This window comes from Haemophilus sp. THUN1692, from assembly GCF_059704395.1.
The window spans coordinates 519,043-746,794 of the sequence record NZ_AP046579.1 but is presented as its reverse complement, the minus strand read 5'-3'; the positions used below and the strand labels follow the sequence as shown (position 1 = coordinate 746,794).

General features: G+C 38.0%; 244 protein-coding genes, 2 tRNA genes, 1 other RNA gene and 13 pseudogenes (2 of these 260 running past the window's edge). 160 read left to right on the top strand and 100 right to left on the bottom strand.

The window, feature by feature from the left end; genetic code table 11:
- From AC6H0A_RS03560 to AC6H0A_RS03505, 12 genes are all read left to right on the top strand, one after another.
- On the top strand, positions 1-106 hold the 3' end of the coding sequence (locus AC6H0A_RS03560; protein ID WP_005642909.1) for an HI_1622 family ECF transport-associated protein. 380 nt of this gene lie to the left of the window's left edge; the window shows 106 of its 486 coding nt (coding positions 381-486); its start codon lies off the left edge, out of view; the stop codon is at positions 104-106.
- Positions 106-726: a cobalt transporter CbiM gene (cbiM, locus tag AC6H0A_RS03555; protein WP_005642907.1), complete on the top strand. Its 621-nt coding sequence runs from the start codon at positions 106-108 to the stop codon at positions 724-726. The genes AC6H0A_RS03560 and cbiM overlap by 1 nt, the downstream gene beginning before the upstream one ends.
- Positions 726-1,358, top strand: a complete 633-nt coding sequence (locus AC6H0A_RS03550) for an energy-coupling factor transporter transmembrane component T family protein (RefSeq protein ID WP_005642905.1) — start codon at positions 726-728, stop codon at positions 1,356-1,358. The genes cbiM and AC6H0A_RS03550 overlap by 1 nt, the downstream gene beginning before the upstream one ends.
- Position 1,359: 1 nt before the next feature.
- Positions 1,360-1,977, top strand: a complete 618-nt coding sequence (locus AC6H0A_RS03545; protein ID WP_005642902.1) for an energy-coupling factor ABC transporter ATP-binding protein — start codon at positions 1,360-1,362, stop codon at positions 1,975-1,977.
- A gap of 147 nt (positions 1,978-2,124) precedes the next feature.
- On the top strand, positions 2,125-2,934 hold the full coding sequence (hypB, locus tag AC6H0A_RS03540; protein ID WP_005642901.1) for a hydrogenase nickel incorporation protein HypB: 810 nt from the start codon (positions 2,125-2,127) through the stop codon (positions 2,932-2,934).
- Positions 2,935-2,937: 3 nt separating this feature from the next.
- Positions 2,938-4,050 (top strand): hydrogenase formation protein HypD, encoded by a 1,113-nt coding sequence (gene hypD, locus AC6H0A_RS03535; protein WP_005642899.1) that lies wholly within the window; start codon positions 2,938-2,940, stop codon positions 4,048-4,050.
- 1 nt (position 4,051) lies between these two features.
- The gene (gene hypE, locus AC6H0A_RS03530) at positions 4,052-5,065 is read left to right on the top strand and encodes a hydrogenase expression/formation protein HypE (protein ID WP_005642896.1); all 1,014 of its coding nucleotides are present in this window, start codon (positions 4,052-4,054) and stop codon (positions 5,063-5,065) included.
- 308 nt (positions 5,066-5,373) lie between these two features.
- Positions 5,374-5,655 (top strand): hypothetical protein, encoded by a 282-nt coding sequence (locus AC6H0A_RS03525; protein ID WP_044233217.1) that lies wholly within the window; start codon positions 5,374-5,376, stop codon positions 5,653-5,655.
- A 3-nt stretch (positions 5,656-5,658) separates the two neighbouring features.
- Positions 5,659-6,243, top strand: a complete 585-nt coding sequence (locus tag AC6H0A_RS03520; RefSeq protein ID WP_005642894.1) for a restriction endonuclease subunit S — start codon at positions 5,659-5,661, stop codon at positions 6,241-6,243.
- Positions 6,244-6,252: 9 nt separating this feature from the next.
- Positions 6,253-8,535, top strand: coding sequence for a type I restriction-modification system subunit M (locus AC6H0A_RS03515; protein ID WP_497512441.1), 2,283 nt, complete (start codon positions 6,253-6,255; stop codon positions 8,533-8,535).
- 91 nt (positions 8,536-8,626) lie between these two features.
- A complete protein-coding gene (locus AC6H0A_RS03510; protein WP_497512439.1) occupies positions 8,627-9,943 on the top strand; it encodes a restriction endonuclease subunit S in 1,317 nt (438 codons plus the stop codon).
- A gap of 54 nt (positions 9,944-9,997) precedes the next feature.
- On the top strand, positions 9,998-13,048 hold the full coding sequence (locus AC6H0A_RS03505; RefSeq protein WP_497512438.1) for a type I restriction endonuclease subunit R: 3,051 nt from the start codon (positions 9,998-10,000) through the stop codon (positions 13,046-13,048).
- A gap of 707 nt (positions 13,049-13,755) precedes the next feature.
- Here the strand turns inward: AC6H0A_RS03505 and AC6H0A_RS03500 are convergent.
- Positions 13,756-13,977, bottom strand: a complete 222-nt coding sequence (locus AC6H0A_RS03500) for a hypothetical protein (protein ID WP_005642886.1) — start codon at positions 13,975-13,977, stop codon at positions 13,756-13,758.
- An 18-nt stretch (positions 13,978-13,995) separates the two neighbouring features.
- On the opposite strand from AC6H0A_RS03500, the gene AC6H0A_RS03495 reads away from it, so the two are divergent.
- The 7 genes from AC6H0A_RS03495 to AC6H0A_RS03465 are packed head-to-tail and all read left to right on the top strand — an operon-like array spanning position 13,996 to position 18,007.
- On the top strand, positions 13,996-14,274 hold the full coding sequence (locus AC6H0A_RS03495; protein WP_497512436.1) for a DNA helicase UvrD: 279 nt from the start codon (positions 13,996-13,998) through the stop codon (positions 14,272-14,274).
- Between the two features lie 25 nt (positions 14,275-14,299).
- Complete coding sequence (locus AC6H0A_RS03490) at positions 14,300-15,121, top strand: hypothetical protein (protein WP_497512434.1); 822 nt, start codon at positions 14,300-14,302, stop codon at positions 15,119-15,121.
- Between the two features lie 13 nt (positions 15,122-15,134).
- Positions 15,135-15,545 (top strand): hypothetical protein, encoded by a 411-nt coding sequence (locus AC6H0A_RS03485; RefSeq protein WP_497512432.1) that lies wholly within the window; start codon positions 15,135-15,137, stop codon positions 15,543-15,545.
- Complete coding sequence (locus AC6H0A_RS03480) at positions 15,529-16,701, top strand: hypothetical protein (protein WP_497512430.1); 1,173 nt, start codon at positions 15,529-15,531, stop codon at positions 16,699-16,701. Before AC6H0A_RS03485 ends, AC6H0A_RS03480 begins: the two co-directional genes overlap by 17 nt.
- A gap of 9 nt (positions 16,702-16,710) precedes the next feature.
- Complete coding sequence (locus tag AC6H0A_RS03475) at positions 16,711-17,238, top strand: hypothetical protein (RefSeq protein WP_005642874.1); 528 nt, start codon at positions 16,711-16,713, stop codon at positions 17,236-17,238.
- Positions 17,239-17,241: 3 nt separating this feature from the next.
- Positions 17,242-17,901 carry a hypothetical protein gene (locus AC6H0A_RS03470; protein WP_005642872.1) on the top strand — a complete coding sequence of 220 codons (660 nt, stop codon included), beginning with the start codon at positions 17,242-17,244 and terminating at the stop codon, positions 17,899-17,901.
- Positions 17,882-18,007, top strand: coding sequence for a hypothetical protein (locus AC6H0A_RS03465; protein WP_256867584.1), 126 nt, complete (start codon positions 17,882-17,884; stop codon positions 18,005-18,007). The genes AC6H0A_RS03470 and AC6H0A_RS03465 overlap by 20 nt, the downstream gene beginning before the upstream one ends.
- 115 nt (positions 18,008-18,122) lie before the next feature.
- Here the strand turns inward: AC6H0A_RS03465 and AC6H0A_RS03460 are convergent, their stop codons facing one another.
- The 21 genes from AC6H0A_RS03460 to ssrA form a co-directional block, all read right to left on the bottom strand.
- Positions 18,123-18,254, bottom strand: a complete 132-nt coding sequence (locus AC6H0A_RS03460) for a hypothetical protein (RefSeq protein ID WP_256867585.1) — start codon at positions 18,252-18,254, stop codon at positions 18,123-18,125.
- Positions 18,255-19,347: 1,093 nt separating this feature from the next.
- The gene (locus tag AC6H0A_RS03455) at positions 19,348-19,743 is read right to left on the bottom strand and encodes a hypothetical protein (RefSeq protein WP_005642870.1); all 396 of its coding nucleotides are present in this window, start codon (positions 19,741-19,743) and stop codon (positions 19,348-19,350) included.
- On the bottom strand, positions 19,728-20,294 hold the full coding sequence (locus AC6H0A_RS03450) for a Panacea domain-containing protein (RefSeq protein WP_497512427.1): 567 nt from the start codon (positions 20,292-20,294) through the stop codon (positions 19,728-19,730). Before AC6H0A_RS03450 ends, AC6H0A_RS03455 begins: the two co-directional genes overlap by 16 nt.
- 689 nt (positions 20,295-20,983) lie before the next feature.
- Positions 20,984-23,176 carry a DUF927 domain-containing protein gene (locus AC6H0A_RS03445; RefSeq protein WP_497512426.1) on the bottom strand — a complete coding sequence of 731 codons (2,193 nt, stop codon included), beginning with the start codon at positions 23,174-23,176 and terminating at the stop codon, positions 20,984-20,986.
- The gene (locus AC6H0A_RS03440) at positions 23,164-23,556 is read right to left on the bottom strand and encodes a hypothetical protein (RefSeq protein ID WP_005642346.1); all 393 of its coding nucleotides are present in this window, start codon (positions 23,554-23,556) and stop codon (positions 23,164-23,166) included. The genes AC6H0A_RS03445 and AC6H0A_RS03440 overlap by 13 nt, the downstream gene beginning before the upstream one ends.
- Positions 23,549-24,208: a hypothetical protein gene (locus tag AC6H0A_RS03435; RefSeq protein WP_497512423.1), complete on the bottom strand. Its 660-nt coding sequence runs from the start codon at positions 24,206-24,208 to the stop codon at positions 23,549-23,551. Before AC6H0A_RS03435 ends, AC6H0A_RS03440 begins: the two co-directional genes overlap by 8 nt.
- Positions 24,195-24,398, bottom strand: coding sequence for a hypothetical protein (locus AC6H0A_RS03430; protein ID WP_044233066.1), 204 nt, complete (start codon positions 24,396-24,398; stop codon positions 24,195-24,197). Before AC6H0A_RS03430 ends, AC6H0A_RS03435 begins: the two co-directional genes overlap by 14 nt.
- Positions 24,388-24,759: a hypothetical protein gene (locus tag AC6H0A_RS03425; RefSeq protein WP_005643904.1), complete on the bottom strand. Its 372-nt coding sequence runs from the start codon at positions 24,757-24,759 to the stop codon at positions 24,388-24,390. The genes AC6H0A_RS03430 and AC6H0A_RS03425 overlap by 11 nt, the downstream gene beginning before the upstream one ends.
- On the bottom strand, positions 24,752-26,707 hold the full coding sequence (locus AC6H0A_RS03420) for a host cell division inhibitor Icd-like protein (protein ID WP_497512421.1): 1,956 nt from the start codon (positions 26,705-26,707) through the stop codon (positions 24,752-24,754). Before AC6H0A_RS03420 ends, AC6H0A_RS03425 begins: the two co-directional genes overlap by 8 nt.
- A 468-nt stretch (positions 26,708-27,175) precedes the next feature.
- On the bottom strand, positions 27,176-28,276 hold the full coding sequence (locus AC6H0A_RS03415) for a hypothetical protein (RefSeq protein WP_070047056.1): 1,101 nt from the start codon (positions 28,274-28,276) through the stop codon (positions 27,176-27,178).
- 39 nt (positions 28,277-28,315) lie between these two features.
- Positions 28,316-28,669: a DUF669 domain-containing protein gene (locus tag AC6H0A_RS03410; RefSeq protein ID WP_070047057.1), complete on the bottom strand. Its 354-nt coding sequence runs from the start codon at positions 28,667-28,669 to the stop codon at positions 28,316-28,318.
- Positions 28,670-28,931: 262 nt separating this feature from the next.
- Entirely contained in the window at positions 28,932-29,705 is a 774-nt protein-coding gene (locus tag AC6H0A_RS03405; protein WP_497512418.1) for an antA/AntB antirepressor family protein, read from the bottom strand.
- Between the two features lie 291 nt (positions 29,706-29,996).
- Positions 29,997-30,416 (bottom strand): terminase small subunit, encoded by a 420-nt coding sequence (locus AC6H0A_RS03400; protein ID WP_005641961.1) that lies wholly within the window; start codon positions 30,414-30,416, stop codon positions 29,997-29,999.
- A gap of 18 nt (positions 30,417-30,434) precedes the next feature.
- On the bottom strand, positions 30,435-30,746 hold the full coding sequence (locus AC6H0A_RS03395) for a hypothetical protein (RefSeq protein ID WP_497512416.1): 312 nt from the start codon (positions 30,744-30,746) through the stop codon (positions 30,435-30,437).
- A 23-nt stretch (positions 30,747-30,769) separates the two neighbouring features.
- Positions 30,770-31,222 carry a hypothetical protein gene (locus tag AC6H0A_RS03390; protein WP_005641965.1) on the bottom strand — a complete coding sequence of 151 codons (453 nt, stop codon included), beginning with the start codon at positions 31,220-31,222 and terminating at the stop codon, positions 30,770-30,772.
- A gap of 13 nt (positions 31,223-31,235) precedes the next feature.
- Positions 31,236-31,496, bottom strand: coding sequence for a helix-turn-helix domain-containing protein (locus AC6H0A_RS03385; RefSeq protein WP_179231052.1), 261 nt, complete (start codon positions 31,494-31,496; stop codon positions 31,236-31,238).
- Positions 31,497-31,505: 9 nt separating this feature from the next.
- Positions 31,506-31,754 carry a helix-turn-helix transcriptional regulator gene (locus tag AC6H0A_RS03380; protein WP_005641968.1) on the bottom strand — a complete coding sequence of 83 codons (249 nt, stop codon included), beginning with the start codon at positions 31,752-31,754 and terminating at the stop codon, positions 31,506-31,508.
- A gap of 227 nt (positions 31,755-31,981) precedes the next feature.
- Complete coding sequence (locus AC6H0A_RS03375) at positions 31,982-32,824, bottom strand: hypothetical protein (protein ID WP_253181215.1); 843 nt, start codon at positions 32,822-32,824, stop codon at positions 31,982-31,984.
- 9 nt (positions 32,825-32,833) lie between these two features.
- Positions 32,834-33,511, bottom strand: coding sequence for a hypothetical protein (locus AC6H0A_RS03370; protein WP_497512414.1), 678 nt, complete (start codon positions 33,509-33,511; stop codon positions 32,834-32,836).
- Between the two features lie 513 nt (positions 33,512-34,024).
- Positions 34,025-35,281: an integrase arm-type DNA-binding domain-containing protein gene (locus AC6H0A_RS03365; protein ID WP_005641973.1), complete on the bottom strand. Its 1,257-nt coding sequence runs from the start codon at positions 35,279-35,281 to the stop codon at positions 34,025-34,027.
- A 239-nt stretch (positions 35,282-35,520) separates the two neighbouring features.
- Positions 35,521-35,886, bottom strand: a transfer-messenger RNA (tmRNA) gene (gene ssrA / locus AC6H0A_RS03360).
- A 174-nt stretch (positions 35,887-36,060) separates the two neighbouring features.
- Between ssrA and dinB the strand changes: the two genes are divergently transcribed.
- The 17 genes from dinB (at position 36,061) to aroG (ending at position 51,982) form a co-directional block, all read left to right on the top strand.
- Positions 36,061-37,128: a DNA polymerase IV gene (gene dinB / locus AC6H0A_RS03355; protein ID WP_005641975.1), complete on the top strand. Its 1,068-nt coding sequence runs from the start codon at positions 36,061-36,063 to the stop codon at positions 37,126-37,128.
- A gap of 32 nt (positions 37,129-37,160) precedes the next feature.
- Positions 37,161-37,697, top strand: a complete 537-nt coding sequence (locus tag AC6H0A_RS03350) for an elongation factor P hydroxylase (protein WP_005641976.1) — start codon at positions 37,161-37,163, stop codon at positions 37,695-37,697.
- A gap of 93 nt (positions 37,698-37,790) precedes the next feature.
- The gene (gene prfA / locus AC6H0A_RS03345) at positions 37,791-38,873 is read left to right on the top strand and encodes a peptide chain release factor 1 (RefSeq protein ID WP_044233005.1); all 1,083 of its coding nucleotides are present in this window, start codon (positions 37,791-37,793) and stop codon (positions 38,871-38,873) included.
- 52 nt (positions 38,874-38,925) lie between these two features.
- Positions 38,926-39,366: an RDD family protein gene (locus AC6H0A_RS03340; protein WP_044232945.1), complete on the top strand. Its 441-nt coding sequence runs from the start codon at positions 38,926-38,928 to the stop codon at positions 39,364-39,366.
- On the top strand, positions 39,366-40,244 hold the full coding sequence (prmC, locus tag AC6H0A_RS03335) for a peptide chain release factor N(5)-glutamine methyltransferase (protein WP_005641979.1): 879 nt from the start codon (positions 39,366-39,368) through the stop codon (positions 40,242-40,244). The genes AC6H0A_RS03340 and prmC overlap by 1 nt, the downstream gene beginning before the upstream one ends.
- A complete protein-coding gene (locus tag AC6H0A_RS03330; RefSeq protein ID WP_005641980.1) occupies positions 40,244-41,047 on the top strand; it encodes a SirB1 family protein in 804 nt (267 codons plus the stop codon). Before prmC ends, AC6H0A_RS03330 begins: the two co-directional genes overlap by 1 nt.
- A 14-nt stretch (positions 41,048-41,061) precedes the next feature.
- Positions 41,062-41,916, top strand: a complete 855-nt coding sequence (kdsA, locus tag AC6H0A_RS03325; RefSeq protein ID WP_005641981.1) for a 3-deoxy-8-phosphooctulonate synthase — start codon at positions 41,062-41,064, stop codon at positions 41,914-41,916.
- A gap of 62 nt (positions 41,917-41,978) precedes the next feature.
- Positions 41,979-42,926, top strand: a complete 948-nt coding sequence (locus AC6H0A_RS03320; RefSeq protein ID WP_005641982.1) for a 2-hydroxyacid dehydrogenase — start codon at positions 41,979-41,981, stop codon at positions 42,924-42,926.
- On the top strand, positions 42,926-44,107 hold the full coding sequence (locus AC6H0A_RS03315; protein ID WP_005641983.1) for a lipoprotein-releasing ABC transporter permease subunit: 1,182 nt from the start codon (positions 42,926-42,928) through the stop codon (positions 44,105-44,107). Before AC6H0A_RS03320 ends, AC6H0A_RS03315 begins: the two co-directional genes overlap by 1 nt.
- Positions 44,108-44,129: 22 nt before the next feature.
- The gene (bioA, locus tag AC6H0A_RS03310; RefSeq protein ID WP_179231014.1) at positions 44,130-45,419 is read left to right on the top strand and encodes an adenosylmethionine--8-amino-7-oxononanoate transaminase; all 1,290 of its coding nucleotides are present in this window, start codon (positions 44,130-44,132) and stop codon (positions 45,417-45,419) included.
- Between the two features lie 8 nt (positions 45,420-45,427).
- Positions 45,428-46,570 (top strand): 8-amino-7-oxononanoate synthase, encoded by a 1,143-nt coding sequence (gene bioF / locus AC6H0A_RS03305; protein WP_005641985.1) that lies wholly within the window; start codon positions 45,428-45,430, stop codon positions 46,568-46,570.
- Positions 46,571-46,579: 9 nt separating this feature from the next.
- Positions 46,580-47,227, top strand: coding sequence for a DUF452 family protein (locus tag AC6H0A_RS03300; protein ID WP_005641986.1), 648 nt, complete (start codon positions 46,580-46,582; stop codon positions 47,225-47,227).
- Positions 47,215-48,006 (top strand): malonyl-ACP O-methyltransferase BioC, encoded by a 792-nt coding sequence (gene bioC / locus AC6H0A_RS03295; RefSeq protein WP_005641987.1) that lies wholly within the window; start codon positions 47,215-47,217, stop codon positions 48,004-48,006. Before AC6H0A_RS03300 ends, bioC begins: the two co-directional genes overlap by 13 nt.
- 12 nt (positions 48,007-48,018) lie before the next feature.
- Positions 48,019-48,660 (top strand): dethiobiotin synthase, encoded by a 642-nt coding sequence (gene bioD, locus AC6H0A_RS03290; RefSeq protein WP_005641989.1) that lies wholly within the window; start codon positions 48,019-48,021, stop codon positions 48,658-48,660.
- Between the two features lie 81 nt (positions 48,661-48,741).
- A complete protein-coding gene (lolD, locus tag AC6H0A_RS03285; protein ID WP_005641990.1) occupies positions 48,742-49,425 on the top strand; it encodes a lipoprotein-releasing ABC transporter ATP-binding protein LolD in 684 nt (227 codons plus the stop codon).
- On the top strand, positions 49,425-50,675 hold the full coding sequence (gene lolE, locus AC6H0A_RS03280) for a lipoprotein-releasing ABC transporter permease subunit LolE (RefSeq protein ID WP_005641991.1): 1,251 nt from the start codon (positions 49,425-49,427) through the stop codon (positions 50,673-50,675). The genes lolD and lolE overlap by 1 nt, the downstream gene beginning before the upstream one ends.
- 218 nt (positions 50,676-50,893) lie before the next feature.
- Positions 50,894-51,982 carry a 3-deoxy-7-phosphoheptulonate synthase AroG gene (aroG, locus tag AC6H0A_RS03275; RefSeq protein ID WP_005641992.1) on the top strand — a complete coding sequence of 363 codons (1,089 nt, stop codon included), beginning with the start codon at positions 50,894-50,896 and terminating at the stop codon, positions 51,980-51,982.
- A gap of 69 nt (positions 51,983-52,051) precedes the next feature.
- Here the strand turns inward: aroG and AC6H0A_RS03270 are convergent, their stop codons facing one another.
- Positions 52,052-52,492, bottom strand: coding sequence for a LexA family protein (locus AC6H0A_RS03270; RefSeq protein WP_005641993.1), 441 nt, complete (start codon positions 52,490-52,492; stop codon positions 52,052-52,054).
- A gap of 288 nt (positions 52,493-52,780) precedes the next feature.
- On the opposite strand from AC6H0A_RS03270, the gene sstT reads away from it, so the two are divergent.
- From sstT to AC6H0A_RS03255, 3 genes are all read left to right on the top strand, one after another.
- On the top strand, positions 52,781-54,025 hold the full coding sequence (sstT, locus tag AC6H0A_RS03265; protein ID WP_005641994.1) for a serine/threonine transporter SstT: 1,245 nt from the start codon (positions 52,781-52,783) through the stop codon (positions 54,023-54,025).
- A gap of 120 nt (positions 54,026-54,145) precedes the next feature.
- Positions 54,146-54,754, top strand: coding sequence for an NAD(P)H-dependent oxidoreductase (locus tag AC6H0A_RS03260; RefSeq protein WP_005641995.1), 609 nt, complete (start codon positions 54,146-54,148; stop codon positions 54,752-54,754).
- The gene (locus AC6H0A_RS03255) at positions 54,754-55,308 is read left to right on the top strand and encodes a TorD/DmsD family molecular chaperone (RefSeq protein WP_179230977.1); all 555 of its coding nucleotides are present in this window, start codon (positions 54,754-54,756) and stop codon (positions 55,306-55,308) included. The genes AC6H0A_RS03260 and AC6H0A_RS03255 overlap by 1 nt, the downstream gene beginning before the upstream one ends.
- 47 nt (positions 55,309-55,355) lie before the next feature.
- Here AC6H0A_RS03255 and AC6H0A_RS03250 read toward each other — a convergent pair whose 3' ends face one another.
- Positions 55,356-55,910: an NAD(P)H nitroreductase gene (locus AC6H0A_RS03250; RefSeq protein ID WP_005641997.1), complete on the bottom strand. Its 555-nt coding sequence runs from the start codon at positions 55,908-55,910 to the stop codon at positions 55,356-55,358.
- A 96-nt stretch (positions 55,911-56,006) separates the two neighbouring features.
- On the opposite strand from AC6H0A_RS03250, the gene sppA reads away from it, so the two are divergent.
- Positions 56,007-57,854 carry a signal peptide peptidase SppA gene (sppA, locus tag AC6H0A_RS03245; RefSeq protein ID WP_005641998.1) on the top strand — a complete coding sequence of 616 codons (1,848 nt, stop codon included), beginning with the start codon at positions 56,007-56,009 and terminating at the stop codon, positions 57,852-57,854.
- Positions 57,855-57,891: 37 nt separating this feature from the next.
- Here sppA and licD read toward each other — a convergent pair whose 3' ends face one another.
- From licD to mnmC, 5 genes are all read right to left on the bottom strand, one after another.
- Positions 57,892-58,689, bottom strand: a complete 798-nt coding sequence (gene licD / locus AC6H0A_RS03240) for a lipopolysaccharide cholinephosphotransferase LicD (protein WP_005641999.1) — start codon at positions 58,687-58,689, stop codon at positions 57,892-57,894.
- Complete coding sequence (locus tag AC6H0A_RS03235; protein ID WP_005642000.1) at positions 58,689-59,390, bottom strand: NTP transferase domain-containing protein; 702 nt, start codon at positions 59,388-59,390, stop codon at positions 58,689-58,691. The genes licD and AC6H0A_RS03235 overlap by 1 nt, the downstream gene beginning before the upstream one ends.
- Complete coding sequence (locus tag AC6H0A_RS03230; RefSeq protein WP_044233009.1) at positions 59,387-60,265, bottom strand: DMT family transporter; 879 nt, start codon at positions 60,263-60,265, stop codon at positions 59,387-59,389. Before AC6H0A_RS03230 ends, AC6H0A_RS03235 begins: the two co-directional genes overlap by 4 nt.
- Positions 60,265-61,200 (bottom strand): phosphotransferase family protein, encoded by a 936-nt coding sequence (locus tag AC6H0A_RS03225; protein ID WP_144064300.1) that lies wholly within the window; start codon positions 61,198-61,200, stop codon positions 60,265-60,267. Before AC6H0A_RS03225 ends, AC6H0A_RS03230 begins: the two co-directional genes overlap by 1 nt.
- Before the next feature lie 87 nt (positions 61,201-61,287).
- Complete coding sequence (gene mnmC / locus AC6H0A_RS03220; RefSeq protein ID WP_005642003.1) at positions 61,288-63,300, bottom strand: bifunctional tRNA (5-methylaminomethyl-2-thiouridine)(34)-methyltransferase MnmC2/FAD-dependent 5-carboxymethylaminomethyl-2-thiouridine(34) oxidoreductase MnmC1; 2,013 nt, start codon at positions 63,298-63,300, stop codon at positions 61,288-61,290.
- 148 nt (positions 63,301-63,448) lie between these two features.
- Between mnmC and fabB the strand changes: the two genes are divergently transcribed.
- Positions 63,449-64,669, top strand: coding sequence for a beta-ketoacyl-ACP synthase I (gene fabB / locus AC6H0A_RS03215; RefSeq protein ID WP_005642004.1), 1,221 nt, complete (start codon positions 63,449-63,451; stop codon positions 64,667-64,669).
- A 66-nt stretch (positions 64,670-64,735) separates the two neighbouring features.
- Here the strand turns inward: fabB and AC6H0A_RS03210 are convergent, their stop codons facing one another.
- Positions 64,736-64,999 carry a GrxA family glutaredoxin gene (locus AC6H0A_RS03210; RefSeq protein WP_005642005.1) on the bottom strand — a complete coding sequence of 88 codons (264 nt, stop codon included), beginning with the start codon at positions 64,997-64,999 and terminating at the stop codon, positions 64,736-64,738.
- A 116-nt stretch (positions 65,000-65,115) separates the two neighbouring features.
- Between AC6H0A_RS03210 and AC6H0A_RS03205 the strand changes: the two genes are divergently transcribed.
- Both AC6H0A_RS03205 and fdhF read left to right on the top strand, forming a co-directional pair.
- Positions 65,116-66,030, top strand: a complete 915-nt coding sequence (locus AC6H0A_RS03205) for a RimK family alpha-L-glutamate ligase (RefSeq protein WP_005642006.1) — start codon at positions 65,116-65,118, stop codon at positions 66,028-66,030.
- A 239-nt stretch (positions 66,031-66,269) separates the two neighbouring features.
- The gene (gene fdhF / locus AC6H0A_RS03200) at positions 66,270-68,429 is read left to right on the top strand and encodes a formate dehydrogenase subunit alpha (RefSeq protein ID WP_239993563.1); all 2,160 of its coding nucleotides are present in this window, start codon (positions 66,270-66,272) and stop codon (positions 68,427-68,429) included.
- A 104-nt stretch (positions 68,430-68,533) separates the two neighbouring features.
- On the opposite strand, the gene hypA is transcribed toward fdhF, so the two are convergent.
- From hypA to htrB, 5 genes are all read right to left on the bottom strand, one after another.
- Positions 68,534-68,875 (bottom strand): hydrogenase maturation nickel metallochaperone HypA, encoded by a 342-nt coding sequence (gene hypA / locus AC6H0A_RS03195; protein ID WP_005642008.1) that lies wholly within the window; start codon positions 68,873-68,875, stop codon positions 68,534-68,536.
- 93 nt (positions 68,876-68,968) lie between these two features.
- Entirely contained in the window at positions 68,969-70,183 is a 1,215-nt protein-coding gene (gene gltS, locus AC6H0A_RS03190) for a sodium/glutamate symporter (protein ID WP_005642009.1), read from the bottom strand.
- Between the two features lie 29 nt (positions 70,184-70,212).
- Positions 70,213-72,468: a DNA topoisomerase IV subunit A gene (parC, locus tag AC6H0A_RS03185; protein WP_005642010.1), complete on the bottom strand. Its 2,256-nt coding sequence runs from the start codon at positions 72,466-72,468 to the stop codon at positions 70,213-70,215.
- Positions 72,469-72,535: 67 nt separating this feature from the next.
- Entirely contained in the window at positions 72,536-74,434 is a 1,899-nt protein-coding gene (gene parE, locus AC6H0A_RS03180; protein ID WP_005642011.1) for a DNA topoisomerase IV subunit B, read from the bottom strand.
- A 73-nt stretch (positions 74,435-74,507) separates the two neighbouring features.
- The gene (gene htrB, locus AC6H0A_RS03175; RefSeq protein WP_044232947.1) at positions 74,508-75,443 is read right to left on the bottom strand and encodes a lipid A biosynthesis lauroyl acyltransferase HtrB; all 936 of its coding nucleotides are present in this window, start codon (positions 75,441-75,443) and stop codon (positions 74,508-74,510) included.
- A gap of 97 nt (positions 75,444-75,540) precedes the next feature.
- On the opposite strand from htrB, the gene hldE reads away from it, so the two are divergent.
- The 4 genes from hldE to rpsO all read left to right on the top strand — a co-directional run bounded on the left by hldE (position 75,541) and on the right by rpsO (position 79,225).
- On the top strand, positions 75,541-76,968 hold the full coding sequence (hldE, locus tag AC6H0A_RS03170; RefSeq protein WP_005642014.1) for a bifunctional D-glycero-beta-D-manno-heptose-7-phosphate kinase/D-glycero-beta-D-manno-heptose 1-phosphate adenylyltransferase HldE: 1,428 nt from the start codon (positions 75,541-75,543) through the stop codon (positions 76,966-76,968).
- A gap of 111 nt (positions 76,969-77,079) precedes the next feature.
- Positions 77,080-78,159, top strand: a complete 1,080-nt coding sequence (locus tag AC6H0A_RS03165) for a DNA cytosine methyltransferase (protein WP_005642016.1) — start codon at positions 77,080-77,082, stop codon at positions 78,157-78,159.
- Position 78,160: 1 nt separating this feature from the next.
- The gene (locus tag AC6H0A_RS03160; RefSeq protein ID WP_005642017.1) at positions 78,161-78,763 is read left to right on the top strand and encodes a hypothetical protein; all 603 of its coding nucleotides are present in this window, start codon (positions 78,161-78,163) and stop codon (positions 78,761-78,763) included.
- 192 nt (positions 78,764-78,955) lie between these two features.
- Complete coding sequence (rpsO, locus tag AC6H0A_RS03155) at positions 78,956-79,225, top strand: 30S ribosomal protein S15 (protein ID WP_005628925.1); 270 nt, start codon at positions 78,956-78,958, stop codon at positions 79,223-79,225.
- Positions 79,226-79,366: 141 nt separating this feature from the next.
- Here rpsO and AC6H0A_RS03150 read toward each other — a convergent pair.
- Together AC6H0A_RS03150 and AC6H0A_RS03145 are read right to left on the bottom strand one after the other, a co-directional pair.
- A pseudogene (locus AC6H0A_RS03150) lies at positions 79,367-81,135 on the bottom strand (ABC transporter ATP-binding protein/permease).
- Between the two features lie 61 nt (positions 81,136-81,196).
- Positions 81,197-82,392, bottom strand: a pseudogene (locus AC6H0A_RS03145) (TonB-dependent receptor); the annotation flags it as partial.
- A 208-nt stretch (positions 82,393-82,600) separates the two neighbouring features.
- Between AC6H0A_RS03145 and AC6H0A_RS03140 the strand changes: the two are divergent.
- Positions 82,601-83,764 (top strand): tyrosine-type recombinase/integrase, encoded by a 1,164-nt coding sequence (locus AC6H0A_RS03140; RefSeq protein WP_497512403.1) that lies wholly within the window; start codon positions 82,601-82,603, stop codon positions 83,762-83,764.
- Positions 83,765-84,270: 506 nt separating this feature from the next.
- Here AC6H0A_RS03140 and AC6H0A_RS03135 read toward each other — a convergent pair.
- Complete coding sequence (locus tag AC6H0A_RS03135; protein ID WP_005642030.1) at positions 84,271-84,672, bottom strand: Mor transcription activator family protein; 402 nt, start codon at positions 84,670-84,672, stop codon at positions 84,271-84,273.
- A 46-nt stretch (positions 84,673-84,718) separates the two neighbouring features.
- Here AC6H0A_RS03135 and AC6H0A_RS03130 point away from each other — a divergent pair, with 46 nt between their 5' ends.
- The 8 genes from AC6H0A_RS03130 to AC6H0A_RS03095 all read left to right on the top strand — a co-directional run bounded on the left by AC6H0A_RS03130 (position 84,719) and on the right by AC6H0A_RS03095 (position 90,919).
- The gene (locus AC6H0A_RS03130) at positions 84,719-84,841 is read left to right on the top strand and encodes a hypothetical protein (protein ID WP_256867599.1); all 123 of its coding nucleotides are present in this window, start codon (positions 84,719-84,721) and stop codon (positions 84,839-84,841) included.
- 417 nt (positions 84,842-85,258) lie between these two features.
- Positions 85,259-85,456, top strand: coding sequence for a helix-turn-helix transcriptional regulator (locus tag AC6H0A_RS03125; protein ID WP_005642032.1), 198 nt, complete (start codon positions 85,259-85,261; stop codon positions 85,454-85,456).
- Positions 85,457-85,465: 9 nt separating this feature from the next.
- A complete protein-coding gene (locus AC6H0A_RS03120; RefSeq protein WP_044232955.1) occupies positions 85,466-85,789 on the top strand; it encodes a hypothetical protein in 324 nt (107 codons plus the stop codon).
- A 26-nt stretch (positions 85,790-85,815) separates the two neighbouring features.
- Complete coding sequence (locus tag AC6H0A_RS03115; protein WP_005642034.1) at positions 85,816-86,595, top strand: antA/AntB antirepressor family protein; 780 nt, start codon at positions 85,816-85,818, stop codon at positions 86,593-86,595.
- A gap of 56 nt (positions 86,596-86,651) precedes the next feature.
- The gene (locus tag AC6H0A_RS03110) at positions 86,652-87,656 is read left to right on the top strand and encodes a host cell division inhibitor Icd-like protein (protein WP_005642035.1); all 1,005 of its coding nucleotides are present in this window, start codon (positions 86,652-86,654) and stop codon (positions 87,654-87,656) included.
- The gene (locus AC6H0A_RS03105) at positions 87,649-87,984 is read left to right on the top strand and encodes a hypothetical protein (RefSeq protein ID WP_005642037.1); all 336 of its coding nucleotides are present in this window, start codon (positions 87,649-87,651) and stop codon (positions 87,982-87,984) included. The genes AC6H0A_RS03110 and AC6H0A_RS03105 overlap by 8 nt, the downstream gene beginning before the upstream one ends.
- Positions 87,977-90,133 (top strand): DUF927 domain-containing protein, encoded by a 2,157-nt coding sequence (locus tag AC6H0A_RS03100; protein ID WP_005642039.1) that lies wholly within the window; start codon positions 87,977-87,979, stop codon positions 90,131-90,133. Before AC6H0A_RS03105 ends, AC6H0A_RS03100 begins: the two co-directional genes overlap by 8 nt.
- A 534-nt stretch (positions 90,134-90,667) precedes the next feature.
- Entirely contained in the window at positions 90,668-90,919 is a 252-nt protein-coding gene (locus AC6H0A_RS03095) for a hypothetical protein (RefSeq protein WP_148127859.1), read from the top strand.
- An 18-nt stretch (positions 90,920-90,937) separates the two neighbouring features.
- On the opposite strand, the pseudogene AC6H0A_RS03090 reads toward AC6H0A_RS03095, so the two are convergent.
- Positions 90,938-91,902: pseudogene (locus AC6H0A_RS03090) on the bottom strand (TonB-dependent siderophore receptor); the annotation flags it as partial.
- Between the two features lie 186 nt (positions 91,903-92,088).
- On the bottom strand, positions 92,089-93,528 hold the full coding sequence (dacB, locus tag AC6H0A_RS03085) for a serine-type D-Ala-D-Ala carboxypeptidase (protein ID WP_070046994.1): 1,440 nt from the start codon (positions 93,526-93,528) through the stop codon (positions 92,089-92,091).
- A 163-nt stretch (positions 93,529-93,691) separates the two neighbouring features.
- Between dacB and greA the strand changes: the two genes are divergently transcribed.
- On the top strand, positions 93,692-94,168 hold the full coding sequence (greA, locus tag AC6H0A_RS03080) for a transcription elongation factor GreA (RefSeq protein WP_044232959.1): 477 nt from the start codon (positions 93,692-93,694) through the stop codon (positions 94,166-94,168).
- 38 nt (positions 94,169-94,206) lie between these two features.
- On the opposite strand, the gene yhbY is transcribed toward greA, so the two are convergent.
- Positions 94,207-94,506 carry a ribosome assembly RNA-binding protein YhbY gene (gene yhbY, locus AC6H0A_RS03075; RefSeq protein WP_005642048.1) on the bottom strand — a complete coding sequence of 100 codons (300 nt, stop codon included), beginning with the start codon at positions 94,504-94,506 and terminating at the stop codon, positions 94,207-94,209.
- Between the two features lie 126 nt (positions 94,507-94,632).
- On the opposite strand from yhbY, the gene rlmE reads away from it, so the two are divergent.
- From rlmE to bioD (AC6H0A_RS03035), 8 genes are all read left to right on the top strand, one after another.
- Complete coding sequence (rlmE, locus tag AC6H0A_RS03070; RefSeq protein ID WP_005633548.1) at positions 94,633-95,262, top strand: 23S rRNA (uridine(2552)-2'-O)-methyltransferase RlmE; 630 nt, start codon at positions 94,633-94,635, stop codon at positions 95,260-95,262.
- Positions 95,263-95,351: 89 nt separating this feature from the next.
- Positions 95,352-97,244, top strand: coding sequence for an ATP-dependent zinc metalloprotease FtsH (gene ftsH, locus AC6H0A_RS03065; protein ID WP_005642050.1), 1,893 nt, complete (start codon positions 95,352-95,354; stop codon positions 97,242-97,244).
- Between the two features lie 124 nt (positions 97,245-97,368).
- Positions 97,369-98,196, top strand: a complete 828-nt coding sequence (gene folP / locus AC6H0A_RS03060; protein ID WP_497512398.1) for a dihydropteroate synthase — start codon at positions 97,369-97,371, stop codon at positions 98,194-98,196.
- 37 nt (positions 98,197-98,233) lie between these two features.
- A complete protein-coding gene (glmM, locus tag AC6H0A_RS03055; RefSeq protein ID WP_005642054.1) occupies positions 98,234-99,568 on the top strand; it encodes a phosphoglucosamine mutase in 1,335 nt (444 codons plus the stop codon).
- A gap of 58 nt (positions 99,569-99,626) precedes the next feature.
- Positions 99,627-100,124, top strand: coding sequence for a phosphohistidine phosphatase SixA (gene sixA / locus AC6H0A_RS03050; protein ID WP_005642056.1), 498 nt, complete (start codon positions 99,627-99,629; stop codon positions 100,122-100,124).
- A 221-nt stretch (positions 100,125-100,345) separates the two neighbouring features.
- The gene (locus AC6H0A_RS03045; RefSeq protein WP_005642058.1) at positions 100,346-100,747 is read left to right on the top strand and encodes a hypothetical protein; all 402 of its coding nucleotides are present in this window, start codon (positions 100,346-100,348) and stop codon (positions 100,745-100,747) included.
- 75 nt (positions 100,748-100,822) lie between these two features.
- Entirely contained in the window at positions 100,823-101,089 is a 267-nt protein-coding gene (locus AC6H0A_RS03040) for a YcgL domain-containing protein (protein ID WP_005642059.1), read from the top strand.
- 101 nt (positions 101,090-101,190) lie between these two features.
- On the top strand, positions 101,191-101,919 hold the full coding sequence (gene bioD, locus AC6H0A_RS03035; RefSeq protein WP_005642061.1) for a dethiobiotin synthase: 729 nt from the start codon (positions 101,191-101,193) through the stop codon (positions 101,917-101,919).
- 85 nt (positions 101,920-102,004) lie between these two features.
- Here the strand turns inward: bioD (AC6H0A_RS03035) and metF are convergent, their stop codons facing one another.
- Positions 102,005-102,886, bottom strand: coding sequence for a methylenetetrahydrofolate reductase (gene metF, locus AC6H0A_RS03030; RefSeq protein WP_005642063.1), 882 nt, complete (start codon positions 102,884-102,886; stop codon positions 102,005-102,007).
- A 319-nt stretch (positions 102,887-103,205) separates the two neighbouring features.
- Here metF and rplM point away from each other — a divergent pair, with 319 nt between their 5' ends.
- From rplM to AC6H0A_RS03010, 4 genes are all read left to right on the top strand, one after another.
- Positions 103,206-103,634 carry a 50S ribosomal protein L13 gene (rplM, locus tag AC6H0A_RS03025; RefSeq protein WP_005628896.1) on the top strand — a complete coding sequence of 143 codons (429 nt, stop codon included), beginning with the start codon at positions 103,206-103,208 and terminating at the stop codon, positions 103,632-103,634.
- 16 nt (positions 103,635-103,650) lie between these two features.
- Positions 103,651-104,043: a 30S ribosomal protein S9 gene (rpsI, locus tag AC6H0A_RS03020; RefSeq protein ID WP_005631594.1), complete on the top strand. Its 393-nt coding sequence runs from the start codon at positions 103,651-103,653 to the stop codon at positions 104,041-104,043.
- A 173-nt stretch (positions 104,044-104,216) separates the two neighbouring features.
- The gene (sspA, locus tag AC6H0A_RS03015) at positions 104,217-104,855 is read left to right on the top strand and encodes a stringent starvation protein SspA (RefSeq protein WP_005642065.1); all 639 of its coding nucleotides are present in this window, start codon (positions 104,217-104,219) and stop codon (positions 104,853-104,855) included.
- Complete coding sequence (locus AC6H0A_RS03010; protein ID WP_005642067.1) at positions 104,855-105,307, top strand: ClpXP protease specificity-enhancing factor; 453 nt, start codon at positions 104,855-104,857, stop codon at positions 105,305-105,307. Before sspA ends, AC6H0A_RS03010 begins: the two co-directional genes overlap by 1 nt.
- Positions 105,308-105,342: 35 nt before the next feature.
- Here AC6H0A_RS03010 and dxs read toward each other — a convergent pair whose 3' ends face one another.
- From dxs to xseB, 3 genes are read right to left on the bottom strand one after another with little or no spacing between them, the layout of a single operon-like run.
- Positions 105,343-107,220 carry a 1-deoxy-D-xylulose-5-phosphate synthase gene (gene dxs / locus AC6H0A_RS03005; protein WP_179230964.1) on the bottom strand — a complete coding sequence of 626 codons (1,878 nt, stop codon included), beginning with the start codon at positions 107,218-107,220 and terminating at the stop codon, positions 105,343-105,345.
- 54 nt (positions 107,221-107,274) lie between these two features.
- A complete protein-coding gene (gene ispA / locus AC6H0A_RS03000) occupies positions 107,275-108,165 on the bottom strand; it encodes a (2E,6E)-farnesyl diphosphate synthase (protein WP_179230965.1) in 891 nt (296 codons plus the stop codon).
- Positions 108,165-108,404 carry an exodeoxyribonuclease VII small subunit gene (xseB, locus tag AC6H0A_RS02995; protein WP_044232972.1) on the bottom strand — a complete coding sequence of 80 codons (240 nt, stop codon included), beginning with the start codon at positions 108,402-108,404 and terminating at the stop codon, positions 108,165-108,167. The genes ispA and xseB overlap by 1 nt, the downstream gene beginning before the upstream one ends.
- A gap of 158 nt (positions 108,405-108,562) precedes the next feature.
- Here xseB and thiI point away from each other — a divergent pair, with 158 nt between their 5' ends.
- The 5 genes from thiI to cspD all read left to right on the top strand — a co-directional run bounded on the left by thiI (position 108,563) and on the right by cspD (position 111,581).
- Positions 108,563-110,023 (top strand): tRNA uracil 4-sulfurtransferase ThiI, encoded by a 1,461-nt coding sequence (gene thiI / locus AC6H0A_RS02990; RefSeq protein WP_070046995.1) that lies wholly within the window; start codon positions 108,563-108,565, stop codon positions 110,021-110,023.
- A gap of 10 nt (positions 110,024-110,033) precedes the next feature.
- On the top strand, positions 110,034-110,354 hold the full coding sequence (locus AC6H0A_RS02985) for a YqcC family protein (protein WP_005642077.1): 321 nt from the start codon (positions 110,034-110,036) through the stop codon (positions 110,352-110,354).
- Positions 110,348-111,067, top strand: coding sequence for a tRNA pseudouridine(65) synthase TruC (gene truC / locus AC6H0A_RS02980; protein WP_005642079.1), 720 nt, complete (start codon positions 110,348-110,350; stop codon positions 111,065-111,067). Before AC6H0A_RS02985 ends, truC begins: the two co-directional genes overlap by 7 nt.
- Entirely contained in the window at positions 111,060-111,218 is a 159-nt protein-coding gene (locus tag AC6H0A_RS02975) for a YoaH family protein (RefSeq protein WP_005642081.1), read from the top strand. The genes truC and AC6H0A_RS02975 overlap by 8 nt, the downstream gene beginning before the upstream one ends.
- Positions 111,219-111,362: 144 nt before the next feature.
- Complete coding sequence (gene cspD, locus AC6H0A_RS02970; protein WP_005628872.1) at positions 111,363-111,581, top strand: cold shock domain-containing protein CspD; 219 nt, start codon at positions 111,363-111,365, stop codon at positions 111,579-111,581.
- Positions 111,582-111,648: 67 nt separating this feature from the next.
- On the opposite strand, the gene matP is transcribed toward cspD, so the two are convergent.
- Positions 111,649-112,095, bottom strand: coding sequence for a macrodomain Ter protein MatP (gene matP, locus AC6H0A_RS02965; RefSeq protein ID WP_005628871.1), 447 nt, complete (start codon positions 112,093-112,095; stop codon positions 111,649-111,651).
- 126 nt (positions 112,096-112,221) lie between these two features.
- Here matP and AC6H0A_RS02960 point away from each other — a divergent pair, with 126 nt between their 5' ends.
- Positions 112,222-113,997 (top strand): AAA family ATPase, encoded by a 1,776-nt coding sequence (locus AC6H0A_RS02960; RefSeq protein ID WP_005642084.1) that lies wholly within the window; start codon positions 112,222-112,224, stop codon positions 113,995-113,997.
- 167 nt (positions 113,998-114,164) lie between these two features.
- Complete coding sequence (gene fabA / locus AC6H0A_RS02955; RefSeq protein WP_032803434.1) at positions 114,165-114,698, top strand: bifunctional 3-hydroxydecanoyl-ACP dehydratase/trans-2-decenoyl-ACP isomerase; 534 nt, start codon at positions 114,165-114,167, stop codon at positions 114,696-114,698.
- A 108-nt stretch (positions 114,699-114,806) separates the two neighbouring features.
- Here fabA and AC6H0A_RS02950 read toward each other — a convergent pair.
- Positions 114,807-115,373: pseudogene (locus AC6H0A_RS02950) on the bottom strand (YceB family lipoprotein).
- Positions 115,374-115,452: 79 nt separating this feature from the next.
- Here AC6H0A_RS02950 and AC6H0A_RS02945 point away from each other — a divergent pair.
- From AC6H0A_RS02945 to infB, 6 genes are all read left to right on the top strand, one after another.
- On the top strand, positions 115,453-116,175 hold the full coding sequence (locus AC6H0A_RS02945) for a BUD32 family EKC/KEOPS complex subunit (protein ID WP_005642088.1): 723 nt from the start codon (positions 115,453-115,455) through the stop codon (positions 116,173-116,175).
- Positions 116,175-116,309 (top strand): hypothetical protein, encoded by a 135-nt coding sequence (locus tag AC6H0A_RS02940; RefSeq protein WP_005642089.1) that lies wholly within the window; start codon positions 116,175-116,177, stop codon positions 116,307-116,309. The genes AC6H0A_RS02945 and AC6H0A_RS02940 overlap by 1 nt, the downstream gene beginning before the upstream one ends.
- Before the next feature lie 102 nt (positions 116,310-116,411).
- Positions 116,412-116,488: transfer RNA gene (locus AC6H0A_RS02935), tRNA-Met, on the top strand.
- A 186-nt stretch (positions 116,489-116,674) separates the two neighbouring features.
- A complete protein-coding gene (gene rimP / locus AC6H0A_RS02930; RefSeq protein WP_005642092.1) occupies positions 116,675-117,130 on the top strand; it encodes a ribosome maturation factor RimP in 456 nt (151 codons plus the stop codon).
- A gap of 17 nt (positions 117,131-117,147) precedes the next feature.
- A complete protein-coding gene (gene nusA / locus AC6H0A_RS02925) occupies positions 117,148-118,635 on the top strand; it encodes a transcription termination factor NusA (protein WP_005642094.1) in 1,488 nt (495 codons plus the stop codon).
- 11 nt (positions 118,636-118,646) lie between these two features.
- On the top strand, positions 118,647-121,181 hold the full coding sequence (gene infB, locus AC6H0A_RS02920; protein ID WP_005642097.1) for a translation initiation factor IF-2: 2,535 nt from the start codon (positions 118,647-118,649) through the stop codon (positions 121,179-121,181).
- Between the two features lie 78 nt (positions 121,182-121,259).
- On the opposite strand, the gene AC6H0A_RS02915 is transcribed toward infB, so the two are convergent.
- The 4 genes from AC6H0A_RS02915 to AC6H0A_RS02900 all read right to left on the bottom strand — a co-directional run bounded on the left by AC6H0A_RS02915 (position 121,260) and on the right by AC6H0A_RS02900 (position 128,382).
- Positions 121,260-124,439: a type I restriction endonuclease subunit R gene (locus AC6H0A_RS02915; protein WP_005642099.1), complete on the bottom strand. Its 3,180-nt coding sequence runs from the start codon at positions 124,437-124,439 to the stop codon at positions 121,260-121,262.
- A 208-nt stretch (positions 124,440-124,647) separates the two neighbouring features.
- Positions 124,648-125,178, bottom strand: a complete 531-nt coding sequence (locus tag AC6H0A_RS02910; RefSeq protein WP_044232979.1) for a hypothetical protein — start codon at positions 125,176-125,178, stop codon at positions 124,648-124,650.
- Between the two features lie 65 nt (positions 125,179-125,243).
- A complete protein-coding gene (locus AC6H0A_RS02905; protein ID WP_005642101.1) occupies positions 125,244-126,659 on the bottom strand; it encodes a restriction endonuclease subunit S in 1,416 nt (471 codons plus the stop codon).
- Positions 126,652-128,382: a class I SAM-dependent DNA methyltransferase gene (locus tag AC6H0A_RS02900; RefSeq protein ID WP_497512390.1), complete on the bottom strand. Its 1,731-nt coding sequence runs from the start codon at positions 128,380-128,382 to the stop codon at positions 126,652-126,654. Before AC6H0A_RS02900 ends, AC6H0A_RS02905 begins: the two co-directional genes overlap by 8 nt.
- Before the next feature lie 115 nt (positions 128,383-128,497).
- Here AC6H0A_RS02900 and rbfA point away from each other — a divergent pair, with 115 nt between their 5' ends.
- From rbfA to tyrA, 3 genes are all read left to right on the top strand, one after another.
- Positions 128,498-128,884 carry a 30S ribosome-binding factor RbfA gene (gene rbfA, locus AC6H0A_RS02895; RefSeq protein ID WP_179230967.1) on the top strand — a complete coding sequence of 129 codons (387 nt, stop codon included), beginning with the start codon at positions 128,498-128,500 and terminating at the stop codon, positions 128,882-128,884.
- Positions 128,884-129,804 (top strand): tRNA pseudouridine(55) synthase TruB, encoded by a 921-nt coding sequence (truB, locus tag AC6H0A_RS02890; RefSeq protein ID WP_005642109.1) that lies wholly within the window; start codon positions 128,884-128,886, stop codon positions 129,802-129,804. The genes rbfA and truB overlap by 1 nt, the downstream gene beginning before the upstream one ends.
- 89 nt (positions 129,805-129,893) lie before the next feature.
- Positions 129,894-131,018, top strand: coding sequence for a bifunctional chorismate mutase/prephenate dehydrogenase (gene tyrA / locus AC6H0A_RS02885; protein ID WP_497512388.1), 1,125 nt, complete (start codon positions 129,894-129,896; stop codon positions 131,016-131,018).
- Between the two features lie 35 nt (positions 131,019-131,053).
- On the opposite strand, the gene queF is transcribed toward tyrA, so the two are convergent.
- From queF to AC6H0A_RS02860, 5 genes are read right to left on the bottom strand one after another with little or no spacing between them, the layout of a single operon-like run.
- On the bottom strand, positions 131,054-131,893 hold the full coding sequence (queF, locus tag AC6H0A_RS02880; RefSeq protein WP_044232982.1) for an NADPH-dependent 7-cyano-7-deazaguanine reductase QueF: 840 nt from the start codon (positions 131,891-131,893) through the stop codon (positions 131,054-131,056).
- A gap of 54 nt (positions 131,894-131,947) precedes the next feature.
- Positions 131,948-132,733, bottom strand: coding sequence for a Zn-ribbon-containing protein (locus tag AC6H0A_RS02875; protein WP_179230968.1), 786 nt, complete (start codon positions 132,731-132,733; stop codon positions 131,948-131,950).
- Complete coding sequence (locus AC6H0A_RS02870) at positions 132,724-133,104, bottom strand: SufE family protein (protein ID WP_005642118.1); 381 nt, start codon at positions 133,102-133,104, stop codon at positions 132,724-132,726. Before AC6H0A_RS02870 ends, AC6H0A_RS02875 begins: the two co-directional genes overlap by 10 nt.
- Complete coding sequence (locus AC6H0A_RS02865) at positions 133,101-134,300, bottom strand: cysteine desulfurase (RefSeq protein ID WP_005642120.1); 1,200 nt, start codon at positions 134,298-134,300, stop codon at positions 133,101-133,103. Before AC6H0A_RS02865 ends, AC6H0A_RS02870 begins: the two co-directional genes overlap by 4 nt.
- A complete protein-coding gene (locus AC6H0A_RS02860) occupies positions 134,290-134,784 on the bottom strand; it encodes a thermonuclease family protein (protein WP_044232984.1) in 495 nt (164 codons plus the stop codon). Before AC6H0A_RS02860 ends, AC6H0A_RS02865 begins: the two co-directional genes overlap by 11 nt.
- Positions 134,785-134,902: 118 nt before the next feature.
- On the opposite strand from AC6H0A_RS02860, the gene AC6H0A_RS02855 reads away from it, so the two are divergent.
- The 4 genes from AC6H0A_RS02855 to AC6H0A_RS02840 all read left to right on the top strand — a co-directional run bounded on the left by AC6H0A_RS02855 (position 134,903) and on the right by AC6H0A_RS02840 (position 139,548).
- On the top strand, positions 134,903-135,334 hold the full coding sequence (locus tag AC6H0A_RS02855; protein WP_005642124.1) for a CidA/LrgA family protein: 432 nt from the start codon (positions 134,903-134,905) through the stop codon (positions 135,332-135,334).
- Positions 135,335-135,354: 20 nt separating this feature from the next.
- Positions 135,355-136,050, top strand: coding sequence for a CidB/LrgB family autolysis modulator (locus AC6H0A_RS02850; RefSeq protein WP_005631777.1), 696 nt, complete (start codon positions 135,355-135,357; stop codon positions 136,048-136,050).
- A 75-nt stretch (positions 136,051-136,125) separates the two neighbouring features.
- A complete protein-coding gene (locus AC6H0A_RS02845) occupies positions 136,126-137,511 on the top strand; it encodes an anti-phage deoxyguanosine triphosphatase (RefSeq protein ID WP_005642126.1) in 1,386 nt (461 codons plus the stop codon).
- 93 nt (positions 137,512-137,604) lie between these two features.
- Complete coding sequence (locus tag AC6H0A_RS02840) at positions 137,605-139,548, top strand: ABC transporter ATP-binding protein (protein WP_070046996.1); 1,944 nt, start codon at positions 137,605-137,607, stop codon at positions 139,546-139,548.
- Positions 139,549-139,575: 27 nt separating this feature from the next.
- Here AC6H0A_RS02840 and can read toward each other — a convergent pair whose 3' ends face one another.
- Positions 139,576-140,265: a carbonate dehydratase gene (can, locus tag AC6H0A_RS02835; protein WP_005637849.1), complete on the bottom strand. Its 690-nt coding sequence runs from the start codon at positions 140,263-140,265 to the stop codon at positions 139,576-139,578.
- A 75-nt stretch (positions 140,266-140,340) separates the two neighbouring features.
- On the bottom strand, positions 140,341-141,744 hold the full coding sequence (asnS, locus tag AC6H0A_RS02830) for an asparagine--tRNA ligase (RefSeq protein ID WP_005642131.1): 1,404 nt from the start codon (positions 141,742-141,744) through the stop codon (positions 140,341-140,343).
- Between the two features lie 226 nt (positions 141,745-141,970).
- On the opposite strand from asnS, the gene ribH reads away from it, so the two are divergent.
- From ribH to dapB, 7 genes are all read left to right on the top strand, one after another.
- The gene (ribH, locus tag AC6H0A_RS02825) at positions 141,971-142,444 is read left to right on the top strand and encodes a 6,7-dimethyl-8-ribityllumazine synthase (protein ID WP_005642134.1); all 474 of its coding nucleotides are present in this window, start codon (positions 141,971-141,973) and stop codon (positions 142,442-142,444) included.
- Positions 142,445-142,447: 3 nt separating this feature from the next.
- A complete protein-coding gene (nusB, locus tag AC6H0A_RS02820) occupies positions 142,448-142,882 on the top strand; it encodes a transcription antitermination factor NusB (protein WP_005642135.1) in 435 nt (144 codons plus the stop codon).
- A gap of 187 nt (positions 142,883-143,069) precedes the next feature.
- Complete coding sequence (gene tnpA, locus AC6H0A_RS02815; protein ID WP_005639541.1) at positions 143,070-143,534, top strand: IS200/IS605 family transposase; 465 nt, start codon at positions 143,070-143,072, stop codon at positions 143,532-143,534.
- 132 nt (positions 143,535-143,666) lie between these two features.
- Complete coding sequence (gene thiL, locus AC6H0A_RS02810; protein ID WP_005640617.1) at positions 143,667-144,653, top strand: thiamine-phosphate kinase; 987 nt, start codon at positions 143,667-143,669, stop codon at positions 144,651-144,653.
- Positions 144,650-145,141, top strand: a complete 492-nt coding sequence (locus AC6H0A_RS02805; protein ID WP_005640619.1) for a phosphatidylglycerophosphatase A family protein — start codon at positions 144,650-144,652, stop codon at positions 145,139-145,141. The genes thiL and AC6H0A_RS02805 overlap by 4 nt, the downstream gene beginning before the upstream one ends.
- Positions 145,141-145,767, top strand: a complete 627-nt coding sequence (locus AC6H0A_RS02800) for a LysE family transporter (protein ID WP_005640621.1) — start codon at positions 145,141-145,143, stop codon at positions 145,765-145,767. Before AC6H0A_RS02805 ends, AC6H0A_RS02800 begins: the two co-directional genes overlap by 1 nt.
- Before the next feature lie 16 nt (positions 145,768-145,783).
- The gene (gene dapB / locus AC6H0A_RS02795; protein WP_005640622.1) at positions 145,784-146,596 is read left to right on the top strand and encodes a 4-hydroxy-tetrahydrodipicolinate reductase; all 813 of its coding nucleotides are present in this window, start codon (positions 145,784-145,786) and stop codon (positions 146,594-146,596) included.
- Here dapB and yfaE read toward each other — a convergent pair.
- Positions 146,591-146,839, bottom strand: coding sequence for a class I ribonucleotide reductase maintenance protein YfaE (yfaE, locus tag AC6H0A_RS02790; RefSeq protein WP_044232385.1), 249 nt, complete (start codon positions 146,837-146,839; stop codon positions 146,591-146,593). The genes dapB and yfaE overlap by 6 nt on opposite strands.
- 48 nt (positions 146,840-146,887) lie before the next feature.
- On the opposite strand from yfaE, the gene AC6H0A_RS02785 reads away from it, so the two are divergent.
- The 8 genes from AC6H0A_RS02785 to AC6H0A_RS02750 all read left to right on the top strand — a co-directional run bounded on the left by AC6H0A_RS02785 (position 146,888) and on the right by AC6H0A_RS02750 (position 154,635).
- Positions 146,888-147,565 (top strand): hypothetical protein, encoded by a 678-nt coding sequence (locus AC6H0A_RS02785; protein WP_253181195.1) that lies wholly within the window; start codon positions 146,888-146,890, stop codon positions 147,563-147,565.
- Positions 147,566-147,713: 148 nt separating this feature from the next.
- On the top strand, positions 147,714-148,703 hold the full coding sequence (gene pheS, locus AC6H0A_RS02780) for a phenylalanine--tRNA ligase subunit alpha (protein WP_005640625.1): 990 nt from the start codon (positions 147,714-147,716) through the stop codon (positions 148,701-148,703).
- Positions 148,704-148,736: 33 nt separating this feature from the next.
- Positions 148,737-151,124, top strand: a complete 2,388-nt coding sequence (pheT, locus tag AC6H0A_RS02775) for a phenylalanine--tRNA ligase subunit beta (protein ID WP_005640626.1) — start codon at positions 148,737-148,739, stop codon at positions 151,122-151,124.
- A 1-nt stretch (position 151,125) separates the two neighbouring features.
- Complete coding sequence (locus tag AC6H0A_RS02770) at positions 151,126-151,416, top strand: integration host factor subunit alpha (protein ID WP_005628676.1); 291 nt, start codon at positions 151,126-151,128, stop codon at positions 151,414-151,416.
- A 52-nt stretch (positions 151,417-151,468) separates the two neighbouring features.
- On the top strand, positions 151,469-151,954 hold the full coding sequence (locus AC6H0A_RS02765; RefSeq protein WP_005640627.1) for an NlpC/P60 family protein: 486 nt from the start codon (positions 151,469-151,471) through the stop codon (positions 151,952-151,954).
- A 64-nt stretch (positions 151,955-152,018) separates the two neighbouring features.
- Positions 152,019-152,972, top strand: a complete 954-nt coding sequence (locus AC6H0A_RS02760) for a helix-turn-helix transcriptional regulator (protein ID WP_005640628.1) — start codon at positions 152,019-152,021, stop codon at positions 152,970-152,972.
- Positions 152,973-153,030: 58 nt separating this feature from the next.
- On the top strand, positions 153,031-153,921 hold the full coding sequence (locus tag AC6H0A_RS02755; RefSeq protein WP_005640630.1) for a 5' nucleotidase, NT5C type: 891 nt from the start codon (positions 153,031-153,033) through the stop codon (positions 153,919-153,921).
- Between the two features lie 24 nt (positions 153,922-153,945).
- A complete protein-coding gene (locus tag AC6H0A_RS02750) occupies positions 153,946-154,635 on the top strand; it encodes an SIR2 family NAD-dependent protein deacylase (protein ID WP_044232391.1) in 690 nt (229 codons plus the stop codon).
- Positions 154,636-154,686: 51 nt separating this feature from the next.
- On the opposite strand, the gene AC6H0A_RS02745 is transcribed toward AC6H0A_RS02750, so the two are convergent.
- Entirely contained in the window at positions 154,687-155,688 is a 1,002-nt protein-coding gene (locus AC6H0A_RS02745; RefSeq protein WP_005640634.1) for a virulence RhuM family protein/type II toxin-antitoxin system death-on-curing family toxin, read from the bottom strand.
- 219 nt (positions 155,689-155,907) lie between these two features.
- On the opposite strand from AC6H0A_RS02745, the gene AC6H0A_RS02740 reads away from it, so the two are divergent.
- The 15 genes and pseudogenes from AC6H0A_RS02740 to recD all read left to right on the top strand — a co-directional run bounded on the left by AC6H0A_RS02740 (position 155,908) and on the right by recD (position 173,144).
- Positions 155,908-156,108: a DNA translocase FtsK gene (locus AC6H0A_RS02740; protein ID WP_005640637.1), complete on the top strand. Its 201-nt coding sequence runs from the start codon at positions 155,908-155,910 to the stop codon at positions 156,106-156,108.
- A pseudogene (locus AC6H0A_RS02735) lies at positions 156,105-156,939 on the top strand (SIR2 family NAD-dependent protein deacylase). The gene AC6H0A_RS02740 and the pseudogene AC6H0A_RS02735 overlap by 4 nt, the downstream one beginning before the upstream one ends.
- A gap of 11 nt (positions 156,940-156,950) precedes the next feature.
- Positions 156,951-157,703 (top strand): PP2C family protein-serine/threonine phosphatase, encoded by a 753-nt coding sequence (locus AC6H0A_RS02730; protein ID WP_179230945.1) that lies wholly within the window; start codon positions 156,951-156,953, stop codon positions 157,701-157,703.
- Between the two features lie 18 nt (positions 157,704-157,721).
- Complete coding sequence (locus AC6H0A_RS02725) at positions 157,722-158,948, top strand: PDDEXK-like family protein (RefSeq protein ID WP_005641435.1); 1,227 nt, start codon at positions 157,722-157,724, stop codon at positions 158,946-158,948.
- 78 nt (positions 158,949-159,026) lie between these two features.
- Entirely contained in the window at positions 159,027-161,078 is a 2,052-nt protein-coding gene (locus AC6H0A_RS02720) for an AAA family ATPase (RefSeq protein ID WP_005641433.1), read from the top strand.
- 205 nt (positions 161,079-161,283) lie between these two features.
- Positions 161,284-162,960: pseudogene (locus AC6H0A_RS02715) on the top strand (solute:sodium symporter family transporter).
- Positions 162,960-164,404: pseudogene (locus tag AC6H0A_RS02710) on the top strand (sulfatase family protein). Before AC6H0A_RS02715 ends, AC6H0A_RS02710 begins: the two co-directional pseudogenes overlap by 1 nt.
- A gap of 84 nt (positions 164,405-164,488) precedes the next feature.
- Positions 164,489-165,301 (top strand): D-hexose-6-phosphate mutarotase, encoded by an 813-nt coding sequence (locus AC6H0A_RS02705; protein WP_070046989.1) that lies wholly within the window; start codon positions 164,489-164,491, stop codon positions 165,299-165,301.
- Positions 165,302-165,430: 129 nt separating this feature from the next.
- On the top strand, positions 165,431-165,976 hold the full coding sequence (gene infC, locus AC6H0A_RS02700; protein WP_425613348.1) for a translation initiation factor IF-3: 546 nt from the start codon (positions 165,431-165,433) through the stop codon (positions 165,974-165,976).
- 210 nt (positions 165,977-166,186) lie between these two features.
- On the top strand, positions 166,187-166,384 hold the full coding sequence (gene rpmI, locus AC6H0A_RS02695; RefSeq protein WP_005596065.1) for a 50S ribosomal protein L35: 198 nt from the start codon (positions 166,187-166,189) through the stop codon (positions 166,382-166,384).
- Positions 166,385-166,449: 65 nt separating this feature from the next.
- On the top strand, positions 166,450-166,803 hold the full coding sequence (gene rplT, locus AC6H0A_RS02690; protein WP_005596075.1) for a 50S ribosomal protein L20: 354 nt from the start codon (positions 166,450-166,452) through the stop codon (positions 166,801-166,803).
- Positions 166,804-167,141: 338 nt separating this feature from the next.
- Positions 167,142-167,297: an outer membrane protein assembly factor BamD gene (locus AC6H0A_RS02685; RefSeq protein ID WP_306293094.1), complete on the top strand. Its 156-nt coding sequence runs from the start codon at positions 167,142-167,144 to the stop codon at positions 167,295-167,297.
- 6 nt (positions 167,298-167,303) lie between these two features.
- Positions 167,304-167,468 (top strand): tetratricopeptide repeat protein, encoded by a 165-nt coding sequence (locus AC6H0A_RS02680; protein ID WP_005641419.1) that lies wholly within the window; start codon positions 167,304-167,306, stop codon positions 167,466-167,468.
- Positions 167,469-167,562: 94 nt separating this feature from the next.
- Positions 167,563-171,222 (top strand): exodeoxyribonuclease V subunit beta, encoded by a 3,660-nt coding sequence (gene recB / locus AC6H0A_RS02675; RefSeq protein ID WP_179230946.1) that lies wholly within the window; start codon positions 167,563-167,565, stop codon positions 171,220-171,222.
- Positions 171,222-173,144 carry an exodeoxyribonuclease V subunit alpha gene (gene recD / locus AC6H0A_RS02670; protein WP_005641415.1) on the top strand — a complete coding sequence of 641 codons (1,923 nt, stop codon included), beginning with the start codon at positions 171,222-171,224 and terminating at the stop codon, positions 173,142-173,144. The genes recB and recD overlap by 1 nt, the downstream gene beginning before the upstream one ends.
- Before the next feature lie 45 nt (positions 173,145-173,189).
- Here the strand turns inward: recD and ybaK are convergent, their stop codons facing one another.
- The gene (ybaK, locus tag AC6H0A_RS02665; protein WP_179230947.1) at positions 173,190-173,666 is read right to left on the bottom strand and encodes a Cys-tRNA(Pro) deacylase; all 477 of its coding nucleotides are present in this window, start codon (positions 173,664-173,666) and stop codon (positions 173,190-173,192) included.
- A gap of 58 nt (positions 173,667-173,724) precedes the next feature.
- On the opposite strand from ybaK, the gene AC6H0A_RS02660 reads away from it, so the two are divergent.
- The gene (locus AC6H0A_RS02660) at positions 173,725-174,678 is read left to right on the top strand and encodes an oxidoreductase (protein WP_005641411.1); all 954 of its coding nucleotides are present in this window, start codon (positions 173,725-173,727) and stop codon (positions 174,676-174,678) included.
- A 7-nt stretch (positions 174,679-174,685) separates the two neighbouring features.
- Positions 174,686-175,042 carry a DsrE/DsrF/TusD sulfur relay family protein gene (locus AC6H0A_RS02655; RefSeq protein WP_005641408.1) on the top strand — a complete coding sequence of 119 codons (357 nt, stop codon included), beginning with the start codon at positions 174,686-174,688 and terminating at the stop codon, positions 175,040-175,042.
- Between the two features lie 93 nt (positions 175,043-175,135).
- Here AC6H0A_RS02655 and AC6H0A_RS02650 read toward each other — a convergent pair whose 3' ends face one another.
- The 8 genes and pseudogenes from AC6H0A_RS02650 to fnr form a co-directional block, all read right to left on the bottom strand.
- Positions 175,136-176,257 (bottom strand): restriction endonuclease subunit S, encoded by a 1,122-nt coding sequence (locus AC6H0A_RS02650; protein ID WP_497512656.1) that lies wholly within the window; start codon positions 176,255-176,257, stop codon positions 175,136-175,138.
- Between the two features lie 35 nt (positions 176,258-176,292).
- Positions 176,293-178,323, bottom strand: coding sequence for an HsdM family class I SAM-dependent methyltransferase (locus tag AC6H0A_RS02645; RefSeq protein ID WP_005641405.1), 2,031 nt, complete (start codon positions 178,321-178,323; stop codon positions 176,293-176,295).
- A gap of 250 nt (positions 178,324-178,573) precedes the next feature.
- Positions 178,574-179,383 carry a tryptophan synthase subunit alpha gene (gene trpA, locus AC6H0A_RS02640; protein WP_005641403.1) on the bottom strand — a complete coding sequence of 270 codons (810 nt, stop codon included), beginning with the start codon at positions 179,381-179,383 and terminating at the stop codon, positions 178,574-178,576.
- Entirely contained in the window at positions 179,383-180,579 is a 1,197-nt protein-coding gene (trpB, locus tag AC6H0A_RS02635; protein WP_179230948.1) for a tryptophan synthase subunit beta, read from the bottom strand. The genes trpA and trpB overlap by 1 nt, the downstream gene beginning before the upstream one ends.
- Positions 180,580-180,596: 17 nt before the next feature.
- A pseudogene (locus AC6H0A_RS02630) lies at positions 180,597-181,354 on the bottom strand (SDR family oxidoreductase).
- A 139-nt stretch (positions 181,355-181,493) separates the two neighbouring features.
- Complete coding sequence (locus tag AC6H0A_RS02625; protein WP_005641397.1) at positions 181,494-182,330, bottom strand: DUF4198 domain-containing protein; 837 nt, start codon at positions 182,328-182,330, stop codon at positions 181,494-181,496.
- Between the two features lie 197 nt (positions 182,331-182,527).
- Positions 182,528-183,457, bottom strand: a complete 930-nt coding sequence (gene uspE / locus AC6H0A_RS02620) for a universal stress protein UspE (RefSeq protein ID WP_179230950.1) — start codon at positions 183,455-183,457, stop codon at positions 182,528-182,530.
- Positions 183,458-183,590: 133 nt separating this feature from the next.
- Positions 183,591-184,364, bottom strand: coding sequence for a fumarate/nitrate reduction transcriptional regulator Fnr (gene fnr / locus AC6H0A_RS02615; protein ID WP_005641391.1), 774 nt, complete (start codon positions 184,362-184,364; stop codon positions 183,591-183,593).
- 285 nt (positions 184,365-184,649) lie between these two features.
- Between fnr and AC6H0A_RS02610 the strand changes: the two genes are divergently transcribed.
- Positions 184,650-184,735, top strand: a tRNA-Leu gene (locus AC6H0A_RS02610).
- Between the two features lie 31 nt (positions 184,736-184,766).
- Here AC6H0A_RS02610 and AC6H0A_RS02605 read toward each other — a convergent pair.
- The 14 genes and pseudogenes from AC6H0A_RS02605 to AC6H0A_RS02540 all read right to left on the bottom strand — a co-directional run bounded on the left by AC6H0A_RS02605 (position 184,767) and on the right by AC6H0A_RS02540 (position 191,759).
- Entirely contained in the window at positions 184,767-185,858 is a 1,092-nt protein-coding gene (locus AC6H0A_RS02605) for a tyrosine-type recombinase/integrase (RefSeq protein WP_005641388.1), read from the bottom strand.
- A 308-nt stretch (positions 185,859-186,166) separates the two neighbouring features.
- Entirely contained in the window at positions 186,167-186,550 is a 384-nt protein-coding gene (locus tag AC6H0A_RS02600) for a hypothetical protein (RefSeq protein WP_005641383.1), read from the bottom strand.
- A complete protein-coding gene (locus AC6H0A_RS02595; protein WP_253181199.1) occupies positions 186,547-186,738 on the bottom strand; it encodes a hypothetical protein in 192 nt (63 codons plus the stop codon). The genes AC6H0A_RS02600 and AC6H0A_RS02595 overlap by 4 nt, the downstream gene beginning before the upstream one ends.
- Before the next feature lie 19 nt (positions 186,739-186,757).
- A complete protein-coding gene (locus AC6H0A_RS02590) occupies positions 186,758-186,961 on the bottom strand; it encodes a hypothetical protein (protein ID WP_044232677.1) in 204 nt (67 codons plus the stop codon).
- Positions 186,962-187,194: 233 nt separating this feature from the next.
- Positions 187,195-187,896, bottom strand: coding sequence for a DNA-binding protein (locus AC6H0A_RS02585; protein ID WP_497512375.1), 702 nt, complete (start codon positions 187,894-187,896; stop codon positions 187,195-187,197).
- A gap of 11 nt (positions 187,897-187,907) precedes the next feature.
- The gene (locus tag AC6H0A_RS02580) at positions 187,908-188,543 is read right to left on the bottom strand and encodes a hypothetical protein (protein WP_005641376.1); all 636 of its coding nucleotides are present in this window, start codon (positions 188,541-188,543) and stop codon (positions 187,908-187,910) included.
- A gap of 1 nt (position 188,544) precedes the next feature.
- On the bottom strand, positions 188,545-188,982 hold the full coding sequence (locus AC6H0A_RS02575) for a hypothetical protein (RefSeq protein ID WP_253181224.1): 438 nt from the start codon (positions 188,980-188,982) through the stop codon (positions 188,545-188,547).
- Positions 188,948-189,241 (bottom strand): ATP-binding protein, encoded by a 294-nt coding sequence (locus AC6H0A_RS02570; RefSeq protein WP_253181225.1) that lies wholly within the window; start codon positions 189,239-189,241, stop codon positions 188,948-188,950. The genes AC6H0A_RS02575 and AC6H0A_RS02570 overlap by 35 nt, the downstream gene beginning before the upstream one ends.
- Positions 189,242-189,251: 10 nt before the next feature.
- Positions 189,252-189,629 (bottom strand): annotated as a pseudogene (locus AC6H0A_RS02565) (siphovirus Gp157 family protein); the annotation flags it as partial.
- Between the two features lie 142 nt (positions 189,630-189,771).
- Positions 189,772-189,969: a hypothetical protein gene (locus AC6H0A_RS02560; RefSeq protein WP_044232675.1), complete on the bottom strand. Its 198-nt coding sequence runs from the start codon at positions 189,967-189,969 to the stop codon at positions 189,772-189,774.
- 12 nt (positions 189,970-189,981) lie between these two features.
- The gene (locus AC6H0A_RS02555) at positions 189,982-190,275 is read right to left on the bottom strand and encodes a hypothetical protein (RefSeq protein ID WP_005641370.1); all 294 of its coding nucleotides are present in this window, start codon (positions 190,273-190,275) and stop codon (positions 189,982-189,984) included.
- Complete coding sequence (locus AC6H0A_RS02550; protein WP_005641368.1) at positions 190,272-190,595, bottom strand: hypothetical protein; 324 nt, start codon at positions 190,593-190,595, stop codon at positions 190,272-190,274. Before AC6H0A_RS02550 ends, AC6H0A_RS02555 begins: the two co-directional genes overlap by 4 nt.
- Before the next feature lie 129 nt (positions 190,596-190,724).
- A complete protein-coding gene (locus tag AC6H0A_RS02545; protein ID WP_005641709.1) occupies positions 190,725-191,528 on the bottom strand; it encodes a DUF2303 family protein in 804 nt (267 codons plus the stop codon).
- 9 nt (positions 191,529-191,537) lie between these two features.
- Entirely contained in the window at positions 191,538-191,759 is a 222-nt protein-coding gene (locus tag AC6H0A_RS02540; RefSeq protein WP_497512371.1) for a YfdP family phage-associated protein, read from the bottom strand.
- A 412-nt stretch (positions 191,760-192,171) separates the two neighbouring features.
- Here AC6H0A_RS02540 and AC6H0A_RS02535 point away from each other — a divergent pair, with 412 nt between their 5' ends.
- Positions 192,172-192,696, top strand: coding sequence for a hypothetical protein (locus AC6H0A_RS02535; protein WP_005641707.1), 525 nt, complete (start codon positions 192,172-192,174; stop codon positions 192,694-192,696).
- A gap of 396 nt (positions 192,697-193,092) precedes the next feature.
- Complete coding sequence (locus AC6H0A_RS02530) at positions 193,093-193,395, top strand: hypothetical protein (RefSeq protein ID WP_044232847.1); 303 nt, start codon at positions 193,093-193,095, stop codon at positions 193,393-193,395.
- Between the two features lie 174 nt (positions 193,396-193,569).
- On the opposite strand, the gene AC6H0A_RS02525 is transcribed toward AC6H0A_RS02530, so the two are convergent.
- From AC6H0A_RS02525 to AC6H0A_RS02515, 3 genes are read right to left on the bottom strand one after another with little or no spacing between them, the layout of a single operon-like run.
- Positions 193,570-194,334: a DUF1828 domain-containing protein gene (locus AC6H0A_RS02525; RefSeq protein WP_005641704.1), complete on the bottom strand. Its 765-nt coding sequence runs from the start codon at positions 194,332-194,334 to the stop codon at positions 193,570-193,572.
- Entirely contained in the window at positions 194,331-194,870 is a 540-nt protein-coding gene (locus AC6H0A_RS02520; protein WP_005641702.1) for a hypothetical protein, read from the bottom strand. Before AC6H0A_RS02520 ends, AC6H0A_RS02525 begins: the two co-directional genes overlap by 4 nt.
- Positions 194,871-194,923: 53 nt before the next feature.
- Positions 194,924-195,622: a LexA family transcriptional regulator gene (locus tag AC6H0A_RS02515; protein ID WP_005641699.1), complete on the bottom strand. Its 699-nt coding sequence runs from the start codon at positions 195,620-195,622 to the stop codon at positions 194,924-194,926.
- Positions 195,623-195,730: 108 nt separating this feature from the next.
- On the opposite strand from AC6H0A_RS02515, the gene AC6H0A_RS02510 reads away from it, so the two are divergent.
- The 33 genes and pseudogenes from AC6H0A_RS02510 (at position 195,731) to AC6H0A_RS02350 (ending at position 216,140) form a co-directional block, all read left to right on the top strand.
- Positions 195,731-195,919: a transcriptional regulator gene (locus AC6H0A_RS02510; RefSeq protein WP_005641697.1), complete on the top strand. Its 189-nt coding sequence runs from the start codon at positions 195,731-195,733 to the stop codon at positions 195,917-195,919.
- An 87-nt stretch (positions 195,920-196,006) separates the two neighbouring features.
- Positions 196,007-196,411 (top strand): YmfL family putative regulatory protein, encoded by a 405-nt coding sequence (locus AC6H0A_RS02505; RefSeq protein ID WP_253181221.1) that lies wholly within the window; start codon positions 196,007-196,009, stop codon positions 196,409-196,411.
- Between the two features lie 50 nt (positions 196,412-196,461).
- Positions 196,462-197,157, top strand: coding sequence for a phage antirepressor KilAC domain-containing protein (locus tag AC6H0A_RS02500; RefSeq protein WP_005641694.1), 696 nt, complete (start codon positions 196,462-196,464; stop codon positions 197,155-197,157).
- Positions 197,154-197,579: a replication protein gene (locus tag AC6H0A_RS02495; RefSeq protein ID WP_070047049.1), complete on the top strand. Its 426-nt coding sequence runs from the start codon at positions 197,154-197,156 to the stop codon at positions 197,577-197,579. The genes AC6H0A_RS02500 and AC6H0A_RS02495 overlap by 4 nt, the downstream gene beginning before the upstream one ends.
- Positions 197,564-198,016: a conserved phage C-terminal domain-containing protein gene (locus tag AC6H0A_RS02490; RefSeq protein WP_070047048.1), complete on the top strand. Its 453-nt coding sequence runs from the start codon at positions 197,564-197,566 to the stop codon at positions 198,014-198,016. Before AC6H0A_RS02495 ends, AC6H0A_RS02490 begins: the two co-directional genes overlap by 16 nt.
- Positions 198,013-198,648 carry a replication protein P gene (locus tag AC6H0A_RS02485; RefSeq protein ID WP_005641692.1) on the top strand — a complete coding sequence of 212 codons (636 nt, stop codon included), beginning with the start codon at positions 198,013-198,015 and terminating at the stop codon, positions 198,646-198,648. The genes AC6H0A_RS02490 and AC6H0A_RS02485 overlap by 4 nt, the downstream gene beginning before the upstream one ends.
- A gap of 105 nt (positions 198,649-198,753) precedes the next feature.
- The gene (locus AC6H0A_RS02480) at positions 198,754-199,227 is read left to right on the top strand and encodes a hypothetical protein (RefSeq protein ID WP_144064303.1); all 474 of its coding nucleotides are present in this window, start codon (positions 198,754-198,756) and stop codon (positions 199,225-199,227) included.
- Between the two features lie 54 nt (positions 199,228-199,281).
- Positions 199,282-199,639: pseudogene (locus AC6H0A_RS02475) on the top strand (DUF968 domain-containing protein).
- An 88-nt stretch (positions 199,640-199,727) separates the two neighbouring features.
- On the top strand, positions 199,728-200,084 hold the full coding sequence (locus AC6H0A_RS02470; RefSeq protein ID WP_005641691.1) for a RusA family crossover junction endodeoxyribonuclease: 357 nt from the start codon (positions 199,728-199,730) through the stop codon (positions 200,082-200,084).
- Positions 200,078-200,452 carry an antiterminator Q family protein gene (locus AC6H0A_RS02465; RefSeq protein ID WP_005641690.1) on the top strand — a complete coding sequence of 125 codons (375 nt, stop codon included), beginning with the start codon at positions 200,078-200,080 and terminating at the stop codon, positions 200,450-200,452. The genes AC6H0A_RS02470 and AC6H0A_RS02465 overlap by 7 nt, the downstream gene beginning before the upstream one ends.
- Before the next feature lie 323 nt (positions 200,453-200,775).
- Positions 200,776-201,151 (top strand): annotated as a pseudogene (locus AC6H0A_RS02460) (DUF4760 domain-containing protein).
- Between the two features lie 286 nt (positions 201,152-201,437).
- The gene (gene tnpA, locus AC6H0A_RS02455) at positions 201,438-201,902 is read left to right on the top strand and encodes an IS200/IS605 family transposase (protein WP_005639541.1); all 465 of its coding nucleotides are present in this window, start codon (positions 201,438-201,440) and stop codon (positions 201,900-201,902) included.
- 125 nt (positions 201,903-202,027) lie between these two features.
- Complete coding sequence (locus tag AC6H0A_RS02450) at positions 202,028-202,249, top strand: hypothetical protein (protein WP_044232291.1); 222 nt, start codon at positions 202,028-202,030, stop codon at positions 202,247-202,249.
- A gap of 3 nt (positions 202,250-202,252) precedes the next feature.
- Positions 202,253-203,776, top strand: a complete 1,524-nt coding sequence (locus AC6H0A_RS02445; protein ID WP_179231032.1) for a phage portal protein — start codon at positions 202,253-202,255, stop codon at positions 203,774-203,776.
- The gene (locus AC6H0A_RS02440) at positions 203,712-205,739 is read left to right on the top strand and encodes a ClpP-like prohead protease/major capsid protein fusion protein (protein WP_005640351.1); all 2,028 of its coding nucleotides are present in this window, start codon (positions 203,712-203,714) and stop codon (positions 205,737-205,739) included. The genes AC6H0A_RS02445 and AC6H0A_RS02440 overlap by 65 nt, the downstream gene beginning before the upstream one ends.
- 82 nt (positions 205,740-205,821) lie before the next feature.
- Complete coding sequence (locus AC6H0A_RS02435; RefSeq protein WP_005661726.1) at positions 205,822-206,004, top strand: hypothetical protein; 183 nt, start codon at positions 205,822-205,824, stop codon at positions 206,002-206,004.
- Between the two features lie 2 nt (positions 206,005-206,006).
- Entirely contained in the window at positions 206,007-206,330 is a 324-nt protein-coding gene (locus tag AC6H0A_RS02430) for a DUF2190 family protein (RefSeq protein WP_044232288.1), read from the top strand.
- Positions 206,311-206,622 (top strand): hypothetical protein, encoded by a 312-nt coding sequence (locus tag AC6H0A_RS02425; RefSeq protein WP_005640350.1) that lies wholly within the window; start codon positions 206,311-206,313, stop codon positions 206,620-206,622. The genes AC6H0A_RS02430 and AC6H0A_RS02425 overlap by 20 nt, the downstream gene beginning before the upstream one ends.
- Positions 206,623-206,624: 2 nt before the next feature.
- Positions 206,625-207,176: a phage tail protein gene (locus tag AC6H0A_RS02420; RefSeq protein WP_005640349.1), complete on the top strand. Its 552-nt coding sequence runs from the start codon at positions 206,625-206,627 to the stop codon at positions 207,174-207,176.
- The gene (gene gpU / locus AC6H0A_RS02415) at positions 207,163-207,573 is read left to right on the top strand and encodes a phage tail terminator protein (RefSeq protein WP_005640348.1); all 411 of its coding nucleotides are present in this window, start codon (positions 207,163-207,165) and stop codon (positions 207,571-207,573) included. The genes AC6H0A_RS02420 and gpU overlap by 14 nt, the downstream gene beginning before the upstream one ends.
- Before the next feature lie 2 nt (positions 207,574-207,575).
- A complete protein-coding gene (locus tag AC6H0A_RS02410) occupies positions 207,576-208,226 on the top strand; it encodes a hypothetical protein (protein ID WP_005640347.1) in 651 nt (216 codons plus the stop codon).
- A 104-nt stretch (positions 208,227-208,330) separates the two neighbouring features.
- Positions 208,331-208,492, top strand: coding sequence for a hypothetical protein (locus AC6H0A_RS02405; RefSeq protein ID WP_167351487.1), 162 nt, complete (start codon positions 208,331-208,333; stop codon positions 208,490-208,492).
- A 16-nt stretch (positions 208,493-208,508) separates the two neighbouring features.
- Positions 208,509-208,916, top strand: a complete 408-nt coding sequence (locus AC6H0A_RS02400) for a hypothetical protein (protein ID WP_005640346.1) — start codon at positions 208,509-208,511, stop codon at positions 208,914-208,916.
- Between the two features lie 44 nt (positions 208,917-208,960).
- Entirely contained in the window at positions 208,961-209,185 is a 225-nt protein-coding gene (locus tag AC6H0A_RS02395; RefSeq protein ID WP_005640345.1) for a phage tail assembly protein T, read from the top strand.
- 68 nt (positions 209,186-209,253) lie between these two features.
- Positions 209,254-209,439 carry a hypothetical protein gene (locus AC6H0A_RS02390; protein WP_367208822.1) on the top strand — a complete coding sequence of 62 codons (186 nt, stop codon included), beginning with the start codon at positions 209,254-209,256 and terminating at the stop codon, positions 209,437-209,439.
- A 15-nt stretch (positions 209,440-209,454) separates the two neighbouring features.
- Positions 209,455-209,637 (top strand): annotated as a pseudogene (locus AC6H0A_RS02385) (type II toxin-antitoxin system RelE/ParE family toxin); the annotation flags it as partial.
- Positions 209,621-209,923 carry a helix-turn-helix domain-containing protein gene (locus AC6H0A_RS02380; protein WP_005640344.1) on the top strand — a complete coding sequence of 101 codons (303 nt, stop codon included), beginning with the start codon at positions 209,621-209,623 and terminating at the stop codon, positions 209,921-209,923. The pseudogene AC6H0A_RS02385 and the gene AC6H0A_RS02380, both read left to right, overlap by 17 nt.
- 304 nt (positions 209,924-210,227) lie before the next feature.
- Positions 210,228-213,599: pseudogene (locus tag AC6H0A_RS02375) on the top strand (tape measure protein).
- A 169-nt stretch (positions 213,600-213,768) separates the two neighbouring features.
- On the top strand, positions 213,769-214,155 hold the full coding sequence (locus AC6H0A_RS02370; protein WP_044232937.1) for a hypothetical protein: 387 nt from the start codon (positions 213,769-213,771) through the stop codon (positions 214,153-214,155).
- A 1-nt stretch (position 214,156) separates the two neighbouring features.
- Positions 214,157-214,831: a hypothetical protein gene (locus AC6H0A_RS02365; protein ID WP_044232283.1), complete on the top strand. Its 675-nt coding sequence runs from the start codon at positions 214,157-214,159 to the stop codon at positions 214,829-214,831.
- 68 nt (positions 214,832-214,899) lie between these two features.
- Complete coding sequence (locus tag AC6H0A_RS02360) at positions 214,900-215,193, top strand: hypothetical protein (protein ID WP_005640339.1); 294 nt, start codon at positions 214,900-214,902, stop codon at positions 215,191-215,193.
- A 114-nt stretch (positions 215,194-215,307) separates the two neighbouring features.
- Positions 215,308-215,649, top strand: a complete 342-nt coding sequence (locus AC6H0A_RS02355; RefSeq protein WP_497512363.1) for a hypothetical protein — start codon at positions 215,308-215,310, stop codon at positions 215,647-215,649.
- Entirely contained in the window at positions 215,649-216,140 is a 492-nt protein-coding gene (locus AC6H0A_RS02350; RefSeq protein WP_497512361.1) for a hypothetical protein, read from the top strand. The genes AC6H0A_RS02355 and AC6H0A_RS02350 overlap by 1 nt, the downstream gene beginning before the upstream one ends.
- A gap of 11 nt (positions 216,141-216,151) precedes the next feature.
- Here AC6H0A_RS02350 and ftnA (AC6H0A_RS02345) read toward each other — a convergent pair whose 3' ends face one another.
- Together ftnA (AC6H0A_RS02345) and ftnA (AC6H0A_RS02340) are read right to left on the bottom strand one after the other, a co-directional pair.
- Positions 216,152-216,649: a non-heme ferritin gene (gene ftnA, locus AC6H0A_RS02345; RefSeq protein WP_005640337.1), complete on the bottom strand. Its 498-nt coding sequence runs from the start codon at positions 216,647-216,649 to the stop codon at positions 216,152-216,154.
- Positions 216,650-216,666: 17 nt separating this feature from the next.
- The gene (gene ftnA / locus AC6H0A_RS02340; protein WP_005634630.1) at positions 216,667-217,152 is read right to left on the bottom strand and encodes a non-heme ferritin; all 486 of its coding nucleotides are present in this window, start codon (positions 217,150-217,152) and stop codon (positions 216,667-216,669) included.
- A 665-nt stretch (positions 217,153-217,817) separates the two neighbouring features.
- On the opposite strand from ftnA (AC6H0A_RS02340), the gene AC6H0A_RS02335 reads away from it, so the two are divergent.
- Together AC6H0A_RS02335 and AC6H0A_RS02330 are read left to right on the top strand one after the other, a co-directional pair.
- A complete protein-coding gene (locus tag AC6H0A_RS02335) occupies positions 217,818-218,150 on the top strand; it encodes a hypothetical protein (RefSeq protein WP_044231926.1) in 333 nt (110 codons plus the stop codon).
- A gap of 227 nt (positions 218,151-218,377) precedes the next feature.
- Complete coding sequence (locus AC6H0A_RS02330) at positions 218,378-218,572, top strand: hypothetical protein (protein ID WP_044231924.1); 195 nt, start codon at positions 218,378-218,380, stop codon at positions 218,570-218,572.
- A gap of 108 nt (positions 218,573-218,680) precedes the next feature.
- Here AC6H0A_RS02330 and AC6H0A_RS02325 read toward each other — a convergent pair whose 3' ends face one another.
- From AC6H0A_RS02325 to AC6H0A_RS02290, 8 genes are read right to left on the bottom strand one after another with little or no spacing between them, the layout of a single operon-like run.
- A complete protein-coding gene (locus tag AC6H0A_RS02325; RefSeq protein WP_497512359.1) occupies positions 218,681-219,793 on the bottom strand; it encodes a type II secretion system protein GspD in 1,113 nt (370 codons plus the stop codon).
- Between the two features lie 19 nt (positions 219,794-219,812).
- Entirely contained in the window at positions 219,813-220,856 is a 1,044-nt protein-coding gene (locus AC6H0A_RS02320) for a zonular occludens toxin family protein (protein WP_497512357.1), read from the bottom strand.
- A gap of 8 nt (positions 220,857-220,864) precedes the next feature.
- A complete protein-coding gene (locus AC6H0A_RS02315; RefSeq protein WP_005639346.1) occupies positions 220,865-221,158 on the bottom strand; it encodes a DUF2523 family protein in 294 nt (97 codons plus the stop codon).
- A 9-nt stretch (positions 221,159-221,167) separates the two neighbouring features.
- Positions 221,168-222,904, bottom strand: a complete 1,737-nt coding sequence (locus AC6H0A_RS02310; RefSeq protein WP_257008547.1) for a hypothetical protein — start codon at positions 222,902-222,904, stop codon at positions 221,168-221,170.
- Positions 222,858-223,088 (bottom strand): hypothetical protein, encoded by a 231-nt coding sequence (locus AC6H0A_RS02305; protein ID WP_102704450.1) that lies wholly within the window; start codon positions 223,086-223,088, stop codon positions 222,858-222,860. Before AC6H0A_RS02305 ends, AC6H0A_RS02310 begins: the two co-directional genes overlap by 47 nt.
- A 34-nt stretch (positions 223,089-223,122) precedes the next feature.
- Entirely contained in the window at positions 223,123-223,389 is a 267-nt protein-coding gene (locus tag AC6H0A_RS02300; RefSeq protein WP_005639342.1) for a hypothetical protein, read from the bottom strand.
- Positions 223,386-223,715, bottom strand: coding sequence for a DNA-binding protein (locus AC6H0A_RS02295; protein ID WP_005639340.1), 330 nt, complete (start codon positions 223,713-223,715; stop codon positions 223,386-223,388). Before AC6H0A_RS02295 ends, AC6H0A_RS02300 begins: the two co-directional genes overlap by 4 nt.
- A gap of 39 nt (positions 223,716-223,754) precedes the next feature.
- Positions 223,755-224,909: a phage/plasmid replication protein, II/X family gene (locus tag AC6H0A_RS02290; RefSeq protein WP_005639338.1), complete on the bottom strand. Its 1,155-nt coding sequence runs from the start codon at positions 224,907-224,909 to the stop codon at positions 223,755-223,757.
- A 141-nt stretch (positions 224,910-225,050) separates the two neighbouring features.
- Between AC6H0A_RS02290 and AC6H0A_RS02285 the strand changes: the two genes are divergently transcribed.
- Positions 225,051-225,278: a hypothetical protein gene (locus AC6H0A_RS02285; protein WP_044231919.1), complete on the top strand. Its 228-nt coding sequence runs from the start codon at positions 225,051-225,053 to the stop codon at positions 225,276-225,278.
- A gap of 254 nt (positions 225,279-225,532) precedes the next feature.
- Here AC6H0A_RS02285 and AC6H0A_RS02280 read toward each other — a convergent pair whose 3' ends face one another.
- The 4 genes from AC6H0A_RS02280 to sbcB form a co-directional block, all read right to left on the bottom strand.
- A complete protein-coding gene (locus AC6H0A_RS02280; protein ID WP_044231918.1) occupies positions 225,533-225,742 on the bottom strand; it encodes an antitoxin VbhA family protein in 210 nt (69 codons plus the stop codon).
- Between the two features lie 40 nt (positions 225,743-225,782).
- On the bottom strand, positions 225,783-226,112 hold the full coding sequence (locus tag AC6H0A_RS02275; protein ID WP_497512355.1) for a hypothetical protein: 330 nt from the start codon (positions 226,110-226,112) through the stop codon (positions 225,783-225,785).
- Positions 226,113-226,116: 4 nt separating this feature from the next.
- Complete coding sequence (locus AC6H0A_RS02270) at positions 226,117-226,410, bottom strand: hypothetical protein (protein ID WP_005639336.1); 294 nt, start codon at positions 226,408-226,410, stop codon at positions 226,117-226,119.
- Between the two features lie 417 nt (positions 226,411-226,827).
- Positions 226,828-227,752, bottom strand: the 3' portion of a protein-coding gene (gene sbcB, locus AC6H0A_RS02265; protein ID WP_497512353.1) for an exodeoxyribonuclease I. The gene runs 497 nt beyond the window's last position; 925 of the gene's 1,422 nt are visible here — the last part of the coding sequence; the start codon falls outside the window, past its right edge; the stop codon is at positions 226,828-226,830.

Here is a 227,752-nt window from a genome sequence, read left to right as displayed (position 1 = left end):
TAAAATTTATTTGCATGATATTTTAGGCGGAATCGGTTATATCGTTGGTATTGCTGGACTTATTGCTTTACGTAATGCGCGTAAAATTAAACAAGGACGTATTTAATGCATTTATCTGAAGGCGTGTTACATACGCCTATTTTATTAGCTGGCGCAGTGCTTGCTGTTGCGGGCATTGCTGTGGGGTTACGTCGTTTAGAATCGGAACCTTTACCGCTCACCGCACTTTTTGCTGCTGCATTTTTTGTGGCTGGAACCATTCATGTGCCCGTAGGAATTGGTAGTGTGCATTTAATTTTAAATGGAATGGCTGGTTTATTCCTAGGGTGGGCAGTTTTTCCTGCATTCCTCATCGCACTTTTATTGCAAGTCATTTTCTTTTCTTTTGGCGGATTTGCAGTGTTAGGCGTCAACCTCTGCGTGATGGCAACGCCAGCGGTGATCGCTCATTATCTTTTCCGTTCTCGTTTACAGCCACAAATGGCATTAAAAGATCGCTTATTAGTCGGTATTGGATCTGGCGTAATTGGCGTTGGCGGGGCAGGCGCGCTTGCTTCTTTTGTGCTGATGTTAGATGGTGGAAAAAGTTATCTGAATCTTGTTTGGCTCTTGCTAGTCTCTCATATTCCGGTATTTATTTTGGATAGTATTATCAGCGTAGGGGTGATTACCTTGCTTGGTAAAATGTATCCTGAAGTCATGAATCGTACCGAGAATGTTTCTTAATGAAAATTCACCGTTTATTTCAACCGCACTTTAGGTTGATTTATCTGTTTATCTGGGGGCTAATCATTAGTGGATTGAGTGATCTCACTTGGCTTATCCCCCTTAATTTGCTTGCAGTTTCTCTCTTTTTTATTTCACTGCAGTTCAGTCAAAAATCTTTTTTGCCTTACCTTAAACGTTGGTTTGCGTTAGTCATTTTTATTGCTTTAATGTGGGCGACATTAAGCTGGAAAATTGGCGGAAATGGCATTGAACTCAATTTCCAAGGGATAGAATTAGCAGAAAAATTGAGTTTAAGGACTCATTTATTGTTGATTTCTCTTTGGCTTTTTTTGTGGAATATTAATGATGCGGTGCTTGTTCAAGCCATGGGTAAATTGCCTTTTCCAGAAAAATTAATTCAACTTTTTGTGCTGACCGTACGTTACATTGCACTGCTTGGCGAATTGCGTCAAAAAATGGATATTGCTATGCGCGCTCGTGGATTTCGTCCTGGGCTTAATCGTAGAACCCTTTATGTGACTGCTCAAAGTGTCGCTTTATTATTGATTCATGCCCTGCTAAAAGCTGAAACGGCGCAAATGGCTTTAAAATGTCGTGGTTTTCAGTTCGGCAAAAAGAGAGAAAAATAATATGTTAGCTGTAAATAATCTTTATATAGAACGTAATGGTAGAGCGATTATTCAAGATTTGAGTTTTACCTTGGAAGGTCAAAAACGCCTTTTTATACAAGGGGAAATTGGTTCAGGAAAAACCACTTTACTGCTTGCTTTGTTGGGATTTGTTCCTGTAACCCAAGGGGAAATTAAACTATTTGGCCAAGTTTGTCGTGAAGAAAAAGATTTTGCTCCCTTTCGCGGCAAGATTGGTATTTGTTTTCAAAATGCCGATGATCAACTTTTTGGCCCAACAGTATTGGATGATATTGCCTTTGGACCATTAAACCAAAATGTGTCCAGAGAGCAGGCGTATCATATAGCAGAGCAGCAATTAGAACGTCTTGGTATCACACGTTTAAAAGATCGTATGGTGCATACCTTATCTGGTGGTGAGAAAAATTTCACCGCACTTGCAGGTGTTTTAGCGATGCAGCCAAAAATTTTATTATTAGATGAACCCACCAATGGATTAGATCGAAAAAATACTGAAAAATTGACCGTACTTTTGCGTGAACTTTCCTTACCCATTTTGATTTCATCCCATCATCATGGATTTATTAACGAATTAGCCACAGAAATTATCAGTTTATGATCTTCATCAAAAAGCCGAATTTTGATTGTGCTATGCTTGTTGCAAATTTGTTGACAAAGCTAAGGGGTTTGAGGGTTTTAAACATCATTTCTGTTGAAAGTCAGTTTGAAAACTCAGCCCAAATAAGCACATTAAAACGGAGGATTTATGTGTACAACCTGTGGCTGCGGACATCCAGAGCAAGTCCGCATTGGCGAATTGCCTCATACTCATGATGATCAAGGAAGTCATCAATCAGGTACGCCAAACTTTTCACATTCAACATTTCATTTCAATAAACCAGTCGATGCAGACGATACTCAAAAACGTTTGTTAAAAATTGAGCAAGATGTTCTCGGAAAAAATAATCAACTAGCGGATCACAACCGAGCATTCTTTGCTAAACAACATATTTTAGCTTTAAATCTTGTATCGAGTCCGGGTTCAGGCAAAACCACCCTTTTAACGACGACGCTAAATGCCCTCAAGAATGACTGCACTTGTTATGTCATTGAAGGTGATCAACAAACTGAAAATGATGCAGATCGTATTCGCGCTACTGGCGTGCCGGCTATTCAAGTAAATACAGGCAAAGGCTGCCACTTAGATGCACAAATGATTAGCGAAGCAATGGTGAAATTAAGACCACAAGCTGACAGTATTATGTTTATCGAAAATGTAGGAAATCTCGTTTGTCCATCTGAATTTGATCTTGGCGAAAAAGCGAAAGTAGTAATTTTATCGGTGACTGAAGGCGAAGATAAACCGATTAAATACCCACATATGTTTGCCGCATCAAGTTTGATGATTTTAAATAAAGTGGATTTATTACCTTATTTGAAATTTGATGTAGAACAATGCATTGCCAATGCAAAACGTGTGAATCCGAATATTGAAGTGATTCAACTTTCTGCTATCACTGAACAAGGTCTCAGTGAGTGGTTAAATTGGCTAGAACAACAACGTAAACAAGGATAATCGATGAAATTTGTTGATGAATTTCGCGATCCTGAACTTGCCCGTAGTTTAGTGGCGCAACTTGAAAAATTGATGGAAAAAATGCCGCACTTTACGGCGCAGAATCCATTGTATTTAATGGAAGTGTGTGGCGGGCATACCCATACGATTTTTAAATTTGGATTGGATCGGCTATTGCCAAAAAGTATCGAATTTATTCATGGCCCAGGTTGCCCTGTTTGTGTGCTTCCGATGGGACGTATTGATGTTTGTATTGAAATTGCACTAAAACCAGATGTTATTTTCTGTACCTTTGGGGATGCAATGCGAGTGAAAGGTCGCAAAGGTTCGCTGTTAGAAGCAAAAGCGAAAGGCGCAGATGTTCGCATTGTGTATTCACCTTTGGATGCATTGAATATTGCACAAAATAATCCGAATAAAAAAGTCGTCTTTTTTTCCTTAGGATTTGAAACGACGATGCCGAGCACGGCAGTGACGCTTCAGCAAGCCAAAAAACTAGGAACAAAAAATTTCTGGATTGTTTGCCAAAACATCACCATTATTCCAACGTTACATAGCTTGCTGGCACAAGATCAAGTCAAAATTGATGGTTTTCTTGCGCCAGGGCATGTGAGTATGGTGATTGGTTCATCGCCTTATCAAGGGATTGTCGATAAATATCACAAACCTTTCGTGATTACCGGTTTTGAACCTTTAGATATTTTGCAGGCGATTGTGATGTTAGTGCAGCAATTTGCTGATGGCCGTTGTGAAATCGAAAATCAATATAAACGCATTGTGGACGATCACGGAAATGCTTTAGCCCAACGTTCAATGCAAGAAGTATTCCAGCTTAAAGCAAGCAGTGAATGGCGTGGCTTGGGGGAAATTGAACAATCTGGCGTGGAATTGACGGATGCTTATCGTGAATTTGATGCCGAAATTTATTTCCAAAGCCAAGCACAACAGGTGGCAGATGATCCTAATTCTCGTTGTGGTGATGTCTTGACTGGGCGTTGTAAACCATCTGATTGCCCATTATTTGGCACAGATTGTAATCCTAATAATGCTTATGGTGCGTTGATGGTTTCTTCCGAAGGCGCATGTGCAGCCTATTATCAATATCGGAGAGAATAAAATGAGCGAATTTATTACTATGGCGCACGGCAATGGCGGTGCTGCCATGCAGAAATTGATCCAAGATTATTTTGTTGAAGCCTTTGCGAATCCTATTTTGGCGCAAGGGGAAGATCAGGCAAGAATTCCATTAACCGAATTAGCAAAGCAAGGCGAAACATTGTCATTTAGTACGGATAGTTTTGTAATTGATCCCATTTTTTTCTCTGGTGGTAACATCGGGAAATTAGCGGTGTGCGGCACGGCAAATGATGTAGCGGTGTGCGGTGCGATACCAAAATATTTATCCTGTGGCTTTATTTTAGAAGAAGGATTGCCACTTGCGGATCTTAAAGCAGTTATTCAATCAATGGCAGAAACCGCAAAAGCAGCGGGCATTCAGGTTGTTACTGGTGATACAAAAGTGGTACAAAAAGGCGCAGTGGATAAGATTTTTATCAATACCAGTGGAATTGGTGTTATTCCTCAAAATTTGGATTGGGGCGTTCATAAAATTCAAACAGGCGATAAAATCATTGTTAGCGGCACCATTGGGGATCATGGCGCAACAATCTTAAATTTACGTGAAAAACTGGGTATCCAAACGGATCTTCACAGTGATTGTGCGGTGCTTTATCCACTAATTGAAAATTTACGTGAAGTAGATGGCGTAAAAGCGGTTCGAGATGCGACCCGTGGGGGGGTCAATGCTGTTTTGCATGAATTTGCACAAGCGCAACAGCTAGGTATTAATATTGATGAACAAGCCTTACCAATTCGCCAAGAAGTGCGTGGAATTTGTGAATTACTTGGTCTTGAAGCATTAAACTTCGCTAATGAAGGAAAGCTTGTTATTGTTGCCTCAGCCGAAAAAACACCAGAAATTTTGACTGCACTTCGTCGTCATCCATTAGGTGAAAATGCTGCTATAATTGGTGAAGTAACAACCGATAAAAAAGTGCGTTTAGTGGGCATTTTTGGACAAAGTCGATTGTTAGATTTACCAACAAATGAACCGCTGCCGAGAATTTGTTAATGATTAGATAAAATTAAAGCCTTGATAATCAAGGCTTTAGTTTTTATTAGGGGAGTGTATTCTATTGAATTATGCAGTCTCCATTGATATATGCTAATCGTTTTTATTTTCATAATTTAGAAAAGATAGTAATGATCTTTTCTAAATTTATAAACCTTACAGTATAAGAAAAAGTGAGTTGACAGAGGTACGAGATGGGTATACTATACCTACATATTTTAAATCTCACTTATTTATCTACTGCACATTGTAATAATTAATCAGGTTTAATCCACAAGAAATTTTTAATTTAAGTTAGAGAGGTAGTTATGATTAAAGTACAAACCCTATCCCACAGAAATATTCAATCTAAGTTAGAACGTTTAAAAGTTGGCGACGAGATTATTTTAGAGCTAGTTTTTGATGAAAACCAATTTTCTATGCATTCAGAATTAACAGTTATAGGTTTGGATAAGGGTAACCAAACAGGTAAAGCCAGATTTAATCAGGTAAGAGAAGGATCAAAAATTAAAACTTTTAATGATTACAGCCGTTACGCAGGAAGTATTATTTCCTTTAATTATAATGATATTTGCGATGTGGATAACTAAACGATGAAAACCATTTTACTTAAACATCTCGCCCAGCTTAACTCTGGTTTTACCATTAGAGAATCAATTGATTATCTGGAATATGGTGAAGTGAAAGCTGTGCAGATAAAAGATTTATCAAAGCAAAACCACCAAATCGATATTGATCTTTTGACTGGTATTGAATGGCGATACGATTCAAAACCACAATATTTATCGCATAATGCTATTTTATTAACATCACGAGGCGAGCTAGCAGCATACCTGTTTAAAGGCGATATTGAAGATAAAGTCGTAGCGAGTAATTCTTTTATTATCATCAATATAATAGAAGGGACAGTTTTACCGGAATTTATGGTTTGGTATCTAAATAATGCAATGGCTGCTAAAAATTATTTTTCTTCGGCATCAAGAGGCAGTTCACTACCAATTACTACGGTAGGAGTAGTGAAAGAATTGCCTGTTGCTGTCCCCACTCTAGCGCAACAAAAAGAGATCATTGAACGCCACTTACACGCACAGAGAGAAAAACAATACTTAGAGCAATTGATTCAACTTCGTCATGAATACAACAATGCTTTAGCCGAACAACTTTTAATGAAAAACTAAGGAATCATCATGAACACTGAAAATATCCAACAACACCCTCATCATAGTACGCTTGTTTCAATTATCTGGAATATTGCTAATGGACTTCGTGGGACTTACCGTCCGCCGCAATATCGCCGCGTGATGTTGCCTTTGATTGTGCTTGCTCGTTTTGATGCTATTTTATTTAAGCATGTAGATGCAATGAAAACACAGTATCAGGCAAAACAATCTTTATTTAATAATGAGTTAAGTATTCTTGATGCTAAAATAAATGCAGAAACTGATGAGGCAAAAAAAGAAAATCTAGAAAATCAGAAAAAAGCCAAGATTCAGATTTTTAATAACCAACTTGATCGCGAATTAACTGCAATTATTGGTTCTAACCGCAATCAAACGCTGTATAACGTCAGCGGTTTTAATCTTGCTCGTTTATTGGATGACCCGGACCACATCCGCACTAATTTAATTCAATACATCAACGGTTTTTCTTACAAGGCCAAAGATATCTTTGACAAATTTGAATTTGAAAAAGAAATCGACAAACTCGATGAAGCCAATCGTCTGTATAAAGTCCTGCAAACCTTTATCGGCGATTTACAATCTCATGGATTAACACTGTCGCCAGATATCATTTCGAACTCGCAAATGGGCTATTTGTTTGAAGAATTAATTCGTAAATTTAACGAACAAGCAAATGAAGAGGCAGGGGATCACTTTACCCCGCGTGAAGTCATCCGCCTTATGGTTAATATTGCGTTTGAAGAAGATCATCAAGAATTGTCTAAATCTGGCGTATACCGTGAAATCTACGACCCGACCTGCGGTACCGGCGGTATGCTTTCCGAATCTGAAAAAGCCCTAAAAGGATTTAACCAAAATATCAATCTCGGCTTATACGGGCAGGAGTATAACAACGAATCTTATGCCATCTGTTGTGCCGATTTATTGATTAAAGACGAGCCTGCTGAAAACATTATTTTCGGCGATACCTTAGGGGTAAAAAATGCCAAAGATAAAGGCAATGGTTATACCCCGCATGATGGACACCCAAGCAAACGCTTTGATTATATGTTTGCCAATCCGCCTTTTGGTGTGGAATGGAAAATCCAAGAAGATTACGTCAAAGAAGAATACGCCGATAAAGGCTTTAACGGGCGTTTCGGGGCTGGCCTGCCGCGTATCAACGATGGTTCGCTCCTCTTTTTGCAACATATGATGAGAAAAATGAAGCAGCCTGAAAAAGACGGTCAAGGCTCGCGCATTGCCGTGGTATTTAACGGCTCGCCGTTGTTTACCGGCGATGCCGGAAGCGGTGAAAGCAATATTCGCCGTTATGTAATTGAAAACGACCTGCTTGAAGCCGTTATCGCGCTACCGGATCAAATGTTCTACAACACTGGTATTTATACTTATATTTGGATTTTATCGAATAAGAAAAGCGCGAAACGACAAGGCAAAGTGCAGCTGATTAATGCGACACAGTATTTCCAAAAAATGCAAAAATCGCTCGGCAATAAACGCAACGAATTGTCAGAACAGCATATCGCAGAGATTACCAAACTGTATGCCAATTTTGCCGAAACCAAAGACAGCAAGATTTTTAACAACCAAGATTTTGCTTATTTGAGAATCACGGTAGAACGTCCGCTGCGCCTCAATTTCCAAGCCAGCGCAGAACGCATTGAAAAACTGTGGGAACAAACCGCCTTTGTAAATTTAGCCAAAAGCAAAAAACTCAAAGACGAAGCGCAGATTAAAGCTGATGAAGCCATTGGCGCTGCGCAGCAAAACGCTATTATTGCCGCATTAAATGGCTTGGGCGATGAATTATATAAAAATCGTGAGGCATTTTTAAAAGTGTTAAATCCAGCCTTAAAAGCCTTAGATTTCACCATTGGCGCACTGCTGAAAAAAGCGATTTTGGAAGCCTTAAGCGAGCGCGACCAAACCGCTGATATCTGTACAGACAGCAAAGGCAATAAAGAAGCCGATTCACAACTGCGCGATAGCGAATTAGTACCGATGCCGTCTGAAATGCCATTCCCATTAAGTTTGGGCTATGACAACGAAACAAATTTGGACGAATTATTGACCGCACTTCGTCCAACCGTGCAAGAGTATATGGAAGCCAAAGTCTTGCCGCATGTGCCGGATGCGTGGGTGGATGAAAGCAAAACAAAACTCGGCTTTGAAATTCCGATTAACCGTCATTTTTATGAATACCAGCCGCCGCGTGATTTAGCCGTTATCAAAGCTGAAATCAACGCTTTGGAACAAGAAATCATGCAAATGCTGGGCAATTTGCAATAACAAGCGGTCGGAAATTTTCCGGATTTTGCAAAATATCATCGTGGGGACAGTGGAAACCTCCCTGCGATGATATCGATAACGAGAGATAAAAATGAACAGATACGAAAGATACAAAGACAGCGGGATTCCTTGGTTGGGCGAAGTGCCGGAACATTGGGATACAATGTCGTTAAAATATATTTGTGATGTTAGAGATGGAACACATGACACTCCACAATATGTCTATGAGAGCGATAATTCATATCCACTAGTTACGTCGAAAGATATAAGTAACGGAAATATTAATTTTGAAAGTGCAAAATTTATTTCGGAAGAAGATTATTTAAATATTTCTAAACGTTCAAATGTAAATTTTGGTGATTTACTTATGCCCATGATTGGCACTGTAGGTGGAAGTGTATTGGTCGAAACTTATAGGAAATTTACAATCAAAAATGTTGCTTTATTTAAAGCTGGACAGTTTTGTGCTAAATGGCTTAAATACTTTTTAGATAGTGAGTTATCAAAAATCCAATTTGAATTAGAAAAAAATGGTGGTGTTCAAGACTTTGTTGGTCTTACTACTTTAAGGAATTTAATAATCTTAAAACTTCCACTAAAAGAACAAACCGCCATCGCCCACTACCTAGACACCAAGCTCGGTGAAATCGATGCGCTGATTGATAAGCAACAAACGCTGCTTGAAAAGCTCGCCGAACAGCGTACCGCCGTGATTACCCATGCCGTAACCAAAGGCTTAAATCCCGCAGCCCCGATGAAAAACAGCGGCGTGGAATGGTTGGAGGATGTGCCGGCGCATTGGGGTGTTAAGCGATTGAAATTCATGCTTTCAGAAAAATTAAAATATGGTGCAAATGAATCAGCGGAATCAGATGACCCTGAACAACCAAGATATATAAGAATTACTGATATTGATGAACAGGGTAATCTAAAAGATGATACATTTAAATCATTGGAATTTGAGAAAGCTAAAGATTATTTACTTAATGTAAATGATATTTTATTGGCTAGAAGTGGAACAGTAGGTAAGAGTTATCTTTATAAAGAAAATTTCAAAAATTTTGCGTGTTATGCTGGGTATTTAATTCGAGCTAGACTGGAACAAAAAAAATTTAATGCCAATTTTGTAAATTATTATTTTCAATCAACCAGTTATTGGGGTTGGATTAAATCTGTAAGTATTCAAGCTACAATACAGAATGTAAGTGCAGAAAAATATAATGATGTTGTGTTGTCTATTCCAGATTTACAAGAACAAAACAGTATTACTGACTACCTTGACCAAGAAACCGCCAAAATCGACCGTTTGTATGAAACTGTCAATCAAACCATAGGCTGTCTGAAAGAGTACCGCATGGCGTTAATTACCCAGGCGGTAACCGGGAAAATTAAAGTCACCGATGAATAAAGGGCATAGGTGGATTCAAGCCCACCTTACAATCAATAAAATGGGAGAAAACGAATGCACACCGAACAACACTTTGAAAATGAAATTGAGCATAGCCTGTTAACAGAAGGCGGTTATCAACAAGGCTTGGCAAAAGATTATGAAAAATCGACCGCACTTTTCCCAGCTGATGCCGTGGCATTTATTCAGACGACCCAGCCCAAATTATGGGATCGTTTGGAAATGCTGTTTAAAGATAAAGCGCAAGATGAGCTTATCAAAGCGCTGAATCAAGAATTAAACATTAAAGGCAGCCTGAATGTGCTGCGTAATGGTTTCCGAGTGGCAAACCGCACGGCAAAAATGGCGTATTTTGCCCCCAATTCCACTTTAAATGAAACCTCACAACAGCAATACGATGCGAATATCGTCAAAATTACCCGCCAAGTGATCACTGAATATAATGAGCGGATTGATATGGTGATTTCGGTAAACGGTATTCCTGTCAGCACGATTGAGCTGAAAAACGAGATGTCAGCAACCGGCTGGACGGTGGAAGATGCGAAGTATCAATACCGTAAAGAGCGCAATCCTCAAGGCAAGTTATTTGAATTTAAAAAACGCGCGTTGGTGCATTTTGCGGTGGATACACAAGAAGTTTATATGACCACCAAGCTTGAGGGCGAGAATACACGCTTTTTGCCGTTTAACCGTGGTTTTAACGATGGCAAAGGGAATCCGCCGGTTGAAAACGATGTGCGAACCGCTTATTTGTGGCGCGAGGTGTTGCGTAAAGATAGTTTAATGGAATTGATTGGACGTTTTTTACATTTGAGCCGTGAAGAACGAAAAATCCGCACGGATTCAGGCTTTCGCTATATTACCAGTGAAAGCATGATTTTTCCGCGGTTCCATCAGCTTGATGCAGTAAGAAAATTGATTGCCCATACTAAAACGCACGGTGCAGGGAAAAACTATCTGATTCAGCATTCGGCAGGCTCCGGCAAATCCAATACGATTGCATGGCTGGCGCATCATTTGGCTTCTTTGCATAATGCCGATGATGAAAAGATTTTTAATTCGGTGATTATCGTTACCGACCGCGTGGTATTAGACAGACAGTTGCAAGAAACCGTCGCACAATTTGAGCAAACCGATGGCGTGGTGCAGAAAATTGATAAGGATACCCATCAGCTTACGGCTGCCCTTGCGGCAAATGTGCCGATTATCATCACAACGATTCAAAAATTCCCTTATGTGATGCACAGCATTCAAACCAAGGCAAAACAGGGCGAACACATTTCGCTTGATACCGAGGGCAAACGCTTTGCGGTCATCGTGGATGAAGCGCACAGTTCGCAAACGGGTGAAACCGCCGGCGAATTGCGTCAAGTCTTGAATAAAAGCGGGATTGAAGCTGCGATTGCCGCTGAGTTTTTAGATCTGGAGGAAGATGAACAAGCCGATATTGAAGTGCAAAAAAATATCCTGCGCGAACAATTCAAACGCAGCCGCCAAGATAATTTGAGCTTTTTTGCTTTTACCGCTACGCCAAAATGGAAAACTTTGGCTTTGTTTGATGAGCCGAACGAGCAGGGTGAAACCCCATTCCATAGCTACAGCATGAAACAGGCGATCGAAGAAGGTTTTATTTTGGACGTATTGGCAAATTATGCGACCTATAAACAATATTTCCGTTTATTGCGGACTGCTGATAGCGATATTGAGTTGCCGAAGCATAAAGCGAAAAAAGAGCTGATGCGTTTTGTGAATTTGCATACAAGCGCAATCAGTCAGAAGGTTGAAATTATTATTGAGCATTTCCAGTCTGTAACTCGCCATAAAATTGGTGGCTATGCTAAAGCCATGGTAGTCACGAGTTCGCGTGAAGCTGCCGTTCGCTATAAATTGGCATTTGATGAGTATATTGCTGAAAAAGGTTATGAAGGGATTAAATCACTAGTGGCGTTCTCCGGCAAAGTGATTCTGTCGGAACAAACCGAAAAAGAATATTCTGAACCAAGCATGAATGGTGGTATTAAAGAAACTGAATTGCCCGAACAGTTTGACTGTGATAATTATCAGGTGCTTTTGGTTGCCGATAAATATCAAACAGGCTTTGACCAGCCCTTATTGCACACCATGTTTGTCGATAAAGTGTTGTCTGGCGTACAGGCGGTACAAACGCTTTCTCGTTTAAACCGTACGGCAAAAGGCAAAGAAGATACGTTTGTACTGGATTTTGTCAACGATCATGAAGCAATCTATGATGCCTTTAAACCTTATTACCAACGCACAGCATTAGGCGATATCCCGAGTGATGAGAAGTTGGCCTGTTTAGGCAACACGTTGGATGAATGGAAAATTTATACGCAAAGTGATATCGATGAGTTTGCAAATATTTGGTTTAGCGGACGAACAACGCCTACCAATAGTGACCATAAAAAGCTTAACGCAGTCATTGATAAGGCAATTGAAAAATATAAGCATATTTCAGACGACCCTAAGCATAATGAAGAACAACAAAAGCTCTTTAAAAGCCAGCTTCAGAGCTATTTGAATCTCTATTTGTTTGTTTCGCAGATTCTGCCATATGCTGATTCTATACATGAAAAACGCTATGTCTATCTCAAAGCCTTGATGATGAAACTTCCACGAGGCAAGCAAAGCGAAAAATTGGATTTATCCAAAATGGCGATTTTGCAATACTACCGCTTGCAACAAATCGGGGAAGGCTCTATCAAACTGAACGAAGGAGAGGCTGAACCACAAAAAGGCTCTACTGATGTAGGTACTGGCCAAGTGAGCCTTACTGAAGAATTGGATAAACTCATCAAAGAACTGAACGAAGCCTTTACAACTGAGTTTACATTAGCAGATCAGCTATTTTTTGAATCTGTCGAAAAATTTGCTCGCGAGAATCCTGATATTGTCGATGCCGCCAACAACAATCCTTTGTCATCATTTATGGATTATTTCAACACAAGGATTGATGATTTGCTGGTTGGACTGTTCGAACAGTTTGGTGAAAGTGTTGCTAAAGTACTAAATAACCCTCAAATTAAACATAAAGTCTGTCGCCGCTTGGCAAAACAGATTTATGAGAATGTTCATTTAGAGAAGTAGAACGTTAAGACTTAAAAGGCCGTCTGAGATTCAATTTTCAGACGGCCTTTTTAATATTAAAGTCTCATAACATTATAGAGCGTTGTAGCAATGCGAAAAATTGAGTTTCTCATATGGTGACATATAAATTCTTATTTTTATCATCCTAAAATTTACAGTAAGGAAGATATCACTATGTCGAAAATAAAAATTTCTAGATTTATATTTTACGGCACAGTTTTGACTAGTATTTTGGGCGGGATATTCTTCACGAATTATGAGCCTATTATAAAATATACATTCGGGGAATGAGCCTATACTTATTTCGGGGATTGGAAAATATTTGTAGGGCTTGCCTTTCTCTATTTGAGTGTTTTTTTGGGGAGTACAAATTTGCCCTAGTTAAAAAAGCCTTGATTTCAGTAAAATCAAGGCTTTGTAATGTCGTATAATGACGTATGATTTTGATTGTTGGTGGGCTGGGGGAATATGAATTTTTAATTTAACTATTTGAAATAAAATAAGTAATTATTTATCTTGTTTCATTTTTCATACAGCTATTCCTACTAAAATTTTTATCTAGGTAATTATATTCACGTCAGTTTTACTTGGTTTTGAGTATATGTCAAATCGGCTCTTTGTACAATAAAAACCGCACCTTTCGATGCGGTTATAGTCAATATTGGAATTTCATTTTACAACGCGCTTTGAGCTATTTCAAGAAAACCCTAAAAATCCATATCGTGCTGCTTGCCCTTCTTCTCGCTCTCATACGCCGTTTTACAGTGATTCCGGTCAAAGAAAATCCCATTAATCACGTAATACAACACGCGCCAGCGTTTTTTCGGTTGTGGTTTTAAACAGGCGCGGCGGTAAGTACGTGATGATAGCGTTTCATCGGCAGCACCGCCGGTTAAGGCGTTAAAAAATTGGTCAGCCCCAATCAGCATTGAACAGGAGATTGAACAATGGCAGTTCCAAGTAAATTAAAAAAATATGGCTACCACGTTGTGATTGCCACAGACCAACTGTTTAACGCCCTCACAGGTGGCGCAGCGGATGAAACCCTTTCCAGCCGCACTTATCGCGGTGCGATGTTAGCCGAGCAGCCGAAAAAACGCTGGCGCGTGTTGTATTACGTGATTAATGGGATTTTCTTTGACAAGAATCATTGCAAGACAGCGTATGAAAGCGAGCTTTCGCGTAAACAATACCCAGATGATTTTCAAACTAAGGCTGCTGAATAAGTAGCCTTTTTCTTTAGGAGAAATTATGTCAATCCTAGGTTCTATGACGGATGCTGTGAATAAGGCTAAAACACCGCAAGCCCCAACAATTTCCACTCAACCGCCGCCAAAAGATACATCACAAACAATGGCAGGCAATGTCTCTAATTTATTAAATAGCAATTCACTTTTAATGAATAGTGCGGCTGCTAAAGGAGAGCGTATGGCTGCTAATCGCGGCTTGCAAAATTCAACCATTGGTGTGGAATCTGCTCAACGTGCAATGCTTGATGCGGCAATGCCAATTGCAAGCCAAGATACGCAAAATGCGTTTGCGGAAAAACAAACTCGCTTACAAGCTGATTTAAGTTTCCAAAATCAAAGTAAGCTCAATCAGCAACAAAATCAATTCACCGCATCGCAGGCAGAATTAGAACGTGGTCATCAGCGTGGAATGGCGCAATTACAATCTGACCTAGCTTATAACAATCAAAGCAGATTGAATCAGGCGCAGAATCAGTTTACCGCATCTCAAACTGCACTTGAACGGCAACAACAAAAAGATATGGCGAATTTGAATCATCAAAATGAGATGAAGAACTTAAATGCGCAAGTCGCGGCGAACACTATTGGTAAATCCATTGATTTCACCATGCAAATCACCAGTAACTTCGATGCGCAAATAGCCACGATCTTGAATAACTCGAATATGAAAGCTGAGGATAAAACAAAGGCGATTGAGCAGCTAAAAGCAAGTCGAGATTCAGAGATTCAATTTATGAGTAAGTTTATGCAGGGAATTCCGACCACTAGACAAAACTGGTCGTCATTTCCTAGCTTAGGTGTTCCGTCAATTCAAATTAGTTAAGAGGAGAAAGGTTATGGCGTTTTGGGATGGTGCGTGGAGCGCAATTACGGGTGCATTAGATGTGGCTGGGGAAAATGGTGTAAAATCAAATGGATGGCTAACAAATGTAGGTAATGCGTTAGGAACCGCAACAGATTGGATGGACAAGCATAAAGCAGCAAGCAATATTATCGGTAATGTTATTGCTGGTGCCGGTGGTTATTTTGCACAAAAACAATCTGGGAAAGATTTAATTCGTCAGCAACGTGAGTTATTAAATCTGCAAGATCAGATGAAATCAAAATATTCAGCCGTACCAGATGCGGATTGGTCGTATAAAAGTTTGACAGTAGATGATTCTCCTGGGTTAGCAAATGGCGGTATTTTGACTGAAATGAAGAAACGTTCTGAAACTAAAGGGGCTAACAATGGCAGAGTTGCATGATAGTTTTGGTGAATCAATGGAAAAAGCTGGCTATGAGCGAGCTAGTGATTCTGATTCATCCTTTTCCGGTGGCGGTGGTTGGCGAGAAGATAACAGTAGTGATAGTTATCGCAGTACGTCAGATAGATGGAATGACCATAAATCTAGATATGGAAAAGACAAAGTCTATACTGATGCATTTAATGAGCGAAGAAATAACTCTAGTTGGAGTAGTGGTTACAGCGCAATTAGCCGAACAATTAGTGAAAAATATCATTCGCTTTCTAATGGTCAAATGAGTGCTGCTGTTCCAGAAAAAGATCAGAAAACACTCACTGGAGGTTTATTTGGAAAAAGTTACTCCAATACTCCTTATTCCGAACGCACTCCTTCTATATTTGATAGAAACATACGTGGTTCAATGACATTAAATAACGGCGATGCATGGTCAAGCGATCCCCAATATTCATCCGTTCGAGACCAGGCGACCATTAATAGTCACGACCGTATTAAACGGGGCGAAGAATTGAACTTAATTGGTCGTGCTGTAGGAGGCGTTTTTAGTGGGGTGGGTGGGGCAGCAACAACTCCAGTTGGCAAAATTGCTGAAGGTGCGGCAAATCTTGGGCTTTCCCGCGTTGGGGATTTATCTCGACAATTCAAAAGCAACCAAGAGCAAGCGTATTATGATAGCCTCACTCCAGAGGGGAAAGCGTATTATGATACAAGAGTAGATTTCATTGATAAATCTTATAAGAATGCTCGGGAAAAATATGAAACGAACGATAAATGGATCGATAGAGGTATTACAGCTGCACAAGTAGGTTTATCTACTTTAGGGCCTCCTGGTGCGATGCTGGCGTCTGGGATTGGTTTATTAGGTAAAGCGATCAACAAAAAAGACACGATGACAAAATCATTACGTGATTTAACAGAGACGCTTAACTCTAACGCATTAAATAACCACATCGCACAACAAAATGAATTAGCTGAAAAAGAACGCCGAGCGTATAAGGAATTTATGGCTGGGCGTGATTTACGCAGTGACAATACACAACCCAAAGGCATACTTAACACTATGCATAATCGTATGCAAAATATAGAGCATGATAAACAGGTCAAAACGAGTGACGTTCCTAACCTAAGAAATTACTGGGCAAATATCATCGTATCATAGGAGAAATTCATGGGTATTTTAGATTCAATGACACAACAATCACAACCACAGACAACAGAACAAAGTGCGGTCGAAAATCCACAGGGTTCACAACAACAGGGAAGTATGGCGCAGATGTATCAAATGTTGATGCAAAATTCCATTAATGCTATCGCAAATGTTGCGCAACAGCGTATTCAAGAAAAAGGACCAAAAGAAGGTATTGCAGATTTAGTCGCAAAAGCGATGATTTCAAATCTTCAGGCCGCGCAACAAAATGGCAAAACTATTCCGCCGCAAGTGATGATGCAAGTCGCTAAAGATTTAGCTATGCAATTATTACAGCAAGTTGGTGTGCCAGAAGAGCAAATTGATGATGTATTGATTGATATTTTAATGAATGCGCTTGAGCAATTTGGCGAAGCAACGCACGGTGCGTTACCTCAGGAAGAAGAACAGCAATACGTTGATATGATCAACAAAGTGGCTGAAATGGAAAGCCAACGCCGTGCGCAAGTGCAAAATGGCAAATCACAACCAATGCAACAAGGGGCGTAATTTATGGGATGGGGTGGAATTTTAGGTGCGATGACACAAGGATTGGGAACTGGTATTGTCAAAAATGTTGAGCAAGGGTGGAAAGATGAAGAAACTCAAAAGTTGTTAGATTGGAAAACGGCAGAAGCCGACAAACAACGTGCTTTTGATAGTGAATTGCTTGATAAAAAATACAAGCATGAGTTTGAGCTTGAAGATCATAGAACTCGTAATGAGATTTCAGCGGCGGCTGCAAAAGCACGAATTTCAGCACGTTATTCTCATAGTGGTGAATCAGAAGCGCAAAAAAATCTTCTCGGCGCAACTCAAACTCTTGGTATTTATGATAGCCAAATACATGCTTTGCAAGAAAAATTGTCTGCAACAGAAGATAAAGAGCAACAAAATGCGATTACTGCAAGAATCAATGCTGTTTCTGCTGAACGCGAGAATTATCTCAAACGCCCTGATACAATCGCTGCATTTAAGGGGGCTGGCCAGATGGGGCAAGCGCTTTATATGACCGGTGGTGGTGATATGGATTTATACAATCCGAAACCAGTGGAGCGCAAAACGGTAGCTGAGGATGTTAAATCTTCTGTCGCTCCTCCTGTGCGCAATATGATTGATGTAAATAATCTCACTCCACAACAGGCGGAAGATATTGCAAGACAAAAAAAGTGAAGAAGCCGCTCATTTGCAGTTTGCCAAAGCATCAGCTGATGCTAAAGATTGGGCGCAAAAACGCACACAGTATCAATCATCAACTTTTATTCCACGAACATTCTAAAAAGTGCGGTCAGATTTTCGCATTTCAATAAAAGCAAAAGGCGAGGTTTTAGCCCCGCCTTCTTTTGCTTGTTTAACAGTAAAGTTAATGTTTACTTGAATTAATTCTAACGTATCTAATCGTCCGTTACAGTTACAAAAGCGAAGTCTTTTTCCATAATTGCTTTTGCTCGCTCAAACTCTTCTGTTCCCTGTTCATCAGAACAATTTTCAACAAAGTCTATAAAATCCTGATTATCAATTTTCACAATGTTGTTTGATTCGTCATATACAACTTCGCTTGAAAAATAAAGTTACCCCTGTTCTTTCCATTATTTAGCTAATTCTTCTGATTGAAATACTTTTCTTGGATTCCCATCAAGGGAACAAAAACATAGGGTTTTGATAGATTCTCCTTTGATTTTGTCTCACGCATTATTCTTACCAAGAAATTTAATACTCAGGGAATAGAACAGTCCGCGGATCACTCACGGATCATTTTAAGTTATTATTTAGTTATATCGCCGTTAGTGAATTTTCTCTAAGGTATTGTTTTTATTGGCGTTGTTATGGCGAGGTTATTTAAAATTTGGGCTGGGGTCATCTGAATTGATGCGATTCAAGCCTTATTCTATAAGGGTTCTTTAAAATTCAAAGTTAAAATCTACTCCTAAATCTACTCCTAAAATCCAAAGTGCTCCCTAAATTCTATTCATTTTTGCAAATAACTATTCATAACCGTTTGAGATTCTAAGTTTCAATCTATGGTTTTTCAAGTTAGGGTAATGATAGGGCGGTTATCTGTAAAAAATAAAAATTTTCGCGGGAGATTTTTTTTGTGAAGTTTAATCACTTATTCACTTCTAACGGTCATTTTTCACTGTAAGTATTTGATTATAAAAGACGAAAAGACAAGTGATTAACAAGTGATACACAAGTGATAAAGTGATTAATGAAAGTGATTTATCACTTTTTTTGCCATTTAATCACTTCTGGCCACCAGCAAAAAAGAAAAATGCGATCTATTTGACCAATTTTCTAATTCACAAAAGGAAGGGATAAAGCATCTTGTTTCTGCTGCTTGTCGTGTAATGATGAGTGATGATTATCGCTAGTAGCTAGAGATTAAAAGGTACTCCTAAGGGGATCCCCTTTCCACGGGGTTTCGGGCGCGCGGTTTTCGGCTAATTTTTAGGTTTCTAGGCATCATCATCTTTCATCTAAAATCTTAATTTTGCGGTTGTAAAAATTGAGTTGAATGTACGGTTTTGACAGGTAAGCCCATAGCGATTTTACCCCTCGCGCGCGCGTACTGATCCCGAAATTCAATAAAAAAGGCTCAATGCATTTCATCAAGCCTTATTATTCAATTTCTAAATATTCTTGTTTTGGTAACTTAAAGGGCGGGTGTGAAGAATAATCAATAATCCTAACCTCTTTGCCATCTTCTAGCAGTTGGTAATGTAAAACATATTCCGAAGTTCTACACCCAAAAGGCTTTGAAGTATTAAATTGCCTTATTCCTGTATGGTAATGCCAGAGGTTATATTTAATTGCATATTTTACTTTTTTTATAAATTCGGGATCGTTTTTGCTTACGTCATCACTGCATTTATTTAACCCCTCAAGTCCTTCAAAACCAAATTCATAAACATGCTTAATAAATTCAGCAATCACTTTTCGATCTTGATTAGGGTAATTTTTAAATTCCTTTTGGAATAGTTTCCCAATCTTAATTGTCTCTACTGCATTAGCCATTGCTCTATATCCTTTGCACTAGCTAGATTTGGTATCGTGTCAAAATCATCATTTACGCGTTGCGTTATTCGCTCTAAATCATAAGTAAAAGAATAATGATTGATTTTACCAACCTGTGTGCGAAAGAATGATTTTAATAGGGATATTGAAATTATTTTGTTTTTCCCCGCCTCGTAAGTTTGTAACCACGGCTCTTCTTCGTGTGTCATATCCCTTAATTTCCATGCGGAGAATTGACCGTACTCACAATAAACATCATCTAATAGCCTGCCTATATGTTTAGGATAAATAGACTCATCAAAGTTACTAGGGGTTGGCAAAGCATCAGATTTATAGGTTTTATATGATTGATAGAGTGCGCTAACAACTGGGCCGTAATCCCATGCCTCTATAGGGTCATTAAATAATGGCTCATCGAATAATGCGATAGAAAACCCTTGCGCATAATAAACTAACTTTTGAAGTTTTAAGTTTGAGATTAAGTCATTTTCTTTAGAAGATGTGCCATATTTTGCTAGAAAATAATTTGCTACATCATAACAAGTCAGCATAATCTCCCCCCTTTTTTTAATTCATGTTTCTCTTAGGCGTTCCCCTCGATTGAGCAAGAATTTTACAGGCACATCATCAAAAAGCAACATTCAAAGGTCGTTATTTAAATATAAACGGGTGTAAATAGTGATTTATATTGCTTTATAACAAAAAAGGCTCAATGCACTGCACTAAGCCTTGTTCTTATCTCCACTACGTTTAGTAAAGTTTTACCTATGAATCAATCAGAGCTATCCACCACCTAAAAAAATAAAAAAGTGTATAGATAACTAAAAAACACCGGGCACGCTGGGCATTTGGGCACGCACCTTTAAAATCAATAACTTAAATGCGATTTTCGTGCCCAATGCACTGGGCACGGCTGGGCACAAATTGGGCACGGTGAAAGATTGATTATTTTTTGACTGGGCACGGAAAGCCTATTTTTGGGCACGGAAAGCCTATTTTTGGGCACGGAAAGCCTATTTTTGGGCACGGAAAGGGGTAATTTGGGCACGCTATTTTTTATAAGTTATTGATATATTTATATTTTGTTGTTCTCGTGCCCAAAATGCCCAATATTTTTTAACTCATCTACACACGGAAAAAATTTTTTTTGTTTTTTTCCGTTGGTGGAATAAAAAAAAGAGCAAATCAATTATGATCTGCTCTTTATTATTGATAGTCTACACCTTTCAAAATGGGCTTTTTATTCTATTTCTTCGCTTTCCTCGTCCTCGTTTAAGATTTCCAGCACATAACATCGGATAGTTTTCCCTCCGCTTATTGTTTTGGGTAAACGGTTGAGGTATTTACGACCTCTCTCTTTTCCCTGTATTAACATTCCTGCACCCAATAAGATTTCATTTGCCTGTTTTTCATTAAAGCCTTTGATAACATCTTGAATATAAACTTGCGGAAATACCCAATATTTTTCGCTCTCTTGCAATTCTTTACTGTCGGCTAACTGGCGATAGCCTGCCGTATCGTTTGGTTCTTTCTGATTCGGATTGAAAGGAAAATCTAGAAATCTTGCCCCATTGCGTAAAAGCCAGCCATTCACCTGCTCAATGATTTGCTTTTCTTCTCGAGAATGTAGCCCATATTCATTTATCCATTCATTAAATCCGTGCAGAAGTGCGGTTTTATTTTCGCTTGTTTCCCAGCCTGTTAAATGCGCTGCCAACTGTAAAGCGGTTTCTAAAATGGCAAATCGCCCTGCCACTCGTTTTACTTGTGAGCTTGCATCATTTGGTAGCATCGCTTGCCATTGTTCGCTTAAACGCCCATATTCAACCGCTACCGCACTTTTATTTTCAAGCAGCCATTCTATCCACGCTCTGCCCATTGTGCCGTAGTAACGCCTTGTCATTGCGTTCAAATGGTCGGCATGGGCTTTACCATTGCCAAAATGATAAAACGTGCTAGTGGGCGTAATAGGGATATTTAACAGGCGGACTAATTGCCCTGCGTTAGTTTTGATATTGTCTTGTTTTAAATAAAGCTCTAAATCTTGCTCGCCCGTAGAAAATGCCAAAATACGCCAGCGGTTTAATTCTCTGTTTCCGCCGTCTTTTGCACCTTGTATTTTTCCCACACCATTAAATAACGCATAGGCGGTTTGCTCTACGTGCTTTTTGCTTGCCCCTTGTCCGATTTCATCAAGAGGAATAAAGCCATCATTACGCGCAGAAGCCTCGTTAATCAATCCTAGGCTTGTGCCGTTCCACGATAAACGGATTAAATCAGGCTCGCCATAAATTGAACTTGCAATATTGGCTATGGTGGTTTTTCCTGCGCTGGATTTACCAAATAAATGTACGCCAAAACTTTCCGCACCAATTAAGCCAATCAACGGGGCGGATAAAGAACAAGCCACGCCCAGCATCATTGAATGGTTGCCTCGGAGATATTGCCCTATTTCCCGTTGCCAGTCGCTTAGCGTACCTTTAGCTTGATAGCCTGTGCTGGTGGTTGATTTGCTGTTGAAATAAAGAGGGCGTTCAGGTTTTCCCAATACCTCGCCACTCGGCAGCACATAGGCGTTAAAGTCTGATTGCCAGCCCGTTTCATTTACGATTTGATAAATCGGCTTGTTCTGGGTATCTTGAAGAAAATCGGCTAAATGCGGTTTTAAGCGTTGGCTATTGGTAATTCTTAACCCGTTTTGTTTGAGTAATTGCCAGCCTGCACGCTCGCCAATATCCGCCCAGGGTAAGGCAATTAAAATCGGCTCGGGCTTGCCTTGTGCTTGAAATGAAAGCATTGAAAAATAATCGCTATCAGAAAGCCCAATCCCCACGACATCAACACAATCAGCCAACCATTCGCATTTATCCATCATTTCGCCCGTGTCCTTGTCTAACTTCGGCACAACCCTAAAAAGCCCCTCTATGCCATTCTCCTTGCGTTTTTCGGTGTAGGGCTGGTGGTTATCTCGGACAGGTTCACAAATTGGCTTAATTTCCCCGTGATAGGTGTCTCCATTGCGTAACCGTTGAATATATCGGCTTACATCGTCCAATACTTCGCCCGCCTCATTGCAATAAATGACACTATCTGCGCTGGTGGATTGCACGATATTTAAATAAATACGCTCAAGCGTTTCATTTGAGAGGGCTACGCCATTATTCGCCTGTATTAAGCGGATAGACTGGGTATTTTTAGGCGCAATGCGATAACTTTCTATATGCTCTAAAATCTCACTATCAATCACCACGCAAGGGAATGATTTCCCTTGCTCGCCTAGTGTGTTTTCTAACTCAATTTCTACCGCACTTTTGCCCATTTCATTAAAATGCTTTGCGATGGTTTGCGCTTGCGTGCCTATGCAGATAGTAACAAGGCTTTGCCCTGTGGGGTCTTGTTGTTTAGCGTAAGGGGCATTGATTAATTTAGCCATTTCTTGCCCCCTTGCGCTGCATCAATCCCTAATCCAATTCCTGCACATTGCTTAAATAGAAACGTATCTTTAAACTGAATCACACGAATTTGCGCAGTAGGGTAGATAGATTTAAAAGGTGCTATCGCCTCCTCTAAATCTGTACGTTCTCTTTTCCCCTCTGCGTGAATAATGGGCGCTCGCGCATTGCCTAAGACAAATTCTAGCGTGTAATGGTTTAAATTAATGGCTCTGACGTTCGTTAGTTTCCCTTGTCGAGCATAAGCGCGGTGAAGGCTTAAAATATCCCCTTTGGTTTCTCGCATTGCGACAACAGTCAGCATAAATAAATCATCAACAACATGATAGCCAGCAGTCAAAATAAAGGCGGTTTTACTCATCGCCCACCCCCTGTAATTTCTCGCCCTCAATGCGTTCAATATTTAGTCGCTCAATTTGAGCCACTACCTCGCCAAACTTATGAATCAAATAGCCGTTAGCTTGATTAAAGTCTTTTAGGGCGGTTTGATTATCTCGGCAAAATGTTACCCCTTGAGATTTAGCCAGCGCATTAAAGAGCTTTCCACCCGCTTTTAGTCGGTCGATTAAGTCCATCATTTCATCACGCATTTTTAGCTTATGATGAAAATCATCGGGGTAAACCTCTAAACACTTGCGATTGCTGTCTAAAATTAGCTTAAATTGTCGTGTAAGCTGGGTAAATTGAAAGGCTAAAGGGTTAGCCCATAGTTTCCCTTGATATTTGCTTTTAGCCTCGATACGTGCGTTTCCTTGCGTATTTTTAATTGCTTTGCTACTTTCGCAAATCGCTTCAGAGTTTCGCAGTTTTCTTTCGCAGTTTTCATTCACAACGCCAGTATTTACAAGGGTTTGTGAGGAAATTAGCTCTTTCGCAAATCGCTTCGCACTTTCGCAGTTTTTAACCGAACCAAAATTGGATTGGTTCATTTCATTCACGAACTGATTTATCTTTCTTTGCTCGTTGTTTTTCTTCCATTGCTCAAGCTGTGCCATTGCATTAGTTGGTTTCATTTTCTTCCCCTTTCAAAATCGTGATCACTTCTAACACTCGACCGCAAATATCGGATTGTCCTATTTCGTGTTTACATCTGATTTTTGCCTGTAACGCCTCTCTAAGCGTGCCATATTCGCCCGCTATGAATTGGTCGCCATTGTCATAAACAAAGATTAATTGATAGGGTAGGTTCGGTTTAATCGTCATTTCTTTCAATCTCCCCATCTAAGCCACCTGCAAGATAATATTCGCTTAAGCTCGCCGTTTCTCTTAACGCATTGAGTAGATAGGCATTTGCCTTGATTAATCCCCCGATATGTTTCACGTTATCGTTATTCATTGCTTTACGAGTAAAATCCTGCTCTGTGTCGGCAAGATTGCCTAAGGTTTGCATTAAGTCGCCTAAGTGCATTAAGCCATATTCGATAGATTCGCAAAGATTTTCAGATTCACTGCGTAAGTCTTTTAATTTTTCCTTACTCATTGGCACAGGGATTTGCTTGTAGTTGTTAATGTCGTTAAAGTCCGCCATCTCTTGAAGTGCAGATAAAATTGATTGATTAAACATTTGCGCCCCCTTGTGTTGCAGATACAGAAAGGGTAGGAAGTACCGCTAAAGTGCGGTTGTTTTGAGGGTAGATTTTCATTGTATGGTCTCTAGTAAGTGAATAGAACTTACCGACCGTAGTAGGGTGCGGTAAGGGTTCAACTGCTACCATACAATAGCCCACGTTATTCGTGCGGATAAACTCCGCCTTATTTCCGTGTGTCGCCCTTACCGCTAATTCTGAATGATAGGTATAACCCGCTGGTTCATACCCATTGAAAGGAATTTTTGGTAAAAAAATAGCGCATTGATTACGGTTGCGCGTGCCGTGTATGGTTTCAGTGCTTTCAATACTACCTACATCTTCACATTTCGGCAAGCTGTGATTATTTACAGAGAGAGGAAAACGCGCGGCTAAAGTGCGGTTGTTTTGAGGATTGATTCTCGCCACCACCGCAATAAAACGATAATCAGCAGATAGGCTCAAACGTGCCTGTTCTTCGGTGGTGGAATTAAGAGATATGACGCATAAGTTAAAATGCGATTGTGTGCGATTGACGCAAAGAAATTTGTAAATCATTTCTGCGGTGTCCTTTAGTAAATTTTGGAGAGTTACCGCAAGTTTTCCTACGACTGGCGGTAACGCATAACAGGGTAGGAAAACTGCTACTAAAGGAGAGCAGTCAACCGCTAAGGGTTGCCCATTACGCGTTACCATTGAGAATAGTCTATCAGAAGATAGATTATTTTTGAGAGGTGCGCGAACGCTACGAACAAAAAAAGCGCATTGTGGCGCGCTGTTCGCCTTTAGTAAATTCAGCTTCCTACGGCTGGCTCTCGATTTTTCGAGAACATTTTTACTATAATGCAATGTAAAGCTAGGTGCAAGCGATTTTTGTGCTTTAGTGCGGTTAAATTTCGGGTTGATTTTTGCAACGGTGACGAGGTGGCGAAAATCAGTGTTAAGGCTTAATCTTGCGCTTTCTTCGGTGTTGACGTGAATAGTTTGAATGCACAAATTAAAGTGCGATTGTGTGCGATTGACGCAAAGAAATTTGTAAATCATTTCTGCGGTGTCCTGTGATAAATTTTCAGAATCTACCGCTAGACTTCTCACGGTCGGGCGGTAGAGCATAACGAGGTGAGAAACTGCCACCACAGGAAAGCAGCCAACCACTAAGGGTTGCCCATTACGCTCTACCATTGAGAGAAAGATTGGATTTTGAATAGATAAAACAAAATCCGCATATTCTTTAGGTGTGCGAATGTCACGAACAAAAAAAGCACGGTTTTGTGGCGTGCTATCGTTCGCCTGTGATAGATAGTTCAGCTTCTCACGGCTGGCAATCACTTTTTCTGATTGCAGGGAAATCATAGCGACTTTCTGGAACGCTGGCAAGCTGTGATTATTTCCATTAGTTGAAAACGTGCGGTTGTTTTTCAGTGGGTTTTGATTAATTCTGCCAACGAATAACAAGGTGTCGCCATCGGTAAAACGTGAACGTGCTTGTTGTTCATTATCGGCAAGAAGTCTGATTTTGATTTGAGGTGCGCGAATAAGCGCGAAAATGAATTGATACATTTTGCGTAACTCCGTATGTAAACACTTGAGAGTTACCGCGTAAAGTTTGCAGGCTTTGGCGGTAACGTGTAACGGTCTGCAAAACTGCCACATACGGTTAGCAGCAAAGGGCGAACCTTTACCGCTACACGCTACCATTGAGAGAGATTTGTAGATTTGATGAATAAAAACAAAATCCGCAAATTCTTTAGGTGAGCGAATGTTACGCATAAAAAAACACGCTTTAGGCGTGCTCTGCGCCGTATGTAAATAAGTCGAGTTTGCAGGCTCGGCAATCGTTTTTTGCGACTGCGGGGAAATAATGCCATTTTGCGATGAGGTTGTAAAGAGGTTTGACAGAACAGGAAGAATAATTAGAATATCCTCAAGCCATAAACGATAGGGCATAGCACGTTACGGACGTTAAGCAGGTGCCAGTTGTGAACCAAGCACTATGTGAGATTTATGGCTTCTTTTTCTTTTAGAGTTTCATCATTTGATAATAAGCATCACTCCCTATTATTTCGGGAACTCCCTACTTTTTCGGGATTGCCATTTCACACTTAAAAATAGACAAATTTACCCTTGTTTTTTCCCCATTTTTGCTGTTTGTTTTTTGTTCAATTTTTATTGGGTAGACATATATGTAGAACGTAGATATATATCTAGAACGTAATATACATAAGTAGAACGAACAATATATATAAGTAGAACGTACGTCAAAAAAACGAAAAAAAACAGAGCGAAATGCAAAATGAAAAAACACAAAAAAAGACAAGCATTTTACTTGTCTATTTTGATTCATCTGAACATTCACATCGCTACGCCTTCGGCGTGTTTCTGCAGAGAGAGATTTTAATCCGTTCATTTCTTCGCTTATCCCCACAGAGCCTTTTCAATTTCCTTTATGGTTGCCTCTAAATTTTCTCTTTCTTTCGTCATCCATTCGCCAGTATCAGCATTAGACGTTCTAAATCTTGGACGGCAAAAAGAAAATATTTGATACTCTTCCTTATTGGGTAATTTAGGCAAGGTTAAGCGAATCACTTTATCTTCCTTTGCCGTATCATTGAAATCAGCATATTCAATCTCTTCCTCTATGGGCGCACTAGTGCCGTAAAAAGCAACCTCCCCATCAGAGACAAGCTCAATAAAAGAGAGATCAGCCCCTTTGTCTGCGTGATAGTCGTTTACTCTAATTGTGAACATAAATTCTTGCTTGTTTTTGGTATTGGTTTTCATCAGCACAATCACACAATAAATTAGCCCCAATTTTTCCAGCGCCCTAATCCCATCCCAAAACCGCCTGCTTGTTTCATGTGTCATACCTTCGTTTATTGGCAAGCCTAACGATTCATTGATAAATTTGCAGGAAGTTGAAAACGAGGTAATTTGAGCGGTATCGCCATTTTTATAATTCCGTGCAGTGATTCCGCAAAGTGGTAAACCTTCCAACTCTTCATCACTGGCTATATCCCACTCTTGATGCACGCCATTAAACCCACCAAAACAAGCCATAGAGAGGTTTTTGTAGATAGTCAGTAGGATTATTAGGGTCTCTAGTTTTTCTTGCTCTGTGAGCGTTTTATCGCCATTTATTCGCATTAGTGCAGAATCGGCATTATTAGCCCCATCAACTATCGCTATAGGTAAATCTATATTTAGCTGGTGGTTATGAACTGTATAAGCTGTTTTGCCTTGAGATATGCACCGAGAAATGAAGTTATTTTGACTTAGTGTAACGAGTAGCGACCTGCCGTCTTGCCATCGGCATTGTAAGGCTTTCCTAATAGCGTCTGCGCCCGCATAAGTTTGAGTGAATGGTTTTTCTTGTGGGTTGTTGGGCTTGCCGTTTGTATAGCGCATTAATACGAGAAGAGAGGCAAGTAACCTAAAACTGCCTAATTGGCTAGCTCGTTGAATTAAATCAAAATCAGCTTGGAAATATTGCCCTGCTTTTGAGTGTTTTTTTGTCATCCCTTTTAGCTCCGCTTTTTGGTGATAGACTGGATTGAATCAGTTAATTTTTTCAATGTGGCTATATGGAAAGCCATTTTTTCCGATTCGTTTTGTTACCGTGATTTGATAGGGTTTGTTTTTAAACTGCTCAAGATCAATACCTTGCTCAACCTGTTTTGCAGTTAATGTAGCACGGTTCAAGCTCTCGACTATTTCTGCAAGGTTTGAGCCCGATTTAAAAATAGGCGTACAAGTTCGCATTAATTTTCGCCCCTTGTAAAACCCTTCATTGATTTCAAATAGAAAGCCCAATCGCTCGCCATAGCCTGACTTTATAGGCTTTATCTCAACCAACAGAGCAGAATATTGTCCGCTTTTAACAAGTCTTTTTGAATTGTCTTTTACGATCATAATTTCTCCTGTGTTCTGATACTGATATAGTAATGATTTTATGAATCACAATGTTTTGCTATAATGCTTGCGAATTAACTTCATATTAATTCCTAGTTTAATTGGTTGCATAAGATAATTCCTTAGTTACGCCGTAGGGTTGTTTGTTTCCCTATGGCGTTTTGTTTTATAGGGTTGATGCAAGGCTAAAAGCCACCAGCAATAAGGCGATAAAGATTAGAAATTGCATCATCTCGGTAAAGTCATTCATTGTGTTTCTCCTTTATTCCGCTCTTTCACGCTCTGCCAGTTCGGATAATCTGCCTTTCCGCTCATGATAGCCCATATCAAGATTGATTAAGGCTGTGTTCGTTGTTTGTAATGTTTTTAATAGCTTCAGTTGCGATACATTAAACGCATCTCGAACATTGCCTACAATGCTGTGTTTAACTTTCCATTTCCGCACATTTGAACCAATAACAAGGCTATCTAGCATTTCTTGATTTTGGCTGTAGTGATAGGCTTTAGGTTTCACGCCCGCCCGCACCAATTGCGCCTTGATTGCATCAGTCATTTCCTTGTTTCGGTCTATGCTTTCCAATCGCTCTATAGTTTTTGATAGGGTGTTTTTATATATGGCAGGTGATGAAATTCTTAGCTGTTTTTCAGCCTCAATAAAATGCTGTCTTATTGCTCGCCCTATTTCGTTCTTTTCCATTAAACATAGGTGCTTTGCCATATCTAAAGACACGATATAATCAATCAACTTTTGCGGTCGTGCCATCGGTGAAAGCTGTTCATTATTTGCGCTCACCAATTCGGGGGAGCTCAAATTTTCTACAACCACAAAATCTTGATTTTCGATAAAGCCTGCTTGTTTGATTCTGGCTCTAATCCATGTGGAATAATCCCGCCCCACTTTTAAGAATCGGTGCACATCTCGGGCATTGATTCCGCTCACGCCATTAAAACGGTTCTGCGGATTAGCTAATAGGTTGATAATTTCTGCTTTGCTTGTATCAAGCTCCGATAAATCTAGTTCAATTCTATTTTTCATTGTCTATCTCCTTTGTTCTTTTTCTCATCATCTCTAAGTGTTTTTTCGTGGTGTAAAAACTCGTTTCTAATCGCTCGTTCTTCCGTAGCCCTGCTGTCATCTTCGTGAAGTCGTCTATTTCGCACTGAATCGCTACAAGGCGCTGTTCTAACACTTCAATAACCTCATCTATCGGGTATGGCTCGTTATCGCTGTATAGGCTCATAAACGTGAAGATTTGATGCGATTTTCTATAGTGTTGAATGGCTTGTTTAAGTAGAAAAAGATTGTTTTTTGCTATGGTGCATTTCACTATAAATTCTCCTCTTGGGGTTCATCGCTAAAGGTTACGTTAATCACGGCTGGCAAGGGTTTTATATCGCCCTCAAGATTGATTGTTTGTTTATCAAAGCCTAAAACTTTTGCTTGCCCCATTACGGCAGATACTGCAGAGGATAGATTGCCCTTTTTCATTGCCTCGCTGTAAATATCTTCTAGCTTGTTCAGAATGTCGCTCACAGTAATGTTATGTTCTTTGCGGTGTTCTACCTGCAATGCCTCAATCCTTGCCTTAATCTTGCTGTTTTCCATTAAATCAAAGGCTCGGCGATTGACGGTTTCAGGCTTCATATTTTCAGCGTCATAGGCTCGGCGATAGGCTTCGCTTGCGTTACCTGTTTCAATGTAAAACAGACAAAAATCACTTTGTTTAACCGTTAATTCATTCATCATTTCTTCTTCCTTTGCCTGTTAATCCACCAGCGGTAAATAATTCACATCATCTTTGTGTTCTTGATGAATAGCCAGCACTTCGATTTGCCGTTTCAAGTCGTCAATATCTGATAGCACTACACTTAATCTATCTAAAACAAACTCTAAGCCGTCTTTGTGAGTGAATGGGACTTGTACTTTCTCCCCGTCTTCGGTGGTGGCTGTTTTGGTAATTTTGCCATCTAATGTTGCATCTGCTATTTCGTAAGTTTCCTCAATAGCTCGGTAAATACTCCATAGCGTTGCATACTCGCGTTTTTCGGTGTTGGTCTGTTGATTTGTCTTAGTCATTTTTTCAGTCGCTCCTTGCTCGTTTAATTCAACATTCCGCCCATTTCGGTAAATGTCAGTTTTTCATCTTGGCAAAATTGTTGTTCAAGGTGTCGCATGGTTTCTTGTTTGGTATCAGTGGAAAGAATTTCAGCAAGTGGAATAAGTGCGCCATTTGCTTTCTTCATCGGGTTAAATGCAATGCTATTTTCAGAAAGTGCGGTAAGCTCTTGTTGCATTTCCTCATTAATCAGTAATGGGGCTTTTGTGCTTTGTTGAAGAAAAGCAACCATTATCAACGCCTCTTGCATTGTGTCAGCGTCAATGCCTAACGGTAGAAAATCACCTACTTCAAGCCATAAGACGGCATTTATTCCCCAATCCTCAGAAGTAACCGTTAAATGTGGAAATTGCGCCTTTGAATAAGTAATTGAAATCGGGGTATTAATTAAATCTTTACGCCCTTGTTCTGTTGTGCAGTCTTTGCAATCGGTCATTTTTAATTTCTCCTTAGTCGTTATATTGATGATTTTGGCTTACTTCATTTTGGTGCAGTACATACACGCCCACACGGTGCGATAATCCGCTTGAATCGGTTTCTTTGCGGTAAAAGGTATCAATATGAAAGCCTTTATCTCTGAGTTCCTTAATTCGTGCGGGTGGAAAGTAAATTCCTAGCTCTCGCAATTCGTTCGTGCTGTATGGGCGAGCATATAAACACTGCAAAATGTATTTCTGTTGTTCATAAACGCTAGTTGTATTGATTGCCATAGTTCCGCCTTAGCTAACTCTACATTCGTTAGCGAGTTTTAAAACGTAAGCATTAATTTCAGATTCAAGGAAACAAGTCGCCCCGTTTGCGACCTTGATTGCCTTAGGGAAATCAGGGCGATAGCGTTTGGCTTTTGGATTGCGCCAGTCGTCTAAGGTGGTAAGGCTCACGCCTAATCGTTCAGCAGTTGATTTACGTCTTAAAAAGCGTGGTGCTTGTTCTGTGTCGTTTGGTGGTGTGATAGTTTTGTCAGGCATAAATCCCCCATTATGTTGTAGATAGATACATATACCGCCTTATAGTGTCATTTGCGGTTCGAGGGGTATTGTGGGGAATTGAATTTTTATAGGTGGTAAGTTACCAAAATCTTTTGGTAAGAAGTTTTGGTAAGAGAGTTTAAGCCTTGTTCTTACTGGGTTTATGCAATTTTGATAAGAAGTAAATTTTTTGGTAAAAAGTGGTTAGAAATAAAAAAAAGGCGGTGTTATTCCGCCTTAGTGATAAGATTAAGTGATTCTCTGATTCTTGGTCTGATTGTGTCATTTGTTCGCGTCTTGGTTTCTGGTTGTAGTAACTCTATAATTTCTCTCTCTATATCTTTGCTAATCGCACTTTGATTAATTCCGCCATTTCCTTTTTGATACTTTTGTTTATATCCTGCAAGAAGATTAGAAAGTGCACCAATCATCAATAAATGAGTTTCTCGCTCCCTAACATCGTAAGCCTTAGCATTTTCTAAAACTGGTTCAGAATCTACCACACCTTGTTGTAGCTTTTGTTCAAGCTCTGCCATTCTATCTTGTTGTGCTTTTAATTCCGCCTTTAAGCGTTCATTTTCAGTTTGCAGTAGTGTGTTTTTGGCTTTTTCTTCCTGTAATTCGGTTGAATTTATAGAAAGATCTGATTGGTCTTTAAGTTCTATGATTTGACTATTATCTCTAGCGACTTCTAAAGGTTTCCGATATGGTGGCACATTCCACTTCAAGCCGTAAGTTCTTGCCCATTCTTCAGCTACCTCGTGAGTTAGAAAAACATCTTCAACATAGCCGTTTATATCGTTTTCAATTCTAGCGCGAATATAGCCTCTTTCCGCGGATTGTTTAATTGCCTCTTTAATAGTTTCATAGCGTGGGTGCTGGTGGGCGTTCCAATCTTTTGGCCAAATATCTAAAATCAGGCAAGCGACATCGTGCAAAGATAATTCGGGGAATAATCTATAATCCTCTAAATAGTCATTGTCACTATTTTTTACACTAATAGTTCTCCCTAATATATTTTCAATTTCACTACGATTTATAAGCAGTGTTTTAAAGTCATTTATATCCATAATATCGCCCTAAAATGGAATCTGTTCATCGAAAAAATATTCATAGCCATTGTTTTCTGATACAAATTGAAGAGACCTTTTAAAATTATTATCGTCTCTTTCAATACTAGGCTTTAAACCGCCATATTCTTTGTATAATTGAATGTATCTATCACCTATGATTCTTAAAATATCATTGGCTGTATTAGTGTAATCAAACCCAGTTTGAGACTTTGCCCACTCAATCAATTCATAAAGGCTTATATATTCGCCTCTATTTTGGCTAATTTGTTGTAATTGATTCGACTTGGCTTTATCCAGTAGTGATATGCCCGAGTCTTTAATTTGTTTGGCAATTTCAACGCGTCCAACAAATAGTTGATCAATATTTGAAACACCAACAGAATTATTAATAACAACATCTTTTAGCCTGCCTTTTACATTATCAAACCCATCTGCAAAATAGTTTGTCATTGGTTCATAGATATAAAAAGGATCACTCCTTTTATCAAAAATTTTGCAATAACAGAAAGAATTTGTATATTTCCCATTTTGCCGAAATCCAAATAAAAGGCTTTCTAATTTATCAGCCACTTGGCTTACAGTTTTATTTGTGTAAACAGATATAGATAAAATTAAATCTTTAAAACTGATCAAAGGTTCTGCATGATTTTTGAATGATGATAAAAATTGATCATGATTGCTCACAAAAACGCCCCTTAACGTTAGCCCTTATTAGTAGGAGTGCGACAAATAGCAATAAGGGTTACTATCTTTCAGTGTGGGTAATTAGTCCGCACCTAGTCGCACTTAATTTTATATACTCAACCGCTTATCAGGTTTACGCCTGTTTCTGCGGGTTGCTGTGCGTTTATTATTTTACCTGATATTTTGTACAGTTCAAGTGTAAAAAATCTTCGCTTTCCTTACCTGCCACCAGCATTTGAAATTTCATCTCTATTCTTCACTCTCCAATTAGCCTTATTTCCCTGTTATTTTGGTTAAAAAATAACTTTGCTCACTTCATGTATCACTTTATCACTTGTTAATCACTTCTCTTTTTACTCTATTTTCTTCTTTAAAATCAAAAAGATATAAATAGTAGAAGTGAATAAGTGAATAAGTGATTAAGATTTATAAAAAAAAATCACAAGGGGTATATAAAAAAATAGACAAAAAAATAACCGATAACGTTACTTGTTATCGGCTATCGGTGGTGGCTTAAACAACCATTTTCAAATGATGCTTAGGCAATGCACCGTTTGAGCATTCCTCAATAAAATCGCCCCATACCTGTAAGAGTTTAAAACGCTGCTCTAATCGTTCCCCACGGTCATAGGCTGCCTTGATTCTGTCTGATTTCATGTGCGATAGAGCAACCTCGATTAATTCGCTGTCATAGCCTTTATCATTCAAATAGGTGCTTGCGATAGCTCTCAATCCATGTGCAACTAATTTACCGTGATAACCCATGCGCTTTATTGCAGAATTTGCCGTTTGTGTGTTTACGTGGGTTTGAGGGTTCTTTGCGCTAGGGAATAAATAAACCTTACTTTCACTTCGTTTTTTAATTTCTCGCAATAATGCCATCGCTTGCCGTGATAGAGTGATTTTATGCTCACGCCCTTTGTCTGTTTCTTTAATCCCTTTTTTGATGTAAATCGTCCATATTCTCGCTTGCTCATCAATATCCTCATATCTTGCGGTAGCCGCCTCATTTGGGCGTGTCATAGTGAGCATCTGCCATAGAATTAAAAAACGAGTCTGTAAGTGAATTTGAGCATTGTTTAAGGTGTAAAGAAATTCCCCTAAATCTTCTGGCTTAATGGTTTTAAAGTGTTCTACCGTAGGGCTATCAAATTCTTTAGATATTTTTTCGGTAGGGTTGCTTGATATGTAGCCTCTATGCAAGGCGTAAGACATTATTTCATTGTGCTTTTGAATGGTGCGCTTAAGTTTCTCTAGCGTTCCCTCATCTTGATAGCGTTTGAACGCTTTCAGTGCCATAGGGGCAGTAATTGCAGAGATAGGCAATGCGCCAAAGTGCGGTAAAAGATTTCTTCTTATTAGGCTGGCCACGTCTTTTTGATAATCCAAAGAAAAGTTCTTTTTTGTTTTACGATATTCGAACCACGCCCACGCCATCGATTCATAAGTATTAGCTAAATCATCTGTCTTTGTTTTGTGTAGGTGCTCCCTGTGGGTTTTAGGATCTATATTTTGCGCCAATAGCGCACGATATTCTTCACGGATTGCGCGCGCCTCTGCTAACGATAAATCAGGGAATGAACCTAGGCTTATTTCAGTGCGTTTAGGTGGAGTAGTAAAAGGCTTGTAATAATTAAATCGCCATAGCTTAGAGCCATTGGGCGTTATAGATAAAAATAAACCTTGCCCATCTATTAGCTTGTAGGGTTTATCTTTTGGTTTCGCTTTCTCTATTTGTGTATTGGAAAGGGTTTTAGTAGTACGTGCCATAGTAGTACAACCTTATTTTAGTAGTATAAAACTGAGAGCGGTTGCGCCCAGTGTTTGCAAGGGGTTTCAGCGTTTTAGGAGTATAATTTTTCCCTCGTTAAAAAAGATCCTACTAAATCTACTCCTAAAATTCTAGGGTTAAATAGTGTTTTATAGTGGCGTATAGGGAATAAAAAAGCCTTGATTCCAGTAAAATCAAGGCTTTGTAATGTCTTATAATGACGTATGATTTTGATTGTTGGTGGAGCTGGGGGGAGTTGAACCCCCGTCCGAAATTACTCTACCTTCAGTACTACACGTTTAGTCTCGTCTTTAATTTCACTTAAGCATGCGGACAGACACGCTAAACTTAAGCTAGTTTGATTCAATTTAGTGCTTCGATCCTCAAACAGTGGCTTCCACACGATCTCGTTTTGGTTTGACTCCGCGTTATCCCCGTCTTACGAGCGGAAGCTAGGGCGCGAAGGCTAAATGCAGGTTATTAAGCTGCTAAAGCGTATTGTTCGTCGTTTGCGACTATTTTTTTGCGGTTTATTTACGAGGCCTACCGCACCTCGACGTGCACCTTGGGCTTCGCTAATCCCGTCGAATCCAGAATCAGCCCCAAAACTGTGCGTTAGTCTAACAAAAAAAGAAAGGTAGGGAAAGTCGAGATTGATTGAATTGCTGCGTTAAAGGGCATTTATAAAATATCAAATTGCTAGGCTATTAATTTTAATGTATATTTAAACAGTTATTTACTTGATTAATATTAGAAAATATTTAACCGCACTTTTTTTATGCTACAAGATAAAAAAATTATTCACATTGATATGGATTGTTTTTACGCATCGATTGAGATTCGTGAAAATCCTAATTTGCAGGGAAAGCCTGTTGCTGTGGGTGGTTCTTCTCGTCAACGTGGTGTATTAACAACTTGTAATTATGAGGCGAGAAAATTTGGTTTGCATAGTGCAATGCCAACAGCTCAAGCCATAAAAAAGTGTCCTAATCTCATTCTTGTGCCCGTGAATATGGCGTTGTATAAACAAGTTTCGGCACAAATTCATCAAATCTTCCAGCGCTACACTGATATTATTGAACCACTTTCTTTAGATGAAGCTTATTTAGATGTTACGCACTGCCAAAAATGTTCTGGTTCTGCTACTTGGATCGCACAAGAAATCCGCCAAGCAATTTTTAATGAGTTGAATTTAACTGCCTCCGCAGGTGTGGCGCCTTTAAAATTCCTTGCCAAAATAGCTTCGGATATGAATAAACCTAATGGGCAATTTGTGATTAAGCCGAATGAAGTCGAGGAATTCATTAAAACCTTATCTCTAAATAAAATCCCTGGCGTTGGTAAAGTGACATCACAACGATTACTCGATATGGGATTAGAAACTTGTGCTGACATTCAAAACTTTGATCAAATCGTCTTATTAAATCAATTTGGTAAAGCGGGTAAACGTATTTGGGATTTTAGCCACGGCATTGATGATCGTGAAGTACAAGCCCATCGTGAACGTAAATCAGTTGGCGTAGAACAGACGTTGATTGAAAACATTCACACAATTGAGCAAGCTTCAGCCTTATTGAATAATCTTTATCAAGAGCTAATTCGTCGCCTTGAGCGTGTTAGCCGTAATATACCGTTATCTGCATTCCGTAAAATTGGCGTAAAGCTTAAATTTGAAGATTTTCAAGTAACTACTTTGGAGAAAACAGGTTTGCCCCTTTCTTTGGAGAGTTTTCAGCAATTACTTCCTCAAATTTTTATGCGAGCAAAAGGGCGAAAGATTCGTTTGATTGGACTACATGTCAATTTACCTGAAGAAAATAAACAAGAACAAATGAGCCTCTGGTGATATAATCTCGCGGTTTTTTAGGAGTCGATACCATGGAACATAAATTAGAAGATATTATTGCAATTTTTAATCAATGTTTTGAAGAGGAATACAACACTCGCTTAGTCAAAGGCGGTGATGAACCCATTTATTTACCCGCAAATGATGAAGTGCCTTATAACGCGATTTATTTTGCGCGAGGCTTTTACAGCAGTGCATTGCACGAAATTGCCCATTGGTTAGTGGCAGGCAAAGAACGTCGTAAACTAGAAGATTTTGGTTATTGGTATGAGCCAGATGGACGTTCTGAAGAACGTCAGCGTGATTTTGAAAAAGTTGAAGTTAAACCGCAAGCATTAGAATGGATTTTGGCAACGGCAGCAGGTTTCCGTTATTTTGCTAGTGCGGATAATTTGAATGGCAATCCAGGTGATACACAGCCTTTTAAACAAGCCGTGTATGAACAAGTGAAAATCTATGCGGAAAAAGGTTTACCAAAACGAGCTGAAACGTTACGCCATGCTTTTGCTATTTTTTATGGCACAGAAGATCGTATTGATTTAAGTAAATTTGATGTGACGCGTATTTAAAGAGCGGCGATTTTTAACTGCACTTTTGACACTGTCAATTCTCCCTAAAATCGGCTAGAATACGCCGATTTTATTTTCGGTGACTTACAAATGATGAAAGATTCCATTATTGCAAAATTAGAAAGTTTAAAAGAACGTTATGAAGAGCTAGAAGCCCTATTGGGCGATGTTTCTGTAATTAGTGATCAGGATAAATTCCGTGCGTATTCTAAAGAATATTCGCAACTTGAAGAAGTGGTGAAATGTTTTAATCGTTGGACGCAATTAAATCAAAATATTGAAGAAGCTGAAATATTGCTCGACGATCCTGAAATGAAAGAAATGGCGCAAATGGAAATCGAAGAATCCAAAACGGAAATTGAAGAAGTGGAACAACAACTTCAAATTCTTCTACTGCCGAAAGATCCTAATGATGAATATAACTGCTATTTAGAAATTCGTGCGGGAACTGGCGGTGATGAGGCGGGTATTTTCGCCGGTGATTTATTCCGTATGTATAGCCGTTATGCTGAAAGTAAACGCTGGCGTGTAGAAATGCTAAGTGCTAACGAAAGTGAGCAAGGCGGTTATAAAGAGGTGATTGTTAAAGTCACTGGCGAAGGTGTGTATGGTCAGTTGAAGTTTGAATCTGGCGGTCATCGTGTGCAACGTGTACCAAAAACAGAATCACAAGGGCGTATCCACACGTCTGCTTGTACTGTCGCGGTAATGCCAGAATTGCCAGAGTCTGAAATGCCAGAAATTAATCCAGCAGATTTGCGTATTGATACTTATCGCTCATCAGGAGCTGGTGGTCAGCACGTAAATACAACGGATTCTGCGGTTCGTATTACACATATTCCAACAGGTATTGTGGTGGAATGTCAGGATGAGCGTTCACAGCACAAAAATAAAGCGAAAGCAATGTCGGTATTAGCGTCACGTATTGTTCAAGCAGAGCAAGAACGCCAAGCTGCAGAACAAACAGATATGCGCCGTAACTTATTAGGTTCGGGCGATCGTTCTGATAAAATTCGTACATATAATTATCCGCAAGGTCGAGTCACAGATCACCGTATCAATCTCACAATTTACCGTTTGGATGAAGTGATGAATGGTAAAATTGATGAACTGATTCAGCCGATTATTACCGAATATCAAGCGGATCAGTTGGCGGCATTGTCTGAACAGAATTAATGATAGGGACATCTGATTTCAGATGTCCTTTTTAACTTTACAGGGAAATAAAATGATCATTGAAAATCAAAAAGATGCTGAATTTTCTTCTGCTTTCAAGCCTTCTCAACCCGCTCAAGCGAGCCGTTTTAAACGTTGGCTTGCAAGTATGATTAATGGGCTTGTGCTTTGGATGATGGTTGGTCTCGGTTTTGCGTTGGGGGATTTTGCCGGTGTAGTGGGGACGATTGTATATGCTGGTTTTCAGTTATATTTCATGAAAATTTATGGTCAAACAATGGCAAAACGCTGGTTAGGCTTGCGAGTATTTAATTATCATACCCATCAACCTGTTGAATTTGGTAAATACATCGGTCGTGAGATTATTGATATTTTATTGGCATGGACGAGTTTCTTATTGATTATTAGCGGTATTGTTGCACTTGTGCGCGATGATCGTCGTTCTTTAACGGATTTAGTGGCTGGCACGATTGTGTTAAAAGACGAAAAATAATGAATTATAAAGAATGGCTGGCACAAGCAATGGTGGATTTAGCACAAAAAAATCCCACTGAAAATAGTAAAATTGATGCGCTTGTGCTTCTTCAACATGCTACTGGCAAATCGCGTACGCAAATCCTTGTTTTTGATGATACTGAGATTGATGAAAAAGTGCGGTTAAAATTGACCGCACTTTTAGATCGTCGTCTAAAAGGCGAACCTATCGCTTATATTCTTGGTGAAAAAGAATTTTGGTCGTTGCCGTTAAATGTCTCAAAAGGCACCTTGATTCCAAGACCAGATACTGAAATTTTAGTGGAAAAGGCATTACAAATTGCCTTAGAAAAATTACAAGAAAATCCACCGCACTTTCGTATTCTTGATCTCGGTACTGGCACAGGCGCTATCGCGTTAGCATTAGCATCGGAGCTTTCCTCTATTTGTCAAAAACGACAAATTTCATTAGAAATCATTGGTGTTGATCTTATGCCTGATGTTGTGGAGTTAGCTCGATCTAATGCAGAAAGAAATCAGTTAAATGTACAATTTTTACAGAGCAGTTGGTTTGAAAATATAACAGGGCAGTTTGATCTTATCATCAGCAACCCGCCTTATATTGATGCGCAAGATGAACATTTACGTCAAGGAGATGTGCGTTTTGAACCCCTTTCCGCATTAGTTGCCAATGATGCGGGCTATGCTGATTTGCGTCATATTATTGAATTAGCGCCGAGTTATTTGAATTCTAATGGCGCATTATTGCTTGAACACGGATGGCAACAAGGCGAAAAAGTGCGGTCAATTTTCCAAGAAAATCATTGGGAAATGGTTGAAACCGTGCGTGATTATGGCGACAATGAGCGCGTCACTTTAGGTTTTTGGAAGAAGTAATGAAATATTATCGACGTGCGTTATACGATCAATTTGTGCATTTTTATAATACTATCTCAGATGATGGATCATCAGAAGCACAAATTCGGGGAAAAATTGGCGGGTTTGTACGTCGAGCGCGTAAAGAAATTTCGCCAGATTGGCCGAAAGAAGAGCAAATTCATCAGTTATTACAGCTATTTTATGGTGATTGGGGCTTTCATTGTGATTCAGAAGAGTATTTCTATGCACGCAATTTATATTTGCCTTATGTGTTGGAGCATCGCAAAGGAATGCCAGTGACGCTTGGGGCAATTGTACTTTATTTAGCCGAGGTATTAGATTTACCAATTTATCCTGTCAATTTCCCAACACAGCTCATTTTACGTGCCGAAGTAAGAGATGAAGTGGCTTTTATTGATCCTTGGGATGGTACTTATATATCGCAAGAAAAATTACAGCAACTTTATGAAGGTGCATTTGGCTTCGGAGTGCAAATTCAACCTGAAGAACTTGATAGAGCCGATCTTTCTTTACTTTATTCTCGTTTTGAGCAACTAGCGAAGAATGCGCTCATCCGCGAAGAGCATAACGACATGGCATACCGTTATATTGAGAATTTACTGATTGGCAATGATGAAGATCCTTATCATATTCGCGATCGCGGTTTAGTTTTAGCTCAGATGGGGGCCTATCCTTCAGCATTGAAAGATTTAGAATTTTTTGTGGAACGTTGTCTGGAAGACCCAACTGCAGCTTTAATCCGAACTCAACTTTTAGAACTTAAGGGCGAGATTGATAAAGATTCTTTTTCCCTCCATTGATTTAAGGAAAATTTATGCAAAATAAAATTGTAAAAATCGGCAATATTGATGTTGCAAACGACAAACCTTTCGTACTTTTTGGCGGAATGAACGTACTTGAAAGCCGAGATATGGCAATGCAAGTCTGTGAAACTTATGTGAAAGTGACAGAGAAACTTGGCGTGCCTTATGTGTTTAAGGCTTCTTTTGACAAAGCGAATCGTTCGTCTATTCATTCTTACCGTGGCCCAGGCATGGAAGAAGGCTTAAAAATTTTCCAAGAATTAAAAGATACCTTTGGGGTAAAAATTATTACAGATGTACACGAAATCTATCAATGTCAGCCTGTTGCTGATGTTGTCGATATTATTCAGCTTCCAGCCTTTTTGGCGCGTCAAACAGATCTCGTTGAAGCGATGGCAAAAACAGGCGCTGTGATTAATGTGAAAAAACCACAATTCTTAAGCCCAGGTCAAATGGGCAATATCGTGGAAAAAATCGAAGAATGTGGTAACGATAAAATCATTCTTTGTGATCGTGGAACAAACTTTGGGTATGATAATTTAATTGTGGATATGCTTGGCTTCAGCGTTATGAAAAAAGCATCTAAGGGTAGCCCAGTTATTTTTGATGTAACCCATTCACTTCAATGCCGTGATCCATTTGGGGCGGCATCAGGTGGCCGTCGCGCACAAGTCACTGAATTAGCTCGTTCAGGTTTAGCTGTAGGAATTGCTGGTTTATTCTTAGAAGCGCATCCAAATCCAAATCAAGCGAAATGTGATGGCCCATCAGCTTTACCACTTTCCGCTCTTGAAGGCTTTGTATCTCAAATGAAAGCGATTGATGATTTAGTAAAATCTTTCCCAGAATTGGATACCTCAATCTAAGAAAATATTTAAGCAAAAGTGCGGTTAATTTTGACCGCACTTTGTATATAAAAGGAGAAGTGATGAATATCGTCTTTTTAGATAGTACGGCTATCCCGAAGCATATCCCTATTCCTCGTCCAAGTTTTGCGCATACTTGGACTGAATATGAGCATACATCTTCTGCTCAAACGATTGAAAGAGCGAAAGATGCTGATATTGTTATTACGAGCAAAGTCATTTTTGAGCGAGAAACGTTAAAACAATTACCTAAGTTAAAGTTGATTGCGATTACTGCAACCGGTACAAATAATGTTGATCTTGTGGCAGCAGAAGAAATGGGCATCGCTGTGCGCAATGTGACTGGTTATTCCAGCACGACAGTACCAGAACATGTCATGGGATTAATTTTCGCTTTAAAACATAGTTTAGCAGGTTGGTTACGCGATCAAATGGAAGCAAAATGGTCGGAAAGTAAACAGTTTTGTTATTTTGATTACCCAATTACAGATGTGCGCGGTTCCACATTGGGCGTATTTGGTAAAGGTTGCTTAGGGACAGAAGTGGGACGTTTGGCTAATGCCGTGGGAATGAAGGTGCTTTATGCAGAACATAAAGATGCCTCTGTTTGTCGTGAAGGTTATACGCCTTTTGAGGAAGTATTAAGACAAGCGGATATTGTGACGTTGCATTGCCCATTAACTGAAACAACCAAGAATTTAATTAATGCAGAAACCTTATTCAAAATGAAAAAAGGGGCATTCTTGATTAATACAGGACGAGGGCCTTTGATTGATGAAGTTGCCTTAGTTGATGCGTTAAAAACGGGGCATTTAGGCGGAGCGGCTTTGGATGTAATGGTAAAAGAGCCGCCAGAAAAAGATAACCCATTAATTTTAGTTTCAAAAACTATGCCTAATTTAATTATCACACCGCATATTGCCTGGGCGAGTGATAGTGCAGTGACAACATTAGTTGGCAAAGTAATGCAAAACATCGAAGAATTTGTACAACAATTAAATCAAAAATAATGAATTTTCCTATTTCTCTTTATATTGCACTACGTTATTGGCGTGCGAAAAGTGCGGATCGTTTTGGACGATTAGTGACTAATCTTGCAAGCATAGGGATTGTGCTAGGTGTGATGGCATTGATTATCGTGCTTTCTGTGATGAATGGATTAGAAGGTTATCAAAAACAACAGGTGCTATCTTCCATTCCTCACGCGATTGTGAGTGAAGAACAGCCCATTTCTACAGAAAAAACATTAGAAAATTTACCGCACTTTGTCCAAAAAGCCGTGCCGATCAATACAACAAATGTGATTTATCAAACGACAAAAGGCGTGAGTGCAGGACAAATCATTGGTATTCAATCATTTTCTGATGATCCTTTGGTTGAATCTTTTGATCAGGCTAAATTTAATGAAATTTTGCCTAGTGGGGAATTTAAACTAGTCATTGGTGATCAACTGGCGCAAAAATTGGGCGTGAATGTCGGGGATAAAATCCGTTTGATGATTACGGAAAATAGCCAATATACACCATTCGGTCGCGTGCCAATGCAGCGTTTATTTACGGTTAGCGATATTTATTATGATTATGGCGAAGCATCGGGTTATGAAGCCTTTGCTAATATTACAGATATTGGTCGCTTAATGCGTATTCAACCGCAGCAAGCGCAGGGCTATCGTTTATTTTTGAATGATCCGTTCCAAATTACAGAACTCCCACAACATTTCCCAACACAAAAAATCACGGATTGGCGTGTCCAAAAAGGTGAATTTTTCCAAGCGGTGAGAATGGAAAAAAATATGATGGGATTGCTGATTAGTTTGATCATTGTCGTGGCGATTTCCAATATCGTCACCTCTTTAAGTTTGATGGTGGTGGATAAACAAGGGGAAATTGCGATCCTGCAAACTCAGGGCTTAACAAAATCCCAAGTTCGTTCAGTATTTATTTATCAAGGATTACTGGTAGGATTTGTTGGCACATTGCTCGGTGCTATTTTAGGTGTCTTAGTCACCTTGAACTTAACGGAGATTGTAAGTGCGGTAAATCCACAGGGTGTTTTTTTACCGACAGAATTGTCATTTATTCAAATGATTTTTGTCATTGGATTTTCCTTGTTGCTTTCTTTACTTTCTACACTTTACCCAGCTTATCGAGCAGCAAAAGTAGAACCTGCCGCTGCCTTGCGATACGAATAAGTTTTTTAATGATAAATGAATGATGGATGAACAATCACTTTTAGCTTTTGATACACAACATATTTGGCATCCTTATTCTTCAGTTTCTTCTGATATGCCACTTTATGCGGTAGAACGTGCAGATGGCGTGATGATAACCTTAAAAGATGGACGTTGTTTGATTGATGGCATGTCTTCTTGGTGGGCAGCGTTGCATGGTTATAATCACCCTCGTTTAAATGCGGCGGCACAGAATCAGTTGGCAAAAATGAGCCATATTATGTTTGGCGGTTTTACCCATGAACCCGCGGTGGAATTAGCCCAATTATTGGTACCAATTTTGCCAAATGGATTAGATAAGATCTTTTTTGCTGATAGTGGTTCTGTTGCTGTAGAAGTAGCGATGAAAATGGCTATTCAATATCAGCACGCTAAAGGGGAAGTACAACGACAAAAATTCGCCACTATCCGTTCGGGTTATCATGGCGATACTTGGAATGCGATGTCTGTGTGTGATCCAACCACAGGAATGCATCATTTATTCCATCATAGCCTGCCAGTACAATATTTTCTTCCTCAACCCAATATTCCATTTAATGAACCTTGGAATGATGGTGCGATTGAACCTTTAGCTGATTTACTTAAGAAAAAAGGGAGCGAAATCGCCGCACTTATTTTAGAGCCTGTCGTGCAAGGTGCGGGCGGTATGTATTTTTATTCGCCAACTTATTTAGTGAAAGCGCAAGCGCTTTGTAAACAATATGGTGTATTGCTAATTTTTGATGAAATTGCCACGGGTTTTGGCCGTACTGGGAAATTATTTGCTGCCGAGCATGCTGGGATTTCGCCAGATATTATGTGCATCGGTAAAGCCTTAACAGGTGGTTATTTAACTTTATCGGCAACCATTACGACTACTGAAATTGCGCAAACTATTTGTCGCGGTGAGGCTAAATGCTTTATGCACGGCCCCACTTTTATGGCAAATCCATTGGCCTGTGCGATTGCAGCAGAATCTATCCGTTTATTGTTGGAAAGCCCTTGGCAGCAAAATATTCAGCGAATTGAGTCTTCCTTAAAACAACAGCTTTCGCCTTTAGCTGAAAAAGATTACGTCAAAGAAGTTCGCGTATTAGGGGCGATTGGGGTGGTTGAAATGAAAAGTGCGGTAAATATGAAAACTTTAGTCCCACGTTTTGTGGAACAAGGTGTTTGGATTCGACCTTTCGGAAAATTGGTTTATGTGATGCCTCCCTTTGTGATTAAAGATGATGAACTTCAGAAATTAACAAAAGGCATGATTCTGGCTTTAACTCAGGAATATGAACATTAGGATAAAAAATGGATGCTTTCAAACAGCAATTGGAAAAGCTTAGCACACAAAATCAATATCGTTCAATTCCAGACTTAGTTCATCAAGGACGATATATTACGCGAGAAAATCGCAAAATGTTGAATATGTCATCTAATGATTATTTAGGTTTGGCATCAAATGAAAATTTGCGCCAGTCTTTTTTACAGCAATATGGCGATAATTTTCCTCCTTTTACCAGTTCTTCGTCTCGTTTATTAACAGGAAATTTTCCTGTTTATACCGATCTTGAGCAGCTTATTGCTCAATGTTTCCAACGAGAAAGTGCTTTATTATTTAACAGCGGCTATCACGCTAATCTTGGTATTTTACCGGCGTTGACGACAACAAAAAGTTTAATTTTGGCAGATAAATTAGTGCATGCCAGTATGATTGATGGTATTCGTTTAAGCCAATGTGAGTTCTTTCGTTATCGTCATAATGATTATGAACATCTAAAGAGTCTGCTCGAAAAAAATGCCGGAAAATTTGACCGCACTTTTATTGTGACAGAATCGGTTTTTAGTATGGATGGCGATGTAGCTGATTTGAAGTATCTTGCTCAATTAAAAAAACAGTTTCCAAATACTTATCTTTATGTGGATGAAGCCCATGCAATAGGTGTTTATGGTAAAAACGGATTAGGTATTGCTGAGCGAGCTAATGTGATAGCTGATATAGATTTATTGGTTGGTACTTTTGGCAAAGCCTTAGCTTCAATGGGAGCTTATGTCGTCTGTGATCAAATATTAAAAGAGTGTTTAATTAATCAAATGCGTCCATTGATTTTTTCAACCGCACTTCCGCCGTTTAATGTGGCGTGGACTCATTTTATTTTTGAACGATTGCTACAATTTTCAAAAGAAAGAACGCATCTTGAGCAGTTAAGTGCATTTTTACGCCAAGAAGTGGAGCATAGAACGCAAATAATGCCAAGCCAAACTTGCATCGTTCCCTATATTTTAGGTGAGAACGAAAAAACTCTTGCCAAGGCGAAAGATCTGCAAGAGCAAGGTTATTATTGCTTGCCGATTAGACCACCGACAGTACCAAAAGGTACATCCAGAATACGATTATCTTTGACGGTAGATATGACAATGGATGAAGTAAAACAGTTTGTGGCATGCTTATAAGGAAATAATGTGAAAACGAAATTTTATGATCATCAAGGTGAGCATTTAATAGTTTATTTTGCTGGCTGGGGGACACCTCTTGATGCTGTGGCTCATTTGATTTTGCCAACAAATCATAATTTATTAGTTTGCTACGATTATCAAGATTTGAAGTTAGATTTTGATTTTTCTACCTATCAGCAAATTCGTGTAGTGGCATGGTCAATGGGTATTTGGGTGGCAGAGCGAGTATTACAAGGAATCACCCTACAATCTGCCACAGCAGTGAATGGAACAGGTTTACCTTGTGATGATAGCTTTGGTATTCCCTATGCTATTTTTAAAGGTACGCTAGAGAATCTCACAGAAAATACTCGTTCAAAGTTTGAACGTAGAATCTGTGGTGATAAAGTATCTTTTGAACGTTATCAACAATTTTCTGTACGACCATTTAACGAAATTCATCAAGAACTCACCGCACTTTTTGCGATGATTCAGAAAGATAAACGTGCCGATCTTATTCACTGGACAAATGCATGGATTAGTTCTCGCGATAAAATTTTTATGCCGGCTAATCAGCACCAATATTGGGCATCGCGTTGTGCCGTTCAGGAAATAGAGGGTGAGCATTATGTATTTTCAAGATTTACCCACTGGTCGGCATTATGGAATTATTAACTTCCGTAAATAAATCGTGTATTCAACAAGCCTTCCAAAAAGCCTTCCAAAAAGCCTTAAATAGCTATGATGAACATGCGCTAATTCAACAAAAAATGAATATTAAGTTAATGATGCATTTGCAAGACTATTTACCAAATGGATCATTAGATAGTGTATTGGAGCTAGGTTGCGGTTCTGGTATGTTGAGTACGTTGTTGCAGAAACAGATTTCAGCCAATTATTGGTTATTTAATGATTTGTGCGATGTGTGCTCTCTACTCGCTGAAAAGCTGATTCAACCCTTTGATTTTTCTTGTGGTGATGCAGAGAACTTTCCTTTTCCACGACGATTTGACTTGATTGCTAGTGCATCAGCTGTACAGTGGTTCCATCATCCTGACAATTTTATTTCCCATTGTAAAACAGGATTGAAACCTAATGGTTTATTGGCGATGACGAGCTTTGGCGAAGATAATTTAAAAGAGATTCGCCAAATGACGAATGTGGGGTTAAGTTATCCGAATTTATCTCAATGGCAAAATTGGTTAGCCAATGATTTTGAGCTTTTATGGTGTGACGATTTTAATGTAATACTAGACTTTGATACGCCATTGGATGTACTCAAACATCTGAAATATACCGGTGTAACAGCGACTAACCAGAAAAATTGGACAAGAAAAAATCTCAACAAATTTATTGATGACTACTTACAGGCTTTTAGGTTGCCATCGGGTAAAGTGCGGTTAACTTATCATCCATTGTTTTTTATCGCACGTTATTCTCGTGCTGGAAATTAGTAAGGCGTATTTATGGGCAAGGTTATTTTTGTATCGGGCATTGATACCGATGTAGGTAAAACAGTTGCAACAGGCATTTATGCTAAAAAGTTGATGGAACAAGGCTTTTCCGTTATTACACAAAAAATGATTCAAACAGGCTGTAAAAATATCGCTGATGATTTGCTTGTACATCGAAAGATTCAAGGGATTGATTTGACGGAAGAAGATTTACAAGGCGACACCTGTCCTTATCTTTTTGAATATCCTTGTTCTCCTCATTTAGCGGCAAAGCTCGAAGGGCGAGAAATTAATGAAAAAATTATTGAAAAATCCACCGCACTTTTGGCAGAAAAATATGATTATGTGTTGCTGGAGGGGGCAGGTGGATTAATGGTGCCCTATTGCGAAGAGGCGACGACGTTAGATTATATCCAGTCAAACAATTACTCTTTGATTTTAGTGACATCTGGAAAACTAGGTAGTATAAACCATACATTATTAAGTTTAGAGGCTTGTCGTACTCGCGGTATTTCAGTATTAAGTGTAATGTATAACGGTTACCCAGAATATGATTCTATTATTAGTCAAGAAACCCAACGCTATTTAAAACGTTATCTTGAAAGATATTTTCCTGAAACAGGATTTGAATACTTTGGGTGTATTGAAATTTAAGCTCAAGGAAAAGTGTGATAGACTCGCGCCAGTTTTTAATGAGATGATTTGTTGCTAAAGTGCGGTTAAAACGAGTAAAAAATGAATAACTATTTATTAAAATGCGAAAACATCAATAAATTTTATCAGGAAGGTGAAAATCAAACGCAAGTATTAAAAGGCGTTTCTTTTTCTATGACACCCGCAGAGTTGGTTGCGATTGTAGGAAGCTCAGGTTCAGGGAAAAGTACTTTATTGCATACTTTAGGGGGACTTGATCAGCCAAGTAGTGGGGAAGTGTTTATTAATGGACAATCCTTGCAAAAAGCATCGGCTAATGAATTAGCTGCTTTGCGTAATCGTTATTTAGGATTTGTGTACCAATTCCATCATTTAATGGCGGATTTTACCGCACTTGAAAATGTGATGATGCCGATGTTGATTGGTTATCAAAATAAAACAGAAGCGAAAGATTGTGCCGAAAAAATGCTAAGTGCGGTGGGATTAAGTCATAGAATTACGCATCGTCCATCAGCGCTTTCTGGTGGGGAACGTCAGCGCGTGGCGATTGCACGTGCTTTAGTGAATAATCCATCGTTAGTTTTAGCGGATGAGCCCACAGGGAATCTCGATCACAAGACCACAGAAAGCATTTTTGAACTCATTCAACAACTTAATCAAGAGCAAAATATCGCTTTTTTATTAGTCACTCACGATATGGGGCTTGCTGAAAAATTATCACGCCGTTTAGTCATGCAAGATGGTATTTTGAAGGAAGGTGCATAATGAATACGCCGTTTTTTATTAGTTGGTGTTATCAACGTGGCAAGCAGAAAAATCCTTTAGTTGCGTTAATTGCAAAATTTTCTGCAATTGGCATTGCGCTGGGGGTTGCAGTTTTAATTGTTGGTTTAAGTGCGATGAATGGTTTTGAGCGTGAGCTTAACCAACGAATTCTTGCAGTGGTTCCTCATGCAGAGATTTTATCTGCACCGAATGGAACGGAGCCGACCATTCATCATTGGCAAAATTTAGAAAAACGCTTACAACAAAATGCCCAAATTAAAGGTATTTCCCCTTTTGTTAGTTTTACTGCATTGGTAGAAAATGGCTCAAAACTGAAAGTGGTTCAGGTGAAGGGTATTGAAAAACAAGCAGAAGAACGAGTGAGCTCTCTTGGTAATTTTGTACAAGAGCAAGGCTGGGATAAATTTGGGAAAGAAGGTGGATTAGTCTTGGGATCGGGGATTGCTAGAGAACTTGATGTAAAAGCGGGTGATTGGGTTACTTTGCTTATTTCTCAGCAAAATGGCGATGAACAACTTGCTCAACCAACTCGTGAACGCGTGCAAGTCACTGCAATTTTACGTTTAGATGGGCAACTTGATTACAGTTATGCCTTATTGCCGCTTGCTCAAGCACAAGAATTTTTAACTTATAAACCTGATCAAATAACAGGTGTTGAATTGAAATTAGATGATCCTTTTTCTGTGAAAAATCTGGATTTGTCCATGCTTAATGACTATCCACAGATGCTTTATATTCAAAACTGGATTGGTAAATTTGGTTATATGTATCGCGATATTCAACTTATTCGAACTGTGATGTACATCGCGATGGTACTCGTGATTGGGGTGGCTTGTTTTAATATTGTTTCTACGCTGATTATGGCGGTAAAAGATAAGCAGGGCGATATAGCCATTATGCGTACGCTTGGGGCGAATAATGCGTTCATTAAGCGTATTTTTATTTGGTATGGCTTACAGGCAGGAATGAAAGGTTGCTTAATTGGTATTGTGTTGGGCGTTATACTGGCATTAAATCTTACAACCTTTATTCAGGGTATTGAGTGGGTTATCGGTAAGAAATTATTATCGGGCGATGTATATTTTGTCGATTTTTTGCCAAGCGAGTTACATTGGTTGGATGTTTTGATGGTTTTAGTTGCAGCGCTTGCATTGAGTTTAATTGCTAGTCTTTATCCAGCAAGTAGGGCCGCTAAATTACAACCAGCCCAAGTATTAAGTAACCATTAATTTTGTGAATACCGCATGAAAGTGCAGTATTTTTTTGTCTTTTATTCACTTAATATTTCACTTTATTTGGCTTGCAAGCATACGTTAAAGATAGTTTAATAACGAACTTGTAGGTTTTATTCTTAAAAAAATACAATGAACTAGTTTACTAGTGCAAAAAATAGGTGTAGATTACCTACATAATTAAAACACAACATTTGAAAGTTTGAGAGTGATATATGGCTAAAGAGAAAATTGAAATTGTCGTGGCAAACGACGATACGCGAATTGAAAAAGTCGATCAGGTGTTACCACCCATTGCCTTATTAGAAAAATACCCAGCTAGTGAACATGCTGCGGCATTAGTGAAGCAAACTCGTCATGAGGCACATAATATTATTCATGGTAAAGATGATCGTTTATTAGTGATTATTGGTCCTTGCTCTATTCATGATCCTAAAGCAGCGATTGAGTATGCAAACCGTTTAAAACCATTACGTGAAAAATATAAAGATAGCCTTGAAATTATTATGCGTGTATATTTTGAGAAACCACGTACAACTGTGGGCTGGAAAGGTTTAATTAACGATCCGTATTTAAATGATACTTATCGTTTAAATGATGGTTTACGCATTGCAAGAAAATTACTTTCTGATATTAATGACTTAGGTGTGCCATCTGCTGGTGAATTTTTAGATATGATCACGCCACAATATGTTGCAGATTTTATGAGCTGGGGCGCAATTGGTGCGCGTACGACTGAATCACAGGTTCACCGTGAGTTAGCCTCTGGTTTGTCTTGCGCGGTTGGTTTTAAAAATGCAACCAATGGTGGCGTGAAAGTCGCTTTAGATGCAATTGGTGCAGCAGAAGCACCTCATTATTTTTTATCAGTCACTAAATTTGGTCATTCTGCAATTGTTTCAACTAAGGGAAATGAAGATTGCCATATTATTCTACGTGGCGGAGATAAAGGACCAAACTTCAATGCTGAAGATGTGGAAAAAGTGTGTGCAAATATTGAGAAATCTGGCCGAATCCCTCATGTAATGATTGATTTTAGCCATGCCAATAGCTGTAAACAATACAAGAAACAAATGGATGTTTGCCAAGATGTGTGTCATCAAATCGCATCGGGTTCTAAACAAATCTTTGGTGTAATGGTGGAAAGCCATTTAGTGGAAGGTCGTCAAGATTTAGTTGATGGCAAAGCACAGACTTATGGACAAAGTATTACGGATGCGTGCATTGGATGGGAAGATTCTAAAAGATTATTGCAACAACTTTCTGATGCTGTTATTGCTAGACGTAAAGTGACGAGTAATTAATTGAAATATAATCTAGATACTAGATAGAAGTGCGGTTTATTTTCACCGCACTTTTTTATTCGCCTTTAACTACGCCGCCCATTTCATTTTATCGCGGCGTTTCATTTGATGAATTGTATTGGTTACTGTGCCGACAATAGGTAAATTCGACCAATCTTTTGTATTTATATTTGGTGTAGCGGAATCCAATGCCATGAAAAGGTAATTGCCGCTATGCGCCATAAATTCATAGACATGAAATTCGTTATTTTCTTCTAGCACAACAAGATCACCTGAATAAAGATCGTCATTTTTTTCGACGATTAGCATATCTCCAGTTTCAATTCCCCAAGCTAACATATTTGGATTGGTGACATGAATAAAACAGGTCTGCTTTGGACGTTTGATACAATAAAGATTCAAGTCTAGTTTTTTATTGAATTTAAGGCTGTCATCCATATCACTGAAAAAAGGGAGTGGATTATAAGAAAAATCCATTTCATATTGCGCAGTCAAAGTTTGGTTGTTCATTCTCTTATCTCCTGTTAAATAATATGGATAAATAACCTTTCACCTTGTTTTTTTGTACAGCTAAATTTTACTGTATGTTTCATACAGGGTGTCAATAGGTTAAATAAAAAATTTTTTTATAAGTATGTTTTTAGAAAATATCTAACAAATTTAGAAAAAAGTTCACTTATTGGATAAAAAATAACAAAAAATATTTTCTTTCAATAAGAATTTACGCTATCTTTAATTCCCTTGTAGGTGGATTGGTAACAATCTGAAGTTAAATTTATTAAAAAGAAAGATAAAAGTATGAACACATCTCGTTTATTTCGTCTGTTATTCCAGGGCAATTTAGTAAAAAGAATTGCAACTGGTTTAGTTCTAGGGATCATTATTGCGTTTGTTGGAGCTGCACTTGAAGGTGCTTTAGGTTTTAATATTGCGGAAAAAGTAGGCGTTTTAGGTACCATCTTTGTTAAAGCATTGCGTGCTGTTGCACCAATTTTGATTTTCTTCCTTGTTATAGCTGCACTTGCAAACCGTAAAATTGGTACGAAAAGCAATATGAAAGAAATCATTGTGCTTTACCTTTTAGGCACATTCTTGGCTGCATTTGTTGCTGTTATTGCTGGTTTCGTATTCCCAACGGAAGTGGTTCTTGCAACCAAAGAAGATGCAAGCTCAGCACCGCAAGCTGTTGGTCAAGTTTTATTTACCCTTATATTAAACGTGGTAGATAATCCATTAAATGCGATTTTCAAAGCAAACTTTATTGGTGTATTAGCATGGTCTATCGGTTTAGGTTTAGCCTTACGTCATGCATCTGATGCAACTAAGAACGTATTATCTGATTTTGCAGAAGGCGTATCAAAAATTGTTCACGTCATTATTTCTTTTGCGCCATTTGGTGTATTCGGTTTAGTGGCTGAAACCTTATCTGATAAAGGATTAATCGCATTAGGCGGTTATGTGCAATTACTTGCAGTATTAATCGGTACAATGTTATTCACTGCTTTTGTTATTAACCCAGCATTAGTTTATTGGAAAATTCGTCGTAATCCGTACCCATTGGTATGGACTTGTGTACGCGAAAGTGGTGTAACTGCATTCTTCACTCGTAGTTCTGCGGCAAATATCCCCGTGAACATCGAATTAGCAAAACGTTTAAACCTTGATGAAGAAACTTATTCTGTTTCTATTCCATTGGGTGCGAACATCAATATGGCGGGTGCTGCAATCACGATCACAATTTTAACGTTAGCTGCAGTACACACATTAGGTGTGGAAGTATCTTTTGTTAGTGCGATTTTATTAAGTATCGTGGCTTCTCTTTGTGCTTGCGGTGCATCTGGTGTGGCAGGTGGTTCATTATTATTAATTCCATTAGCATGTAGCTTATTTGGTATTTCTGATGATGTAGCAGCACAAATGATCGGTGTTGGTTTCATTATTGGTATTTTACAAGACTCAACTGAAACAGCATTAAACTCATCAACTGACGTATTATTTACTGCGGCAGTATGTATGGAAGAAGAACGTAAAAACGCAGCATAATTATGATGCAAATAAAAGAGCGGGCTATGCCCGCTTTTTTTATATGATTTTATATGCAAAGTGAGGTCTATTTTGATAGACTTCTGCTACGTTTTATTTCCCTACTAATAGATAAGAAAAATGAACCACTTAATTATTTTTGCTCATCCTAATTCAGCGCGTAGTTTTGGACGAGCGATTGCCAATCGTATTGAGGAAATCAGTCAAGAGAAGGGTGTAAATGTATTTTTTCGTGATCTTTATGAAATGAATTTCAATCCAATTTTATCTCATGAAGAATTGCAGAATACTAGCAACGGTATTATTCCAGAAGATATTCAGCAAGAGCATGATTTTATTCTTCAAGCGGATTTAATTACGTTGGTTTATCCCCTTTGGTGGATGGGCTTTCCATCAATTTTGAAAGGTTATTTAGATCGCGTATTAAGCCATGGCTTTGCCTATAAAACGGAAAATGGCGAATCAGTGGGTTTGCTCAAAAATAAGCAAATGCAGCAATTTATTACGATTGGCAGTAATGTTGATAAATATAAAGAATTTGGTGTGGATAAATCTCTCAATCATTGTTTAATTAATGGATTATTTAATTACTGTGGCATTGAAAATGTTGAGTTTGAATTATTCGGTGATATTCATTTAATTGATGATGAGGCGCGTAAAGCAATGATTGAACTTACTGCTCAAAAAACAAGAGAAAAATTGACCGCACTTTTAAAGGAAAAAGCGTAATGTCTGAAAAACAAATTAATAATTTCTCATTAATTAGTCGATTATTCGGTAATCTTTTTTATCGTTCTCCTAACGATGAAGTGCTAGCAGGCGCGTTTGCTTGGCTACAACAAAAAGGTTTGAGTCAAGTTTGGGCGCTAGATACTGATAAAGAAAGTGAATTAGCGCTGAATAGCCTACAAGCTAAAATTGATCTCGATTTATTGAACCAAGAGTATCAAAAATTGTTTGGTACAAATGGAAAAGTAGTAACCGCTATTTCAGCTTACGAGATTGATGTTGAAGAATTTGTTAATTTTCGCCTTGTACGCAACATGCCAGAGGTGGAAAGTGCGGATCATTTTGCTTTATTATTGCTCACAACCTCTTGGCTTGAAGATAATTCAGATTCTTTAGTGGCTCAACAAGAATTCTTTGAAACCTTTTTATTGCCTTGTGCAGCGAAGTTTTTAACTGAAGTAGAAACTCAAGCAACTTTGCCTTTTTATCGTGCATTAGCCCTTCTTACACGAGAAATATTGGCGGCGATGGCGGATGAATTGGAAGAAGAGTAGAGCAGTATTTTGCTTTCCTCTAAGTATTGAGGAAAGCAAGCAATATTTTATAGATAGGTTACAAAATCTTTTGTATCGATAACACGGCATTCACGTTCGGCTTTTTCCATGCCTGTGCCAATCATGACTAAAGCAATCACACGATCTTGTTCACGACATCCGAAAGCTTCACGTAATGCAGTGCCATTAACCCATTTCCCTGAAATCCAAACATTATCAAATCCTTGTGCTTGTGCAGCCAGTTGTAATCCATAAGTTGCACAGCCTGCACTCAACATTTGTTCCCATCCAGGTACTTTAGCGATAGTTGGATCGATTTTTGCTATGACACCAATGACCATTGGTGCTCGATGTGCTAAATTTTCAGCTTTCTTTAATTTTTCTTCACCCAAATCAAATTCCACAACGGCTGCTTTAAGTAGCGTTTCCAATTTATTTAATCCATCATTTTCCATTACAACAAAATGATAAGGATGTAATTTTCCATGATCTGGTGCGTGCATTGCTGCTTGGAGAATAAGTTCAAGCTGTTCAGCATTAGGTGCAGGTGCGGTCAATTTTTTGTTTGATTTTCTTGTTGTTAAAAGAGTTAACGCATCCATTTTATTATCCCCTATAAGTAAAGTGCGGTGGATTATAGCATAGTTTTTGACAATGCTTTGTGATACGCTAGCGCAAATTTTTTAAAGGTAATTTGTATGTTTCGAGTATTAAAATTATGTTGGAAAGCGCTGTGTTTCATTCGTGATCTTGTGATGAATGTTGTGTTTTTAGGTTTTGTACTATTGCTAGTGGCGATTATTGGCTTTTCAAGCGGTGGAAAAAAATCTACAACATTAACAGGGGAAGGCGCATTATTAGTTAATTTAGATGGCTATCTAGCGGACAACCGTGATGAAACACTTCGTTGGCAAGATGCATTAAGCGAATTGAATGGCGAGCACGTTCCTCAAAAAATTTCGACGTTTGATGTGGTATTTGCCATTAAACAAGCGGAAGATGATCCTAAAATTAAAGGATTAGTGCTCGATCTTAATTATTTTGAAGGGGCAGATTTGCCCGCATTAGATTTTATTGGTGGTGCTATTCGTCATTTTAAAGATACAGGAAAACCAGTGATCGCCTATGCGGATAATTATTCCCAAGGACAATATTATTTAGCGAGTTTTGCGGATGAAATTTATTTAAATTCAATTGGAAGCGTGGATATTCATGGTTTATCACAAGAGAATTTGTATTTTAAAGAAATGCTCGACAAATTAGCCGTTACACCACATATTTTCCGCGTAGGGACTTATAAATCAGCGGTTGAGCCATTTTTACTCAACGATATGTCGGCTGAGGCAAAAGCAAATATGCAGCGTTGGTTAGGTGAAATGTGGAACAACTATGTTTTATCAGTCAGCGAAAATCGCAAGATCAAGAAAGATAATGTTTTCCCGAATGCGAAACAATATTTATCGGATCTTAAAGCGTTAAAAGGCAATAGTACCGCTTATGCCCAACAACGTGGATTAGTAACCGATGTTGTAACTCGTTTGGATTTAGATAAAAAACTTACCGCACTTTTTGGGAAAGGGAGTGACGGAAAAGCAAATCTCATTGAACTTGATGATTATTTGACTCAACTGCCTGATCGTTTAGAACATTACAATGTGCCAAATAAAATTGCAGTCGTGAATGTTGAGGGAACGATCATAGATGGTGAAAGTGATGAAGAAAATGCTGGTGGTGATACCATTGCACGAATTCTCCGTAAAGCTCACGATGATAACTCCGTAAAAGCTGTTGTTTTACGAGTCAACTCACCGGGCGGTAGTGCTTTTGCTTCTGAAATTATTCGTCAAGAAACAGAAAACTTACAGAAAATCGGAAAGCCTGTGATTGTTTCTATGGGGGCAATGGCAGCATCTGGTGGTTATTGGATCTCATCCACTGCGGATTATATTATTGCCGATGCAAACACCATTACGGGCTCTATCGGTATTTTCGCGATGTTCCCGACTTTTGAAAATAGCATTAAGAAAATCGGGGTGAATGCAGATGGTGTTTCAACCACTGAATTAGCTAATACATCCGCGTTTTCTCCGTTAGCAAAACCAGTGCAAGATATTTATCAAACAGAAATTGAGTATGGTTATGACCGATTTTTAGAAATTGTCAGCAAAGGCCGTCAAATTTCAAAAACACAAGTAGATAAACTTGCTCAAGGTCAGGTTTGGTTAGGCAGTGATGCATTCCAAAATGGTTTGGTGGATGAGATTGGTTCTTTTAATGAAGCGGTCAATAAAGCAGAGCAATTAGTGAATCAACGTCAAGATACTGCAGTACAAGATTTTAGCGTGGAATGGTTCACTGATGATAACGTTAGTTTAATTAGCACCTTATTGCGCGATACTAAAAAAGGGGCACAAGATCAGTTGGTTAAATGGCTTGGTGTACCAGCTCCAATTCAAAAATTACAAAAAGAATTGAATGTATTAACTAAATTTAATGATCCTAAAGGTCAGTATTTGTATTGTTTGAATTGTGGGAAGGTTAAGTAATAATTGAAAAAGGGCAGAATTAAATCTGCCCTTTCGCTTATAAAATATACGCCTCTTGAATATGATGTGGTTTTTGGTCTTCTTCTGGAGGAAGTTTCATATACTCTCCATAATATTGCGTTAAGTGTTCGTGATATCCATTCATTACTTGAAATTGTCGCCCCTCAAATTCTTTATAAATAACGTGATTAAAATATTCCTTCGGCATATAAGATTTTTGCCAACCACCGTAGTCAGATAATACAAGACCAATATAATCGCATTGTTTTATCGGATATTTTATTTGAAATTGTGCTAAATTTTTTTGCATTTTGGAAAATAAAAAGTGGCTTAATTTGTCAAGTATCGTTCTTTGCAAAGTATTTTCTTTTGATCTTAACCATCTTTTCTTGCAAGAAGAAAATCGAAGTTTAATTCTTCGGTGCTTTTTCATTAGTGGGTAAATGATCTTTGGTTCATTCGGTACACCATCGTAGATAAATATATCCATAAACATTGGGCTTTTTCTTCCCTTAGCATCTGTTATTTGAGTGCGACAATCGAAAATTTTTGCCATTTCACCTGTATATTGAGCAAGAATATCCTCCGCAGTTTCCATATTGTAGTATTCGTGAGTTTCTTGAAACCAAACATCAACAAACCTTTGATATTCATCACGGTGCATATAAACATCAATATCATCATCCCAAGGGATAAAGCCTTTGTGGCGTATTGCGCCGATTAATGTTCCACCACCAAGAGAATAGCTAATTTTATATCGTTCACACAGTGTGTGGAAATAATCTAAGATGTCTAGACAAACTAGCTGTTGCTCTCTAAGTGTCAATTTTTTCATTATTTTTCCTTGTTTGGTGTAAGTTTTTGTAAAATATGCTGATAATCATCAAGGTTATCCATCTCAAATATATCATCGCAGTTAAGTTGCTCTGTATGAACATTTAATTTCTCTATATATTCCATCGGAATAGTATCCCAATAAAGTTTTGGATTTTTTAACCGCACTTCACTTGTGTATTCTTTGAGCAAAGTTAGAATGATATTGCAATCCCGAGTTGTCCAATAAGATACCCCTGACAAGCTAGGTTGGTTTAATGATCCAATCTCAATACGCATTACTTGTCCATTATTATTTAAAATCGGTAGCCACTCATTATGAGTTTTAGAACGGATAACCGTGAAATATTTGCTGTGTGATGGCTTAGTTAGAAAAATATTACGATTAAGTACAACATCCGCATCAATAACATAACAATCATTAAAGAAGTCTTGAGCTAGTGAGAAGGAATAAATACTATTATATTCCCTATATTTTTCATTATGAATTAGAGTGCAATTATATTTTTCTTGTAGATAATTGAATTGTTCGTGTAAATATCCTGTAACAATGACAATATTATCGATATTGGCTTGACGTAGAAAAGCGAGTATTCGTTCTAAATTAGGTATTCCATGAATATCTAATAGTGCTTTATGGGTAGTTTGTGTGATTTCTTTAAAGCGGCTGCCTAGGCCTGCAGCTAAAATGATTGCATTCATTTTTGTTCCCCTTTGTAATAAAGTGTAACGATCACTCCTGCACTTAATAATAAGGTGAGTAGTAAGGTAATGGGCTTAATTGGCTGTTTATAGAGCAGATAACCAAGTCCAATTGCCCATACAGAATATGTGATATTTAATGCCATTGCTTTGATTGGTTTTAACAGATAAATCGCTTGGTAATAGCAGCAGTAAGATAATGCACCAAAGATTATTACACCAGCAATTTGTACATAATTAAAACTAAGTATATCTAGTGAGAAATCTTTCAAGGAAAGAATAAATAGAATCAATAAATAACCAATAGTTGAACCACATAGTCTTAAAAAATACACTTGAAGTCCAGAGAGAGAACGCATTGTATAGGAGGATATCACTATTTCAGATGACCACCCCAATATACAAATTATTAAAAAAATAAAACCGATAGTATTAAAGGTTATTTCTTGTTCTACTTCAATAGCAAGCAACGAAGAAGAAATAATAGCCAAGGCGAATCCGAATTGGGCTGTTTTGCTAATTTTTTCTTTTAGAATCCAATAAGACATCAGTGCGGCTAAAACTGGGAATAGAGAAGAAAGTGGCGCAGCATAATATATCGTTAAATAATGAATGCTTAATAAATATGCAGACATCCCCAATGGTCCGCCTAATACTCCCGATAATACGGGGGACCAAAAAATCTTTTGAAAATTAACCGCTCTTTTTCGCCACAATGTTATGCCTATTGCAAACAATGAAAAAAAATCAATTAAGAAGAGTAATGAAATTACTTTTCCTAATGCAGTGAATCCACTTAGTGGTAATTCGTTATATAATAGCCCAGATAATGCCCAAAATATAGCGGATAGTATGCCAAATAGATAACCATGCATCATGGCAATTCCTCTAAAAGTTTAAATGCCGCGTCTAATCGTTTTAATGCATAATCGCCAAAATCCTCACCATGTTCTTCTTTTACTTTTGTCCATAAAAACCATAGCACATTTTGGCAGAAACGATGAATTTTCAATCGGTTATGAGCTGTTTGAAGTTCTGTTGAATTGTATTTATTTGTATGATTGCAATAGACTTCTAATAGAAAATCAGCAGCTTCTATTGATAAATTACCTTCCTCAATAATCGTCGCTATATCAAATAACGGATCATTTAAGCCTGAATATTCCCAGTCGATAAAAAATAACCTGTCGTCTTGCAATAGCATATTTTCAGGGACTAAATCATTATGACATGGACGTAAAATTAAGCCCTTATTGATATTTTCAAACTGCCAGAATACGGTTGAAAGTTTATTCATTCTAGGATCTGCTTGAAAAAAAGCGGATTTGTTTTCTAACAATGAAAAATACTGGCGAAACTCATCAAATACACTAAACACATTGCGGAAAATAAATTCACTGTTGTGTAAACGATATAAATTATTCGCAACTTGAGACAAACAACTTTGTTCGTTTAATTGCGTTTGACTTAAAGGCTTGCTATTTTCTAAATAACGAGTCAGTTTTACCCCACTTTTTGCATCCAATACGGGAGTTTCTACATTTAAACCAGCACGATATGCCTGTGCATTATTGAATGCCTCATATTCACGATTAATAAGTGATAAATTAACGGCATTAGGGATTCGCAATACAAACTTCATCCCTGAAATATCAAGTACAACATTTTGATTGGTCATTCCCCCAATATAAGAAAAAGGAATGGAATGTTGATTAAGAAAATCAAACAGTTTTTCTGGTTTATAGCAAGTTTTAACAAATTCTATAATTTTATTGATTGATTGATTGATTGATTGATTGATTGATTGCATGGCATTTTTGTATTCATTCTTATATTTACGTTTTATTTAATTTTAACACTTCAAAGCTCTTTTTGTAAGATATTGAATCTTATCAATTTATTCAACTTTCGAACCTTTCAACCACTTTCTCACCCAAGCTCGGTTAGCTGAAAGATTATGTAATATAGCTTCGCTTATAGGCAATGGCTCTCCATAAATGATTGAAGCTAAGGTTTCACCTAAGAGTGGGGCGGAGGTAAGCCCACGAGAACCTAAGGCAGCCGTTAAGAAAAGATTCTGAAAATTGGCCGCACTTTGAATAGGTTGTTTACGGCGGCAGAGGTTGAATAAATTATAATAATCCACTTGTTGCTGTTCAAAATTAGGTACGTTTCCAACCATCGGGGCAAGATCTCTTATAGAGCAGCGGATGCCTACACGAGCGAGATTGCCTGATGTATCCACATCTTGCGTCCAAGATTGGGCGATATTTTGTTGGAGTTTTTGTTGATTTTCTTGTTGTTCTTGTTCGCTAAAATGGCGATTAACGTTATCACGAACATGGCTTGCGCCGATGCAATGTGAGGTTTTTAATTGATCGGCTGGGGTGAGATAACCATCATAACAAAGCACAGATTTCAGTTTGAGTAAGTTTTCTGATGTTGGAGTTTGGCTAACTTGTCCGCGGATAGGGTAGAGTGGTAGCTTTTCTGTTTGAATAAAATCAGTAATTTTATATCCGTTCGCAAGAATGATGACTTCATGGCAGTATTTTTGGCCTTGCGTATTTTCTAGTTCCCAATTTTTTTCTTGTTGATAAAGTGCGGTAATTTTTTGTGAGGTTTTAATAATTACACCTTGCTTTTCAAGAAATGAAAAGGCATTTTGAACAAATTGTCTTGGTGCAAGCCAAGCTCCTTGTTCAATCCAACCGCCTTCGCAATTAAGCGGTAATCCCACTTTTTCACTAAGTTGTTCAGCATTCAGCATTTGGAAGATTTCGTTTGGCAAACCAAGCTGAGAAATCTTTGTTAATTTAATCGCACTTTTTTCGTTGTAAGCACATAGCGCCACGCCACAAAATTCGTGTTCAAACGCTATGTTTTGTGCGATTGCCCAATCAAGTAATTGGCGACCGTAACTGAAAGCGCGCAGGTAAAAATCAACGGTGAGCGCATTATCATCGCTAAGTTGCGGATAAAATGCGCCTTGTTGATTGCCTGAGGCATTGAGTGCGAGCGCGTCATCCTCACAATAAATGGTAACCTTTGCCCCTCGTTTTACTAAGGAAATGGCAGCACAAAGAGAAGCAATACCACCGCCGATAATAGCGACATCTTGTTTTTCCATTTTCGCAGGCTGAGCAAGATACCAAGGTGTCGAAAGTGCGGTCGATTTTGATTGTATTTTTATCCCACTTAAACATTCTCGCTTTTTGCCGAAGCCTTTACGTTTTGTCACATTAAAGCCACCGGATTCAAGTCCTTTTCTGACCGCACTTGCTGCGGTGAAGGTGGCAAAAGAACCATTGGGTTTCGTGAAACGAAACATCAAGTTATAGAGCTCATCATTCCACATTTCAGGATTTTTGCTTGGAGCAAAACCATCTAAAAACCAAGCATCAATACATTCATTCATATAATCGCCAAGTTGTGGCAAGTTTTCTGATACATCACCCAGCCATAAATCTAACGTGGTCTCTTCAAAATGAATACGATGACAACCTAGAATCAATGAAGGCCAATAACGTTGCAAATGAGCGCTTAAATCCTCAAACTGCGGATAGGCAAGATGAGCTTGCGAAAGTGCGGTGATTTTTAGCGGATATTTTTCAAAGGAAATAAAATTTAGGCGTTTTAAAGGATGATTCTCGTGTTGCTGGCGAAATTCACGGAACAATTTGGTTGCAGCAAAGAAATTTAATCCTGTACCAAATCCTGTTTCGGCGATGACAAAATTAGCCTCGTTGTGGCTTATCCAACGTTCCCAAAGTTGATTACCCTGTAGAAAAACATAATTTGTTTCTGCCAACCCATTTTCGTTAGAAAAATAGACATCATCGAATTGATCTGAGATGGGAATATGGTTTTGATTGAAGTGAATCTCAGCATGTTGGACGCTAAAGGTCATTTTTTATTCCTTCCTTGCCTAATGAAATTTGCGTATAATAACGCGATTTTCTAAACTGGTCGAACAAATGAATTATTGCTTGAAATATTTTTATTTCGTAGTAATTTTGAGCCGTTATTTTTACATATAAAACAATAAGGAAGAAGCAATGAGAAGAGCTGTAATTACAGGCTTTGGGATTATTTCAAGTATCGGTAACAACAAAGAAGAAGTATTGGCTTCATTAAAATCAGGGAAATCAGGTATTGAAGTTGTGCCTGAGTTTGTAGAAATGAATATGCGTAGCCATGTTGCCGGAACAATCAAATTAAACCCAAGCGAGCACATTGATCGTAAAGTGTTCCGTTTTATGGGTGATGCAGCGGCTTATGCTTATCTTTCTATGCGTGAAGCGATTGAGGATGCTGGCTTAACAGAAGATCAAGTTTCTAATGATCGTACTGGTTTAGTGATTGGTGCAGGTACAGGTTCTGCACATAATCAATTAGTGGCTTGTGATGCGGCTCGTGGTCCTCGCGGTGTAAAAGCGATAGGTCCTTATGCTGTAACGAAAACCATGGCATCAAGTGTTTCAGCTTGTTTGGCAACACCTTATAAAATTCGTGGTGTGAACTATTCAATCAGTTCTGCTTGTGCAACCTCTGCACATTGTATTGGTCATGCGGTTGAATTAATTCAATTAGGCAAACAAGATGTGGTTTTCGCTGGTGGTGCGGAAGAGATTTCTTGGGAATGTGCTACTGAGTTTGATGCAATGGGTGCGGTTTCAACTAAATACAATGAAACCCCGGAAAAAGCATCTCGTGCTTATGATGCAAACCGTGACGGTTTCGTTATCGCAGGTGGTGGCGCAGTGGTTGTTGTAGAAGAGTTAGAACACGCCCTTGCACGTGGTGCAAAAATCTACGCTGAAATCGTGGGCTACGGTGCAACCTCTGATGGTTACGACATGGTAGCACCGAGCGGTGAAGGTGCGGAACGTTGTATGAAACAAGCGATGGCAACTGTAGATTCACCAATAGACTACATAAACGTACATGGAACCTCAACTCCCGTGGGTGATGTAAAAGAATTAGGCGCAATCAAAAATGTATTTGGTGACAAAATTCCAGCGATTTCTTCAACTAAATCAATGACTGGTCACTCTTTAGGTGCGGCGGGTGCACACGAAGTAATTTACACGTTATTGATGCTTGATAATGATTTTATTGCACCAAGTATTAATATCGAAACCTTAGATGAAGTCGCTGAAGGCTGTAACATCGTTACTGAGACGAAAGAAAATGCAGGATTACAAACTGTCATGTCAAACAGCTTTGGTTTTGGTGGTACAAATGCGACATTAGTTTTTAAACGTTATAACGGTTAAAACGATTCTATGAAAAAAGCCACTTTCGATTGAAAGTGGCTTTTTTGTGTAATTTAAAAAGAAAAATTAAGCAAGGATACTAAATTGTTCTTTCATTAATGCTTCAAAATCAGTGCAACCACCAATTGGTTTTTCATCAATAAAGATTTGTGGTACGGTTTCTACTGGTTTACCAACAGATTTTGATAAATCTTCTTTAGTAATGCCTTCTGCGTGAATATCCACATAACGATAGTCAAAATCAGCAACTTCGCCTTTTAATTTTTCAGCAAGGTTTTTTGCACGCACACAGTAAGGGCAGCCAGGACGACCAAAAATAACAACGAACATAAGATTTCCTTTTTTGAGTTAAAAATTCTAGGCAATTCTACCTGATTTTTATCGTCTACATAAAGTGTTTTTATTCGTGTAATATAAGGAACATCGTAGACAATGAGTTAAATATTATGAAATTACTAATGCTTTGCCGCGAACCTCGTCTTTACAGTTGCCGACGCTTAAAAGAAGCTGCGAAACACCAAGGGCATCAGATGGATATTTTAGATCCGAATCGTTGCCTATTAAAACTCTCACAAAATCCACCGCACTTTCAGATTTTTTATCAAGAAAATTCAGAGTCGAAACCTTATTTATTGCCCGATTATGATGCCATTTTGCCTCGATTTGGCACAACGAGTACGCAAATGGGATGTGCAGTCTTACAGCATTTTGAAGGAAAAGGGACTTTTTGTTTAAATTCATCTCAGGCATTTTTAAATGCACGTGATAAGTGGAAAAGTTTACAACTTTTGCTGAAGGCTGGTGTTCCAGTTCCTAATTCACTTTTAAGTGGAGGTGAAGTGCAAGCTCAGGCGACGATACCTCATATCAGTTCGCCGACAATTTTAAAAACGCTAAATGGTTCACAAGGAATAGGGGTGATTTTGGCTGAAAAACTACAAAGTACGGTGAGCATTATGGAAGCTTTTAAACAAACCAATATATCTATGTTGCAGCAAGATTTTATTGAAGAAGCGGGCAATGCGGATATTCGTTGTTTTGTGATTGGTGATCAAGTTGTAGCAACGATACAGAGAATTGGACAAGATGGTGAGTTTAGAGCGAATTGTCATCGTGGAGGAAAAACCGAAAAAATTACCCTAAGCGATGAAGAAAAGCAGCTAGCCATTCAAGCAACAAAAGCCATCGGTCTAGATATAGCTGGCGTGGATTTAATTCGTTCGAAAAATGGATTATTGGTTTTAGAGGTAAATGCAAGTCCAGGCTTGGAAATGATTGAAAAAACAAGCGGGGTTGATATTGCATTACAGATGATAAATTATGTTGAAAAGCAGATTTATTTGAATAAGAAAAGTAAATAAAATTTGATATTTGTAAAGCCTTACTATTCATACCAATTTTTATACACCTCTTCTAATGACCTAGCTATCAAAAGTGCGGTCATTTTTCTTTGAGTTTTTTAAGCGTATTAAAAAACTAGCTAAAACCTGTTTTATATCAAAAAATCCACAGAATTTATAAGCCTATGTTCTTTATTTAGGCGTATTATATTACTCGGAATGAGTAATTCATTCTGGTTATCTAAAATAAGGACATTACTATGGCAATTAAAAAAGTGATTACTGTCTGTCCGTATTGCGCTTCAGGTTGTAAGATCAATCTATTGGTTGAGAACAACAAAATTGTGGGTGCTGAAGGTGCAAACGGTAAAACAAACGAACGGGAGCTTTGCCTGAAAGGATATTATGGCTGGGATTTCGTGCATGACACAAAAATCCTCACTCCTCGCCTAACTCAACCGATGATTCGCTACAAACGTGGCGAGCCGTTCACGCCAGTGAGCTGGGAAGAGGCTATTTCCTATTCTGCAAAACGTTTACAAGAAATTAGAGAAAAATATGGCAACGAGTCAATTATGGTAACGGGTTCTTCTCGTGGACCAGGTAACGAAGTGAATTTCGTTATGCAAAAATTTGCTCGTGCGGTATTAGGCAATAACAACATTGACTGTTGTGCACGTGTCTGACATGGCCCATCTGTAGCAGGTCTGCTCAAATCAGTGGGTAATGGCGCGATGTCCAACTCAATCGTTGAGATTGAAGACACTAAATGCGTATTTATCTTTGGCTATAATGCCTCAACATCTCACCCTATTGTAGCGCGTCGTATTAACCACGCAAAAGCAAAAGGGGCGAAAATTATTGTTTGTGACCCTCGTAAAATTGAAACCGCTCGTATTGCTGACATTTATGCGCCACTTGCCAATGGTAGTAACGTCGCATTTTTGAATGCAATGATGAACGTGATTCTTGAAGAAGGATTACAAGATCAAAAATTCATTGATGAACATACCGAAAATTTCGATGCGTTCTATGAAACTGTAAAAGCTTATACACCCGAATCAACTCAACACATCACTGGCATTGAGCCTGAAATGTTGAGAGAAATTGCCCGCACTTATGCGAAAGCAGAAACAGCGACAATTCTTTGGGGTATGGGGGTATGTCAGTTCCGTCAAGGTGTGGAAACTGTACGTGCGTTGGCAAGTTTAGCAATGTTGACGGGTAATCTTGGTAAACCAAATGTTGGTGTAAACCCTGTGCGTGGTCAAAACAACGTACAAGGCGCATGTGACATGGGGGCTTTATATAATACTTTACCTGGTTATCAAAGCTATGCGGATCCAGAAATCAACGCTAAATTTGCGAAAGCATGGGGCGTACCGTCTATTCCAACTAAACCGGGCGTACCATTGAGTGAAGTGCCACATGCTGTGGCAGAAGGTAAACTCAAAGCATTCTATATTATGGGTGAAGATACTTTACAAACTGAACCTGATTTGAATGCCATGAAACAAACCTTTAAAGATCTTGAGTTTATTATTGTTCAAGATATCTTTATGACTCAAACGGCAGCGGAAGCGGATGTGATTTTACCAGCAACATCTTGTGCTGAACACGAGGGTGTTTATAGTGCGGCTGACCGTGGTTTCCAACGTTTCTATAAAGCGGTGGATCCTGTGGGTGATGTGAAAGACGACTGGGAAATCATTAGTCTTATGGCACAAGCTTTGGGTTATCCAATGCATTACAACAACACCAAAGAAATTTGGGATGAGTTGCGTGAGCTTTGCCCAATTTATAAAGGTGCAACTTACGAAAAAATGGAAGGCTTGGGTTATATTCAATGGCCATGTACAGATGAAGGCCCTGAAGATCAAGGCACTACATACTTATATGAAGGTCAAATCTTCGACCGTCCAAATGGTAAAGCTGAATTCTTTGCTTGCGACTGGGAACCACCAATGGAAGAAGTTTCTGAAGAATATCCATTAGTGCTTTCTACCGTGCGTGAAGTTGGTCACTATTCTTGCCGTTCAATGACGGGTAACTGCCGTGCACTTGCTGCGTTGGCAGACGAACCAGGATTTGTTCAAATGAACGACCAAGATGCGAAAGCTTTAGGCATTAAGAATAATGAGCTTGTTTGGATTTCTTCATCTCGTGGTAAAGTAATCTCTCGTGCTGATGTAAGTTCTCGTACTAACAAAGGTGCGTGTTATATGACTTACCAATGGTGGATCGGAAAATGTAACGAACTCACAGCTGAACATTTAAATCCAGGATCTCGTACTCCGGAATATAAATACAGCGCGGTGCGTATCGAAAAAATTGAAGATCAACGTTGGGCTGAGCACTATGTTGTAACTGAATATACTAAGCTCAAATCTCGTTTAAAAGAAACCGCACTTGTGGCTTAATTATAATATTTATCATGATTAGGACAGGCTTTATGCCTGTCTTTTTTTATGCTTAATGAAATATGATATGGGTAAGAATATTGGAAATGCTAAAAAAGAACGGTTTATTCAAAAGCAATTTCTTTAATACGTAATTCATCACCGCTTTGTCGTTGCAAGTGTATGCTGCCACAATTTGGACAAGAATCATGATGAGCTTGTATCTCAACTAATTTTTGACATTGCCAACACCAGGCTTGTGCTGCAATAGGAATGAGATGAAGTTTACAGCCTTCAGCAGCTGTACCTTGAAAGGTTATGTCAAAACAAAATTCTAATGCGTCTGGTTCTACACAAGAGAGTGCGCCAATTTCTAGCCAAAGATCTGTCACTTTTTTTATATCGTGACTTTTACATTGCTGTTCCACTATTTCTAGAATATTTTGACAAAGAGATAATTCGTGCATAGTTTTTCCTTTTATTTTTCTTCCTTAAAATAAATGCCTTTATCAATTTAAGATAAAGGCATTTTTTAAAACATTGTCAATTTTAACCGCACTTTACGCTAGCATATTTACAACTGCAAATGAGATTTTCAATAATGCTGCGTTGATTAGGTCGATAAAGAACGCACCTACCATTGGAACGATTAAAAATGCTTTGTGTGATGGCCCAAAACGGCTGGTGACAGCTTGCATATTTGCGACTGCAGTTGGAGTTGCCCCCAAACCGAAACCACAGTGACCTGCGCTTAATACGACAGCATCATAATCTTTCCCCATTGCACGATAGGTGATGAAGATTGCAAAGGCAGCCATAAATGCAACTTGAATAGCAAGAACGACTAATACATCAACAGCTAAACCTGCAAGTTCCCAAAGTTTTAACGACATTAAAGCGATAGCTAAGAAAATAGATAAACCTACGCTACCTAATACATCAATAGCTGATTCAGCTACTTGGAAGCGGAAAATGTTCGTTAGAATATTGCGGATAATAACACCGGTAAATAAACACCATACGAAAGTTGGTAATTGAAGTGCTGTACCTTTTGTTTGCGCATCTAAATATTGACCGATAAGCAAACAAATAGACATCATTGCAATAGTTTCAATTAAAGAACGTGAAGTAATTTTACGTTTGTAAGTTGGATGTTCAAAGGCTTCTTGGATATCATCAACTTCATCATTTTCAGGGTTTTCACCTTGTTTTTGACGATTTAATAAGAAACGTGCAACAGGGCCACCGATGATACCACCAAAGACTAAACCAAAGGTTGCACAAGCCATCGCTATTTCAGTTGCACCTTGTAGATTAAATTGATGAACGAATGTATCAGCCCAAGCTGCACCCGTACCGTGACCGCCAGTTAATGTTACCGAACTAGCCAATAATCCATATGCGGGATGAATACCTAATGCTAATGAACCAGCGATACCAATAATATTTTGACAAATAATCAGTAAACCAGCGACAAATAAAAATACGATAAGTGGTTTTCCGCCTTTAATTAAACGGGAAAAGTTTGCGCTTAAACCAATGGAAGTGAAGAACACTAACATCATGGTAGTTTGTAAATTTTTATCAAAGTTAAAGGATGTTCCATCGACTTTATGCCAAATTAAAAGACCAATGGCAACGATAAAGCCTCCAACAACTGGCTCTGGAATGTTAAATGCTTTTAATACATTAATTCGTTTAACTAGAAAAAAGCCCAAAAGCAAGACTAAACTTGCTAATGCAAGGGTTTCATACGTGCTAAAAGTATGGCTCATAAATTGGATCTCCCTATGTTGTGTTTAAATTATGTGTTGTGTTGCGGTTCGATTACTACTATTTCAACATTGGTATGTAATCCACGTGGTAATGTCGAACCTTTTCTGCCTCGTTCAGCACGGAACTTCTGCAGATCTTCCGGTTTTAATACAATTTTTCGTTTTCCGGAATGAAATTCAAGACTTGTTTGATCTGAAATGAGCAATAATCTCACTAACAATTCACTGCGTTCTTTTGCATTTGCTGCAGGAATTGTAACAATTTTATTGCCTTTGCCTTTTGATAATGCCGGTAAATCTTTTGCCGAGAAAATCAACATTCTGCCAGCAGATGTCATAGCGACAACAAGTGCGGTGGCACTCGCCAGCGTCTTAGGCTCCATCACTTTGGCATTTTCTGGTAAAGAAATCAAGGCTTTTCCTGCTTTATTGCGTGCAATTAAATCTTCAAATTTACAAATAAAACCATAACCCGCATCAGAAGCCATCAATAATTCTTGCTGTTCGCTGGCCATTACGACATATTCAATGGTCGCACCAGCTGGTAAATTTAGTTTACCTGTGAGTGGTTCACCTTGCGAACGTGCGGAAGGTAATGAAAGCGGATCGAGTGCATAACTCCGCCCCGTACTATCAATAAAGACAACGGCTTGATTGCTTTTTCCATAAGCGTGAGCTCGATAGCTATCGCTAGCTTTGTAGCTCAATGATTTAGGATCAATATCGTGTCCTTTGGCACAACGTACCCAGCCCATTTCTGATAAGATGACAGTGACAGGCTCTGCGGGTGTCATTTCACTTTCAGAGATCATTTTTGCCTCTTCACGTTCGACAAGTTGAGACATCCGTGGGCTTGCATATTTTTTTGCATCTTCTTGAATTTCTTTTTTGATAAGCGTATTCAAACGACGTTCTGATCCTAAAATTGCCTCTAAATTTAACCGCTCTTTTTCAAGTTCATCTTGTTCAGCTTTGAGTTGGTTTTCTTCTAATTTCGCTAAATGACGTAAGCGTAAATTTAAAATGGCATCAGCTTGTTCATCGCTTAAATTAAAGCGTGCCATAAGCTCTACTTTTGGCTCATCTTCATGACGTATAATTTCGATAACCTCATCAATATTTAAGAAGGCTATCATCAAACCTTCTAAAATATGTAAGCGAGAGAGTACTTTATCTAAGCGATATTGAAGGCGACGAGTTACGGTTGTGCGACGGAAGGTAAGCCATTCATTTAAGATTTCTAATAAGCCTTTTACCGCAGGTTTATGATCAAGTCCGATCATATTCATATTTACACGGTAGCTTTTTTCAAGATCTGTTGTAGCAAATAAATGTGCCATTAACGCATCAGTATCGACGCGATTTGAGCGAGGAACTAGCACAATTCGAATTGGATTTTCGTGATCGGCTTCATCACGAATATCTTCTAGCATTGGCAGTTTTTTTGCCGTCATTTGATCGGCTATTTGTGCAATGACTTTTGAGGGAGAAGATTGATGTGGAAGCGCAGAAATAATGATTTCGCCATCTTCTTTTTTCCAAGTCGCACGCATTTTTATTGAGCCACGACCTTGTTCATAAATTTTACAAATTTCTGATTTGGGCGAAATAATTTCCGCTTCTGTTGGAAAATCTGGACCTTGAACAATTTCAAGTACATCATCTAATCCCGCTTTGGGATTATCTAGCAACATTACTGCAGCATCAGCAATTTCGTTAATATTGTGTGGTGGAATATCTGTCGCCATACCCACTGCAATACCTGTTGTGCCATTCAATAAAATATGAGGTAAACGAGCAGGTAAATATTGTGGTTCGGCCAAGGTTCCATCAAAGTTTGGCTGATAATCTACTGTTCCTTGTTCGAGTTCACTCAACAAGATTTCAGAGATTTTAGAAAGGCGTGATTCCGTATAACGCATGGCAGCAAAAGATTTTGGATCATCTGGTGCCCCCCAGTTACCTTGACCATCTACGAGCGGATAACGATAAGAGAAGGGTTGTGCCATTAATACCATTGCTTCATAACAAGCGCTGTCACCATGTGGATGGAATTTACCGAGTACATCACCGACGGTACGGGCAGATTTTTTGTATTTTTCCGTGGCATTCAAGCCAAGTTTAGACATCGCATATACAATACGGCGTTGAACAGGTTTTAAACCGTCACCGATAAAAGGCAACGCACGATCCATGATGACATACATGGAATAGTTGAGATAAGCCCTTTCGGTGAAGGTGCGTAGAGGCATTTTCTCAATGCCTTCATAATTGATATTTGTCATTTTGGTTTCTGTTAATTGAATATATTCTTAATTTATTAAAATTTGGATTTGCTGAGATTAATTTAGTCTAAACAGATAAATCAACCTGATCGCCTTTCGCTTGTAACCAATTTTTACGGTCTTCGGAACGTTTTTTCGCTAATAACATATCCATGAATTCTAATGTATTCGCGCCTTGGTTTTCCTCTAAATCATAAGTTAATTGAACAAGGCGACGAGTGTTAGGATCCATTGTTGTTTCACGCAATTGCGATGGGTTCATTTCACCTAAACCTTTAAAACGTTGAACATTAGGTTTGCCTTTTTTATTTTTCAACCGATCTAAAATCGCCTCTTTTTCACTTTCATCTAATGCGTAGAAGACTTCTTTATTTAAGTCAATGCGATAAAGTGGAGGCATTGCTACATAAACGTGACCGTCTTGTACCAATTTCGGAAAATGACGTAAGAACAGGGCGCAGAGTAGGGTGGCAATATGCAGACCATCGGAATCAGCATCCGCGAGAATACATACTTTGCCATAGCGAAGTTGTGATAAATCATTGCTGTCAGGATCGATCCCTAGAGCAACGGCAATATCGTGAATTTCCGTTGAACCTAATACTTGATCAGGTGAAACTTCCCATGTATTTAAGATTTTTCCACGTAACGGCAAAATCGCTTGATACTCGCGATCACGCGCTTGTTTTGCTGAGCCGCCCGCAGAGTCGCCCTCCACTAAAAATAATTCCGTTTTTTCTAAATCCTGTGAGCCACAATCTGCTAATTTCCCTGGTAATGCAGGGCCACTAACGAGTTTTTTACGTACGACTTTTTTGGCTGCTCGTAATCGGCGTTGTGCGGAACTAATGGCAATTTCTGCTAATTTTTTAGCGTCTTGTACGTTTTGGTTGAGCCATAGACTGAATGCATCTTTTAAAACACCGCTGACAAAGACTGCACTTTGGCGTGATGATAAGCGTTCTTTAGTTTGCCCCGCGAATTGCGCATCCTGCATTTTAAGGGAAAGAATGTAAGAACAACGATCCCAAATATCATCAGCGGTAAGTTTTACGCCGCGTGGTAATAGATTTCTAAATTCGCAAAATTCACGAATGGCATCTAACAAACCTTGGCGTAGGCCATTAACATGCGTTCCGCCTTGAATAGTCGGAATTAAGTTTACGTAGCTTTCGCCAATCAGTTCACCGCCTTCTGGTAACCAAAGTAATGCCCAGCTAACCGCTTCATTTGTTCCTTTAAATTCACCAACGAATGGTTTTTCCGGAAGCGTTTCAAAGCCGTTAACTGCTTCGATAAGGTAATCGGAAAGACCATCTTCATATAACCAAATGTCTTGAGTATTGTTTACTTTATCAATGAATTTGATTTCAAGCCCTGAGCAGAGTACCGCTTTCGCTCTTAATAAATGGCGTAGGCGGCTAACGGAAAATTTTGCGCTGTCAAAATATTTTGGATTCGGTTTGAAGTGAACGCTTGTTCCCGTTGTGCGTCTGCCACAAGTCCCAATAACTTCCAATTCTTCTACTTTACTGCCGTTTTCAAAGGCAATTTTATACACTTCACCATTGCGTTTGACTTGAATATTCACACGTTCAGAAAGTGCATTTACCACAGAAATCCCCACACCGTGTAAACCACCAGCAAATTCATAATTTTTATTGGAGAATTTACCGCCCGCATGTAGTTTAGTCAGGATTACTTCTACGCCAGAAACACCTTCCGTAGGATGAATATCCACAGGCATACCGCGACCATTGTCTGTGACTTCAATGGATTGATCTGGGTGTAAAATTACTTCAATTTTTGTGGCGAAACCCGCAAGGGCTTCATCCACGCTGTTATCAATAACTTCTTGTGCGAGGTGATTCGGACGAGTGGTGTCTGTATACATACCGGGGCGAATTTGCACCGGCTCGAGATCTTTAAGAACGGTAATTTCTTGAGCTGAATAATTGGTTGTCATGGTTAGATGAGTTGTTAATTTTTTAAATTTAAGAAAATTCTATCAAAAAGTGCGGTGATGTTCGACCACACTTTTAATCGTATAAACTAGGCGTATTTTCATCTGGACGCGTTTTGAAACGACGATGTAGCCACATGTATATCGTTATGTCCTTAATTATTTCCTTTTCAACGATTTGATTCATTCGAGCAGCAATCACCGTTTCATCTTGTAAATCCGTAAAATCAACGGGTGCTGAAATGCTCACAGTATAGCCTGAACCATCTTTATTGCGTAATGGCGCAAATGGAATCACTTTGCTATTTGGTGAGGATTTTAATAAATAATAACTACCAGTGGTTGTGCAAGCATTGGGCACTGCAAAAAATGGTACAAAAACGGCATTTTTTCTGCCGTAATCGTGATCTGGCGCATACCAAATGGTTTCTTCGTGACGTAAAGCTTTGATCATTCCGCGTAAATCTTTACGATCAAGCATATCTTTATTAGAGCGTAAACGACCTTGCGTTTGTAGCCAATCAAGTAAAGGATTATCATTTGGACGATAAACGCCAATGCCGGGATGGTGCAAACCAAGAATACGTGCGCCAAGTTCTAGCGTTAAGAAATGAACACCGACGAGAACAATTCCATCTTTTTGATTTTCTTTTAGATAATGTAAGCCTTCAACTTTCGACCATTTTTTGATACGTGAATCTGACCAAAACCAAGCCATGCCAGTTTCGATAATTGCCATGCCTACTGAACGAAGATTTTCTTGTAAAATCGCCTCACGCTCGTTTTCAGGCATATCAGGGAAACAAAGTTCAAGATTGCGGCGTGCAATGGCAGCTCGACGTTTACCCACTTTTAAATGTGAAAACAGCCAACCGATACCATTACCAATATGGCGCAAAATAGGATAGGGAAGACATAAAATACTTCGCCAAATTGCCACGCCTAGCCAAAAAAACCAGTATTTGGGGGCTAAAAAGTGCGGTTGAAATTGAGGGAGTTTTTCGTTTTTCATTGTTCTTTCCACGTAAGTTACGGGGCGTAGTTTATCGTAAATTTGAGTTGTGGTAAAATCGCCACAATTTTGGTTATTCAAATAGAGAGATTTTAAAATGGCTCAATATTCAGCAGAATTTAAGCAAGCAAAAGTACTCGTATTAGGCGATGTGATGCTTGATCGTTATTGGTTCGGCGCAACCAACCGTATTTCACCAGAAGCACCAGTGCCAGTAGTTCGTGTACAAGAAAATGAAGAGCGCGCGGGTGGTGCAGCAAATGTGGCGATGAATATTGCTTCACTCAATGTACCAGTTCAGTTAATGGGGCTGATTGGACAAGATGAAACTGGTTCTGCACTTTCCCACTTATTAGAAAAACAAAAAATCGATTGTAATTTTGTTGCATTAGAGACCCATCCAACCATTACCAAATTACGTATTTTATCTCGTCACCAACAGTTACTTCGCCTTGATTTTGAAGAAGATTTCAATAATGTAGATTGCAAGGATTTATTAGCGAAGTTAGAAAGTGCGGTGAAAAATTACGGTGCTTTGATTCTTTCTGATTATGGTAAAGGCACGCTTAAAGATGTTCAGAAAATGATTCAAATTGCACGCAAAGCGAATGTTCCTGTGTTGATCGATCCAAAGGGAACTGATTTTGAACGCTATCGTGGTGCGACATTATTGACACCAAATATGTCTGAATTTGAAGCTGTTGTGGGTAAATGTAATACAGAAGAAGAGATTATTGAGAAGGGTTTAAAATTAATTTCTGATATTGAATTAACCGCACTTTTGGTGACGCGTTCTGAAAAAGGCATGACATTATTACGCCCAAATCAAGAACCCTATCATTTGCCAACCGTTGCAAAAGAAGTATTTGATGTGACAGGAGCCGGTGACACTGTAATTAGCGTATTAGCAACCGCATTAGCAGATGGACGTTCTTTTGAAGAATCTTGCTACTTAGCCAATGTGGCCGCTGGAATTGTGGTGGGTAAATTGGGGACTTCAACGGTTTCGACTGTGGAACTTGAAAATGCTATTCATGCTCGCCCTGAAACTGGGTTTGGCATTATGAGTGAAGCTGAATTAAAAGATGCTGTCGCACAAGCTAAAGCGCGCGGTGAAAAAATTGTGATGACTAATGGCTGTTTCGATATTTTGCATCCAGGGCATGTTTCTTATTTAGAAAATGCACGCAAATTGGGCGATCGTTTAATTGTCGCGGTAAATAGTGATGATTCAGTTAAACGCTTAAAAGGTGACAGTCGCCCAATTAACAATCTTGAAAATCGTATGGCGGTACTGGCTGGTTTGGCATCCGTGGACTGGTTGGTGCCATTCACTGAAGATACACCACAACGTTTAATCGGTGAAATTTTACCAGATCTTTTAGTCAAAGGCGGCGATTACAAACCTGAAGAGATTGCTGGCGCAAAAGAAGTTTGGGAAAATGGTGGCGATGTTAAAGTGCTAAACTTTGAAAATGATTGTTCAACAACAAATGTGATTGAAAAAATTAGGATATTAAAATAGTAGACTGTAGGAAATAGAATTGTCTGTAAATATTGCATCTACGATTTTTTATGTTGTTATATAAATATAATTAGACATATTTTTACTGAATACTACTTTTTAGAGATGTACATGGCTGAAATGTTAGAACAGCAAAATATAATTGAAGAACCTGAAGCACAATATCATTTGTTTTCAGAAAATAAGCACCTAGTGCAGAATACAGTAAGTTTTACCTTTATTGATCTTTTTGCTGGAATTGGTGGCTTTAGACTAGCAATGCAAAATTTGGGTGGAAAATGTGTTTTTTCTAGTGAATGGGATGAGCAAGCTCAAAAAACGTATGCTGCAAATTTTGGAGATATTCCTTACGGTGATATTACTTTAGAAGAAACGAAGGCTAGAATTCCTAAAGAATTCGATATCCTTTGTGCAGGCTTTCCTTGTCAGGCTTTTTCTATTGCAGGTAAAAGAGGTGGATTTGAAGATACCAGAGGAACGTTATTTTTTGATGTTGCTGAGATTATTCGTCGTTATCAACCGAAAGCCTTTTTTTTAGAGAATGTGAAAGGATTAATTAATCACGATAAAGGACGTACGCTTAAAACTATTTTAAACACATTGAGAGAGGATTTAGGTTATTTTGTACCAGATCCTGAAATTGTAAATGCTAAAGATTTCGGTGTGCCACAAAATAGAGAACGAATCTATATTGTGGGATTTCATAAAGATACAGGGGTGAATTCATTTAATTATCCAAAGCCGACCAATCAGTCAGTGCGTTTTATTGATATTCGTGAAGATAAACCAGTTGCAACGAAATATTATTTATCAACCCAATATATTAATACATTACGGAAGCATAAAGCTCGTCATGAAAGTAAAGGTAACGGCTTTGGATATGAAATTATTTCTGATAATGGAATAGCGAATGCAATTGTTGTTGGTGGCATGGGAAGAGAGCGTAATTTGATTATTGATCATCGAATTATTGATTTTACCCCAACGACTCGGATTAAAGGCGAAGTTAATCGAGAGGGGATTCGTAAGATGACTCCAAGAGAATGGGCCAGATTACAAGGTTTTCCTGATAGTTATGTAATTCCTGTTGCAGATGCCTCGGCATATAAACAATTTGGCAATTCTGTTGCTGTGCCAGCTATTCAAGCAACAGCAAAACAAATATTAAATGAATTAAACATAGGTAAATAATATGACTACTAAAGGACGAAAGGTTGTCACTATTATCAAACAAATAATAGAAGAATATCCTATTAACAAAGAGTGGACTGCAAGTGAATTCATTTCTACTTATTGGGGTATTTATAAATCTGATTATAAAGAAGATAATTCGGTAAATGGGGGAGTGTTTGAGCAATTACTTGTCCTTTCATTGCTTAGAGAAGGAATCGGTCCCGTTTATGTTCAAGCAAAACTTGCTTTTGTACCAAATGTAATTCTTGATATTGTACTCTATAATCGTAGAACGCCCATCACTATTAGTGCTAAAACGTCATTAAGGGAACGTTGGAAACAAGCTGATCTTGAGGCTGTTGCAACAAAATATGTTCATAGAGATGCAAAGTGTTATCTTTTAACGCTTTCTGAAAGTGAAGTCAAAACTAGACGAGCAGATAGAAATAGTTATATGGGAATTGATAAATTTATTCTTGCTCACACTACAGAGTATGATCAATTTATCAATGAGTTAAAACAAATTAAAATTTCAGAGAGTGAAACTATTAAAATTATTGAAACAGATCATCATGTTTATAATAAAGAAATAGCCAATGAAATGTATAGAATTTCACTATAGTGGTAATAATTCCTAGCTACATGCTTTCAAATTTTACAATTGATTCAAGACAAACAAATCAGAATGATGGGTTATTATCAGAATAAACCTTGCATTTGAGTTTATTCACCGCTAGAATGCAAGCTCCTTGTCATCGCTGAGTTAGAGATCGGCGAATGATGTATTAACAACACTACCTTTTAGGAGTAAAAAATGTCTCTAAGTACTGAAAAAAAAGCAGCAATCGTTGCTGAATTTGGTCGCGATGCGAAAGATACTGGTTCTTCTGAAGTTCAAATCGCACTATTAACTGCACAAATCAACCACTTACAAGCTCACTTTGCAGAGCACAAAAAAGACCACCATGGTCGTCGTGGTTTATTGCGTATGGTTTCTCGTCGTCGTAAACTTTTAGACTACTTAAAACGTACTGATCTTGCTTTATACCAAAGCACTATCGCTCGTTTAGGTTTACGTCGCTAATTTTTATTACGATAGTAAAAAATCAAGCCCTCGAATCTCGAGGGCTTTTTTTATGATTTTATTTTAATTTTATAGGCGCTCTTTAGACTAGCATCAAAATAAACAAAATATTTGGTTTATATATTCTTAACTTGCCATCTTCTAATTTTTACATAATAAACATACATCTAATTTTAGTTGTTTGTTATGAAATTGCTGTAATGTACTACGATGACCTACGCTGAGAATGATCATTTCGGGCAGACGCTCTTTAATTGTTTGGTAGAGTAAATGCTCTGTTGTTTCATCTAATGCGGAAGTCGTTTCATCGAGAAATACGACATCTGGTTTAGTGAGTAAAATACGAATAAACGCCACTCTTTGAAGTTAACCAGGCGATAAAATTGCTTGCCAGTCATTTTTTACATTAAGCGCGTGTATATATTTTCCTAGCGCACAATCCTTCATGGTTTGTTCTAATTCTGCGTGATTTGGATTGATATTTGGATAACAAATTGCTTCTCGTAAAGTACCCTGCGGCATATAAGATCGTTGTGGCAGGAATAAACTTCCCATGCATGGATGCTCCGCAATACCTATGGTTTCAAAAGGATAGATTCCTGCAATTGCTTTTAGCAGCGATGTTTTTCCTGTTCCAGATGCACCTTGAATCAATAGGGCATCTCCATTTTCTAAATGAATATTTAAATTATTGAGTAGTACATTACCTTGTTCATCTTTAATGCCAAAGTTTTTTAAGGCGACACGATGAGAACAATGAAAAGAATGATGAACGTTTTGTTTATCTAATTCATCCATTCTTGTTATAAAACCATAAAGACGATTTAAGCGAGCTTGATAGAGTGTGAATTGCTCATAGAACAAGCGGAAGAATGAAAGTGCGGTCATTAATCGGTTAAATGCTTGGACTGTTTGATGCATGTCTCCCAGTTTTATTTGGCCAGAAAAGAAACGTGGCGCTTGTAACATTAAAGGCAATAATTTGGCCACGCGAGTTACTCCAGAGTTGAAACTATTTAAGCCCAACATTTTTAATACAATGGACCAACGGTTATGGATAATTTGACGGAATTGATGTTGTAAGAAAGTTTGTTCTTTTGGTTCGCCATTATAAAAAGCAATGCTTTCTGCATTGTCTCGTACACGGATTAAGGAATAACGATAATCGCCATTGAGTTTTCTTTCGTAAAATTCAGCTTAATTAGAGGGCGACCAATCCAAACAGACATGAGTGTTGCAAAAATAATAAAGGCATAAATGAAGAAAACGACGCCTTTTTCAATATTAAATCCAAATAAAGTTAACACACCAGAAAGTGACCATAAAATAATCGTAAATTCAATGGTCGTGAGCACTGAGTTAATCACGCCTCGTATAATTTGTACGGTACTGGTAATAAATTCTCTCGCATCTTGTTCAATACGTTGATCGATATTATCTGGTAAATCTCGTTCGTATTTTAGGCGATAGTATTTTTTCTTATTTAGCCAGCTCTTAACAAATGTTGCATTAAGACTTTCCAACCAACGAATTTCAAACACTTGTTGAAAGAAGTAATCAGGAATGGCATGTATAACTTGTGCTACCACAAGAAGAGCATTTAGTTTTGCAAAGAACCAAAATTTCTCAATGTTTAATTCTTGCATTGAGCTATACAATCCATTGTAAAAAAATGAATTAAGCACGCTAAATCATACTTCCAACAATATCATTATAAATAGCACTAACAACATTAAAATTAGTTTAATGCTGGTTTTTTTATTCATTGATGGAGAGACAATACACCAGAATTTTTTGCCGAAAGTAGTTTGTTTTAAGGCTAACATTGTTACGCTAAAGCACAATATCACCCAAAAAAGTGCGGTTAAAATCCAGTTTAAACTATTATTAAGTTCGGTTTGCCAGTTCATTTATTATCCATAAAGTCAAAACAAAAAGGGCGAAATATTCGCCCTCATATTGTGCGCTCAATTAAAACTCAACTTTAGTGTTGAAGATAAATTCACGTCCATAACCTAATGTAACAGGGATTAACGTGTTTGTTGCATTACCAGAGGTGGATGGATAGTAAGTTTTATCTGTTAAGTTTTACCGTTAAGTTGGAAAGACACTTTCTTGCCAGAGATTTTAGTATCGTAAGCAATAAAGGCATCATATACCACGGCATGAGGTAGTTTATATGCTTTCGTATAAGTATTGTTGTAGGCATACCAGGAACCTAAATAACGAGCGCCTCCACCAACACGGATATTGTCAAAATCAAATTCACCTACGTTATAAGCGAGGAATAGGGAAGCTTGATGCTTTGGCACACCAGAAAGTTGTTGATTTACTGCATTAGGATAAAGCTCATTTTCAAGTGATTTTACTTTGGTGTAGGTATAGTTAGCCGCTATGCTTAGGCTATCCGTAATTTGACCATTAAGATCGAATTCCGCACCACGAGAACGTTGTTTGCCCACGATATTTAATTGTGCATTTGAACCCGAACCAACAGCCTCAGCCACATTACGTTTGCTGATATTGAATAATGCTAGTGTCGCATTAAAGCCTGAGTTTTCGTATTTTGCACCAATTTCAAAAGATTTACCTTGTTCTGGTTTTAAATCTCCACTAACGGGTGTCGCCACACTCATTTGTGGACGGAAAGACTCCGAGTAGTTTGCAAAGGTCGCAATATGTGGGGTAAATTTATATACGGCACCTAATTGATACAATAATTTACCATCGTGTTGATCGGTATTTCCGGTTTTTGTTAGATTTTGACCTTTTTTACAGTTTGCCGCATTTAAGCAATGACGCCCTGCAAATTGATCAAAATACTCATAACGTAAACCGCCCGTCATAATAAAGTTATCTGTAAAGTAGGCGGTATCTTGAATATAAACACCAACAGTTTTGAGATAGTTATATTGATAGGCGTTGCCGTTACCATTTTTATGTTCCGCAACAGGGCTGGTATAGTTTGGATTATCAATATTGATATCAGAATTCATGATGCCTTGGTTATAAATAGGTCCGATATCGCGGATATTATGCATGACATCCACACCAGCTACAAAACGGTTAGCAATATCACCAATACCAAATTCACCAGCGATATTTAATGTACCGCTATGAATACGTTGATCGCCTTGTTGTAGTTCAATGGCTCGGCGTACATGACGCACAATTAATTCAGGAGAGATTATCCCACCAAATTAATAAAGCAAGGTAAAGCACCTTGCTTTTTTTGTACTTAAAAATCAGTATTTTAGAGCATTTTGGCACTCAATTTAACGCATAGTAACGCATAATGACCGCAGATTTTGGTAACACACGAGGGAACAAGATGGTAAACTAATTTAAAATCTTGTTACCAAATGGCAATTTTTCATGGCGATTATTACTAAACCTTTAACAAACACCGAAGTAGAAAGAGCCAAGCCCCAAAACAAGGAATACAACCTAATGGACGGGCAGGGGCTTTTTTTACGTGTAAAACCCACTGGCGCGAAAACGTGGCTTTTTAACTATTACCACCCTACAACCAAAAAGCGCACAAATATAACCATAGGAAACTATCCCGAAATATCCATAGCACAGGCGCGACAATGGCGGGAAGAATACCGCGCTTTAATTGCACAAGGGATAGACCCGAAAACCCACAAAGAGAAAGTTCAGCGTGAACAGGAACTAGCCGAAGCTAACACCTTTTTAGCGGTGGCGGAAAAATGGCGGGATAAAAAGCGGGGCGAAATTGCCGAAAAGACGCTAGCCAAATATTGGGGATCCTTAAATTTGCATATATTCCCTTTTATTGGGCGTTATCCAGTGGCGGAAATAGTGCCTACTCTTGCGCTGGCACCATTGCAACGGGTAGAGCAGCGTAATAACGTTGATATGGCTAACCGTTTAGCAGGCTACATCAACGAGATTTTAAACTTTGCCGTGAATGGTGGGCTTATTCCTTTCAACCCTTGCGCCAAAATGGGGCAGGCTCTCAAGAAACACAAGAAACAAAATAACCCGCATATCGAGATTGAAGAATTACCGCAATTTATGCAGGATTTAGCCAACGCGAACATAGAAACACAAACACGCTGGCTAGTGCAATTTCAGCTTTTAACTATGACCCGAGCAGGAGAAGCGAGCGGGGCGCGGTGGGATGAGATAGATTTTAAAAAGAAAATCTGGGTTATTCCCGCAGAGCGTATGAAAGCACGTGAAGCGCATTCTATCCCGCTTTCAATTCAAGCCGTGATTTTACTTAAGCGGTTACACGCCATTAATGGACGTTTTGAATATGTATTCTTGAAACGGGGCGATAATCACGCGCCAATGAATCCGTCTAGTATTAATATGGCTATTAAACGTTTTGGATACCACGGCAGACAAACCGCGCACGGATTCCGAGGGCTTGCGCGGACGTGGCTAGGCGAGAATGGCATTCCGCGCGAGATTGGGGAAATGTGTTTATCGCACCGAGTGGGAAACGCCATAGAGAAAGCCTACAATCACGCCAACTATTTAATGCAGAGAAAGGCAGTGATGCAATAATGGGCGGATTTTATAGAGCAATGCAGCGCGGGCACTTTGCCCGAAAGCCATTTAAAAATAGTAAACAGTTAAACAGAGCAAAAGAGCGGTTAAAAATAACGGCTCTTTTTTTGTGTTTTATGTGAAATTTTTTCTATATATACAAAACACTATAGGACACTAAGGACAACAAGGACACTTTTTTAAAATAAAATATAAATATCTATAATAATCAATCAGTTATTAAATATTACTTAAATACTCAATTGTAAAAGTGTCCTATTTTTTAGTGAAAATGTCCTATTTTTTTCCCTAAATGTCCTATTTTTTTACTACTTATAGCCCGCTTTTTGCCTAAAAATGCGCAATAAATAACCATAACAAACCATTTTTACCCCGCCACGAAACAACCCCACCAGCCAAAACTAACAGGCAATAAAAAAGGGCTTACGCCCCTTTATGGTTTAACTTGCATTACTGGAAAAATGAGTAGTACCCTACCCAAAGACAGAAAAACGCCAGCACTGCTAGCGTGTATCCTTGATAATTTGCCATAAAGCGCGGTCAGATAATTGATATTTAGGCGCAAGTTGTAGCATTGTTTTACGTGCGCTTAGTCCTTGCTCTTGCGTGTAGTAGTCGAAATCCGCCTTTATGCGGGCATTGCGTAAAACACGCAGTGCAACATTGCAGCGCGGAATATATACATTTTTTTCACCCGAAAAAAAGGCTTGTAGTTTATTTGCTAATTCCGTGCCTAGTGTTTGCTCTAAAATGGGGAAATACCCCTTACCTTTCGTAAAATTAAACACAACCCCGCCAAATTGTTTTAGAAAATTTTCGAGATTTTCCAGCCCAATAATTTCCGCGATATCTTGAACTATTTCAGGTAAATATTTTTTTACATCCGCAAGGATTAAAGCACCCATTTTTTCGCCCTATTTTGTCAAATTTGCGCCAGTGTAGCGGGGAAAAATGGCAACGTTAAGGGCGGGAATTTTGCCGAAAGTTCATCATTTTGAGCCATTTTTACGCGGGCGGGGGCGTTCTGGCGTGTTTGAGTGGTTAAATATTAAGCAAATAAAAGCATTTTTTTAGATCCTTTACGTCCAAGTTAAAAGAACAAAACTTGAAAAAAAGCACTGTATTAAAACCCAGAAACCGCAAAAAGTTTAAAAAACGCATAAAAATTCACTTTTTCCGCTAAAAACCACCACTTACCCGCCCCTATTTCCCCGATGTTCGCGATTTTTTAAACCCAAACGCCATTTTTAAAATTTTTGAACAACTTTTAAAAACATTTCCGCATTTTTGTTTAATTTGAATGAACGCATTTTAAAAATGAATAAAAATTCACAAAAAATACATTTTTAAGGTGTGCTATTTGTAAATTATTTTGCATAAATTTGTATTTTATTTTGCATAAAATCAATATGTTATGGATAAATTGGCGTATTGCGGAATAGATAATATTGCGCTAGTGTGATTTATAACAATTCACACCGAGGGGGCGCAATGAGCGAATTAATAACATCAGAATTTGACGGCATCGAAAAACATTACAACGTGCGGGAAATTAAAAAGATTTTGGGGATTTCTCGAAGCACACTAGACCGAATGGCGAAAAATGGGAAATTGACAAAAATCAAAATGGGGCGCACTACGCTTTATCCTGAAAGTAGCCTTAAAGCCTGTTTAAAACTAGCAAAATAAGGGGAATTTATGCGTTATTTAACCTATCAAAAAGCATTCTTAACGGAATATATCAATAACGGTGGATTTGCAACGCGGGCATTTAAAGCGGTAGTGGATTGTGGCGATACATTGCCAGAAAACACGCTAAGAGCACGGGCAAGCGATTTACTACAACACCCGAAAACGCAAAAGGCACTAAAAGCCCGCTTAACCCGCAAAATTGACAACGGTGCGCGCGTTCCTATGCGGTTATTGCAGCAAGCAGGGCTAGTGGATTATGCCGTAAAAACGTGGGGTATTGCGGACGCTTACGCGCTTTATGAGCAGAAGCAACGCGAAAACATTGAGTAGAATTTTTAACGGATAAGGTTTACAGAATGAAAAACGAAATATTACCAGATTTAACCGCACTTTTGCCGATACAGGAAATTCACTACAAGGGCGAAATTTACAGACACGTGGACGCTCGGGCATTGCATTCTTTTTTAGAAAATAAAACCCGTTTTAATGACTGGTTTAGACGGCTGGTCGATGAATACGGATTTATAGAAAACGAAGATTATAGAATTATTTGCTCGCCCAAATTGACGCGCAAAAAACAGGTAGGGAAAGAAAATTTATTTTACTCAAATTTGAGTAAAAAAGATGAGCGCGGACGCAAGCCTATTGATTACAAAATCACGCTAAATATGGCGAAAGAGATCGCAATGGTGGACAAAAGCGACCAAGGCAAACGCGCCCGCCGTTATTTTATCCACTGTGAAGAACAACTAAGCCAACTTTCACGGGAAACGCACCGCGAAATTTTAGCACAATGGCAACAAAGCCGAGAATTGACGAAATCACCGTTTAAATCAATGAATTGCGCCCTTGAGAAAATGCGCCAACGGCAAGGCAAGCGCACCGCGCAAAAACACTACATTAACGAGATTAATATGCTATCCGCCGTGATATTGGGCGAAAGCGTGCAGAAATTCAAAACCGCGCGGGGCATTGTGGGCGATATACGGGCGCATTTAACCGCCGTGCAACTTGAGCAACTGGAATATTTAGAGCGCGCCAATGAAATGTTATTAGACGGCGATATCGCCGATTTTGAAGAACGCCGATTTAAGCTGGTGGCAATGCTGGCAAACCGTTTTAAACGCGTGGCATAAATCCACCACTAAAAACAAAAACGCCCCAAAACGGGGCATTTTTACAGGTTCAATCTATGAGTGATACACAAACTAAACACTTTAACAAACGCGCCTATTATAGCGCATTTTCCCGCCTTTCGCCTAGCATTTATGCGCCCTTGCGAAAATATTTGCACGGAAACGCAAAAAATAATTTGCTAAGTGCGGTGAAATTTGGCATTATTTCTCTGCAGTCGAAAAAAACGATTGCCGAGCCTCGAAACTCGATTTATTTACTTGTGGCGCAGAGCACGCCTAAAGCGTGTTTTTTTATGCGTAACATTCGCACACCCAAAGAATTTGCGGATTTTGTTTTTATTCATCAAATCTACAAATCTCTCTCAATGGTAGCGTGTAGCGGTAAAGGTTCGCCCTTTGCTGTGGTCCACAAGTCGCAGTTTTCGAGACCGTTACACGTTACCGCCAAAGCCTCGAAACTTTCTGCGGTAACTCTGAAAAAATTATCTTGTGGAGTTACGCAAATGTATCAATTCATTTTTGCGCTTATTCGCGCACCTCAAATCAAAATCAGACTTCTTGCCGATAATGAACAACAAGCACGTTCACGTTTTACCGATGGCGACACCTTGTTATTTGTTGGTAGAATTAATCAAAACCCATTCAAAAACAACCGCACTTCTTTAACTGATGGAAATAATCACAGCTTGCCAGCAGGGCAAAATGTGGGTAGTATTGAAAGCACTACTACTATCGAGGGCAACCGCAACCCTTATCAATGCGGTATTTTTTTACCTAAAATTCATTCCTTGCACGCCCCTAAAAAATTAGGCGCGTTGTCTTATATCGAATTTGCGGTACAGATGATAAGCCGAAATAAGGCGGAGTTTATCCGCACGAATAAGGCTAGCCGTTCGATAGCGGTAGTTGAGTCTGTATCGCACCCATTTACGGGCGATACTCTTACATTAACTAAATCTATCGGAAATCCAACAATGAAAATCTACCCCAAAAATAACCGCACTTTAGCGGCACTTCCTACCCTTTCTGTATCTGCAGCACAAGGGGGCGTTTATGCGTAATACTTTACACATTGCTTTAATGGAACACCTGAAAAAACATGAATGCGACCGCGAGAAATTAACCGCACTTTACACCGAATTTAAAGACGCAGAAGAAAGCACCGCCGAAGCCTTAAGCCTTTATGCCGATTTAGTTTTTACTTATGGCGTAGATGAAGACGGACACAACAGCAAAGTGACCGCGCACGCCGTGATTGGAATAGGGCTAACCCTTAGAAGCCTAGCCAATGATTTAAGCCTTGCGCAATATGGGCGTGATTTTAGTGGGCAAGCACTAGACCTACTCACACAAGAAGAAATCGAGCACAAGGGGGCGAACAATGGCTAAATATCACAAAAACGCCCCGAATTTAAACGATAACACCAACCCTTTTACCGAGTTATTTATTCTTGCTGGTTCGCAAGCGTGGAAAATGTGGGGCAAAGGAAAGGGCATAGAGTGGGATTTACTGGCGCAAGCAACCAACACACCCGCCAGCCAAAAGCCTGTTATTTTGGGCGAAAGTCAGTTAAACGAATTGCAGAATTTAAAAATTGCACACAAAGAGCAAGCCTATATACGCATTTTTCAATGTGGCGAACTGACACAAGCGCAAATAACGGCAATTTGTCACAATATTGCCGAAAGCACACAGGCGGACAGTGTGAAACTATGCGACAGTCTAGGCGGACTGAAAGAAGATTTATCAAACTACATTCAACGCATACGCAAAGGCGAAACTAACGCAGAAATAATCGCACAGCACGCGATAGACCCGCAAAATGACGATAAGACGGCGCAAACTACGCCTTACATCGAAGAACGCACAGAACAGGGCGAAAAGGGGCTATTTTACGTTATCCCGAAAATAGATAAGCAAACAGGCGAGCGCACAGGCGAAGTGCTTAAATGGCTTTCCTCTCCTGTGCAAGTGATAGGCGAGGGCGCAACAGATACCGACAGTTATCTAGTCTTGCAGTTTACCCCACAACACAAAACAGAGCCCGTAATTGAAGCTATACCCAGTGCTAACCTAGGCGAGCGCGAGGGCTGGCGACAGCTACGCCAAAAAGGGCTTAAAATTACCAGCGAAACCAAAATGCGGGCAATTCTTGCAGATTATCTTATGCGCGGGATACGCCCAAATTGGACGCTTACCAATCGTACAGGCTGGCAAGGCGGGGCATATTTATTACCGAATGGGGAAACCTTAGGCACAACAGAAAAGCCCGTGCTATTTGTTGGGCGTTCCGCTGGTGGACGCGGCTACAATCAAGCGGGCAATGTGGCAAGCTGGCGCGAGCATATCGCAGACAATATTAAGGGCAATTCTTCAATGATGACAGCGTGCGCCGTGGCACTTTCCGCCCCTTTGATTGGCATTCTTGAGGCGGATTCCTTCGGCGTCCACCTTTTCGGCGGTTCAAGCACAGGGAAAACCACCACCGCCAACGTGGCAAGTAGTATTTATGGACACCCCGAACACACGCGCTTAACTTGGTATAGCACCGCATACGGTATTTTAAACGAAGCCTTAGCCCATAATGACGGCTTTTTAACGTTAGACGAAATAGGGCAAGGCTCAAGCATAAAAGACGTAAACACGACCGCCTACGCACTTTTTAACGGCGTGGGTAAAATACAAGGCGCAAGAGAGGGCGGAAACCGCGACTTAATGCGCTGGCGCACCGTCGCATTCTCAACAGGCGAAAAAGACGTAGAGACGTTTTTACAGGCGGGCGGAATAAACGTGAAGGCGGGGCAATTAATCCGTCTTTTGAATATTCCAATCAGAAAGGCGCATATATTCCACCAATACAGCAATGCTAAAGCACACGCGGACGCATTAAACGAAGCAACCCGCCAGCACTACGGCGCAATAGGGCGCGAATGGATAAACAAGCTAAACGAACAGCAAGAGAACGCCCGCAAAGTTTACCGCACTTTAAAAGCGAAATGGGCAGAACGCGTACCGCAAGAAGCAGACCCGCAAGTTTACCGTGTAGCGGATAGGTTCGCCATAATGGAAACCGCGCTACAACTGGCGCAACCGCTTACGGGCTGGCAAGAATGGGAAAATAACGAGGCTCTTATTTGTGCATTTAATGATTGGCTTGCTATGTATGGCGTAAAAAGCAAGGAAAGCGAACAAGTGATAGAGCAGTTTACAGGCTGGCTAATAAAATATTCTGAGAGTCGTTTTATTGAAATACCCGATAACCCTTACCGCACTATTCAAGAAGTGGCAGGTTATAGAGTATTAGCAACAGATAAAACGGACGAGCATTTTTACCTATTCCCGCACGCCTTCACTGAGGCAACCAATGGATACCCGAAAATGCAAGCGTGCGAAATATTACTTAATGCGGGCATATTGCAACGCGGAAAGGAAGCACAATATAAATACCTAAATCGCATTCCGAAAAAATACGACCCGAAAAGACAACGCGCCTATTTCATCATTTTACCGAGTGAAACAGACGAAGAAATAGAGTAAATATAAACAAAGAAATAGAGTAAAATTCCATTGAAAATTAAGACTAACGCCCTAAAAATGGGGCGTTTTTTTATGGATTTTTCCCGCGTGTCCTTACTTTTTAGGACAAAAAGGGCAAAATGTCCTATTTTTAAAATGCAAAATAGGACACTTTTTAAACCGTAATATATTGAAAATAAAGTACATTTTTCTTCGTGTCCTTGTTGTCCTATGTGTCCTAGCCCTTTTTGTTATATATATAAAAATTCAGAAAATCCCGCTCGATATTTTCCCCAAAAATAGGCTATTCACTCCAAAAAAATACCGCCAACATTTCCGCAAAAGCGCGGTTAAAATTTAGGGCGTTTTTTGCTGGTGGCTCTTATTTTACAATTCCACCATAACACCCGCGGGCAGTCGTTCCCAATGGGTAAAGGTAAAGTTTAATTATCGGCTTATATGGTTCAAGTTCCACCACCGCCCCAATATTGCCATATTTCCCAAAATAAGCCCCAAAATCGCCCCACAGACGAGCGAAAACATAAACCCCCTAAAATGACACAGGCAAAACTCAAAAACGCCAAAATAGCCAAAATAACGCGTTTTTTCATTCCACCAGCAAAACAGCCGAAAACGAAAATAACCGCCCGAATTTTTAAACGGACTTTAAAAATTGTTTTTGCTGGTGGACGTGGTAAAAAATACCCCAGTTTTAGAGATGACTTTGTAAAATGGGAACAGGAATGGGAACAAGAAATTGAGTTTGTTTTATTGTGTTATATTAAAATCAATAATTTATGCTTTTAGTTCGATTGTGAATATCGCGTTAATATTTGTAATACGAGCTTGGTCGTAGAAATATTTGTAACGAGCATAGCTATAACCCGCATTTAATTTCCAACCATCACTTAATTTGTGTTCAATTTTGAAATCAATGTTATCGGTTTTTGCGGTTGTTTCATTATTTGGTTCATCTAAACGACGCGATACAGGAATATTCGGTAATGCATTAGTTGCGGTTAAAAGATTTGTACCACGATCAAATGGCTCAAGAATATCTTTATGTTCATAAGAAAGAAGCACTTTAGTTTTATCATTTTCCCAAGAAAGTGATGGTGCGTAAGTGGTATTTTTCATTTTGCCAAAATTACGCCAGTAGTCTTTTTCTTGTTTGTCATAAATAAAGCGGTAAGCGAAACCATTTCCTAAGCCACTAGTAAAATCTAATTGCGTTCCCCACAGGCTATGATTACCTAAGGTTCCACTAACGACATAACGTGGCGTTTGTTGTGGTTTTTTAGTATGATATTAACCACACCACCTGGATCTTGAATACCATAAAGTACAGATGCCAGTCCTTTTAAAACTTCAACGGTTTCAGTTGTCGCGCTAAAGTTTTTTGCTGGACCAGCTTGTAAACCGTTACGCATAATCGAGTTGTCACGGTTTCCACCAAAACCACGTTTTTGAATAGAGTCAAACATACCACCTAATGTATTCGCTTGACTTACACCACTGACATTATAAAGTGCATCAATGAGTGATTCAGGTTTGCGATCCTCCAATAGTTTGGTTGAAAGAATATTTACTGTGTTTGGCGTGTCGAAGACTGGTACTTCAGCTTTTGATACGACGGATGTCCCTGTTGTTTGATAGCCATTTTGTTTAATACCTGTATCTTGAACATTAATTTGTTCAATCGTTTCAGGACTAACTTTATGTTACGTTTCCGCTAATGCAGAAACTCCGGCAAAAAGTGCGGTGTAAACTAAGCTTAATTTAAAATTCATAAATTGCTTCCCAAAAGTTAAATCTAGGTTAAAAAAAGAGTGACGAGTATAAAAAATATAACAATTCAAGCAATGAAAATTATTATCATTTAATAGTATTATATTGATCAATAGTATTTTTTAAAAGACTATAAAAAAACACCGCACTTTGGATGGAAAAGTGCGGTGCTTTTTTAGAAGATTTTATTAATATTTATAGATTTCGTTGTACAAGCCACTCTCAAATTGTACTAATGGAGCACGTTTTGTTTTGCTTTCTAAATCGCCAGTTGAGTAGCCATTAATAAATTGTACAAAGGCCACTTTTTCCCCTCGAGCATTTGTCATAAAGCCAGCTAGGTTATAAACCCCTTTCAAAGAGCCGGTTTTAGCAATCACATTTTTTACTAATGGTGGGCTAATTAATCCGCCACGACCACTGATCGTGCCATCTACACCTGCGATGGGGAAAGTTTCCATTAAGTGCAATTTATCTTCGTTTTTGGCGATGTATTCTAAAACGGATAGCATCGTTTTAGGTGCTACAAGATTATGGCGAGACAGACCTGAACCATCGGCTAAAATACTGTTTCCAAAACGAATTCCTTGTTTTTGTAATATGGACTTAATTGCTAATGTGCCTAATTGAAAGGATGCTGGGCGTTTATAGTAATTGAATGCCACCGCTCGGAATAATGAATCGGCAATCTGGTTATCCGATTTTTTCATCATTTTTTTTAATAAATCGGGTAATGGTTTGGATAAATGTTTCGCTAATAGCTGACCTTGTTGTGGTTTTTGGGGCAACATGACTTTGCCATTAAACTCAATACCTAATTGTCTTAATTGTCGTTGAATAATCGCGGCTGCATAAGCATCCGTATCTTGCACGGCAAAGCTTAAGCCAAAAGGTTTAGATTGACGGGCTAAACATCCTTTTACTTGATAGCGATTATTGTCGTGTACAACAACATCGAGCTGACAATAAGGCGCTTCATTGCTATCCGCTACATAGACTTGTCCGAACACTTGAATTGGAAATTGTGCTGGCACATTGATTTTTACTGTTTCACCTGGATTTTGATTGGCATCTAGTTCTGCGTAAAAACAGTTGTTATCAATATTCGCAGCGGATGGGGGAGAGTTGAAACACATGGTCAAATCGTTCCAAATCCAACCTAACCCTCGGTCATGACTCGAAAAAACAGAGGTATCTAATACTAAATCGCCATTAATTTTTTTGATACCTTGTTTTTTTAATTCTGCAAGTAAGCTATAAAGTTGGCCACTTGTGAGATCAGGATCGCCAGTGAAACGTACGATTAAGTGACCATCTAAATTCCCATTTTGAATTTTCCCATTACTTAAAAGAGCGGTCTCAAATTGGAATTGATCGCCTAATGCGAGTTTAGCGGCAACGGCAGTAAAAACTTTTTGTGTACTCGCAGGAAGCATAAAGGTTGAGCCATTATAATCCGCGATAATTTGGTTTTGATTTACATTTTTTGCGATGAAACCCACGCTAGAGCCTTCAGGCAATTGTTGTGTTAAATCTGAAACATTAATGTTTGCGAAGGTTGGAAGGCTAAAGCTTACGGAAAGTAAAAAGGATCCAAGTGCGGTAGAAATTGAAGATAATTTTTTCATATTAGGTTTGTTATGGTTGCTATTTTTTTTTAGACGAACAATAATAAGCCCCGAATGAAATTGAGTAAATCATTTTCTCATTTCAAGTTTATTTTTGATAATACTGCGGCAAGATTTTAGGATTTTGCCGTGGTTTTTGTTTTATTTAGTAAAAGGAAAAACAATGCAACAAATTCCAATGACTGTGCGTGGCGCAGAACAATTACGTGAAGAATTGGATTTCTTAAAAAATGTACGTCGTCCTGAAATTATTAAAGCGATAGCAGAAGCCCGCGAGCACGGTGATTTAAAAGAAAATGCAGAATATCATGCGGCTCGTGAGCAACAAGGTTTTTGTGAAGGTCGTATTCAAGAGATTGAAGGTAAACTTGGTAATGCTCAAGTTATTGATGTAACCAAAATGCTAAATAACGGTAAAGTCATTTTTGGTGCAACGGTTGTGCTTGTAAATACTGATACAGACGAAGAAGTTACTTATCGTATTGTGGGCGATGATGAAGCGGACATTAAATCGGGTTTGATTTCGGTTAATTCTCCCATTGCACGAGGTTTAATTGGTAAAGAATTAGATGATACCGTTAATATTACAACGCCTGGCGGTGTCGTTGAGTTTGATATTATTGAAGTGAATTATATTTAAATAAAAAAGTGCGGTTAAAAATGACCGCACTTTTGTTGTTATTTGCGTGGAAGCTGAATTTTTGCTTCTTCGCTTGGGCGATAAAGCACCAAAATATGCCCGATAGTTTGTACTTGTGCAGCTTTAGTTTCACGCACAATCGCATCGATAATAAGTTGTTTTGTTTCGCGATCTGCACCAGCAACTTTTACTTTAATGAGTTCGTGATGATCAAGTGCATTTTCAATTTCAGCAAGTACGCCTTCGGTTAAGCCATTTCCACCAAGCATAACGACTGGGTTAAGATGGTGCGCAAGACCTTTTAAAAATTGTTTTTGTTTGGTTGATAAGGTTGTCATAAGGATTCCTAATTAAAAAGAGCGGTTGATTTTCTCAATGTTTTTCACTGATTTCAATCAGCCTCGGCTTGAATTCGGCAGATTGTAACCAAATATAAGCAAAACTACTACCAAAAATAGAAGATTATGGGAAAGAAAAAACGTTCAGCAAGTTCTTCTCGCTGGCTAAATGAACATTTTAGTGATCAATTTGTGCAAAAAGCGCATAAGCAAAAGTTGCGTTCACGCGCGTATTTTAAGATTGATGAAATTCAGCAAACGGATAAATTATTTAAACAAGGAATGACTGTGGTCGATCTTGGCGCTGCACCTGGCGGTTGGTCGCAATATGTGGTGGGACAAATTGGCGGCAAAGGTCGAGTGATTGCTTGTGATATTTTAGAAATGGATCCCATTGTAGGTGTTGATTTTCTGCAAGGCGATTTCCGTGATGAAAATGTTTTGAATGCTTTGTTAGATCGCGTGGGCGAAGCTAAAGTTGATGTGGTAATGTCTGATATGGCACCAAATTTTAGTGGGATGCCATCAGTGGATATTCCACGCGCAATGTATTTGGTCGAGCTCGCTTTAGATATGTGTAAACAGGTCTTGGCAACCAAAGGAAGCTTTGTTGTTAAAGTTTTCCAAGGTGAAGGCTTTGATGAATATTTAAGAGAAATTCGTTCTTTATTTAATGTGGTGAAAGTGCGTAAGCCTGAAGCATCACGCGGACGCTCTCGTGAAGTATATATTGTGGCGACAGGCTATAAAGGCTAATTGCTTTGATAGCTTTTCATCGCTAATGATGTGTAGTATCTTGTAAAAAATTTTTTAACTTAGGAAAGGTGGGTTAGACTTTGAACGATATGGTCAAAAATCTGGTGCTTTGGGTGGTAGTAGCGGTCATTATGATGACAGCATACCAGAGTTTTAATTCCTCTTCGGTAGATAATTCTACTGATTATACAACCTTTGTTTACGATGTAAGCAATGGACAAGTGACAGAAGCGCGTTTTGATGCCAATGAAATTACGGTAACGAAAACGGATGGTTCTAAATATTCAACCGTGATGCCACCACTTGAAGATAAAAAATTGCTTGATGATTTATTAAGCAAAAAAGTGAAAGTGGAAGGTACGCCATTTGAAAAACGTGGTTTCTTATCCCAAATTTTAATTTCTTGGTTCCCAATGTTATTCCTTGTTGGCGTATGGATATTCTTTATGCGTCAAATGCAAGGTGGTGGCGGCAAAGCAATGAGCTTTGGTAAAAGCCGTGCCAAAATGCTGAATCAAGATCAGATTAAGGTTACTTTTGCAGATGTCGCTGGTTGCGATGAAGCAAAAGAAGAAGTGGGCGAAATCGTTGATTTCTTGCGTGATCCGAATAAATTCCAAAACTTGGGCGGTAAAATTCCAAAAGGTATTCTGATGGTTGGTCCTCCTGGTACTGGTAAAACCTTATTGGCTCGTGCTATTGCAGGGGAAGCAAAAGTTCCATTCTTCACTATTTCTGGTTCTGATTTCGTAGAAATGTTTGTGGGTGTTGGGGCATCTCGTGTACGTGATATGTTTGAACAGGCTAAGAAAAATGCACCTTGCTTAATCTTTATTGATGAAATTGATGCTGTGGGGCGTCAACGCGGTGCAGGTTTAGGCGGTGGACATGATGAGCGTGAACAAACCTTAAACCAAATGCTAGTTGAAATGGATGGATTTAGCGGTAATGATGGTGTAATTGTTATTGCAGCGACTAACCGTCCAGATGTACTTGATCCAGCCTTAACTCGTCCAGGCCGTTTTGACCGACAAGTTGTTGTTGGTCTGCCTGATGTAAAAGGTCGTGAGCAAATCTTAAAAGTCCATATGCGCAAAGTGCCTGTAGCACAAGATGTTGATGCAATGACATTGGCGCGTGGTACGCCTGGCTATTCTGGTGCAGATTTAGCAAATTTAGTGAATGAGGCTGCCTTATTTACTGCTCGAGTAAATAAACGTACGGTAACCATGCTTGAGTTTGAAAAAGCGAAAGATAAAATCAATATGGGGCCAGAGCGTCGTACCATGATTATGACAGATAAGCAAAAAGAATCGACTGCTTATCATGAAGCAGGTCATGCGATTGTAGGTTATTTAGTTCCCGAGCATGATCCTGTACATAAAGTGACTATTATTCCCCGTGGCCGAGCGTTGGGTGTGACATTCTTCTTACCTGAAGGTGATCAAATTAGTATTAGCCAAAAACAATTAGAAAGTAAGCTTTCTACCTTGTATGCGGGTCGTTTGGCAGAAGATTTGATTTACGGTGAAGAAAATATCTCAACGGGTGCATCAAATGATATTAAAGTAGCGACTAATATCGCGCGTAATATGGTGACGCAATGGGGATTCTCTGACAAATTAGGTCCGATTCTTTATACCGAAGATGAGGGCGAGGTTTTCTTAGGTCGTTCAATGGCAAAAGCAAAACATATGTCAGATGAAACCGCTTATGCAATTGATGAAGAAGTTCGTGCAATTGTAAATCGTAACTATGCGAGAGCAAGACAGATTTTGATCGACAATATGGATATTCTTCACGCCATGAAAGATGCGTTAGTGAAATATGAAACCATTGAAGAAGAACAAATCAAACAATTGATGAATCGTGAACCAGTCACTCCGCCATCCGGATGGGAAGAGCATACTGGGCAGGCTGCTTATGCAAATAGCAATAATGCTCAAAGTGCGGGTGAAAATTCGGTAGATTCTAATTCCTAATCAGCTCTCTAATCAACAAGGCCTTTTTTCGGAAAGGCTTTATTTTTCCCCTAATGATTTTTTTCTTCAGCGTATTCCGTTATAATCGCCCGATTAAAATCAATCTAAAAATCCACCGCACTTTATGAAACTTTACGCGAACAATAAATGTCTTGATTTAAGCGTTCCTAGGATTATGGGAATCCTTAATTTTACGCCTGATTCTTTTTCTGATAGCGGACAGTTTTTTAGTTTGGATAAAGCACTTTTTCAAGTGGAAAAAATGCTAGAAGAAGGTGCGGTAATTATTGATATTGGTGGTGAATCTACACGCCCTAATGCGGATGAAGTCTCTGAACAAGAAGAATTACATCGTGTTGTGCCAGTGGTGGAGGCGGTGCGAAGCCGTTTTGATTGCTGGATTTCTGTCGATTCCTCAAAAGCAGTTGTGATACGTGAAGCAGCGAATGTTGGAATGGATTTGATTAATGATATTCGTGCTTTGCAAGAGCCAAATGCGTTAGAAACCGCAGTAAAACTTGCTTTACCTGTTTGTATTATGCATATGCAAGGCCAACCTAGAACGATGCAGGCAAATCCTCATTATGAGGATGTCGTACAAAATGTATTAGATTTTTTACAGAAACGTACTAATGTATGTCTTTCTGCTGGTGTTAAAAAAGAAAACTTAATTTGGGACATGGGATTTGGTTTTGGTAAGTCTGTAAAGCATAATTATCAATTATTACAAAATCTGAATGAATTTTGTCAGATAGGCTATCCAGTATTAGCGGGATTATCTCGCAAATCAATGATTGGCGCTGTGCTTGATAAACCTGTCGATCAGAGAGTGATAGGTAGTGCGGCAGGTGCGCTTATTGCGGCGCAAAAAGGTGCAAAAATTTTACGCGTACATGATGTTGCTGCTACATCAGATATGCTCAAAGTTTGGCAGGCAACAGAAAATGCCTGATGGTTTTATAACGATAAAAAATTAAAGGAATTTTATTATGGCAAATCGTAAATATTTTGGAACAGATGGTGTACGTGGAAAAGTGGGTACTTATCCAATCACACCAGATTTCGCATTAAAATTAGGTTGGGCAGCAGGAAAAGTATTGGCTTCTCAAGGTTCTAAAATGGTTTTAATCGGTAAAGATACCCGAATTTCTGGATACATGTTGGAATCAGCTCTTGAAGCAGGTTTAGCCGCTGCGGGGTTATCAGCTGCATTTACTGGCCCTATGCCTACACCTGCTATTGCTTATTTAACCAGAACTTTCCGTGCTGAAGCGGGTATTGTGATCTCAGCCTCTCATAATCCTTATTATGATAATGGCATTAAATTCTTTTCAGCAAAAGGGACTAAATTACCTGATGAAATTGAAGAAGCAATTGAAGCGATGTTAGAGCAACCGATGGATTGTGTGGAATCTGCTGAATTAGGTAAAGCAAGTCGTATTAATGATGCAGCAGGACGCTATATTGAGTTTTGTAAAGGCACATTCCCCGCTCATTTAGGCTTGGAAGGTTATAAGATTGTGGTAGATTGTGCAAATGGTGCAACCTATCATATTGCTCCCAACGTGTTGAGAGAGCTAGGTGCGGAAGTCATTGAAATTGGTACAGATCCAAATGGTTTAAACATTAATGAAAAATGTGGTGCAACGGATGTGACAGCATTGCAAGCTAAAGTTTTTGAAACAAAAGCTGACGTTGGCTTAGCTTATGATGGCGATGGTGACCGAATTATGATGGTCGATCATTTAGGAAATAAAGTCGATGGCGACCAAATTCTCTTTATTATTGCGCGTGAAGCATTGCGTTCAGGTCAATTAAAAGGCGGTGTCGTTGGCACATTAATGAGTAATATGAGCTTAGAGATTGCGTTGAAAATGCTTGGTGTTCCTTTCTTACGTGCAAATGTAGGTGACCGTTACGTATTGGAAAAAATGGTTGAAAATGATTGGACGCTTGGTGGTGAGAATTCTGGACATATTATCATTGCGGATAAGAATACAACGGGTGACGGCATTGTTGCGTCATTGGCTGTATTGGCGGCGATGGCTCAGCATAAATTATCATTAAATGAATTAGCGAGTGCGGTTAAATTATTCCCTCAAGTGTTAATCAATGTACGTTTTGCAGGTGGGGAAAATCCACTTGAAAGTGATGCTGTAAAATCTGTTGCCGCAGACGTTGAAAAACGTTTAGAAGGCAAAGGTCGTATTTTATTGCGTAAATCAGGTACGGAACCACTTATTCGCGTTATGGTGGAATGCCAAGACGCTGCACTTGCACAACAATGTGCAGAAGAAATTGCAGAAGCAGTGAAATCTCATTAATTTTTTAACCGCACTTTATTTAGTGCGGTTTATTTTTATCAAATACTTAGGAAAGCAAATGAATATTTTTATTATGCGTCATGGCGAGGCTGAAGTAATGGCTAATAGTGATAAATCTCGTCGCTTAACTGCTTATGGTATTAAACAAGCTTTTTCGCAAGGGGAGTGGTTAAAACAGCATTTAAGCACGCTAGTAATTAATTCACTAGACCGTATTTTAGTGAGCCCTTATGTCAGAGCTCAAGAAACCTTTCATCAAGTTAATCAAGCGTTTGATTTGGAGTTAGAAAATAAATTTGAAACTTGGGAGGGAATAACCCCTTATGGCCATGCGCATTCAGTCATTGATTATTTAGAAGTGCTGAAACATGATGGGGTTAAGTCTGTATTGATTATTTCTCATTTACCCTTAGTAGGAGAAATCGTTGCTGAACTGTATGGAAAACGAAATCCAATACAATTTTATCCTGCAACCATTGCTCAATTATTATGGGATGGTAATAAATCAGAAATATTGATGCATCAAGCATCTAAAGAAATTCATAGAATTGATTAAATATAAAACATATATTCATATACATTTCTTTACAAAAAATAAAATTTTTCTATGGAACTTTTTTTAAAATATATTTAATATCAATATGTTAATGCTCTTTTTTACACTTATTTATTTATCAGAAATGTAAATTTTTGTATTAGCTATTTTCTTTTAATAAAATTTCCGTAAACTACGCCACATCAAAGCAATAGGGCTTTGCCGTAATCAAGATTTATTCTATGGAGAAAATTATGAAAAAATTAACACTAGCATTAGTTTTAGGTTCAGCTTTAGCGATAACTGGTTGTTTCGATAAAGAAGAAGCTGCACAAAAAGTTGACGCAGCTAAACAAGTGGCAACATCAATGGTTTCTGAAGCAAAAGACGCAGCAACTAATGCTGTTGCTGATGTTAAAGATGCGGCTAAACAAGCTTCTACTGAAGTGAAAAACACTGCAGTAGAGAAAGCTGCTGAAGTTAAAGATGCAGCAATGGCACAAGTTGAACAAGTAAAAGATGCAGCAGCAGCTAAAGTTAGCGAAATGAAAGATGCAGCTACTTCTAAAATGACTGAAGTTAAAGATGCAGTTTCTGAAAAAGCAACTCAAGCAGCTGATGCAGTAAAAGAAGCTGCAAAATAATGCTTTAATCAATTTAAATGATAAAATCCCTGTTAAAGAAATTTAATAGGGATTTTTTATTTAGGAAAACAAAATATGTTATGTGCAATTTATAAAAGTAAAAAGAAACAGGGAAGCTATCTGTATATTGCGAAAAGAGAGGATTTTTCTCAAGTGCCAGAAATGTTACTGAGCCACTTTGGAAAACCAGAATTAGTGATGATGTTTAATTTACTGGGGAGCAAGCCTCTACATAATGTAGATTGTAATGAGGTATTGGAAAAAATTAAACAACAAGGCTTTTATTTGCAAATACCAAAACAAGATGATGGTTTATTTAATAGCTTGAGTGAGATCAAATAAATTGTTTATTTTTGATACGAAAAAGAGAAAATTTGCGTTATCTCAAATTTTTAAAGGAAAAATTCTTTTAAAATCCACCGCACTTTTTAAAGGAGATAAAAATGAGTAGCTTTTTTGTTGCGGGGACCGATACAAATGTGGGAAAAACCACGGCAACCCGCGCGATTATTCAAGCCTTGCAAAAACAAGGTGTGCAAGTGGTTGGCTATAAACCCATTGCTTGTTGCAGTGAGGAAAGTATTTACCCTGCGATGCAAGAAGAAAATACATCAGATTATGATAATTTATCAAATTCAGATGTATTAACATTAATGGATTCTACCAAAGAAAATGTATCCTACAAGGATATTAATAGTTATACATTTAGCCATAGCGCGCCAATGCTAACACAAGATAGGACGCGTATTAAGTTGGATAAAATTAATCATGATTTAACTCGATTAAATCAAAATTATCAGTCTGTGGTGGTTGAGGGCTCGTTTGGTTTAATGACTCCAATGGCGGAAGGAAAAAGTTTTGCTGATTGGGTTGCGCAACGGAAAATGCCTGTGGTTCTTGTTGTTGGTATTAAAGATGGTTGTGTGAATCATGCGTTGTTAACTGTGCAAGCGATTCAACAGTTAGGTGTGCCGTTATTGGGCTGGATAGCTAACCGAGTTAATCCATTATTAAGCCATTATGCAGAAATTGTTGATTTGCTTGTTGAGCATATTGATGCTCCGCTTTTAGGTAAAATTCCTTATTTGCATAAACCAGAAGAGCAAGAATTGGGACATTATTTGACGGATATTGATAGATTAATGTATATGCAAACAGAGTTAGTCAAATAATAAAGTGTGGTTAAAGTTTTTTATATTTAAATAAGGGCGTAAATAACGCCCTTATTTCATGGAAGAAAAATACCTTATCTTTAAGTTATTCAGGTCTTACACCTAACATATGACAAATTGCATAAGTTAATTCACTACGATTTAGCGTATAGAAATGGAAGTCATTCACTCCTTCGCGAGATAAAATTTTCACCATATCCATCGCAACACTTGCGGCTACAAGATTACGAGTAGTTTGATCATCGTCTAATCCTTCATAAGCGTTAACAAGCCATGCAGGAATTTTCACATTAGTGAAAGAAGCCATTTTTTGTAATTGCTTAAAGTTAGTTACAGGTAAAATGCCGGGCACGATTTCAGTATCAATACCAATTGATGCACAACGATCACGGAAACGTAGGTAGCTTTCAATATCAAAGAAAAATTGAGTGATAACATGATTTGCACCTGCATCAATTTTACGTTTTAAATTAATCAAGTCTGCTTGTGCTGATTTTGCTTCTGGATGAACTTCTGGATAAGCAGCCACAGAAATATCAAAATCAGCGACAGAACGGAGTAATTCCACAAGATCTGACGCATAAAATGATTTTTTAGCATATCCTTTTGGTTCGTCACCGCGTAACGCAACGATGCGACGAATACCACTGTCCCAGTAATCTTTAGCAATTTGTTTTAATTCTTCAGTTGTAGCATCAATGCCAGTTAAATGCGGAGCAGCTTCTAAGCCAGTTTCTTGTTTGATTGCTTTTACAATACCATGAGTGCGGTCACGCTCTCCAGAGTTTGCGCCGTAAGTAACAGAAACGAATTTAGGTTTTAACACTTTTAAACGATGAATTGAATCCCATAAAAGCGTTTCCATTTTTTCATTTTTTGGTGGGAAAAATTCAAAAGAAACATTAATTTTTTTATTGAAGTCAGCGATGTGCTGATTAAGCGTGTCAATTTCTTTAGCGTAGCTCATAAAAATTCCTATAGTTCCTATAGCTAGTATGATGATATTTGAGTTAACAATAAAATAACTTTATGTATGAGTCAATTTTAATAAATTCATTAAAAACATTAATTTAGTTAATGTAAATAGGTTTCAGTAAAAATACTAAAATATTGCATAAAAAATTAGCATTCATGAAATAAATATGTATAATACAGCGACCCTGTAAATGTGCGAATTCCCATCGTACATTATTTTATCGAGATCTCACTCGAAGGGGTGGCGATTAAGATCAATGGTTGTGTTCATAAGAACACTGGGTATCAAACTAATTTTTGGTAATTAATTAATGAAAACTTTTGTAGCAAAACCAGAAACGGTTAAACGCGACTGGTACGTAGTAGATGCGACAGGTAAAACTTTAGGTCGTTTAGCGACTGAATTAGCACGTCGTCTTCGTGGTAAACACAAGGCTGAGTACACTCCACACGTAGATACAGGTGATTACATCATCGTTATCAACGCAGACAAAGTGGCAGTAACTGGTCGTAAAGAAACAGATAAACTTTACTACTGGCACACTGGCTATGTAGGTGGTATTAAACAAGCGACTTTCAAAGAGATGATCGCTCGCCGTCCTGAAGCAGTGATTGAAATTGCGGTTAAAGGTATGTTGCCAAAAGGTCCATTAGGCCGTGCAATGTTCCGTAAATTAAAAGTGTACGCGGGTGCTGAACACCAACACGCTGCACAACAACCACAAGTATTAGATATTTAATCACGAGGTTTAGAAAATGGCAGAGAATCAAAACTACGGCACAGGTCGCCGCAAAAGCTCTTCAGCTCGTGTATTTATCAAACCGGGCAGTGGTAAAATCACTATCAACCAACGTGAATTAGACGTTTACTTCGGCCGTGAAACTGCGCGCATGGTAGTACGTCAACCATTAGAATTGGTTGAGTTAACTGATAAATTAGACCTATACATCACTGTTAAAGGTGGTGGTATTTCTGGTCAAGCGGGTGCAATCCGTCACGGTATCACTCGTGCATTGATGGAATACGATGAAACATTACGCCCAGCACTTCGTGCAGCTGGTTTCGTTACTCGTGACGCACGTCGCGTTGAACGTAAAAAAGTGGGTTTACACAAAGCACGTCGTCGTCCACAATACTCAAAACGTTAATTTTTATTTTCGTTTCGAAAAAGAAAAGCAGAGAGAAATCTCTGCTTTTTTGTTATCTAACTTATTGATTATAAAACAATAAAAAAGAATTATTTGGCAAATGACTTACGCTTTGTGGTAGAATAGACACCCCTTATAAAATATAGAATATTTTTGGATCTTCGGAGGAATAAATGTCCAGCGCATCAAGTAAACGTTCAGTAATGACCCTTTTTTCAAATAAAGATGATATTTACTGTCATCAGGTAAAAATTGTTTTAGCTGAAAAAGGTGTACTTTATGAGAACGAAGAAGTTGATTTGCAAGCATTACCAGAAGATTTAATGGAATTAAATCCGTATGCTACGGTGCCTACGTTAGTTGATCGTGATCTTGTTTTGTTTAGTTCGCGGATTATTATGGAATATCTTGACGAGCGTTTTCCGCATCCACCATTAATGCAAGTGTATCCTGTTTCTCGAGCAAAAGATCGCCTTTTGATGTTACGAATTGAACAAGATTGGTATCCAACTCTCAAGAAAGCAGAAAATGGTACAGAAAGTGAAAAAGCTGAAGCGCTTAAACAATTAAAAGAAGAACTTTTAGCGATTACACCAGTTTTCCAGCAAACACCTTATTTCATGAATGAAGAGTTTGGTTTAGTGGACTGTTATGTTGCGCCATTATTATGGAAATTAAAACATTTAGGCGTGGAATTTACAGGTCCAGGTAGTAAACTGATTAAGGGATATATGGATCGTGTATTTAGTCGAGATTCATTCTTGCAGTCTGTAGGTGAGGCTGCACCAAAAAATTTAATGGATGATAAGTAATGGAATACAAAGCTTCCCCTAAGCGCCCTTATTTATTACGCGCCTATTATGATTGGCTAGTAGATAATAGTTTCACGCCTTATTTAGTCGTTGATGCGACTTACTTAGGCGTAAATGTTCCTATCGAATATGTAAAAGATGAACAGATTGTATTGAACTTGTCTGCCAATGCTACGGGCAATTTACAACTTACAAATGATTTCATCCAGTTTAATGCCCGATTTAAAGGTGTTTCTCGTGAACTGTATATTCCAATGGGCGCAGCGCTTGCGATCTATGCTCGTGAAAATGGTGATGGCGTGATGTTTGAGCCAGAAGAAGTTTACGATGAACTTAATTCTGAGCCAGATACTGAACAACCAACTAGTTTTCATGAGGCTGTAGATAGCCCTAGAAAACGAGAAGAAAAAAAGAAAACAAAATCAGCTTCTCATTTAAGAATTGTTGATTAAGAAAAAACGCGATGAAGTTACCATCGCGTTTATTTTTATAAATTGTCCTGTTTTGCAATAAAGTTGAGAATTTTTTCTTCAATTCCTTTTGAATCTAATTCCAAATCTTTTAATGCTTCTTGCTGTGTTGCTTGTGGAATAAAATAATCTGGCAAACCAAGCTGTAAAAGTGCGGTCGATTTTCCAGATGAATTTAGTACTTCCGCAACAGCAGATCCCGCTCCACCTTGAATTGCATTTTCTTCTAATGTGACCAAATAATCATGAGTTTGTGCAAGCACATTAATCATTTCAATATCAATCGGTTTCACAAAACGCATATCGACAACAGTGGCATTGAGTTTTTCTGATGCCTCTAACGCGGATGGTAACAGGGTACCAAAATTTAAAATCGCAATTTTTTGACCTTCTCGAATTAAACGTGATTTACCGATAGGAAGCATTTCTAAAGGTGTTAGTTTAACACCAATGGCATTTCCACGAGGATAGCGTACAGCAGCAGGTTTTCCACATTGATAACCTGTATAGAGCATTTGACGGCATTCATTTTCATCACTTGGTGTCATGATGATCATATTTGGAATGCAACGCATAAAGCTGAGATCAAATGCTCCTTGGTGTGTTGGGCCATCAGCGCCTACGATACCCGCTCGATCAATTGCAAATAATACAGGGAGATTTTGAATTGCAACATCGTGAATTAATTGATCGTAAGCACGTTGTAGAAATGTCGAGTAAATCGCAACTACGGGTTTATATCCGCCAATAGCAAGTCCAGTGGCAAACGTGACGGCGTGTTGTTCAGCAATCGCCACATCAAAATATTGTTCTGGAAAACGTTGGGAAAACTCCACCATGCCAGAGCCTTCACGCATTGCAGGTGTGATACCAATAATTTTGGAATCTTTTTCTGCCATTTCGCATAGCCAATCACCAAAAATCTTCGAATAAGTTGGTTTGGTATTGTGTTTAGGCAATTCTCCACTTATTGGATCAAATTTTGGTACGCCGTGGAAACCAATTGGATCTTTTTCTGCGGGCGCGTATCCTTTACCTTTCTTCGTTTTTATATGTAAGAATTGTGGTCCTTTCAGATTACGCATATTTGTAAGTGTTGCTACTAATTCATCAATATTATGCCCATCCACTGGACCAATATAATTAAAACCGAATTCTTCAAATAATGTACTTTCTGGCGAGAACATCACTCCTTTCATATGTTCTTCGGTTTTTTTCATAAAGTTTTTTACAGGTGGAACTTTATCGAGAATTTTTTTACTTCCATCTCGTAATGTGGAGTAGATAGAACCAGAGAAAATCCGAGCAAGGTGATTGTTCAGTGCACCGACATTTTCTGAAATAGACATTTCATTGTCATTTAAAATGACCAACATATCAGTGTGAACAGAACCTGCGTGATTCAGAGCTTCAAAAGCCATTCCTGCAGTAATTGCGCCGTCACCGATGATGCATACCGTTTTTCTACCTGCATTTTCTCGTTCTGCGGCTACAGCAATACCTAATCCAGCACTAATAGAAGTAGAGGAGTGGCCAACGCTTAACACGTCAAATTCACTTTCTTCACGCCAAGGGAAAGGATGAATACCGTTTTTTTGGCGAATTGTGGACATTTGATCTCGACGACCCGTTAAAATTTTGTGTGGATAAGCTTGATGTCCAACATCCCAAATTAACTGATCAAACGGTGTTTTATATACGTAATGTAGTGCAACGGTTAGCTCTACAGTGCCTAAACCTGATGCTAAATGCCCGCTAGTTTGACTAACAGATTCTAAAAGATAACCGCGTAATTCTTGGCAGAGTTGTGGTAGCTGATCTTTATTTAAAAGACGCAAATCTTCTGGTGAATTAATCAAAGATAATAAGGGGTAATTGTTCATATTGTTAGTCATTTTAAAAACGTTATAATTTTTGACCGCACTTTGTGAGCATTGATGCGGTCGGTATTAACTTTTTCTAGTAATAATAAATTCAGCTAATGCACGAAGTGCGATCGTATCAAAAGGAATTTTTTCTAATTCAGACAACGCACTTTGATATAGATCTTGCGCTTTTTGTTTTGCGCCGCTTAACCCAAGTAATTTGGGATATGTACTTTTATCTAAATCAAGATCGGAGCCGACTTGTTTACCAATTTCTGTGCTATCACCCTCAATATCTAAAATATCATCTTGAACTTGAAAGGCTAATCCAATGGCTTCCGCATATTGTGTTAAGGATTGTTCTAACGTTTTGTCGGTAAAATGCGGAGAACAAATGAAACCTAATTTTAATGCAGCAATCAGCAATGCGCCCGTTTTGTTACGATGGATTAATTCTAATTCACTTAAACTAATTTGTTTATGCTCAGAAACAAGATCTAAACTTTGCCCTAAGCACATTCCTTGTACGCCAGAGCCTTGAGCTAAAATTTGAACTAAAGCCAGTTTTTGTTCAGCAGAAATATTTGGTGTTTTAGTTAACATTTCAAAAGCAAAACTTTGCAGCGCATCGCCTGCAAGAATAGCCGTAGCTTCATCAAATTGGATATGACAAGTAGGATGTCCACGACGTAGATTGTCATCATCCATTGCTGGTAAATCATCGTGAATTAAGGAATAGGCATGAATGGCTTCAATAGCGGCAGCGGCGTAATCTAAGGTTTGTTTATCTGCACCAAGCATTTTACCTGTAGCGTAAACTAAAAAAGGTCTAACCCGTTTACCACCAAGTAATAATGCGTATTTCATAGCCTCAAGTAAAGGCGAATTATAACTTTCAATGCCCTCAAATTGGGCTTCTAAAAAGCGATTGATACGAGTTTGAACCTGTTGTAATTCTTCAGAAAAGTTACCCATTAAGCATTCCCTTTATAATCATTCAGTGGGGCATCTTCAGTTTTTTGCAATAAGATCTGAATACGTTGTTCTGCTTGTTGTAAACGTTCTTGCCCTAACTTAGCGAGTTGCACACCTTGTTCAAATTCTTTTAACGCTTCTTCTAACGGTAGATCGCCATTTTCTAAATGTATAACAATATTTTCTAACTGCGCTAACGTTGTTTCAAAATCTTGTGAAGATGCGGGTTTACGCGCCATGGAATTATCCTTTTTCACGGTAAAAATTGCTTGCCATTGTACTGTATTTTACTTGAGTTGTTAAAAATTTATTTCAAGCTAGGACCAGTAGACTTTTCACTATCTTTGCGTAAAATACTCGCCACTTTAAATACCCAAGAAATACCTAAGCTATTTATATGAAATTTATCGTTAAACTTTTCCCTGAAATTATGATTAAAAGCGAAACTGTGCGTAAACGTTTTGCAAAAATTTTGACCTCTAATATCCGCAATATTTTACAGAAATATGATGAAGAAACTGCAGTTGTACGTCACTGGGATTACATTGAAGTGCGGTCAAAAAATGAAGAAAATCGTGAAGAATTAATCGCCTTGTTACAACGTATTCCTGGTATTCATCATTTTTTAGAAGTTGAAGAAAAACCGTTTACCGATTTACATCATATTTTTGAATTGACGCTTGCTGATGTCGCGCAACAACTTCAAGGCAAAACCTTTTGCGTTCGAGTAAAGCGTAAAGGAAAACATAAATTTAGTTCTATTGAAGCAGAACGTTATATCGGCGGTGGATTAAATCAACACATTGAAAGCGCAAAAGTGCGGTTGAAAAATCCAGATGTGACTGTTCGTATTGATATTGAAGATGACAAAATGATGTTAGTTAAAGCACGTCACGCAGGGATTGGCGGTTATCCGATTGGTACGCAAGAGGATGTGCTTTCTTTAATTTCGGGGGGATTTGATTCAGGTGTATCGAGTTACATGCTGATTCGTCGTGGCTCTCGAGTTCATTATTGTTTCTTTAATCTTGGCGGCGCAGCCCATGAAATTGGCGTTAAACAAATGGCTTATCATATTTGGCAACGCTATAGCTCTTCACATAAAGTACGCTTTATTGCGATTAACTTTGAGGGGGTTGTCGGTGAGATTTTAGAGAAAGTCGATAACGGCCAAATGGGCGTTGTATTAAAACGGATGATGGTGCGAGCAGCAAGTAAAGTCGCTCAACGTTTTAATATTGAAGCGATTGTGACAGGGGAGGCATTAGGACAAGTTTCTAGCCAAACTTTAACCAATTTACGCTTGATTGATGAAGCCGCTGATGCCTTAGTATTACGCCCATTAATTACGCACGATAAAGAACAAATTATCGCAATGGCGAAAGAAATTGGCACTGACGATATTGCAAAATCTATGCCGGAGTTTTGTGGGGTGATTTCAAAAAATCCTACAATCAAAGCGGTTCGTGAAAAGATTCTAGAAGAAGAAGGGCATTTTAATTTTGAGATTCTTGAAAGTGCGGTGCAAAATGCGAAATATTTAGATATTCGCCAGATCGCAGAAGAAACAGAAAAAGAAGTCGTAGAAGTCGAGGCAATTTCTGTATTAGGTGAAAATGAAGTGATTTTGGATATTCGTAGCCCAGAAGAAACGGATGAAAATCCATTTGAATCAGATACACATGAAGTCATTCAAATGCCGTTCTACAAACTTTCTTCTCAATTTGGTAGCCTTGATCAAAGTAAAAATTACGTGTTGTATTGTGAACGTGGTGTGATGAGCAAATTACAAGCCTTATATTTGAAAGAAAATGGTTTTTCAAATGTGCGCGTATTTGCAAAAATATTCATTAATTAGGACATAAAATATGCGTAATCAAATTAAACAGCATCTTGAACAGCTTCAAATTACCATGCAGCAGCTTAATTTATGGCAAACGATGCCCCCTGCTGCAGAGGCCTTTTTAAGTGAGGAGCCTTTTTCAATTGATACGATGTCTGCTGAAGAGTGGCTACAGTGGGTATTTATTCCACGCATGCAGGCATTGTTAGAAAGCGGTGCTACTTTACCAAATAAAATTGCTATTTCTCCTTATATTGAAGAAGCAATGACGGAATTTGATGAGTTACAACAACTATTAACTCCTTTAGTTGCTTTAGAAGAACTTCTGAATAAGAACGAATGTTAGAAATTTTATATCAAGATGAGTTTATCGTTGCGGTGAATAAGCCTGCTGGTATGCTGGTTCATCGTAGTTGGTTAGATCCTCACGAAACTCAATTTGTGATGCAAACTTTGCGAGATCAAATTGGTCAACATGTATTTCCTATTCATCGTTTAGATCGACCGACATCTGGCGTGTTGTTATTTGCATTGAGTAGTGAAATTGCGAATTTAATGTGTGAACAGTTTGAGCAAAAGTGCGTTCAGAAATCTTATTTTGCTGTAGTGCGTGGGTATCTACAGGGAAAAGAGCGGATAGATTATCCACTAAAAATCCAATTGGATAAAATCGCAGATAAATTTTCTCAAGAAGATAAAGAGCCTCAAGAAGCCATTACTGATTATGAAGGATTAAAAATAGTCGAAATGCCTTATCCTGCTGGTCGTTACCAAACGACACGTTATTCTTTAGTTAAATTAATTCCTCATACAGGCAGAAAACACCAATTACGTCGCCATATGAAACATATTTTTCACCCAATTTTAGGTGATACGCAATATGGTGATTTGCATCAAAATCGTGCGTTAACCTTGCATCTTGGCTGTTCTCGGTTATTTTTACATTCTAATAGTTTGTCTTTTATTCATCCAATAACGAAAGAGCAAATAACAATTACAGCAGGATTAGATGAACAATGGCATCAATTAATGAATCAATTTGGATGGGAAAATGTTTGATATTAACTTAACACACGAACAGCAACAAAAAGCAGTTGAACAAATTCAAAAACTTATGGCAAAAGGGATTAGTAGCGGAGAAGCGATTCAAATAGTGGCGAAGGCACTACGAGAAATTCATAAAAATGATAAAAAAACTCCAGGAAATTAAATTTTTTGTGATCTACTTATCATTTTTGAATATTGCTCATTGCATAACCGATCAAAATATTTAAATATAACGTCCATACGAGGTGATAAGGCGAGAGTCTTATTGATTTATTGTTTTAGTAGGCGAAGCCTAGAGAGGTCTTTTATGGAAATTGGTGTTGTGAAATGGTTCAATAATGCAAAAGGATTTGGTTTCATTTCCGCAGAAGGCGTGGATGCCGATATTTTTGCACATTATTCAGTGATTGAAATGGACGGTTATCGTTCATTAAAAGCTGGTCAAAAGGTGCAATTTGAAGTTATCCACGGAGACAAAGGATCTCATGCCACGAAAATAATTCCACTTGTGGATAATCAAGAGTAATGCGAATACTCTAAATTTTTCTCTATTAGTCCTAACTCAAAAAGACAAGAATTGCAGCTTGTCTTTTTTATTTTAATAAATTCTTTAAACTGGTTTTCATTGCTGCCATTTGATTTTCAAATTGTGCTTTGCTTTCTCTTTCATCAATCATATACGTAATTGTTTCCGAAAGTGTCATTTTCATTTTTCTAGAATATTTAGAAAGACGTAGCCAAACCGCATATTCCAAATCAATGGATTTTTTCTTGGTATGTTGTTTTTCACCATTAAAAAAGCGTTTACGGCGGGCACGAATGGCTTGATCAAGCTTAATTGGTAAGGCCGGAGAAAGATGATTCTTAATCCATTCTTCAATTTTTTCTGGATAATTTTGGGATTCTAATAATTCTTGGGCTTTAGCTTCTTGTAAACTTCGTTCTTCATAACGAGTAATGTTTTCCCCTTCGCGATGTTTACGAATTAGGTAAATCCATTTCCAATTTGCTTCTTGATTTTCGAGTTTTTGGTATTTCATTTTTTATCATTGAGTGACGTGGTAACTGCATTAATATACGTGTTTTTATGCGGATTTTCTAGTGGATTTTCACAAGGCTATTAAATATGCGATAATGTAGTCAATTTTACTAGAAAGAGACCATCCGTGAGTTCATTATTTTCTCAACAACAAGCTATTGAGCAATCTTTAAATTGGCAGGCATTACAACCTGATTTGGCAATTCAAGATTTTCCTTTAGAACCAGTGGATTTCTGGGCATTACAACCGAACGCCACACAGGCTATCGATTTATTTTTACGCCATCCAACGCGTTCCTTATTGATGATGAAAGTAGGTGAGCCAGTTGAATATGCGGAGTTATTACAAAACTTTATATCGCAAAACCATCATAAAGTGCGATCAATTTTCGGTGTAAATTATGTGATAGAGCAGGGCGATTCTTTTTCTTTTCCTTATGTTTATACTGAGCCAGCAAAATCTTTAGATGATAATTTTGCCAGTCAAGGTGAGGCGTTAAGCGCATTGTACTGCGATCAATTCCAGCTTTTTGGTAGTTTTCGGATTCATCCAAGTTCACAAGATATTCAATTAGTGCCAGGATTAGTGCATAAAGCTAATGGCGGAGTTTTGATTTTAAGTGCGGCAACATTGTTATCTCAATTTGATTTGTGGGGGCGATTAAAACAAATTCTGCAAACCCAAACTTTTGATTGGTATTCAGCCCATCCATTTAAAAATTTACCCTGTGATATACCAGGCTATGCGCTGAACTTAAAAGTGATTGTACTTGGTAATCGTACCGAATTAGCCACTTTGGCTGAGTTAGAAGAAAACCTTTATTTTTTTGCCGATTATGCTGAAATTGAAAGCTATGTTTCTGTGGCTGAAGTGGAGGAACAAAAAAACTGGGCGGGTTATGTACAACAAATGGCTCAAGAGCAAAATATTGAGCTAAATTTTCCTGCTTTAAATAAACTCTATCAATCATTAGTTCGTGAAAGTGAAGATCGCTTTTTAATTAATGCCTCTCCTCTAAAATTAAAAGAAATATTACAAGATGCCTCAACTTTTGCTGAAAAAACAACATTAAGTGCGGAGGATTTTGAGGATATTTTTCAACAAAAATTGGCGCAATATGGTTTCCTAAAAGAACAAACTTATGCCGATATTTTAAATGAGCAAGTTTATGTCGAAACTCAAGGTGAAATTGTTGGCCAAATTAATGGCCTTTCGGTGATTGAATATCCAGGTACACCAGTATATTTTGGCGAGCCTTCGCGGATTAGTTGTATTGTACAATTCGGTGAAGGGGAAGTGATCGACGTTGAAAGAAAAAATGAATTAGCGGGAAATATTCACGGTAAAGGTATGATGATTGCGCAAGCTTGCCTTTCCAATATATTAGATTTGCCATCGCAATTGCCATTTTCTGCCTCATTAGTGTTTGAACAGTCTTATGGTGAAATTGATGGTGATAGTGCATCTTTGGCGATTTTCTGTGTGCTAGCAAGCGCTTTGGCTGATTTGCCTTTGCCTCAGAATATCGCAATTACAGGATCGATTGATCAATTTGGACTTGTCCATTCTGTTGGTGGTGTAAATGATAAGATTGAAGGCTTTTTTACTATTTGCCAACGTCGTGGTTTAACTGGAAAACAAGGTGTAATCATTCCAATGACGACCATTCAGCAACTGAGTTTGTCTGATGAAGTGAAAAGTGCGGTAAAAAATGGTGAATTTTTTATTTATCCTGTAGAAGATATTTATCAAGCTTGCGAATTATTATTTAATCGTGATTTGCTAGATGAAAACAAAGATTATACAGAAAAAACTGAACCTTTATCTCGTCTCATTCAACGTCGAATTGAGGGGAGAGCTGATTCAGAAAGAAAAAGTTTTTGGAATTTATTCCACCTTTAATAGATAAAAGCGAACATTTGTTCGCTTTTCTTTTTCTATAATCTATAAAAGTGACTGCTCTGACAAGTTTTGCGAACAAGTGTTAGCTATTTACACTTTGCTATGTTCTCTTTAGAATGTTTTATATCAGTTTTAAACTGAATTTATCATATGTAAAGGAACTTAAAATGCAAAACACTTGTACACCTAATAAAAAGAGTAGCTATTCTTATGATGATTTGCTCGCGTCAGGTCGCGGCGAATTATTCGGTAAAGAAGGGCCACAATTACCTGCTCCGACCATGTTGATGATGGATCGCATTATTGAAATGAATGAGGATACAGGTGCTTTTAGTAAAGGATATATTGAAGCCGAACTTGATATTAAACCTGAATTGCCGTTCTTTGGTTGTCATTTCATTGGCGATCCAGTAATGCCAGGTTGTTTGGGATTGGATGCAATGTGGCAGCTTGTTGGGTTTTATTTAGGCTGGATTGGTGGCAAAGGAAAAGGCAGAGCATTAGGGGTTGGTGAAGTAAAATTCACAGGGCAAATTTTGCCTACGGCTAAAAAAGTGGTGTACCGAATCCATATGAAACGAGTTATTAATCGTAAACTAGTTATGGGAATGGCTGATGGTGAAGTTGAAGTAGATGGTCGCGTTATTTATACAGCAACAGATTTAAAAGTTGGACTATTCCAAGATACCTCTGCATTTTAACTTTTCTTTATGAATTCATAAAAAAGGGCGGTGAAAATTTTTCTTAGATTTTCACCGCTCTTTTTATCCTTCTATCAATAAGCAACGTTCAATTACATTATATGAATGTCATTGGAACATGCTTGTCTCTAAGGAAAGTTGTCCTTTTTCTATACGGATTTCTTTAGCAAATTTTTTTATAAGTACATCACGCATATTGTTTTTATCTAATGTATAAACAGGAATATGTTCTAGTAATTTAGCGACATTTTTATTTAAAAAAGGCATGATTGTTTGCATTTGTTGCATATATTGCTGTGGTTCTCCTGACCAACGTAAAATACGCATTTTCTTTAAATAAACGGCGCCTTCTTCGGGATTATAATAAGGAATTGTATCGAAGGTCAGATTTAATTTTCTAGGCAATTTTTTATTGCCAAATTGAAATAAACCCTCTAAAGTACCGCTCATTTATACGCGTTTATCATTAGTATGCCCAATTTTGGTACTCAAATTTTTTATTTGATAATCAAGAAAAAATAATCCCGGTAAACCAAATTTATCCGCAATAGTTCCTTTCTCTTGTAGATATTGATTGATTTGAGATTCAGTTATTGAAAAAGGTGAGGCCGATATATTAGGGGATACCGCTAAAATAGACGTTAACGTAAGAAATAATAATTTAAATTTTTTCATATCTAATTTTTAGTTAAGTTAAAAGCAAAATAAAAATGGTGGACAAATATACCACAAATGGCTATGGAGTGATGTAATAATGAGCCCAGAGTTTAGGCAATATGTTAATCAATTAGTTATAGAACATCGTGATGAACGCATTTACCCTTTTCAATATGAAGGCAAAAAATTCTGGTTAAAGCAACCTGAAAAGTTGAAGGGGGTTTGGCTACTATTGAAACCGTATCCGAAGCAATCTTTTAAAAATGAACTACAAACTTTGTTGAATCTTATTGAAAAAAAAGCACCTGTTCCAAAAGTCTCTTATTATGATGAGGATTTTTTTGTATTGGAAGATGCGGGAATCACTTTATCACAATGGTTATGTGATAAGGGGGCAAGTAATCAGCAAAAATTTTCTATTATTTATGATGCTTGTCTCGCTTTGATTGATTTACATGCTAAAAATCTGGTACATGGTCGTCCTGCTATTCGAGATATTACTTGGGATAAGGGAAAAGTTACTTTTCTTGATTTTGAATCTCGTTCAAGTAGTCAAAATCAAAATTGGTTAATCGTTCGAGATATGCTATTTTTCTTTGATAGCTTATGTCGAGAAAAAGATGTGTCAGACGATTTTATTCAAAAAGTGGCATTGTATTATCAAGATCATTGTAGAGTAGAAAATTGGCAGAATATGATCGTATTTTTGCAGCGTTTTCGCTGGATTTACTATCTTTTGTTACCTTTTAAACCTATTGCAAAGACAGACTTAATTGCCGTTTATCGCTTATTTGAAATTTTATTTATAAAGGAAAAATGATGAAGAAAACACTTTTTATTATTGTATTATCAAGCATATTAACTGCTTGTACTGTAGGTGGTGGCGTCAGCGCTGGTGGCGGAAGTAACGGCGTTGGATTAGGGCTAGGGATTGGCTCTGGTATTCGATTCTAGTGATGATGAAAAGTGCGGTAAGTTTTAGTAAAATTTTTAAGGAACTTGTAAAACTTCTTGCATTTTAAATTTTTATCACTATAATGCACCCCATATTTCGGACGCGGGGTGGAGCAGCTTGGTAGCTCGTCGGGCTCATAACCCGAAGGCCGTCGGTTCAAATCCGGCCCCCGCAACCAATAATAAGTTCAGTAAAAGAACCCCAGTATAGGGGTTTTTTTCTATAAGAAATTTAACAAAAACTGGGCTTAGGTTCCTGTGAACCTAACCCTTTTTTTATGCCTAAAATTTTTTGTAGAAGTTTTTAGATTCATCAAAAGAAGTTATTTTGGCTAAAAACTGACACTACAGTATAGGAGTAGAAATTGGCTACATTAGAACAAAATTTACAAGAAATGCTACAAGGCGCAGTAGAGGATTTAGGCTGTGAACTTTGGGGTATTGAATGTCAACGCGCAGGCCGTTTTATGACTGTGCGTTTATTTATTGATAAAGAAGGTGGCGCAACTGTCAATGATTGTGCTGATGTAAGTCGTCAAGTGAGCGCAATTTTAGACGTGGAAGATCCAATTGCGGATAAATACAATCTAGAGGTATCGTCACCAGGTTTAGATCGTCCACTATTTACCTTGCTGCAATTTGAACGCTATATTGGGCAAGATATCGCAGTGCATTTGCGAATTCCAGTGATGGAACGCCGTAAATGGCAAGGTAAGTTAGAGCGTATTGAAAACGATATGGTTACTTTAATCGTTGATGGACAGGAACAAGTTTTAGTCTTTGGTAACATTCAAAAAGCGAATGTTGTTGCAAAATTTTAAAAGGAGCAAAAGAAAAAATGAGTAAAGAGATTTTACTGGCGGCAGAAGCCGTATCCAATGAGAAGCTATTACCACGTGAGAAAATTTTTGAAGCGTTAGAAAGTGCAATTGCGCTTTCTACCAAGAAAAAATATGAATACGAAACAGATATTCGAGTATCAATCAACCCAAAAACAGGGGATTTTGATACTTTTCGTCGTTGGTTAATTGTTGATGAAGTCAAAGTGCCAACGAAAGAAATCACTTTAGAAGCAGCACAATTTGAAGACCCAAATCTTCAAATTGGCGATTATGTAGAAGATCAAATCGAATCTATCGCATTTGACCGTATTGCAATGCAAACTGTACGCCAAGTAATTAGCACCAAAATCCGTGAAGCTGAGCGTGCAAAAGTTGTAGAACAGTTCCGTGCTGAAGAAGGCAAAATTGTAACGGGTACGGTGAAAAAAGTAAGTCGTGACAGCATCATCTTAGATCTTGGCAATAAAGCCGAAGCGATGATTGCTCGTGAAGATATGTTGCCACGTGAAAATTTCCGTCCTGGTGACCGTGTGCGTGGTGTGCTTTATAAAGTAAATCCTGAAGGTAAAACTGCACAATTATTTGTGACACGTTCTAAACCAGAAATGTTGATCGAATTATTCCGTATTGAAGTGCCTGAAATTGGCGAGGAAATGATTGAAATTCGTGGTGCGGCCCGTGATCCCGGATCTCGCGCTAAAATTGCAGTGAAATCAAATGATAAGCGAATTGATCCAGTTGGTGCTTGTGTAGGAATGCGTGGTGCGCGTGTTCAAGCCATTACCAATGAACTTGGTGGTGAGCGCGTAGATATCGTGCTTTGGGATGATAATCCAGCACAATTTGTGATCAATGCAATGGCACCAGCTGATGTGTCTTCTATCATTGTTGATGAAGATAATCATTCTATGGATATTGCAGTTGAAGCAGCTAACCTGGCACAAGCAATTGGTCGTAATGGTCAAAACGTGCGTTTAGCAACACAATTAACGGGTTGGACACTGAACGTAATGACTACAGATGACTTAAATGCAAAACATCAAGCAGAAGATAATAAAGTTTTAAACTTATTTATTAACGCATTAGAACTTGATGAAGAATTTGCACAAATCCTTGTAGAAGAAGGATTTACAAGTTTAGAAGAAGTTGCTTATGTGCCAATGAATGAATTGACAGCAATTGATGGTTTAGAAGATGAAGATCTTGTAGAAGAACTTCAAACTCGTGCTAAAAATGCGATTACAGCCGCAGCAGTAGCTGAAGAAGAAGCATTGAAAAAAGCAAATATTGAAGATCGCTTATTGAATTTAGATGGTATGAATCGCCATGTAGCATTCAAATTAGCTGAAAAACAAATTACTACTCTCGAAGAACTCGCCGAACAGGGTGTAGATGATTTAGCAGATATTGAAGAATTAACAGCAGAACAGGCAGCAGATTTAATTATGGCTGCACGTAATATCTGTTGGTTTGGCGAAGAATAAGGAGAGTAGTAATGACTGAAGATATTAAGGCTGATGCGCCAAAAAAATTAAGTATTCAACGCAGAACAAAAACAACAGTGAGCAGCACCACAACTGGTGGTAAAAGCAAAGAAGTGCAAGTAGAAGTACGTAAAAAACGGACGGTAAAAACTGATATTGCTCAACAAGAAGAAGCAAAATTAAAAGCACAGCAAGAAGCGGAAGCTAAAAAAATTGCTGAACAAAAAGCGGCAGAAGAAAAAGCTCGTTTAGAAGCTGAAAAAGCAGCAGTTAAGAAAGAAGCTGATGAAAAAGCAAAAGCTGAAAAAGCGAAAGCAGAAGCAGCTAAGCCAGCAAAAAGTGCGGTAGATTCTAAAGCTAAATCTGTTGATCCTGAAAAAGAGAAACGTAAAGCAGAAGAAGCAGAACTTCGTCGTAAAGCTGAAGAATTAGCTCGTCAAAAAGCTGAAGAACAAGCTCGCCGTGCAGCAGAAGAAGCGAAACGTTATGCTGAAGCAGATGATTCAGACAATGAATCTTCTTCAGAAGACTATTCTGATTACAACTTAAGTTCAAGATATGCACTTGAAGCAGAAGATGAAGAAGATCGTCGTAACGAAAATCGTGGCCGTGGCAAAAATAAAGTAGCAAAAGCGAAAAAAGGCGGTCGCGACGATGAAAATAGCAAAAACTCGAAAAATGAGCGCGAATCTAATCGTAAAAATCAAAAAGACGCTAAGTTTGGTAAAGGTAAAAATGGCAAAAAAGGTGCCGCACTTCAACAAGCTTTTACTAAACCAGTTCAAGCTGTAAAAGCGGATGTTGTCATTGGTGAAACCATTACTGTTGCTGAATTAGCGAACAAGATGGCTGTAAAAGCGACTGAAATCATCAAAACGATGATGAAGATGGGCGAAATGGTTACTATCAACCAAGTTATCGACCAAGAAACCGCTCAATTAGTAGCAGAAGAACTTGGCCATAAAGTAATTCTTCGCAATGAAAATGAGCTTGAAGAAGCGGTATTAGGCGATCGCGATGTAAACGCAGAAAAAGTAACGCGTGCGCCAGTTGTAACCATCATGGGTCACGTTGACCATGGTAAAACCTCTTTACTTGACTATATTCGTAAAGCGAAAGTTGCTGCTGGCGAAGCGGGTGGTATTACTCAACATATCGGTGCGTATCACGTAGAAATGGATGATGGTAAAATGATCACCTTCTTGGATACTCCGGGACACGCAGCGTTTACTTCTATGCGTGCGCGTGGTGCTAAAGCAACAGATATCGTTGTTCTTGTTGTTGCTGCCGATGATGGTGTGATGCCTCAAACGATCGAAGCGATTCAACACGCAAAAGCAGCGGGTGCGCCTTTAGTGGTTGCAGTAAATAAAATCGATAAACCAGAAGCTAATCCAGACCGTGTTGAGCAAGAATTATTACAACATGATGTAATTTCTGAAAAATTCGGTGGTGATGTGCAATTCGTTCCAGTATCTGCGAAGAAAGGTACAGGGGTTGATGATTTATTAGATGCTATCTTACTTCAATCTGAAGTGCTTGAATTGACCGCTGTAAAAGACGGCATGGCAAGTGGTGTAGTCATTGAATCTTACTTAGATAAAGGTCGTGGCCCTGTGGCAACTATCTTGGTTCAATCAGGTACACTACGTAAAGGTGACATCGTACTTTGTGGTTTTGAATATGGCCGTGTGCGCGCAATGCGTGATGAAAACGGAAAAGAAGTGGATGAAGCAGGTCCTTCAATTCCGGTTGAATTATTAGGTCTTTCAGGTGTGCCAGCAGCGGGTGATGAAGCAACCGTTGTACGTGATGAGAAAAAAGCACGTGAAGTGGCGTTATATCGTCAAGGTAAATTCCGTGAAGTGAAATTAGCTCGTCAGCAAAAAGCGAAACTTGAAAATATGTTTAGCAATATGTCTGAAGGCGATGTGGCTGAATTGAACGTCATTGTGAAAGCGGACGTACAAGGCTCTGTGGAAGCGATTGTTCAAGCGTTAAATGAGCTTTCTACCAATGAAGTAAAAGTTAAAGTTGTTGGTTCTGGTGTAGGTGGTATTACTGAAACTGATGCAACTTTAGCTGCAGCATCTAATGCCATTATTGTTGGCTTTAACGTTCGTGCTGATGCATCTGCGCGTCGTGTCATTGAAGCGGAAAACATTGATTTACGCTACTACTCAATCATCTATGAATTGTTGAATGAAATTAAAGCAGCAATGAGCGGTATGTTAGAGCCTGAATTTAAACAAGAAATTATTGGCTTAGCTGAAGTTCGTGATGTATTCCGTCATCCGAAATTTGGTGCAATCGCAGGTTGTATGGTAACAGAAGGTGTAGTGAAACGTAACAACCCAATCCGTGTATTACGTGATAACGTCGTTATCTTTGAAGGGGAATTAGAGTCTCTTCGCCGTTTCAAAGACGATGTATCTGAAGTTCGTAACGGTATGGAATGTGGTATCGGTGTGAAAAACTACAACGATGTAAAAGTCGGTGACCAAATCGAAGTGTTTGAAGTAGTTGAAGTTAAACGTTCAATCTAACTTTTAACAAAATAAAGGGCGGTTAGAAATCATAGTGTTTTTAATCGCCCTTTTGTTATTAAATAAACCGCATCAAAATTATAAACCAGTTAAATCCTCTGCAATTTCTTCAGCTTGTTTAATCACATAAGTTACCGCTTCTTCCTGTTTATCGGGCGGGTATTTGTAGCGTTGTAGGGCGCGTTTAATGAGAATACGCATTTTTGCCCGCACCGCTTCTTTGTACTGCCAGTCGATTGTGACCGATTTTCTAAGTGTTTCCGTGATTTCTTTCGCCAGTTTAGAAAGCACTTCATCGCCCATTAAATCTTTTGCACTTTGATTTTGAGATAGAGCTTGATAGAAGGCAAGTTCTTCCTTGGTTAATCCTAGTTTTTTCCCTAATGCTAGACGTTCTTGGAAATCTTGGCTCATTTTAAAGAGTTCGTCTAAAATCTCTACCACAGTCAAATTGTGATTGTGGTATTGATTCAATGCTTCTTTCAAACGCTGTTCAAAATCTTTTTGCAAGGTTAAGTTTGTGCCTGATTTAACTTTAATTTCACTTGCTAAATAACGCTCCATTGCCGTAACCCATAAATTTTTAGTTGGGCTATTTTTAACAGTTTGTAAAAATTCTTCGGAAAGCAAGCTGATTTGTGGTTGTGGTTTTTCTAGCAGATCAAATAAATCAATCACGCCTTCAGAATACACCGTTTGATTAACCAGTTTTTTTAATAAAATCTGTCTTTCATTTGTGCCAGTGCCTTTTTGTTCACGTTTAGTTAAAATTGCCCGTACGGCATCATAAAAGGCGATTTCTTGGTTATACGGCTCAACTTCAGCTAATGCGCCGCACAGCATATAGCCTTTTTTCACCAAGCCTGCCGCTTTCAAAAAGGCTTTTTTGCGCGGTTCGGTTTCTTTTTTATTAAACCAATGTTGCTCGTGTGCTTTGCCATCAAACGGTAATTGATCGAGGCTCAAAATATGGTTGGCAGCAAAACGAATAGCCATCAAAAGATCATGCGGATTATCTTTTTCTAAGGCCGTCTGAACATCAAAGGTTTTCCCTTCAACTGGTGTTGCAAACAGGTGGCGGATAAATTCTAAATGCTCTTTCATTTTAAAGAACACATCAATCACGCTATCCGTCAATTTGCCTTTGCCTTGCGAATTGGTGTATTGCTGGGTTGCTTCTTTGAGTTTTTCGGCAATACCGACATAATCCACAATCAAGCCGCCATTTTCTCGGCTTTTATTGCGGAATACACGGTTAACCCGCGCAATCGCCTGCATCAGGTTATGCCCTTGCATAGGCTTGTCGATATACATCGTATTACAGCAAGGCGCATCAAAGCCCGTCAGCCACATATCGCGCACAATCACCACTTTAAGCGGATCGTTTGGGTCTTTAAAGCGGCTTTCCAGCGTTTGTTTTTCCTGTTTACTGTAAACGTGTTTCTGCATTTTCGGCGCATCGGAAGCAGAACCCGTCATCACAATTTTAATCGCCCCTTCGTTAATATTGTCCGAATGCCATTCAGAGCGCAGTTTGATGATTTCATTGTATAAGTCCACGCAAATCTGACGGCTGGAAACCACCATCATCGCCTTACTATCAACGACTTCATTGCGTTTGGCAAAATGCTGCACAAAATCCGCGGCTAAATCAGCCAGGCGGGCTTGCGAACCCAGCAATTTCTCCTGCAAACGCAGCGCAGGGGATTGCTCCTCTTCTAGCAAATCATCAATTTCTTTGAATAGCTCATCGTGTTCTTTTTCATTTAAGCGGATTTGGCGTGCTTCATACACAATCGGCACCGTTGCGCCATCTTCCACTGCATCTTGCAAGTCATAAATCGACACATAACGCCCGAACACATCTTGCGTGTCCTTATCTTCTAGGCTAATTGGTGTACCGGTAAAACCGATAAATGAAGCATTAGGCAGCGCATCGCGTAAATGGCTGGCGTAGCCTGCCTGAAATTTGCCGTTATGCAATTTTTGCGTAAAGCCATACTGGCTGCGGTGTGCCTCATCGCTGATTACAATAATATTGCTGCGCTCATTTAAAACAGGGAAGCGGCTTTCTTCCTCATTTAGGGCAAATTTCTGAATCGTGGTAAAAAATACGCCACCGACTTCATTTTGCGCGAGTAGTTGGCGCAGTTGATCGCGGTCTTCCACTTGTTGCGGTGTTTGTTTGATTAAGTCTTTGCCTGAAGAAAAGGTTTGGAAGAGCTGACCGTCCAAATCATTGCGGTCGGTGACCACCACAATCGTCGGATTTTTCAATTCAGGCTGTGCAAGCAGTTTGCCGGCATAAAACAACATGGAAATCGACTTGCCCGAACCCTGCGTATGCCACATCACACCAATGCGGCGGTCGCCTTTTTCTGAAGTCGCCCAAATGGTGGAATCTACCGCTTCATTTACGCCGTAATATTGATGGTATGCGGCGATTTTTTTAATGCTTTTACCGCTGGAGTCCCGCTCAAATAAGACGAAATAGCGGATATAGTCGAGCAAATCTTTGGGCTGCAGCAAGCCATTAAGCAGGCTTTGCAATTCATCATCAAAGTATAAGCGCGCGCTTTTATTTTTTTCATCGACCACTTTCCACGGCGTAAAGCGTTGGAAATCTGCCGAAAGCGAACCCAAACGGGCAGCAATGCCGTCTGAAATAATCAGGGTTTGGTTGTAAACAAACAGCTCGGCAATTTCATCTTTATAGGTTTCAAACTGATTAAACGCCTGTAACAAATCTGCTGATTCACGCAGCGGATTTTTTAATTCAAACACCACCAAGGGCAGACCATTTACAAAGCCGATAATATCGGGAATCCGTTTGCCGCCTTTACGGCTGCGGATTTCCAGCTGATTGACGGCAACAAGGCGGTTGTTCTTCACCTGCTCAAAATCCACCAAGCGCGCCATCTCGATTTTTTGCTCATTTTGTCCGTGGCTATTGGGAGCCTGATATTCCACCCGAACGCCATCGCGCAACAGTTTATAAAACGCCTGATTACGCACCACCAAGTCGCCAATATCGCTTTTCGTTGTCGATTTCACCACAGAATCCACCGCACTTTCAGGCAGATGCGGATTTAGCTTGCGCACCGCCTCACGCAGTTGCTCAACAAATACTACGCCGCTCAAATCGCCACGGGCAAACTCGCCCTCATGAACAGGTAAGTCTTTACCATAGCGATATTCCCAACCGAGAGATTGTAGGCGTTGAAGGGTGAGTTGTTCGATATCGTTTTCGTTGAGCATGATGCGCTCCTTAGTGTATTGGTTTTAAATATCCCCTTTACGAAAGAGGAAAATGGTATTGAGCGTAATTTTAGTTTAGGTGTTTTTCATAAGTAATTCTGCTGTTAATTCGACCGCTTGTAGCTAATAAACCTTCTAAATAGTCTCCCTCTTTAGCAAAGAGGGGATAGTGGAAATTTGGCAGAGGTAAAATTAATCTATTAAGTATTTATGCATCTTTATAATCTTTAATCATTGGTTGGAAAATCTGCTTTATTTGCTTATCTATATTCCATTCAAAGAAATACCTTTGATTATCTAGCCTGTTATTTATACTTCTAAAAACATTTAATAGTTTCATTTTGGCATTAAGCAATTTCCTGATGTTTTTACGATTTTCTTTTTTGATGACATCATGACGAACTGTTTCTCTATCTGAATGGGATAATTCTTTGTCCCAGATTAACTTTAGATTTTCTGAATTAAATTTTATATATTTAGTTAGCTGCTTAATCTTATTTTTCTCTTCGGGAGTTGCTTTTTCATCTAAAATATCTTTTAGATAATTTAGATTAGAGTTTTTTAGTATATCTCCTCTTCCTTGTTCAGCAGGATCTATCAATTTAGCCATTTGACTAAGAAAGTTATTTAATAGGGCATTTGTTAGGTAATGAAATGTATAACAATTATAGTTGTAAAATTTAATTCTATTTCTTCTTCTCATTTTTAAGAAATGAGCAATACATTCTAAATGAAGCATCAGCTTCCATTAAATAGGTATTTACTTTTTCCAAATGAACTTTAATTTCTTCTTGAGTTGGCATTTTATAGCTTCCCATTTAATAATCTAGGTAGTAATAGATCTCTGGAATTAGATAAGATCTCGTTTTGGTAGCTGTTAAATATAGACTTATCTAGAGTTTTCTTTAACAACTTTTCAAAAACTAAATGCACTTCAGTATTTGCTAGCAATAATGGATATTTTAAAATATCTCTAGTGCTAATATTGGGTTGAGCAGATCCTTGTGCAGTAAAATCAACAAAGTTTTTAAAATCCTCTTGAATCATATTCATATATATAAAGCTATAAAATGTTTCAGATTCATTCATTTGTTTAGCCAGAAATTTAGCTACACGTTGATTCAACATAGCCTTCTTATTTGCTGGCATTCTTCCTACTTTTCCAACATAAGCACCTGTTAGTCCAATGACAATGTCTCCACCATTCAAAACAAAATTAGAACGTAAAGATAGGTTATCTTCTGAAACGAAACCATTTCCTTCCACTGTAAGAATTTTTGATTGTATAGAGCCAATTTTTATTACTGGAATTCCTGTATCAGTCCATTCTGAGCTTTTAAATGCATAACCATTTTGCATTTCACAAATTTCTGAAAGTGTTGTTTGTTTCCACCCCTTCGGCACTTCAACCCCATCAACTTCCACCATCTCACACGGAAACGCTTTGGCGGTTTCGGCTAGTTCGGCGTAGTGGTCAGGCTGTGTTTGTGAAAGTGCGGTCAGTTCTTCGGGTGTTTTTCCGCTGATTGCCTGCATGGCTGCCAGCTCTGCTTGTTCAAGGCTCATGCCGTCTGAAAGCGCTTGGACTTTGGCACGCATGGGATCGAAATCGACAAACCAGCTTTTAAACAGGGCTTGGGCGATTTGTTCCAAGGTTTGGTTGATTTGAGTGTTGAGTTCTATTTTTTGATCTAAAGCAAATAGAATGTTAGCTATTTCTCTTTGTTTTTCTATGCTAGGTATTTTTAAAATAGATTTTTTTATAGTATCTGTACTAAGATTAACTTGCACACCGCTATTTGCATTAGCTCTTAGATAGTCAATTTGTTTTGATGAGTTTAAATAATAATAAAGATAAATTGGGTCTAGTATATCATTTCTAACAACTCTAATTCTTCCAACTCTTTGATTTAATATAAATCTATTATTGTGAGATATTCTTGCACAACAGCCAAGTAATGCCATTGAGTTTTTCATATCAGTCATGGCAATAGTAATATCATTTAGTTTTAAAATAAATTTATCTAAATTTTTAGGATAATTTTGGGGCACAAATACAGGTGTTGTGTCTTCTTTAAATCCACCTCCACGATTTATATATCCCATTCTAAATACTTCATTTGTATTTTCTGAAGAATCTACATAATCAGAATTTTTGAATGCAAAACCATTCTGAAAATCACATAATTCTTCTAATGTATACTCTTTCCAATCACTCATACCCCAATCCCCCTAAATTCTTCTTAATCTCCGCTTCTAATTCCGCACTTTTCGCAAATTGTTCCTTCAAAAGCGCGGTCAGATTTTGCATTTTTTCTGCAAATGATACGCCGTCGTCTTCTTGTTCTGCGGTGCCGACATAGCGTCCCAGTGTGAGGACGAAGTCGTTGTCTTTAATTTCTTCTAACGTAGCGGATTTGCAGAAAGCGGCTTGGTCTTCATAGCCGTCTGATTTTTGCCAAGCGTGGAGGGTATTGGCGATTTTGGCGATGTCGTCAGTGGTGAAATCACGCAATACGCGGTCTTTCATATAGCCGATTTGGCGGGCGTCGATAAACAATACTTCGCCTTTGCGCTTTTTGTTGCGGTTTAGGAACCAAATACAGGCGGGGATTTGGGTGTTGGTGAAGAGCTGGCCTGGCAGGGCTACCATACATTCGACCAAGTCGGCATTGATAATGGCTTTGCGGATTTCGCCTTCGTTGTTGGTTTGGCTGCTCATGGAGCCGTTGGCCAGCAATAATGCCATTTTGCCGTTGGGCGAGAGGTGGTAAATCATGTGTTGCAGCCAAGCGAAGTTGGCGTTGCCTTTGGGCGGGGTGCCGTATGCCCAACGTGGGTCGTCGGCCAGGGATTCGCTCCACCAATCGCTGATGTTGAATGGCGGGTTTGCCATGATGAAATCCATCTTTTTGTCGATGTGTTGCGGCTGGGTGAAGCTGTCGGCGTTGTGTTTGCCGAAGTCGTAATCAATACCGCGAATCGCCATATTCATAGCGGCGAGTTTCCATGTAGTTGGGTTGAATTCTTGTCCGTAGATGGAAACGTTGTTGATGTTGCCTTGATGGGCGGTGATAAAGCGTTCGGTTTGTACGAAAAAGCCGCCGCTGCCCATGGCCGGGTCATACACGCGGCCGGAGTATGGCTCGAGCATTTCGACAATCAGGGAAACAATGGATTTCGGTGTGAAATATTGCCCGCCGCGTTTGCCTTCGGCTTGGGCAAAGCGACCGAGGAAGTATTCGTAAACGTGGCCGAGAATGTCTTTTGCGCCTAAATACACGGGCTCGCCGTTGTAAGTCGGACGGGTAAAGTGGGTATCGGAGAAGAGGATAATCAGCCCGCGCAGGGTGTCTTCGTTTACGGCATAGCCGCTAATGCGTTGGAGTACGCCTTTGAGTTTTTCGTTGTCTTTTTCAATGGCATCGAAGGCATCGTCAATCAGTTTGGCCACGCCTGAGAATTTCCCGCCCCAAGGCAATTCAGCCCCCGTGTTGAGAATAGAGACTTCTTGTAAGGCTTGCCAACGAGCAGAGACTGGCACCCAAAATACGTTATCTGCGGTGTAATAATCACGGTTTTCTAGTTCTGCAGCTAAGGCTTCTTGATACTCTTCTTCAGTATCAAAAAAAGTGCGGTCAAGATAGAGGGGATTTTCAGCATCGAAAAGTTCCGCCTGAATTTTTTCCTGTTGATGGGTGAAATTATCAGAAATGTATTTTAAAAAGATAAGACCAAGAACGATATGTTTATAGTTGGCGGCATCAAGTTGTTGGCGGAGTTTATCAGCAGATACCCAAAATTTTTCATCTAATTCATTTAAAAATGCTTGTTGTAATACGTGATTTTCATCGACAATCTTGGTCGTCTCGTCTCGTCTCGTCTCGCTTGCATAAATTATGCCCTCTGTAAAGTGATTTTTATCGGAAGTTTGAATGTTCAAACAAATTATCAGGTGTCATTTTATCGAAAAACAGTATCGGGTTGAAAGGGATTTTTGCGTGCTAAATCCAATGATTTCCAGTAGAATGGGGCGCTTTTATAAATAAGGAATAACTATGGCAAGAGAATTTAAACGTAGCGATCGCGTCGCTCAAGAAATACAAAAAGAAATAGCAGTCATTTTACAACGCGAAGTGAAAGATCCCCGTATTGGGATGGTGACAGTTTCTGATGTGGAAGTATCGAGCGATTTATCTTACGCAAAAATCTTCGTGACTTTTTTATTCGATCACGATGAAAAGGCAATTGAGCAAGGCATGAAAGGCTTAGAAAAAGCATCGCCTTATATTCGTTCATTACTAGGCAAAGCGATGCGTTTACGTATCGTGCCAGAGATTCGCTTTATTTACGATCAATCCTTAGTGGAAGGGATGCGTATGTCAAATCTTGTGACCAATGTTGTGCGTGAAGATGAGAAAAAACACGTTGAGGAAAGCAACTAATGTCTAGACCTCGTAAACGCTGGCGCGATGTTGATGGTGTGTTTTTGTTGGATAAGCCACAAGGCATGTCATCAAATGACATCATGCAAAAGGTGAAGCGTTTATTTCAAGCGAACAAAGCGGGGCATACTGGCGCGCTCGATCCCTTGGCAACGGGGATGTTGCCGATTTGCTTGGGTGAAGCAACTAAGTTTTCACAATTTTTGCTTGATGCAGATAAGCGTTATCTTGTTACGGCAAAATTAGGCGAACGTACCGATACTTCCGATGCGGAAGGGCAAGTCGTGGAAACTCGAGAAGTTCATATTGAAACTCAGCAAATTTTGACCGCACTTGAACAATTTCGTGGTGATATTTTGCAAGTGCCGACAATGTTTTCTGCACTAAAACATAACGGTAAACCGCTTTATGAATATGCTCGACAAGGTATTACACTTGAGCGTGAGGCACGCCCAATTACGATTTTTGAACTCAATTTTATTGAATATCACGCACCTTATTTAACCTTAGAAGTGCATTGTTCAAAAGGCACTTATATTCGCACTTTAGTCGACGATTTGGGTGAAGTGCTAGGTTGTGGCGCACATGTGACAATGTTACGCCGTACAGCCGTAGCGGATTACCCCGTAGCAGAAATGATGCCAATCGATGAGTTACAACTACTTGCTGAAAGTTTTCCATTAAGTGAATTAGATCGTCTATTACTGCCAACTGATACCGCAGTAAGTAAATTACCCGCTTTACATTTGGATGCAGAGCAGAGTAAAGCCATTGGTTTTGGTCGGCGAGTGAAATTTGCTAACGACGAGCAATTAAGCGGTCAAGTGCGGTTATTTTCAGCGGAGAATTTATTCTTAGGCGTGGCATTGATCGATGGGAATATTATTCGCCCACAACGGTTAATCACGCAATCCGCATAACTTAATTGCCTTTCCTATAAAATTCTAGTAATCTCATCTGTAATTTATTTTTTACAACACATGTAAACTAAATATTGCAGGTGAGTTTTATGGAAGCCCTTAAGGATTTACGTTCTGAAATTGATTCGCTTGATCGCGAACTTATCCAACTTTTTGCTAAACGTCTTGAGTTGGTTTCTCAAGTCGGTAAAGTTAAACATCAACATGGATTACCTATTTATGCGCCAGAGCGTGAAATAGCTATGCTCCAAGCGAGACGTTTAGAAGCTGAAAAAGCAGGCATTTCAGCAGATCTGATTGAAGATGTTCTACGCCGTTTTATGCGCGAATCCTATGCAAATGAAAACCAATTTGGCTTTAAAACCATCAATCCTGATATTCACAAAATTGTTATCGTGGGTGGGTATGGTAAATTGGGTAGTTTATTTGCTCGCTATTTACGTGCATCTGGCTATCCAATTTCTATCTTAGATCGCGAAGATTGGGCGGTGGCTGAAAGTATTTTAACGAATGCGGATGTAGTGATCGTTTCCGTCCCTATTAATCTCACCTTAGAAACAATTGAACGCTTAAAACCTTATTTAACGGAAAACATGCTACTTGCAGATTTAACCTCTGTTAAGCGTGAACCGCTAGCGAAAATGCTTGAAATCCATACTGGTGCTGTTTTAGGTTTACATCCAATGTTTGGGCCAGATATTGCAAGTATGGCAAAACAAGTGGTTGTGCGTTGTGATGGCCGTTTTCCTGAACGTTACGAATGGTTACTTGAGCAAATTCAAATTTGGGGCGCAAAGGTTTATCAAACCGATGCCACAGAACACGATCACAGTATGACTTATATACAAGCTTTGCGCCATTTTTCAACTTTTGCGAATGGTTTACACCTTTCAAAACAGCCCGTTAATCTTGCTAATTTATTGTCACTTTCTTCTCCTATTTATCGCTTAGAACTTGCAATGATCGGTCGTTTATTTGCGCAAGATGCAGAGCTTTACGCAGATATTATTATGGATAAGCCAGAAAATTTAGCGGTAATTGAAACACTAAAACAAACTTACGAAGAAGCCTTAACTTTCTTTGAAAATAATGATCGTCAAGGTTTTATTGATGCTTTCCATAAGGTGCGTGACTGGTTTGGCGATTATTCAGAACAATTCTTAAAAGAAAGCCGTCAGCTATTGCAGCAGGCAAATGATTTGAAGCAAGGGTAGGGGAAAGTGCGGTGAAATCTCACCGCAGTTTTCTTTTACTGTCTCGCTAATCTTAAGTTTTCAGGTAAATTCTCAAAATTAGAACGGAATGGGTTGATGTCTAATCCACCACGACGAGTATAGCGTGCGTAAACAGTGAGTTTTTCTGGTTTGGCATAGTGCATTAAATCGCAAAAAATACGTTCGACACATTGTTCGTGGAATTCATTGTGTTGACGGAATGATACAACGTAACGTAATAATTTTTCGTGATCGATTTTTTTACCAACATAATGAATATGTAACGTTCCCCAGTCTGGCTGATTGGTAATCAGGCAGTTAGATTTTAACAAATGGCTGACTAATTTTTCTTCGACCATTTCATCAGATACGCAATCTTTCAGCCAATCAGCGTTAAATTCGTAGCTAGTAATTTCAATATCTTGTTCATCAATGCAATCACCTTGTAAGTGATCAATTTTTTGAGAATCATAAACTGCCACTGGATTTAACCGCACTTTTAGATCGCTTTGCGCACATTCGCTTAAATCGCGTTGCATAGTTTGTTGAACGGCATTGACGTCGGCAAATTTGCTTTGGTTGAAGCTATTTAAATAAAGTTTAAAACTTTTTGACTCAATCAAATTTTGGCTTTGATAATCCAGATAAATGTCTGCGATAGCAACTTGTGGTAAGCCTTTTTCGTTGAGCCAAGAGATTTCATAAGCCGTCCAAATATCGGCGCCGATAGTAAATGGTTGGTTTTGAGTAATGCCCAATCCATCACGATTTAACGCGCGTGGCACAGGCTGTAATAAAGTGCGGTCATATTGAGAGGCGTATTCTGTTTTTTGACCGAGTTTTAAGGATTTTAAGCTGTTGTCTTGGTAATTCATCTTTTCTCCGATTAGTTGTTCGAATTTTGCAAATTTTGACACTTTATAAATTAATTACAAAAAATTCCACGATAGATTCGAAACTAATCGACAGGTATCGCATTTAAAATGAAAGGTATCAAAAATCGCGTCTTTTAACGCCCAGTTTTCGCCACAAGAAGGGCAGAAACAGGACTTTTCAGATTCTAAAGATTGCCCACCTACACGATATAAATAATAGTAAGTCGGTATGCCAGTTTCTTTTTCTATTTCTTGGGTTAAATAGCGTCCGTGTTTTGAAAGCGTGCTTTGATGCTCAGAAATTTCTGACAAAGATTGTTGTTCTAATATCGCACCATTCATTTGTAGTTGATCGCAGGCTTGCCAATTTTCTTGCCATTTAATCAGATCTTGGCTTAAGTGCGGTTGATTTTTCAACTGTTTATACAAAGGGATAGGCGCGAAATTTTCTCCGCTATGAATCGGTGAGCAACTTTGTAAATGGGTTGTGTAAAGCACTTGCCAAGCTGGCGATGCATTTTCAGCCGTTTGATCTGAATTGAAATCATCGCCCACAAGTTGAAAACCATCAAAAATTACACCGCACTTTTCGGCTTCTTGTAATGTTCGATTCACTTCTGCGTTATTATTTTGCGGGAAAAGACTATCTTGCTCAGGGCAAATGACGCGCATAGCAAAGCCTTGGGTGCCATCTTCTTCTGCTAAATATAAAGGAATTTCACGTCCGATAATTTGCCCGTTATACCGCCATTGATCGATCACTGCATTGAGTAAACGACTTTGTGATTCAATATTATTTTCGAGCGCAGTTAGGCGAAAATAGGTTTCGATTAAATACATAAATTTTTTAATTGCTGTCCGATTTGGTTTAAGCCGTTTAAACGCGTTTCGCTTAAACGTTGTGAAATGCCGAGTTCGCTAAAAAATACAGTAATATCAAATTTATTCAATTCATCTGCTGTTTTACCATTGATTTTATTGAATAAAATCCAAAGCAAGCCATTCATAATTCTGGCTTCGCTAAATCCGTTGAATTGAAAAGTGCGGTCATTTTTAGGCATAATTTGAAACCACATTTGTGCTTCGCAGCCAGTAATGGGTTGCATTTGAGCAAGTTCATCATTGCTTGGGCGAGATAAATTTTTGCTAGCTTGAATAATCAGGCGATAGCGATCTTCCCAATTTTTAGCTTGTTTTAATTGTTCTATCATTGTAATAAATCCAATGCTTTATCTAAAGCTGTAAAAAATGCCTCTACATCTTCCTGTGTATTATAAGGGGCAAAAGACAGGCGTAATGTGGTACGTTCGCCTAAGCGTGCCAAATAAGGCTGGGCACAATGTTCTCCCACACGAAGCGCAATATTTTGTTCGCTTAAAAGTGTAGAAAGATCAGAACAGTCAATACCCTCAAATACAAAGCAAACGACGGTGCTTGGTTGAGGGGAATTGAATAATCGGCAATTCTCGTAAGATTTTAACCGCACTTTGACGGATTCAGCCAAGGATATAGCGTGCTGTTCTGCTGCGGTAAAATCCCATTTTGGTAGCCAATCCAGTATGGCATTAAAGCCAATAACTCCAGCAATATTGGGTGTGCCAGCTTCTAAACGATAAGGCAATTCGGCAAAAGTAATACGCTCATTTGATATGCGATCAACCATTTTTCCGCCGAAAAAGAGCGGTTGAAGTTGAGAAAGTGTGGTTAATTTTCCTGTTAAAACGCCAAGCCCATTTGGACCATAAATTTTATGGGCAGAAAATGCGAGGAAATCGGCATCTAAATCTTGTAAATTAATTTTGATATGACTAATCGCTTGTGCAGCATCCACTAAAACCAACGCATGACTATGTTTTCTAATAAGTTGAATTAATCGTTTAATCGGCTGTTCTGTGCCCGTGACATTTGAAACAAAATTCAGCGCAACGAGTTTGGTTTTTTCAGAAAGAGCAGAAATAAGCGCATTTTCATCAATTAGCCAATTATCTAAAATCGGTAAAATTCGAATTTTTGCACCGCACTTTTTCGCTGTTTCGTGCCAAGTAACAAAATTAGCATGATGATCTGCTTGGCTAATCAGAATTTCATCTTCTGCGTTTAATTGTGGCATCAATCCATTTGCCACTAAGTTTATTGCGTGAGTTGTACCCGACGTCCAAATAACAGCGCGTTTATCTTCAGCATTAACCCATTCTTTAACTTGTGTGCGAGCCTGTTCATATTGCGCAGTTTGGGCAGCATCATATTGGCTGCGATGTACCGAACCTGCAAAAGCATAAAATTCAGCGGTGCGATCAATTAATACTTGAGGTTTCAACGCGGTGGCAGCGTTATCTAAATAAACAACCGCATCTTCACGTTGGAAATAGGGAAATTCTTGACGGAACATTTGATAATCAAAAGCCATATTGATTTTTCTCTTGTCTGCGCCATTGACTTGGTTCAATCGGATTATTGTCCGCCCAAAGACCAATTCGTTTGGCTTGTGCATTTTCTTGCGCTTGAAGATAAATCGGATCACGGGAATATTGCTTATAAGCCCATGCCATACCTTGTTTAACCATTTCTAAATTAATATTTTTCTCTTGATAATAAACAGTCGCCAATGTGCGTTGATAGCGATCTTGACCTTTTAAAGAAAGACGCACATCACGGAGATAAACCATATCGGACAACGCTTTTTTAGATTTTTGTCCAAAAGCTTGTTTTTTCTCTGGCGCATCAATTTCAGCTAATCGCACTTTGATTTGTCGATTATTTTTAGCAAGGCAGGTAAGCGTATCGCCGTCACTAATGCCAACGACACGGCAAGTATTTTCTTCACTAGAGCACGCAGAAAGTGCGGTAAAAATTAGTAATAAAATAGCAAATAGCAATTTTCGATTTATCATTTTGCAAGATTCTTGATCTAAGTCTGGTTATTTTACCGAAAAAAACTGGTCAATTCAGAAAAAAAAAGCGTAAAATAATTTTGAAACATTATGAAAAAGTTGAAAAAAAAGGTTGTATATGATTCAAAAATCATTTTTATTGGCCCGTTCGTTGGTCATTTTGTACATTATGTTATATCTCGGAAATCTTATCGCTCATTATGTGCCAGCCGGCGTACCTGGAAGTATTTGGGGATTGCTATTGCTCTTTTTAGGTTTAACGACACGATTAATTCATTTAGATTGGATTTATTTAGGCGCGAGCTTATTGATTCGTTTTATGGCGGTGCTTTTTGTGCCGGTAAGTGTTGGAATCATTAAATATTCAGATTTATTAATAGAACAAGTGAATATTTTACTGATTCCTAATGTTGTCAGCACTTGCGTAACTTTGGTCGTCATGGGTTTGTTAGGGAATCATTTATTCCATTTACAATCTTTTACATACAAGCGTAAAAAAGTGACTAAACGCCGTGAGAACCAAGCGAAACAAATGAATGAATCAGCTTAATTATAGTGGGAAAGTTTTATATGCAGCAGTACATTATTTATCTTTATACATTTTTAACAATTTTCGGATTTTGGCTCGCACTACAAATTAGCAAACGTTGGAAATCAATGATTTTTAATACTTTTATTTTAACGGTATTAATTTTGGTTGTGATTTTAGTGATAGGCAAGATTCCTTATGATGATTATATGGCAGGAAATGCACCGATTAATAATCTACTTGGCTTGAGTATCGTTGCTCTTGCATTACCTCTTTATGAACAACTTCGTCAAATTGCCAAACAATGGAAGATTATTTTATCTATTGTGGTGATCGCCTCTTTTTTCTCGATGTTAAGCGGGGCGGTGTTAGCGCTCATACTTGGCGCATCGCCTGAAATGGTGGCGACGGTATTACCAAAATCAATCACTACACCAATCGCGATGGAAGTTTCGCATAATCTAGGGGGAATCCCTGCCGTTACTGCAGTTGGGGTTGTTGTTGCAGGCTTGCAAGGCTCTGTATTTGGTTATTTAGTGTTGAAAAAATTACGCGTTAAACATCAAGAAGCGATTGGATTATCTGTCGGAGCGGTATCCCACGCACTTGGCACAGTAAGCTGTATGGAAACCAATCCAACCGCAGGCAGTTACAGTTCTATTTCTCTCGTGCTTTGTGGGATTATTAGTTCTATTCTCGCCCCATTTGTATTTAAGCTCATTTATTTCTTTGTTTAAATATCAATGAAAATTCAACTGCACTTTGTTTATTCTAGATAAAGTGCGGTTGTTTTTGTGCTAAATGATTAGATAATGCAGAAAAATCAAATAAAACAAAGTGATATGAAACTACTTATCATTGATTCTTCTTGGACAGAACGTTTTCTCCCCGATCCTCCACGCGAAAAAGATAATCGTCCACCATTTCGTCGTGATCGTGGGCGAATTTTACACTCTGCCGCTTTTCGTTGCTTACAAGCGAAAACTCAAATACACGCGATTGGTGAAAATGATTTTTACCGTACCCGTTTAACTCATTCTTTGGAAGTCGCACAGATTGGCAGTAGTCTCGTTGCACAGCTTAAATTTTTAGAAACCTTTGAAAGCCTTTCGCAAACATTAAATATTGATAAAAACGAATTACAAAAGCAGTTGAAACTTTTATTGCCGAGTAATGATCTTATTGAAAGTTTGTGTTTTGCGCATGATATAGGACATCCACCTTTTGGGCACGGTGGCGAAACGGCATTAAATTATATGATGGCAGAGCAGGGAGGTTTTGAAGGCAATGCACAAACCTTTAGAATTTTAACGAAACTTGAGCCTTATACTGAAAATGCAGGGATGAATCTAACGCGTAGAACACTGTTGGGTGTAGTGAAATATCCCGCGTTGTTAGATGTTGCCTCGCCTCAGTATTCAGAACTTAATTTTTCTCGCAATATTGATCCGCGTTTTGTGCGTATTCACGATTGGATTCCAGGAAAAGGCATTTTCCGCGATGATTTAAAAATGTTTAATTGGTTGCTGGAAAATCTTTCTGAAAATGACCGCACTTTATTCTGTCAATTTAAAAAAGTGCGGGAAAATCCAGCTGAATCTTTACATACTCGGTTTAAATCGCTGGATTGCAGTATTATGGAATTGGCAGATGATATTGCCTATGGCGTGCATGATTTAGAGGATGCTATTGTAACTGGCGTGGTAAATCCTCATCAATGGCAAGCGGCACATTCCGCATTAAAACAAATTCCGTCAGCTTGGTTGCATGAACATATTGATTCAATTAGCCAACGACTTTTCTCTGATAAACATTTTGAGCGCAAACAAGCGATTGGCGCATTGGTAAATTTCTTTATTACCAATGTGCGGTGGAAATTAACGGCAAATTTTGATGAACCTTTGTTACGTTATAACGCAGAGTTGCCACCTGAAGTGATTGCTGCACTTGGTGTATTTAAAAAATTCGTTTGGGATTATGTTATTCGCAATGTGAATACTCAACGAATCGAATATAAAGGGCAGAGAATGTTGACAGAAATGTTCCAGATTTTTGAATCAGACCCAGAGCGTTTATTACCGCGAAATACTGCAAATCGTTGGCGTAATGCACCAGAAGAAGGTAAGAAGCGGATTATTTGCGATTATATTGCAGGTATGTCGGATGCACACGCATTGCGGGTATATCAACAACTTTGATTTAAGAGAGAATCCCATCGAATTGATGGGATTTTTTATGCAAACCGTATAGAATAGTGCGGTTAATTTTCACTGAATTTTTATGGGGCAGTTGTGGCATTAATTAGTTTAACCAATGGATATCTTTCCTTTAGTGATGCACCTTTGTTAGATCACGCAGAATTACATATTGAACCGAATGAACGCGTTTGTTTGGTTGGGCGTAACGGCGCAGGTAAATCAACTTTATTGAAAATCATTGCAGGCGATGTGCTCATGGATGATGGCAAAATTCAATACGAGAAAGATCTTGTGGTTTCTCGGTTAGAACAAGACCCACCGCGTAATGCGCAAGGCAATATTTTTGATTATGTCGCGGAAGGTGTAGGGCATTTAACGGATTTATTGAAAGAATATCATCATATTTCTGTTCAATTGGAAGAAAATTACAGTGATCAAATTTTAAGTCAATTAGAGCAAGTTCAGGCTAAATTAGAACACGCTGATGGCTGGCGATTTGAAAATAAAATCAATGAAGTGCTGTTAAAACTAGGCTTAAATCCAAACACAAAATTATCCGCACTTTCGGGTGGTTGGTTGCGTAAAGCAGCATTAGCACGCGCATTGGTGTGCGATCCTGATGTGTTATTACTTGATGAACCGACCAACCACTTGGATGTGGAAGCTATTGAATGGTTGGAAAATTTCTTATTGGATTTCCAAGGTAGCATTGTATATATTTCCCATGACCGTTCTTTTATTCAAAAAATGGCAACTCGGATTGTGGATTTAGATCGCGGTCAATTAGTGTCTTATCCAGGAAATTACGATTTATATTTAACCACGAAAGAAGAAAATCTACGCGTTGAAGCCTTACAGAATGAATTATTTGATAAACGTCTTGCACAGGAAGAAGTCTGGATTCGCCAAGGTATCAAGGCTCGCCGTACAAGAAATGAAGGGCGAGTGCGAGCATTAAAAGCGATGCGTGAGGAACGCCGCCAACGCCGTGAAGTAATGGGAACAGCCAAATTACAGCTAGACACCTCAAGTCGTTCAGGCAAAATTGTCTTTGAAATGGAAAATGTGAGCTATGAAATCGCAGGAAAAACCTTGTTAAAAGATTTTTCAACAACGATTTTACGTGGAGACAAAATTGCGCTTGTTGGGCCAAATGGCTGTGGGAAAACCACTTTCATTAAATTATTGTTGGGTGAAATTCAGCCAACATCAGGCAAAATTCGTTGTGGTACTAAATTAGACATTGCTTATTTTGACCAATATCGAGCTGATTTAGATCCTGAAAAAACCGTAATGGATAATGTGGCGGATGGTAAACAAGATATTGAAGTCAATGGTGTAAAACGCCATGTACTGGGGTATTTACAAGATTTCTTGTTCCCGCCAAAACGTGCAATGACACCAGTTAAAGCCTTATCAGGGGGAGAACGAAATCGTTTATTGCTCGCAAAATTATTACTCAAGCCAAATAATTTATTGATTCTTGACGAACCGACCAATGACCTTGATGTAGAAACATTGGAGCTTTTAGAAGAAATTTTGACTGATTATCAAGGCACATTGTTAATTGTGAGCCATGACCGTCAATTTATCGATAACACTGCGACAGAATGTTATTTATTCGAAGGTGAAGGGCATTTGAATAAGTATGTAGGTGGATTCTTTGATGCGAAACAGCAACAAGCCAATTTCTGGGCAAGCAAAGCAGCAGAAGAACAGACTAAAGCGAAGAAAACTGAAGCGCTAAAAGAAGAAAGTACGGTAAAAAATGACCGCACTTCTAAGCTTAAATCAGTGAAACTCTCTTATAAAGAACAACGTGAGCTAGAACAACTTCCACAACTATTGGAAGAATTAGAAACAAAAATCACCTCACTTCAAGTTGAAATAGCCGATCCAGTATTTTTCCAACAGGCTCATGATATTACCGACGCTAAATTAAAAGCATTGGCGGATACTGAAGCCGAATTAGAAACAGCATTTTTACGCTGGGAAGAATTGGAAGAAAAGAAAAATTTGGCTGACGGTAAAGCTTAAAAAATAACGCCCGAAAGGGCGTTTTCTTTAGATATTTTCAAGATGATCTTTTTTCAAAATGCTTTCTTCATCAAGTGTTGATAAACGGGAGATAGCGTTACGGTAAGAAATTTCTAAGGTTTCTCTACTGGTTGCCATTACGCCTTGATCCACTAAAAATCCATCATTTACATCATATACCCAGCCGTGTAATGAGAGTTTTTGTCCGCGTTCCCAAGCACTTTTTACAATTGATGTACGCCCTAGATTGTAAACCTGTTCCGCTACGTTAATTTTCGTTAGCATATCGGCACGTTTTTCTGGGGAAAGTTTACCGAGAAGATGACCGTGTTTAAACCAAATATCACGAATATGAAGAAGCCAGTTGTTGATAAGCCCTAAATCTTTATCAGCCATAGCGGCATGAATCCCCCCGCAGTTGGTGTGGCCACAGATAATAATATGTTCAATTTTAAGCACATCGACGGCATATTGCACAACAGAAAGGCAATTAAAATCTGTGTGAATTACTTGGTTAGCGACATTACGATGTACAAAAAGTTCGCCTGGTTCAAGATTTGTCAATTTTTCTGCGGGTACACGGCTATCAGAGCAACCAATCCAAAGGTAATGTGGCGTTTGATGATCCGCAAGTTCTTTGAAGTAAGTTGAATTTTCTTCCTTCATTCTTTGCGCCCAACTGTAATTGTTGGCAAAGAGTTGTTTAATTTTATCCATTTTACTTTCCTTAAAATTCTGAAAAAATTGACCGCACTTTGGCGTAAGTGCGGTCAATATTAACCTTAAATTAAATTAGAAATTCGCATTTCTTGGCGCGCGTGGGAATGGAATTACATCACGAATGTTTTGCACGCCAGTTACATAGACGATTAAGCGTTCAAAACCAAGACCAAAACCAGAATGTGGAACGCTACCGTATTTACGAAGATCGCGATACCACCAATAATCATCTGGATTTAATCCCATTTCTTCCATACGTTTATCAAGTACATCTAAACGTTCTTCACGTTGTGAACCACCAATAATTTCCCCAATTCCTGGTGCTAATACGTCCATTGCTGCCACAGTTTTTCCATCATCATTTAAACGCATATAGAATGCTTTAATGTCTTTTGGATAGTTTTTCACCACAACTGGTGATTTAAAATATTCTTCCGCCAAGAAACGTTCGTGTTCAGAAGAAAGATCGATACCCCAAGAAACAGGGAATTCAAATTTCTTACCCGATTTTAATAACACATCAATAGCATCAGTATAGTCAATTTGCGCGAAATCCGAGTTCACAAAGTTTTCTAGACGCGTAATAACATCTTTATCTACATGTTTTTCAAAGAATAGTAAGTCATCTTTGCGCTCAGCCAATACTGCACGGAATACGTATTTCAACATATCTTCTGCAAGTTTTGCGTTATCCGCTAAAGTTGCAAATGCAACTTCAGGTTCAACCATCCAGAATTCAGCTAAGTGGCGGGTGGTATTTGAGTTTTCTGCGCGGAATGTTGGGCCAAAAGTATAAATTTTGCTTAATGCACAAGCATAGGTTTCGCCGTTTAACTGACCTGAAACCGTTAAAAATGATTCTTTTCCGAAGAAATCTTGGCTGAAATCTACTTTTCCATTTTCACTACGTGGAAGATTTTCTAAATCAAGTGTAGAAACACGGAACATTTCACCCGCACCTTCAGTATCTGATGCAGTAATTAATGGGGTTGCCACCCAATAGAAACCTTGCTCATGGAAGAAACGGTGAATTGCTTGAGATAAGCAATGGCGAACACGTGCAACTGCACCAATAATATTGGTACGAGGGCGTAAGTGAGCCACTTCGCGTAAATATTCAATAGAGTGGCGTTTTGCTGCCATTGGGTAAGTATCTGGATCTTCAACAAACCCTGTCACTTCCACTTTTTCTGTTTGTAATTCAACCGCTTGTCCTTCTGCAGGTGATTCAACGACTTTACCCGTTACAATTACAGAACAGCCTGTTGTTAAACGTAAAATTTCGCTTTCGTAATTTTCAATATCGTTATTAATAATCGCTTGAATTGGATCAAAGCAAGAACCGTCATAAACCGCTAAGAAAGATAAGCCAGCTTTAGAATCGCGACGGGTACGTACCCAACCACGCACAGTGACGGTTTCACCAATCACCACTTTCCCTTGTAATACATCAACAATTGATGCCACTTTAGACATATTAAACCTCTGTAACTGAATGTAATTCACATAAAATTGCCGATAGTTTACCTTAATGAAGGAAATTTTCCATAAAAATATAGTGTTGGTGCGGGTTATGAACAATAAAATAGCCTTAAAAATGAGTCCTAAATAAAATAGGGTAAAGCCTTATTAATATTGAATATACGCGATTTTATGCTAAAATCTCGGGCCAAAATCATTATGGCTAATAATAGGAAAAAATATGAAAGTTTTAGAAGGCTCAGTCGCAGCACCTAATGCAAAAGTTGCAGTAGCAATTGCTCGTTTTAACAGTTTTATTAATGAAAGTTTATTAGAAGGTGCAATTGATGCATTAAAACGTATCGGCCAAGTGAAAGATGAAAATATCACTATCGTGCGTGCCCCGGGTGCGTATGAGTTGCCATTAGTTGCGCGTCGTTTAGCAGAAAGTAAAAAATTTGATGCGATTGTGGCATTAGGTACAGTTATCCGTGGTGGTACTGCGCATTTTGAATATGTAGCAGGGGAAGCAAGCAGCGGTTTAGGAAAGGTTGCAATAGATGCTGAAATCCCTGTCGCTTTTGGGGTATTAACCACAGAAAATATTGAACAGGCGATTGAACGTGCTGGTACTAAAGCGGGTAATAAAGGTGCAGAAGCAGCCTTAACCGCACTTGAAATGGTTAATCTTATTCAACAAATTGATGCGGCATAAATCATGACAGAACAAAAACAAGTGAAAAAGCCTTCTGCTCGTCGTCGTGCGCGTGAATGTACCGTTCAAGCATTGTATTCTTGGGCGGTATCTGGCAATACTGCAGAACAAGTTGAATTAGCCTTTGTGTTAGATCAAGATATGGATGGGGTAGATAAACCTTACTTCCGTAAATTATTTCGTCAAACAGTAGAAAATATTGAAACTGTTGATTTTTCAATTTTGCCTTATATTGACCGCGCTTTTGATGAACTTGATACTATTGAAACTGCAATTTTACGTTTGGCTGTTTATGAATTACGCTTTGAATTAGATGTGCCATATAAAGTGGTTATCAATGAAGCGATTGAAGTAGCAAAAGTATTCGGTGCAGATGAAAGCCATAAATATATCAATGGCGTACTTGATAAAATTGCACCAGCATTAGGGCGTAAATAATCCTTTTAAACTGAAAATGGCGCGCGTTTTTAACGCGTGCCTTTTCTTATAGCCAGACCAAAAGTCTAGCTATAAAAACCATACGCTATGCGTATGGAGCCAAATAGCTTAAGCGATGAACAGAAAAAATCCTCGCTATATAATGAACAAGGCTGACAACCAAAATTCAACATATAGGAGGATTATCATGGTAAGTAAAACCAGTGACGATTCAAGTCTATCACACACAAAATGGAACTGTAAGTATCACATTGTATTTATCCCGAAGTATAGAAGAAAAGCAATTTATGGAAAGTTAAGAGCAGATATAGGTCAAATATTGAGGCAGTTATGTGACTATAAAAATGTGGAGATAATAGAAGCGCATGCAATGCCAGACCATATCCATATGCTCTTAAAAATCCCAGCTAAAATATCAGTATCAGGTTTTATGGGCTATCTGAAGGGGAAGTCAGCGCTGATGATTTTTGAAAGACACGCGAACTTAAAATATAGATATGGAAATAGGCATTTCTGGGCGAAAGGATTTTTTGTAAGCACAGTAGGGTTAAATACAAAAGTGGTAGAGGATTATATAAGAAACCAAGAAAAAGAAGATATGGTTCAAGATAATTTATCAACGAAAGAACATGTTGACCCCTTTAAGGGGTAATCAAGGAAATAATTAGACGCAGTTGTCAGTTCTCACAAGCCCCTTGAGGGGCTTGTGAAGTATAGGCTCTTATAGGGGCCTAAAAACCGCACGTTTTACGTGCGGATTGTTATTTTATAAGATAGGTGAAAAATGGCAATGGGTGAATTTGATTTAATTAAACGATATTTTCAGCAACAAATATTAGTTGATGATTCCGTTCAATTATCTATTGGCGACGATTGTGCATTGGTTTCCGTGCCAGAGAATTATCAGCTTGCCATTACGACCGATACAATGGTAGAAAATACGCATTTTTTACCAACCATTTCACCTGAAGATTTAGCTTATAAGGCTGTTGCAACAAATTTAAGTGATCTTGCTGCAATGGGGGCATTGCCAAAATGGGTTTCACTGGCATTAACTTTGCCAAATGTAGATGAAAATTGGATTTCAACATTTAGCCAAAGTTTATTGCACACGTTAAAGCGATACAATGTCACATTAATTGGTGGTGATACCACAAAAGGCAACTTATCTATTACGATTACGGCACAAGGTTTTGTCGAAAAAAGTAAGGCGATTTGTCGGCATAAAGCGCAAGTTGGTGATTTAATTTATGTTTCAGGCACCTTAGGCGATAGTGCAGCAGGTTTAACACAAATTTTATCGGGCAAAAGTGCGGTTGATTCTGATGATGTTTTTCTGCAACAACGTCATCTTAGACCCACACCTAGAATAGAACTTGGACGGGCGTTAATTGATATTGCTCACGCTGCCATTGATTTTTCCGATGGGTTAATCTCTGATTTAGGGCATATTCTTGAACGAAGTCAATGTGGCGCAGAAGTTGAACTTTCTGCTTTACCTCTTTCATTAGCGATTTTGCATAAATATGAACGCATTCAAGCTGAACAATTTGCCTTAAGTGGTGGCGAAGATTATGAACTTTGTTTTACCATACCGCCCGAATATAAAGATGAATTAGAATTACGCTTGAAAAAACTGAACGTGCCTTGTACTTGTATTGGTAAAATTAATGAAAAGTGCGGCGACTTTTCTCCCCGTTTTTTACGGGATGGAAAACCTGTGAATATAACTTTTTCAAGCGGTTTCGATCATTTTAAGGAATCAAAATGACAGAAAATAATCCTCTTAAAAAAATCTCTCTTTTAAATCCTATTCATTTGCTTGCCGTTGGTTTTGGCTCGGGCTTAATTCATCCTGCTCCAGGCACGTGGGGGAGCTTAGCTGGAACAATTTTAGGTGTAATTTTGCTTTCTTTGTTAGGTGTAAAAACCTTTTTAATTTTTACCGCACTTTGTTTTCTACTCGGTTGCTACCTTTGTCAAAAAACCACAGCTGATATGGGCGTACACGATCATGGTTCTATCGTCTGGGATGAATTTGTTGGCGTATTTATTGTATTAGCAGCAATTCCGTCATTATCTTGGCAATGGATTGTGGCTGCTTTTGCGTTATTTCGCTTTTTCGATATTTTAAAACCATTCCCAATTCGTTATTTTGACGAAAAACTAGAAAGTGGTTTTGGCATTATGGTCGATGATGTATTAGCGGCAATTTATGCCGTGATTATCGTATTTGCTATTCAGTATTGGATGTTGTGATGCTAAATTTAATCATAGTGCATTTATTTGGCTTAATGACGCCAGGACCAGATTTCTTCTATGTAAGCCGAATGGCAGCAAGTAACTCTCGTCGTAATACAGTTTGTGGCATTTTAGGCATAACGCTTGGCATCGCTTTTTGGGGGATGATTTCTATGTTGGGATTGGCGGTGTTATTCGTTACGATTCCCGCACTACATGGCGTTATTATGTTGCTTGGCGGTAGTTACCTAGCATATCTCGGTTTTTTAATGGCTCGCAGCAAACACGCTCAATTTGAACCGCACTCTGATACTGAATTTAATCAACAAACCACGATTAAAAAAGAAATTGTGAAAGGGCTTTTAGTGAATTTATCCAATGCAAAAGTCGTGGTGTATTTTAGTAGCGTGATGTCGCTTGTCTTAGTAAATATCACTGAAATGTGGCAAATTATCTTGGCTTTTATGGTAATTGTGGTTGAAACATTTTGTTATTTTTATGTGATTTCATTGATTTTTTCACGTAATATTGCCAAGCGTTTATACAGTCAATACAGCCGTTATATTGATAATATGGCAGGTATTGTATTTTTATTTTTTGGTTGTGTGCTTGTTTATAACGGCATCAACAAAATAATTCATTAATAAAAAAGGAAGTAACATGACATTAAAAATTGCAATTGCTGGTGCTGGTGGAAGAATGGGACGTCAATTAATTCAAGCGGTTCATTCTGCGGAAAGTGTAGAACTAGGTGCTGCTTTTGAACGCAAAGGATCATCTTTAGTCGGGACGGATGCGGGAGAATTGGCGGGAATTGGTCAACTTGGTGTAACAGTTTCAGATGATCTTGAAAGCCAAAAAGATAAATTCGATTTATTAATCGATTTTACCCGACCAGAAGGCACCCTTGAGCATATTGAATTTTGCGTAGCGAATAATAAAAAAATAGTGATCGGTACAACAGGTTTTGATGAAAATGGTAAAGCAGCGATTAAAGCAGCTTCAGATCAAATTGCTATTGTGTTTGCATCAAATTTCAGTGTTGGTGTGAATTTAGTCTTCAAGCTTTTAGAAAAAGCGGCAAAAGTGATGGGGGATTATTGCGATATTGAAGTGATCGAAGCGCATCACCGTCATAAAGTTGATGCGCCTTCTGGCACCGCACTTTCAATGGGCGAACATATCGCAAAAACCTTAGGTCGTGATTTAAAAACGCACGGCGTATTTTGTCGTGAAGGAATCACAGGCGAACGTAAACGTGATGAAATTGGTTTTTCAACTATTCGCGCTTCGGATGTCGTGGGGGAACACACGGTTTGGTTTGCAGATATTGGAGAACGTGTAGAGATTTCCCATAAAGCATCAAGTCGTATGACTTTTGCTAATGGCGCAGTGCGAGCTGGTAAATGGTTAGAAAATAAAGCGAATGGCTTATTTGATATGACCGATGTATTAGATTTAAATAATTTATAAATCAATTTCAATGTCACTTTCTACGTGACAACAGCATAATAAAATTTCATCAGGTTGAATAAAGGCAAGGGGCGTATCTTTATAGGATACCTTGCCTTTTTTGATCTTCACACGACAAGAACCACAATAGCCACTACGGCATTGATATTCATGATGAATATTATTTTTCTCGAGATGATCTAGTAAACTTGTTTCATTATTGAATTCTAATGTGGTTTTACTGTAGATTAGATGAATTTTCATAATAACAATGCAGTGAAATTTGCTGGGCATTATATAAGGAAAATCCATATGTTAAAAATACTGTGTTTTATAACCGCACTTTTTATTACTGCTTGTAGTTCTATTAGCAAAGAACCCGTGAAGACAGTGGATGTTTATATCAAACCTTATTATTCTGCTGAAAATGGAAAAGCAGAAAATGTATTTGTACATAAAGAAATTGATCCTATGCTACGTGAAAATACGATAAAAGGTTATGAAAGTGCGGTGAAATTTGTAGAAGAAAATCCAGCTCGTATTTCACCCATGACGATGTTTACATTAGCCGCTCGGGCTTACGATTTTGGATTAAGAGATGACGCTGTTACTTGGTTTTATCGTGGACAAAATCGTTTGATCACCGCACTTTATGTGTTAGATTTGCCAAAACAAACGGTGCAAGATAATACAGGGTTTAGCCACGTAGTGGGGCAGTTTGTTAATGCTTATGCGTTTTGCAATTTTGATAAACAAAGTCGTGCTGCCGAAAATGCGGTGAAATGGACAATTACGCATCCTTATGAAGTGATTTTCTTATCAGCATTGCCCGCAAAATTTGCAGATCGTAGAAAAGCGTTAAAAGAAGCAGAAGAAAAATTAGTTCAACGTTTACAGGAACAAGCACGTTTTTTTGCCAATCCAAACAATAAAGAAAAATGGCAAAAAGAGCGGTCAGAAAATTTTGTGAATGAACGATTTTGTTGGTAACAAGAAAAAATGGAATAGCGATAACGTTATTCCATTTTTATTTTTGATAAACCAATGATTTTTCGTATTATTCTTTTACTTTTTAAGGACTTGGTATTATCATTACTCGGTTTTTTATTTTATAGAGAAAAGAGAAGCAGGGGAAACTATGCAACATCTGAACGAGCTTGTCGAGAAAGCGAAATTAGCGATTGAATCCATTCAGGATAAAAGTTTAACGGCTTTGGATGAAATCCGTGTCGAATATTTTGGTAAGAAAGGGCATTTTACTCAATTAATGCAAGAATTGCGTAATGTGTCTGCAGAAGAACGTCCTGCGATGGGCGCAAAAATTAACGAAGCAAAACAAGCTGCATTAGAATTTTTAAATGCTAAAAAAGCAGAGTGGGAACAGGCCGAACTTAACGCAAAATTAGAAAAAGAACGTGTAGATGTCAGTTTACCTGGTCGCAAAGTTGAAACTGGTGGCTTACACCCAGTTACCATGACGATTAATCGCGTAACAAAATTTTTCTCAGAACTTGGCTTTTCAGTTGAAAATGGTCCTGAAATTGAAAGTGATTATTACAACTTCGATGCTTTAAATATTCCTAAACATCACCCAGCACGTGCCGATCACGATACTTTCTGGTTTAATCCAGAATTATTACTTCGCACCCAAACATCTGGCGTGCAAATTCGTACTATGGAAAAAATGCAGCCACCAATTCGTATTATGGCTCCGGGACGTGTATATCGTAATGACTACGATCAAACGCACACACCAATGTTCCACCAAATTGAATTGCTTTATGTGGATAAAAAAGCAAATTTCACAGAATTGAAAGGCTTATTACACGATTTCTTACGCGCTTTCTTTGAAGAAGATTTACAAGTGCGTTTCCGTCCATCTTATTTCCCATTCACCGAGCCTTCAGCCGAAGTGGATGTGATGGGGAAAAACGGTAAATGGTTAGAAGTATTGGGCTGCGGTATGGTACACCCAAATGTGTTGCGTAACGTGGGTATTGATCCGAATGAATATTCTGGTTTTGCTGTGGGAATGGGCGTTGAGCGTTTAACAATGTTACGTTATAACGTAACAGATTTACGTTCGTTCTTTGAAAACGACTTACGTTTCTTAAAACAATTTAAGTAATTTCTCGGATTTGAATTAAAAGGATAATAACAAATGAAATTTAGTGAACAGTGGGTAAGAGAATGGGTGAACCCTGCGGTGTCCACCGAGCAATTATGCGAGCAAATTACCATGCTTGGCTTAGAAGTGGATGGTGTAGAAGCCGTTGCGGGTACATTTAATGGTGTCGTTGTTGGTGAAGTAGCGGAATGTGCACAGCATCCAGATGCGGATAAATTACGTGTAACTAAAGTGAACGTAGGCGGTGATCGTTTATTGGATATCGTGTGTGGCGCACCAAATTGTCGTCAAGGCTTAAAAATCGCTTGCGCAACAGAAGGTGCGGTATTACCTGGCGATTTCAAAATTAAGAAAACGAAATTACGTGGTCAACCATCTGAAGGAATGCTTTGTTCATTTTCTGAATTAGGTATTGATGTTGAAGCAGACGGTATTATTGAACTGCCAGTTGATGCACCAATTGGTACAGATTTACGTGAATATTTAGGTTTAAATGATAATGCCATCGAAATTAGCTTAACGCCAAACCGTGCGGATTGTTTGAGCATTGCGGGTATTGCGCGTGAAATTGGTGTGGTAAATAAACAGCCAGTAAATCAACCGCACTTTGAAGCGGTGCCAGCAATAATTTCTGATAAAGTTCAAATTGATTTACAAGCACCAGAAGCCTGCCCGCGTTATTTATTGCGTGTGGTGAAAAACGTTAATGTGAAGGCTGAATCTCCAATGTGGATGCAAGAAAAATTGCGTCGTTGTGGTATTCGTTCTATTGATCCTATTGTTGATATTACTAACTATATTTTGCTTGAGCTTGGTCAGCCAATGCATGCGTTTGATGCGGCTAAAGTTGCCCAACCCGTTCAAGTTCGCTTAGCGAAAGAGGGGGAAGAATTAGTATTATTAGATGGCTCAACTGCAAAACTTCAATCTAATACTTTATTAATTGCCGACCAAAATGGGCCTTTAGCAATGGCAGGGATCTTTGGTGGTGCAGCGAGTGGCGTGAATAGCGAAACAAAAGATGTGATTTTAGAATCCGCATTTTTCTCTCCATTAGCGATTGCAGGCCGTGCAAGACAATATGGTTTACATACTGATGCATCACACCGTTTTGAGCGTGGTGTGGATTTTGAATTAGCCCGTAAAGCAATGGAACGAGCAACCGCATTATTGCTTGAAATCTGTGGTGGTAAAGCGGGTGAGATTTGTGAAGCAAGCAGTGAAGCTCATCTTCCTAAAGTTAATACTGTTCAACTTCACCGTAGTAAATTAGATGCACTTTTAGGTCATCATATTGAAACAGAAAGCGTAACAGAAATTTTCCACTGTCTTGGTTTTGATGTTACTTATGCAAATGATATTTGGATGGTAACTTCTGCAAGCTGGCGTTTTGATATTGAAATCGAAGAAGATTTAATTGAGGAAGTGGCGCGTATTTATGGTTATAACAGCATTCCAAACAATGCACCACTAGCGCATCTCCGCATGCGTGAGCACAAAGAATCTGATTTAGATTTAGCTCGAATTAAGACCGCACTTGTGGATGCTGATTATCAAGAAGCCATTACTTATAGCTTTGTGGATCCAAAAATTCAAATTTTATTACATCCACAGCAAGAAGCACTTGTATTGCCAAATCCAATTTCTGTTGAAATGTCAGCAATGCGAGTGTCTTTGATTAGTGGTTTATTAGGTGCAGTGCTTTATAACCAAAATCGCCAACAGTCTCGTGTTCGTTTATTTGAAACTGGATTGCGCTTTGTGCTTGATGCCAATGCTGAATTTGGCGTGCGTCAAGAATTTGTTTTAAGTGCGGTGATTACTGGAACGGCAAAATCTGAACATTGGGCAGGTAAAGCAGAGTCTGTAGATTTCTTTGATCTTAAAGGCGATTTAGAATCAGTGCTTTCTTTAACAGAAGGTGGTAATAGAGTTCGTTTTGTTGCAAAACAATTTGATGCATTACACCCTGGCCAATCTGCTGCTATTGAATTAGATGGTCAAGAAATTGGTTTTATTGGTGCAATTCATCCATCTATTAGTCAAAAACTTGGCTTAAATGGCAAAACTTTTGTATTTGAAATTCTTTGGAATGCAATTGTGGCACGTAATGTGGTGCAAGCAAAAGAAATTTCTAAATTCCCAGCAAACCGTCGTGATTTAGCTTTAGTCGTAGCAGATAGCGTACCAGCAGGGGAATTAATCGCAGCCTGTAAACAAGCAGGTGGCGAAAAATTGGTGCAAGTGAACTTATTCGATGTATATCAAGGTGTGGGCGTCGCTGAAGGCTATAAGAGTTTAGCGATTAGCTTGACTGTCCAAGATAATGAAAAAACACTTGAAGATGAAGAAATTAATGCAGTGATTTTAGCAGTATTAGCGGAGGTAAAACAACGCTTTAATGCTGAATTAAGGGATTAATATGGCTACGATAACCAAAATTGATATTATTGAATATTTAAGTGATAAATATCAGTTATCTAAACACGATACGAAAAATGTGGTGGAGAACTTTTTAGAAGAGATTCGTTCATCACTAGAATCTGGTCATGATGTGAAATTATCAGGATTTGGTAATTTTGAACTACGTGATAAGTCATCTCGCCCAGGGCGTAACCCGAAAACTGGTGATGTTGTTCCGGTTTCTGCTCGCCGAGTGGTGACATTTAAACCAGGGCAAAAGTTACGTGCTCGTGTGGAAAAAACTAAATAGTAAGCAACAAAAAGTGCGGTGAATTTCTACCGCACTTTTCATATGAAAAGGTATGAAAATATATAAATTATTTTTAATCGCTACTGCCTCGTTGTTTTTATTCGCTTGTTCTAGTTTTCAAAATGATGATTATGCGATGAACTATAAAGGCCAAATCGGCGATCCGATTATGGCTATAGCCATGTTGAGCGAACAACAACATGAATGGGCGAGTACACCTTATGTGCTCGGCGGTGTTTCACGTCGTGGCGTAGATTGTTCCAGTTTTGTGCAGAAAACTTTCTTCGATCGTTTTAATCTTCGTTTGCCAAGAAGTACAACTGAACAAGCTAATTATGGTAAACATGTCCGCAAAGAAGATATTCAAACGGGTGATTTAATTTTCTTTAAAACTGGTCGAGGCCCTAATGGTTATCATGTGGGGATTTATGTAAAAGAAGACAAATTTCTCCATGCTTCCACCAGAGGGGGAGTCGTCTATTCTTCAATGAATAACCCTTATTGGTCGAAAGCCTTCTGGCAAGTCAGACGGATTTAAAAAATATAATGCTGGAATTTTCCAGCATTTTTTATAATTATTTTTTTCAAATTTGGGAGATAAAATGTCCTCAAACTTAACCGCACTTAAAATTCAACTTGAAATTTTATGTCTTATTCCAAAAACACGTTTTATTACCGCAGAAGAAATCTTACAAAAACTTGCTGATATTGGTGTTCAACGTGATATTCGTTCAATTCAACGCTTGCTAGAAAGCTTATCTCAACAGTTTGAAATTGAACGTGATATACGTGATAAACCTTATGGCTACCGATGGAAATCAAATGCTAAAGGCTTGGATTTACCGATTTTAAATGAGCAGCAATCACTTGTGCTTATGCTTGCTAAACAATATCTCAATGGCATTTTGCCTTCTAGCATTATGAGCTCAATGGAAGCGTTCTTTCAACAGGCCGAATATAATTTGGTTTATGACAGCCATAAAAAATCAGGGGCAGAATGGCTTAATAAAGTTGCTATTGCGCCAACTAGTCAGCTGTTATTACCTGCCAAAATTAATCCAGAAATTTTTTCTCAAATTAGTACCGCACTTTATCAAAATCGATTTTTACAGGTGCATTATCGGAGTATTCACGGTAAAGAACATAAGGCACAGGTCAAGCCATTGGCTTTGGTACAACAAGGGCCAAGTAGCTATTTAGTCGCACAATATGAGAATGGCGATATTTTACACTTGGCTTTGCATCGCTTGCTTAAGGTAACAGTAAGTACAATGATATTTGAACGCCCTGATTTTAATTTGAAATCTTATGTAGAAAGCCAAAAGTTTGGTTTTACCTATGATCGAAAAATTCGATTAACTTTCCGCATTAATAAAGATATTGGTGGATTTTTAACAGAAACACCATTATCAACAGATCAAACAGTAAAAGATTCTGGGGATGATTATGAAATTTCAGCAACAGTGATCGAAAGCCAAATGCTGGATTGGTGGATAGCTCACTTTGGTGAAAATTATCAAGAAATTGAGCGTGTATATTTAGAAGAAACAGTATAACGACATAAATTGTCGCTTTGCCCTTTATGATAAATCTATCTGAAGAGAGGACATTCAAATGAAACAGATTGTGTACATTGATATGGATAATGTGATGGTAGATTTTCCATCAGGTATTGCAAAACTAGATGATAAAACTAAGCAAGAATACGAAGGTCGATATGATGAAGTTAAGGGTATTTTTAGCTTAATGGAGCCAATGCCTAACGCGATTTCGGCTGTACATAAATTGATGAAAAAATATCATATTTATGTGCTTTCAACTGCGCCTTGGCATAATCCTTCCGCTTGGAGTGATAAAGTAAAATGGATTCAACATTATTTCGGTGAAGAAAAAGGTTCAGCCTTATACAAACGATTGATTTTATCGCATCATAAAAATCTCAACCAAGGTGATTATTTAATTGATGATCGCACTAAAAATGGTGCTGGCAAATTTCAAGGCGAACATGTTCATTTTGGTACAGAACAGTTTGCTAATTGGAATTGCGTCTTATCTTACTTAGGCTGTGGGCCTTTTACACTAAGTGATATTTTGCAAGATTGTTTGAAAAAGCCTGCTGCCCTAGTGCAAGTTGAAACTGAGGAGCAAAGCCGAGTCATTGGTGCTTTTGCAGATCGTTATAAATGGCAAGTGTTTAATTTGGCATGTGTTTATGCGGATGAAACAGCAACCGAACACAAAACGGCCTATTTAATTATCAGCCCTTATCTCAGTGATGAATTTAAAATGCGTATTGAAGCTATGTGTGCTCATATTCAAGTGGAATATGACGTGCTATTACGCTCAAAATCACAGCTAAAACAATATTTCCAACGCCTTTCAGATAAGCTATTCTTGCATATTGAAAGCTATAATTATCAACCACTTTATAAAACTGGGAATATTTTTGGCATGATAGGAAGGGATAGAGCGATTGATGAAATTTTACGACAAAAAGGAACCTGAAAAATGACATAGAAAAATAAACCAATTTGCGTAGTATTAACCGGTGCTGGCATAAGTGCCGAAAGTGGTATTCCTACTTTTAGAGCAGAAGATGGCTTGTGGGCGGGGCATAAAGTAGAAGAAGTTTGTACGCCTGAAGCCTTAAAGAAAAACCGTGCAAAAGTATTAGAGTTTTATAATGAACGACGTCGTAATGCTCAAGCTGCAGAGCCTAATGCAGCACACCTGGCTTTGGTTGAATTGGAAGCGTTTTATGAAGTTCATATAATCACTCAAAATGTGGATGATTTACATGAGCGAGCGGGAAGTACTAACGTACTCCATTTACATGGTGAATTGAATAAAGCTCGCAGCAGTTTTAATACCGATTACATTGTTCCATGTTTGGGTGATCAACTGTTAGAGGATAAGGATAATCACGGTCATCCAATGCGTCCACATATAGTCTTTTTTGGGGAAAATGTACCAATGTTTCCTAAAGCAGAAAAGTTAGTGAAAAAGGCAGATATTGTGATTGTTATTGGCACGTCATTACAGGTTTATCCAGCTAATGGATTGGTAAATCTTGCTCCATATGGTTCACTTATCTATTTGATCGATCCTAATCCCAATACAGGATTTGTTCGTAAGCAAGTTATTGCAATAAAAGAAAAAGCGGGTGAGGGCGTACCGAAAGTGGTCGCCGAGTTATTAGAGAAAATTAAAAAATCATAGAAAAACCACCGCACTTTTTAAACAAATAGCGACTTCGGTCGCTATTTATCATTACTTATCTTGCTTATGTTTAAGCATATGCATAATAAGCCTAATAAGCGTTTCTTTTTGTTTCGGATCAGATTCTGCAACTAATAAAGTGAGTGCTGCAAGTCCAGTATCATTGATAACCGGATGTCCATTCTGCTTAAATAAACGCCCATTTCTATGTAAGAAATCCACAAATAAAAATGCGCCACTTCGTTTATTACCATCTGAAAAAGGATGATTCTTGACCACAAAATAAAGTAAATGTGCCGCTTTTGCTTCAATGCTTGGATAAGCAGGTTCACCAAATACACTTTGATCTAAATTACCTAAAATCGCAGATAAACCATTATCTCGTTCACGTCCAAACAGATCACTTGCTTCACCTTTTGCCATCAGCTGCAATTTTAACTCTGCTAGTGCAGAACAAGCCTCAATATAAGTCGGTAATGTACCGCCTTGCTGTGTTTGTGGTTCGGTAAGTAAACCTTCATCATATTGTTGTAGCCATAAAAACGTATGTGTATAACGGCTGACAATATCCACTAATCCACGACCGCTTTCTAGCGTTAATTCCGATGAATTTGCCGTTTTTTGAATAAGCGCAAGTGCTTGTTCTAATTCGTGAGCATTTTGCTGTAAACGTTTTTGGTTAATGGTATGGCCTTGAGTCAGATATTCTTTTAAACGTGCAGTTGCCCAAATTCTAAATTTAGTACCTAAAATTGAATTAACTCTATAACCGACAGATATAATTACATCAAGATTATAGTATTCGATTGTTCGATTAATTTGTCTTTTGCCTTCAATTTGAACTGTTGCATTTTTTGCAACAGTTGCTTCTCTATTTAACTCGCCATCAGTATAGATATTGCGTAAATGACGTGAAATAACTGACTTATCTCGCCCAAATAAATCAGCCATCTGCTGTAAACTTAACCAAACGGTGTCATTTTCAAATCTCACTTCTACTTGCGTTGTGCCATCTTGAGCTTGGTAAATTTCAATCGGATTTTGATGATTCATATTCTTTTCCTTAATAAAGTAATATGTATATATAACCAGATAAATATACATATTGCAATAAGGATAATCTTATTTGTAAAAGATCTTTTAAAAATAACCGCTTTCAACATTCGAAAACGACACAAGTTGTCGCTTCCTTTCATATAATTTCTCCATAAAGAGAAATTCTTTACTTCTTACATATTTATAAAGCCTTTAATTAAGAAAAAGGAGCAAATAATGGCAATGAAAGTAATTATGGCAAGAGATCCACTTTTTGAGGATGTAAAAAAATTTGTGCAACAACAAAAAGTTGCATCTTGCTCGATGATTCAACGCAGATTTAGTTTGGGTTTTAATCGAGCTGGACAAATTTTAGAACAGTTAGAACAAGCGGGTATTATTTCATCAATGAAAAATGGACAGAGAAAAGTATTATGAAAAATGATTTAAATTATGCAGTAGAACTTATCCGCAAAGCGGATGGCATTTTAATTACAGCTGGTGCGGGTATGAGCGTGGATTTCTGGTCTGCCCGATTTTCGCAGCGTTGGTGGATTTTGGAATGCTTATCCTATGTTTAAAGAACATAATATATCTTTTGAAGACATCGCGACGCCACTAGCTTATAAGCATAATCAGGAACTTGCCTATTGGTTTTATGGGCATCGATTAGTTCAATACCGAAATACTATTCCTCACGAAGGGTATCAGATTTTAAAACGTTGGGCGGGAGCTAAATTTCACGGATATTTCGTTTTTACCAGTAATGTGGATGGGCATTTTCAAAAGGCTGGTTTTGATGATAGCCATGTTTATGAAGTACACGGTACTTTGGAGCGTCTTCAGTGTGTCAATAATTGTCTAGGATTAAGTTGGTTAGCATCAAGTTTTCAACCTGTCGTAGATAATGAAAACTTATGTCTAACCAGTGAAAAACCACATTGTCCTTATGGTGGGGGCTTTGCTCGTCAAAACGTACTAATGTTTAATGATTGGAGTTATGCAAGTCAATATCAGGATTTTAAAAAAGTGCGGTTAGAATCGTGGTTAAAAGAAGTGCAAAATCTTGTCGTCATCGAACTGGGAGCAGGAAAAGCTATTCCAACTGTGCGTCGATTTTCTGAACGTACGGCGAAAGCAAAAAAGGGTGGATTTATCCGTATTAACCCACAAGATGCAGGTGTGTCGAAAATGCACTTTTTAAGTCTAGAAATGAAGGCGTTAGATGCCTTAAAAGCGATTGATAGTCTTCTAAATCCTTCTCAATAAGCGATTGAATAATGGAAAATTTTTGCGAAATTATCTTCTGCCAACAAATTGGCAGCAACAAGCGACACAACCAAGATTCCCTTTTTAATGGCGAGGTGGTGTTTCAATATAAACTCAAAACGGCTGAAAAACGCCTTGAAAACCGACCGCACTTTATTGTGGGCGTGGCAGATGGTATTTCCAATAGTAACCGACCTGAAAAAGCGAGCAAGTTGGCTATGCAATTATTAAGCCAAATGGAAAGCATAAGTCGTCAAACGATCTACGATTTACAATCCAGTTTATCAGCAGAATTAGTTGAGGATTATTTTGGCTCAGCAACCACTTTTGTGGCGGCTGAAATTGATCAAACAACCAGTAAAGCCAAAATTCTCAGCGTAGGCGATAGTCGTGCTTATTTAATTGATACCCAAGGAAACTGGCAACAAATTACCCAAGATCATTCAATTCTTTCTGAATTGCTAGCTGATTTCCCTGATAAAAAAGAGGAAGATTTTGCCACTATTTATGATGACGTTTCTTCTTGTTTAGAAGCCGATTATTCTGAATTCCAAGATAAAATTTTTTATCAAGAAATTGAAATTAAACAAGGGGAAAGTTTATTACTGTGTTCTGATGGATTAACAGATGGGCTTTCTGTTGAAGTGAGGGAAAAGATTTGGAAACAATATGATAATGATAAATCGAGATTGACAGTGTGTCGTAAATTAGTTGAGAAGCAAAGGTTTTATGATGATTTATCGGTTATAATTTGTGCGTTTTAATTAATCTAAGGAGCCGCCATGGCAAATAATATTAACCAAGTTGTTGATTCTTTAATTTCTATCAATCAAGTGATAGAAAATTTTAGATTACAACGTGAAAAGACCGAACTATACGACTCGAATCGTTTTAATCCGTTTCAGTTTATACGAATGGATGAAATGGGGTTATCAAAAATTCTTGCCTTTTTGCTAGCTCCTAAAGAAGCTCATGGGCAAGGGGATTTGTTTTTAAATAGTTTTTTAAAGTTTATTAATAAACACCAGTTTTTGGCTTATGAAAAAGTAAATATCTATCTTGAAAAACCAACTAATAGAAATCGCCGTCATGATATTTTTATTGAAGGTGTATTAGATAATAAACGAGTTTGGGCGATTTCTATTGAAAATAAATTGCAAGGTGCGGTTGATCAGAAAGGGCAGATGAATGATTATGCTGAAGATCTTAAGAATTATACCTCTGAGTCTTATTTTCTTATTTATCTACCTGTATTTAGTGATAATCCTTCGAAAGAATCTATTTCTGAAGAACATTGGTTAGAATTAATTACTAATAAAAAAGCAATGATATTATCAGCAAGTATGATCATTCAGTGGCTTGATAATACTGTTATTATTGCACCAGCCGTAAAACAATTTTGTAATGATTTTAAGAACTTTTTAAGTGAGGATGTTATGGGAAATACTCAGGATACAAATGATTTAGTTACTTATTTATTAGATAACGAACAAGCATTAGATTCAGCTTTAAAAGTTATTGATACAACCAATACATTGTATGAAAAATTAGGAGATATATTGGTTGAACAGTTAACTGAAAAATTTGAACGTTATTATCCAGATTTAAGGGCGTTTAAATTTAAATGCTGTAAGGTTAGACATCACTCAAACTCTCTATTTGGTATTTCTATTCAGAGAGATGACGTTAATTTTGGTGTAGCAATTGAATTTGGAAAAACATGGCTTGAAGATTGTTATTATGGTTTTTACTGTCATAAAAAAGTTCATCCTCAGTTATATCAATATTTACATGGTTGTTCTGCTGACCTTAGAAATAATGCTGGTTTTAAAGCAAATCAGTGGTGGGTCGGATGGAAAAACTTTGATTATGTAAATTGGGATTCTGAGGTTTTAGGAAAAATAACAACTGGAGAACTAGCTAATAATATTTTCGAACATTGGAAGCCTTTATTAGATTTCTTTAATCAACATTTAAATAAAATAAAAGAAGAATTGGCTAAATCATAACGACACAATCTGTCGCTCTACTTCTTAAACTATACTCAAACCTATTAGGTTTGAGCATTTTTTATTGGAGTGATGATTATGTCTAAATTCAAACTTAACCCCCCATCAGTTTCCCCATATACCGAAAAATTAATGTTGCAACTTTTATTGGAATATCGAGAATTCACAGAGGTTTTTCATGAAGATGTTTGGCACTATGACAATATTGCAGCGGCTTTAGGTTTACCAAGTGAAATGGAACGTTGCGATGATTTTCGTGCGAAAGTAAAAAAATTATTACAAGCTCGAAATAAAACGTTGCCAAAATTGACCGCTCTTTGCGCAAAGGAGAATCCAATTATTCAACAAAATATTGATACGTTGACCCAATTATTATCATTGAATGCAGCCGAGCAAACGCTTTTCCGTTTATCGGTTCAGCTACGCTTAGATGAGCCGTTGAAAAAATTAAGCGAGGTATTACCAAAATCTAATTTTGTAGGGGTAAGTGAGGTATTATCAAATTTATTTGGTTTGCCAAAATCGGACATTATTTCTGCCTTAAAAGATAAGGGAAAACTATTAGGCTATGGCTTGCTTGAACGAAACTATAATCCAGATAGCCTCCATGACTATTTGGATTGGGGAAAAATGTTAGATTTTGATGAATTTATCTCAGAACCATTAAATAAGCAGGTGTTATTAAAAGCCTGTACAAAACCAGCTATTGAACCTAGTTTGAGTTTAGACGATTTTGCTTATTTAAACGAGATGAAAACAATGATGCTGGATTATCTTCACTCCTCATTCGCTACCCGTAGAAAAGGTGTGAATATTTTAATTTATGGTGTACCAGGTACAGGAAAAACAGAGTTCGCAACGTTATTAGCAAAAGCAGTGAGTGTTTCGGCACATAATATTACTTATATGGATGAAAATGAGGAAGTGATCCGAGCAGAAGAGCGTTTGAATAAATGCCGTGTTGCACAAAAGATTTTAGAAGGGCAATCTTCGTTATTGATTTTTGATGAAATAGAAGATGTTTTTCGCGCTGGTTTTTTTGAGCGTTCAGTAGCGCAGAAAAATAAAGCTTGGACAAATCAGTTATTGGAAAACAATAACGTGCCGATGATATGGTTATTGAATTCGGTTTCTGGCATAGATCCTGCTTTTTTACGTCGCTTTGATTTTATTTTAGAAATGCCAGATTTGCCGTTGAAAAATAAGTCGGCACTGATTACGCAACTGACTGAGGGAAAATTAAGTCCAGCTTATGTGCAGCATTTTGCTAAAGTGCGGTCATTAACGCCAGCGATTTTAAGCCGCACAATTCGGGTGGCCAAGGAACTCAATACGTCAAATTTTGCGGAGACATTGCTCATGATGTTTAATCAAACGTTAAAATCGCAAAATAAACCGAAAATCGAACCGCTTGTTTTAGGCAAAGCCGACTATAACTTAGATTATGTGGCTTGTAATGACAATATTCATCGTATTAGTGAAGGGTTAAAGCAGTCGAGAAAAGGGCGAATTTGTTGCTATGGTCCGCCAGGAACTGGAAAAACTGCTTGGGCAGCATGGCTTGCAGAACAGTTGGATATGCCGCTGTTGTTAAAACAAGGCTCAGATTTACTTAATCCTTATGTGGGCGGAACAGAACAAAATATTGCTCAAGCCTTTGAACAAGCGAAAGCCGATAACGCATTATTAGTGTTAGATGAAGTGGATACGTTCTTATTTTCTCGAGAGGGCACAAATCGAAGCTGGGAGCGTTCACAAGTGAATGAAATGTTGACACAAATTGAACGCTTTGAAGGGCTGATGGTGGTATCAACAAATTTAATTGAGGTGCTTGATCCAGCAGCCTTACGTCGTTTTGATTTAAAATTGAAGTTTGATTATTTAACTCTTAAACAACGCTTGGATTTCGCTAAACAACAAGCGGAAATTTTAGGGTTGCCGTTGTTATCGAAAGAGGATTTAAGTCATATTGAATCGCTTAATTTATTGACGCCTGGTGATTTTGCTGCGGTGGCTCGTCGTCATCAATTTTCCCCTTTTCAAAAGGTGCAAGATTGGTTGATGGCACTACAAGGAGAATGTGAAGTAAAACCAGCGTTTTCTGCAACAACAAGACGAATAGGGTTCTAATCAAAGTGCGGTCATAATTTTTATGTTTTTTTGACCGCATTTTTTTATTAGTTTTTTAACTGACAGAAAATAAAAAACATTGAATTTATCTTCAATTATTATTTCTGTGATCCACCTCACAATCTTAATATGACAATTATCATAACCCTTTAGAGAGCGTTATATTATCTTTACGCTATGTTGATCGATATAGGGAGGACAACATATGCTCATGACGATACTCAGCTTCCTCATTGTAACCAGTGTGGTTGCTTATATTTCTTGGTTAAAAACAAAAGGGGATGATTTAAGTACATCCAAAGGGTATTTCTTAGCTGGCCGTGGTTTAGGTGGGTTAGTGATCGGGTGCTCAATGGTATTAACTTCACTCTCAACAGAACAACTGATCGGCGTAAATGCGGTCTCTTATAAAGGAAACTTTTCAATTATCACATGGACCGTTCCAACGGTTATTCCGCTTTGTTTCTTGGCACTTTATATGTTGCCGAAATATTTGCGTAACGGTTACACAACAGTGCCAGAATTTTTTGAAAGCCGTTTTGACCGTCAAACACGCTTGATTATGTCAACATTATTCTTAGTGTTTTATCTTTTCATCGTAATTCCAACCGCACTTTACACTGGTGCAATCGCCTTCAATAAAATCTTCAACTTAGAAACCGCATTTGGCTTAAGCTATGGGGCAGCTATAACTTACACGGTCATTGCCATTGGTGTTGTTGGGGCTATTTATGCGATTTTTGGTGGTTTGAAAGCAGTGGCAGTATCAGACACAATCAATGCAGTGATTTTAGTCATTGGCGCATTGCTTGTCCCATTCTTTGCCTTGATGTATTTAGGTGATGGCAGTTTCTCCGAAGGTTTACACACAATCACAACAACGCACATTGAAAAATGGAATGCGATTGGTAGCGAAACAGATGCCACACCTTGGCCAACAATTTTCACCGGTATTATGGTTGTTCATTTTTTCTATTAGACAACAAACCAAGCTATCGTACAACGTTGCTTAGGTGCTAAAGATTTACAATCAGGTCAAAAAGGCATTTTGATTGCAGCACTATTCTTATTAACTTTACCAATCATTTTAAACCTTCCTGGTTTATTGAGTTTCCATATTTTAGGTGAAGGCGTAAATCCAATTGATGCCTCTTATCCATTATTAGTAAACAAAGTATTGCCAACTTGGTTACAAGGTTTCTTTATTGCAGCATTATTTGGCGCAATTTTAAGTACCTTTAACTCATTCTTAAATTCAGCAGCAACCATTTACTGTAAAGACTTATTACCTTCTATCACCAAAAAAGTGCGGTCAGAAGAATTAATTTCTTATGCGAAAAAAGTTTCTACCATTATGGCGATTGTTACTATGATTTTCGCTCCGTTACTCATGTTTGGTACAGATGGTATCTTCTTAATCACTAAACGTTTCGCAGGATTTGTGAATATTCCAATCGTTGCTTTATTTGCCGTAGGTATGTTTAACAAAACGGTATCTGGCAAAGTGGCACGTATTGCTTTATTTGCTCACGTTATCTTGTACTTCTGCATCGTTTGGGTGTTTAATGTCAAAATCAACTTTGTGTATGTTATGGGCGGATTATTCGTATTTGATGTCGTATTAATGCTCATCTTAGGACAATTCTTACGCCGTGAACCTTACATTGAAAACAAAGAAAACTTAGGTAACGTAGATTTAACTAACTGGAAATACTTAAAAGTAACCAGTGTGTCTTTAATCTTAGGTTTACTTGCGCTTTACACTTTCCTTTCGCCACTTGGTATGACGTCAGAATCTGGCAATCCATCAATGGTGCTTGGCGTATGGGCAGTGTTACAAATTATCGTGTTATTTGTTGTACGAGATAAAGAGGCTAAATAATGAACATTATTTATATTCTACTGGATCAAATTCGTAAAGATATGTTGGGGCCTTATGGTCACCAAATTGTGAAAACCCCTAATTTAGATCGTTTGGCAAAAGATGGCGTTCGCTTTAATAACGCCTTCACTCCAGCGTCTGTTTGCGGTCCTGCACGCACTTCACTTTTTACTGGATTAATGCTGTCATCTCACGGCATTATTAAGAATGGGGAAAAAGGCAGTACAGGTGAAATTAGCCAAGAAAAACCGAATATCGGTAAATTAGCTGGCTATAACACTTATGTTGTAGGGAAATGGCACGTAGGCACGAAATCCGTACCCGAAGATTACGGGATTAAAGGCCATAACTTTGATGGTTATGGCTATCCCAGCAGTGGAGTATATAAAAATTTAGTCTTCAACCAACTGCTAACACATTCTAATCGTTATAAAGAATGGTTAGAAGAAAAGGGGTATGAAATTCTAGAAGTAAGCCGTGCCTACTTTGGTGATAACCCACATTTACGGGTACAAGAACTTTGCGGTTTACTCTCAGGCACAAAAGATCAAACCATCCATTATTTCATCATTGATGAAGCGAAAAAATATATTCAAGAATCATTAGATGAAGGCAAGCCGTTCTTTGCATGGATAAACTTTTGGGGGTCTCACACGCCTTGTATCGTGCCAGAACCTTATTATTCCATGTATAGAAAAGAAGATGTGGTGCTTGATAAAAGTTTCTTTAAACCGTTAGAGGGCAAACCAGGGCATTTTCGCACAATTTCAAAAATGTGGGGAATGTGGGACGCGAGCGAAGATCATTGGAAAGAGGTCATCACAAAATTCTGGGGGTACATCACCTTAATTGATGATGCGATCGGTGAATTATTCGAATACTTAGAAAAAAACGGTCTTTATGACCGCACTTTCTTGGTAGCAACCGCAGATCATGGTGATGCAATGGGAGCGCATCGAATGATTGAAAAAGGTGAATTTATGTTTGATGCTACCTATAACATTCCGATGATTATTAAAGACCCAAATTCAGACCGAGTCAATCAAGAAGATGATAACTTTGTCTATCTTCACGACTTAACTTCGACAGTTTTGATTTAGCTAATCAAAAAGTTCCTGAAAGTTTTGAAGGGCAGAGTATTCTCCCAATTATGCGCCAACACCAAGATAACCAAAGAAAAGGTGTACTTGGTCAGCTTGTGGGGCATTTTGTGTATTTTGAACAACGTATGTGGCGTCGTAAAGATTACAAACTCGTATTTAATGCGACTGATGTTTGTGAACTTTACAACATCCGTAACGATCCAGAAGAAATGCATAATTTATTCTATGATTCACAATATAACAGCATCAAAAAAGAGATGTTGGAAGAAATGCGCGCTGAGATGAAACGTTTGAATGATCCACTGGAAAATTGGGTTTATCGAATTATTGACGAAATTTAATCAAAGTCGTAGATTAAGGGCGTATCTGATACGCCCTTTGTTATCTCTGCACCTTATTTATCTTTTAAAATCACAGGAATAAACATGAAAACAACATTACTAAAAACACTGACACCAGAGCTTCATCTTGTTCAACATAACGACATACCAGTTCTTCACTTAACACATGCGGTTGGAACGGCAAAAATTTCCTTGCAAGGAGCACAGCTTATTAGTTGGAAACCGCAAAATGCGAAGCAAGATGTATTATGGTTAAGTGAACTAGAACCCTTCGAAAATGGCAATGCTATTCGTGGTGGCGTACCGATTTGTTATCCTTGGTTTGGTGGTGTAAAACAACCTGCACACGGCACAGCTCGTATTCGTTTATGGCAGTTGAGTCATTACGATATTTCAGCGCATAAAGTGCGGTTAGAATTTGAGTTGTTTTCTGATTTAAATATTATCGAAGCTAAAATTGTAATGGTATTTACTGACAAGTGTCATTTAACCTTTACACATTATGGCGAAGAACCTGCACAAGCAGCATTGCATACCTATTTCAATATTGGGGATATTAATCAAGTGGAAGTACAAGGTTTACCTGAAACTTGTTTTAATAGCTTAAACCAACAACAAGAAAACGTTCCGTCACCGCGTCACATTTCTGAAAATGTTGATTGCATTTATTCCGTAGAAAAAATGCATAATCAAATAGTAGATAAAAGTTTCAATCGTACAATTGCACTGCATCATCATAATGCAAGCCAATTGGTTCTTTGGAATCCTTGGCACAAAAAGATGGGTGGAATGAGTGAAATTGGCTACCAAACGATGTTGTGCTTAGAAACTGCTCGTATTCATCACTTACTTGAATTTGGCGAAAGTTTAAGCGTAGAAATTTCGCTTAAAGGCTAAATTTTGTTGCATAAGTGGTGTAAATACTATAGAATTCGCGAGATTTCGCCCGTTCCTTACGGGCAACAAATTTGAAATCTTTTATTTTTAGCGAAAAGATTTTTACTATTAACCAATAGAAGGAATACGATTATTAAAACCGTAAAAAAAGCGCCAGCAGTAAATCGCCCAAACCGTATCAATGAAGAGATTCGTGTAAAAGAAGTTCGTTTAATTGACCAAGATGGTGAACAGGCAGGGATTGTTTCTATTCAACAAGCCCTAGAAATGGCAGAACAAGCAGAGCTTGATCTTGTTGAAATTAGCCCAAATGCAGAGCCGCCGGTTTGCCGCATTATGAACTACGGTAAATTCCTTTACGAAAAAAGTAAAACCGCTAAAGAACAAAAGAAAAAACAAAAAGTTGTGCAAGTTAAGGAAATTAAATTCCGTCCAGGCACAGACGAAGGTGACTATCAAGTTAAATTACGCAGTTTAATCCGTTTCTTAGAAGACGGTGACAAAGCAAAAATTACCGTGCGTTTCCGTGGTCGTGAAATGGCTCACCAAGACATTGGTTTTGATGTCCTAGAGCGCGTAAAAAATGATTTAGCTGAAATTTCTGTCGTTGAATCTGCACCAGGTAAATTAGAAGGCCGTCAGGCTGTAATGGTGTTAGCACCTAAGAAAAAATAAGAATTTTGCTGAGATTCCTCAGCAAATCTTTTTGTTTAAGTTTGACTTAAATGAAAAGACAACTGCATGTTGGGCACACTACGCAGCCTAACTGCTTTTGAAAAGGCAATTTAATTTGCCTTATGATGGAAATGATCAGTGCTTCCAAGTAACTTTTTAGGTTCGCCTGATTATGTTGTTTTAAACGAAAAATGCGGAGTTATTTTAACAATGCCTAAAATCAAAACAGTACGCGGCGCAGCGAAGCGCTTCAAAAAAACTGCTTCTGGTGGTTTCAAGCGTAAACAATCTCACTTACGTCATATTTTGACTAAAAAAACAACTAAACGTAAACGTCATTTACGTCATAAATCAATGGTTGCGAAAGCAGACCAAGTTTTAGTAGTAGCTTGCTTACCATACGCATAAGCCGTTATTTAAGCAAAACGTACGATTAGTTCATTTTAGAAAAATATTACATAGGAGATTAAATAATGGCTCGTGTAAAACGTGGTGTTATTGCAAGAGCACGCCATAAGAAAGTTCTTAAGGCTGCTAAAGGTTATTATGGTGCACGTTCACGTGTGTATCGCGTTGCTTTCCAAGCGGTGATCAAAGCTGGTCAATACGCATATCGTGACCGTCGTCAACGTAAACGTCAATTCCGTCAATTATGGATTGCACGTATCAACGCTGCAGCACGTCAAAATGGTTTATCTTACAGCAAATTCATCAACGGCTTGAAAAAAGCATCTGTTGAAATCGACCGTAAGATTCTTGCTGATATCGCTGTATTCGACAAAGTAGCGTTCGCTGCATTAGTTGAAAAAGCAAAATCTGCACTTTAATTTTTTAAAGTTTAGATAAAGAAGAATTAGGACGCTGAAAAGCGTCCTTTTTTCATTATTATGATAGATAAGTCTATCTTTTCTATAAATTCTAAATTGGCAATTTCGCTAAATTGTCCTCCCTAAAACCAGTGTGTGTTTTTTTAGTCTATTTCTATCTTTTAAATGATTAAATATAAATAAGAAAAAGCATTTTTGTTAGTTATTTAAAGTTTAATTTTTAACCTTTTTGCACCCAGTATACTGGGTGTTGTTATCTCTTTACAGAGATAACAACAAAACATCTTGCTAAACAAAAAAGTTTGGTATTCCAATTAAGGTTAATTAATAGGTATGTTATGAAACTGACAAAAACACTTCTCACTAGCGCATCGTTAGCTACTTCAATTTTTTCTTTTCAATCTACTGCTTGGACAGATACGCCAAAACAGCAGTTTCAACAAGCCGTTGAATCCTATAATAAACGCGATTATCAAAAAGCTTTCAAACTTTAGCTGCCATTGGCTGAACAAGGCGATGTAGCTGCTCAAAATAATTTGGGTGTGATGTATAGCAATGGACAAGGCGTGAAACGTAATCTTTCTGAAGCTAAAGAATGGTTCCGTAAGGCTTGTGATAACGGTGGTCAAGGTGCTTGTGATGCTTTAAGGAAGTTAGAGAAATAGTTTTGAAATTAGGACGCTGAAAGGCGTCCTTTTTTTGCATTTGTGACTTCAAATTTTGTAAAATAATGCCATTAGTTCTCATCTGTTAAAATCTATGGCCGAAACAATCCCACTAAATCCTATCACATTGCCTTTAAATCAAATTAGCTTAATCGAAGCATCCGCTGGTACGGGGAAAACCTACACTATTGGATCTTTATATCTCCGACTTTTATTAAAGGCGGGAGAAAATAATTTTTCTCGTCCGTTAAATGTGGAAGAAATTCTGGTGGTAACCTTTACGGAAATGGCGACAGAAGAACTCAAGAAAAAAATTCGTGAGCGTATAACAGATGCGATTGATAAACTCACAACCTTTTCAGAAATCCAAGATAAATCCGCATTTAAAAATGATGAATTTCTTATCGCACTTTGTCAGGATTTGAACATTTTTGAGGCAATTCATCGTTTAAAATTAGCTGAGCAAAATATGGATTTGGCGGCGATTTATACCATTCACGGTTTTTGTCGCCGTATGTTGATGCAATATGCTTTCCATTCTGGCATTCACTTCAATTTAGAATTAATAAAAGATCAATCCGATTTATTAGTTCGTTTTGCTAATGAATTTTGGCGAGAGCATTTTTATCCGTTGGATTTTGAATCTGCAAATTTTATCGCGACAGAATTAGTATCACCAGCAAATGTGTTGTCTTTGTTGAAAGCGGATTTAGGTAAAGATTTGCAGGTGGAGATTGAAAATAAACAGGCGTTATCTGTACCAATACAAATCTTTTTACCGCAATATCTTGGTGGTTATCAAAAGGCGTTGAATGAATTAAAGGCATTTTGGTTAGAAAGTGCGGATGAAATTTCAGCGATTATTACCAATGAACTGGAGAAAGATTATCCAAAAGATCAGTTGAAATCGTTAAATCGTAAAAAGTACCAAGTAAAGCGTTTAGAGGATTGGATTAATAAAATCAATCAATGGTCAAATAATCCTAGAGATTATCAAATTAATACCACATTGAAAGACTATTTCCTACAATCATCCATTGAGAAAAATTGCGAAGAATCAACGGATAAAAATAAAGATAAAAAACCCGCAAAGCCTTTTTATTTCCCGATTTTTGCAGAGCTTGAAAAGCGCGTTAATGCCTTAATGGCACCAGATTTACTAAGCAAACTCACTCTTTATCATTATCGCCAAGGGCTACAACAAAAACTTTTAGACTATAAACTTAATCATCAAGAAAAATCCTTTGATGATTTATTGCGTTTGCTTTGTGAAGCCTTGCAAGGTTCGCAAGGGGATGAATTAGCGGAAATGATTCGTTTCCAATATCCTTTCGCGATGATTGATGAATTTCAGGATACGGATTCACAACAATACGCTATTTTTTCAAAAATTTATCGTGATAATCCCGAAAAAAATACTGGTTTTATTATGATTGGTGATCCGAAGCAGGCGATTTATCGTTTCCGTGGCGCAGATATTTTTACTTATCTAAAAGCATCGGACGAAGCCCAATCTCGCTTTGAACTCACTAAAAATTATCGTTCAGAGAAGCATTTGGTTGATGGCGTAAATGCTTTATTCGATTTTCCTCAATCGCCATTTATTTATCAAAATATTAACTTTACTGCTGTTGATTCTCGTGATGATCATCTTCGATTTTATTTAAACGGTAAAGCCGAACCAGCTTATTGTTTTTATCTAACTAAAAGTGACAAAGTGAATAAAACTGAAAGTGACAAAGTGAATAAAACTGAAATGGCAAAAATATGTGCTATTTCTATTCAACATTGGCTAAAAAGTGCGGCGGAAAATCAGGCAGTTTTTCAAAATGAAGATACCTGTAAAACCTTACAAGCGGCGAATATTGCCGTATTGGTGCGTGATAAAAATGAAGCGGCTTTAGTAAAAAATGAATTGCAAAAATTGGGGATCGCGTCAGTTTATCTTTCTGATCAAAATAGCGTATTTGATAGCAATGTTGCGAAAGAATTAGCTTGGGTGCTTAAAGCCTGTTTGAATGTGGCAGAACGTCCAATTTTGAACGCAATTGCGACCGCACTTTTTGGCTTAAATGCAGCGGATATTCATCAAATTCAGCAAAATGAGGCAGACTGGCAACGTTGGGCTGATAGCTTTGCTCAATATCAACAAACTTGGCAGCGTCAAGGGATATTAGCAATGCTACATCAAATTTTATTGGAGCAAGGCATTTCAGAGCGATTATTAAGTCAAGCCACGGGCGAGCGAGATTTAACGGATTTCCTACATTTGGCAGAAATTTTACAACAAGCTGCCACGCTACACGAAAGTGAAGCGGCATTGCTCAGTTGGTTTGAAAAGCAAATTCAAGGCGAAGGTCGTCAAGAGGCTCAAATTCGTTTAGAAAGTGAACGCCAGTTGGTAAAAATTGTGACAATCCATAAATCTAAAGGCTTAGAATACGATTTAGTTTGGCTACCATTTTTAGCTGTGCCGAGCAAAGATCCAAGTAAAAAAGACATCAATATTTATTATTCTAAAGAACGAGATGAAACCTTATGGGATATGGAAAATCGTAATTTAAACGCACTTTATGAAGAAACGTTTGCTGAAGAGTTACGTTTACTTTATGTGGCTTTAACGCGTGCCAAATATCAAATGGCATTCGCTTTGCCTACGCAATTTGATAAAAAATGGAATGCCTTACATTATGTATTAAGCCAAGGTGAAATAGGCAAGGAAATAGCGTTATCAGCGCCTAAAGATACCGAAACATTGTTGCAAGCCTTCAAAGAAAAAATGCGAGATAATGTGGAAATCTGTACTAAGCCAAATCTAAAAGATTTGCCGGCTTTATCAATCAATACAAAAAATGATGAGCTTAAAGCCGCAGAATTTACGGGCAATATTGAGCAAGATTGGCGAATAACCAGTTTTACTTCAATTGAACAAGGTCATCGCCGACAAAATTATTTCGCTGAAAGTGCGGGGAAAAAACACGTAGTTTTTGATGATACAAAAGATTATGACAGCCAAAATTCGATTGAAATTTCGACCGCACTTTTAAACGAAAATGAATCAAACATTTTAGATTTGCCACGGGGTAAACAAGTCGGGACGGTATTGCATCGCCATTTTGAAAATTGCTATTTTTCTGATTTAGCAAATACAGAAGAAATTAACAAATTAAGACAATCCTTACAGTTAGATAAAACCTTTACAGAACCTCTACAAAATTGGCTACAACAGATTTCACATACGCCACTTTCTAATGAAATAGAAATAGCATTAGCTGATTTGGCAAATAAAAATTGTATTAAAGAAATGCCATTCTATCTGGCTATTAGGGAACATTTTGATGTTGAAGCGTTTAATCGCGCGTTGAAAGCCCATCATCATTTGCCAAGCGAGCCACTTCAATTTGAACAAATTCAGGGTATGGTGAGAGGTTCAATTGACTTAGTTTTCCGCCATAATGGGAAATATTATCTTGTTGATTATAAATCTAATTTCTTAGGTTCAACTCTTGCCGATTACAATCAAGAGGCATTGAAAAAAGAAATGTTACACAGTCACTATGATTGGCAATATTTAATTTATACGCTGGCATTGCATCGTTATTTGCAAAGCGTTGTGCCTCATTACGATTATGCGCGAGATTTCGGCGGGGTATTTTATCTTTTCTTACGTGGAATGAATGGTGAGCCACAATCTGGCGTATTTTACGATCGTCCAAGCGTTGAATTAATCACAGAATTAGACGGGGTGTTTTAATGTTATCTGTATTACACAAACTTAAAGAGCAGGGCATTCTTTCTCAAGGTGATTATTATTTTGCTAAGTTGATAGCAGATAAACAATGTCATACGGATTATGCGGAGCCAGTCAAAAATTTAGCCATATTATTAGCCGCACTTTGTAGCTGGCGTTATACGCAGGGAAATACTTGCAGCCAATTAGATCGCTATTTAGAACATAATTTATTTGGTTTGTCTTATCGTACAACGGAAGAAGCTTACTTGGCTGAAATTCGTAAAAAGATTGGTTATGTACCTGTGGAAGATTGGCAAAATGCGTTGTGCGGGCATATGGCATTTACGCAAGATCCCGTCAATCAAATTGCGCCAATGGCATTTCAATTTGGCGCGTTGTATTTCTATCGCGCTTGGGAAGATGAATATCGCATCGCACAATATATAAAAAACACCTTAAAAAATAACCGCACTTTAGCTTTTTCTTATGATGAAATTCATCAAAAATTAGACAAATATTTCCCTGAAAAACAGGAAAAAACAGATTGGCAAAAAGTGGCAGTGGCAACGGCGATTAAAAGTCCATTTTCGATTATTACAGGCGGCCCAGGAACAGGAAAAACCACGACAGTTACGCGTTTATTGCTCGTTCTACAGGAATTATTTGATTGTAAATTACATATCAAATTGGTTGCGCCGACTGGCAAAGCCGCCTCCCGTTTGGAAGAGTCGATTAAAAATGCGTTAGGTTTTATGCAAGAAAAAATGAATTTATCCGATTCACTTTTCAATGCGATTCCACAAAAAGCCAGTACTTTGCATAGTTTACTGGGTGTGAATGCCTTTAATGATTACACACGCTATAACAGTCATAATCCTTTGCAGTTGGATGTATTAGTTGTTGATGAAACATCAATGATTGATTTGCCGATGATGGTAAAACTTATCAATGCGTTAAAGCCCGAAACCCGATTAATTTTATTAGGCGATCAGGCGCAATTAGCCTCTGTTGAGGCGGGGGCAGTATTGGGGGAATTGGCACAATTTGTTAATCAACCTTATAGTCATGAACAAGCTTCATATTTACAATCGACAACAGGCTATAAAGTCGAAGGTTCTGATAGTTCAAATCCAATACGTGATTGCTTATGCCATCTAACAGAAAGTCGCCGTTTTGATAAAGATTCAGGTATTGGCAAGTTGGCTGAAGTCATTCAAAAAGGCAAAGCAGACGATAGCCTTGGGTTATTTGAACATTATCCGCAAGAATTGCACTTTAATGTCTTAAATGATGAAAGCGATGCAGTTAATCAAGTGGTGAAAAGTGCGGTGGAAAATTACCGCACTTTCTTAAAAATGTTGGACGATTTACGTAAACAAAAAATTGATCTTAACACTAGAAATGAACAAGGAATTTCCTATGCCGAAGCTATTCAAGCACAATTTAATTTTGTGAGATTTTTAACCGCACTTCGTAATAACGATTTAGGTGTTGAAAATCTCAATAAAGAAATCGCGTTAGCGTTGCGAGAGGAAAAATTGCTTTGGTTCCGTAATGAACAAGATTGGTATATCGGCAAGCCAATTATGATTACTGAAAACGATCATAATGTTCGCCTTTATAACGGTGATATTGGATTGTGCTTGGCAAATGGCAAAGTATGGTTTGGCAATCGAGAAGTGCTGACAAGCCGAATTCCAGCACATGAGCCCGCTTTTATGATGACGATTCATAAATCTCAAGGTTCAGAATTTGAACACACTGTAATGGTTCTTCCAACAGAAGTAAATCCAGTATTGTCGCGAGAATTAGTTTTCACAGGCGTGACTCGTGCTAAAAAAGAACTCACTATATTTGCCGATGAAAAAATATGGAAAACAGCAATTCGCCAAACAGTGAGACGCCAGAGCGGATTGGGTAAATTATTGGAAGATTTAAATTAGTAAAAAGGCGGAATGAATCCGCCTTTAAATTTATAAATCCACCACTTATTCATCAACAATATCAGTAAATTCTGCACCTAATACTTTTGCTAAATCTTGTGGCGCAATTTCTACACTTAGCCCACGTTTTCCGCCTGAAACATAAATCGTTTCAAACTCAAGTGCGGTTGAATTTATCACCGTTTTCACGCGTTTCTTTTGACCGAGCGGGCTAATTCCCCCTACAAGATAACCTGTGCTTTTTTGCGCCGCATCTTTATCCGCCATTTCTACTTTTTTAACACCGATAGATTTTGCTGCTTTCTTTAAATTCAGCATATTGACCGTTGCAAGCACAAAACAAGCGAGTTTTTTCTGATCGCCATTTTCCGCTACAAGTAACGTTTTAAAAGAGCGGTTAGGATCAATGCCTAATTTTTCTGCGGCTTCATCACCAAAATGTTGATTGTTTGGATCATGATCATAAGCATGCAAGATAAAAGGAATTTTTTGTTTTTTAAGTAAATCAATTGCAGGTGTCATTATTTCGTTCCTGGTTTTGGTGTAAAATAATGTCGATTATTTTACAGCGGAGAGAAAAATGGACGCAACCTTAAATATTGCGATAGCAGCAGAATTTGAATTAAGTGAAAAAATTGTAGAGCGTTTAGAACAAAGTGCCCTTGAAATTAGTAACGTTTCTATTGTTGAAATAACACCTTTTGAAGAAGAACAAAATATTCGTTTTCGCAATAAAGGCGTTGAACAACTTTCTCCAAATGAAGTTGAGTGGGCTGATTTTAATTATGTCTTTTTTGCAGGAAAACTTGAGCAAGTTTCCCATATTGCGCAAGCAGCGGAGCAGGGCTGTATTGTCATTGATATGTTAGGCGTTTGCAGTGCGCTTTCGGATGTGCCCGTTGTTGTCCCAACAGTAAATGAATCACAATTATTGGAACTGAGACAACGTAACATTGTTAGCTTGCCTGATCCACAAGTAAGCCAACTAGCTTTAACGCTTGCCCCGATTTTACAAGAAACGAATCTTAATCAAGTGTTTGTAACCACTTTATTACCAGCTTCTTATACGGATGCAGAAACCGTGACGAAACTTGCGGGACAAACAGCCCGTTTATTAAATGGCATTCCATTGGACGAAGAAGAAACGCGCTTAGCGTTTGATGTTTATCCACATCAAGCACCTAGTTTATTGAATCAATTACAACGAATCTTTCCTCAATTAGATCGTGCTACATTCCACGTAATCCAAGTGCCTGTATTTTATGAATTGGCACAAAAAGTCACCGCACTTTCAGACTATGATTTCGACTATCAACCTCAAAATAGTGAGCTTATCGCTTTAGAAGAAACGCTAATTACGCCTGTTCTTAATGGAGAACAAGAAAATGGAGAAGAATCAGTAAAACTTCATTTAAGTCAAATAAGTGCGGTAGAAAATGGCGTAGAATTTTGGTCTGTGGCAGATGAACAACGATTTAATCTCGCCTTACTTTCGGTGAAATTATTGGAAGGTATTTATCAGCAAGGTTATTAAGAAGAGTATGCAAAATATTCTATTTATTATCCATTCATCCCCTTATGGTGACGAACATTTTTTTAGTGCATTACGTTTGGCATTACAGTTGCAAGAGCAACATAAAAGTGCGGTTAATTTAAAAATATTTTTAATGTCTGATGCGGTAACTGGCGGTTTAGCAAAACAAAATCCAGCAGAAGGGTATCATTTACAACAAATGTTGGAAATTTTAACGGCACAAGGAGCGACAATTAAACTTTGTAAAACCTGCACAAATGCTCGTGGTATCACTGAACTGCCGTTGGCGGACGGTGTTGAAATAGGCACGTTAGCAGAGCTGGCTGACTGGACAATGGAAGCCGATAAAGTATTAAATTTTTAATTTTCTCGATAGATAAAAGAAACCCGCCACAAGTGCGGGTTCTTTTTTGCTTGATGATGCCGAAGTCTTGTAAAATTGTTAGAAAAGACGAAATTACTCGCCAATCACACTTTGATAAGCTGATAACTCACGATCAGCGTATTTGACAACATCGGCGATAACTAATTTCTTAACAGCTGAACCGAGCGTTTTCATTAACGCATAATCAGGAACGTTATTTTTTGTCGGTAAACTAATATTTAATTCATCGGCATCTTTGGCATAAAAGTTTTTAGCATAACTAAACTGACCTGCATTAGAAACTTTATGAATTGCTGATGTTAAAAAACAAACAGCCTCTTTGGCTAATTTATCACAATGAACTACCGCAATATGATCATCTGCACCATATTGATAATTTCGATATTTTGCTGATCCGAACATATCGATAGTGATTGTATTCGCTTTAAAAACTTCGACATCATTTCCAATAAACGCAGAAATGCCAGTATCATTTTCGCCAGCTGTAACAAAAGGTAAACCGCCAGAAATTCTATCCGCACTTTTTAATCGTTTACCTCGAGTTGCTTTGCCAAATAATTTTTCAATATTAAATATTCCCCATTCAACGTTATCCAAATCATCTATTGCTCGTTGTTCTTCTTCGGTCAATGTATAGTTTGATAGCCCTGTTACTTTTAAATAGCCTTGCAGTTCCTGCAACCGTTCCGCTTGCAGTTCCTGCAACCGTTCCGCTTGCAGTTCAGTGATGAACTCCTGAATATAGTTCAAATCAACTTTATTATTTTTGAACGGTAAAAAGAATTCTGATTTATTAAATGTATCTTCAAAATCTCTTACCAACCCCCCCTGATAAACTGTCTGAAATTTATTCAAAATAGTAATAAAATACTGAGCTACCCAACAATTAAACAGAGGTAACTTATCCTCTTTAGGATAAAGAGTTTTTGTAAATTGCCCTGAATAGAAATCTTTTTCCATATAGAAAAACTGCATTCCTAGCATTCCAACTGTTAAACAATTGCCTTTTATCTTATTTTCTTCATTCAGATATTCCACATACCCAGCAATACCATTATTTAGAACTGTTCGAGTAAAATATGGATATTCACCTTTGTCAGAGAAAACAAAACTGTCTTTATTTAATTGTGGGTTGCTTTTAACCTCAAAAAGTTCTCCTGCTAATACTTTTTCAAAACAGCCACCGTTATCAATAAATTCTTTTTCTAATCTATCTAAACGATGGCTTGTTATTTTCCCAAGTTATTATCTTCTCCTTTTACTAGAATTTTGGACACTTCCCACGCTAAATAATCGGCAACGGTTTTCTTAAAATCAGCAAGAGTAGGTTTCGTATCAATTTTTTTGTGTTGAGTGAAATTCCAATCATTTCCTTCAAGCGTAATAAAATCTTCTACATAAATATCTGCTAAATTCCATAAATCAGGGGTAACTTTTGCATTTTTCCCTGCTTTATAAATTTTAAGCATATCCGCATAACGTTCTACAGGGTGGTCAATTTCACTTAGGCTACGTTCAGTCCGTTTATAGCCATCATTAGAAAAATCAATAAATTTCACGATATTATCAATATCGTGAGGTTTATGAGCTTCAAAAATATAGATACTGGTTTGTACGCCTGCCATTGGTTGAAATAAATCCGTCGGCATTTTAATGGAGGCTAATAAACTATGCTTTTTCAATATTTTTTGATTCGTCGAAACCGCTTTTCCTGAACCTGCAGAATCTTGAATAATAATTGCGCCTAATCCACCTTTTTCCATTTTATCCAAACCATAGGCAATAAATGGCATACCATTTTCATCATAAGAAAATGGAGGATTTAGCAAAATTCTGTCTGCTTTAAAATTAGTAAACAAGCTATCAGGGCGATTAAATGCGCTGCCTTTTTCGATTTTACTTGAACCATCGCCACGTAAAATCATATTTGTTGCAGCTAAAGTGTACATTTCCGCATTTAGTTCTACACCTAATAATTGATTTTGCTTAATTTGAGTAATTAATTCATTTGCTTTTGTTGTGCCTTTGCCAAATTGTTTTTGGGCATCATCAATCATTAATTCCATCGCTGAAATCAGAAAGCCTGCCGATCCCGTTGCTAAATCCATCACTCTATTTGATGAATTAATACCTAAAATTTGAGCCATTAGTTTGGTCACATAAGGGGGCGTTAAAACAATGCCTAGTTCTTTTCCGTCCCCTAACGCATATTTTAGAAATTCAGAATAAAGTTCGCCCATCATATCAATATGCCCACCGAAACCATCGATAGATTTAAAGATATTTTCATAAATAAAGGTAAAAACCTGCTTATTTGTACTTGATGGCTTACTTAACAATTTTGCGACTTCTTTGTCATTTTCCATCGGCTCGTCGCGCTGTTCATCTTTTGATATTTGAGAAAAAGAAGACAACATCAACTGATATTTTTGTTCACTAATGCCACGAGATTTTAAAAATTCTTCAATTTGATCGGTAATTAATTTACCATCTCTCGATTTTTCTAATTTTGAGCCAATAAGATCATCAGGGATAAGTCCCTCGCCTAAGATATTCCCGTCTTTATCTCGAATATCTTGCATTGAAAGTAGCATACCCGAGACATAAAGCACGCGTTGTGCTGCAGTGATATTATGATTGTGCATTAAGCGATTTAATTTTTTCGCATAAATGCGTAACTCTTCTTGGCTAGAAATTAAGATTTTATGTTTTTCTTCTTCACTTAAAATCGCCGATTTATAGAACGCTTCAAATGTTGCTTGATTTTCTAAGAAATCAAAGGTATTACAAGCGTCAATTTTTTTATAGGCTTTTTCACTTGCCCCGAATACATAATAAACATCAATACTGATATTTTCGCTGTCATCTCCCGCAACACCAATCGCTACAACTTCGTGATATTTCTCACTGGAAATCATATTTTGAGCATAATATAACGCACCGTTTACCGCATAATTTGCAATGGATTTTTCATCAAACTTTAAACCACTCTTAGTTTCTGCTTTGAGTTTTTTCAAACCTAATTTATTTTCAATAATAATGGGAATGCGATAACCTTCGAGATGAAAATCTGGTTTACCAAAATTGGTTTTATTTTTCGTTTTTGCTGAACCTCTTAATGCCTCTTTTAAATAATCTGACATTGCTGATTCTTCATTAAAATCTTTGAGTTTTTCTAAACCAAGTGAAGTTAATTTTGCTTTTACAAAATCGTTAATATCCGATTCTAATTTATAATTTTGAGTGGAGGATTTAGTCATTTAATCCTCCATATTGATAAGATAGAGAGATGAACGCAGTGAGATTTTTTGAAAAATTTACAATTTTTTGCTTGCAATTAACGTTAAGTTTGTGCAGTGCAGTGCAGTGCAGTGCAGTGCAGTGGCATTTTTTCGTCCTTAATTTATGAATGTCAATAAAATTTTGAAATTATAAAGAAAAAACGGCTAAATTTCCTTAATCTTGTGATTCAAACCAGAAAATTTAACCGCTTGTTTTTCTTTACTTAATTTAGCCTTTGGTTGCTTGTTTCATTTCTCTTACAAACGCACCAAGTTCTTCGAGCAATTTCGGCTGATTATCTAAATTTCGCTCAATAATTTTTACTGTTGCCGAACCTGAAATCGCACCTGCAGCGCCCAAAGACAACGCTTCTTTAACTTGCTCTGGTTGAGCAATGCCGAAGCCTTGTAAAATTGGTGGGGCATTATGGGCTTTAAGCTGTTCTACAAGGGTGTCCAAATTTGCTGCATGGGCTTGATTTTCAGCACTGGTTACGCCTGCGCGTGAGACTAAATAGGTATATCCTTCGCTATTTTGTGCTACACCTTGGATCGTTTTCTCGTCCGCATTTGGCGGGCAAATAAATACTGGTTGAATGCCGTGTTTTTTAGCTGCTTGTACATAATCTTCTTTTGCGAGTAACGGAATATCTGCCACAAGCACAGCATCAATACCGACTTCTGCACAACGTTGATAAAAATCGTCTAGGCCTTTGGCAAAAATTAAATTGGCACAAAGTAATAAGCTAATCGGAATCTCTGGATATTTTGACCGCACTTTTTCTAATAACTTAAAGCTATCTTCAGTACTATGACCTGCAGTTAAAGCTCGATTATTCGCAGCTTGAATAACGGGGCCATCGAGTAATGGATCGGAAAAAGGAAAACCAAGCTCTAAAGCATCTGCGCCGTTATCCACAAGCGTACAAATAATGTCAAAAGAGCAGTCAAAAATAGGGTCACATAAGGTGACGAAAGGAACAAATGCCCCTTCATTTTTTGCTTTAAGCGCAGCAAATTGAGTTTCAAAACGGCTCATTATTTCATTCCTTTTTCTGTCAAAATTTTATCTACGGTGAAAATATCTTTATCACCACGGCCAGATAGATTCACGACTAAAATTTGTTCTTTATTAGGTTCTTGATGAATCATTTTTAAGGCTTGAGCAAGAGCGTGTGAGCTTTCTAATGCAGGAATAATGCCTTCATGTTTAGCTAACTCTTGAAAAGCATTCAATGCTTCATCATCAGTAATACTTGGATATTCTGCTCGTCCAATACTTTGTAAATAAGCATGTTGAGGCCCAACAGAAGGGAAATCTAACCCAGCTGAAACAGAGTAGGATTCCTCTACTTGACCATCTTCAGTTTGCATTAAAGGGGATTTCATCCCGAAATAAATGCCAACTTTTGCATGACCTAATGGTGCGCCATGTTCACCACTTTCAATGCCTTTCCCCGCAGGCTCAACGCCAATCAAACACACATTTGGTTCATCAATAAAATCAGTAAACATACCAATTGCGTTAGAACCACCGCCAACAGCTGCAATCACTGCATCAGGTAAGCGACCTTCTCGTTCGAGAATTTGGCGTTTAGTCTCAATCCCAATCATTTTTTGAAATTCTCTTACAATCGTCGGGAAGGGGTGAGGACCTGCAGCGGTTCCAAGTAAATAATGGGTGGTTTCGTAGTTTGCTGACCAATCACGCATCGCTTCACAGCACGCATCTTTCAATGAGCAAGAACCTTTTTGTACAGGAATCACTTCTGCGCCCATCAAACGCATACGGAAGACGTTTGGTGATTGACGTTCTACGTCTTTTGCACCCATATAAACACGACAAGGCATATCTAACATTGCACAAGCAAGCGCTGTTGCCACACCATGTTGGCCTGCACCGGTTTCTGCGATAATACGTGTTTTACCCATACGTTTCGCTAATAAAATTTGACCTAATACTTGGTTAGTTTTATGGGCACCGCCGTGTAATAAATCTTCACGTTTAAGATAGATTTTCGCTTTAGTACCTTTTGTTAGGTTGCGACAAAGGGTAAGTGCGGTCGGTCTTCCGGCATAATTTTTGAGTAAATCTTGAAATTCACATTGGAATTCAGGATCGTCTTTCGCTTCGACAAAGGCTTTCTCAAGCTGTTTAAGCACTGGCACGAGTATTTCTGGTACATACATACCACCAAACTCGCCAAAATAGGGATTTAAAAGAGTCTCTGACATTGTGTTTCCTTATTATTTTAATTTGAATTTCTTGCCACATTTAGTGGTGCAAAAGTTTGTGCAGTTGGCATCACTTCAATGCGATTAATATTAACGTGTTCTGGTTGTTGGTTTAGCCATAAAACCATATTCGCAATACTTGTGGCGTAACGTATTGCACATTTTCATAGAGTTTTTCTGCTCGTTCATTATCACTTTTAAAACGCACATTAGAAAATTCTGTGCCGCCACAAAGCCCTGGTTCTACGCTAGTAACACGGATATTTTTACCCGCCAAATCTGCACGTAAATTTAAGCTGAACTGTGTCACAAAAGCCTTTGTACCACCATATACGTTACCGCCTGGGTAAGGGTAGGTGCCTGCAATTGAACTTAAATTAATAATATGGCCCGTATTTCTTTCGACCATTTGAGGCAAAACGAATCGAGTAATATTCACCAATCCTTTAATATTGGTATCAATCATTTGTTCCCAATCATCAAGATTTGCTTTATCGGCAGATTCTAAGCCAAGAGCCAATCCTGCGTTATTAACAAGTAAATCAATATTTTCCCATTGTGTAGGTAAAGATTTAATTGCTTCTTGAGTGGCTAGTCGATCAGATATATCGAAAGCAAGGGGCAGAAATTTTTCACCCAATTCAGCTTTTAGTGAAGTTAAACGTTCGGTACGACGGCCAGTACCAATTACAAAATATCCGGCTTGAATAAGCGTTCTACAGATTGCAGTACCAAATCCTGCAGTAGCACCAGTAATAAGGGCAATTTTAGACATCATTCTCTCCTTTTTATTTACGATATTCTTATACTACTACACTAGTACAAAAAAATATAGGAGTTTATGAAGAAATTTGAAGAAAAAGAAAGGAAAATAAAGCACAAAAGTGCGGTGAAATTCAACCGCACTTTCAAAATTAATGATGATGGTGTTCTGGTTTTGCTGGTAGTTTAGCTAATCCTTTACCAACTGGTAAAATTAATGTGCTATAGCTTGCAGATTGCTGACAAATTTGTTGATCTGCAAATGGTGTTTTATGAATAACTTTAATTTTCCAAATCCCATCAATTAATGGAATGATATTTACACGTCCTTGACTATCTGTTTTACCTGAAAAACCTTGTGGTTCACGATGGCTTGTACTTGCTTCAAGATCTTTCACGACAATAGTATCAGCCGTTGCAATTACAGTTTCGCCTGCTAATGGCTGATCTTGGTAGAAAATTTGAACAGGGAACGGTTCACCTGATTTCATTTTGCTTGGATCACGCAGAGGAACAATTTCAAGTGGTAAACCGACTCTTGTCATTGCCATTTCTGCATTTAATGGCTTTTTCCCTACAGTAATAAGACTTTTACCAAACATTTGAGTTTGTTCGCAATAAGTTGGATTTTCTAATCCTTTCAAATTATCCATTTTCCAACCTTCAGCATTTTGTGACCAAAATGTTGGTTTATAAGTCGCTGTCACCCAATAAGAGCCATCAGACAATGTTTTCTCTGATTGATATTGATAGTTTTCACCTTTTTGAACTAAGGTTTGTTTTTCACCATCTTGATGAATAATTTCCATTGGTGCAAAAATTTTCAAACGTGCTTCAGGAATTTTTTCTACGTAAGGGTAGTCTCCATAAGCTAATTCTGCTTTTAATACAGAACCTGATGCTAATTTTGCAGGCGCTTGAACCCAAACTTCATGAGCTTGCGCTGCACCAGCTAAAACCAATAAACTTGCAATTAATGTTTTTTTCATACCTTTCCTTAATAAAAATAGAGGTGAGCATTTATAAAATGAGCGCGAATATTAAATGAAAATAACTATCATTTAAATGATAATTTAGAGAAAATTTGAAATTTGTGATCTAGATCACAAAAAAATCTATATAAAGCATATAAAAAATTCCCTAAATACTTAGTACTTAGGGAATGTCTAAATGTAGATGGTTGTTATTAATCGTCTTTTTTAGATGGCTTAATACCTAATAAATTACAACTTAATTTACTAATCACATGTTCCGCAGTATTACCCAATAACGCAGCAGACAAACCTGTACGGCCAACTGTACCTAAAATCACTAACTCTGCTTCAATTTCTTTTGCGACTTCAGGAATCACTTCTTCAGGGAAACCTTCACGAACATGAGTGTGGTCTTCACTAATCCCAAATTTTTGACGCAATGCTTTCATATTAATGAGATGTTGACCACGAATACCGTTTTCATAGCCTGAAGTATTAAATTCTGGTAAATCAATCGCCATATTGATTGGAGCAGAAGGGTAGGCTGCAACTAAGTGAACATTGCCACGATTTAGATTTTCAGCGAGTGACATTCCTGTTTCCACTAATTCTTGATTAAATTCATCTTGATAGTCTTGCTCACCAGAAACATTTACCGCCACAAGAATACGGCGTTGATGTTTCCAATCGCCATCGCGAACCATCAAAACAGGAACGGGGCATTTACGAAGAAGCTGCCAATCCACTGGTGTGAAAATAAGTGAGGTAAAACTTTCTTCATCTTTAGTATATTTCACCACAAGATCATAACTGTTGCCTTCGACTTCTTCTTTAATCGCCTCAGCTTCATTGCTATTCCAGACAATGTGAGATTGCAATTCAATTTCAGGATCTGCATATTTATCTAAGTAATATTGAACCGCATGGCGGTGTTTTTCGATTACTTGTTGATGCATTTCTGAACGTTCTTCAGAAGAAAGTAAAGCCGACATTTCATAAGATAAATCATATACAGACAAAAGTGTGGTGATTTTTACCTTAGTTTCATTTTTTTGTTCTTTCACCAAACGCACGGCACGCGCAAGGGCATATTGTTTTTCATTTTCAGGATTGAGAACAACCAGGATATTTTTAAATTTCATAACAACCTCCAAAATTCACCATAGAATAAGAAAGAATCTTTTGAATGGCAAGGTTCGATTTTCAAAAAGGTGATCTAGTGCAAAATTTATTTTTTATTAAAACAAAAAAGGCGTGAAATTTACGCCTTAAAAATTATTCAACTAATGTTATTTTGGTTTTATTCGTGCCAGTTAATTCAATTAAAGCATTGAGATCATTAATTGTAATATATTTTCCTTGCACTGTAAGAACGCCTAGTTTTTGAAAGCGTCCCAATAATCGACTGATAGTTTCAACTGTTAAACCTAGATAGTTACCAATATCGCCACGCGTCATAGTTAAGCGGAATTCTTTAGCTGAAAAACTACGAGCAGAATATCGTTTCGAAAGATTATGAATAAAAGCAGCCAAACGTTCTTCTGCATTCATTTTAGACAGTAACAATATCATTTCTTGATCACTTTTAATTTCATTACTCATTAAACGCAAAATTTGTTGGCGCAATTTTGGCATTTTACCTGCTAAATCATCCAAAATATCATAAGGAATTTCGCATACCATTGCTGTTTCTAAAGCTTGAGCAAAACTAGGATGTTGCATTTGAGTAATGGCATCAAAGCCAACTAAATCACCGGGTAAATGAAATGAAGTGATTTGTTCTTCGCCAGATTCGCTAATCGTGTAGCTTTTAATCGTACCAGAGCGAATTGCATAAATTGAATTGAGGGAATCACCTGCTTTAAAAAGAACTTGTGATTTTTGGATGGGTTTCTTTCGTTCGATAATATTATCAAGCTGATCTAATTCATGTTCGTTCAGCGTAAAAGGAATACAAAGTTGGCTAATACTGCAATCCTGGCAATGAATAGCACAACCTCCCGATTGAACCCGGCGTCCTGCCTTGGTTTCTGCAACGAAATTTTTCATGTAAGCCTCAAATATTTCGAAAAATTAGTGTAAAATTGATCTAACTCAACAATTATACCACTAAATAGTCATTTTAAGAAGAGTAAAGCATTATGGCAGCAGAAAAATTAACAAAAAAACGACTGATTCAGATTTTAATCATGTTATGTATCTTAGTTATTGCATTTGTTTGGCGATATTTTTAAAAAACAGAAAATCCTTTGATTATTTTTAAAACAAATAGATTATTTCTAAAAAATTTTACTTGTCACACATTTATATATACGTATAATTCAACACCATTAAGCCTGGGTGGCGAAATTGGTAGACGCAGCGGATTCAAAATCCGCCGTTGAATAAACGTGTCGGTTCGAGTCCGACCCTAGGCACCAACTTAAGTAAAGTCGTAAATCACGAGGGAAATCAATGATTTACGGCTTTTTTATTTGTGCTTTTTTCGCTAATTTCATCATTTTCCGCAATGATATTTGATGTATCAAATGATGACTTTGACGTAAATTTGACGTGATTTGCGTAGTCTAACAAGTGTTTGGCGTTAAGGTGCGCATAACGCTTAACCATTTCTAATGTTTCCCATCCGCCAAGTTCTTTTAACACCATCAATGGTGTGCCATTTTGAACATGCCAACTTGCCCATGTGTGGCGTAAATCGTGGAATCGGAAATTTTCAATTTTGCAGCGTTTAAGTGCGCGGTTAAAATCGTATTTATCGACTTCACTTATACGTTTTCCTTTTCCTCGATGGAAAACATAAGGTGACATGCGTAAATTGGCTCGTCTTTTCAAAACATCCATAGCCTCGGTGCCCAAGAGTAACGATCTCGCTCTTCCTGATTTTGCAATATCGCTACTTACAATGGCTATTTGTCTCTCAAAATCAATCTTATCCCAAGTAAGAGTAAGAATTTCGCTCGCTCTCGCACCAGTAGCTAGAGCAAATGCACATACATCTTTCATCCAATCCAATTGCATAGCATTGATAAGACCTTGTGCTTTGACTTGGCTTATCCAACGTACTCTTACTTTAGGCTCTTTATTTCTTGGGATATAAGGGATGTTATCGATCCAACCTGATTGCTGTGCAATAGATAGGGCGCGCATAATAGAGGAGCGATAACGATTTTGAGTTGATGGGGAAATTGGCTCTTTTGTCCCTGTTTTATGGGTAGGTAGGGCATTAAGAATATCATCTGTTGTTAAAGAGCTGAGTAAGCGTCCTGCCAATACTTCACGCCAATATTCTACATGGCGAATTTTTGTGGCAAAATCTTTTTGCCCTTGCGATACTTCAAGAAACCGAATTAAGGCCTCCTCAATGGTTCTCTCGGGTTTCTTATTTAGTTTTTCAACTTGCCAAAGCTCGTGTTTTAGTTTGTCATGGTACTCTTGCGCGAGCCGCTTTTCAGTTGTTTTAGCAGAGCATCTAATTCTTTCTCCGCTCGGTGTGGCAATATCGATTTGCCATACGCCGTATTTATTTTTTCTGATCGACATTTTCTATTCTCCACAGAATAATCGCCGACCTGCACATCGCAGTATAGATTATTCTGCTTTTTTTGCGTTGTTCAAGTACTGATTTCTCAACTAACCAAATATTAGATCCCTCCATCTGGAAGAACCCCCATTTATGGCGATGATTGAAAACCGTGCTATAGCTTAGATTAAGTAATTTAGCTGTTTGTTTTATTGTAAGAGTTTGTTCCATCCATATTTCCTCCAATAAAAAACCGCTCATAAGAGCGGTGGTTTGTTAATATTGTTGTGTCTGTTCGGTGTGACAGATTTTGCCGTCACAGTCTTGATTAAGATTTAGGGCGTGCGCCATATACACCATTTTGCTTACCAAGATTTACCACAGGCAACACAGGCACAAGCAGTTTTGCTGTTGTAGGTGTTGTTGATGCGCTGCTGCGGTTTTCATTTATCCAGTCAGCTAATTCACTCCAAGCAGCTAAATCTTTCTTAAAGAATTCATCATTGCGTAGATGATGATATTCTTTGATAAAAAATGTCACTTCGCCCTTAATTTTTTCTCTTGTGTGGCTATCTAGCATAGCCCAATACTCTTTAACATCATGGATGCAGATTAAAACAGGCGTTCCGTTATCGTGTAGGGTGTCTCTAACATAACGGTGCATTAATGTTTGGAATTTATGTAAGGGGAGTTTGATGTTAATTTCATTCATTTTCTCCCTCCTTTTTTCTTATGATGTTTAAAGTGCGGTCGATTTTCTCGGAGTTTTAAATTGTCCTGTCGAATTTGTTCTACTTTAATTCTTAGGCGTTCATTATCGCTTTCAAGCTCTTTAATGCGTCTTGATTTGGCAAGATTTTCATTGCCTAATTTTTCAAAGTGGAATTTGTTATTTTCCATTTCCTTTCGGAGGATTATTCTAGCGAGGGATTTTAGTAGGTTCATTGTTTTCCTTTTTATTAATTTCTTTCTTCTGAGATATAAGTCGTTGGTTTACCTTCATTTTCCGCTCTAAACCAAAATCAGCTTGGATACGCAACCGTTCATTTTCTTTTTTCAGTAAATCAATTTCTTGCTTTAACTGCTCGATTTGTTGCATTAGTATTTTTGCATCTTTGCTCATAATGATTTTTTTGGAGATATAAAAAAGCCGCTAATTAATAGCGGCAGATTTTAAGCATCATCTTCGTAATTAAATTATTTCATCGCATCACGAAGAGCGTTTAGAGAGTTATCTAATTCAGTTGTCACATCGAGGAGTTCATTTAGAGAGCGTTCAACTTTGCCTTTAGCCTGGAAACATGCGAGAATTAATGGTCTAATTTGTTTTTTAAGTACATCTCCATTCGCAATTTCTTATTTTTTTACCTCTGAAAGTTTAAGCAGCTCTTGTGCCATTGCCGCTAACTCTTCTGGGGATTTATGCTCTAATGAGTTGGCTTTTTCTAGGGTTATTGATGTGTCTTTTTTAACGCTCATTTTTTGCTCCTTAATGAGTTTCTTTGGTTGGTAACTGATAGAGTAGATGTTATTTTTATCTACACTATTGTTATTTTGTTTATCAATATAAATAAGCTTTTCGCGTTCTAGTCTAGTAATGATTTTGGCTCTATCTTTTTTAGATAAACTATTTAACTCCGATTGATGTTTGATAGCCTCTTGAAAAGTGATACCCTTTTCTCTGGCGAAAGTAACTAGGCCAAAAAACTTTCTGCCAAAATATTGAAGATGCCGAGGCAAGCAATTATTAATTCGCTTTTGTAGATTCTCTTCATCGGGCACCCAAAAGTGCCGCTCCTCTTTTTTAAAAAGCCCCAGCCTATCATTTGTTACGGCATTGGCACCCCATAATTCAACAGCTTTATTATCTCTAACCACTGCTACTTTAACTGGGTCATCAAATAATCCCAACGTAAATAACTGAGCATTACTGGTAATTATCGCCTTCCATTTCCGTTCAGGCTCGTACCAAGAAACACCAATAAAACCCGATTTACTGTTTTTAGCAAGATCTGTGAAGTACTTTGTTTGTCTCTCTGATAAAGAAAATATTTTCATACTTTCCCCACTCAAAACGGAATATCGTCATCAAACCCACTATTGCTTGATGCAGGCTGTCCTTGTGGGTAGCCAGGTGCGGTGGATTGATAATATTGATGCTGTGCCTGATATTGTTCTTGGCGTGTATTTTTAGCACGGTTATCTTTATCTTTGGCGTGCTCCGTGAGCCACTGAATGCGTTTTGGCTCTTCACCTGCAAGATGTTCAGCTAATGTTTTCCCTGATGCAGCACTAAATGGGCAAGTAATAGAGAAACGGTAGCTTTCTGAGCCATCGTTTTTGGTCGTGAGTTCTTTTTGCAAGAACAGGCCAATGCGTTTATTAGTGAGTTCTGGTGCAATATCATCATTGCCTTGTCGTTTCACCGTCAATTCTTTGACGCATGTAACCCCCATAATCGCCTGGATCATATTTAAGCCACTTGATAAATCATTGCCATCTTTGCCTTTGTAATAGACGGAAAGATAATTACCTAGCATTCCATCATCGGTTTCAATGGAAAATTCGATTGCTTGTGCACCGCCTTGCGATTTGGTGTATTTAGCGGAAAGAATTTTCCCTACGTATGCGCCAGTTTCTGTAATAAAAGCGGGTTGTCCGCCTTTTACTGCTTGCTCTTCGTTGTAAGTGAACATGACTGCCATTTTAGTTTTCTCCTGTGGTTGGTTGTTCGGTTGGTTCTGTTTTTTCTACGGATGTTTCATCCTGTGAGATGCCGTAATAATCGCAGATAATGTCATCAATTAATGCCAAATCATTGTCAATAAATAGCTTATCAAACAAGCCCATCGGGCTTTTTACGGTGTCAGAACCGTTGTTTTGGGTGGAAAATTGGTACACCCCATCTTTCACTGCGGTGCGTAAACAAATAGTAAACATTCCCTCTAAAGTGATTTTTTCATCTAGCATTTTCCCGATAGTTTTAATTTTAGTGCGACCATAATCATCATTTTGTGTATGTGCGAGAATGTACACGCGCTTGTGTGCTGGAAGTTTGGTGGCAAGGTCGCAAATTTTCCATGCGTTCATTCCAATATCGGTGAATTTGTCAAAGCCTTTCCATACCGCGACGCATAAATTCATTCACCATGATGTATTGATAATCGTCAATCACGATAATATCTTGCGGTGCACGCACCATTGCTTTGCATATTTGTTCGGCATTATCAGTGGTGAAAATGTTACCGCCTTTGCCTTTTTCGCACTGTTGCCAACCTTTTGGGCGAAATGGTAGTGGCTTGTGAATGGATTGAATCAGTAAGGTTTTTTTCGGGTCGAAATTGCGTAAACTGGTTGATTTTCCTGTTCCGCTTTCGCCTAAAATTAATGTTGCAATGCTCATTTTTTATTTCCTATCTAATTGTCAGAACTTGACTATCAACCAATTTCGCACCAGGAATTTCTTCCCCTGCTTTTAATCGTGCTTTAATTTCGGTTTTATTTGCTGTGATTTTCACATTAACAAGGGTTTCATCGCAGTTGTTGGCGAGAAATAAATCTTCGTCTAATTGCACCGCACTTTGCTTGCTTTCGCGGTAAGAAATGGTAAACAAAGGACAGTTAATTTTTGCCGTGCCTGTTGCTTCCATGTTGTGTTTGAGGTAGTTTTTAATCTGCTCAATACCGTTTTGGCGTTGCTTTTTCATTGCCTGTAAGCGTTTAATTTCAGCGTCAATCACTTCAATGTCTCCTTCTGTATTTTTAATGACATAGACGACATTCTCCGCTTTTTTGTCAAAATCTTGCTACACTGCATCTAATGCTTTGGCAATGTCAGCGTTATCTGCAAATTCAGGGTTTTCTAGCAATTCTTTGATGTTTTCGAGTTGTTCGGTGATTTCGTAAAGTTTCATCATTTATCCTTAGTTCAATTTAAATTTTGATATACATTTCATCGATAATCTTACGATTAATAACATAATCAGGATTGACGCCTTTTCTAATGGCAGAAAAGAGACGTTTTAATTCAATTATTCCCTTTGGAGTTGGGTGGGGGATTTTAGATAAATCAATTTTGGGTTTGATTTCATCTTCAATATGAACATCTTCTAAATCATCAAAATTAAGCATCTCGCCCCTCCATTAATCAGGGTCATAATCATTCATTCTTTCGTGCAATTCACGCTCGGCGATTTTCTTAATTGCCTCTTGTCTATAAGGCTCATAACTTGCACCGCTACCAATGGCAAGCCAGAAATTATCGTTATCGCACAGCATTTCTGTGAGTTCGTGATAATGCGTTTGGTCGCCTTGTTTTAAATCATTGTCGATTTCCGTGGCGACTTCATCTAAGGCGATTTCATAGCCTGCTTGCCAATCCACTTTACGTTGGTGTGCAGCATCGAGTTGATAGTAGTAATCATCGGAGGGTTTCATTGCTTTTCTCCTAAAGTGAGGTTAATTTCTGCTTGTTTTTGTGCGGTGTAATCCTGCAGTTCTTTTTCTGCTGTGAGTGTGAGATTTGGTGGTAAACATACGCCATTTTCATATATGCCACCTTTCAGTTCACACTGTGTTTCTGCTTGGATTTGTTGGCTTAATTCATTGTCGTGCCAGTCTGTTTGATTGGCTTTTGCACCTAAACTGATAACTGCCGACACGATGATTGCACCAAAGAGACAAGTCATAATTTTTAATGCTTTTTCAGTGCCTTTCATAAAGTAGGTAAAACTGTTTTTAAGTTGATGTTTTTTCATTTTGAACCTCGACTTTGGCGTAAAAAAAGACCGCACTTTTCAGGCGGTCAGTGGAGTAGTGCAATCAGTCTATGCTGATTTTGTCTAGATAGGGTGCCTTTCTTTATGCTTGCAAGGCTCAAGCTTAGTTTAGATTTGCATTGTGCCAACACTGACTGAAATGCTTGTTTCTTTTAAAGCAAGCGTGAGCTTATCCGCAAATTCTTGCGCAATAGATTCTTGGATTTGTTCTGCTTTAATCAAACGAGCTACTAGCATTGGCTTATCACCACCCGTAAGGATTGATAAGCGAAGCGTAAATGCTTGGCTATCTAAGCCCTTGTATGTGTGCGTGTTAAACACAAAATATTTCGGTAGTTGTAACTTGCTTTTCGCTTCTACACTTTCCATCGCTGAACGTGATGCAGCAAACTCCCCAACTTCGTGTTCTTCATTTCTAGCATAATCTAAAGTAATTTTACGCACCGCTTGAATTGCTGAAGTGAATGACATTAATTCATCATCCTCACTGTAAGCAGTGATGAAATCGCGCCAATCTTCAAGCCATTCAGAAAATTCACGCTGATCACATTTTTTACCTTGGAAATCACATAGTGCTTTAAATGCCGACGTTTTTTCCATATTTAAAAGTGCGCGATGATTGGCGTGAAGCGGTTGTTTGAGAGAGCCAATATCAAAGACAATTTCTGCACCAAGATTTTTTTCATCAATAAAACATTGAGCATTTTCTTGCTGATACTGTGCGGCATAAGCAGTAAAACTATCGAAGTTATATGTTGAAAATACGGCACGAAATTGATTGCGGAATTGATTTTGTGATTCCAATGAATGGATTTTCATATCACTTGGCAGAATAGCGATTGGATAATCGCTTTTTCCTACGTGAACACTAGATAAAACAAGTTCTTTAAGTTGTTGTAAATTTTCGTTCATTTAAAGCTCCTATGCTGCTTTTACAATTTTTAAAGTGCCATTTGGTGTTGGCTCTGGTTTTTCAGGCGTTGCATAAAGTGCACCACCTTTATGTACGTACATTGGTGTCGCAGTAGTATCCTCTTCGGAAGATTTCCCGCGTTTTGTAGGTTTGATATAGCTTAGCTTGTGTTGAATTTGAACGGATGGATTATCGCTATCCATTTTCTTTAATGTAAACTCAACCTTCACAGAGCCTTGCTAAATAAGTGTTGTAATGGTTTTGCCATTTCAAAACACACTTCATCTATCATTCGCAACGGTTTCACATGCCGTTGTGTCTCTGTACTAGCAAATGTGTTTTGAAATATCCACATTGGGATATTCGCCTGCTTGAGCTCCACTTTCGGCAACTGCACCGTTTCTCACTGGCTTTGCATGGGCAGACTTTAAACCACAGTGTTATTAAGTAGGTTAGGGCTTTTAATCTAACGACCGCTTAATACCGTTATGCACTGTAATTCTGTAGCCAAATTGTCGAAAATTCAAAACAGGTTAATGATGAGTGCCTTTCTTTATACTTGTAAGGTTCAAGTCCTCATGTATGCGACTACATCGAGGAATATAATGCTCTCTGCGACTACAATTTAATCAGAGGAACATCATGGAAGAGTACGCCAAACTACTTAACACTATATTGACTAAGGTTGTGTTCACTCATATGACTATGTTCTTCGTTTTCTTATTTAGCAGTTTTTACTTTATGCCTCCTGAATTAGCGGCAGATATGGATGCTAAAACCCCGATATTCTTTCCTAATTGGTTTCCTCTTTCCGCTCTTGGTAGTATTATTTTTACGCTACTTTCCACTGGGGCTTGGATTTTACTTTGTAATGGCATAAAGCTTGCTTTTACTAAATTTCACCAAGTTTCCATCACATCCTCGGAATCTGATAAGCTAATTAAGTTGCTCTCCAATCTCTCCGAACTGGAAAAGGAAATTCTTGTATCATCTTGCTTAGGCGAGCAAATTTGGAGTGAGGATTTTAAAACCAAGGTGGCTATTGAGAAGTTGATTAGCCTGAATCTCATTTCGCACTCTTGGGTTTATAATTGCTATGAAGTGAATACATTGATTAAGCCTTTTATCATCAGCGAACTTGATAAACTCACTAAAACCCATCACTAACCTGTTTCAAATTTTTAAAGAACGTTTCAAAGTGTTTTGCTTTGTTGTGGTTAATTCTACTTAAAGTAGATATTTATACAACTAAAATTTGCATAAAGTAGAATTGATTTCTATTAAAAGTAGTATTTATTTAATTTTTAAGTGAAAATATTTTGTTGGTTGCGTTTGGTTGCTTATTTTTTAAGCGGTGGATATTGTAATTTGAGATGCTGATCACGGAATACGTTAATTTTTTTAAGTAGAATGGCCGCACTTTTTAATGGAGGTTATATGAGAAAAATATTTTTAACTGCACTTTCATGTGCTTTACTTATTGGCTGTTCTTCAGCAAATAATGTTTCAAAAATACCTACAGATGTGAAAGGAATGGTATTTAATAATGTAGCATAAACATATATGGAAAGACCGACATCCGCTTATTTAGTTGATTATCCTAATGGCAATCAGTCGATTGAGTATGTGGTGGAGACATATCGCATGAATAATGGAATGGGTGCAAACCTTACCTTAAAAATCCCATCTGAGCATGCAAGCGAGCATTTATCAATACTTAATAAATTCCTAGAATGGAATAAATTAGCAAAATCAAGAAATGACAGTTTTTCAAAAGAAATTGGAATAGCTCCAACAACAAATGGATATAATGTTTATGCGTTCCATTCAGGCAATAATAATACAAATGTTCTTGTTTTTCCTTAACTAATACACCAGGTTGCGGTATAGAAGAAGCTGTATTTAATGTTGATAATGTGAAGAAAATAATCAGAGATGTTAATAAGCTCAAGATAGGAAGTTTAAAACCAGTAGATACATCTATTTATAATTAATAAATGAAACCTAATAAAAAAAACCGCTACGAGGGCGGTTTAATTATTAGGCGGCGATTTTATTAAGCCAAATATCTTTTTCATCGTAGGGTAGAATCTTTGCTGGTGATTGGTTAAAGAGTAGAATAAGTTTATCTAACTGATCGCCTACCGCTTTATCATCAATTACCACATAAGATTCATCATTTGTTTGTGCTGTCGGATTGGTTAGATCCATTATTTTACCAAGAACACCATAAGCGCTACTCCAACTGCCTTTTGCTTTTACGCTGGTTGTGAAGATTTGCTTGGTATGTCGTTCTCCGCCACTTAATACAATAGGGATTGTGATTTGATGACAGCTCAATCCTGATTTTTTCACATCAAATCCTAGGTCTTGGTGGAATCGATGGTGGCGGAAATCAGATTTCACAGTCATTTCGAATTTATCCGATGGAATATTGTACCAATCCATAGCAAGCGTATCTGTAACAATCGCTGCCTGAATCACACGTTGCAAATTATGCGCAAGCATTTCACCGCTTGTTGTCGTGTTGATTTCCGCGCGGTCGTTCAGATTTAATCCGTAACGTTTGAGCGTGCTTTTTATATGGTCTATGCGGTTATTGGTGAGGTTGATTCCACGCCCGTTCATTTCCCACAAGGTTTGCGCGTCGTCGGTTACAGTAAAATGATCTTCTCCAACTTGTTCAATGTATGCCTGAATGACGCTACCATCTTCAAGGGTGAAAGGAGTGTTAATTAAAATCAAATCATCGGCAATAGAATGACATTCATAGCCTAGATTGGATAAGACCGTTCTGCATATCATAATAGCTCCATTTGTCCGTTGTTTGATAATATTGGATGGGGAATATTCCCCACTGCGACAGTATTAAATTTTGCTAAAAAATACCACATTAATTCAATAAAATCACTTGATTTTTGATATTTTTCATCTAGTAAATAGCCTGTTTCCTGATTCTCTTTGCCATGCAGAATATGATAATGAGCGCCACAAATACGGCTTTCTGCGATTGGATTTACTTTGGTTATTCTATTTACATGAACGAGCCTTTCGCCCTGATCTACAGCGAATAATCGTCTGTTTTTATAGAAAGCGATAAAACTCATCGATGGCATTAAATTTTCTCTGCGTGCAGGTCGGTAGGAGAATAAAGCTCTAAGTTGAGGTATTGGCAATTTATCGCTATCAAAGAATGGAAGCCTTAATTCCAGCCAATAAGGGTAGGGTTGATTCTTCTGCTTTCTCTCCCACGTGGCGCGTTGAAAATGAATTTGCTTTTTCATCGCCATAATATGATCGATTTCTTGCTGAGGAATAATAATATCTTCAATGCTTGCCATATTGTTCCTTATGTTGGTTGTTATTAAAGATCAACAATATCCAGTGTTAATGTCTATAGTAAAACCAAATACCAAAACACTTTACCAAGTACTGAAATGTCTTGTAACTCTGCTATTTCGTCAGGGTGCTCTTCACTGTTATAACTGCGGATTTTCACTTGTTCATTAGGCATATTGTAGAGTAGTTTTATTCTCAGCAATCCACCGTGGTTTATTGCGTATATCTTCCCATCTCTAATGGTTTTATTGCCCAAATCAATTCCCACCGTTGTTCCATCTGGAATAACAGGTTCCATAGAGTTACCGTCAGCAATTACACATACCGCATTTTCGTACTGTACACCTTGTTTACGTAGTGTTGATTTTGAAAAACGCAATTTAAAGTTGTTATAATCTACGATGTCATCTGCAAACCCATTACCCGCAGAAAGTCGGACATCTTGATAAAAAGGCACCGCCACTTCATCATTATTTAGTGGTGTATTTCTATCCCACAAATCAAAGAATCCAAGCTCTTTTATGTTTGATGTAACTTTTGTTTCAGTTGAGTCAGTAGAGCCATATTTCAAATAAGCAGGACTAACTCCAAAGTATTCAGCCATAGATTCAATTTTGTCATCTCTTGGTGTGGCTGTTCCAAGCGTATAACGTCTTGCCATTTCATAGGTTACGCCTAAAGCCTTTTGAAGATCTCCTATTCTTTTATTTTTCTGAGCCATTAATTTATTAATTCGGCTTGCTAAATCTGACATATAACCCCCTTATTTCTACTAAAGGTAGAGAATACGTAAATAAAACAGTTGATTCAATTCTATTTTAGGTAGTGTAATTATACTACCTAAAATAGAAAAGAGGTTGAAATGCTACCAATCGAAAAAGCTTATGAAATCGTAGGCGGTATTTCTGCTATGGCTCGGCACTTCAATATCACACCTTGGGCTGTATCAAAATGGCGTGAAAAAGTACCAGCTGAACGCTGTGCAAAGATTGAAGAACTTACTAATGGCAAAGTTAAAAAATCTGAATTACGCCCCGATTTGTGGGATTAATTTATCAGTAAAAATCAAAAAGAAAACCATAAAAATAAGGCAAAAATTATGGCAATGAAACAAACCATTATAGAGATGATTTAACAGATTCCTGGTGGAAAAAGTGCGGTAGCTGGATTCTTGGGATTTACTGAAAGTGAATTAAATAATCGTCTTTATCAAACAAAGGGCCAACGGTTCAAAAATGAAGAGTTAATCGCTATTCAGCTTGAATATGGTTGCACACAATTTATTGAAGAATTATGCCGTGCCGCTGGTGGACGTTTTGTACCAGATACCTGTGCAGATGATTTAGATGCAGTAGAAATGGCAAATATTCAATTACATGAGTTATCAGCTCGTGGATTGTTATTTGAAGCATTAGAAAGAGCACTTGCTGATGGTGAGATTACCAGTAGTGAAGAAGATTTGATCCGCAAGTTATTAAATAAACATTTAGCTGCAACACAACATTCTATTGAATGCGTGATTTCACTTAATAAACGGCAATAAAAAACCACGGCGGCCACCGTGGTTAATTACACTCACAAGGAGTTCACAAGATGAATGAATTATTACCGATTAATGATAAAAATGCAAGTGCATTAACAATGAGCAGTCGAGAAATAACAAAACTTGTTAATTCTAGACATAGTGACGTGTGTAAAAGCATTGAAACACTTATTTCAAAAGGTGTTATTGGGGGGGATCAGCCGAAACCGTACACCCACTCACAGAATGGTCAAATCTACTATGAGTATTTTTTGAATAAGCGCGACACTTATATTTTAGTTGCTCAGTTTTCACCAGAATTTACAGCGGCAGTTATTGACCGTTGGCAAGAGTTAGAAAACCAACAAAATTCGACCGCACTTTTACCGCAAAATTATCTTCAAGCCTTAGAGCAGTTGGTGGCATCAGAGAAAGAGAAACAAGCTTTAGCGTTAGAGAACAAGGCGATGAAACCTAAAGCGGACTTTGTGGATCTTTACGTTGATATTGGCACAACAAAATCATTACGCGAAACGGCAAAAATCTTAAATATGCCAGAGAAAGCGATGATTGCTGCACTAGAGTGTGATAAAGCGTTATATCGTCAATCAGGCAATCTTATTCTATATTCAGACAAACAAAGCCGTGGTTTATTTACTGTAAAAACTGGTACAGCAGAGCACGGTCACAACTTTACACAAACTCGCGTGACATCGAAAGGTATTCAATGGATCGCACAACGTTACGCTTCGGAGTTAATGCTATGAGCAAATTTATCCCTAATTCTTTTCAGATCCCTAATGCTTTTGTAGATGAAGTGATGTTTGCCCTTTCTGGTAACGCTGTAAAAGCCTATTTATTGGTAGCTCGTAAAACGACTGGTTGGCAGAAAGAGAGTGATTTTATTTCTATTGAACAATTCAAACAATTCACTGGCATTAACCGAGACAAAACTATCTATGAAATCCTTAAAGAGCTTGAAGAAGTTGGTTTGATTCGTACTGTTAAAACCGCTGGACGAACGACTGAATTCTATTTAGTGAAAGACCTTCCTAACGTTGAAAATAAACCAGTGGCGGAAAGTGCTACCAGTGGCGAAAAACGCCACCCTACAAAAACAAATAATAAAACAAATATAAATCCCCCCCCTATAGCCCCCCTGTGGAATCTGTGGTGCTGGATTATTTGAACACCGCTTTGGCAAAACTTGCTGAGCAACGTGGCGAACGTAAGCCGAGCGCTTTTAAACTTACCGCCACAACCAAATCAGCCATAGGGGCGCGTTTGGAGGAATTTGATTTAAAAACTTGTCAGCGTGTGGTGGATTATCTTGTTGCGAAATGGGGCTTTGACCACGAAATGCAGGATTATTTACGCCCAAGTACGATTTTTCGCCCAAACAATTTTGCCGAATATGCGGTAATGTCTGAGAGCTGGGAAAATCGAGGAAAACCTCAAATGCGTGATGGCAAATGGGTGCTTGCTGATGGCACGGTGGTGCAAGGCAAATCACACCAAGCGCCAAACCCAGCAAGCCGTAGCACCGATTGGGCGAAAGGCAGACAAATTCAAATTCGCAACCCGCAAGTTGCTAAAAAACTCCGTCAAGCAGGATTAGCACAATGAACGCATTACAACAAACTCAACAAGCAAACCTCGTGGCAAGCGTGGATTTAACGGCTCAGGTTTCTGATTTAGTGAATCAGTTATTTAATCGTCTCTGCACTTACTGCAACCGTTGGCACTATAACTACCCAACAGACGAAGCATTGGAAGAGGCGAAGTTTATTTGGATTGAAGAGTTAGTGAACCATGATGTTTTATCTGTGGATATGTTAGAGCTTGGATTAGCAAGAGTTCGTGCAGCAAGAAATGATTATTTCCCAAACCTATTTGACTTTATTGAATGGTGCAAAATCCCAATGAATTTTCCGTCAGAAGAAGAATTAGCACAGCGTTTAGCAAGCTTTCAACGTTGCGGTATGGCTGATGTGGATAAATTTAAATTCAATTCTACCGTGGAATATTGGTTGATCACTGATTTGTATTGTCGTTGTCGTCGATACACTTGGTCAGTGGAGCAGTTACGCAAAGAAATTAAACAGGCCTTACGCAATATGGCTGATCGTTTAAAAAATGGTGAAGTGTTACCAGAGCCAACTAAACAATTACCATCGCAAGCTACATCAATGCCAGTTTCAAAAGCACGCCAAGCAGAGATTATTGCAAGCATTAAAGGATCGTTGCGGGGGCATTAATGCAAGTATTGTTGTTGACACCATATAAACAATCAGACCTTAGTTTAATGATGTTTAGAATTCCGCAGCAATGCTGCACAAGTAATGACGAAGAGAATGGTGTTAATGCCAGAACTTATTGAGTTACAACATAAGGAATCTGGTGTAGTTAATTGGCAAGGGGCTATTAGTGAAGAATTTCCACCGTTGGTGGTGGATTTCTTAAAAAATAAGGAAGTGCGGTCAAAATTACTTACAAAAAAAGCGTTGATGAATTTTGTGGGCAGTATTAAGCATTGTCAGTTGAGTGATGGTGAATACTGTCATAAAGAATTAACAATTACTCCGCACTTAGACGGTTTTATCAGAACTTGTTGGCACCACGATACAGAAATGCGCAAGGGAAACTATGATGCAGAAAAAGCAACGTTGGTGGTGGAACAAAATATAGAGCAAGCAATCATTGCAAAAATCCAAGTAGATTTAAAACATGCTCGTCCTTTAACAGAATCAGATTTAGTGCTGTATTGTTTTAAGAATGGATTTCAACGTTTATTAAGTGATGCGTTATTAAGAAAGGTTTTTAGTGTTAAAAATTAAGAACGAGATAATAAAGAAAGTTCTACTCGTTTCGAAGATCCTCTTATTTATCACATGGACCGTTTAGATAAAGCCATTTTAAATTTAAAAGCAGATGATGATCCCCCACTTCAATATATGGCAAGACCAAAGCCACAATATATCCGTTCTGAAAAATGGTTACGTTGGGTAAAAACTCAGCCTTGTGTGTGCTGTGGTAAAAGCAGATGATCCACATCATTTAATTGGCCATGGTAATGGTGTGATAGGAAGTAAAGCCGATGATTTGGATTGTATTCCGCTTTGCCGAATTCATCACAATGAATTACATCAAAACGTAAAAGCATTTGAAGAAAAGTATGGTTCACAAATAGAGTTTTGGCATAAGTTCTTTTTATATGCCATCAAGATTGGTGCCTTGGTGGTAGATTGATTCAGTATTCAAGTATTCCTTGATAACTGAACTATCAACTAAAAGATGACAGTTCAAAAAGTGCGGTCTTTTTTAAAGTGAGATTTCTATGACAACGATAACACTTGAATTACCATTTCCACCTTCGGTTAATACTTATTGGCGCAGAGTAAATGGGAAAACGTTAATTAGCGCGAAAGGACGCGCTTATGCAACACAGGTAGCGTGGATGACAAGACGCTCAACAAGATTTCCAGCGGGTATTCGTGCAGCAGTGGTGTTTGAAGCATTTATGCCAGATAGAAGAATGCGTGATTTGGATAATCTTTTTAAATCATTATTAGATGCGTTAGTGAAAGCGGGCGTGTTGGTGGACGATAGTGTTATTGATAATTTGAGAATTGTGCGCAAATGTGTAGTCAAGGGTGGAAAGGTTTTAGTATCGATTAAGGAAATAGTATGTTAGATATTGATGTAATTGTTGTTGAATTCGGTTATTGGGCAACACCAAGATATGAAACAGAATTTTCACGTGTTTCCGCTGGATTCGCAGAAATGAAATGCGATGCACGTTACTCTCATAAATATCGTATTAATCCTATCTCTGATGACCTTGGTTTAAGAATTGATGGTTATCTTGGTATTATACGTAAGTTAACCCCTGAGCTTTATGATGTGTTTGTTTTGACCTACATTAAGCGTTGGGAAAAACAAGAAATATTGACTTATCTACGGATTTCAAAAGCGGAATATTTCAACCGGATAAAAACTGTAAAAACATCTTTAATGCTAATGATTGTGAGTAGTGGGAGTGAACGTATTTGGGTTGTTTAATTTTAAATGTTTTGCAAAAATTATATTGCATAGAGTGGGGTGTAAATTTGTAATACACCCTGTATTTACAAAGCGTGATTAGTGACAGTAATCATTGTTCTTTAACTAAATTTATAGATTTAACTACTAAACTTTAGTAGTTTTTTTAGTCTAAACAGTAGGAGGTAACAATGAAATATTTAGTTTTAAACGAAGGCTGGGAAGTCTAATTGATTTTAATACAGTTGCTGGGCTAGGGACTTGTTTGTTTACAGGTTACCTAGCCTTTTTTTGCATATTCTCAATTAAAAGAATTGCGAAAACAACATAAATAAAAATCAACCATTGATCTACTTATTAGTAATAATACAAACGAGTATTATCGTAAGCGTCGAAAAGCCTATATGAGAATGAGAGATAGTGGAATGAATTTTACAGCTCTGGCGTGTAAATTAGATAAAAAAGCAAAATCTACAGATGAAGAAAGAAGGCATAATTTCATTGTGCTAGATGTGTTTAATTCAATAGAATTTATTTGTGTTGGAATCAAAGAAGATCTTTTTGATGAAGCTGTCTAAAAGAATGAGCGAGAGTAGTGTAATTAAAGACTGGAATACATTAAAGCCATATATTATGGAGCTTAGAAGAGTAAGTGGTGATAATGATAAACTATTTTGTGAATTTGAATGGCTAGCAACAAAATGGATAAATAAGCAATGAATTTAAGATATTTAAAATTTATTGCGTAAAACGCTTGACAGCCTAGACTAAAAGCATATCATATAAGTTATAGTGCTATTTTTGCACGTTACAAACGAAGAATTGATTTTTAAACCCCTGATGGTTCTCCATCGGGGTTTTTTTATTATAGCCAGACCAAAAGTCTGGCTATAAAAACCATACGCTATGCGTATGGAGCCAAATAGCTTAAGCGATGAACAGAAAAAATCCTCGCTATATAATGAACAAAGCTGACAACCAAAATTCAACATATAGGAGGATTATCATGGTAAGTAAAACCAGTGACGATTCAAGTCTATCACACACAAAATGGAACTGTAAGTATCACATTGTATTTATCCCGAAGTATAGAAGAAAAGCAATTTATGGAAAGTTAAGAGCAGATATAGGTCAAATATTGAGGCAGTTATGTGACTATAAAAATGTGGAGATAATAGAAGCGCATGCAATGCCAGACCATATCCATATGCTCTTAAAAATCCCAGCTAAAATATCAGTATCAGGTTTTATGGGCTATCTGAAGGGGAAGTCAGCGCTGATGATTTTTGAAAGACACGCGAACTTAAAATATAGATATGGAAATAGGCATTTCTGGGCGAAAGGATTTTTTGTAAGCACAGTAGGGTTAAATACAAAAGTGGTAGAGGATTATATAAGAAACCAAGAAAAAGAAGATATGGTTCAAGATAATTTATCAACGAAAGAACATGTTGACCCCTTTAAGGGGTAATCAAGGAAATAATTAGACGCGGTTGTCAGTTCTCACAAGCCCCTTGAGGGGCTTGTGAAGTATAGGTCCTTATAGGGGAGCCTAAAAACCGCACGTTTTACGTGCGGATTGTTATTGGGGCAAAAATGGCTATCTACGAAAGAGACGAACTCGAAGAAAAAATCCGAGCTCTTGATGAAAAGATCGAAAATGCCCAAAGCCAAGTGAGCTTTAATGGGCGATCGGTATCTTACCAAGTGTCTGAATGGACAAAACAACGTGACCGCTATCAACAAATGCTTAATGAGTTATTAGCGGAAACAAGACAGCGAGTTAAACGCCACAGAATCAAATATGCGAGATTTTAAACGATGGGAATATTAGATAAAACAATTGCCGCAATCTCGCCTAAATGGGGCGCACAGCGAGCAAAAAGCCGATATGTGATGAATGCATACGAGGCAGCAATGCCAAGCCGTACACATAAGGCAAAACGCGAAAGCCAAGGCGCGAATGTATCGACCAAACAAAGTGCGATCAGTTTGCGAGAACAAGCTCGAGCGTTAGACCAAAATCACGATATTGTGATCGGCATTTTGGACAAGATGGAAGAGCGTGTGATTGGCTCTAGAGGAATCCATATTGAACCACAGCCGCTAAATTTAAGTGGTGATGTTGATGAGGCGCTGGCGGAGCAAGTCCGCAAAAAATGGGCGGAATGGTCTATCCGTCCTGAAGTGACAGGACAATTTACTCGCCCCGAACTTGAGCGGATGTTGTTACGCACGTGGCTCCGTGATGGGGAAGTGTTTATCCAACTTGTGCGAGGCAGTGTAGCAGGTCTCAATCACAGCACCAAAATCGCATTTAGCCTTGAGGCATTAGAGCCTGATTTTGTGCCGATGAATACCCTTGATACGGCAAATGTAATCCAAGGGATAGAGATTAATGCTTGGCGCCGTCCTGTGTCTTACCGCGTTTACATGGACAACCCGCAGGAAAACAACCGAACTTACGGGCGAGTTAAATCAGTGCCGGCAGGAAATATGTTGCACCTTGCGTTTAAAAAGCGCTTGCACCAATTGCGTGGCGTATCGATGTTACATGGTGTAATTGTCCGCCTTGCCGACCTCAAAGATTATGAGGAAAGCGAACGAGTAGCCGCGCGAATTGCTGCAGCCTTTACGATGTACATCAAAAAAGGAGATTCCTTGCTTTACGGTGACAATGATGAGTACAGCACGGATAGCCCTGAGCGCGACTTTGAAATTGCTCCAGGTGCAATCATTGATGATTTAAAGCCTGGCGAAGATATTGGGTTGATCAATTCTAATCGACCAAATGTGAACCTAGAAACCTTTAGGAATGGGCAATTAAGAGCAACAGCAGCGGGGACTCGCTCAAGTTACTCAAGTATTGCGCGAGATTATAACGGCACTTACTCAAGCCAGCGCCAAGAGTTGGTGGAGAGCTTTGAGGGTTACTCCGTTTTACAAGATACCTTTGTTGCACATATCTCCCGCCCAATCTACCGCGAATGGCTAAAAATGGCGATTGTCAGCGGTGAAATTGAGGTGCCAGTCGATATTGATCCAGCGTCACTTTATAACGCAGTTTATAGTGGCCCAGTGATGCCGTGGATTGATCCAACCAAAGAGGCGCAAGCGTGGAAAGAGCGCATTAAAGGTGGGTTGGCAACGGAAAGCCAAGCTGTACGAGCAAGCGGTAGCAATCCAGCAGAAGTTAAACGTCGCCGTAAAGTTGAGGTGGACGAAAACCGAGAATTGGGTCTCAAGTTTGACACGGATTTAACTAACACAGGTACGACAAATGAAAAAACAAAAGATGATTCTGTCGCCAATGGCGATGGCAGCGAACGTGACAAAGACGAATAACCAGTCTTGGTACTCAATCAAAGCCAACGACACTGCTGAAATTTCAATTTACGATGAAATTGGCGGGTGGGGGATTTCGGCACAACAATTTGCTAAGGACTTTAAAGCCTTAGGCAATAATCTAAAACAAATAAATCTGCATATACATTCGCCAGGCGGAGATGTGTTTGATGGCATTGCTATCTACAACTTGCTGAAAAATCACCCTTCCAACAAGACCGTCACCATTGACGGTCTTGCTGCATCTATGGCGTCAGTTATAGCTATGGCTGGAACTGAAATCATTATGCCAGAGAACGCAATGATGATGATCCATAAACCGTGGGGAGTACAAGGTGGCGATGCAGATGATATGCGCAAATATGCCGATTTGCTGGATAAAGTAGAAGATACGCTTATCCCTGCTTATGCAGCAAAAACGGGCAAATCTGCTGAGGAATTAGCAGAAATGTTAGCTGCGGAAACGTGGCTTAATGGCAAAGAATGTGTTGAGCACGGTTTTGCCGACAAACTCGCCGAGCCCGTTAAGGCAATGGCACAACTTCAATCCAAACGTTTAGGAGACTATAACAACATGCCAAAAGCGATCAAAGATATGTTGATGAATCCACAAGGAAATGCAGGCGTGATTACTGCATCAGAAACAACATCAATCAAAACTGAAACAAACGCATCTGTAAATCCAGTTGCACAAGTAGATAACACAGCACAAGTGCAGGCGGAATTAAATAAACGTAACGCCGACATTAAAGCCGTATTTGCGCCGTTTGGCTCAGCTCACAGTGATTTGTTGGTGGAGTGTTTGGGTGATTTATCAATTACTCCAGAGCAAGCCAAAGACAAATTATTAGCAAAACTTGGTGCGGGTACAACCCCAAGTGCGGCAGTAACGCCTTATGCCGATAACGGCAACATCGTTGGCGATAGTGTGAAACAATCTTTGTTAGCTCGTGCGGGTATCGACAAAGATAAAGTAAATGCCAAAGACAATGCCTACAACGCAATGACCTTGCGTGAGCTTGCTCGTGCATCATTGGTTGATCGCGGCATTAGTGTATCGGGTCAAAATGCAATGAGCATGGTTGGTTTGGCATTTACCCACTCAAGCTCTGACTTTGGTCAAATCTTAATTGATGTGGCGCACAAATCCTTGCTTAAAGGTTGGGAAACCGCAGCGGAAAACTTTGATCAGTTTACCTCTCGTGGCACATTAACTGACTTCCGAGCGGCTAAACGTGTTGGCTTGGGTGATTTTGGCTACTTACCACAAGTCGGTGAGGGCGAGGAATACACCTACGGCACAATCGGCGATGAAGGTGCTAGCGTTGCATTAGCGACTTATGGGCAATTATTTAGCATTACTCGTCAAGCAATCATCAATGACGATATGCACTTGTTGACAAAAATTCCTGAAAAAATGGGACAAGCTGCACGTGCAACCATCGCTAAATTAGTGTTTGCGTTATTAACTGGTAACGCGATTGCGCAAGATGGCAAAAAATTATTTGATGGCTCGCACAAAAACTCATTTGATAATGCCGCATTAGATGTGGCCAATATTGATAAAGCAATTCAAATGATGAATGGCTTTGTCAATACTCGTGGTGAACCATTAGCGATTGAGCCTGATTTTATGTTGTTACCAACCTCACTTTATACTCGTGCTAAACAAGTTCTAGGTTCAGCAAGTGTGGAGGGGGCAGATATCAATTCTGGCATTATCAATCCAATCCGCGATATTGTGCCGACAGTTAAATCCGCACGTTTACAAGTTGCCGATCCAAAATCTTGGTACTTAATCAACAAAGAGGCGATTGAAGTTTCTTATCTTGATGGCATTGATACGCCATACATGGAGCAACAACAAGGTTTCACTGTTGATGGTGTATCTACCAAGGTGCGCATTGATGCAGGTGTTAACGTGATTGATTACCGAGGCATTGTAAAAGTTACCAATAAGTAACCCAAAATAGCGAAACCCCAAGTAACGGAGAATTACCTGGGGTTTCTTTCATTCCAACTTCCTATACAAGAAGGAATAAATCGTGATTGATTTTAAACTACTTGATGGGGTTTGTAAAATGTTAGAAATCATCGATAAATCAAAGACGGCTCGGCATTTTATATGGGCAGTGCTTGTTCTCTCCTTTATTTGTGTGATTTTATGGTTATCGCCAGATTTCTTGGATGCATTAGGCAAATTCTTATTAATTCAGAAAGGACAATAAATATGGCTAAAAACTATATGCAAGACGGAAACACCGTTCGTTTTACTGCTACCGCTGCTGTAAAAAGCGGTGATGTAGTAATGTTAGAAAACCTTGCTGCAATCTCAGTATCTGATGTTGCACAAAATGAAACAGGCGTTGGTTTAACTACAGGTGTGTTTACGGTGAAAGCAAAAGCGGAAGATGACATTAAACAAGGTGCAATTGTTTACTGGTCAGCAACCGATGGTGCAACCATTACCGCTGGTAGTAACAAGCGTTTAGGTATTGCTTGGCATGCTAGTGGCGTATCGATGGGCACTGTAGATGTCAAGATCAACGCTTAGTCCGTTTGATGAGGCACTCGCACAGGCGGACAACGTCATATCAGATGTGATGATGTCCGTCTATGTTATCAACGGCAAAAAATACAAAGCTGTGCTTGATGAAAGCCCAAAACTAATGAGTGGCAATTACACCGATGATTACTTAATTAATGGCACGACGCGTACTCTCACTCTTTTTAAAGCATCAGGATATAAGCCAAAACTTGGAGATATCATTATTTCTTCAACAGAGGAATATGTTGTGCGAGGGTTTAGCTTTGAAGATAAGAAGATCGTACTGCAATTGGAGTAAATATGGCGGTGAAAATTGAAGGGATGGCTGCATTACAAGCTAATATCCAAAAACTGGCTAATCAAGTCGCGCCTAAAGCGGCAGCAAAAGCGATTAATAAGGTAGCAAGAAGTGCAATCAAAAATGGAACAAAAAATGTCTCCAAAGAGATTCATGTGCCAGCTAAATTAATCCGCAAGCGAGCTCGATTATCCCAAAAAGCAACAGCGAATCGACCAGTCGCAAAAATACGAGTTGATAGAAGAAATTTACCGTTAATTCGATTATTGGAAAACCCTAGACGAACCATGCGAGCGAGTAAAGGGCAAATTAGAATAGGCAAATATCAAATACAACGCGGTTTTATTCAAACTCTAGCAAATGGTCGTAAACACGTTATGCAGCGACAAGGTAAAGAGCGGTATTCAATTGATGTTGTTAAGATTCCGTTATCTAGACCATTAACAACGGCTTTCCATAATGAGTTAAAAGATTATTCAAGTCAGATCAAAGTTGAACTGACAAGAGAGTTGAGTGACATTTTTAAAAATAGAGGATTAAATGCTAATTCATAAGAAGATTCGACATCAAGTGTCGGATATGCTCAAAAGCAGTATAAAGGGTGTTGAGAATATCTATTCTGGGCGCCCTTTATTTATTGATATTGACCAAGAAAAAACAGCTATTGCAGTTTTTCTTGATGAGATTTCGTGCGAAGAGGTAGATCTCTGTCATCACGAATATACCGCAGCCTTAAATATCGCGATTTATCTGAAAACTGCTTTAGGCGACGACGCATTAGATGATATTGCAGACAAAATCAAAGAGCGATTAAGCGTCGCTATATCTAATGATGAATTATCGGAAAATATTTCTGAAATGACTCTTATTAGCTACGAATACGAGCAAGATGTGACGAATCGCACTTGGTTCGTTTCTAACCTTAAATATCAAATTAAGTATGAGGACTAGATATGCCTACACAAACAACACCTTTTCAAGGCACTAAATTTTATTTGGGCGTGGGCTTAAATGAGGGCAAAGCAGTTACCGCTGCAACCATAAAACCGAATGCAACAATTACTGCAACCGGACATGGTGCAAAAACTGGTGACTTTGTAAAGATTACTGGTCTCGGTGCATTAGATGGTTTCTATCCTGTTAAATCTATTGCAACAGACAAAATCACTCTCGCCGATGAGGTCGATTGGAGCGGTCAAGATGCACCAACGGATTTTTCATCAGCAAAAGTGGCGGTCGTCAAATGGTCATCTAATTTCTGCGCTATTAAACAGATTGAGGGTGATGGAGACACTCTGGGAGAGGAGGATATTACAACAATGTGCTCTGAAGGTACTGAAACAGAAGCAGGTGAGATTGAGTATGGCTCAATTAAATTAACATTCTTCTATGCGCCAGGTACCGCAATGCAAGCTGACTTGCGTAAGAAGTTTTATGCTAAAGAAACCTTCCCTTGGATGATGATATTGAAAAATGGTCAAGGATCTCTTTACGGTACAGGATTTATCCAAACCTCACCAAATTTCAGTGGTGAAGTAAAAGGTAAATTTGAATCTGGTGTAACGATTAAAAAAGCAAAACGCGATTATCACTTACCAACATAGCCGCAAAGTGCGGTGAATTTTGACCGCACTTTATAAAAACCAAAACCCCGAAAGCAGCGAACTTTCGGGGTTTTTCATTCCATCAATACGAAAAAGGAATCATTGTGGATGCAAGTATTTTAAAAGTTCTTTTAAAGATAATCAAGGAATTGCTTATGAAATATTCAATTTGGCAAATCGCTCTTGCTTTCTCCATACCTATATTCTTTTGGGTATCTGCTGATTTATTAAGAGCAATTATTGAGCTCATTCAATTGTTTAATTAAATAAGGATAAAAAATAATGAATTTACGCGAAAAACTCCTAGCAAATAAGCCTAAAATAACCCAAATTAAAATAAACTGCGAGAATTATTATATCCGTGAGTTTACTGTTGGTGAAATGAATCAAGCCCTTTATGGACAGCAACAAGAGTTAATTCGCATCGCTGAAGAGCAGGGCATTACATTAGCGTTCAACGATGAAATAACTCTCACTGAGCAACTATCAAAAATCTACGATCCTAATCGATTAACTCGAACATTAGCTACTCGACTTTGTGATGAACAAGGCAATAATTTATTTGATGCTAAAAATCCTGATGATTTAGCCGCACTTTCGGCACTTGATAAGGCGGTATTTGAACAATTAAGCCAAGCCATTGCGGAGCTTGAGCCAAAAAACTTACCAGCCGACGAAAGTTCCAACTAAACCTTTCTCTTTCGCTCGGCAAAACACTTGAAGAAATTGAGCAAATGCCAGAGCATCATCTCCAAGAATACGAAATGTTTTATCAGGAACAGCCTTTTGGATTATGGCGAGAGGATTATCGTACTGCACAAGTTTCACATTTGCTTGCTATGATAAATCGAGACCCTAAATCTAAGGCTCCAGAATTATCTGATTTTATGCCGTTTTACCAAGAAAAAATAGATGATGAAGATGATGACGGAGTGGCTGATTATTTAGCAAATCGTTAAATTATCTATTGCTCCTGTATTTTATATAGATTAAAATCTATATAAATAATAAGAAAGGTAATAGCTGTATGAAACAAGAATGGGAAGTAATTTTACAAGACCCACTTTTGAACTGGTTAAAAACGCTGGCAGAAGATGATGTATTAAAAATCTATGCGGCGTTGGAATTATTATCAACAGAAGGTCCACAATTAAGCAGACCTTATGCGGATACGCTGCAAAGCTCTAAATATACCAATTTAAAAGAATTGTGAGTACAGTCTAAATTATCGGTATTCCGTTTATTTTATATTTTTGACCCTGTCAGACAAGCGATTGTTTTATGTGGCGGAGATAAAAAAGGCAAGAAAGAAAAACTCTTTTACAAAGAGATGATTGCCCTAGCGGAACAAACCTATGATGATTACCTTTCTGAATTAACTAAGGAGCAAGAGAATGAGCGTAAAATTTAAAGATCTGATGAATAATCTTCCAGCTGAAAAACAAGCGAAAGTGAAAGCTATGGCAAACGATATGCGAATGGAATTACAACTTTACCGTATTCGTGAAGAATTAGAGCTTTCACAAAAGCAAATGGCAGAAGCATTAAGTATTTCTCAGCCGTCAGTTGTTGCCCTTGAAAAACGTGGCAATGACATTAAATTATCATCAGTTAAACGTTACATTGAAGCAATGGGTGGTGTGTTAAATTTATCGGTTGAATTACCCACAGGAAAAACAGTTACTTTCAACTTATAGAAGGCGGTAAACATATTGTGTGATTTCATTCAATTTACAGCAAAATGCTTTTTTATACTGCTTATTGCATTAGGAACATTATTCCTTTTATTTGCTGTTGATTTTATTTATATTCTCGCTTTTTTGGGTGTATATGTTGCTATTTTCGCAACTTGTCTTGTTGTAGCTATTATTAAAGAAAATAACCGTATTAATAAACTAAGGATAGCTGAACAAGATAAGAATCGTGTGAAATATGTTATTATTAATTAAATTATAAGTTTCTAAAAGCTCGCCTCTGGCGGGCTTTTTTTATGAGGTGAATATGTCAAGTTTAGGTTCGTTAAATATTCTTTTGAGTTTAGACTCAATTCAGTTTAATCAGGCGCTTGATAAATCATCCTATCAAACGCAAAAGTTTGCAAAACAATTTGAATTGAATTTTACAAAAGCTCAGGCCAAAGCAAAACAATTCTCAGAGCGTACAACTCAATATTTGAATAACATAGAGAAAGTGGCAAATACAATTAATAAAACGACAAGCCGTACTTTTTGGGCTGGCATTGTAAGTTCGGGCGGTTCCTATTTATCATCTGGTATTTCTGATGTGATGAAATACGCGGATAGTTATACTGAGTTACAAAACCGTATTCGCTTAGTAACAAATAGCCAAACAGCTATGGTAGCTGCGACAGAATCGGTGTTTGATATTTCTTTGAAAACCAATCAAGCTGTTGGCGCTACTGCACAAATTTATCAACGCTTTGCACAAAATGCAGATAGATTGAATTTATCTCAATTGCAAGTCTCCGAATTAACTGAGACTGTTGCAAAATCTGTTGCAATCTCAGGCGCTAGTGCAGGCGCAGCCGAAGCAGTATTAATGCAATTTGGGCAAGCATTAGGAAGTGCGGAATTACGCGGTGATGAGCTTAATTCTGTGATTGAGCAAACTCCAGGACTTGCCAATGCGATAGCTAAAGGGCTTGGCGTAACAACTGGTGAGCTGAAAAACTTAGCTAAGGCAGGGCAATTAGATATTCACGCCGTTATCCAGGCTTTAGTAAAAGCACGAGATACGGTTGATAATGACTTTAATAAACGCGTTAAAACGCTTTCAATGTCTTTTACAAATTTAGAGACATCGATAACTAAGTTTTCAGGTGAAGCAAATAGTGCGTTAGGTGTTACACAAAAACTAGCTACTGGAGTCGATTTTGTTAGCGATCATCTCCAAGAATTAATTATTGGGCTTGGATCGCTGACCGCTGCACTTGCTATCGGTCATCTTAGTAAATACGGCTTGGAACTATTAAAAACGGGTTATGCTAGTGCAAAAAATGCTCTAGCGCATATTGCTGAGGCAAAAGCCATAGCAACAAAAGCTACTGCAATGCGTACAGCGGCTCAGGTTGAAATGGCAAGCTTAAACGCACAATTCCAGCTTGCGCAATCAGAACAAACACGATTTGCATTGCGTGAAAGAATGAAAGTGCAATCAGCTCAAATTATTGCTCTTGCACAAGCTGAAGCTACTGCAAAACGTAATCTTGCCACGGCAACTAATATTGCTGCAATGGCGGCAAAAGGTTTGCAAAGTGTAATGGCTTTACTCGGTGGGCCTGCTGGTGTAATTGGGATAGCTGCTACATCATTAATTTTCTTCAGTTCACAGGCGGCGCAAGCAAGACAGTGGGCACTTGATACTACAACTGCAAACCAAGGATTAGCAGAAAGTTATAATGAGTTAAGCGAAGCTGCATTATCCTTAAAAGTGGAAGATCAACTCGAAAATATTAAGAAATATTACAAGGAAATCGAAAAAGTTAAAGCCACTATCGCTACAAAAAACGTTAGTGCTAATTTTGATGGTTTTCAAGTTGATAATGGTATTAGTAATAAAGAGTTGGAGCATCTACAAAACGAAATCAAGTCTATCGAAGAAAATGCAGGTTTAGCAGAAAAAGCTCTTGTAAAAATGCTCGCACCTCTAGCTGAAAATATGCTGCGTTCAGGTAAAAGTCTTGATGATGTTCGGCAAAAATTCAAATTACTTGGTGTTGATGCAGTAACTGCGAATAATATTATTGCAAATTTACCAAAAAGTTTCTCTGGAGCAGCAAACGGTGCAAAAAATGCCACAGATAAAACTTTAGATTTAAAAGATGCAATTGATAAATTAAATGGCAAATCAACAACGCTTGCTCAAAAACTAGAAGTCGCGAAGTTAAAACAACAAGGGCAAGCAAAATCTGCATATGTTTTAGCAGGTCTCTATGAATTGCTTGGGAAAGAGGGTGCTGAATATAATGAAGTATTGATTGGCATTGCAACAGGCACCATTACCGCAGCTAATGCGGCAGATAAAGCTGTTGGTTTATCTGTTGAGACTTTGAAAAAGATTTTAGATGGTAAAGCTCAACTAGAACAAGATTTCACCAAAGAAAACCAAATAAATAAAATAGAGACAAGTCTAAAGGACAATGGGCGTCATTCAAAAGGATCTAAAACTGACTATGTAAAACAATACACAGATCAAGTTAGCGAAATGGAAAAACGCCTGTCTGAACTGCGGGAAAATGCGCAAGATATAGCATTATTCGGTCAAACAAGCCAATATCAAGAGGTAAACAAACTTACACAAGATATCGCTGCCAACGCTAAAAAATATGCACATTTTGGTGCTGATGGATTAGCAAAACTCAAGGATATGGCGGCCCAGATTGATGCTGCACAGCAAGAAGTCTCTATTAATCAATTTACTTTTGATAATTCTGAAAAATTACGAGCAATGGAGTTTGAATTAACTCTACTTGGGAAAACTCGACAAGAATAAGAGTTAATGCAGTACAATCACCAGCTTGATTTAGAAGCGGCAAGGTTAAAAAACGGGATGTCGCAGAAGAATATAGCCAAACTAGATGAAGAAATTGCCAAACTTAAAGAGCGTCGTGGGATTATACAGCAACAAACGGAAGAATCTCGTGGTAGTGCAATTCTTGGTTTCCAGCAAGGAATGAAAACAATTGAAGATCAGGTTTCTGATGTTGCAGGAAACATAAGCAACATTACCGTGAACGCATTTAATGGTATGTCTGATGCTTTAACTGACTTTATCATGACGGGTAAAACTGACTTTAATTCCCTGGCAAAATCAATCATCAAAGATATTGTTCAAATGACGACAAAAATGATTATTTTTGCATCACTCAAGGCAGCATTTGGAGGAACATCTTTTGGCAAATTTATGGGGTTCTCTGGAGGCGGTTTAGTCCCTGAATTAAAATATACTGGTGGACTTGTTGGATTTGATGAAGGGGGATTTACTGGTATAGGGGGGAAATACACGCCTGCTGGTATTGTACATAAGGGCGAATACGTCATAACAAAAGAAGCCACTGCTCGTTTGGGTCGTGGCTTTTTAGATCATCTTAATTACGGTTCTGTTCGTCGTGGTTTTGCTAATGGTGGTGGAGTCGGTGTACCAAGATTGCCAACTATGGCTTATCAACCTAAATCATCAGGGAATATAGCGGTTAAGGTGATTAATAACGGTGAACCGATGGATGCAACTGTAAGCCAACAATCAAAAAATGGACAGCTTGAAATCACCGTGGAATTAGTGCGAAAAATTGCACAGCAAGAATCAGGCAAGATGCTACAAGAGAATATGCGTTATGGAGGTATGCTTGGATGATGGAAACATTTAGGCGGATCGATTAATATTAACAATCGGTTCAAGGTGAGCAACCAAGGGTAAGTCGAGATGAGGGCTAATCAAGGCAATGTAGGGCTTATTATGAATAATAATCAGATCGTTGTTTATGATGAGAGCGGAAGAGTTAGAGTGAAAATAGGGAAATTACATGATTAATTTTATTGTGCCAGTCATGGTAGCTCTTGTTGGGCTACTTTTTTTATATCTAAAGAAGAAGCAGCGCGGAAAAGGAGTAAGTATGTCATCTAACGGAATGCAAACGTTTGACGCTAACGGAAATTTGATCTTTGACTCAACAACATCAAGGCTACGTCTTGTTGATGAGCGCATTGTAACCAGTGTGTCAGAAGTGTCTTTTACATATCCGACAAAAGAATCAGAACGCTTAGTGGCGTGGATTCTGCCAATGAATGGAGCGCCAACTTTCCCAAGCGAGGTTATTTTAAAAGTTGAGGATAAAAAAATAACTTGTTATCCACAATTTCGGAATTTGAAGAATCCACATCAATATAAATTAATTATAGGAGTATATTAAAATGCCTGAGTTCGGTATTAATTCACCAGATTTAAAAATTGATTCGACATATCGTTCCTATGTCTATAAATCAACTCATAAGCTAACACAAGAATTCAAGAACGGCGAACTAACAGAGGCTTTATTGGACTGCGAGCCAACAGATGTTTTTGTTGTGTCAGACCTAAGTCATAACGATCCGATGAACTTAAATAGATATAACTCTATTTTTATATACTACCATGATGATCTGAGACATGTTGGTTTCAGTTTTTGTCCTGAAAATAAAAACGCAAAAGCCACCCTGATCGTACATCGATTCATGCTAGCTCATAAATCAAATGATAAATATGGCATTGAGATCTTTGACAAGCTTGGGCGAGTTGTTTTTAATTCGTCAGAAAAACCGCTACTAATTCAAGATGCAGTAAGACTTGGGAGCACCCCCCAAGTTATAAAGAATTATAACCATAGAGTGGGTATATTAGCCCAGCCAAGCTATACTATTTCGAGTGGCTCTTTCGGAATTTATCAAATGCTACATCAATGCTTAAAGGTTGGGAATAACCGCACAATTAGCTACTTATGTACGACCGAGAGCGAGATTGATGGTGAATACTTCACTCCATCAACTCCAACTAAGCCAAGCGATGATAGATACCCAAGCATGATCGTAGTAAACCTATCTAATATCTAACTTAATTTTAACCAATCACAACCCAGTCAATAGACTGGGTTTTCTTTTATCTAACAAAGGACAAAACCATGACGACATTTAACAAAATCTTAAATCCAATGTATTCAGTAATTGCCGCATACTCTAGACAAGAGGACGGCTCAATTAATGCCAAATATGTACTTGGCACTGGTACAGACAATGATGGAGCAGTGACAGACTTCACCCCAATCATTTCTGAATATAAATGGATTTATCCAGCCGCAGCAAAAAGCATTTTTGGTAAGCCATTAACTCAAGATGACATTGGCAAAACAACGGAGCAAATCGATTTAGATCGCATCTATGCTTACTTAAAAGAGCAAGGACAGATTGTTATCTAATCATCTAATTATTAGAGATACCGCCTACGGGCGGTTTTTTATTGGAGGGGAAAATGAAAATAATCGACTTGGAAATAATTCCTGGAAATGAAGAACGATTTAAGGAGGATAAGAATGGATGAGGTTGTTTTTGAGTGGATTCGTGGCGATGACGAAGTGGAAATCTTAGTTTTTACTGAAGAAAATGGAGATCCTTTGGATTTTACAGGCTGCCATTTTAATTGCGACATTGCGCCTTTAGGTAAGGGGGGTGATAGGATTCATTTATCAACCGACAACCAAGGCATTATTATCAACGGGAATGAAGGCAGCCTTATCATCGCCCATGAACAAACGGAAAATGCAACGTGGAAAGAGGCGCGATTTGACCTTCAGCAAACCACGCCTGACGGAAAGATCAAAACGTGGTGCGGGGGAGAAGTATTGTTACAACACGATATTACACGGAGAGTATGATGCAAACTATCCAAGTAAAACCCAAACAAACCGTGCAAATCAAGGTTAAGCCTTGTGTAAAGCTGGCAAGCCTTGCTCTGTTTGATAAAGCACTTTTAACAATTACCACCAAGCTAAAGAGGACTACAAACATGGAAAAATTAGAAATTAACCAACAAGACCAAGGTTTTGTCTATCAAGTCGGCAAAGACATTGCGCAATTACAAGAGGCTGTAGCAGCATTACAAACCGCCGCTACCGCTCAACAAGGGAAAAAACAATGGGTGCAGAAAGTGACGTTAAAACCTGATTCAACGCTTTCTTGGGCAAAAGTGAAAGTGAATCCCACTTTGGTGGGAAAATCGGGTATCGTGTTGCTTGCCGATTCTACAGTGCAAACAACCTGTTTCAAAGATATTTTCGAAATGCCCGCTGATAAATCACTTTTTCCAGCTTATTTTATTTCCCTTGCGGACCCTAAACAGGTGGATTTTGTGAGTGAAGTGGAGTAGTGTCTCTTAGACTAAGCTTCAGTAGCAAGATTACCTAAATCTTTATCAACTAAGAATAAACCTTTACTATCTTCGCCAAGAAGATTCAATTTATCCAAGATACCACTGAATAATTTTTCTTCTTCATGCTGTTCTGCTACATACCATTGTAGGAAATTAAATGCAGAGTAGTCTTTTTCTTCAAAAGTTTTACCTACTAATTCATTGATTTTACTAGTAATCAATTTCTCATGTTCATAAGTAATTTCAATCACTTCTTTTAATGATTTATATTCGTGTGATGGAGCTTCAATTGCAGAAATTAGAGCAACTGATCCTGTCTCATTTAAATAAGTGAATAATTTACGCATGTGTTGCATTTCTTCAGCAGCATGAGCTGATAAAAATTTTGCAGCACCTTCAAAACCTTTTTGCTCGCACCAAGCACTCATTTGTAGATATAAATTAGAAGAATAAAATTCCAAATTCATTTGGTTGTTTAATAATTTTACTACATTTGCTGATAACATTTTATTTCTCCTATCTATTATAAAGTTGCTAACTCACGATCAATAAAGAACAATGCTTTACCGTCTTCGCCAACAAGGTTAAATCTGTCAATAATTCCACTAAATAATTTTTCTTCTTCGTGCTGTTCTGCTACGTACCATTGTAAGAAGTTAAAAGTAGAGTAGTCTTTATTTTCAAAAGTAACTTCAACTAATTCATTGATTTTGGACGTTACTAATTTTTCATGTTCTAAAGTTGTTTCAAATACTTCTCTTAATGAAGAATAATCGTGTTTAGGTGCATCGATTTTTCCTAGAAGCGGCATACCGCTAGTTTCACTTACATAATTGAACAATTTTTGCATATGTTCTAATTCTTCATCTGCATGGCGAAGTAAAAATGCTGCTGCACCTTCATAGCCATGAATTGAGCACCATGCACTCATTTGTAAATATACATTAGAAGAGTAGAACTCTAAATTTATTTGGTCATTCAGCTTGTTTGTGATGATTTGATTAAGCATAACTAATTCCTTTTCATTTGATTGATAAAGTGCAATAAAACTTGACTTGCAATTCTCATTTTAAGCTCACAAATGAGAATTGCAAGTTTTTTATTAAAATAAAACTCATATAACCAATTAATTTTAAAAAGAAAAATTAAAAACAATTATTCTCATTTGAGTAATCTTGTTACATAAAATAATTACAATGTCACAATTAAAACTAAAGATATTAAATCTACTAGCAAATCTTCTATCAATTTATTCAGATTTCACCTAGCGCAATCCAAATCCAGAATTAAATATTATTGCTTTAACATTTTTAATGGAGAAGAAGCAGAGTATCCCTTTTTGATCGCCTCACAAAAGTTACTTTTACACTCAGGTGATTTAACATAATATACATTATGCGAAATTAGTTATCGGGTTAGCGAAAACTACGGGCTAAATAAATCACATAGTTATGCACAAGTCACAGGTACTAGCAAAACAAGACAAAATAAGGCTGGATAACACGTTGTAACGTGCTATTTTATCGTTTTATTGAATGGTTAGGTTAAAATGTCAATGAAATGTAAAGATTATCTATGTTCAAGGCTGAGCTTGTAACTTGATAGAAAAACCTACATTTATATATAATTCCAACTTAGTTAGATAGAAAGGAGTCAGCATGACTGATAATAAAAATGAAATTATTATGCCCATTCTGTTTTACAGAGTCAGAAAGAGGTATTAAGGTTTGCAGAGGTTGCCAAGCTACCGTTAAGTATGGTGAAAGTTTAATGCCTTATTTCATCATCTCATTAATTATCAGCGTTATAGGTGCTTATTTCACCTTACGTTTCTTGGGTGAACATATTTTTACGTCTATACAAAATCTAAGTGGATCTGCAGGCTTTAGCCTTTTTGGCATTCTTGCATTTATTCTGTTTATTTTATCTATGTACATTTTGCTTATTTATGTCAGAAGCCCTGATGCAAGAAAAAAAGTGATGTTCTATAGAAAAATGCCTAAATAAAATATGTATTCGAGCGTTTCGCATTAAGTCCTGTAAGTAGTTAACTATCGCTTTGTTATTTACAGGGGCGAATTTAATGTGGTGATTTTTTGAAGAATAGCACGCGCAAGATGTTCATTTTTTCAAATCAATATCGCTGATACCGGCGCTGCAGCCGCTGCGCCTACCGTCAGGGGAAAATGCACAGCATTTCCCCCCAACACCCCCACCCTAACGGTGCTATAACAATGAATGCTGCTATAACCACTGAAATACTTAAAAAAACAGATTGCCAACTAAACTCTTCTCAATTAAAGCAATGTTCCGCAAATACTTCATATAGTAGATTATCTTTATCTGATAGGATTCAGAAAACTAAGCTTTCAAAATTGCCTGTTATTGATGAATGGGAGCAGTTAATACCTATTTTTGAAGAAATATAATGACTCTTGTCTAGCTAGTTCTTCAAGTAAAACATAATAAAGTAAAAGCCACAAAGCGCAGGAGTATAACTCCTTTACCCTTTGTGGCTTTTACTTTATGAAATTCAATTAAATCATTTTAACTTGCAATAAAATTACAATGTCTGTCTTAGTGTTTGATTTAGATTTTCCCGTCAAGAAGCCTTTCGGCAAGAATGAAAAACCTGTTTCACCCTCCGTTAATTTGTTTTCAGCCAGTCCGCCTAAAACCACAATATCACCACTTTTAAGCGTAACATCAGTAACAATATCGCGTTTAATCAGTGTTGGCGATTGATTTACGCCCGTATCCGTCTTCACAAAATTAGAAAGTTGTTGATTGATTTTTAAGTCTATCGCATTACTTTTAATCGTTGGTTGTATATCAAAGATCACACCAGAAGAACGATATTCAATCGATTGAATAGGTCTGCCGTCCTGATAGGTAACATTTGATAAAACAGGCACATCAGAACCTACTGAAAAATTCCCCTTTGAACCTGATTTTACACGCAACGTTGGGCTACTAACGACTTGAAAGCGTTCATCAGTGCGAAATAACTCAATCATTGCATCCAAATTCCCTGCATTAACCGTAATAAAATTTTCATAGTTTTGTTTGTAACCAATGTTGATACCCAGTTTTCCCGATAGCAATTTTGCCAATAAATTAATTCCGCTTCCTTCTTTGGCAATGTCCTGCACTTCAAAAACATAACCCGTTACAACGACTTCACGGCTTGGCGTATCAACCGATTTTAAAACTGATTTAATTCTTGCAATATCTTCCGCTGTTCCATAATAAACGAGCTTATCACCACTTGCCGAGACTTGCCCCTCTCCTTGTAAAAACTGCGCAAGATATTCTGTATCACGATGAACAGGATTATAAACAAAACTGTGTTTGATAATTTTTGGCGGTTTTGGCTCAATATGCGCAAGGTAAACTACGCCATTTTTCTCATAGGTTTTGATATTCATATTTTCAAAATAGCGTGTAATAAACTGATTAAAATCTTGGTCTTCCTTGGTATGAAAGCTGATTAACCGTGTATCTGCTGCTAATTTTGGATCAAGCATATAAGGCTTTTCTAAAACTTCATCATAGATCATTCCTACCGCTTTCGGTAACGGTACGGCTTCAAGCTTAAAATCAACATTTTTTGCCTGCGCCACACCAAACAAAAAACAGGAAAAAAACATAAAATGTTACGTTGTAATTTCATTGTTTTACTCCAGAATAATAATTAACCCGTTGATTATCAATAATGCCTTCCAACATTCGCCCCGTAAAATTAAAGTTAGAACGTGGTTCTAACCGTAAATTACCTTGGTTATCAGCCAAAATCACAAAGGCTTTTCCTGATTTTTGTAACTCCCCTGTTATGCGCCATTGCGTTGATAACGGTAAAGTTACTTGAAGTTGTGGCTGATTATTTAATGGAATCGCTTCAATTTCCTTATTTTCGCTTAATGTCTGTTCAACTTTTGGCGTATCCTGTTCAGGTGGCGTAAAAAAGCTAATGAGCTTATATAACGAAAACCCGACAATCAATACGGCAAACACGGCAAAATATTTAATACTGGATTTATTCAGCGCGTTTTGCCGTTTATCTGTGACTAATTCCCATCCATTATCGGTTTCATAGCTTTTATAAAGCGGAAAAATAGCCTTATCATACTTTTCTTGATAACTTGCCGTCTTTGCGGTTTTCCAACATTTATTACCCGAAAACACATCAACCCGATAACGACTTTTTAACCCTGCGGCAACCAATTTTGTCATTTTGAATGTCGTTTCAATTCGCTCCACAAGCTCTCTTTGTAAATTGGTTAAATCCTGATTCAATATGACAAAATCACAAGAAATGCCGTTACTATCCGTAAAATGTCGGTGTTCTGATAAAAATGAAAAGTGGTTATCATTGATTTTTTCTTTCTTTGGAAAAAATCGCCACGCTTCATCAATAATGATTAAATCTCCTGCTTTACAAAAGGTTTCCATATTATTATCTATTGCGTTCTTGTAAGGGTAAAAATCCACACCTAAGCATAAATCATTATCGACAACAACCAATTCACCTAAGTTATCAGGCGATAATTTTTTATCTTTTGATAAACAATATTCTTCTATTAATTGTTTGTTTAATCCGTAAATATTTGAAACAACCCGACGGCCCGAAGCAATGGCAGGAATGATGACCGATTTCACCACTTCATAAGATTTTCCGTGACCGAGTAAACCCACATAAGCCGAAATAGCCATAATGCCCCCTAGCCAATAATCGGTAAACGGCGAATAATAAAACGCGCCAACATAGCAGAAATAACCAATGTTATTCCTGTTGGAATTTGCAATATTGATAGAAAATACCAAATAGAATCAGGTAAACCACTAAATAACGCATTTAAATTTGGTATCTCTTTTGGCAAAAATAACTCAATCACCACGGGAATAAATTCCGTTGTAATAAAGAAAAGTGAGAAAAAAACAAAAAATTTTGCAACAATACCTTTAAAAGCAAACCCAAGAAAACCACTAAATAAACGTAAAATTAAGCTACCCATTGTTATTCCTTATGCACTCAATAAAATTCTTAATGCGACAATTCCCCAAATAAGCAGCATCAAGGAAGTAATCACGGCTTTATTTTGCTCTACATATTGGCAATGCTTATCTAATCGAACATCAATATTTAAATAATCAATATGCCCTTCCCACGTTGGACACTGCACAGCACGATCGGCTAAATGAAAATTCTTGAGCTGCGGAAAAAACTGATTAAATGGCTCTAAAATTTGCATTGCGGTAGGTGCTTCAAGTTCAGGATATTCAGGCTCCCCTTCAGCGTCATCGTCATCCTTATCAGGTCGTATATTAGGTGATGGATTAGGTAATGGTTTAGGAGAGGACATTGGAAAATCTATTTGATTTCCTTTACCTGCTTTAGTAAAAAGATCTGCATAAGTAGGAGTAATGCCAAGCTTATTTAAAACCTGTTGTACTTCAGCTGCTGTAATTGGATATGATGAGGCAAATGGAATGCCTGAATAATCAGGTTGCATCGCTGCTGACATTAATAATGCGTTATATAACTGTGCCAATTGTGTCGCTGTTAAAGGAGTAGTATAGAGATTTAAATCTAATTCACTAATTGAACCTAATTCTTTTTCTTTTAATGCCGTTGATGTATCACCAGTAAAATCATTATTAATTTCAATTGTAATAGATTTTGAATCTGTTCTTGTAAACTCCTCATAATCTGATGGCTTAGGTTGATTGAAAGAATAAATAGTGTTCGTTCCTGTGTTTCCTTCTAAAACAGGATTAAAATTTGAAGATAAAGATTTATAAGTCCATGTATTACGTACATCTGCGTAAATGGTATTCCCAATTACTTTATGTCTTAGATATTTATTTTCTACAATTGTTTGAGATTCTAGATAACTATATTTACTACCTTCAATGCTTATCTCTGTATATTTATCCTCACTTTTAACACTATAATCTTCTTGAACACCATATTCTGATAATAGCGAAATTGAATTTGATTGAGCATATTCCCCTGTTTTTAACTCGTAATAATATTTATAGTGATTATCTAATATATCGGATTTATGTATATCATCTTTACCCTCTGAAATCTGTACCTTATCTTTAGAATACTGATAAATTACAGGGGATTTGGAACTAGGCATGGCCTTTACAATTTTTGTTTCTCCATTAACATTTATTGCATAACGCCCATCTGATAAAAGAACAGCAGTGGGTTCAAAAGTGACCCCTATTTTACTATTGCTTTCTACGTTTAAATCACTAAGAGTAATCACCCCAGATGTTAAAGCCAAAGCAACCCAAGAAATATCTTTTGCATGACGCAATGTTGATGTAGCACTTATCGCAAATGTTGAATCATTTGCTGCAACAGTGCCTAATGCTCGATAAGTTTGTGCAGCGCGCATGCCTATTGCTGCCTCATTTGCTGCTAAAAAAGCAGCATCATTTGCGGCAGCTTCGCCCGCAATCGATACAGCTGCTCGTCTTGCTATAACACGTTCAAAAACTTGAGTAATAACTCGAGCAGCAAGTGCGGGATTCGCATACACCTGATAAGGGAAATACAAAATATTAAGAATCAAACTTAAAATAATTAATCGTTTAATCCAATTACCACAACCCAACCGCATATTACACCCAGTAGAAAATAAGCTAAATCCCATAACATACGAAATCCAAAGAAAAAAGGGGATATCAATCCCCTTATTATTATTTTCCAAATAGCCCCAAAATAAAGCGAATGCCCATTTTTGCAATACGTGGCCCAATTAATACACCGCCTGCTGCGATAATTCCAGCAATCACCGTTGAAAAATCAACTTGATTAAGCATACCAGAAACATCGATTTGTACTTTTTGTGCCGATTCACTACCAGCAAAAGCGCCAACGGAAGATCCCAAAGCTACAGCAGCAATGAGATATTTTTTTAAATCTGACATAAGAAACTCCTTATATTGAGTTAAAATGATGTGCTTATTTAAAAATTGCTATCACTGCCCCTACAGATTTAGCGATTAAGTAAAAAATAAGCACAATACCAAATGAAAAGCCAAAACTATCAGTATGATGAATAAAATCACCAACTGAAAAGCCTTGATTTTCATTTCCTGAAAGTGCCACGGATTGAAGTTTTACTGCCTCTATCTTTGGCACTTTCAAAATCACATCATTACAACCATCTCCACCGAAATTCATATAAGGGTGACAAAACTTAGTTGTAATTTCTATTTCATCGCTCATTGTTTTAATTCTTCAATAAGCGAACTTTCATCAAAATTATAAGTAATACCTTTACGACCATTTTCCATAGCCCATTCACGAGGATAAACAAGCACCATTACCGTCTTATCCTTTAAGCGATTAATCGTATTTCTTAACGCATCATTCATAGAGCGATCATCAATCTTAATTTCTTGAATTGATGTGTTATAACCGCCATAACCATCAGGCTCTTGTAATTGAACCCCCATGTTATGACGATCTTTTACTTCTCCAGTCTCTCGATTAGTAAAAGATGAAGATTTATACCCTTTTAAAATACCTACAATATAAAATCCGGTACGCATAATTAATTTCTCCTAATTGATGATGAAAAAACTTATTTATTAAACAACAAAACGTAACTGAGGAGCGTTGCTTGGAAATTGATAAAAATCAGGGGCTTTAAATGGTCTTACAATGATATTTTCACAAGATATAACTCGAACAGCCTGAAATTTCTCAATATCACATGGAGTTGCAATATCAATTCCGATTTTTCTAAGATTTGCTCGATGACGCTTGAATGTTGCGGAAGACAAATTACTCAAATCTTCACCTGAAGACCAACGCATAGCATAAAAAGCTGATGTGTTAGCTTTTCTTAAAGAATCAACAACTCCATTTGATACTAATTGCTCTGCTATGGTTTCTAATTTAATTTCGCTAACATTTAATTTTTTATACATATCAATAAATCCTTGATGTACTGTTTCTAGCTTAGAAAAATCACTGATACCCCAATAACATAAATTTTCACGCTGTAAATATCTTGATTTTAATTTCTGCTCAAAACGTACTACGCCATTTTCTTTACAATATTCATAAACATTTTTGTAATATCTAAACTCTTGTGATTCTTCACCAAATTTACGCTTAATCTTGTCATAAGAATGAACTTGCATTTCTTCGTGTTTTATATAACAACTTGGATAAATTAAATTGGCATTTCCTTTTTCACTAAGCCAATCCATGGTGCAACCATTTGTATGAAGTCTGCCAATAGAATTTCTATAACGCATCTGTGATAAGGCTTTTAGAAATGTACGCTCATTACCCTTACCAACAGCTTTATTAGTAGTAATATCTAAACGTTTAATGATTGCGCCATTAGAAAATTTTGAGACCTTAGAACCATCTTCTCCTTGGCGATAAAAAATTTCAGTGCAGCGAGTAAAGATTGGTAATTTAAGAGAGGAAAGAATTGAATTAAAACAGGAAACGCAGCTATCTACAGTATCAAAACCAAAAACATTTTCTACTCGTCCCCATCTACTTGGATTGCCAGCCATACGAATAACTGAACCTGAAATTTTTAAACTTACTTCGTCGCAATAACTGCCCTTATGATGATAGGTCCCAGTCTTAATACCACTTTGCATTTCCCCAGTATCTAAATGAATTCCCACTAAACCAAAATCAAAAATAGAAAGTAAGACTTCATTAGGAATATCAATTCCAAAGTCTTGTTCTATTTCTAACCAGTCAATAAAGAAATTCATTACACACGCTCACAATATCACAAGTGATAATAAAATAAATCAAAAATCATTTGTGAGCAAGTGAAATGTATCACAATGAAAAAAATATTTTTGTGAGCTATGATATAGAATCACAGATGCATTATTTGAGTGAATAAAAGTATGAATAAACGAAAAAATCTAGGTGTTCCTGCCGAAACACATATGAGAATTGAAAGAGTGGCAGTTGAGATCACAGCTAAAACGGGTAAAGTGACTAAATGGACTGACGTTGTTAACTTTATGATAGAAAACTATCTTAATGAAGCAAAGCTAGATATGATAGGAAAACTTGCCCCAAATTCTAAAGAAGCTTTTATTTCAAAGGCCATATATAGAGAAAAAGAATAAATATAAAAAAGTATCAAGTTTGATACCAAAGTTCGGGTGTTACAGAACTCCCGAACTTTTTTGTGCGTTTTGTAACCACCAGAGGTTTTATACAGAAACAAAAAAGCAAGGTTGAAACCTTGCTTTTTTGTATATTAAGTAGCACTTATGGCAGCTTACGCCCGATTAAAGTTCGCATTAAGGCAGCGAAGCACCACTTTAAGTAAGCACTTTCGGTAGCTAATCACCTAAATTAAGTAAGCATTTTACGGCAGCTAATCGCCTAAATTTTTGTTCAGGTAATCTCCTAAACCAAGCCTATTGTAAAGTTCTATCTTAAATTCTTCAATAGTTAAATCTCCCTCAATCCATTTCTCTGAAAGTTCAATAAAGTTTTCAGGCGGCTTATGTCCAGCCAAACGATTATTATCCAGAGCAAACTGTACTGATTTTCGTCTACTTATCTTTTCTTCTTCACTAATCATTTGATTTCCAAAGCTGCCTTATCCAGCCATTCAGCATACATCAGTAAAACACCATCAAGTTCTTTAATGCCTTGATTATAATCATATTCATATATTCATATATCCAATTTTCATTAGAATTAATCTCTCTAATATCTATGAATTTATGTTTTAATTCAGATACTTTTTTCATGTCCAATTGAATATCTTCTTTAGTGAATGGAATGTCTAAATTTTCTGAAAAATCATCATAATTCAATGATAATTGAAACAAGGTATTCCATCCACTCTTTGCAATAGATACCAATCTATGTTTTTCTCTCGTTAAGTAATCTACTCCGCTATCATAGATAGCAACGATAGGGTCATAAAAATCTTCACTACTACTCATAAATTTATCTTATTTTTCGTCTATAAAATTGCCTTGGTGCCATAGGGCTAAAAGCCTTAATAAATTCATCTTTATCTATTGGTACGGTGGAATTCTTTAACTCTTTTAAAAATGCGGCCAAATGTTCGCAAAGGTCAAAACGCGCTTGAGTTTCTTCGGGCGTATAAAATCGTTTTGTATCAAATCTGATCTCTATCGTATCTAACGTGCAATAAACCCTATAATCATCAGCCTTTAGTAACCTAACAGCGTTTAGAAAGTGTATAGGCGTTATATCTTTCAATGTAATATTTGCCATAAACCTAATAACTTGAATTTCGCATAATAGCGGATTATGTGTAAATTCTTGCGCGGTGCTGCGCCATTATACCGCGCTTCAAATTGTAACATAATCCGAAAATCATTATGCGAAATTAGTTATCGGGTTAGCGAAAACTACGGGCTAAATAAATCACATAGTTATACACAAGTCACAGGTACTAGTAAAACAAGACAAAATAAGGCTAGATAGCACGTTGTAACGCGATACTTTATCGTTTTATTGAATGGTTTAGTTGAAATATAAAGACAACGTAAAGGTAAAGTAAGCTAAATCTATGTGATTACGCTCGTAAAATCTGGATAATTTTAGGGATAATTTTCCCCAGAAAAAAACAACAAAAAAGCACGTTTTATTAAAACGTGCTATTCTAAAAAAAATGTGACAACGTATCAGTTAACCTAGTAGTTTTATACCATATTCATATACTTGTTGTAGCAAAGATAGTTTTTCAGGATTATCTGAATGTTCCTCTGCTAAACGTTGCAAACTTGATTCAAAATCTACCGCACTTTTTTCAAGTTTATTCTGTCGGTATTTTTGCCATTTAATTTGTTCAGCGCGTGTGAGGGTTTTATAAAAATGACGAGCACGATAATGGAACAATAATTCAGGGATACGTTTATCTTCAAAAGCTAAACCGTGTTCAGCTAATTTTTCTGCAGGTAGACTACGTAAAATAGACATATTGTTTTTATCAGCATTGCTGAAAAAGCCATTGTATAGCTCAGTTTCTACATTATCATTCGATTCAAATTGACGTTCTTCATTAAAAATATCCGCCACTTTTTCACGAATATCAAAAGATGCCCGTAATTTTGCAAGATTATCCAAGCATAATTGTCGATTAATACCCAAGCGATTTGCTGTTTCTGGTAACAAGGTTTTGGCTGGCGCTAAAATAGGACATTTATTGATATGCACAAGCTTTAATGGAACAGATGAAACTCCCCTTTCTTCTAATTCTGATTTTTTGGTATATAAATCTGTCCGCAATTCATCCGCACTTTTGGCTAATAAATTATCGATATTGCCAGTTAAATCACACACAATTAATGCGTTTTGATTTGTCGGATGCCAAGCTAAAGGGGCAACCCAAGTGCAATTTCCACGATAATTCCCTAACATTCCAGAAACATGGACTAAAGGCGCCATTGCGCCTGTATCAACCAATTTTTCGATTTCTTTTTTACCTCGGTTTTCAAAGAAATATTGGAATAATTTAGGCTGTTTTTCTTTAATTAGTTTCGCCATAGCAATAGTTGCATATACATCCGCCATTGCATCGTGAGCATTTTCATGCGCAATACCATTTGCTTTA

What these genes read in the sequence shown, in the direction of transcription:
- cbiM (WP_005642907.1), top strand. Translation starts at nt 106, where the DNA reads ATGCATTTATCTGAAGGCGTGTTACATACGCCTATTTTATTAGCTGGC.
- AC6H0A_RS03550 (WP_005642905.1), top strand. Translation starts at nt 726, where the DNA reads ATGAAAATTCACCGTTTATTTCAACCGCACTTTAGGTTGATTTATCTG.
- AC6H0A_RS03545 (WP_005642902.1), top strand. Translation starts at nt 1,360, where the DNA reads ATGTTAGCTGTAAATAATCTTTATATAGAACGTAATGGTAGAGCGATT.
- hypB (WP_005642901.1), top strand. Translation starts at nt 2,125, where the DNA reads ATGTGTACAACCTGTGGCTGCGGACATCCAGAGCAAGTCCGCATTGGC.
- hypD (WP_005642899.1), top strand. Translation starts at nt 2,938, where the DNA reads ATGAAATTTGTTGATGAATTTCGCGATCCTGAACTTGCCCGTAGTTTA.
- hypE (WP_005642896.1), top strand. Translation starts at nt 4,052, where the DNA reads ATGAGCGAATTTATTACTATGGCGCACGGCAATGGCGGTGCTGCCATG.
- AC6H0A_RS03525 (WP_044233217.1), top strand. Translation starts at nt 5,374, where the DNA reads ATGATTAAAGTACAAACCCTATCCCACAGAAATATTCAATCTAAGTTA.
- AC6H0A_RS03520 (WP_005642894.1), top strand. Translation starts at nt 5,659, where the DNA reads ATGAAAACCATTTTACTTAAACATCTCGCCCAGCTTAACTCTGGTTTT.
- AC6H0A_RS03515 (WP_497512441.1), top strand. Translation starts at nt 6,253, where the DNA reads ATGAACACTGAAAATATCCAACAACACCCTCATCATAGTACGCTTGTT.
- AC6H0A_RS03510 (WP_497512439.1), top strand. Translation starts at nt 8,627, where the DNA reads ATGAACAGATACGAAAGATACAAAGACAGCGGGATTCCTTGGTTGGGC.
- AC6H0A_RS03505 (WP_497512438.1), top strand. Translation starts at nt 9,998, where the DNA reads ATGCACACCGAACAACACTTTGAAAATGAAATTGAGCATAGCCTGTTA.
- AC6H0A_RS03500 (WP_005642886.1), bottom strand. Translation starts at nt 13,977, where the DNA reads ATGCTGATTGGGGCTGACCAATTTTTTAACGCCTTAACCGGCGGTGCT.
- AC6H0A_RS03495 (WP_497512436.1), top strand. Translation starts at nt 13,996, where the DNA reads ATGGCAGTTCCAAGTAAATTAAAAAAATATGGCTACCACGTTGTGATT.
- AC6H0A_RS03490 (WP_497512434.1), top strand. Translation starts at nt 14,300, where the DNA reads ATGTCAATCCTAGGTTCTATGACGGATGCTGTGAATAAGGCTAAAACA.
- AC6H0A_RS03485 (WP_497512432.1), top strand. Translation starts at nt 15,135, where the DNA reads ATGGCGTTTTGGGATGGTGCGTGGAGCGCAATTACGGGTGCATTAGAT.
- AC6H0A_RS03480 (WP_497512430.1), top strand. Translation starts at nt 15,529, where the DNA reads ATGGCAGAGTTGCATGATAGTTTTGGTGAATCAATGGAAAAAGCTGGC.
- AC6H0A_RS03475 (WP_005642874.1), top strand. Translation starts at nt 16,711, where the DNA reads ATGGGTATTTTAGATTCAATGACACAACAATCACAACCACAGACAACA.
- AC6H0A_RS03470 (WP_005642872.1), top strand. Translation starts at nt 17,242, where the DNA reads ATGGGATGGGGTGGAATTTTAGGTGCGATGACACAAGGATTGGGAACT.
- AC6H0A_RS03455 (WP_005642870.1), bottom strand. Translation starts at nt 19,743, where the DNA reads ATGGCTAATGCAGTAGAGACAATTAAGATTGGGAAACTATTCCAAAAG.
- AC6H0A_RS03450 (WP_497512427.1), bottom strand. Translation starts at nt 20,294, where the DNA reads ATGCTGACTTGTTATGATGTAGCAAATTATTTTCTAGCAAAATATGGC.
- AC6H0A_RS03445 (WP_497512426.1), bottom strand. Translation starts at nt 23,176, where the DNA reads ATGGCTAAATTAATCAATGCCCCTTACGCTAAACAACAAGACCCCACA.
- AC6H0A_RS03440 (WP_005642346.1), bottom strand. Translation starts at nt 23,556, where the DNA reads ATGAGTAAAACCGCCTTTATTTTGACTGCTGGCTATCATGTTGTTGAT.
- AC6H0A_RS03435 (WP_497512423.1), bottom strand. Translation starts at nt 24,208, where the DNA reads ATGAAACCAACTAATGCAATGGCACAGCTTGAGCAATGGAAGAAAAAC.
- AC6H0A_RS03430 (WP_044233066.1), bottom strand. Translation starts at nt 24,398, where the DNA reads ATGACGATTAAACCGAACCTACCCTATCAATTAATCTTTGTTTATGAC.
- AC6H0A_RS03425 (WP_005643904.1), bottom strand. Translation starts at nt 24,759, where the DNA reads ATGTTTAATCAATCAATTTTATCTGCACTTCAAGAGATGGCGGACTTT.
- AC6H0A_RS03420 (WP_497512421.1), bottom strand. Translation starts at nt 26,707, where the DNA reads ATGCCCTATCGTTTATGGCTTGAGGATATTCTAATTATTCTTCCTGTT.
- AC6H0A_RS03415 (WP_070047056.1), bottom strand. Translation starts at nt 28,276, where the DNA reads ATGACAAAAAAACACTCAAAAGCAGGGCAATATTTCCAAGCTGATTTT.
- AC6H0A_RS03410 (WP_070047057.1), bottom strand. Translation starts at nt 28,669, where the DNA reads ATGATCGTAAAAGACAATTCAAAAAGACTTGTTAAAAGCGGACAATAT.
- AC6H0A_RS03405 (WP_497512418.1), bottom strand. Translation starts at nt 29,705, where the DNA reads ATGAAAAATAGAATTGAACTAGATTTATCGGAGCTTGATACAAGCAAA.
- AC6H0A_RS03400 (WP_005641961.1), bottom strand. Translation starts at nt 30,416, where the DNA reads ATGATGAATGAATTAACGGTTAAACAAAGTGATTTTTGTCTGTTTTAC.
- AC6H0A_RS03395 (WP_497512416.1), bottom strand. Translation starts at nt 30,746, where the DNA reads ATGACTAAGACAAATCAACAGACCAACACCGAAAAACGCGAGTATGCA.
- AC6H0A_RS03390 (WP_005641965.1), bottom strand. Translation starts at nt 31,222, where the DNA reads ATGACCGATTGCAAAGACTGCACAACAGAACAAGGGCGTAAAGATTTA.
- AC6H0A_RS03385 (WP_179231052.1), bottom strand. Translation starts at nt 31,496, where the DNA reads ATGGCAATCAATACAACTAGCGTTTATGAACAACAGAAATACATTTTG.
- AC6H0A_RS03380 (WP_005641968.1), bottom strand. Translation starts at nt 31,754, where the DNA reads ATGCCTGACAAAACTATCACACCACCAAACGACACAGAACAAGCACCA.
- AC6H0A_RS03375 (WP_253181215.1), bottom strand. Translation starts at nt 32,824, where the DNA reads ATGGATATAAATGACTTTAAAACACTGCTTATAAATCGTAGTGAAATT.
- AC6H0A_RS03365 (WP_005641973.1), bottom strand. Translation starts at nt 35,281, where the DNA reads ATGGCACGTACTACTAAAACCCTTTCCAATACACAAATAGAGAAAGCG.
- dinB (WP_005641975.1), top strand. Translation starts at nt 36,061, where the DNA reads ATGCTACAAGATAAAAAAATTATTCACATTGATATGGATTGTTTTTAC.
- AC6H0A_RS03350 (WP_005641976.1), top strand. Translation starts at nt 37,161, where the DNA reads ATGGAACATAAATTAGAAGATATTATTGCAATTTTTAATCAATGTTTT.
- prfA (WP_044233005.1), top strand. Translation starts at nt 37,791, where the DNA reads ATGAAAGATTCCATTATTGCAAAATTAGAAAGTTTAAAAGAACGTTAT.
- AC6H0A_RS03340 (WP_044232945.1), top strand. Translation starts at nt 38,926, where the DNA reads ATGATCATTGAAAATCAAAAAGATGCTGAATTTTCTTCTGCTTTCAAG.
- prmC (WP_005641979.1), top strand. Translation starts at nt 39,366, where the DNA reads ATGAATTATAAAGAATGGCTGGCACAAGCAATGGTGGATTTAGCACAA.
- AC6H0A_RS03330 (WP_005641980.1), top strand. Translation starts at nt 40,244, where the DNA reads ATGAAATATTATCGACGTGCGTTATACGATCAATTTGTGCATTTTTAT.
- kdsA (WP_005641981.1), top strand. Translation starts at nt 41,062, where the DNA reads ATGCAAAATAAAATTGTAAAAATCGGCAATATTGATGTTGCAAACGAC.
- AC6H0A_RS03320 (WP_005641982.1), top strand. Translation starts at nt 41,979, where the DNA reads ATGAATATCGTCTTTTTAGATAGTACGGCTATCCCGAAGCATATCCCT.
- AC6H0A_RS03315 (WP_005641983.1), top strand. Translation starts at nt 42,926, where the DNA reads ATGAATTTTCCTATTTCTCTTTATATTGCACTACGTTATTGGCGTGCG.
- bioA (WP_179231014.1), top strand. Translation starts at nt 44,130, where the DNA reads ATGGATGAACAATCACTTTTAGCTTTTGATACACAACATATTTGGCAT.
- bioF (WP_005641985.1), top strand. Translation starts at nt 45,428, where the DNA reads ATGGATGCTTTCAAACAGCAATTGGAAAAGCTTAGCACACAAAATCAA.
- bioC (WP_005641987.1), top strand. Translation starts at nt 47,215, where the DNA reads ATGGAATTATTAACTTCCGTAAATAAATCGTGTATTCAACAAGCCTTC.
- bioD (WP_005641989.1), top strand. Translation starts at nt 48,019, where the DNA reads ATGGGCAAGGTTATTTTTGTATCGGGCATTGATACCGATGTAGGTAAA.
- lolD (WP_005641990.1), top strand. Translation starts at nt 48,742, where the DNA reads ATGAATAACTATTTATTAAAATGCGAAAACATCAATAAATTTTATCAG.
- lolE (WP_005641991.1), top strand. Translation starts at nt 49,425, where the DNA reads ATGAATACGCCGTTTTTTATTAGTTGGTGTTATCAACGTGGCAAGCAG.
- aroG (WP_005641992.1), top strand. Translation starts at nt 50,894, where the DNA reads ATGGCTAAAGAGAAAATTGAAATTGTCGTGGCAAACGACGATACGCGA.
- AC6H0A_RS03270 (WP_005641993.1), bottom strand. Translation starts at nt 52,492, where the DNA reads ATGAACAACCAAACTTTGACTGCGCAATATGAAATGGATTTTTCTTAT.
- sstT (WP_005641994.1), top strand. Translation starts at nt 52,781, where the DNA reads ATGAACACATCTCGTTTATTTCGTCTGTTATTCCAGGGCAATTTAGTA.
- AC6H0A_RS03260 (WP_005641995.1), top strand. Translation starts at nt 54,146, where the DNA reads ATGAACCACTTAATTATTTTTGCTCATCCTAATTCAGCGCGTAGTTTT.
- AC6H0A_RS03255 (WP_179230977.1), top strand. Translation starts at nt 54,754, where the DNA reads ATGTCTGAAAAACAAATTAATAATTTCTCATTAATTAGTCGATTATTC.
- AC6H0A_RS03250 (WP_005641997.1), bottom strand. Translation starts at nt 55,910, where the DNA reads ATGGATGCGTTAACTCTTTTAACAACAAGAAAATCAAACAAAAAATTG.
- sppA (WP_005641998.1), top strand. Translation starts at nt 56,007, where the DNA reads ATGTTTCGAGTATTAAAATTATGTTGGAAAGCGCTGTGTTTCATTCGT.
- licD (WP_005641999.1), bottom strand. Translation starts at nt 58,689, where the DNA reads ATGAAAAAATTGACACTTAGAGAGCAACAGCTAGTTTGTCTAGACATC.
- AC6H0A_RS03235 (WP_005642000.1), bottom strand. Translation starts at nt 59,390, where the DNA reads ATGAATGCAATCATTTTAGCTGCAGGCCTAGGCAGCCGCTTTAAAGAA.
- AC6H0A_RS03230 (WP_044233009.1), bottom strand. Translation starts at nt 60,265, where the DNA reads ATGCATGGTTATCTATTTGGCATACTATCCGCTATATTTTGGGCATTA.
- AC6H0A_RS03225 (WP_144064300.1), bottom strand. Translation starts at nt 61,200, where the DNA reads ATGCAATCAATCAATCAATCAATCAATCAATCAATCAATAAAATTATA.
- mnmC (WP_005642003.1), bottom strand. Translation starts at nt 63,300, where the DNA reads ATGACCTTTAGCGTCCAACATGCTGAGATTCACTTCAATCAAAACCAT.
- fabB (WP_005642004.1), top strand. Translation starts at nt 63,449, where the DNA reads ATGAGAAGAGCTGTAATTACAGGCTTTGGGATTATTTCAAGTATCGGT.
- AC6H0A_RS03210 (WP_005642005.1), bottom strand. Translation starts at nt 64,999, where the DNA reads ATGTTCGTTGTTATTTTTGGTCGTCCTGGCTGCCCTTACTGTGTGCGT.
- AC6H0A_RS03205 (WP_005642006.1), top strand. Translation starts at nt 65,116, where the DNA reads ATGAAATTACTAATGCTTTGCCGCGAACCTCGTCTTTACAGTTGCCGA.
- hypA (WP_005642008.1), bottom strand. Translation starts at nt 68,875, where the DNA reads ATGCACGAATTATCTCTTTGTCAAAATATTCTAGAAATAGTGGAACAG.
- gltS (WP_005642009.1), bottom strand. Translation starts at nt 70,183, where the DNA reads ATGAGCCATACTTTTAGCACGTATGAAACCCTTGCATTAGCAAGTTTA.
- parC (WP_005642010.1), bottom strand. Translation starts at nt 72,468, where the DNA reads ATGACAAATATCAATTATGAAGGCATTGAGAAAATGCCTCTACGCACC.
- parE (WP_005642011.1), bottom strand. Translation starts at nt 74,434, where the DNA reads ATGACAACCAATTATTCAGCTCAAGAAATTACCGTTCTTAAAGATCTC.
- htrB (WP_044232947.1), bottom strand. Translation starts at nt 75,443, where the DNA reads ATGAAAAACGAAAAACTCCCTCAATTTCAACCGCACTTTTTAGCCCCC.
- hldE (WP_005642014.1), top strand. Translation starts at nt 75,541, where the DNA reads ATGGCTCAATATTCAGCAGAATTTAAGCAAGCAAAAGTACTCGTATTA.
- AC6H0A_RS03165 (WP_005642016.1), top strand. Translation starts at nt 77,080, where the DNA reads ATGGCTGAAATGTTAGAACAGCAAAATATAATTGAAGAACCTGAAGCA.
- AC6H0A_RS03160 (WP_005642017.1), top strand. Translation starts at nt 78,161, where the DNA reads ATGACTACTAAAGGACGAAAGGTTGTCACTATTATCAAACAAATAATA.
- rpsO (WP_005628925.1), top strand. Translation starts at nt 78,956, where the DNA reads ATGTCTCTAAGTACTGAAAAAAAAGCAGCAATCGTTGCTGAATTTGGT.
- AC6H0A_RS03140 (WP_497512403.1), top strand. Translation starts at nt 82,601, where the DNA reads ATGGCGATTATTACTAAACCTTTAACAAACACCGAAGTAGAAAGAGCC.
- AC6H0A_RS03135 (WP_005642030.1), bottom strand. Translation starts at nt 84,672, where the DNA reads ATGGGTGCTTTAATCCTTGCGGATGTAAAAAAATATTTACCTGAAATA.
- AC6H0A_RS03130 (WP_256867599.1), top strand. Translation starts at nt 84,719, where the DNA reads ATGGCAACGTTAAGGGCGGGAATTTTGCCGAAAGTTCATCATTTTGAG.
- AC6H0A_RS03125 (WP_005642032.1), top strand. Translation starts at nt 85,259, where the DNA reads ATGAGCGAATTAATAACATCAGAATTTGACGGCATCGAAAAACATTAC.
- AC6H0A_RS03120 (WP_044232955.1), top strand. Translation starts at nt 85,466, where the DNA reads ATGCGTTATTTAACCTATCAAAAAGCATTCTTAACGGAATATATCAAT.
- AC6H0A_RS03115 (WP_005642034.1), top strand. Translation starts at nt 85,816, where the DNA reads ATGAAAAACGAAATATTACCAGATTTAACCGCACTTTTGCCGATACAG.
- AC6H0A_RS03110 (WP_005642035.1), top strand. Translation starts at nt 86,652, where the DNA reads ATGAGTGATACACAAACTAAACACTTTAACAAACGCGCCTATTATAGC.
- AC6H0A_RS03105 (WP_005642037.1), top strand. Translation starts at nt 87,649, where the DNA reads ATGCGTAATACTTTACACATTGCTTTAATGGAACACCTGAAAAAACAT.
- AC6H0A_RS03100 (WP_005642039.1), top strand. Translation starts at nt 87,977, where the DNA reads ATGGCTAAATATCACAAAAACGCCCCGAATTTAAACGATAACACCAAC.
- AC6H0A_RS03095 (WP_148127859.1), top strand. Translation starts at nt 90,668, where the DNA reads ATGACACAGGCAAAACTCAAAAACGCCAAAATAGCCAAAATAACGCGT.
- dacB (WP_070046994.1), bottom strand. Translation starts at nt 93,528, where the DNA reads ATGAAAAAATTATCTTCAATTTCTACCGCACTTGGATCCTTTTTACTT.
- greA (WP_044232959.1), top strand. Translation starts at nt 93,692, where the DNA reads ATGCAACAAATTCCAATGACTGTGCGTGGCGCAGAACAATTACGTGAA.
- yhbY (WP_005642048.1), bottom strand. Translation starts at nt 94,506, where the DNA reads ATGACAACCTTATCAACCAAACAAAAACAATTTTTAAAAGGTCTTGCG.
- rlmE (WP_005633548.1), top strand. Translation starts at nt 94,633, where the DNA reads ATGGGAAAGAAAAAACGTTCAGCAAGTTCTTCTCGCTGGCTAAATGAA.
- ftsH (WP_005642050.1), top strand. Translation starts at nt 95,352, where the DNA reads ATGGTCAAAAATCTGGTGCTTTGGGTGGTAGTAGCGGTCATTATGATG.
- folP (WP_497512398.1), top strand. Translation starts at nt 97,369, where the DNA reads ATGAAACTTTACGCGAACAATAAATGTCTTGATTTAAGCGTTCCTAGG.
- glmM (WP_005642054.1), top strand. Translation starts at nt 98,234, where the DNA reads ATGGCAAATCGTAAATATTTTGGAACAGATGGTGTACGTGGAAAAGTG.
- sixA (WP_005642056.1), top strand. Translation starts at nt 99,627, where the DNA reads ATGAATATTTTTATTATGCGTCATGGCGAGGCTGAAGTAATGGCTAAT.
- AC6H0A_RS03045 (WP_005642058.1), top strand. Translation starts at nt 100,346, where the DNA reads ATGGAGAAAATTATGAAAAAATTAACACTAGCATTAGTTTTAGGTTCA.
- AC6H0A_RS03040 (WP_005642059.1), top strand. Translation starts at nt 100,823, where the DNA reads ATGTTATGTGCAATTTATAAAAGTAAAAAGAAACAGGGAAGCTATCTG.
- bioD (WP_005642061.1), top strand. Translation starts at nt 101,191, where the DNA reads ATGAGTAGCTTTTTTGTTGCGGGGACCGATACAAATGTGGGAAAAACC.
- metF (WP_005642063.1), bottom strand. Translation starts at nt 102,886, where the DNA reads ATGAGCTACGCTAAAGAAATTGACACGCTTAATCAGCACATCGCTGAC.
- rplM (WP_005628896.1), top strand. Translation starts at nt 103,206, where the DNA reads ATGAAAACTTTTGTAGCAAAACCAGAAACGGTTAAACGCGACTGGTAC.
- rpsI (WP_005631594.1), top strand. Translation starts at nt 103,651, where the DNA reads ATGGCAGAGAATCAAAACTACGGCACAGGTCGCCGCAAAAGCTCTTCA.
- sspA (WP_005642065.1), top strand. Translation starts at nt 104,217, where the DNA reads ATGTCCAGCGCATCAAGTAAACGTTCAGTAATGACCCTTTTTTCAAAT.
- AC6H0A_RS03010 (WP_005642067.1), top strand. Translation starts at nt 104,855, where the DNA reads ATGGAATACAAAGCTTCCCCTAAGCGCCCTTATTTATTACGCGCCTAT.
- dxs (WP_179230964.1), bottom strand. Translation starts at nt 107,220, where the DNA reads ATGACTAACAATATGAACAATTACCCCTTATTATCTTTGATTAATTCA.
- ispA (WP_179230965.1), bottom strand. Translation starts at nt 108,165, where the DNA reads ATGGGTAACTTTTCTGAAGAATTACAACAGGTTCAAACTCGTATCAAT.
- xseB (WP_044232972.1), bottom strand. Translation starts at nt 108,404, where the DNA reads ATGGCGCGTAAACCCGCATCTTCACAAGATTTTGAAACAACGTTAGCG.
- thiI (WP_070046995.1), top strand. Translation starts at nt 108,563, where the DNA reads ATGAAATTTATCGTTAAACTTTTCCCTGAAATTATGATTAAAAGCGAA.
- AC6H0A_RS02985 (WP_005642077.1), top strand. Translation starts at nt 110,034, where the DNA reads ATGCGTAATCAAATTAAACAGCATCTTGAACAGCTTCAAATTACCATG.
- truC (WP_005642079.1), top strand. Translation starts at nt 110,348, where the DNA reads ATGTTAGAAATTTTATATCAAGATGAGTTTATCGTTGCGGTGAATAAG.
- AC6H0A_RS02975 (WP_005642081.1), top strand. Translation starts at nt 111,060, where the DNA reads ATGTTTGATATTAACTTAACACACGAACAGCAACAAAAAGCAGTTGAA.
- cspD (WP_005628872.1), top strand. Translation starts at nt 111,363, where the DNA reads ATGGAAATTGGTGTTGTGAAATGGTTCAATAATGCAAAAGGATTTGGT.
- matP (WP_005628871.1), bottom strand. Translation starts at nt 112,095, where the DNA reads ATGAAATACCAAAAACTCGAAAATCAAGAAGCAAATTGGAAATGGATT.
- fabA (WP_032803434.1), top strand. Translation starts at nt 114,165, where the DNA reads ATGCAAAACACTTGTACACCTAATAAAAAGAGTAGCTATTCTTATGAT.
- AC6H0A_RS02945 (WP_005642088.1), top strand. Translation starts at nt 115,453, where the DNA reads ATGAGCCCAGAGTTTAGGCAATATGTTAATCAATTAGTTATAGAACAT.
- AC6H0A_RS02940 (WP_005642089.1), top strand. Translation starts at nt 116,175, where the DNA reads ATGAAGAAAACACTTTTTATTATTGTATTATCAAGCATATTAACTGCT.
- nusA (WP_005642094.1), top strand. Translation starts at nt 117,148, where the DNA reads ATGAGTAAAGAGATTTTACTGGCGGCAGAAGCCGTATCCAATGAGAAG.
- infB (WP_005642097.1), top strand. Translation starts at nt 118,647, where the DNA reads ATGACTGAAGATATTAAGGCTGATGCGCCAAAAAAATTAAGTATTCAA.
- AC6H0A_RS02915 (WP_005642099.1), bottom strand. Translation starts at nt 124,439, where the DNA reads ATGCTCAACGAAAACGATATCGAACAACTCACCCTTCAACGCCTACAA.
- AC6H0A_RS02910 (WP_044232979.1), bottom strand. Translation starts at nt 125,178, where the DNA reads ATGCTTCATTTAGAATGTATTGCTCATTTCTTAAAAATGAGAAGAAGA.
- AC6H0A_RS02905 (WP_005642101.1), bottom strand. Translation starts at nt 126,659, where the DNA reads ATGAGTGATTGGAAAGAGTATACATTAGAAGAATTATGTGATTTTCAG.
- rbfA (WP_179230967.1), top strand. Translation starts at nt 128,498, where the DNA reads ATGGCAAGAGAATTTAAACGTAGCGATCGCGTCGCTCAAGAAATACAA.
- truB (WP_005642109.1), top strand. Translation starts at nt 128,884, where the DNA reads ATGTCTAGACCTCGTAAACGCTGGCGCGATGTTGATGGTGTGTTTTTG.
- tyrA (WP_497512388.1), top strand. Translation starts at nt 129,894, where the DNA reads ATGGAAGCCCTTAAGGATTTACGTTCTGAAATTGATTCGCTTGATCGC.
- queF (WP_044232982.1), bottom strand. Translation starts at nt 131,893, where the DNA reads ATGAATTACCAAGACAACAGCTTAAAATCCTTAAAACTCGGTCAAAAA.
- AC6H0A_RS02875 (WP_179230968.1), bottom strand. Translation starts at nt 132,733, where the DNA reads ATGTATTTAATCGAAACCTATTTTCGCCTAACTGCGCTCGAAAATAAT.
- AC6H0A_RS02870 (WP_005642118.1), bottom strand. Translation starts at nt 133,104, where the DNA reads ATGATAGAACAATTAAAACAAGCTAAAAATTGGGAAGATCGCTATCGC.
- AC6H0A_RS02865 (WP_005642120.1), bottom strand. Translation starts at nt 134,300, where the DNA reads ATGGCTTTTGATTATCAAATGTTCCGTCAAGAATTTCCCTATTTCCAA.
- AC6H0A_RS02860 (WP_044232984.1), bottom strand. Translation starts at nt 134,784, where the DNA reads ATGATAAATCGAAAATTGCTATTTGCTATTTTATTACTAATTTTTACC.
- AC6H0A_RS02855 (WP_005642124.1), top strand. Translation starts at nt 134,903, where the DNA reads ATGATTCAAAAATCATTTTTATTGGCCCGTTCGTTGGTCATTTTGTAC.
- AC6H0A_RS02850 (WP_005631777.1), top strand. Translation starts at nt 135,355, where the DNA reads ATGCAGCAGTACATTATTTATCTTTATACATTTTTAACAATTTTCGGA.
- AC6H0A_RS02845 (WP_005642126.1), top strand. Translation starts at nt 136,126, where the DNA reads ATGCAGAAAAATCAAATAAAACAAAGTGATATGAAACTACTTATCATT.
- can (WP_005637849.1), bottom strand. Translation starts at nt 140,265, where the DNA reads ATGGATAAAATTAAACAACTCTTTGCCAACAATTACAGTTGGGCGCAA.
- asnS (WP_005642131.1), bottom strand. Translation starts at nt 141,744, where the DNA reads ATGTCTAAAGTGGCATCAATTGTTGATGTATTACAAGGGAAAGTGGTG.
- ribH (WP_005642134.1), top strand. Translation starts at nt 141,971, where the DNA reads ATGAAAGTTTTAGAAGGCTCAGTCGCAGCACCTAATGCAAAAGTTGCA.
- nusB (WP_005642135.1), top strand. Translation starts at nt 142,448, where the DNA reads ATGACAGAACAAAAACAAGTGAAAAAGCCTTCTGCTCGTCGTCGTGCG.
- tnpA (WP_005639541.1), top strand. Translation starts at nt 143,070, where the DNA reads ATGGTAAGTAAAACCAGTGACGATTCAAGTCTATCACACACAAAATGG.
- thiL (WP_005640617.1), top strand. Translation starts at nt 143,667, where the DNA reads ATGGCAATGGGTGAATTTGATTTAATTAAACGATATTTTCAGCAACAA.
- AC6H0A_RS02805 (WP_005640619.1), top strand. Translation starts at nt 144,650, where the DNA reads ATGACAGAAAATAATCCTCTTAAAAAAATCTCTCTTTTAAATCCTATT.
- AC6H0A_RS02800 (WP_005640621.1), top strand. Translation starts at nt 145,141, where the DNA reads ATGCTAAATTTAATCATAGTGCATTTATTTGGCTTAATGACGCCAGGA.
- dapB (WP_005640622.1), top strand. Translation starts at nt 145,784, where the DNA reads ATGACATTAAAAATTGCAATTGCTGGTGCTGGTGGAAGAATGGGACGT.
- yfaE (WP_044232385.1), bottom strand. Translation starts at nt 146,839, where the DNA reads ATGAAAATTCATCTAATCTACAGTAAAACCACATTAGAATTCAATAAT.
- AC6H0A_RS02785 (WP_253181195.1), top strand. Translation starts at nt 146,888, where the DNA reads ATGTTAAAAATACTGTGTTTTATAACCGCACTTTTTATTACTGCTTGT.
- pheS (WP_005640625.1), top strand. Translation starts at nt 147,714, where the DNA reads ATGCAACATCTGAACGAGCTTGTCGAGAAAGCGAAATTAGCGATTGAA.
- pheT (WP_005640626.1), top strand. Translation starts at nt 148,737, where the DNA reads ATGAAATTTAGTGAACAGTGGGTAAGAGAATGGGTGAACCCTGCGGTG.
- AC6H0A_RS02770 (WP_005628676.1), top strand. Translation starts at nt 151,126, where the DNA reads ATGGCTACGATAACCAAAATTGATATTATTGAATATTTAAGTGATAAA.
- AC6H0A_RS02765 (WP_005640627.1), top strand. Translation starts at nt 151,469, where the DNA reads ATGAAAATATATAAATTATTTTTAATCGCTACTGCCTCGTTGTTTTTA.
- AC6H0A_RS02760 (WP_005640628.1), top strand. Translation starts at nt 152,019, where the DNA reads ATGTCCTCAAACTTAACCGCACTTAAAATTCAACTTGAAATTTTATGT.
- AC6H0A_RS02755 (WP_005640630.1), top strand. Translation starts at nt 153,031, where the DNA reads ATGAAACAGATTGTGTACATTGATATGGATAATGTGATGGTAGATTTT.
- AC6H0A_RS02745 (WP_005640634.1), bottom strand. Translation starts at nt 155,688, where the DNA reads ATGAATCATCAAAATCCGATTGAAATTTACCAAGCTCAAGATGGCACA.
- AC6H0A_RS02740 (WP_005640637.1), top strand. Translation starts at nt 155,908, where the DNA reads ATGGCAATGAAAGTAATTATGGCAAGAGATCCACTTTTTGAGGATGTA.
- AC6H0A_RS02730 (WP_179230945.1), top strand. Translation starts at nt 156,951, where the DNA reads ATGGAAAATTTTTGCGAAATTATCTTCTGCCAACAAATTGGCAGCAAC.
- AC6H0A_RS02725 (WP_005641435.1), top strand. Translation starts at nt 157,722, where the DNA reads ATGGCAAATAATATTAACCAAGTTGTTGATTCTTTAATTTCTATCAAT.
- AC6H0A_RS02720 (WP_005641433.1), top strand. Translation starts at nt 159,027, where the DNA reads ATGTCTAAATTCAAACTTAACCCCCCATCAGTTTCCCCATATACCGAA.
- AC6H0A_RS02705 (WP_070046989.1), top strand. Translation starts at nt 164,489, where the DNA reads ATGAAAACAACATTACTAAAAACACTGACACCAGAGCTTCATCTTGTT.
- rpmI (WP_005596065.1), top strand. Translation starts at nt 166,187, where the DNA reads ATGCCTAAAATCAAAACAGTACGCGGCGCAGCGAAGCGCTTCAAAAAA.
- rplT (WP_005596075.1), top strand. Translation starts at nt 166,450, where the DNA reads ATGGCTCGTGTAAAACGTGGTGTTATTGCAAGAGCACGCCATAAGAAA.
- AC6H0A_RS02685 (WP_306293094.1), top strand. Translation starts at nt 167,142, where the DNA reads ATGAAACTGACAAAAACACTTCTCACTAGCGCATCGTTAGCTACTTCA.
- recB (WP_179230946.1), top strand. Translation starts at nt 167,563, where the DNA reads ATGGCCGAAACAATCCCACTAAATCCTATCACATTGCCTTTAAATCAA.
- recD (WP_005641415.1), top strand. Translation starts at nt 171,222, where the DNA reads ATGTTATCTGTATTACACAAACTTAAAGAGCAGGGCATTCTTTCTCAA.
- ybaK (WP_179230947.1), bottom strand. Translation starts at nt 173,666, where the DNA reads ATGACACCTGCAATTGATTTACTTAAAAAACAAAAAATTCCTTTTATC.
- AC6H0A_RS02660 (WP_005641411.1), top strand. Translation starts at nt 173,725, where the DNA reads ATGGACGCAACCTTAAATATTGCGATAGCAGCAGAATTTGAATTAAGT.
- AC6H0A_RS02655 (WP_005641408.1), top strand. Translation starts at nt 174,686, where the DNA reads ATGCAAAATATTCTATTTATTATCCATTCATCCCCTTATGGTGACGAA.
- AC6H0A_RS02645 (WP_005641405.1), bottom strand. Translation starts at nt 178,323, where the DNA reads ATGACTAAATCCTCCACTCAAAATTATAAATTAGAATCGGATATTAAC.
- trpA (WP_005641403.1), bottom strand. Translation starts at nt 179,383, where the DNA reads ATGAGCCGTTTTGAAACTCAATTTGCTGCGCTTAAAGCAAAAAATGAA.
- trpB (WP_179230948.1), bottom strand. Translation starts at nt 180,579, where the DNA reads ATGTCAGAGACTCTTTTAAATCCCTATTTTGGCGAGTTTGGTGGTATG.
- AC6H0A_RS02625 (WP_005641397.1), bottom strand. Translation starts at nt 182,330, where the DNA reads ATGAAAAAAACATTAATTGCAAGTTTATTGGTTTTAGCTGGTGCAGCG.
- uspE (WP_179230950.1), bottom strand. Translation starts at nt 183,457, where the DNA reads ATGAAATTTAAAAATATCCTGGTTGTTCTCAATCCTGAAAATGAAAAA.
- fnr (WP_005641391.1), bottom strand. Translation starts at nt 184,364, where the DNA reads ATGAAAAATTTCGTTGCAGAAACCAAGGCAGGACGCCGGGTTCAATCG.
- AC6H0A_RS02605 (WP_005641388.1), bottom strand. Translation starts at nt 185,858, where the DNA reads ATGTCGATCAGAAAAAATAAATACGGCGTATGGCAAATCGATATTGCC.
- AC6H0A_RS02600 (WP_005641383.1), bottom strand. Translation starts at nt 186,550, where the DNA reads ATGAATGAAATTAACATCAAACTCCCCTTACATAAATTCCAAACATTA.
- AC6H0A_RS02595 (WP_253181199.1), bottom strand. Translation starts at nt 186,738, where the DNA reads ATGGAAAATAACAAATTCCACTTTGAAAAATTAGGCAATGAAAATCTT.
- AC6H0A_RS02590 (WP_044232677.1), bottom strand. Translation starts at nt 186,961, where the DNA reads ATGAGCAAAGATGCAAAAATACTAATGCAACAAATCGAGCAGTTAAAG.
- AC6H0A_RS02585 (WP_497512375.1), bottom strand. Translation starts at nt 187,896, where the DNA reads ATGAAAATATTTTCTTTATCAGAGAGACAAACAAAGTACTTCACAGAT.
- AC6H0A_RS02580 (WP_005641376.1), bottom strand. Translation starts at nt 188,543, where the DNA reads ATGGCAGTCATGTTCACTTACAACGAAGAGCAAGCAGTAAAAGGCGGA.
- AC6H0A_RS02575 (WP_253181224.1), bottom strand. Translation starts at nt 188,982, where the DNA reads ATGAATTTATGCGTCGCGGTATGGAAAGGCTTTGACAAATTCACCGAT.
- AC6H0A_RS02570 (WP_253181225.1), bottom strand. Translation starts at nt 189,241, where the DNA reads ATGAGCATTGCAACATTAATTTTAGGCGAAAGCGGAACAGGAAAATCA.
- AC6H0A_RS02560 (WP_044232675.1), bottom strand. Translation starts at nt 189,969, where the DNA reads ATGCTTAATTTTGATGATTTAGAAGATGTTCATATTGAAGATGAAATC.
- AC6H0A_RS02555 (WP_005641370.1), bottom strand. Translation starts at nt 190,275, where the DNA reads ATGAAACCCTCCGATGATTACTACTATCAACTCGATGCTGCACACCAA.
- AC6H0A_RS02550 (WP_005641368.1), bottom strand. Translation starts at nt 190,595, where the DNA reads ATGAAAAAACATCAACTTAAAAACAGTTTTACCTACTTTATGAAAGGC.
- AC6H0A_RS02545 (WP_005641709.1), bottom strand. Translation starts at nt 191,528, where the DNA reads ATGAACGAAAATTTACAACAACTTAAAGAACTTGTTTTATCTAGTGTT.
- AC6H0A_RS02535 (WP_005641707.1), top strand. Translation starts at nt 192,172, where the DNA reads ATGGAAGAGTACGCCAAACTACTTAACACTATATTGACTAAGGTTGTG.
- AC6H0A_RS02530 (WP_044232847.1), top strand. Translation starts at nt 193,093, where the DNA reads ATGGAAAGACCGACATCCGCTTATTTAGTTGATTATCCTAATGGCAAT.
- AC6H0A_RS02525 (WP_005641704.1), bottom strand. Translation starts at nt 194,334, where the DNA reads ATGATATGCAGAACGGTCTTATCCAATCTAGGCTATGAATGTCATTCT.
- AC6H0A_RS02520 (WP_005641702.1), bottom strand. Translation starts at nt 194,870, where the DNA reads ATGGCAAGCATTGAAGATATTATTATTCCTCAGCAAGAAATCGATCAT.
- AC6H0A_RS02515 (WP_005641699.1), bottom strand. Translation starts at nt 195,622, where the DNA reads ATGTCAGATTTAGCAAGCCGAATTAATAAATTAATGGCTCAGAAAAAT.
- AC6H0A_RS02510 (WP_005641697.1), top strand. Translation starts at nt 195,731, where the DNA reads ATGCTACCAATCGAAAAAGCTTATGAAATCGTAGGCGGTATTTCTGCT.
- AC6H0A_RS02500 (WP_005641694.1), top strand. Translation starts at nt 196,462, where the DNA reads ATGAATGAATTATTACCGATTAATGATAAAAATGCAAGTGCATTAACA.
- AC6H0A_RS02495 (WP_070047049.1), top strand. Translation starts at nt 197,154, where the DNA reads ATGAGCAAATTTATCCCTAATTCTTTTCAGATCCCTAATGCTTTTGTA.
- AC6H0A_RS02485 (WP_005641692.1), top strand. Translation starts at nt 198,013, where the DNA reads ATGAACGCATTACAACAAACTCAACAAGCAAACCTCGTGGCAAGCGTG.
- AC6H0A_RS02480 (WP_144064303.1), top strand. Translation starts at nt 198,754, where the DNA reads ATGCCAGAACTTATTGAGTTACAACATAAGGAATCTGGTGTAGTTAAT.
- AC6H0A_RS02470 (WP_005641691.1), top strand. Translation starts at nt 199,728, where the DNA reads ATGACAACGATAACACTTGAATTACCATTTCCACCTTCGGTTAATACT.
- AC6H0A_RS02465 (WP_005641690.1), top strand. Translation starts at nt 200,078, where the DNA reads ATGTTAGATATTGATGTAATTGTTGTTGAATTCGGTTATTGGGCAACA.
- tnpA (WP_005639541.1), top strand. Translation starts at nt 201,438, where the DNA reads ATGGTAAGTAAAACCAGTGACGATTCAAGTCTATCACACACAAAATGG.
- AC6H0A_RS02450 (WP_044232291.1), top strand. Translation starts at nt 202,028, where the DNA reads ATGGCTATCTACGAAAGAGACGAACTCGAAGAAAAAATCCGAGCTCTT.
- AC6H0A_RS02445 (WP_179231032.1), top strand. Translation starts at nt 202,253, where the DNA reads ATGGGAATATTAGATAAAACAATTGCCGCAATCTCGCCTAAATGGGGC.
- AC6H0A_RS02440 (WP_005640351.1), top strand. Translation starts at nt 203,712, where the DNA reads ATGAAAAAACAAAAGATGATTCTGTCGCCAATGGCGATGGCAGCGAAC.
- AC6H0A_RS02430 (WP_044232288.1), top strand. Translation starts at nt 206,007, where the DNA reads ATGGCTAAAAACTATATGCAAGACGGAAACACCGTTCGTTTTACTGCT.
- AC6H0A_RS02425 (WP_005640350.1), top strand. Translation starts at nt 206,311, where the DNA reads ATGTCAAGATCAACGCTTAGTCCGTTTGATGAGGCACTCGCACAGGCG.
- AC6H0A_RS02420 (WP_005640349.1), top strand. Translation starts at nt 206,625, where the DNA reads ATGGCGGTGAAAATTGAAGGGATGGCTGCATTACAAGCTAATATCCAA.
- gpU (WP_005640348.1), top strand. Translation starts at nt 207,163, where the DNA reads ATGCTAATTCATAAGAAGATTCGACATCAAGTGTCGGATATGCTCAAA.
- AC6H0A_RS02410 (WP_005640347.1), top strand. Translation starts at nt 207,576, where the DNA reads ATGCCTACACAAACAACACCTTTTCAAGGCACTAAATTTTATTTGGGC.
- AC6H0A_RS02400 (WP_005640346.1), top strand. Translation starts at nt 208,509, where the DNA reads ATGAATTTACGCGAAAAACTCCTAGCAAATAAGCCTAAAATAACCCAA.
- AC6H0A_RS02395 (WP_005640345.1), top strand. Translation starts at nt 208,961, where the DNA reads ATGCCAGAGCATCATCTCCAAGAATACGAAATGTTTTATCAGGAACAG.
- AC6H0A_RS02390 (WP_367208822.1), top strand. Translation starts at nt 209,254, where the DNA reads ATGAAACAAGAATGGGAAGTAATTTTACAAGACCCACTTTTGAACTGG.
- AC6H0A_RS02380 (WP_005640344.1), top strand. Translation starts at nt 209,621, where the DNA reads ATGAGCGTAAAATTTAAAGATCTGATGAATAATCTTCCAGCTGAAAAA.
- AC6H0A_RS02370 (WP_044232937.1), top strand. Translation starts at nt 213,769, where the DNA reads ATGATTAATTTTATTGTGCCAGTCATGGTAGCTCTTGTTGGGCTACTT.
- AC6H0A_RS02365 (WP_044232283.1), top strand. Translation starts at nt 214,157, where the DNA reads ATGCCTGAGTTCGGTATTAATTCACCAGATTTAAAAATTGATTCGACA.
- AC6H0A_RS02360 (WP_005640339.1), top strand. Translation starts at nt 214,900, where the DNA reads ATGACGACATTTAACAAAATCTTAAATCCAATGTATTCAGTAATTGCC.
- AC6H0A_RS02355 (WP_497512363.1), top strand. Translation starts at nt 215,308, where the DNA reads ATGGATGAGGTTGTTTTTGAGTGGATTCGTGGCGATGACGAAGTGGAA.
- AC6H0A_RS02350 (WP_497512361.1), top strand. Translation starts at nt 215,649, where the DNA reads ATGCAAACTATCCAAGTAAAACCCAAACAAACCGTGCAAATCAAGGTT.
- ftnA (WP_005640337.1), bottom strand. Translation starts at nt 216,649, where the DNA reads ATGTTATCAGCAAATGTAGTAAAATTATTAAACAACCAAATGAATTTG.
- ftnA (WP_005634630.1), bottom strand. Translation starts at nt 217,152, where the DNA reads ATGCTTAATCAAATCATCACAAACAAGCTGAATGACCAAATAAATTTA.
- AC6H0A_RS02335 (WP_044231926.1), top strand. Translation starts at nt 217,818, where the DNA reads ATGAAATTATTATGCCCATTCTGTTTTACAGAGTCAGAAAGAGGTATT.
- AC6H0A_RS02330 (WP_044231924.1), top strand. Translation starts at nt 218,378, where the DNA reads ATGAATGCTGCTATAACCACTGAAATACTTAAAAAAACAGATTGCCAA.
- AC6H0A_RS02325 (WP_497512359.1), bottom strand. Translation starts at nt 219,793, where the DNA reads ATGTTTTTTTCCTGTTTTTTGTTTGGTGTGGCGCAGGCAAAAAATGTT.
- AC6H0A_RS02320 (WP_497512357.1), bottom strand. Translation starts at nt 220,856, where the DNA reads ATGGCTATTTCGGCTTATGTGGGTTTACTCGGTCACGGAAAATCTTAT.
- AC6H0A_RS02315 (WP_005639346.1), bottom strand. Translation starts at nt 221,158, where the DNA reads ATGGGTAGCTTAATTTTACGTTTATTTAGTGGTTTTCTTGGGTTTGCT.
- AC6H0A_RS02305 (WP_102704450.1), bottom strand. Translation starts at nt 223,088, where the DNA reads ATGTCAGATTTAAAAAAATATCTCATTGCTGCTGTAGCTTTGGGATCT.
- AC6H0A_RS02300 (WP_005639342.1), bottom strand. Translation starts at nt 223,389, where the DNA reads ATGAGCGATGAAATAGAAATTACAACTAAGTTTTGTCACCCTTATATG.
- AC6H0A_RS02295 (WP_005639340.1), bottom strand. Translation starts at nt 223,715, where the DNA reads ATGCGTACCGGATTTTATATTGTAGGTATTTTAAAAGGGTATAAATCT.
- AC6H0A_RS02290 (WP_005639338.1), bottom strand. Translation starts at nt 224,909, where the DNA reads ATGAATTTCTTTATTGACTGGTTAGAAATAGAACAAGACTTTGGAATT.
- AC6H0A_RS02285 (WP_044231919.1), top strand. Translation starts at nt 225,051, where the DNA reads ATGAATAAACGAAAAAATCTAGGTGTTCCTGCCGAAACACATATGAGA.
- AC6H0A_RS02280 (WP_044231918.1), bottom strand. Translation starts at nt 225,742, where the DNA reads ATGATTAGTGAAGAAGAAAAGATAAGTAGACGAAAATCAGTACAGTTT.
- AC6H0A_RS02275 (WP_497512355.1), bottom strand. Translation starts at nt 226,112, where the DNA reads ATGAGTAGTAGTGAAGATTTTTATGACCCTATCGTTGCTATCTATGAT.
- AC6H0A_RS02270 (WP_005639336.1), bottom strand. Translation starts at nt 226,410, where the DNA reads ATGGCAAATATTACATTGAAAGATATAACGCCTATACACTTTCTAAAC.